At 68.3% G+C, this 166,896-nt stretch carries 151 protein-coding genes, 1 tRNA gene and 2 riboswitches; of the genes, 86 read left to right on the top strand and 66 right to left on the bottom strand.

Going from position 1 to position 166,896, the window contains the following annotated elements; translation table 11 throughout:
* Window positions 1-296 precede the first annotated feature (296 nt).
* The 5 genes from AC1DSC_RS26125 to AC1DSC_RS26105 all read right to left on the bottom strand — a co-directional run bounded on the left by AC1DSC_RS26125 (window position 297) and on the right by AC1DSC_RS26105 (window position 5,796).
* On the bottom strand, window positions 297-1,262 hold the full coding sequence (locus tag AC1DSC_RS26125) for an IS110 family RNA-guided transposase (RefSeq protein WP_278880023.1): 966 nt from the start codon (window positions 1,260-1,262) through the stop codon (window positions 297-299).
* Window positions 1,263-1,650: 388 nt separating this feature from the next.
* The gene (locus tag AC1DSC_RS26120) at window positions 1,651-2,421 is read right to left on the bottom strand and encodes an SDR family oxidoreductase (protein WP_015867500.1); all 771 of its coding nucleotides are present in this window, start codon (window positions 2,419-2,421) and stop codon (window positions 1,651-1,653) included.
* 67 nt (window positions 2,422-2,488) lie between these two features.
* Window positions 2,489-3,400, bottom strand: a complete 912-nt coding sequence (locus AC1DSC_RS26115) for a pseudouridine synthase (protein WP_436037181.1) — start codon at window positions 3,398-3,400, stop codon at window positions 2,489-2,491.
* A complete protein-coding gene (locus tag AC1DSC_RS26110; RefSeq protein ID WP_436037179.1) occupies window positions 3,397-4,707 on the bottom strand; it encodes a leucine-rich repeat-containing protein kinase family protein in 1,311 nt (436 codons plus the stop codon). Before AC1DSC_RS26110 ends, AC1DSC_RS26115 begins: the two co-directional genes overlap by 4 nt.
* Before the next feature lie 9 nt (window positions 4,708-4,716).
* Window positions 4,717-5,796 (bottom strand): MBL fold metallo-hydrolase, encoded by a 1,080-nt coding sequence (locus AC1DSC_RS26105; RefSeq protein WP_027730151.1) that lies wholly within the window; start codon window positions 5,794-5,796, stop codon window positions 4,717-4,719.
* Window positions 5,797-5,918: 122 nt separating this feature from the next.
* On the opposite strand from AC1DSC_RS26105, the gene AC1DSC_RS26100 reads away from it, so the two are divergent.
* The 10 genes from AC1DSC_RS26100 (at window position 5,919) to AC1DSC_RS26055 (ending at window position 16,491) form a co-directional block, all read left to right on the top strand.
* The gene (locus tag AC1DSC_RS26100) at window positions 5,919-6,317 is read left to right on the top strand and encodes a MerR family transcriptional regulator (protein WP_015867496.1); all 399 of its coding nucleotides are present in this window, start codon (window positions 5,919-5,921) and stop codon (window positions 6,315-6,317) included.
* Window positions 6,318-6,358: 41 nt separating this feature from the next.
* Entirely contained in the window at window positions 6,359-7,126 is a 768-nt protein-coding gene (gene can, locus AC1DSC_RS26095) for a carbonate dehydratase (protein WP_436288083.1), read from the top strand.
* A gap of 4 nt (window positions 7,127-7,130) precedes the next feature.
* A complete protein-coding gene (aceK, locus tag AC1DSC_RS26090) occupies window positions 7,131-8,951 on the top strand; it encodes a bifunctional isocitrate dehydrogenase kinase/phosphatase (RefSeq protein WP_015867494.1) in 1,821 nt (606 codons plus the stop codon).
* A gap of 62 nt (window positions 8,952-9,013) precedes the next feature.
* Window positions 9,014-10,198: an acetyl-CoA C-acyltransferase gene (locus AC1DSC_RS26085; protein WP_018907065.1), complete on the top strand. Its 1,185-nt coding sequence runs from the start codon at window positions 9,014-9,016 to the stop codon at window positions 10,196-10,198.
* A gap of 89 nt (window positions 10,199-10,287) precedes the next feature.
* Entirely contained in the window at window positions 10,288-11,538 is a 1,251-nt protein-coding gene (locus AC1DSC_RS26080) for a glutamate carboxypeptidase (protein WP_027730153.1), read from the top strand.
* A 27-nt stretch (window positions 11,539-11,565) separates the two neighbouring features.
* Complete coding sequence (locus tag AC1DSC_RS26075; RefSeq protein WP_436288082.1) at window positions 11,566-12,696, top strand: acyl-CoA dehydrogenase family protein; 1,131 nt, start codon at window positions 11,566-11,568, stop codon at window positions 12,694-12,696.
* 86 nt (window positions 12,697-12,782) lie between these two features.
* Complete coding sequence (locus AC1DSC_RS26070) at window positions 12,783-13,211, top strand: YchJ family protein (RefSeq protein WP_015867490.1); 429 nt, start codon at window positions 12,783-12,785, stop codon at window positions 13,209-13,211.
* A 26-nt stretch (window positions 13,212-13,237) separates the two neighbouring features.
* A riboswitch (TPP riboswitch) is annotated at window positions 13,238-13,342 on the top strand.
* A 90-nt stretch (window positions 13,343-13,432) separates the two neighbouring features.
* Window positions 13,433-15,319, top strand: a complete 1,887-nt coding sequence (thiC, locus tag AC1DSC_RS26065) for a phosphomethylpyrimidine synthase ThiC (protein ID WP_027730154.1) — start codon at window positions 13,433-13,435, stop codon at window positions 15,317-15,319.
* Between the two features lie 54 nt (window positions 15,320-15,373).
* A complete protein-coding gene (locus AC1DSC_RS26060) occupies window positions 15,374-16,066 on the top strand; it encodes an HAD family hydrolase (protein ID WP_436288081.1) in 693 nt (230 codons plus the stop codon).
* 98 nt (window positions 16,067-16,164) lie between these two features.
* Window positions 16,165-16,491, top strand: coding sequence for a thioredoxin family protein (locus AC1DSC_RS26055; protein WP_015867487.1), 327 nt, complete (start codon window positions 16,165-16,167; stop codon window positions 16,489-16,491).
* Window positions 16,492-16,828: 337 nt separating this feature from the next.
* Here the strand turns inward: AC1DSC_RS26055 and AC1DSC_RS26050 are convergent, their stop codons facing one another.
* On the bottom strand, window positions 16,829-17,857 hold the full coding sequence (locus AC1DSC_RS26050) for an AraC family transcriptional regulator (protein ID WP_018907062.1): 1,029 nt from the start codon (window positions 17,855-17,857) through the stop codon (window positions 16,829-16,831).
* Window positions 17,858-18,000: 143 nt separating this feature from the next.
* Here AC1DSC_RS26050 and AC1DSC_RS26045 point away from each other — a divergent pair, with 143 nt between their 5' ends.
* From AC1DSC_RS26045 to AC1DSC_RS26020, 6 genes are all read left to right on the top strand, one after another.
* Window positions 18,001-19,173: an isovaleryl-CoA dehydrogenase gene (locus AC1DSC_RS26045; protein ID WP_307595611.1), complete on the top strand. Its 1,173-nt coding sequence runs from the start codon at window positions 18,001-18,003 to the stop codon at window positions 19,171-19,173.
* A 159-nt stretch (window positions 19,174-19,332) separates the two neighbouring features.
* On the top strand, window positions 19,333-21,003 hold the full coding sequence (locus AC1DSC_RS26040) for an AMP-binding protein (RefSeq protein WP_436288080.1): 1,671 nt from the start codon (window positions 19,333-19,335) through the stop codon (window positions 21,001-21,003).
* Complete coding sequence (locus AC1DSC_RS26035) at window positions 21,000-22,628, top strand: carboxyl transferase domain-containing protein (protein WP_436288079.1); 1,629 nt, start codon at window positions 21,000-21,002, stop codon at window positions 22,626-22,628. Before AC1DSC_RS26040 ends, AC1DSC_RS26035 begins: the two co-directional genes overlap by 4 nt.
* A 355-nt stretch (window positions 22,629-22,983) precedes the next feature.
* Window positions 22,984-23,772, top strand: coding sequence for an enoyl-CoA hydratase/isomerase family protein (locus AC1DSC_RS26030; protein ID WP_436288078.1), 789 nt, complete (start codon window positions 22,984-22,986; stop codon window positions 23,770-23,772).
* A gap of 10 nt (window positions 23,773-23,782) precedes the next feature.
* Window positions 23,783-24,454 (top strand): DUF4126 domain-containing protein, encoded by a 672-nt coding sequence (locus AC1DSC_RS26025; RefSeq protein ID WP_436288077.1) that lies wholly within the window; start codon window positions 23,783-23,785, stop codon window positions 24,452-24,454.
* Window positions 24,447-26,450, top strand: a complete 2,004-nt coding sequence (locus AC1DSC_RS26020) for an acetyl/propionyl/methylcrotonyl-CoA carboxylase subunit alpha (protein ID WP_436288076.1) — start codon at window positions 24,447-24,449, stop codon at window positions 26,448-26,450. Before AC1DSC_RS26025 ends, AC1DSC_RS26020 begins: the two co-directional genes overlap by 8 nt.
* On the opposite strand, the gene AC1DSC_RS26015 is transcribed toward AC1DSC_RS26020, so the two are convergent.
* Window positions 26,447-26,761 (bottom strand): EthD family reductase, encoded by a 315-nt coding sequence (locus tag AC1DSC_RS26015; protein WP_018907056.1) that lies wholly within the window; start codon window positions 26,759-26,761, stop codon window positions 26,447-26,449. The genes AC1DSC_RS26020 and AC1DSC_RS26015 overlap by 4 nt on opposite strands.
* A 117-nt stretch (window positions 26,762-26,878) precedes the next feature.
* Between AC1DSC_RS26015 and AC1DSC_RS26010 the strand changes: the two genes are divergently transcribed.
* From AC1DSC_RS26010 to AC1DSC_RS25950, 13 genes are all read left to right on the top strand, one after another.
* The gene (locus tag AC1DSC_RS26010) at window positions 26,879-27,799 is read left to right on the top strand and encodes a 2-hydroxyacid dehydrogenase (protein ID WP_436288075.1); all 921 of its coding nucleotides are present in this window, start codon (window positions 26,879-26,881) and stop codon (window positions 27,797-27,799) included.
* A gap of 94 nt (window positions 27,800-27,893) precedes the next feature.
* Window positions 27,894-28,631: an IclR family transcriptional regulator gene (locus AC1DSC_RS26005; RefSeq protein WP_436288074.1), complete on the top strand. Its 738-nt coding sequence runs from the start codon at window positions 27,894-27,896 to the stop codon at window positions 28,629-28,631.
* Window positions 28,632-28,639: 8 nt separating this feature from the next.
* Window positions 28,640-29,023 carry a cupin domain-containing protein gene (locus AC1DSC_RS26000; protein ID WP_015867476.1) on the top strand — a complete coding sequence of 128 codons (384 nt, stop codon included), beginning with the start codon at window positions 28,640-28,642 and terminating at the stop codon, window positions 29,021-29,023.
* Between the two features lie 25 nt (window positions 29,024-29,048).
* Complete coding sequence (locus AC1DSC_RS25995; protein ID WP_436288073.1) at window positions 29,049-30,062, top strand: Bug family tripartite tricarboxylate transporter substrate binding protein; 1,014 nt, start codon at window positions 29,049-29,051, stop codon at window positions 30,060-30,062.
* Window positions 30,063-30,186: 124 nt separating this feature from the next.
* Window positions 30,187-31,413: a CaiB/BaiF CoA transferase family protein gene (locus tag AC1DSC_RS25990; protein WP_436288072.1), complete on the top strand. Its 1,227-nt coding sequence runs from the start codon at window positions 30,187-30,189 to the stop codon at window positions 31,411-31,413.
* On the top strand, window positions 31,410-32,579 hold the full coding sequence (locus tag AC1DSC_RS25985; protein WP_015867473.1) for an acyl-CoA dehydrogenase family protein: 1,170 nt from the start codon (window positions 31,410-31,412) through the stop codon (window positions 32,577-32,579). Before AC1DSC_RS25990 ends, AC1DSC_RS25985 begins: the two co-directional genes overlap by 4 nt.
* 13 nt (window positions 32,580-32,592) lie before the next feature.
* Window positions 32,593-32,886, top strand: coding sequence for an acylphosphatase (locus AC1DSC_RS25980; RefSeq protein ID WP_436288071.1), 294 nt, complete (start codon window positions 32,593-32,595; stop codon window positions 32,884-32,886).
* A gap of 139 nt (window positions 32,887-33,025) precedes the next feature.
* Complete coding sequence (locus AC1DSC_RS25975) at window positions 33,026-33,946, top strand: hydroxymethylglutaryl-CoA lyase (RefSeq protein ID WP_018906166.1); 921 nt, start codon at window positions 33,026-33,028, stop codon at window positions 33,944-33,946.
* Window positions 33,947-33,950: 4 nt separating this feature from the next.
* The gene (locus tag AC1DSC_RS25970) at window positions 33,951-34,439 is read left to right on the top strand and encodes a YbaK/EbsC family protein (protein ID WP_062367339.1); all 489 of its coding nucleotides are present in this window, start codon (window positions 33,951-33,953) and stop codon (window positions 34,437-34,439) included.
* A complete protein-coding gene (locus AC1DSC_RS25965) occupies window positions 34,436-34,714 on the top strand; it encodes a DUF1289 domain-containing protein (RefSeq protein ID WP_307595622.1) in 279 nt (92 codons plus the stop codon). The genes AC1DSC_RS25970 and AC1DSC_RS25965 overlap by 4 nt, the downstream gene beginning before the upstream one ends.
* On the top strand, window positions 34,711-35,355 hold the full coding sequence (locus AC1DSC_RS25960; RefSeq protein WP_062367341.1) for a 2-hydroxychromene-2-carboxylate isomerase: 645 nt from the start codon (window positions 34,711-34,713) through the stop codon (window positions 35,353-35,355). The genes AC1DSC_RS25965 and AC1DSC_RS25960 overlap by 4 nt, the downstream gene beginning before the upstream one ends.
* 166 nt (window positions 35,356-35,521) lie before the next feature.
* Complete coding sequence (locus tag AC1DSC_RS25955; RefSeq protein ID WP_015867467.1) at window positions 35,522-37,216, top strand: MFS transporter; 1,695 nt, start codon at window positions 35,522-35,524, stop codon at window positions 37,214-37,216.
* Between the two features lie 123 nt (window positions 37,217-37,339).
* Window positions 37,340-37,489, top strand: coding sequence for a hypothetical protein (locus AC1DSC_RS25950; RefSeq protein WP_015867466.1), 150 nt, complete (start codon window positions 37,340-37,342; stop codon window positions 37,487-37,489).
* Window positions 37,490-37,511: 22 nt separating this feature from the next.
* On the opposite strand, the gene AC1DSC_RS25945 is transcribed toward AC1DSC_RS25950, so the two are convergent.
* Window positions 37,512-38,627 carry an ABC transporter substrate-binding protein gene (locus tag AC1DSC_RS25945; RefSeq protein WP_015867465.1) on the bottom strand — a complete coding sequence of 372 codons (1,116 nt, stop codon included), beginning with the start codon at window positions 38,625-38,627 and terminating at the stop codon, window positions 37,512-37,514.
* A 135-nt stretch (window positions 38,628-38,762) separates the two neighbouring features.
* A complete protein-coding gene (locus AC1DSC_RS25940) occupies window positions 38,763-39,869 on the bottom strand; it encodes an ABC transporter substrate-binding protein (RefSeq protein ID WP_436288070.1) in 1,107 nt (368 codons plus the stop codon).
* 170 nt (window positions 39,870-40,039) lie between these two features.
* On the opposite strand from AC1DSC_RS25940, the gene uvrA reads away from it, so the two are divergent.
* The gene (gene uvrA / locus AC1DSC_RS25935; RefSeq protein WP_436288069.1) at window positions 40,040-45,985 is read left to right on the top strand and encodes an excinuclease ABC subunit UvrA; all 5,946 of its coding nucleotides are present in this window, start codon (window positions 40,040-40,042) and stop codon (window positions 45,983-45,985) included.
* 39 nt (window positions 45,986-46,024) lie between these two features.
* Here the strand turns inward: uvrA and AC1DSC_RS25930 are convergent, their stop codons facing one another.
* The 7 genes from AC1DSC_RS25930 to gabT form a co-directional block, all read right to left on the bottom strand.
* Window positions 46,025-47,497, bottom strand: a complete 1,473-nt coding sequence (locus AC1DSC_RS25930; protein WP_436288068.1) for an NAD-dependent succinate-semialdehyde dehydrogenase — start codon at window positions 47,495-47,497, stop codon at window positions 46,025-46,027.
* A gap of 353 nt (window positions 47,498-47,850) precedes the next feature.
* On the bottom strand, window positions 47,851-48,807 hold the full coding sequence (speB, locus tag AC1DSC_RS25925) for an agmatinase (RefSeq protein WP_436288067.1): 957 nt from the start codon (window positions 48,805-48,807) through the stop codon (window positions 47,851-47,853).
* Window positions 48,808-48,822: 15 nt separating this feature from the next.
* Window positions 48,823-49,641, bottom strand: a complete 819-nt coding sequence (locus AC1DSC_RS25920; protein ID WP_436288066.1) for an ABC transporter permease — start codon at window positions 49,639-49,641, stop codon at window positions 48,823-48,825.
* A 22-nt stretch (window positions 49,642-49,663) separates the two neighbouring features.
* Window positions 49,664-50,908, bottom strand: a complete 1,245-nt coding sequence (locus tag AC1DSC_RS25915) for an ABC transporter permease (RefSeq protein ID WP_436288065.1) — start codon at window positions 50,906-50,908, stop codon at window positions 49,664-49,666.
* 31 nt (window positions 50,909-50,939) lie between these two features.
* Window positions 50,940-51,968 (bottom strand): ABC transporter substrate-binding protein, encoded by a 1,029-nt coding sequence (locus tag AC1DSC_RS25910; protein ID WP_015867458.1) that lies wholly within the window; start codon window positions 51,966-51,968, stop codon window positions 50,940-50,942.
* Window positions 51,969-52,020: 52 nt separating this feature from the next.
* Entirely contained in the window at window positions 52,021-53,115 is a 1,095-nt protein-coding gene (locus AC1DSC_RS25905; RefSeq protein WP_436288064.1) for an ABC transporter ATP-binding protein, read from the bottom strand.
* 23 nt (window positions 53,116-53,138) lie between these two features.
* Window positions 53,139-54,431: a 4-aminobutyrate--2-oxoglutarate transaminase gene (gene gabT / locus AC1DSC_RS25900; protein WP_018906175.1), complete on the bottom strand. Its 1,293-nt coding sequence runs from the start codon at window positions 54,429-54,431 to the stop codon at window positions 53,139-53,141.
* Between the two features lie 163 nt (window positions 54,432-54,594).
* On the opposite strand from gabT, the gene AC1DSC_RS25895 reads away from it, so the two are divergent.
* The 4 genes from AC1DSC_RS25895 (at window position 54,595) to AC1DSC_RS25880 (ending at window position 59,351) form a co-directional block, all read left to right on the top strand.
* Window positions 54,595-56,004: an aminotransferase-like domain-containing protein gene (locus AC1DSC_RS25895; protein WP_278874478.1), complete on the top strand. Its 1,410-nt coding sequence runs from the start codon at window positions 54,595-54,597 to the stop codon at window positions 56,002-56,004.
* A gap of 163 nt (window positions 56,005-56,167) precedes the next feature.
* Window positions 56,168-57,217 carry an ornithine cyclodeaminase gene (locus AC1DSC_RS25890; RefSeq protein WP_436288063.1) on the top strand — a complete coding sequence of 350 codons (1,050 nt, stop codon included), beginning with the start codon at window positions 56,168-56,170 and terminating at the stop codon, window positions 57,215-57,217.
* Window positions 57,218-57,225: 8 nt separating this feature from the next.
* Window positions 57,226-58,275, top strand: coding sequence for a histone deacetylase family protein (locus AC1DSC_RS25885; protein WP_436288062.1), 1,050 nt, complete (start codon window positions 57,226-57,228; stop codon window positions 58,273-58,275).
* A gap of 101 nt (window positions 58,276-58,376) precedes the next feature.
* Window positions 58,377-59,351, top strand: a complete 975-nt coding sequence (locus AC1DSC_RS25880) for a tripartite tricarboxylate transporter substrate binding protein (protein ID WP_436044856.1) — start codon at window positions 58,377-58,379, stop codon at window positions 59,349-59,351.
* A 31-nt stretch (window positions 59,352-59,382) separates the two neighbouring features.
* Here the strand turns inward: AC1DSC_RS25880 and AC1DSC_RS25875 are convergent, their stop codons facing one another.
* The gene (locus tag AC1DSC_RS25875; protein WP_436288061.1) at window positions 59,383-60,210 is read right to left on the bottom strand and encodes an HAD-IIB family hydrolase; all 828 of its coding nucleotides are present in this window, start codon (window positions 60,208-60,210) and stop codon (window positions 59,383-59,385) included.
* Window positions 60,211-60,310: 100 nt separating this feature from the next.
* Here AC1DSC_RS25875 and AC1DSC_RS25870 point away from each other — a divergent pair, with 100 nt between their 5' ends.
* The 3 genes from AC1DSC_RS25870 to AC1DSC_RS25860 all read left to right on the top strand — a co-directional run bounded on the left by AC1DSC_RS25870 (window position 60,311) and on the right by AC1DSC_RS25860 (window position 63,284).
* Window positions 60,311-61,306, top strand: coding sequence for an ABC transporter ATP-binding protein (locus AC1DSC_RS25870; RefSeq protein WP_369663639.1), 996 nt, complete (start codon window positions 60,311-60,313; stop codon window positions 61,304-61,306).
* Entirely contained in the window at window positions 61,303-62,145 is an 843-nt protein-coding gene (locus AC1DSC_RS25865; protein ID WP_436288060.1) for an ABC transporter permease, read from the top strand. The genes AC1DSC_RS25870 and AC1DSC_RS25865 overlap by 4 nt, the downstream gene beginning before the upstream one ends.
* Window positions 62,146-62,480: 335 nt before the next feature.
* Entirely contained in the window at window positions 62,481-63,284 is an 804-nt protein-coding gene (locus AC1DSC_RS25860) for an ABC transporter permease (RefSeq protein ID WP_436288059.1), read from the top strand.
* Window positions 63,285-63,290: 6 nt separating this feature from the next.
* On the opposite strand, the gene AC1DSC_RS25855 is transcribed toward AC1DSC_RS25860, so the two are convergent.
* From AC1DSC_RS25855 to AC1DSC_RS25845, 3 genes are all read right to left on the bottom strand, one after another.
* Window positions 63,291-64,919 carry a peptide chain release factor 3 gene (locus AC1DSC_RS25855; protein ID WP_436288058.1) on the bottom strand — a complete coding sequence of 543 codons (1,629 nt, stop codon included), beginning with the start codon at window positions 64,917-64,919 and terminating at the stop codon, window positions 63,291-63,293.
* A gap of 77 nt (window positions 64,920-64,996) precedes the next feature.
* Window positions 64,997-65,488: a TIGR01841 family phasin gene (gene phaP / locus AC1DSC_RS25850; protein WP_015867446.1), complete on the bottom strand. Its 492-nt coding sequence runs from the start codon at window positions 65,486-65,488 to the stop codon at window positions 64,997-64,999.
* 135 nt (window positions 65,489-65,623) lie between these two features.
* Window positions 65,624-66,271 (bottom strand): hypothetical protein, encoded by a 648-nt coding sequence (locus AC1DSC_RS25845; RefSeq protein ID WP_015867445.1) that lies wholly within the window; start codon window positions 66,269-66,271, stop codon window positions 65,624-65,626.
* 117 nt (window positions 66,272-66,388) lie between these two features.
* A riboswitch (S-adenosyl-L-homocysteine riboswitch) is annotated at window positions 66,389-66,457 on the top strand.
* Between the two features lie 66 nt (window positions 66,458-66,523).
* Between AC1DSC_RS25845 and ahcY the strand changes: the two genes are divergently transcribed.
* From ahcY to AC1DSC_RS25825, 4 genes are all read left to right on the top strand, one after another.
* On the top strand, window positions 66,524-67,963 hold the full coding sequence (ahcY, locus tag AC1DSC_RS25840) for an adenosylhomocysteinase (RefSeq protein WP_062367181.1): 1,440 nt from the start codon (window positions 66,524-66,526) through the stop codon (window positions 67,961-67,963).
* Window positions 67,963-68,754, top strand: a complete 792-nt coding sequence (locus AC1DSC_RS25835; RefSeq protein ID WP_015867443.1) for a TlyA family RNA methyltransferase — start codon at window positions 67,963-67,965, stop codon at window positions 68,752-68,754. The genes ahcY and AC1DSC_RS25835 overlap by 1 nt, the downstream gene beginning before the upstream one ends.
* A gap of 9 nt (window positions 68,755-68,763) precedes the next feature.
* Window positions 68,764-69,588 carry a methylenetetrahydrofolate reductase [NAD(P)H] gene (gene metF, locus AC1DSC_RS25830; protein WP_018906181.1) on the top strand — a complete coding sequence of 275 codons (825 nt, stop codon included), beginning with the start codon at window positions 68,764-68,766 and terminating at the stop codon, window positions 69,586-69,588.
* A gap of 89 nt (window positions 69,589-69,677) precedes the next feature.
* Window positions 69,678-70,277 (top strand): septal ring lytic transglycosylase RlpA family protein, encoded by a 600-nt coding sequence (locus tag AC1DSC_RS25825; RefSeq protein ID WP_015867441.1) that lies wholly within the window; start codon window positions 69,678-69,680, stop codon window positions 70,275-70,277.
* A gap of 21 nt (window positions 70,278-70,298) precedes the next feature.
* Here the strand turns inward: AC1DSC_RS25825 and AC1DSC_RS25820 are convergent, their stop codons facing one another.
* Entirely contained in the window at window positions 70,299-71,249 is a 951-nt protein-coding gene (locus tag AC1DSC_RS25820; RefSeq protein WP_436288057.1) for a 23S rRNA (adenine(2030)-N(6))-methyltransferase RlmJ, read from the bottom strand.
* 216 nt (window positions 71,250-71,465) lie between these two features.
* Between AC1DSC_RS25820 and rplM the strand changes: the two genes are divergently transcribed.
* The 4 genes from rplM to mdtD all read left to right on the top strand — a co-directional run bounded on the left by rplM (window position 71,466) and on the right by mdtD (window position 74,379).
* The gene (gene rplM / locus AC1DSC_RS25815; RefSeq protein WP_015867439.1) at window positions 71,466-71,897 is read left to right on the top strand and encodes a 50S ribosomal protein L13; all 432 of its coding nucleotides are present in this window, start codon (window positions 71,466-71,468) and stop codon (window positions 71,895-71,897) included.
* A gap of 12 nt (window positions 71,898-71,909) precedes the next feature.
* Window positions 71,910-72,302, top strand: a complete 393-nt coding sequence (rpsI, locus tag AC1DSC_RS25810) for a 30S ribosomal protein S9 (protein WP_015867438.1) — start codon at window positions 71,910-71,912, stop codon at window positions 72,300-72,302.
* Between the two features lie 179 nt (window positions 72,303-72,481).
* The gene (erpA, locus tag AC1DSC_RS25805; RefSeq protein WP_007827949.1) at window positions 72,482-72,847 is read left to right on the top strand and encodes an iron-sulfur cluster insertion protein ErpA; all 366 of its coding nucleotides are present in this window, start codon (window positions 72,482-72,484) and stop codon (window positions 72,845-72,847) included.
* A gap of 101 nt (window positions 72,848-72,948) precedes the next feature.
* Window positions 72,949-74,379 (top strand): multidrug transporter subunit MdtD, encoded by a 1,431-nt coding sequence (gene mdtD, locus AC1DSC_RS25800; protein WP_278875008.1) that lies wholly within the window; start codon window positions 72,949-72,951, stop codon window positions 74,377-74,379.
* 16 nt (window positions 74,380-74,395) lie between these two features.
* On the opposite strand, the gene AC1DSC_RS25795 is transcribed toward mdtD, so the two are convergent.
* Together AC1DSC_RS25795 and AC1DSC_RS25790 are read right to left on the bottom strand one after the other, a co-directional pair.
* Window positions 74,396-75,523: an anhydro-N-acetylmuramic acid kinase gene (locus AC1DSC_RS25795; protein ID WP_436288056.1), complete on the bottom strand. Its 1,128-nt coding sequence runs from the start codon at window positions 75,521-75,523 to the stop codon at window positions 74,396-74,398.
* Between the two features lie 31 nt (window positions 75,524-75,554).
* On the bottom strand, window positions 75,555-76,895 hold the full coding sequence (locus AC1DSC_RS25790) for a M23 family metallopeptidase (RefSeq protein WP_015867435.1): 1,341 nt from the start codon (window positions 76,893-76,895) through the stop codon (window positions 75,555-75,557).
* A gap of 157 nt (window positions 76,896-77,052) precedes the next feature.
* On the opposite strand from AC1DSC_RS25790, the gene tyrS reads away from it, so the two are divergent.
* Entirely contained in the window at window positions 77,053-78,285 is a 1,233-nt protein-coding gene (gene tyrS / locus AC1DSC_RS25785; RefSeq protein ID WP_436288055.1) for a tyrosine--tRNA ligase, read from the top strand.
* Between the two features lie 34 nt (window positions 78,286-78,319).
* Here the strand turns inward: tyrS and AC1DSC_RS25780 are convergent, their stop codons facing one another.
* Both AC1DSC_RS25780 and AC1DSC_RS25775 read right to left on the bottom strand, forming a co-directional pair.
* Complete coding sequence (locus AC1DSC_RS25780; protein WP_436288054.1) at window positions 78,320-78,937, bottom strand: OmpA family protein; 618 nt, start codon at window positions 78,935-78,937, stop codon at window positions 78,320-78,322.
* On the bottom strand, window positions 78,934-79,428 hold the full coding sequence (locus tag AC1DSC_RS25775) for a FecR family protein (protein WP_478131940.1): 495 nt from the start codon (window positions 79,426-79,428) through the stop codon (window positions 78,934-78,936). The genes AC1DSC_RS25780 and AC1DSC_RS25775 overlap by 4 nt, the downstream gene beginning before the upstream one ends.
* A gap of 140 nt (window positions 79,429-79,568) precedes the next feature.
* Between AC1DSC_RS25775 and AC1DSC_RS25770 the strand changes: the two genes are divergently transcribed.
* Window positions 79,569-80,483 (top strand): cation diffusion facilitator family transporter, encoded by a 915-nt coding sequence (locus AC1DSC_RS25770; protein ID WP_436288052.1) that lies wholly within the window; start codon window positions 79,569-79,571, stop codon window positions 80,481-80,483.
* Window positions 80,480-80,920, top strand: coding sequence for a D-aminoacyl-tRNA deacylase (gene dtd, locus AC1DSC_RS25765; RefSeq protein WP_018906190.1), 441 nt, complete (start codon window positions 80,480-80,482; stop codon window positions 80,918-80,920). Before AC1DSC_RS25770 ends, dtd begins: the two co-directional genes overlap by 4 nt.
* Before the next feature lie 18 nt (window positions 80,921-80,938).
* Here the strand turns inward: dtd and ybeY are convergent, their stop codons facing one another.
* Complete coding sequence (ybeY, locus tag AC1DSC_RS25760) at window positions 80,939-81,397, bottom strand: rRNA maturation RNase YbeY (protein WP_018906191.1); 459 nt, start codon at window positions 81,395-81,397, stop codon at window positions 80,939-80,941.
* A gap of 1 nt (window position 81,398) precedes the next feature.
* Window positions 81,399-82,349 (bottom strand): PhoH family protein, encoded by a 951-nt coding sequence (locus tag AC1DSC_RS25755; RefSeq protein WP_015867428.1) that lies wholly within the window; start codon window positions 82,347-82,349, stop codon window positions 81,399-81,401.
* Between the two features lie 20 nt (window positions 82,350-82,369).
* On the opposite strand from AC1DSC_RS25755, the gene ruvA reads away from it, so the two are divergent.
* On the top strand, window positions 82,370-82,942 hold the full coding sequence (gene ruvA / locus AC1DSC_RS25750) for a Holliday junction branch migration protein RuvA (protein ID WP_062367195.1): 573 nt from the start codon (window positions 82,370-82,372) through the stop codon (window positions 82,940-82,942).
* A gap of 22 nt (window positions 82,943-82,964) precedes the next feature.
* Here the strand turns inward: ruvA and AC1DSC_RS25745 are convergent, their stop codons facing one another.
* Genes AC1DSC_RS25745 through AC1DSC_RS25715 form a run of 7 tightly spaced genes read right to left on the bottom strand, consistent with a single transcriptional unit; the run spans window position 82,965 to window position 92,223 of the window.
* On the bottom strand, window positions 82,965-83,957 hold the full coding sequence (locus AC1DSC_RS25745) for a Bug family tripartite tricarboxylate transporter substrate binding protein (RefSeq protein WP_369663629.1): 993 nt from the start codon (window positions 83,955-83,957) through the stop codon (window positions 82,965-82,967).
* Window positions 83,958-83,982: 25 nt separating this feature from the next.
* Window positions 83,983-85,233, bottom strand: a complete 1,251-nt coding sequence (locus AC1DSC_RS25740) for an alkyl sulfatase dimerization domain-containing protein (RefSeq protein ID WP_436288051.1) — start codon at window positions 85,231-85,233, stop codon at window positions 83,983-83,985.
* Window positions 85,230-86,564, bottom strand: coding sequence for a DUF1254 domain-containing protein (locus AC1DSC_RS25735; protein WP_436288050.1), 1,335 nt, complete (start codon window positions 86,562-86,564; stop codon window positions 85,230-85,232). The genes AC1DSC_RS25740 and AC1DSC_RS25735 overlap by 4 nt, the downstream gene beginning before the upstream one ends.
* A gap of 5 nt (window positions 86,565-86,569) precedes the next feature.
* Window positions 86,570-87,958: a DUF1254 domain-containing protein gene (locus AC1DSC_RS25730; RefSeq protein ID WP_436288049.1), complete on the bottom strand. Its 1,389-nt coding sequence runs from the start codon at window positions 87,956-87,958 to the stop codon at window positions 86,570-86,572.
* A 50-nt stretch (window positions 87,959-88,008) separates the two neighbouring features.
* Window positions 88,009-89,010: a Bug family tripartite tricarboxylate transporter substrate binding protein gene (locus tag AC1DSC_RS25725; RefSeq protein ID WP_436288048.1), complete on the bottom strand. Its 1,002-nt coding sequence runs from the start codon at window positions 89,008-89,010 to the stop codon at window positions 88,009-88,011.
* A 25-nt stretch (window positions 89,011-89,035) separates the two neighbouring features.
* Complete coding sequence (locus tag AC1DSC_RS25720; RefSeq protein WP_436288305.1) at window positions 89,036-91,147, bottom strand: acetate--CoA ligase family protein; 2,112 nt, start codon at window positions 91,145-91,147, stop codon at window positions 89,036-89,038.
* A 14-nt stretch (window positions 91,148-91,161) separates the two neighbouring features.
* Complete coding sequence (locus AC1DSC_RS25715) at window positions 91,162-92,223, bottom strand: porin (protein WP_436288047.1); 1,062 nt, start codon at window positions 92,221-92,223, stop codon at window positions 91,162-91,164.
* A gap of 203 nt (window positions 92,224-92,426) precedes the next feature.
* Here AC1DSC_RS25715 and AC1DSC_RS25710 point away from each other — a divergent pair, with 203 nt between their 5' ends.
* The gene (locus tag AC1DSC_RS25710; protein WP_278881301.1) at window positions 92,427-93,119 is read left to right on the top strand and encodes a Crp/Fnr family transcriptional regulator; all 693 of its coding nucleotides are present in this window, start codon (window positions 92,427-92,429) and stop codon (window positions 93,117-93,119) included.
* Window positions 93,120-93,134: 15 nt separating this feature from the next.
* On the opposite strand, the gene AC1DSC_RS25705 is transcribed toward AC1DSC_RS25710, so the two are convergent.
* From AC1DSC_RS25705 to AC1DSC_RS25675, 7 genes are read right to left on the bottom strand one after another with little or no spacing between them, the layout of a single operon-like run.
* A complete protein-coding gene (locus AC1DSC_RS25705; RefSeq protein WP_436288046.1) occupies window positions 93,135-93,725 on the bottom strand; it encodes a YdeI/OmpD-associated family protein in 591 nt (196 codons plus the stop codon).
* Window positions 93,722-94,675 (bottom strand): phosphatidate cytidylyltransferase, encoded by a 954-nt coding sequence (locus tag AC1DSC_RS25700; RefSeq protein WP_145740028.1) that lies wholly within the window; start codon window positions 94,673-94,675, stop codon window positions 93,722-93,724. The genes AC1DSC_RS25705 and AC1DSC_RS25700 overlap by 4 nt, the downstream gene beginning before the upstream one ends.
* Window positions 94,672-95,352 (bottom strand): lysophospholipid acyltransferase family protein, encoded by a 681-nt coding sequence (locus AC1DSC_RS25695; RefSeq protein WP_436288304.1) that lies wholly within the window; start codon window positions 95,350-95,352, stop codon window positions 94,672-94,674. The genes AC1DSC_RS25700 and AC1DSC_RS25695 overlap by 4 nt, the downstream gene beginning before the upstream one ends.
* 47 nt (window positions 95,353-95,399) lie before the next feature.
* A complete protein-coding gene (locus tag AC1DSC_RS25690; RefSeq protein WP_436288045.1) occupies window positions 95,400-95,840 on the bottom strand; it encodes a hypothetical protein in 441 nt (146 codons plus the stop codon).
* A complete protein-coding gene (locus AC1DSC_RS25685) occupies window positions 95,833-97,182 on the bottom strand; it encodes a phosphatase PAP2/dual specificity phosphatase family protein (protein WP_369663620.1) in 1,350 nt (449 codons plus the stop codon). Before AC1DSC_RS25685 ends, AC1DSC_RS25690 begins: the two co-directional genes overlap by 8 nt.
* Before the next feature lie 19 nt (window positions 97,183-97,201).
* Entirely contained in the window at window positions 97,202-98,974 is a 1,773-nt protein-coding gene (locus AC1DSC_RS25680) for a bifunctional alpha/beta hydrolase/class I SAM-dependent methyltransferase (RefSeq protein WP_436288044.1), read from the bottom strand.
* A 43-nt stretch (window positions 98,975-99,017) separates the two neighbouring features.
* Window positions 99,018-99,620 (bottom strand): CDP-alcohol phosphatidyltransferase family protein, encoded by a 603-nt coding sequence (locus AC1DSC_RS25675; protein ID WP_436288043.1) that lies wholly within the window; start codon window positions 99,618-99,620, stop codon window positions 99,018-99,020.
* Between the two features lie 86 nt (window positions 99,621-99,706).
* On the opposite strand from AC1DSC_RS25675, the gene ruvB reads away from it, so the two are divergent.
* The 3 genes from ruvB to AC1DSC_RS25660 all read left to right on the top strand — a co-directional run bounded on the left by ruvB (window position 99,707) and on the right by AC1DSC_RS25660 (window position 102,701).
* Window positions 99,707-100,771 carry a Holliday junction branch migration DNA helicase RuvB gene (gene ruvB, locus AC1DSC_RS25670; protein ID WP_436288042.1) on the top strand — a complete coding sequence of 355 codons (1,065 nt, stop codon included), beginning with the start codon at window positions 99,707-99,709 and terminating at the stop codon, window positions 100,769-100,771.
* 6 nt (window positions 100,772-100,777) lie between these two features.
* Entirely contained in the window at window positions 100,778-101,737 is a 960-nt protein-coding gene (dmeF, locus tag AC1DSC_RS25665; RefSeq protein ID WP_436288041.1) for a CDF family Co(II)/Ni(II) efflux transporter DmeF, read from the top strand.
* 94 nt (window positions 101,738-101,831) lie between these two features.
* Window positions 101,832-102,701, top strand: a complete 870-nt coding sequence (locus tag AC1DSC_RS25660; RefSeq protein ID WP_018906211.1) for a UDP-2,3-diacylglucosamine diphosphatase — start codon at window positions 101,832-101,834, stop codon at window positions 102,699-102,701.
* Window positions 102,702-102,732: 31 nt separating this feature from the next.
* Here AC1DSC_RS25660 and AC1DSC_RS25655 read toward each other — a convergent pair whose 3' ends face one another.
* The 3 genes from AC1DSC_RS25655 to AC1DSC_RS25645 are packed head-to-tail and all read right to left on the bottom strand — an operon-like array spanning window position 102,733 to window position 104,946.
* Window positions 102,733-104,022, bottom strand: coding sequence for a c-type cytochrome (locus AC1DSC_RS25655; RefSeq protein WP_436288040.1), 1,290 nt, complete (start codon window positions 104,020-104,022; stop codon window positions 102,733-102,735).
* Between the two features lie 7 nt (window positions 104,023-104,029).
* Window positions 104,030-104,761: a c-type cytochrome gene (locus tag AC1DSC_RS25650; RefSeq protein WP_015867415.1), complete on the bottom strand. Its 732-nt coding sequence runs from the start codon at window positions 104,759-104,761 to the stop codon at window positions 104,030-104,032.
* A complete protein-coding gene (locus AC1DSC_RS25645) occupies window positions 104,758-104,946 on the bottom strand; it encodes a DUF2970 domain-containing protein (RefSeq protein ID WP_018906214.1) in 189 nt (62 codons plus the stop codon). Before AC1DSC_RS25645 ends, AC1DSC_RS25650 begins: the two co-directional genes overlap by 4 nt.
* 101 nt (window positions 104,947-105,047) lie before the next feature.
* On the opposite strand from AC1DSC_RS25645, the gene AC1DSC_RS25640 reads away from it, so the two are divergent.
* The 3 genes from AC1DSC_RS25640 to AC1DSC_RS25630 all read left to right on the top strand — a co-directional run bounded on the left by AC1DSC_RS25640 (window position 105,048) and on the right by AC1DSC_RS25630 (window position 109,464).
* A complete protein-coding gene (locus tag AC1DSC_RS25640) occupies window positions 105,048-106,502 on the top strand; it encodes an aminotransferase-like domain-containing protein (protein WP_015867413.1) in 1,455 nt (484 codons plus the stop codon).
* Window positions 106,499-107,161: a DNA oxidative demethylase AlkB gene (gene alkB / locus AC1DSC_RS25635; protein WP_436288039.1), complete on the top strand. Its 663-nt coding sequence runs from the start codon at window positions 106,499-106,501 to the stop codon at window positions 107,159-107,161. Before AC1DSC_RS25640 ends, alkB begins: the two co-directional genes overlap by 4 nt.
* A 350-nt stretch (window positions 107,162-107,511) precedes the next feature.
* Entirely contained in the window at window positions 107,512-109,464 is a 1,953-nt protein-coding gene (locus AC1DSC_RS25630) for a 3'-5' exonuclease (protein WP_436288038.1), read from the top strand.
* Window positions 109,465-109,703: 239 nt separating this feature from the next.
* Here AC1DSC_RS25630 and AC1DSC_RS25625 read toward each other — a convergent pair whose 3' ends face one another.
* The 3 genes from AC1DSC_RS25625 to AC1DSC_RS25615 all read right to left on the bottom strand — a co-directional run bounded on the left by AC1DSC_RS25625 (window position 109,704) and on the right by AC1DSC_RS25615 (window position 112,074).
* The gene (locus tag AC1DSC_RS25625; protein ID WP_478131939.1) at window positions 109,704-110,924 is read right to left on the bottom strand and encodes a hypothetical protein; all 1,221 of its coding nucleotides are present in this window, start codon (window positions 110,922-110,924) and stop codon (window positions 109,704-109,706) included.
* Window positions 110,925-111,175: 251 nt separating this feature from the next.
* Window positions 111,176-111,649 carry a GNAT family N-acetyltransferase gene (locus tag AC1DSC_RS25620; protein ID WP_436288036.1) on the bottom strand — a complete coding sequence of 158 codons (474 nt, stop codon included), beginning with the start codon at window positions 111,647-111,649 and terminating at the stop codon, window positions 111,176-111,178.
* A 182-nt stretch (window positions 111,650-111,831) separates the two neighbouring features.
* On the bottom strand, window positions 111,832-112,074 hold the full coding sequence (locus AC1DSC_RS25615; protein ID WP_062367220.1) for a helix-turn-helix domain-containing protein: 243 nt from the start codon (window positions 112,072-112,074) through the stop codon (window positions 111,832-111,834).
* Between the two features lie 137 nt (window positions 112,075-112,211).
* Here AC1DSC_RS25615 and AC1DSC_RS25610 point away from each other — a divergent pair, with 137 nt between their 5' ends.
* Complete coding sequence (locus tag AC1DSC_RS25610; RefSeq protein ID WP_478131938.1) at window positions 112,212-112,979, top strand: zinc metalloprotease; 768 nt, start codon at window positions 112,212-112,214, stop codon at window positions 112,977-112,979.
* A gap of 13 nt (window positions 112,980-112,992) precedes the next feature.
* Window positions 112,993-113,412: a hypothetical protein gene (locus AC1DSC_RS25605; protein WP_436288034.1), complete on the top strand. Its 420-nt coding sequence runs from the start codon at window positions 112,993-112,995 to the stop codon at window positions 113,410-113,412.
* 205 nt (window positions 113,413-113,617) lie between these two features.
* Here the strand turns inward: AC1DSC_RS25605 and AC1DSC_RS25600 are convergent.
* Window positions 113,618-113,694 (bottom strand) — tRNA-Met (locus AC1DSC_RS25600).
* A gap of 148 nt (window positions 113,695-113,842) precedes the next feature.
* On the opposite strand from AC1DSC_RS25600, the gene AC1DSC_RS25595 reads away from it, so the two are divergent.
* Together AC1DSC_RS25595 and AC1DSC_RS25590 are read left to right on the top strand one after the other, a co-directional pair.
* Window positions 113,843-114,511, top strand: coding sequence for a sigma-70 family RNA polymerase sigma factor (locus AC1DSC_RS25595; protein ID WP_018906226.1), 669 nt, complete (start codon window positions 113,843-113,845; stop codon window positions 114,509-114,511).
* Window positions 114,508-115,770: a hypothetical protein gene (locus tag AC1DSC_RS25590; RefSeq protein ID WP_436288033.1), complete on the top strand. Its 1,263-nt coding sequence runs from the start codon at window positions 114,508-114,510 to the stop codon at window positions 115,768-115,770. The genes AC1DSC_RS25595 and AC1DSC_RS25590 overlap by 4 nt, the downstream gene beginning before the upstream one ends.
* Window positions 115,771-115,774: 4 nt before the next feature.
* On the opposite strand, the gene AC1DSC_RS25585 is transcribed toward AC1DSC_RS25590, so the two are convergent.
* The 4 genes from AC1DSC_RS25585 to AC1DSC_RS25570 are packed head-to-tail and all read right to left on the bottom strand — an operon-like array spanning window position 115,775 to window position 120,348.
* On the bottom strand, window positions 115,775-116,554 hold the full coding sequence (locus AC1DSC_RS25585; protein ID WP_018906228.1) for an enoyl-CoA hydratase: 780 nt from the start codon (window positions 116,552-116,554) through the stop codon (window positions 115,775-115,777).
* A 58-nt stretch (window positions 116,555-116,612) separates the two neighbouring features.
* Entirely contained in the window at window positions 116,613-118,469 is a 1,857-nt protein-coding gene (locus tag AC1DSC_RS25580) for a M61 family metallopeptidase (protein ID WP_436288032.1), read from the bottom strand.
* Window positions 118,469-119,191, bottom strand: coding sequence for a DsbC family protein (locus tag AC1DSC_RS25575; protein WP_018906230.1), 723 nt, complete (start codon window positions 119,189-119,191; stop codon window positions 118,469-118,471). The genes AC1DSC_RS25580 and AC1DSC_RS25575 overlap by 1 nt, the downstream gene beginning before the upstream one ends.
* A gap of 20 nt (window positions 119,192-119,211) precedes the next feature.
* Entirely contained in the window at window positions 119,212-120,348 is a 1,137-nt protein-coding gene (locus AC1DSC_RS25570; RefSeq protein ID WP_018906231.1) for an FAD-dependent monooxygenase, read from the bottom strand.
* 97 nt (window positions 120,349-120,445) lie between these two features.
* Between AC1DSC_RS25570 and AC1DSC_RS25565 the strand changes: the two genes are divergently transcribed.
* Window positions 120,446-121,327 (top strand): MOSC domain-containing protein, encoded by an 882-nt coding sequence (locus tag AC1DSC_RS25565; protein WP_027729469.1) that lies wholly within the window; start codon window positions 120,446-120,448, stop codon window positions 121,325-121,327.
* 10 nt (window positions 121,328-121,337) lie between these two features.
* On the opposite strand, the gene rbsD is transcribed toward AC1DSC_RS25565, so the two are convergent.
* The 6 genes from rbsD to AC1DSC_RS25535 form a co-directional block, all read right to left on the bottom strand.
* Window positions 121,338-121,736 (bottom strand): D-ribose pyranase, encoded by a 399-nt coding sequence (rbsD, locus tag AC1DSC_RS25560; RefSeq protein WP_278879341.1) that lies wholly within the window; start codon window positions 121,734-121,736, stop codon window positions 121,338-121,340.
* The gene (gene rbsK, locus AC1DSC_RS25555) at window positions 121,733-122,704 is read right to left on the bottom strand and encodes a ribokinase (protein ID WP_436288030.1); all 972 of its coding nucleotides are present in this window, start codon (window positions 122,702-122,704) and stop codon (window positions 121,733-121,735) included. The genes rbsD and rbsK overlap by 4 nt, the downstream gene beginning before the upstream one ends.
* Window positions 122,701-123,774: a LacI family DNA-binding transcriptional regulator gene (locus AC1DSC_RS25550; protein ID WP_015867401.1), complete on the bottom strand. Its 1,074-nt coding sequence runs from the start codon at window positions 123,772-123,774 to the stop codon at window positions 122,701-122,703. The genes rbsK and AC1DSC_RS25550 overlap by 4 nt, the downstream gene beginning before the upstream one ends.
* A 26-nt stretch (window positions 123,775-123,800) precedes the next feature.
* Window positions 123,801-124,784: an ABC transporter permease gene (locus AC1DSC_RS25545; protein ID WP_062367233.1), complete on the bottom strand. Its 984-nt coding sequence runs from the start codon at window positions 124,782-124,784 to the stop codon at window positions 123,801-123,803.
* Window positions 124,781-126,403 (bottom strand): sugar ABC transporter ATP-binding protein, encoded by a 1,623-nt coding sequence (locus tag AC1DSC_RS25540; protein WP_369663615.1) that lies wholly within the window; start codon window positions 126,401-126,403, stop codon window positions 124,781-124,783. Before AC1DSC_RS25540 ends, AC1DSC_RS25545 begins: the two co-directional genes overlap by 4 nt.
* Window positions 126,404-126,521: 118 nt before the next feature.
* Window positions 126,522-127,478, bottom strand: a complete 957-nt coding sequence (locus AC1DSC_RS25535; protein WP_436288029.1) for a sugar ABC transporter substrate-binding protein — start codon at window positions 127,476-127,478, stop codon at window positions 126,522-126,524.
* A 215-nt stretch (window positions 127,479-127,693) separates the two neighbouring features.
* Here AC1DSC_RS25535 and ychF point away from each other — a divergent pair, with 215 nt between their 5' ends.
* Window positions 127,694-128,785, top strand: coding sequence for a redox-regulated ATPase YchF (ychF, locus tag AC1DSC_RS25530; protein ID WP_319439544.1), 1,092 nt, complete (start codon window positions 127,694-127,696; stop codon window positions 128,783-128,785).
* A 9-nt stretch (window positions 128,786-128,794) separates the two neighbouring features.
* The gene (locus AC1DSC_RS25525) at window positions 128,795-129,469 is read left to right on the top strand and encodes a glutathione S-transferase (RefSeq protein WP_307595671.1); all 675 of its coding nucleotides are present in this window, start codon (window positions 128,795-128,797) and stop codon (window positions 129,467-129,469) included.
* A gap of 10 nt (window positions 129,470-129,479) precedes the next feature.
* Here the strand turns inward: AC1DSC_RS25525 and AC1DSC_RS25520 are convergent, their stop codons facing one another.
* On the bottom strand, window positions 129,480-129,950 hold the full coding sequence (locus AC1DSC_RS25520) for a YqaA family protein (RefSeq protein ID WP_436288028.1): 471 nt from the start codon (window positions 129,948-129,950) through the stop codon (window positions 129,480-129,482).
* 181 nt (window positions 129,951-130,131) lie between these two features.
* On the opposite strand from AC1DSC_RS25520, the gene dusB reads away from it, so the two are divergent.
* The 3 genes from dusB to purH are packed head-to-tail and all read left to right on the top strand — an operon-like array spanning window position 130,132 to window position 133,074.
* Window positions 130,132-131,190, top strand: coding sequence for a tRNA dihydrouridine synthase DusB (gene dusB, locus AC1DSC_RS25515; protein ID WP_436288027.1), 1,059 nt, complete (start codon window positions 130,132-130,134; stop codon window positions 131,188-131,190).
* Between the two features lie 19 nt (window positions 131,191-131,209).
* Entirely contained in the window at window positions 131,210-131,446 is a 237-nt protein-coding gene (locus tag AC1DSC_RS25510; RefSeq protein WP_007838304.1) for a Fis family transcriptional regulator, read from the top strand.
* A 20-nt stretch (window positions 131,447-131,466) separates the two neighbouring features.
* Entirely contained in the window at window positions 131,467-133,074 is a 1,608-nt protein-coding gene (gene purH / locus AC1DSC_RS25505; RefSeq protein WP_436288026.1) for a bifunctional phosphoribosylaminoimidazolecarboxamide formyltransferase/IMP cyclohydrolase, read from the top strand.
* Window positions 133,075-133,122: 48 nt separating this feature from the next.
* On the opposite strand, the gene hemL is transcribed toward purH, so the two are convergent.
* Both hemL and thiD read right to left on the bottom strand, forming a co-directional pair.
* Window positions 133,123-134,418 (bottom strand): glutamate-1-semialdehyde 2,1-aminomutase, encoded by a 1,296-nt coding sequence (gene hemL / locus AC1DSC_RS25500; RefSeq protein ID WP_436288025.1) that lies wholly within the window; start codon window positions 134,416-134,418, stop codon window positions 133,123-133,125.
* Entirely contained in the window at window positions 134,418-135,383 is a 966-nt protein-coding gene (thiD, locus tag AC1DSC_RS25495; protein ID WP_015867391.1) for a bifunctional hydroxymethylpyrimidine kinase/phosphomethylpyrimidine kinase, read from the bottom strand. The genes hemL and thiD overlap by 1 nt, the downstream gene beginning before the upstream one ends.
* A gap of 111 nt (window positions 135,384-135,494) precedes the next feature.
* Between thiD and AC1DSC_RS25490 the strand changes: the two genes are divergently transcribed.
* The 6 genes from AC1DSC_RS25490 (at window position 135,495) to AC1DSC_RS25465 (ending at window position 145,614) form a co-directional block, all read left to right on the top strand.
* Complete coding sequence (locus AC1DSC_RS25490; protein WP_007838397.1) at window positions 135,495-135,665, top strand: rubredoxin; 171 nt, start codon at window positions 135,495-135,497, stop codon at window positions 135,663-135,665.
* Between the two features lie 82 nt (window positions 135,666-135,747).
* Window positions 135,748-136,146, top strand: a complete 399-nt coding sequence (locus AC1DSC_RS25485) for a response regulator (RefSeq protein WP_015867390.1) — start codon at window positions 135,748-135,750, stop codon at window positions 136,144-136,146.
* Entirely contained in the window at window positions 136,147-136,512 is a 366-nt protein-coding gene (locus tag AC1DSC_RS25480) for a response regulator (protein WP_015867389.1), read from the top strand.
* 19 nt (window positions 136,513-136,531) lie between these two features.
* On the top strand, window positions 136,532-137,065 hold the full coding sequence (locus AC1DSC_RS25475; RefSeq protein WP_015867388.1) for a chemotaxis protein CheW: 534 nt from the start codon (window positions 136,532-136,534) through the stop codon (window positions 137,063-137,065).
* Window positions 137,066-137,107: 42 nt separating this feature from the next.
* Window positions 137,108-139,420: a methyl-accepting chemotaxis protein gene (locus tag AC1DSC_RS25470; protein WP_015867387.1), complete on the top strand. Its 2,313-nt coding sequence runs from the start codon at window positions 137,108-137,110 to the stop codon at window positions 139,418-139,420.
* A gap of 134 nt (window positions 139,421-139,554) precedes the next feature.
* The gene (locus AC1DSC_RS25465; RefSeq protein WP_436288024.1) at window positions 139,555-145,614 is read left to right on the top strand and encodes a hybrid sensor histidine kinase/response regulator; all 6,060 of its coding nucleotides are present in this window, start codon (window positions 139,555-139,557) and stop codon (window positions 145,612-145,614) included.
* A gap of 21 nt (window positions 145,615-145,635) precedes the next feature.
* Here the strand turns inward: AC1DSC_RS25465 and AC1DSC_RS25460 are convergent, their stop codons facing one another.
* Window positions 145,636-146,718: a helix-turn-helix transcriptional regulator gene (locus AC1DSC_RS25460; protein WP_436288023.1), complete on the bottom strand. Its 1,083-nt coding sequence runs from the start codon at window positions 146,716-146,718 to the stop codon at window positions 145,636-145,638.
* Window positions 146,719-146,937: 219 nt separating this feature from the next.
* Between AC1DSC_RS25460 and AC1DSC_RS25455 the strand changes: the two genes are divergently transcribed.
* Window positions 146,938-148,572 (top strand): hypothetical protein, encoded by a 1,635-nt coding sequence (locus tag AC1DSC_RS25455; protein ID WP_436288022.1) that lies wholly within the window; start codon window positions 146,938-146,940, stop codon window positions 148,570-148,572.
* Window positions 148,569-148,961: a hypothetical protein gene (locus AC1DSC_RS25450; RefSeq protein WP_015867383.1), complete on the top strand. Its 393-nt coding sequence runs from the start codon at window positions 148,569-148,571 to the stop codon at window positions 148,959-148,961. The genes AC1DSC_RS25455 and AC1DSC_RS25450 overlap by 4 nt, the downstream gene beginning before the upstream one ends.
* Here the strand turns inward: AC1DSC_RS25450 and AC1DSC_RS25445 are convergent.
* Window positions 148,912-150,459, bottom strand: a complete 1,548-nt coding sequence (locus tag AC1DSC_RS25445; protein WP_436288021.1) for a cryptochrome/photolyase family protein — start codon at window positions 150,457-150,459, stop codon at window positions 148,912-148,914. The two genes, AC1DSC_RS25450 and AC1DSC_RS25445, sit on opposite strands and share 50 nt — an antisense overlap.
* Here AC1DSC_RS25445 and AC1DSC_RS25440 point away from each other — a divergent pair, their 5' ends adjacent.
* The 7 genes from AC1DSC_RS25440 (at window position 150,460) to AC1DSC_RS25410 (ending at window position 155,931) form a co-directional block, all read left to right on the top strand.
* Window positions 150,460-151,059, top strand: coding sequence for a YqgE/AlgH family protein (locus tag AC1DSC_RS25440; protein ID WP_015867381.1), 600 nt, complete (start codon window positions 150,460-150,462; stop codon window positions 151,057-151,059).
* The gene (gene ruvX / locus AC1DSC_RS25435; protein ID WP_018906247.1) at window positions 151,059-151,520 is read left to right on the top strand and encodes a Holliday junction resolvase RuvX; all 462 of its coding nucleotides are present in this window, start codon (window positions 151,059-151,061) and stop codon (window positions 151,518-151,520) included. Before AC1DSC_RS25440 ends, ruvX begins: the two co-directional genes overlap by 1 nt.
* A complete protein-coding gene (pyrR, locus tag AC1DSC_RS25430; protein WP_436288020.1) occupies window positions 151,517-152,014 on the top strand; it encodes a bifunctional pyr operon transcriptional regulator/uracil phosphoribosyltransferase PyrR in 498 nt (165 codons plus the stop codon). The genes ruvX and pyrR overlap by 4 nt, the downstream gene beginning before the upstream one ends.
* On the top strand, window positions 152,014-152,976 hold the full coding sequence (locus tag AC1DSC_RS25425; RefSeq protein WP_025569812.1) for an aspartate carbamoyltransferase catalytic subunit: 963 nt from the start codon (window positions 152,014-152,016) through the stop codon (window positions 152,974-152,976). Before pyrR ends, AC1DSC_RS25425 begins: the two co-directional genes overlap by 1 nt.
* Window positions 152,973-154,256 carry a dihydroorotase gene (locus AC1DSC_RS25420; RefSeq protein WP_436288019.1) on the top strand — a complete coding sequence of 428 codons (1,284 nt, stop codon included), beginning with the start codon at window positions 152,973-152,975 and terminating at the stop codon, window positions 154,254-154,256. Before AC1DSC_RS25425 ends, AC1DSC_RS25420 begins: the two co-directional genes overlap by 4 nt.
* A gap of 139 nt (window positions 154,257-154,395) precedes the next feature.
* Window positions 154,396-155,142 (top strand): lysophospholipid acyltransferase family protein, encoded by a 747-nt coding sequence (locus AC1DSC_RS25415; protein WP_436288018.1) that lies wholly within the window; start codon window positions 154,396-154,398, stop codon window positions 155,140-155,142.
* 633 nt (window positions 155,143-155,775) lie between these two features.
* On the top strand, window positions 155,776-155,931 hold the full coding sequence (locus tag AC1DSC_RS25410) for a hypothetical protein (RefSeq protein WP_018906252.1): 156 nt from the start codon (window positions 155,776-155,778) through the stop codon (window positions 155,929-155,931).
* A 55-nt stretch (window positions 155,932-155,986) separates the two neighbouring features.
* Here AC1DSC_RS25410 and AC1DSC_RS25405 read toward each other — a convergent pair whose 3' ends face one another.
* Entirely contained in the window at window positions 155,987-156,259 is a 273-nt protein-coding gene (locus AC1DSC_RS25405; protein WP_015867374.1) for a DUF4242 domain-containing protein, read from the bottom strand.
* Window positions 156,260-156,387: 128 nt separating this feature from the next.
* Here AC1DSC_RS25405 and AC1DSC_RS25400 point away from each other — a divergent pair, with 128 nt between their 5' ends.
* Together AC1DSC_RS25400 and AC1DSC_RS25395 are read left to right on the top strand one after the other, a co-directional pair.
* Entirely contained in the window at window positions 156,388-157,368 is a 981-nt protein-coding gene (locus tag AC1DSC_RS25400; protein ID WP_436288017.1) for an AraC family transcriptional regulator, read from the top strand.
* Between the two features lie 150 nt (window positions 157,369-157,518).
* Window positions 157,519-159,834 (top strand): TonB-dependent receptor, encoded by a 2,316-nt coding sequence (locus tag AC1DSC_RS25395; protein WP_436288016.1) that lies wholly within the window; start codon window positions 157,519-157,521, stop codon window positions 159,832-159,834.
* A gap of 19 nt (window positions 159,835-159,853) precedes the next feature.
* Here AC1DSC_RS25395 and AC1DSC_RS25390 read toward each other — a convergent pair whose 3' ends face one another.
* On the bottom strand, window positions 159,854-161,944 hold the full coding sequence (locus tag AC1DSC_RS25390) for a sensor histidine kinase (RefSeq protein WP_436288015.1): 2,091 nt from the start codon (window positions 161,942-161,944) through the stop codon (window positions 159,854-159,856).
* A gap of 28 nt (window positions 161,945-161,972) precedes the next feature.
* Here AC1DSC_RS25390 and AC1DSC_RS25385 point away from each other — a divergent pair, with 28 nt between their 5' ends.
* Window positions 161,973-162,686 (top strand): response regulator transcription factor, encoded by a 714-nt coding sequence (locus tag AC1DSC_RS25385; RefSeq protein WP_015867370.1) that lies wholly within the window; start codon window positions 161,973-161,975, stop codon window positions 162,684-162,686.
* A gap of 130 nt (window positions 162,687-162,816) precedes the next feature.
* Entirely contained in the window at window positions 162,817-163,632 is an 816-nt protein-coding gene (locus AC1DSC_RS25380) for a helix-turn-helix domain-containing protein (protein WP_436288014.1), read from the top strand.
* Between the two features lie 80 nt (window positions 163,633-163,712).
* Here the strand turns inward: AC1DSC_RS25380 and AC1DSC_RS25375 are convergent, their stop codons facing one another.
* The gene (locus AC1DSC_RS25375) at window positions 163,713-164,546 is read right to left on the bottom strand and encodes a response regulator transcription factor (protein WP_436288303.1); all 834 of its coding nucleotides are present in this window, start codon (window positions 164,544-164,546) and stop codon (window positions 163,713-163,715) included.
* 398 nt (window positions 164,547-164,944) lie between these two features.
* Between AC1DSC_RS25375 and AC1DSC_RS25370 the strand changes: the two genes are divergently transcribed.
* On the top strand, window positions 164,945-166,896 hold a 1,952-nt coding region (locus AC1DSC_RS25370; protein WP_478131937.1), incomplete at its 3' end, for an Ig-like domain-containing protein.

Below are 166,896 nucleotides of genomic sequence, written 5' to 3'. Positions count from 1 at the left end.
GGTGCTCGCGTTTCGCGGGGTCTCGCAGAACTCGCCTTCGGCTCAAACAGCTGCGAGCCCTGATCCGCGAAACGCTGCGCTCCTCGGCGCATACAGAGGGGAGGGCAAACCACACGGGCCTTTGCTTCGCTCGGCCACCAAGCCACCGCGGCGCGCAGCGCCGCGGTGGTTGGGCTGTTGTTATTGGCTGTTGGATATTGGGGCCGAGCGAAGCGAAGGCTGCCCGCTCCCACCCCTTCTGTATGCGCCGAGGAGCGCAGATGGAGGCGGGATCAGGGCCGCAGCTGTTTGAGGTTCTATGTTTTTTGCAAGTCATTTTTAGGGATCAATCGAGCTGGATCGAACACCTCGTTGCCCTTCCAGATAGCGAATGCCACGCGCAACAGCTTGCGCCCAAGAATCATCAGCGCCGCGGTGGTCGCGAAGCCCTTGGCACGGATCGACTGGTACAGCGGCTTGAGGGCCTTGCTGTGACTCGCGGCGAAGCCCGCCAGATACATCTGCCGGCGCAGCAGCGGTGGGCCCTTCTTGCTCAGGCGACGTCGCCCGCGTTTGGTGCCGGAGTCGTTGGGGCGTGGGTCCAGGCCGCTGTAGGCCACCAGTGCATCTGCGTTGGCGAAGTCGAAGCGGCTCAGCAGCGTGGCGAGCAACGCCGAAGTCTGCGGGCCGATGCCGGTGATCGTGCGCAGACGCTCGCATCCCTGGGCCATCTGCGCATCGCTGGCGATCAACGCTTGGACCTGCTGGTCCATCGACTGCAGCAAGGCGTCGAATGCCGCCTGCAGTTTTGCAGTCTCGATGCCCTTCGTATCGATTCCTGTGAAGACCTGGCGCAAGGCCGATCGATGCGTGGCCACCTGGGCTCGGCGCGCGAGCAGATCCTGCAACCGTTGCTGCAACGAGCTGCCAGGTTGCCAGGGGTGCAGCCGGGCACGATGCTCGACGAGATACCGGGCAATCACCCCGGCGTCCACGCCATCGGTCTTGGCCCGGGTGCCCAAGGCACGCGCGTAGAAGTAGACGTCGCGCGCATTGAGCACATAGACCTTCAATCCGGCCTGGCTTGCCAGGTGCGCCAACAGAGTGTGATAGCGGCCCGTGGACTCCATGGCGATGAGCGCATGCGCCGGAATCGCTCGAAGCCAGTTCGAGATACTCACAGCGTCGTTGGCGACACTGCACGGTCGTCGCTCTGGTCCCATGGCGATGACCAGCTCGGCCTTGGACACATCCACGCCGATGCACAGGGTGGGCTCTTGCATGACAACACCTCCGATTGGACAATTTGTCGTGTCGGGGTGCAGCCCACCTGCCACGTTGGCTTGCCTTCAGATCGGTGGTCGTTGCACCGCCAGGTGCAGCGCCGCTCAGTTCCTGATCGACGTTGGAAGGTGGGGCGGGAGAAATCTCAAAACTGTCGGTCCGCTGCCGCGGCCGAATCCGAAGCGAGTCCCTCCACCCCGACACCCAAACATACAAGCGAAGCGAGTTCTGCGGACCCCCGCCGTAATCGAGCACCGCAGGTTGCCCGTAGCGAAGCGGAGGGACGCAGACAGTAGGGTCGCCTTTTCTTTGCTTACTTTCTTTTGGCGAAGCAAAAGAAAGTGAGTCGCCCGCCGGGGCGAGTCCCGGCCCCCCACCTCAAAAAAATCAGCGAGCGTGCGTAACCCCCCCATCCACCACCAACGTAGACCCCATCACATAGTCCCCCGCCCGGGAGGCGAGATAAATGGCCGCCCCCGCCATGTCCTCCGGCACCCCGATGCGCCCCGCGGGAATCCGCTCCTTCACTTCATCGCCATGGTCGCGCGCGAGCTTGTTCATGTCCGAGGCAAACGCCCCGGGCGCGATCGCGCTCACCACGATCCGCTCCTGCGCGAGCCGCAGCGCCATGCGCCGCGTGAGCTGGATCAGGCCGGCCTTGCTCGCCGCGTACGAATAAGTCTCCTGCGGATTCACCGAGATGCCGTCGATGGACGCAATGTTGATCACCTTCGCGAGGTGGTCGGTCGCCGCCTTCTTGAGCATCGGCGTCAGCGCCTGGGTCAGGAAGAAGGGCGTCTTCAGGTTCAGGTCCACCACCTTGTCCCAGCCGCTCTCGGGAAATTCGTCGTACGGTGCACCCCAGGCCGCGCCCGCGTTGTTGACCAAAATGTCGAGCGCGTCTTCATGCTTCGCATAGGCAGCGACCAGCGCCTGCGCGCCTTCCAGCGTGGACACGTCGGCCGGCAGCGACACGCAATGGCCGAAGGCCGAAAGCTCCTTGGCGGCCTGGTCGCAGGCTGCGGCCTTGCGGGCGGAGATGTACACGCGCGCGCCCTGGGCCAGGAAGCCCTCGGCAATCATGCGGCCGATGCCGCGCGAGCCGCCAGTGATCAAGGCGCTGCGGCCCTTCAGCGAGAAGAGTTGGGTGGTGTCCATGGTGCAGGTGTCTCCTGAATGAAAGATTTCAGGAAACGAGCTTAGTGCGCGGCGTGCCCGCGGGGCGTCACCTTGGCGGCAGTGCCAGGCTGCGCGGGCTCGTGAAACGGCGCAGCTCGCCGCTCACCGGATCCTGGAACGCCACCGACTTGGCCAGCAGCTGCAAGGGCTTGTCGAAGTCGTCGCTGTCGGGCGGCAGCAGCGTGGGATAGAACGGATCGTTGACGATCGGCATGCCCAGCGCCATGCAGTGCACCCGCAGCTGGTGCTTGCGGCCGGTGACGGGCGAGAGCCTCAGCAGGGCATGGCCGCCCGCCGCCTGTTCCACGGCGATGCGCGTTTCCGAATTGGGCTCGCCGGCCTCTTCCTTCACGCGCATGAAATGGTCGTCGTCGACCAGCCGGCTGCGGTAGGTGCCGGGCACCGACGACACGCCGGGCTGCCACGGCACCACGGCCTCGTAGTGCTTGTCGATGCGGCGCTCGGGGAACATGGCCTGGTAGGCGCCGCGCGTTTCGGGACGCACCGAGAACAGCACCAGCCCCGCGGTGCTGCGGTCGATGCGGTGCAGCGGCACCAGGTCGTCGAGCTTCAGCTTGCGCTTGAGCCGCACCAGCAGGCTCTCCTGCAGGTACTTGCCGGTGGGGGTCACGGGCAGGAAAGGGGGCTTGTCCGCCACCACGAGCTGGTCGTCCTGGAACAGCACCTGCTCGTCGAAGGGGATGCGCACCTCGGCATCGAGCGTGCGGTAGTAGTACACGCGCAATGGCGCCTGGTAGCGGCGCTGCGCGGTCACGGGGACGCCGTGCTCGTCGACCACGTCGCGGGCTTCCATGCGGGCCAGCCAGGCCTCGCGCGTGATTGCCGGAAAGCGTTCGATCAGGAACTCGGCGATGGTGGGCCATGCGCCTTGCGGAAGGCCGACGCAGCTCGGGCCGACGCCGTCGCGCGTGGGCAGGGGCAGGCGCTGGCCCGTCATGGCGAGAGCTCGCCCTCGAGCAGCGCCAAGGCCTCGGCGAACGAGGGCCGCGCGGACGCATCGGCCTGCAGGCAGCGGTCCTTCAGCACCACGATGATGTGCGGCGGCGCGTCGCTGCAGCGCTCGAGCAGTTCTTCCAGCAGGCAGCCGAAGGCGCGCATCTCCAGCCGCTGCAGTGCCTGGGCTTGCGCCGTGTCGAGTGCGCCCGTCATCCAGGCCGCACCGAAATCGCCGAGCAGTCCGCCGCCTTGCGCGTTCCAGAGGATGTTGTGCGCGTAGAGGTCGCCGTGCAGGATGCCGCGCGCATGCAGGTGCCGCATGGCGGAAGCGATGTCGCGGGCCATGCGCAATGCCACGGCGGAAGTCCACTGCGCATCGGCCGCATAGACGTCGCGCGTGCAGGACGCGAGGCTCGGCGGGCCGGCGAGCGTGCGGAAAGACGGATCCACCAGCGCCATGACCAGGCCCTGGGTGCCATCCGGATGTCCATCGATCCGGCCTTGTGCGGCGATCAGTGTCGGATGCGCGCCGGCCGCGATGCTGGCGGCCATCTCGCTGTGCGGCCAGCCGTCGCTGGTGACTGCGCCCTTGAACAGCTTGACGGCCACCGGCCGCGACGCGGGGCCCAGCACCGCCTGGTGGATGACGCCCGATGCACCTTCGCCGAGCTTCTGTCCCAGCGCCAGGTCGCGCCAGTCGACATGCGGCACCGACTGCGCGGCGATGGCTGCCTGCTCGGCCTGCATGTCAAAGGGGTTGCCTGCACCCGCGAGCCACGACAGGCGCGGCAGCGCCAGCAGCCATGCGGGCAGCGCCTCGAAGTTGTTGGCCGAAATGCGCAGCAGCTCGAGCCGGCCGCAGGCCGCCAGCGATTCCGGCAGCGCACGCAGCCGGTTGCCGGCCAGCATGAGCTTCTGCATGGCGGTGCATTGGCCCAGCGCCTCGGGCAGGGTCTCGATCTGGTTGTCCGTGAGGATCAGCCAGCGCAGCGCCGGCAGCCGCAGCGCGGCGGCAGGCACGGTGCGGATGCGGTTGGCCTTGAATCCGACCATCTCCAGCGCCTGGCACTGGCCGATGGATTCGGGCAGCCGCGTGAAGCGGTTGTCGGAGCAGAACAGTACGCGCAGGCGGTGCAGCCGGCCGAGGTCGTCGGGCAATGCGTCGAGCGCATTGCCGGAGAGGTTCAGTGTCTCGAGCGAATCGGCCAGGTCGAAGATCTCGCGCGGAAACTCGGTGAGTCCGCACGAGAGGTCGATTCGTCTTGCGCCTGCCAGCCGGCCCGCGCGCAGCTCAGCCAGCGTGTCCATCCACCGAGTCTAAAGTGCCCGGGCCGTGGCGCTGCGGGGTCCGAAGCGGTAGATGCCGTCCTCGCCGAGCTCGCGCCGGACCTGGCCCGCGAACCACAGCAGGTGCAGGTGGGCCACGGTCTCGCCCATGGCGAAGGTCATCTGGTGCAGATCGAGTTCGCGCTTGAACAGGATCGGCAGGCCCTCGGCCGCGGTCAGCGGGCGCGCGGTGCAGGCTTCGAGCAGTTCGGCCAGGCGGTCGCGGTGGTGCTCCTGCAGCTGGTCGACGCGGCGGTGAATGCCGGTGAATGGCTTGCCGTGCGAGGGCAGGCCCAGCGTGTCGGCCGGCAGCGCCTTGAACTTGTCGATGCTGTCCAGGAAGAGCCGCAGCGAATTGGCTTCGGGCTCGCCTGCATGCACGCTCACGTTGGTCGAGATGCGCGGCAGCATCATGTCGCCGCCCAGCAGCAGCTTGAGATCGTCGCAGTACAGCGCGATGTGCTCGGGCGCATGGCCGTAGCCGCTGATGCAGCGCCAGGCGTGGCCGTTGATGGCCACGGTGTCGCCGTCCATCATTCGCGTGAAGCGGTCGGGCACGGAGGGCACCATGTTGGCGTAGTAGTTGGTGCGGGCGCGGATCTTGGCCACCGCCTCGGGGTCGACGAGGCCGTGCGAGGCAAAGAAGCTCGCCGCCGCGTCGCCGCCCGCCAGCGTGTCGCCGGCGGTGCTCAGCACGCGCGCCACGTGGTAGTCGGTCGAGCTGATCCACAGCGGCGCGTTCCAGCGCGTGCACAGCCATTCGGCCAGGCCGATGTGGTCGGGGTGCATGTGGGTGACGATCACGCGCAGGATCGGCAGGCCCTGCAACTGCGTTTCGAACACCTGCTCCCACTGCGCGCGGGCTTCGTCGTGCGCGATGCAGCAGTCGACCACGGTCCAGCCCTCGACGCCGTCGAGGCTGTCGCGCAGCAGCCAGAGGTTGATGTGGTCGAGCGCGAACGGCAGCCGCATGCGGATCCATCGCACGCCCGGCGCGACTTCCAGTGCTTCGCCGGGGGCGGGCAGGGTGTCGCCCAGGGGGTAGTGGAGTTCGCGTTCGAGGAGGTTCATGTAAGATTGACGTTTACGTAAACGTCATGGGTTGAGGGCATCATTGTAGGCAGAGCGGGGCCATCCTGCTGTCGCCGCCGCAACGCCCCTCCAGACGGCTTTTTTCGGCAGATTCCAGTCCAATGTCCGCGCAAACCTTCACCATCAGCCAGCTCGCGAAGGAATTCGACCTCACGACGCGCGCCATCCGCTTCTATGAAGACATGGGGCTGCTCACGCCCGAGCGCGCCGGCGTGCAGCGCGTCTACAGCGCGCGCGACCGGGCGCGGCTCACGCTCACGCTGCGTGCCAAGCGCCTGGGCCTGAGCCTGACCGAGGCCAGGGACATCCTCGACATGTACGACAGCCCGCGCGACACCGTGCCGCAGCTGCAGAAGTTCCTGGGCGTGCTGGGTGCGCACCGCGCCCAGCTCGAGGCGCAGCTGGCCGAGCTGCAGGCCAACCTGGCGGAAGTGCGCGAGCACGAGAAAAAGGGCCGCGCGGCCCTGGCCAAGGCACAGAAAGCGGCCAGAGCGGCCTGAGATCCCGACCGAACCACCACGACTCATCGACAATCACGCCCATGTCCGACAATCTTGATGACCTGTTTGCCCACAACCGTGCCTGGTCCGCACAGATGGAACGCGACCGGCCCGGCTTCTTCACCGGCCTGGTGAAGCAGCAGACGCCGCGCTACATGTGGATCGGCTGCTCCGACAGCCGCGTGCCCGCCAACCAGATCACCGGCCTGGAGCCGGGCGAGGTGTTCGTGCACCGCAACGTCGCCAACATCGTGGTGCACTCCGACCTCAATGCGCTCTCGGCGATCCAGTTCGCAGTCGAGCACCTGAAGGTCGAGCACATCATGGTGGTGGGCCACTACGGCTGCGCCGGCGTGAAGGCGGCGCTCAGCGGCAAGCGCATCGGCCTGGCCGACAACTGGATCCGCCACATCCAGGACGTGCGCGACCGCCACGCCGTGATGCTCGATTCCCTGCCCGAGGACGTGCGCGTCGATGCGCTGTGCGAGCTCAACGTGGCCGAGCAGGTGGTCAACGTGGCCGTCAGCACCGTCATGGTCGATGCCTGGGGCCGCGGCCAGAAGGTCAAGATCCACGGCTGGACCTTCGGCGTGCACGACGGCCTGCTGCAGGACCTGGGCCTGAACGTGGATGGCGCCAGGCCGCTCGACGCGGTCTACAAGGCCGCGGTGCAGCGCATCCGCTACAAGTGGAGCAAGCCCGCGGGAGCCTCGCCGTCGGCGCAGGCCGGGGCCGACGGGACCGAAGGCCTCGATGCCGCCGCGGCCGTTGCCCAGGCCATCGAGAGCACCGGAACGAAAACCGGCTGAACCCATGTTCCCGCAGCGTCTCGATTCACCGCTGGCCTACGACATCGCCAAGGCGATGATCGACGGGTTCAATCGCCACTACACGCTGTTCCGCGCCGAGTCGGCGCGTGCCAAGCACCGCTTCGAAACGGCCGACTGGCACGGCCAGCAGCGCGCGCAGCGCGAGCGCATCGAGTTCTACGACATGCGCGTGAACGAGGCCGTGGCCCGGCTCGAGAAAGAGTTCAAGGCCGGCGACCAGCCGATGGAGGTGTGGCACCAGGTCAAGCTGCACTTCATCGGCCTGCTGGTGGACCACCACCAGCCCGAGCTGGCCGAGAGCTTCTTCAATTCGGTGACCACGAAGATCCTGCACCGGGCCTACTTCCAGAACGACTTCATCTTCGTTCGCCCGGCCATCAGCACCGAGTACATCGAGCCGCGCGGCGCGCCCACGTACAGGCCCTACTACCCGTCGCACGACACGCTGGCCGACACCATCGAGCAGATGCTGGACGACTACGGCCTGCAGGGCGGCTTTGCCAACAAGCGGCGCGATGCCGAGCGCGTGGCGCACGCCATCATGGGGCGCTTCCACCAGGTGAAGCTGCGCGCCAACTTCCAGCTGCAGGTGCTCTCGGGGCTGTTCTACCGCAACAAGGGCGCCTACGTGGTCGGCAAGATCATGAACGGTTTCGTCGAGCTCCCGTTCTCGCTGCCGATCCTGCACGACAGCCATGGCAAGTTCTACGTGGACGCGGCGCTCTTCGGCGAGGACGACCTGCAGATGCTCTTCAGCTTTGCGCGCGCCTACTTCATGGTCGACATGGAAGTGCCCTCGGCCTGCGTGCAGTTCCTGCGCTCGCTCATGCCGCGCAAGCCGCGCGCCGAAATCTACAACGCGCTGGGCCTCGCCAAGCAGGGCAAGACGCTGTTCTACCGCGACTTCCTCTCGCACCTGAACTACTCGAGCGACCGCTTCCGCATAGCGCCCGGCATCAAGGGCATGGTCATGCTGGTGTTCGACCTGCCGTCGTTCCCGTTCGTGTTCAAGGTCATCAAGGACTTCTATCCGCCGCAGAAGGACACCACGCGCGAGCAGATCAAGGGCAAGTACATGCTCGTGAAGCAGCACGACCGCGTGGGCCGCATGGCCGACACGCTCGAATACAGCGACGTTGGTTTTCCGCTCGACCGCTTCGAGCCCGAGCTGATCGACGAGATCCGCAAATTCGCGCCCAGCCAGCTCGAGATCGGCGACCGCGACGGCAACGGGGAGATGGAGCTCGTGCTCAAGCACGTCTACATCGAGCGCCGCATGATCCCGCTCAACATCTTCCTGCAGGAGGCCTTCGACACGCTGGCCAACCCCGAAAGCCCGGCGCATGCCAAGCGCGCGCAGGAACAGCTCGAGCATGCGGTGGTCGAGTACGGCAACGCCATCAAGGACATGGTGGCAGCCAACATCTTTCCGGGCGACATGCTGTGGAAGAACTTCGGCGTCACGCGCGGCGGCAAGGTGGTGTTCTACGACTACGACGAGATCGAATACATCACCGACTGCCAGTTCCGCAAGGTGCCCGCGCCGCGCAACGAGGAAGACGAGATGAGCGGCGAGGTCTGGTATTCGGTGGGTCCGAAGGACGTGTTCCCGGAAACCTTCGGCCCTTTCCTGCTCGGCAACGACGCGGTGCGCAAAGCCTTCATGGCGCACCATGCCGACCTGCTCGACGCTGCCTTCTGGCAGCACCACAAGGAGCGCATCCGGGCCGGCCAGATGCTCGACGTGTTCCCGTACGAGGAGTCGCAGCGCTTTCCGCACGAGGGCCATGCGACCCATTTCTGATCGAGCCCCGGTCGGCAACGACCGCTTCCTTTTTTCTTTCCACTTTTCCGAAGGAGACCACCATGCCTGAATCCATCGTCATCGTCGGCGCCGCCCGCACCCCCATGGGGAGCTTCCAGGGCGACTTCTCTTCCCTTGCCGCGCACGACCTCGGCGGCGCCGCCATCAAGGCCGCCGTGGAGCGCGCCGGCATCGCGCCCGACAGCGTGGGCGAAGTGCTGTTCGGAAATTGCCTGATGGCCGGCCAGGGCCAGGCGCCGGCGCGCCAGGCGGCCTACAAGGGCGGCCTGCCCGACAGCGCGGGCGCGGTCACGCTCAGCAAGATGTGCGGCTCGGCCATGAAGGCCGCGATGCTCGCGCACGACCTGCTCTTGGCCGGCACGCACGAGGTGATGGTGGCGGGCGGCATGGAAAGCATGACCAACGCGCCCTACCTGATGCTCAAGGGCCGCGGCGGCTACCGCATGGGCCATGACCGCATCTTCGACCACATGATGCTCGACGGCCTGGAAGACGCCTACCAGCCGGGCCGCTCGATGGGCACCTTCGGCGAGGACTGCGCCGCCAAGTACAAGTTCACGCGCGAGCAGCAAGATGCGTTTGCCATTGCCAGCGTGCAGCGCGCCAAGGCCGCCACCGAATCCGGCGCGTTCAAGGACGAGATCACGCCCATCACCGTGAAGGGCCGCGGCGGCGACACCGTCATCTCCATCGACGAAGGCCCGGGCAAGGTCAAGCTCGACAAGATCGCCACGCTCAAGCCCGCGTTCAAGAAGGAAAACGGCACCATCACCGCCGCATCGAGCTCGTCGATCAACGACGGCGCCGCCGCGCTGGTGATGATGACCGAGTCGCACGCGAAGAAGATCGGCGCCAGGCCGATCGCCCGCATCGTCGGCCATGCCACGCATGCGCAGCAGCCCGAGTGGTTCTCCACCGCGCCCGTCGGCGCCGTGGCCAAGCTGTTCAAGAAGACCGGCTGGAGCGTCAAGGACGTGGACCTGTGGGAAGTGAACGAGGCTTTCGCGGTGGTGCCGATGGCGCTGATGCACGAGCTCGACGTGTCGCACGAGATCGTCAACGTGAACGGCGGCGCCTGCGCGCTGGGCCACCCGATCGGCGCCAGCGGCGCGCGCATCATGGTCACTTTGATCCATGCGCTGAAGGCGCGCGGCAAGAAGCGCGGCGTGGCCACGCTGTGCATCGGCGGGGGCGAAGGCACCGCGGTGGCACTCGAGTTGCTTTAACAAAAAACAAACGCCGCAAGCGCCCCTTGCCGGGGCGCTTCGTGGTTTTCTCTCTACGAATACTGCAGACAGACGCCAGGAGATTCTTCATGCGCCCATTCAATCAACGCACCATGCTCGCAGCCCTGCTGGCCACCGCCTTGCTGGCGCCAGCCGCCGGCTGGGCGCAGAAGCGCGACAACGTGCTGTTCCAGGCCGCCACCGATGCGCAGCCCGCCGTGCTCAAGACGCTGGAGCAGCTGGTCAACATCGAAACCGGCACGGGGGATGCCGAGGGCATTGCGGCCGCGGGCAACTACCTCGAGGGCGAGCTCAAGAATCTTGGCTTCACCGTCACGCGCAGCAAGTCGGCCGGCCTCGTGGTGGGCGACAACATCGTCGGCAAGCTGAAGGGCCGGGGCGGCAAGAACCTGCTGCTGATGTCGCACATGGACACCGTGTACCTCAAGGGCACGCTCGCCAAGGCGCCGTTCCGCATCGAAGGCAACAAGGCCTACGGCCCCGGCATTGCCGACGACAAGGGCGGCAACGCCGTCATCCTGCACACGCTGAAGCTGCTCAAGGACTACGGCGTGCGCGACTACGGCACCATCACCGTGCTGTTCAACACCGACGAGGAAAAAGGCTCCTTCGGCTCGCGCGACCTGATCCAGGAAGAAGCCAAGCAGGCCGACTACGTGCTCTCGTTCGAACCCACGAGCGCGGGCGACGAGAAGCTCTCGCTCGGCACTTCGGGCATTGCCTACGTGCAGGTCAACATCACCGGCAAGGCCTCGCATGCGGGCGCCGCGCCCGACCTGGGCGTGAACGCGCTGGTCGAGGCGTCGGACCTCGTGCTGCGCACCATGAGCATCGACGACAAGGCCAGGCACCTGCGCTTCAACTGGACCATGTCCAAGGCCGGCAACGTGTCGAACATCATTCCGGCCAGCGCCACGCTGAACGCCGACGTGCGCTATGCGCAGAACGAGGACTTCGAGGCCGCCATGAAGACGCTCGAAGAAAAGGCACAGCAGAAGAAGCTGCCCGAATCCGATGTCAAGGTGGTGGTCACGCGCGGCCGTCCGGCGTTCAACGCCGGCGAAGGCGGCAAGAAGCTGGTCGACAAGGCCGTGGCCTACTACAAGGAAGCCGGCGGCACGCTGGGCGTGGAAGAGCGCACCGGCGGCGGCACCGACGCGGCCTACGCGGCGCTCTCGGGCAAGCCCGTGATCGAGAGCCTGGGCCTGCCGGGCTTCGGCTACCACAGCGACAAGGCCGAGTACGTCGACATCAGCGCGATCCCAAGGCGCCTGTACATGGCGGCGCGGCTCATCATGGACCTGGGCGCCGGCAAGTAAGCAAGAAAAAAGACAGGAGACAACGCCATGCTGCTCAGTGCCGACCAGGAAGCCATCCGCGACGCGGTGCGCGATTTTTCGCAGGCCGAGCTCTGGCCCAACGCCCCCAAGTGGGACCGCGAGCACAGCTTCCCGAAGGAAGCGCACCAAGGCCTCGCGGCGCTCGGCGCCTACGGCATCTGCGTGCCCGAGGAACACGGCGGCGCGGGCCTCGACTACCTCACGCTCGCGCTGGTGTTGGAAGAAATCGCGGCCGGCGACGGCGGCACCAGCACCGCCATCAGCGTGACCAACTGCCCGGTCAATGCGATCCTCATGCGCTATGGCAACGCACAGCAGAAGAAGCAGTGGCTCGAGCCGCTGGCGCAGGGCCGGATGCTCGGCGCCTTCTGCCTCACCGAGCCGCAGGCCGGCAGCGACGCATCGAGCCTGCGCACCACGGCGCGCAAGGACGGCGATGGCTACGTGATCGACGGCGTGAAGCAGTTCATCACCAGCGGCAAGAACGGCCAGGTCGCCATCGTCATCGCGGTGACCGACAGGGGCGCGGGCAAGCGCGGCATGAGCGCTTTCATCGTGCCGACCGATGCGCCGGGCTACAGCGTGGCGCGGCTCGAGGACAAGCTGGGCCAGCACAGCAGCGACACCGCGCAGATCAATTTCGACGGCTGCCGCATCCCGGTGGAAAACCTCATCGGCGCCGAGGGCGAGGGCTACAAGATCGCGCTGGGCGCGCTCGAGGGCGGCCGCATCGGCATTGCGGCGCAGAGCGTGGGCATGGCGCGCAGCGCCTTCGACGTGGCGCTGGCCTATGCCAAGGAGCGCCAGGCCTTCGGCGGGGCGATCTTCGACCAGCAGGCCGTCGGTTTCAGGCTGGCCGAGTGCGCCACGCAGCTCGAAGCCGCGCGCCAGCTGATCTGGCACGCTGCCAGCCTGCGAGACGCCGGCCGCCCGTGCCTCAAGGAAGCCGCGATGGCCAAGCTGTTCGCAAGCGAAATGGCCGAGCGCGTCTGCAGCGCCGCGATCCAGACGCTGGGCGGCTATGGCTACGTGAACGACTTTCCGCTCGAGCGCATTTATCGCGACGTGCGGGTGTGCCAGATCTACGAAGGCACCTCGGACATCCAGAAGCTGCTGATCCAGCGCGCAATGGCCTGAACCGGGCGCTCGGAAGGCTCCTGGACGGCGCCCCGGGCTTGCCCCATCGGTCGAAGGGCCCGGAGGATGTTCCAATAGAGGCCTTCATGAGCGCCACTGTTCCCCCCACCGGACCTTGCCCCTGCGGCCGTACGGACCGCCGAGACAAGCCCATCGGCTATGCCCTGTGCTGCGGCCGCTACCTCGAGGACTTCGAGGGCACGCCCGCGCCCGACGCCGAATCGCTGATGCGCTCGCGCTATACCGCCTTCGTGCTGGAACGCGGCCCCTACCTGCTTGCCACCTGGCATGCGTCGACGCGGCCGGCGTCGATCGAGTTCGAGCCCGGCGTGAAGTGGCTGGGCCTGGACATCCGCTCGCGCTCGGTGCTGGACGCCGACCATGCCGAGGTCGAATTCGTCGCCCGCCAGCGCAGCAGCACCGGCGCCGCCACGCGCCTGCACGAGCGCAGCCGCTTCGTGCGCGAGGGCGACCGCTGGTTCTACCTCGAAGGCGATCTGCAGACCCCCGGTTGACGCACCGGGCCATGGCCCGCACAATAGTCCCCGCTCCGGGGTGCACGCATGTGGCGTGCTGAGATGGCAAAGTGCCGACCCGCGAACTTGATCCGGGTCATACCGGCGTAAGAAGAGCTGCACTCCCCGACTCCGGTCCCGCCACCCACCCACCAACGTGGCGGCCCAAAGTCCTCAGAGCGATTGCGGAGCACCCTTTCCCTCAACAAGGAGTGCCCCGCATGAATGCCCCCGACAAGTTCACCTCCCTGCTCTCGCTCACGCGCGAGCCCTTTCCCGCATCGCACAAGTGCCTGATTCCGGGCAGCCGGCCCGACCTCAACGTGCCGGTGCGCGACGTGCTGCTGACCAACGGCGAGACCGTGTCGCTCTACGACACCTCGGGCCCCTACACCGATGCCAAGGTCGAGATCGACGTGCGCCGCGGCCTGCCCGGCGTGCGCGGCGCCTGGATCGCCGAGCGCAACGACACCGAAAGCTACGAAGGCCGCTCGCACCAGGCGCTCGACGAGGGCCTGAAGCACGCCCACGACCACGATGCCCAGCGCCTGGCCGAACTGCGCGCCGGCGCCTCGGCGCTGCAGCGCACGCCGCGCCGCGCCAAGTCAGGGGCCAACGTCACGCAGATGCACTACGCGCGCCGCGGCATCGTCACACCCGAGATGGAATACGTGGCGCTGCGCGAGAACGGCAAGCGCGAGTGGATGGCCGAGTACCTCGCCAACGAGGAGCGCGCCAAGCGCGTGGCCGGCAACCCGATGGGCGCGAGCATTCCGCGCATCATCACGCCCGAGTTCGTGCGCGACGAGGTGGCGCGCGGCCGCGCCATCATTCCGGCCAACATCAACCATCCTGAAGTGGAGCCGATGGCCATCGGCCGCAACTTCAAGGTCAAGATCAACGCCAACATCGGCAACTCGGCCGTCACCTCGAGCATCGAGGAAGAAGTGGAAAAGCTCGTGTGGGCGATCCGCTGGGGCGCCGACAACGTGATGGACCTTTCCACCGGCAAGAACATCCACACCACGCGCGACTGGATCGTGCGCAACAGTCCCGTGCCCATCGGCACCGTGCCGATCTACCAGGCGCTCGAGAAGGTGGGCGGCGTGGCCGAGGACCTGACCTGGGAGATCTTCCGCGACACGCTGATCGAGCAGGCCGAGCAGGGCATCGACTACTTCACCATCCATGCCGGCGTGCGGCTGCCGTTCATCCACCTGACGGCCGACCGCATGACGGGCATCGTCTCGCGCGGCGGCTCGATCATGGCCAAGTGGTGCATCGCGCACCACAAGGAGAGCTTTCTCTACGAGCGCTTCGAGGACATCTGCGACATCATGAAGGCCTACGACGTGAGCTTCTCGCTCGGCGACGGCCTGCGCCCGGGCTCGGGCGCCGATGCCAACGACGAAGCGCAGTTTGCCGAACTGCGCACGCTGGGCGAGCTCACGCAGATCGCATGGAAGCACGACGTGCAGACCATGATCGAGGGGCCCGGCCACGTGCCGATGCACATGATCCAGGCCAACATGGACGAGCAACTCAAGCACTGCCACGAGGCGCCGTTCTACACGCTCGGCCCGCTGACGATCGACATCGCGCCGGGCTACGACCATATCTCCAGCGCCATCGGCGCCGCGATGATCGGCTGGGCCGGCACCGCGATGCTCTGCTACGTGACGCCCAAGGAGCACCTGGGCCTGCCCGACCGCGACGACGTGAAGCAGGGAATCATTGCCTACAAGATCGCCGCGCATGCGGCCGACGTGGCCAAGGGGCACCCGGGCGCGCGCTCGCGCGACGATGCGCTCAGCAAGGCGCGCTTCGAATTCCGCTGGCAGGACCAGTTCAACCTGGGCCTGGATCCCGACACGGCGCGCGAATTCCATGACGAGACCCTGCCCAAGGATTCGAGCAAGGTGGCGCATTTCTGCTCGATGTGCGGACCGAAGTTCTGCTCCATGAAGATCACGCAGGAAGTGCGCGAGTACGCGGCGAAGAAGGGCGTGGCCGAGGCGGAAGCCATGGCCGAAGGAATGGCGCAGAAGTCCAGGGAGTTCATGGCGGGCGGCGGCGAGATCTACATCCCGATCCAGCCCGCGTCCTGAGCCCGGCCGGGGTCATTGCTACCATGGGGGAATTCCCCCGAACCCCTCCGCGCAATGACCCCATTCCCCTTCGATGCCGTCCTTTTCGACTGCGACGGCGTCCTCGTCGATTCCGAACCCATCACCAACAGCGTGCTCGCCGAGATGCTCGGCGAACTCGGCTGGCACCTCACCACCGAAGAGTCGATGAACACCTTCACCGGCAAGGCCGTGAAGGACGAAACCGCGCTCATCGAATCGAAGACCGGCGTCAGGATCACCGAAGACTGGCTCAAGGCCTTCAGGGCTCGCCGCAATGAAGCGCTCGAGCGCGACCTCGTGGCCATTGCGCACGCTCCCGGGGCCATCCGCGAAGTCCATGCGCGGCTCCGGGGCCGCATCGCCTGCGCCTCGGGCGCCGACCGCCACAAGGTCGAACTGCAGCTGGCGAAGGTCGGCCTGCTCGAGTGCTTCGAGGGCCGCATCTTCAGCGGCCACGAGATGCCGCGCTCCAAGCCCTACCCCGACGTTTACTTGGCCGCCGCCGAGGCGCTGGGCGTCGATCCGAAGCGCTGCGCGGTGGTCGAGGACACCGTCACGGGCGCGATGGCCGGCGTGGCCGCGGGTGCCACGGTGTTCGGCTACAGCACCGGCGAATCGGGCCACAGCGGCCCCGAGGCGCTGCGCAGCGTCGGCGCGCTGCAGGTGTTCAGCGACATGCGGGAACTGCCCGCGCTGCTCGCTTCGCACGGCCTACAGCCAGCCTGAAAACGGGCCTGGAAAAACCAAGCCCCTGCCGCGAGCAAGCCCGCGACGTTTCTGCTGCAATGGCATCAAGCAAGCCAGTCCACAAGGAGCCGGATCCCATGACTTCCGAATACAAGACCGAGCAGCCCGACCGCGCCGAGATCGATGCCCTGAAGGGCCCGGCGGTGGTCGAGTTCGGCACCAACTGGTGCGGCATCTGCAAGGCCGCCCAACCTCATATCGCCGAGGCCTTTGCCAAGTACCCGGACATTCCGCGCATCAAGGTCGAGGACGGCAGCGGACGACCGCTGGGCCGCTCGTTCAACGTGCGGCTGTGGCCCACGCTGGTGTTCATGCGCGACGGCCAGCAGGTCGCGAAGCTGGTGCGTCCCGAAGACAGCCAGTCCATTGCCGACGCGCTGGCGTTGATTGCACAGCCGGGCTGAGTCTTGCGCTGGTGCCTTGGTTCGGGCGCTGCTGCTGCTCAGTTCAGGGCGCGCTCCCGCCGACGGGGTACCTTGCTCCGCGAATGTCCTCCGGCCTTCGGCCTCCCCCTTGATTTCGCTGCGCAAGGCACCCCATCAGCGGGAGCGTGATCAGAGCCGTCGTTGATCGGCGGTACACCAGCAGCGTGCCCCAGTGCCCAGGGCATCGGGTGCTCCCCGCAGCGAAATTAAGGAGGAGGGGGCGTAGCCCCCGGGGGACATTCGCGGAGGGGAGTACCCGGTGGCCTGTGCACGCGCCCCGAACGACGGCGCCAATAAAGCACAAAGCAGAATCCCGCTACAACCCCCGCAGCCGAAAGTCCCGCGGCGCATGTCCCGTCCACTGCAGGAACGCGCGCGAAAAGCTCTTCTCGTTGCGAAAGCCCACGGCCAGCGCCACCTGCTTGATCGGCCGGCTGGTGCGGCGCAACTGCTCCACCGCCATCTCGTGGCGCACTTCGTTCTTCAGCGTCTGCAGTGACGTGCCTTCTTCATGCAACTGCCGGTGCAGCGTGCGGCTCGACACGTTGAGCAGCGTGGCCAGCGCCTCCGCCGTCGTGGCCTCGGCTGCGCGCGAACGCAGCAGCTCGCGCACGCGCTGGCCCAGCAGCCGGTCGCGCCGGTACTGCAGCACCGTGAGCGGCAGCGCCCGCTTGAGCATCGTGCGCAGCGCACGCTCGTCGCGCTGCAGCGGCAGCGCGAGGTAGCGCTCGTCGAAGCTGATGCTCGCCTCGGGCGCATCGAAGCGCACCTCGGGCGTGAACATCAGCGGATAGGCGTCGCGGTGCGGCGGCGCTGCAAAGGGAAAAGTCGCGTCGCGCAGCGAGATGCGCGAATCGATGGCCCAGCAGACGTACCCGTGCAAGAAGCGCAGGCTCGTCACCAGGCAGAACTCGCGGAAGGCCTCGTCCAGCGGGCGGTGCTCGGCGATGCGCAGCGTGGCCACGCCGCCCGACACCTCCAGCGCCAGCGTGATGTCCTCGGTCAGCAGGCGGTGATGGCGGCACCAGCGCTTGATGGCCACGCCCAGGTCGGGCGAGGTCAGCGAGGCGCGGCACAGCATGCCGTAGCTGCCCCAGGGCAGCCGCCGCGAGAACCAGCCGAGCGCCTCGTCGTCCAGCTCCTGCATCGCATGGCCCGACAGCGCCTCGAACTGCGCGGCTGTCACCCGCGCGCCCGGCCGGGCCAGCTCGCGCGGCGTGATCTGTGCCGCTTGCAGCGCCGCGGACGGATCGACGCCGTAGCGCTCGTAGCCCTGCACGATGGCTCTCACGAAGGCCATCGGCGTGACGGCACGGGCGGGTCGGAGGAAGGACGGGGACGACATGGTCAGGTGGTTCCGGCGTGGCGCAATTTGCAACCATTGTGGCGCCAATTGCGGCGCGGCGAGGCGTAAGCTGCATTCTTCCAAGCGCCCATCCGCGTGGGACAGCCTGCCTGCGCGCCGACCCCTCAGAGGAGACAACACACATGCACGATCCCGGCCTGAACTTCGACCTGGGCGAGACCATCGACTCGCTGCGCAGCGCCATCCAGGACTTTGCCGCGAACGAGATCGCCCCGCGCGCCGCCGACATCGACCGCGACAACCTGTTCCCGCACGACCTGTGGCAGAAGCTCGGCGAGCTCGGCCTGCACGGCATGACGGTGAAGGAAGAGTTCGGCGGCACCGAGCTGGGCTACCTCGCCCACATCGTGGCGATGGAAGAGGTGTCGCGCGCCTCGGCCTCGGTCGGCCTTTCGTATGGCGCGCACTCCAACCTGTGCGTGAACCAGATCCACCGCAACGGCAGCGATGCGCAGAAGAAGAAATACCTGCCCAGGCTGGTGAGCGGCGAGCACGTCGGCGCGCTGGCCATGAGCGAGCCCAACGCCGGCTCCGACGTGGTGAGCATGAAGCTCAAGGCCGAGAAGAAGAACGGCTACTACGTGCTCAACGGCGGCAAGATGTGGATCACCAACGGCGGCGATGCCGACACGCTCGTGATCTACGCCAAGACCGAACCCGAGATGGGCGCGCGCGGCATGACGGCCTTCATCGTCGAGAAGGGCTTCAAGGGCTTCTCGGCCGGCACCAAGCTCGACAAGCTCGGCATGCGCGGCTCCAACACCTACCCGCTGTTCTTCGACAACTGCGAAGTGCCCGAAGAGAACGTGCTCGGCGGCGAAGGCATGGGCGCCAAGGTGCTGATGAGCGGTCTCGACTACGAGCGCGCGGTGCTCTCGGGCGGGCCGCTCGGCATCATGGCGGCCTGCATGGACGCGGTGCTGCCCTTCATCCACGAGCGCAAGCAGTTCGGCCAGAGCATCGGCGAGTTCCAGCTGATGCAGGGCAAGCTCGCCGACATGTACTCGACCTGGCAGGCCACGCGCGCTTATGTGTACGCGGTGGGCAAGGCCTGCGACCGCAACGACCACGCGCGCACCTTCCGCAAGGACGCGGCCGGCGCCATTCTCTATTCGGCCGAGAAGGCCACGTGGATGGCCGGCGAGGCGATCCAGGCGCTGGGCGGCGTGGGCTACACGAAGGACTTTCCGGTCGAGCGGCTGTGGCGCGACGCCAAGCTGTACGAGATCGGTGCGGGCACGAGCGAGATCCGCCGCATGCTGATCGGGCGCGAGCTGTTTGCTGAAACCGCCTAGGATGACGCGCGCCGCCCCTTCTTCCGCCCTCTCCCCCTGGGAGAGGGCCGGGGTGAGGGCAGCAGCGATCGAGTCGAGCGCCATGCCTCATCGAGGGCCGAGCGCCCTCACCCCAACCCTCTCCCAGGGGGAGAGGGAGCAAGACAAGGAGACAAGACGATGCCACTGACGCAGAGCCTGGCGCAAGGCGCCACCAACGTCCCCCTCATCGAACAAACCATCGGCGACTTCTTCGACGGCATGGCCGCGAAGCAGCCCGACCGCGAAGCGCTCGTCAGCCGCCACGAAGGCAAGCGCTTCACCTACCGCGAGCTGCAGGCCGAGTCCAACAAGCTGGCCAGCGCATTGCTGAAGCTGGGACTCGCACCCGGCGACCGCGTGGGCATCTGGTCGCACAACAACGCGCCCTGGGTGCTGATGCAGATTGCGACCGCCAAGGCCGGGCTGATCCTCGTCAACATCAACCCGGCCTACCGCACCTCCGAGCTCGAATACGCGCTCAACAAGGTCGGCTGCAAGGCGCTGGTGACGATGGCGCAGTTCAAGACCAGCGACTACCTCGGCATGCTGCGCGAGCTCGGCCCCCAGCGCCTGCCGCAGCTGCGCCACACCTTCTGGATCGACGGCAAGGCTGCGGCCGATGTGCAGGAGCCCGGCATGCAGCGCTTCAGCGAACTGCTCGCGAGCGGCGATGCGGCCGACCCGCGCGTGGCCGCCACGCAAAAGACGCTCAAGGCCACCGACCCGATCAACATCCAGTTCACCAGCGGCACCACGGGCTTTCCCAAGGGCGCGACGCTCACGCACCGCAACATCCTCAACAACGGCTTCTTCATCGGCGAATGCATGAAGCTCACGCCGGCCGACAGGCTGTGCATTCCGGTGCCGCTCTACCACTGCTTCGGCATGGTGCTCGGCAACCTGGCCTGCCTCACGCATGGCTCGGCCATCGTGTACCCGAACGACGGCTTCGATCCGCTCACGGTGCTCGAGACCGTGCAGGTCGAAAAATGCACCGGCCTGCACGGCGTGCCCACCATGTTCATTGCCGAGCTCGACCATCCGCGCTTCAAGGAGTTCGACCTGTCCACGCTGCGCACCGGCATCATGGCCGGCTCGCCCTGCCCGACCGAGGTGATGAAGCGCGTGGTGAACGAGATGCACCTGAGCGAAATCACCATCGCCTACGGCATGACCGAGACCAGCCCCGTGAGCTGCCAGAGCAGCACCGACACGCCGCTGGACAAGCGTGTGTCCACCGTGGGCACGGTGCAGCCGCACCTGGAGATCAAGATCATCGACCCCGAGACCGGGGCCATCGTGCCGCGCGGCAGCTCCGGCGAGTTCTGCACGCGCGGCTACTCGGTGATGCACGGCTACTGGGAAGACGAGCCCAAGACCCGCGAAGCCATCGATACCGAGCACTGGATGCACACCGGCGACCTGGCCACCATGGATGCCGAGGGCTACGTGAACATCGTCGGCCGCATCAAGGACCTCGTGATCCGCGGCGGCGAGAACATCTACCCGCGCGAGATCGAGGAATTCCTGTACCGCCACCCGAAGGTGCAGGACGTGCAGGTGGTCGGCCTGCCCGACCGGAAGTACGGCGAGGAGCTGTGCGCCTGGATCATCGCCAAGCCCGGCCAGGCCGCGACCGAAGACGAGATCCGCGACTTCTGCAGGGGGCAGATCGCGCACTACAAGGTGCCGAAGTACATCCGCTTCGTCACCGAATTCCCGATGACGGTGACGGGCAAGATCCAGAAATTCAAGATCCGCGAAGCGATGGCCGAGCAGCTCGGCCTCGAACAAGAAAAGACAGCATGAGCAAGATCGAAACCAAACTCAACGCCCGCTCGGCCGACTTCCAGGCCAATGCCGCAGCCATGCGCGCGCTGGTCGACGACCTGCACAAGCAGTTCGCCAAAGTGGAGCAGGGCGGCGGCGAGGCCGCGCGCGCCAAGCACACGGCCCGCGGCAAGCTGCTGCCGCGCGACCGCGTGGCCGAGCTGCTCGACCCCGGCACGCCCTTCCTCGAGATCGCGCCGCTGGCCGCGCATGCGATGTACCTCGATGCCAAGGGCGCGGAGTCGGCACCCGGCGCGGGCCTCATCGCGGGCATCGGCCGGGTGAACGGCATCGACTGCATGATCGTCTGCAACGATGCGACGGTGAAGGGCGGCACCTATTACCCGATGACGGTCAAGAAGCACCTGCGCGCGCAGGAGATCGCCGAGCAGAACCGCCTGCCCTGCATCTACCTGGTCGACTCGGGCGGCGCCAACCTGCCGAACCAGGACGAGGTGTTCCCCGACCGCGACCACTTCGGCCGCATCTTCTACAACCAGGCCAACATGAGCGCCCAGGGCATCGCGCAGATCGCGGTGGTCATGGGCTCGTGCACGGCGGGCGGCGCGTATGTGCCGGCGATGAGCGACGAATCGATCATCGTGAAGAACCAGGGCACCATCTTCCTGGGCGGCCCGCCGCTCGTGAAGGCTGCAACCGGCGAGGTCGTCACGGCCGAGGACCTGGGCGGCGGCGACGTGCACACGCGCCTCTCTGGCGTGGTCGACCACCTGGCGCAGAACGACCTGCATGCGCTCGCGCTCGCGCGTTCGGCCGTGGCCAATCTCAATGCGAAGGCGGCCTCGGCCCAGGACACTGCAAAGGCCGAGGTGCGCCCACCCGAGTTCCCGCGCGAAGAGCTCTACGGCGTGATCCCGACCGACACGCGCAAGCCCTTCGATGTGCGCGAGATCATCGCGCGCATCGTCGACGGCAGCGAGTTCCACGAGTTCAAGGCGCGCTTCGGCGCCACGCTGGTCTGCGGCTTTGCCGAGATCGAGGGCATGCCGGTGGGCATCATCGCCAACAACGGCATCCTGTTTTCCGAATCGGCGCAGAAGGGCGCGCACTTCATCGAGCTGTGCTGCCATCGCAAGACGCCGCTGGTGTTCCTGCAGAACATCACGGGCTTCATGGTGGGCCGCAAGTACGAGAACGAGGGCATCGCGCGCCACGGCGCCAAGATGGTGACGGCCGTGGCCACGGCCAACGTGCCCAAGTTCACCATCATCATCGGCGGCAGCTTCGGCGCCGGCAACTACGGGATGTGCGGCCGGGCCTACAGCCCGCGCTTCCTCTGGATGTGGCCCAACGCGCGCATCAGCGTGATGGGCGGCGAGCAGGCCGCGAGCGTGCTGGCCACGGTGAAGCGCGACGGCATCGAATTGAAGGGCGGCAGCTGGAGCAAGGAAGAGGAAGAAGCCTTCAAGGCACCGATCCGCCAGCAGTACGAAGACCAGGGCCACCCCTACTACGCGACGGCGCGGCTGTGGGACGACGGGATCATCGACCCGGCGGACACGCGGCGGGTGCTGGCGCTCGGTTTGGCTGCGTCGCGCAATGCGCCGATTCCCGAGCCGAAATTCGGCATCTTCCGGATGTAGCCGTGGCACAGCTTTCTTGCGCTTGGGGTCGATACAGGCATCGCGTTCCGGGGTGCGCTCCCGCCGACGGGGTACCTTGCTCCGCGAATGTCCCCCGGCCTGCGGCCTCCTCCTTTATTTCGCTGCGCAAGGCACCCCATCAGCGGGAGCGTGATTCAGAGCGGTCGTTGATCAGCGGTACACCACGAGCGTGCCCTGGTGCACAGGGCATCGGGTGCTCCCCGCAGCGAAATAAAGGAGGAGGGGGCGCAGCCCCCGGGGGACATTCGCGGAGGGGAGTACCCGGTGGCCTGTGCACGCGCCCTGAACAAAACAACAGCGCCCCGAACAAGCGCCCCGAACAAACATCGCTGACATGACCTTCACCAAACTGAAACTCGAAATCCACGACACCATCGCACGCATCTGGCTCGACCAGCCCGACGCGCGCAATGCCTTCGACGACGTGGTCATCGCCGAGCTCACGCAGGCCTTCACTGACGCCGGCGCCGCGCCGAAGGTCAAAGCCATCGTGCTAGGCGCCAACGGCCCCGCCTTCTGCGCAGGCGCCAACCTCAACTGGATGCGCCGCATGGCCGACTACACGCGCAGCGAGAACATCGCCGACGCGGGCAAGCTGGCCACCATGCTGCGCACCATTGCCGAATGCCCCAAGCCCACCATCGCGCGCGTGCAGGGCGATGTGTATGCGGGCGGCATGGGCCTCGTCGCGGCCTGCGACATGGCCGTGAGCGTGGACACCGCGTGGTATTGCCTGAGCGAAGTCAAGATCGGCCTCGTGCCTGCGACCATCAGCCCGTACGTGCTGCGTGCCATGGGCACGCGCGCATCGCAGCGCTACTTTCTCACGGCCGAACGCTTCACCGCGGCCGAGGCGCACCGCATCGGCTTCGTGCATGAAGTGGTCGCGGCCGATGCGCTCGATGCCAAGGTCGACGAGCTCCTGAAGGCGCTCACCGGCGCCAGCCCCGCCGCCGTGCGTGCCTGCAAGCAACTGATCGCCGACGTGGACGGCCGCGAGATCGACGACGCGCTGATCGCCAAGACCGTCGAAGGCATTGCCGACATCCGCGCCAGCGACGAAGGCCGCGAGGGCGTGCAGGCCTTCCTGCAGAAGCGCAAGCCGTCATGGCTGGGCCACTGAGCGCCAGGCAATGAATGCGCTCGACATGCCCCAGCTGCTCGCACTGGCCGCGGCCATCGGCTGGGCCAGCGGCGTGCGGCTGTACCTGGTCGTGCTGCTGACCGGGCTGGCCGGCTACTTCGGCTGGGTGCCGCTGCCCAGCGGGCTGCAGCTGCTGGCGCATCCGGTAGTCATCGCGGCCAGCGGCTTCATGGTGTTCATCGAGTTCTTCGCCGACAAGATCCCGGGCCTCGATTCGCTGTGGGACGTGGTGCACACGGCCATCCGCATTCCTGCCGGCGCGGCGCTCGCGGCCAGCGTGTTTGGTGCCGACCATGGCGCGATGGCCATCGTGGCCGCGCTCGTGGGCGGCGGCTTCGCGGCCACCGCGCATGCGGCCAAGGCCACGACGCGCGCGGCCATCAACACATCGCCCGAGCCGTTCTCGAACGTGGGTGCGTCGCTGGTCGAGGACACGATGGTGCCAACCGGGCTGTGGCTCGCGGTGGCGCATCCGCTGGTCTTCCTGGTGCTGTTCGCCCTGGTGCTGGTGCTCAGCGTCTGGCTCATCCGCAAGAGCTGGCGCTTTCTCAAGGCGCTGTTCACTCGCGTGGCCCGCATCTTCAGCGGGCGGCCCGATCCGGGCGTCACGCCTGCATTCCAACTGAAAAAGAATCCTCCGGGAGACACTCCGAATGTTTAAGAAGATCCTCATTGCCAACCGAGGCGAGATCGCCTGCCGTGTCGCGGCCACTGCCCGCCGCATGGCGATTCGCACCGTGGCCGTGTACTCCGATGCCGACGCGCATGCCAACCACGTGCGCGCCTGCGACGAATCGGTGCACCTCGGCGGCAGCGCACCGAAAGACAGCTACCTGCGCTGGGAAAAGATCCTCGAAGCCGCCAAGGCCACGGGCGCCGAAGCCGTGCATCCCGGCTACGGCTTCCTGAGCGAGAACGAGGAGTTCGCACAGGCCTGCGCCGACGCGGGCCTGGTCTTCATCGGCCCGCCGCCTTCGGCCATCAAGGCGATGGGCCTCAAGGCCGAGTCGAAGCAGCTGATGGAAAAGGCCGGCGTGCCGCTGGTGCCCGGCTACCACGGCCACGACCAGGACCCGCAGCTGCTGCAACGCGAGGCCGACCGCATCGGCTACCCCGTGCTCATCAAGGCCAGCGCGGGTGGCGGCGGCAAGGGCATGCGCGCGGTCGACCGGGCCGAAGACTTTGCGGCGGCGCTCGCCTCGTGCCAGCGCGAGGCGACCAACAGCTTCGGCGACGACGCGGTGCTGATCGAGAAGTACGTGCAGCGCCCGCGCCACATCGAGATCCAGGTGTTCGGCGACACGCACGGCAACTACGTCTACCTGTTCGAGCGCGACTGCTCGGTGCAGAGGCGCCACCAGAAGGTGCTGGAAGAGGCGCCCGCGCCCGGCATGACCGAGGCGATGCGCAAGCAGATGGGCGAGGCGGCCGTGGCGGCAGCGCGTGCAGTGAACTACGTCGGCGCCGGCACGGTGGAATTCATCGTCGAGCAGCGCGAAGGCGGCGAGATGAACTTCTTCTTCATGGAGATGAATACCCGCCTGCAGGTGGAGCACCCGGTGACCGAAGCCATCACCGGCCTCGACCTCGTCGAATGGCAACTGCGCGTGGCCTCGGGCGAGACGCTGCCCGCAAAGCAGCAGGAGCTGCAGATCCACGGCCACGCGATCGAGGCGCGCATCTGCGCCGAGAACCCCGACAACAACTTCCTGCCCGCGACGGGCAGCTTGCGCGTCTACCGCAAGCCGCAGGCGACGGCCTTCCAGCGCAGCCGCGTGCGCATCGACGACGGCGTGCGCGAGGGCGGCGAGATCTCTCCGTTCTACGACTCGATGATCGCCAAGCTGATCGTGCACGGCAGCACGCGCGACGAGGCGCTGGCGCGGCTCGATGCGGCGCTGGCGCAGGTGCAGATCGTCGGTGTGTCGACCAATGTTCAGTTCCTGCGCGGCATCCTCGCGACCGAGTCGTTCGCCAAGGCCAACCTCGACACCGCGCTGATCGAGCGCGAGCGCGCCGTGCTGTTCGACCGCGAGGCGCTGGGCCTGCCGCTGGCCGCGGCCGCCGCCATCACGCGCACGCTGGTCACCGAGCGGCCGGTGGGCGCGCACTACCCTTTCGAGCGGCGCGACGGCTGGCGCTCGCATGGCGAGTACCGGCGCCACTTCGACTTCGAATTCCGTGGTGCCGAGCAGACGGCCGTGCTGAGCTACAGGCGCGACGGCAGCCTGTGGCTCGAAGCCGGCGGCGTTGAAGGCCCGCTGGTCGTGGGCCAGTTTCCGTCAGGCGAGTTCGAGGTCGAGTTCGCGGGCACGCGGCAGACCGTGGACGTGCACCTGGACGGCGCCACGGCCCATGTGTTCGCGTCGAAGGGCGCCACGAAGATCACCGCCATCGACCGCCTGGCCCATGCCGGCGACACCCATGCAGAAGCCGGCCGCCTCACCGCGCCGATGCCCGGCAAGGTCGTGTCCTTCGCGGTCAAGGCCGGCGACAAGGTCAGCCGCGGCCAGCCGCTCGCGGTGATGGAAGCCATGAAGATGGAGCACACCATCGCGGCGCCGGCCGACGGCACGGTGGAAGAACTGATGTTCTCGCCCGGCGAGCAGGTGGCCGAGGGCGACGAGCTGTTGCGGATGGCTGCGGCGGCGGTTTAACCCACCACCACTTCGCTGATCTGCATCACCGGCGCGATGTCGGTGTAGTTCTTGATGTCGCCCAGGATCTCCTTGGCATGCGGGCCGAACGCCGCCTGGAAGGCGTCGGCCGAGTCGCAGAACACGTGGCACATGCCGACGTAGGTCGGCGGCATGCCGGGCGCGCCGCCCGCCAGTCCCTTGTCGATGGTGTAGGACCTGCAGGCATCGCCCATGCGCGCCTTCAGGAGGGGCATGTGCTTGTCGCGGTAGTAGGCGTGGTCGAACCGCGCGCCTTCGGTGTAGGGGTACATCACGCTGACTTTGATCATGCTGGGGTCTCCGGGTGTGTCGATGTTCTGGATGGTCGCGCACGAGCATAGAAGAAGGCCTCCGGCGGTACAAGCTGCCGATCCGGTACGTGGGCCGGGGCCCCTAAGATCCGGCTCATGAAAATCATCGTTTCCCTGACCGACAACCGCCCCGAACCCTGGATCGAAGGCCTCCGGGCCGAGCTGCCCGATGCGCAGATCGAGACCTGGAAGCCGGGCGCCGCCCAAGCCGACCACGCGGTGGTGTGGGCGCCGCCCCAGCAGCTGCTCGACGAGCAGCCCGGGCTGCGCGGCCTGTTCAACATCGGCGCGGGTGTCGATGCGCTGCTCAAGCTGAAAGTCCCGCCGCAGACGCGCATCGTGCGGCTCGACGACGCCGGCATGTCGGTGCAGATGGCCGAGTACGTGTGCCACACGCTGATCCGGCACTTCCGCGAGTTCGATGTCTACGAAGCGGATGCGCGCCAGGGCAAGTGGAGCTACCGCAAGCCGCGGCTGCGGCGCGATTTTCCGGTCGGCATCATGGGCCTGGGCGTGCTCGGCGAGCGCGTGGCCAAGGCAGTCGCGCAGTTCGAGTTTCCGGTGCTGGGCTGGAGCCGTTCGCCCAAAGCCATCGAGGGCGTGCAGGTGTTCAGCGGCGAGGCGCAGTTGGGCGAGTTCCTGTCGTCCACGCGCGTGCTGGTCAACCTGCTGCCGCTGACCGAGGCCACGCGCGGCATCCTCAACCGCGAGACGCTCGGCAAGCTGCGGCCGGGCGGCTATCTCATCAACATCGCGCGCGGCGCGCACCTGGTGGAAGACGACCTGATCCCGATGCTCGATGCAGGCCAGCTGGCCGGCGCCACGCTCGACGTGTTCCAGGTCGAGCCGCTGCCCGCCGACCACGCCTTCTGGCGCCACCCGAAGATCACCGTCACGCCGCACGGCTCGGCGCGCACGCTGCGCGAGGAGTCCATCGCGCAGATCGCCGGAAAGATCCGCGCGATGGAGCAAGGCCTGCCGGTCAGCGGCGTGGTCGATCCGGTCCGGGGCTACTGACGACGGCATGCGTTACCGGCGACTACGCTGAAAGGAGGCGCAGCCAGGGGCAAACCCTGAGGCTTTTGTTTTTCACATACGCGAAAATTTCTTCATGGTTGTGAAAACAGCGTTTCGCGTGATCGAGATCGTCGAGCTCTTCGCCCGGGAGAAGCAGCCGCTGGCGCTGTCCGAGATGGCGCGCCTGCTCGAGATGCCGGTGTCCAGCTGCCTCGGGTTGATCCGCACGCTCGAAGAGCAGGGCTACATGTACGAGACCGGCCGCCGCCAGGGCTACTACCCGACCGGCCGGCTGCTGGCCATGGCGCAGGTCATTGCGGCGCACGACCCGGTGCTCGACCGCGTGCGGCCCGCGCTCGAGGAGCTGCGCGACGGCGCACGCGAAACCGTGCTGTTCGGCAAGTTCCGCGACCCGAACACGGTCGTCTACCTGGAAGTGCTGAGCGCGCCGCAGAGCATCCGCTATTCGGCCGAAGCAGGCGAGACGCGCCCGGCCTACGCCAATTCGATGGGCCGCGCGCTGCTTTCCACGCTCGCGCCCGAGGCACGCGGCAAGCTGCTGGCCGCCACCCCGCTGGCGCCGCTGACCGACGCCACGCTGACCACGCCCGAGGCCATCGAGCAGGAGCTCGAACGCTCGCCCGCGCGCGGCTGGTACGGCAACCTCGGCGAAAGCATCCCCGACCTCGTCGGCCTTGCATGGCCGCTGCGCATCGGCGGCGAGGCCTACGCCATTTCGGTGGCGGGCCCGCGCTACCGGCTCGAGCCGCGCATCGACGAGGCGGCCGCCATGCTGCGCTCCGCCTGCCTGGCCATCGAACACAAAGGCTGATCGAAACAATGACCTCCCCACGCTACTTCGTCCGCGAAAGCGACATCGCCGGCTACCACCCGGCCAACCACACCGGCACGCTCAACAAGCGGCTGATCGGCCCCGAGACCGTGGGCGCGAAGCAGCTCGAGGTGCTGGTCGGCCACATCCAGAAGGGCAAGGGCGCGCTGCCCCATGCGCACCCGGGCATCGAGCAGGTCTGCTACATGCTCGAAGGCCGCGCGGTCGCCGAGGTGGGTGGCCAGCGGCAGGAGCTGCACCCGGGCGACAGCTGCTTTTTTCCGGCCGATGCGATGCACACCTTCACGGTGGTGAGCGACGAGCCGGTGCGCGTGCTGGTCATCTACAGCCCGCCGTACGAGGAATCGCCGGAGCGCGTGATCCGGCCCTGAACGACAACCCCCGGAGACAAGAACCATGCAGACGATGAAGAACGCGACAACCACGGTCGCGGTGGCAAGCCGCCGCCGTTTCATTTCCATCGGCGCCGCCGCGGGCCTGGCCGGCGCGGCGCCCTGGGCCTTTGCGCAGGAGGGCTACCCGAAGCAGCCGATCAAGCTGATCGTGCCCTTTGCGGCCGGCAGCGGCACCGACGCGGTGGCGCGCATCACGGCGCAGATGCTGGGCGAGGCGCTCAAGGCCTCGGTCATCGTCGACAACCGCGCGGGCGCCAACGGCGTGATTGCCGCCGAGTTCGTGGCCAAGGCGCCGCCCGACGGCTACACGCTCTTCATGACCACCAACACCACGCACTCGGCCAATCCGAGCCTGATGAAGTCGCTGCCCTACGACCCGGTGAAGGACTTCGCGCCCGTGAGCCGCATGGGCAACCTGCCGTTCATGCTGGTGGTCAACAACGAGCTGCCGGTGAAGAGCGTGGCCGAGCTGCTGGCCTGGGGCCGCGCGCACCCGGGCAAGCTGACCTATGCGAGCGGCAACAGCACCGGCATCGTGAGCGGCGCCACGCTCTCGCGCATGAGCGGCGTGCCGATGCTGCACGTGCCCTACAAGAGCACGCCGCCCGCGATTGCCGACCTGATCGGCGGGCAGGTGTCGATGATGGTGGTCGACCTGGCCGCGGGGCTCGCCACCGTGAAGGCCGGCAAGATGCGCGCGATTGCCGTCACCACGCAGGAGCGCACCAAGCTCTTCCCCGAGCTGCCGCCGCTGGCCGAGACGCCCGAGCTCAAGGGCTTCGACATCACCTCGTGGAACGGCGTGTTCGCGCCGGCCGGCACGCCGCGCGATGTGGTGCTGAAGCTCAACAAGGTGCTGTCGGAAATGGCGAACGGCACGGCCTTCCGCGAGCGGGTGGCGAAACTGGGCTTCGATGCCTTCGGCAGCACGCCGGAAGAGCTGGGTGCGTTCACGGTGGCGGAGCTGGCCAAGTGGAAGAAGCTGATCCAGGCTGCCGGCATCCAGCCCGAATGAAAGCAGACCTGACTTTCTCCCTCCCCTCCCGGGGGAGGGCAGGGGTGGGGGCCAGCGGCGCCTCCATCGGGCGCTCTGCCTGCCCCCATCCCAACCTTCCCCCGGAAGGGGAAGGAGCAAAGACATGAATGCCACCGGACCACTTCAAGGCATCCGCATCCTCGACCTCACGGCCGTGGTGATGGGCCCCTATGCCACGCAGACGCTCGGCGACCTTGGCGCCGACATCGTCAAGGTCGAGCCGCCTTCCGGCGACAACCTGCGCGCCGTGGGCCCGATGCGCCATGCCGGCATGGGCGCGATGGCGCTGCACCTGAACCGCAACAAGCGCTCGATCGTGCTCGACCTCAAGCAGCCCGAGGGCCGCGAGGCGTGCCTCAGGCTCGCGGCGGGCTGCGATGCGCTGATCTACAACACGCGCCCGCAGGCGATGGCGCGGCTCGGGCTCGGCTACGAAGCCGTGGCGGCGGCCAATCCGAAGATCGTCTACCTCGGCGCCTTCGGCTACGGCGAGGAAGGCCCCTATGCCGGCAAGCCCGCCTACGACGACCTGATCCAGGGCGCGGCCGGCGTCGCCTCGCTGTTCGCGCAGCAAAGCGGCGGCGCGCCGCGCTACGCGCCCGTCACGCTGGCCGACCGCGCCGTGGGGCTGCAGGCCGCCATCGCGCTGCTCGCGGCCGTGCTGCACGCGCAGCGCACGGGCCGCGGCCAGGCGGTCGAGGTGCCGATGTTCGAGGCGCTCTCGCAGTTCGTGATGGGCGACCACCTGGGCGGCCACAGCTTCGAGCCGCCGCTCGGCCCCACCGGCTATGCGCGCCTGCTCGCTGCGCACCGCAAGCCCTACGCCACGGCCGACGGCTACCTGAGCGTGCTGATCTACAACGACAAGCACTGGCAGGCCTTCTTCGACCTGATCGGCCGGCCCGAGCTGCGCGCCTCGCCGATGTTCGGCACGCACACGGCGCGCGCCGCGAACATCGCCGCGGTGTACGCGTTCGTGGCCGAGGTGATGGCCACGCGCGGCAGCGACGAGTGGATGGCCGCGCTGGAAGCGGCCGACATTCCCGTCGCGCGCCTGCACAGCACCGAGAGCCTGATCGACGATCCGCATCTGCGCGCGGTCGATTTCTTTCCCGAGTTCGATCATCCGAGCGAAGGCCGCATCCGCACGCTCGCGCCGGTCGGACGCTACAGCGCCACGCCCGCGGGCATCCGCCGCATGGCGCCGCGCATCGGTGAGCAGAGCGTCGAGCTGCTGCGCGAAGCGGGCTATGGCGATAAAGCCATCGACCACCTGCTCGCGCGCGGCGTCACGCTGCAGCCGGCTCCACCCAAGGACAACGACAAATGAACTTCTCCCTCAATGAAGACCAGCGCTCGCTGGTGGCCGCCATCGAACGGCTGTGCGAAGACTTCCCCGCCGACTACTGGCGCGACCACGACGACCGCGCCGCATTCCCGCACGAATTCCACCGCGCCGTGGCCGACAGCGGCTGGCTCGGCATCGCGATGCCCGAGGCGCAGGGCGGCGCGGGCCTGGGCATCACCGAGGCGGCGCTGATGATGCGCGCCATCAGCGCGTCGGGCGCGGGCATGTCGGGCGCTTCGTCGGTGCACATGAACATCTTCGGGCTCAACCCGGTGGTGGTGTTCGGCAGCGAGGCACAGCGCCAGCGTTTCCTGCCGCCGCTGATCGCGGGCACCGAGAAGGCCTGCTTCGCCGTGACCGAGCCCGACGCGGGGCTCGACACCACCCGCCTCAAGACGCAGGCGGTGCGCCAGCCGAACGGCAGCTATCTGCTGCATGGCCGCAAGATATGGATATCGACCGCGCAGGTGGCCGACCGCATGCTGATCTTGACGCGCACCACGCCGCTCGACCAGGTGAAGAAGCCCACGCAGGGGCTCACGCTGTTCTACACGCCGCTGGACCGCGCCAAGGTCGAGGTGCGCGAGATCCACAAGCTCGGCCGCGCGGCGGTCGATTCGAACATGCTCTTCATCGACGGGCTCGAAGTGCCGGAGGAAGACCGCATCGGCGAGGAAGGGCGCGGCTTCGAATACATCCTGCACGGGCTCAACCCCGAGCGCATATTGATTGCGGCCGAAGCCATCGGCATCGGCCGCGCCGCGCTGCGCATCGCGGCGCAGTACGCGCAGGAGCGCGTCGTGTTCGGCCGGCCGATCGGCCAGAACCAGGGCGTGGCGCATCCGCTCGCGCGCGCCTGGGCCAACCTCGAGGCGGCCGACCTGATGGTGTTCAAGGCCGCCACGCTGTACGACGCGGGCGAGCCCTGCGGCATCGAGGCCAACGCCGCCAAGTACCTCGCGGCCGAGGCGGCGCACGACGCCTGCCAGAACGCGGTTCTCACGCTGGGCGGCATGGGCTATGCGAAGGAATACCATGTCGAGCGGCTGCTGCGCGAGAGCTACATTCCGCGCATTGCGCCGGTCAGTCCGCAGATGATCCTGAACTTCATCGCGGAAAAGGCGCTCGGCCTGCCCAAGTCGTACTGATGCTGCCCATGCCATGAATCCATCCGCCGTCACCCGCCATCTCGTCGTCCGCGGCCTGGTGCAGGGCGTGGGCTATCGCTGGTCGATGGTGCAGGCCGCGCGGCGCCTGGGCGTGTGCGGCTGGGTGCGCAACCGCCGCGACGGCAGCGTGGAGGCGCTGGCCTCGGGCCCGGCCGCTGCGGTCGATGCGCTGGTCGCATGGGCCCGCAGCGGGCCGGACGGCGCGCGCGTGGATGCGCTCGATGCCGTGGAGGCGCCCGCGCCCGCCGAGCCGCCATCGGACTTCGCGCAGCGCGAAACGGCGTGAACCGCGGCGCTGGCGCGATCTGCAACGCCGCTGGCAGGCATTGCAACCCCTGCGGCGGGCGCGGCCGAGCATGCAAGACGCAGACGGCCGACAATCGGCGGACGCTCTTTCCTTTCTCCAGCGAACCCAGAGACATCCCATGAAACTCCCCGCCAAGGTCCAGATCATCGACGTCGGTCCGCGCGACGGACTGCAGAACGAGAAGCAACCGGTCTCCGCCGAAATCAAGATCGGCCTCGTGCACCGCCTGCAGGACGCCGGCCTGAAGGAGATCGAGGTCACCAGCTTCGTGAGCCCCAAGTGGGTGCCGCAGATGGCCGACAACGCCGAGGTGATGCACGGCATCAAACGCAAGCCCGGCGTGCGCTACTCGGTGCTCACGCCCAACATGAAGGGCTTCGAGGCCGCCATTGCCGCGCCGCGCGAGGAGTGGCCCGACGAGATCGTGGTGTTCGGCGCCGCGAGCGAGGCCTTCAGCCAGAAGAACATCAACTGCTCCATTGCCGAGAGCATCGAGCGCTTCGCGCCCGTGGTGGCCGCGGCGCGCGAGAAGGGCATCGATGTGCGCGGCGCCATGTCGTGCACCGTGGGCTGCCCGTATGAAGGCGAGGTCGCGCCCGAGCGCGTGGGCATGCTGGCAAAGCTGATGAAGGACATCGGCGTGCAGCGCGTGGACGTGGCCGACACCATCGGCGTGGGCACGCCGCGCAAGGTGAAGGCTGCCATCGAGGCCACGCTGGCGCACTTCGGCGTGGACCAGATCTCGGGCCACTTCCACGACACCTACGGCCAGGCGCTGGTCAACACGCTGGCCTCGCTGGAGCTGGGGGTCTGGAACTTCCAGTCGTCCTCCGCGGGCCTCGGCGGCTGTCCCTACGCCAAGGGCGCGACCGGCAACGTGGCCACGGAAGACGTGGTCTACATGCTGCACGGCATGGGCATCGAAACCGGCATCGACCTGGACAAGCTGATCGACGCCGGCGTGTACATCAGCGAGGCGCTGGGGCGCGAGCCGAACTCGCGCGCGTCGAAGGCCCTGCGCATCAAACGGGCGGGTTGAAACGATGTGCGGCGCTGAACTTCATTCGCTGCCCGAGGGCGTGCAGCGCGTTTCCCGTGTGCTGCAGGACGCGGGCCACCCCCATTCGCCGCGCATGCTCGACGACGCCTGCCGCACCGCCCAGCAGGCGGCCGACGCGCTCGGCATTTTGGTCGGGCAGATCGCCAAGAGCATCATCTTCCGGCGCAAGAGCGACGACGCGGCGGTGCTGGTCATCACCTCGGGCGACAAGCGCGTCGACGAGAAGAAAGTCGATGCGCTGGTCGGCAAGACCGGCCGCGCCGATGCGGAGTTCGTGAAGGCGCGCACCGGCTTCACGATCGGCGGCGTGTCGCCGGTGGCGCATGCCACGCCGCCGGTGGTGCTGATCGACCGCGAGCTGTTCCGCTTCGAGGAGATCTGGGCTGCCGCGGGCCATCCGCATGCGGTGTTCCAGCTGCGCCCGCAAGACCTCGAGAAGCTCACCGGCGCGCCGGTGGCGGACGTGGTGTGAACGCCGAGGCCGCGCTGACGCTGGCCGAACGCGCCCAGGCCGTGCAGCGCCCGGCCGCCGGCGATGCGCCCGATGTGCCATCGCCCTGCACCTCGGTCTGCCGCATGGACAGCCAGAGCGGCTTCTGCGAAGGCTGCCTGCGCACCCTCCCCGAGATCGCGGGCTGGAGCCGGATGGACGGCGTGGCGCGGCGCGGCGTGTGGCGCGCGATCGAGCTGCGGGCGCGGGCCGGCCTCTGGCGCATTCCGGAACCCTCAGGAGACAAGCACGCATGAAGCACATCGACTTCTACCTCGACTTCATCTCGCCCTACGCGCACCTTGCGTTCGAGCACCTGCCCCAGGCGCTCGAGGGCCTGAGCTGCAGCGTGGCCTACAAGCCGGTGCTGCTCGGCGCCATCCTCAAGCACCACGGCCAGCTCGGCCCGGCCGAGATTCCCGCCAAGCGCAGCTGGACCTACCGCCATGTGCTCTGGCTCGGCCATGCGAACGGCATCCAGATCGAGATGCCGGCCTCGCACCCGTACAACCCGCTGCCGCACCTGCGGCTCGCGCTGTCGACGTCGGACGACGGCAGCATCAGCCGCCTGGTGGCCGAGACCATCCTGCGCAACGTGTGGCGCGGCGGCGAGGAAGCCGGCGATGCCGCGCGCCTGGCTGCGCTGGCGGCGCAGCTGGAACCGAAGCGCGACATGAACGGCGACGAGAACAAGGCGCTGCTCAAGCGCAACACCGACGAAGCGCTGCAGCTGGGCGTGTTCGGCACGCCGACCTGCAGGGTCGACGGCCGCCTGTTCTGGGGCTTCGACGGCCTCGCGATGCTGCGCGCCTACCTCGCCGGCGACGCATGGTTCGACGGCCCGCAATGGGCCGCGGCCGACCAGCGGCCGTCCTTGCTGCGAAGCAGCAAAAGCTGAGCAGAAGGCCGATTTCTTACAAGCTGAAACGGACCCCGCGGGTTTCACCTTAATCCGTAAGCGCCGGTTCAGTTTCGCGAAAGGCTCGGGTCAGTCGCGCCTCCAAGAATGCTTCACGGTCCCGAATGCCGGGGCCGATCGAACGCATACACAGGAGACGACGCAAATGGCAGCAACACTGGATTCGAGGGGGATGCCGCATCCGGCCCCCCGGCCCATGTCCGCGGAGGAAAAGAAGGTCATCTTCGCTTCCTCCCTTGGCACGGTGTTCGAGTGGTACGACTTCTACCTCTACGGCTCGCTGGCCGCGATCATCGCGAAGCAGTTCTTCAGCGGCCTCGATGCCGGCGCGGCCTTCATCTTCGCGCTGCTGGCGTTTGCCGCGGGCTTCCTGGTGCGGCCGTTCGGCGCCATCGTGTTCGGCCGGCTCGGCGACATGATCGGGCGCAAGTACACCTTCCTGGTCACGATCCTGATCATGGGCCTGTCGACCTTCATCGTCGGCCTGTTGCCCAGCTACGCGACCATCGGCGTCGCGGCGCCGGTGATCCTGATCGCGCTGCGCATGCTGCAGGGCCTCGCGCTCGGCGGCGAGTACGGCGGCGCCGCCACCTATGTGGCCGAGCATTCGCCGCACGGCAAGCGCGGTGCCTACACCTCGTGGATCCAGACCACCGCCACGCTCGGGCTGTTCCTGAGCCTGCTGGTGATCCTGGGCGTGCGCGAATGGCTCGGCGAAGCGGTGTTCAACGACTGGGGCTGGCGCATTCCGTTCCTGGTGTCGATCCTGCTGCTGGGCGTCTCGGTGTGGATCCGCCTGTCGCTGAGCGAATCGCCGGCCTTCCAGAAGATGAAGGCCGAGGGCAAGACCTCGAAGGCGCCGCTGTCCGAGTCCTTCGGCCAGTGGAAGAACCTCAAGATCGTGATCCTGGCGCTGGTCGGCCTCACGGCGGGCCAGGCGGTGGTCTGGTATTCGGGCCAGTTCTACGCGCTCTTCTTCCTGACGGCGCAGCTCAAGGTCGACGCGACCACGGCCAACCTGATGATCGCGGCCGCGCTTTTGATCGGCACGCCGTTCTTCGTGGTGTTCGGCACGCTGTCGGACAAGATCGGCCGCAAGCCGATCATCATGGCCGGCTGCCTGCTGGCCGTGGTCACCTACTTCCCGGTCTTCAAGATGCTGACCGAGGCCGCCAACCCCGACCTCGCCAAGGCGCAGGCCACCGCCGGCGTCACCGTCACGGCCGACCCCGCCACCTGCTCGTTCCAGGGCAACCCGGTGGCGCGCGAGATCGACTTCAGGAGCTCCTGCGACATCGCCAAGCGCTACCTCGTGCAGAACTCGGTGAGCTATGAGAACGTGGCCGGCGCGCCGGGTTCGAAGGCGGTCGTGAAGATCGGCGACAAGTCGGTCGAGGCGCCCGTGGGCAACGTCGTGAACCTCAAGTTCGACGAGACCTCCGCCAAGGAAATCGCCGCCTTCAAGAAGGGCGTGGCCGAAGACCTGAAGGTCGCGGGCTACCCGGCCAAGGCCGACCCCGCCAAGATCAACAAGCCGCTGACGGTCGCGCTGCTGTTCTGGCTGGTGCTGCTGGTGACCATGGTCTACGGCCCGATCGCCGCCATGCTGGTGGAGCTGTTCCCCACCCGCATCCGCTACACCTCGATGAGCCTGCCCTACCACATCGGCAACGGCTGGTTCGGCGGCCTGCTGCCGACCACTGCCTTTGCCATCGTGGCCTCGACCGGCAACATGTACAACGGCCTGTGGTATCCGATCATCATCGCGGGCGTCACGCTGGTGGTGGGCACGCTGTTCATCCGCGAAACCAAGAACGTCGACATCTACGCGAACGACTGACGCACGTTCGGCAGTGCAGGAGGGCGGCGGGAGCCGGCCCTCCGTTCAACAAAGGGGCTTCATGCCGTCGGCATGAGGCCTTTTTCTTGAACCCCCGCATTCCATCCCCAGGAGACAGAACCCATGTGGAAACTCGTTGTCGGCTTCGTCGTCTTTGCCGCCATTGCCCTGTACGTGATCTCGAAAGCCGGCGACAAGATCGACATGTCGGGCGAGAAGCATGGCGGGGACGCGGCGCAGCACGAGCCCGCGCCCGCCGCCGCACCCAAGTAGGCAAGCCGCCGCGCGGCGGCGATCAGCGCTTGAAGCGGCCTTCGCTGATGATCGACAGGTCGACGTAGTCGATGCCCGTGTGGTCCGTCGGCGAATAGCTCACGTCGATGTTGCCGCCCAGGTCGTACTGGAAGCTGTTGAGCGTGGCAATCAGCCGGGCGCGCGTGGGCTTGGGCCCCGTGCGGCGCAGCGCCTCCACCATCACCTTGGTGGCGACGAAGCCTTCGAGCAGCGCGGGCGACAGCTCGGTCTGCCCCTTCGCCTTGGCGAGCGCCATCGCCTCCTTGATCAGCGGATGGCCGAACGAGCGCTCGTAGGGCAGCACCTGCGTGACGATCACGCCGGCGCTGGCCGAGCCCAGCTCCTTGATGAAGCCCGAAGCCGCATTGTTCGACAGCGTGATGATCTGCGCCGCCGAACCCGCGGCCCGCAGCGCCTTCACGCCTTCGGTCACCGCGGTGCCCGAGCCGATCCACAGCACCGCCTGCGCATTGGCCTTGACCAGCTGCGGCACGATCGCCGAATAGTCGGGCTTGCTGCGGTCGGCCAGCGCCAGCACCGCCGGTGCGAGCCCGGCCTTCTCGAAGCCCTTGCTCGCGCCTTCCATTGCGTCCTTGCCGAAGGAGTCGTCGGCCTGCACCACGGCAATGCGCTGGATGCCCGTGGTGTGCAGGTGCTGCACCGCTTTTTCAGCCTCGCGCTGGTAGGTCGAGCGCACGTTGAAGATGTTCTTCTGCAGCGGCTTGTGCAGCGCCATCGCGCCGGTGGAAGGGCCCACCAGCGCCACGCCGTACTTGTCGAGCAGCGGGATCACGGCCAGGGTGTTGGGCGTGCCGCGGTTGAGCAGCAGCGCCAGCACCTTCTTGTCCTCGATCAGGATGCGCGTGTTCTCGAGCGAGCGCTTCGCGTCCAGGCCGTCGTCCAGCCGGATCACCTCGACCTGCTCGCCGTTGATGCCGCCCTGGGCATTGACCTGGTCGATGACCAGCTGCGAGCCCATGATGGTTTCCTTCACGCTGGCGGCCACCGGGCCCGACAGGTCGGCCGACTGGCCGATCACGATCTGCGCCGACGCGCCGAGCGCGGACAGGGCGAAGAGCAGCGCAGCAGCGCGGGACGTGGACAACATCTTCATCATCGAACAGCCTTTGGGCGAAGCGGATGCTTCTGTCAGAAGATGTGTAATGTGTTGCCGCAAGTGACAATCACTCGCTCGTGGAAACCCTGTCAAACCATAGTTGACAGTGCCCTCGGGCCGCCGCCGGCGCCGCGCTCAGCGCTTGAAGCGGCCGTCGCTGATGATCGCGAGATCGGCGAAGTCGATGCCCGAATGGTCCTGCGGCGAGTAGCTGATCTCGAGCCCGCCGAGGTCGTAGCCGCGCAGGCTCTCGAGCGCCGCCAGCACCTTGACCCGCGTCGGCTTGGGCCCGGCGCGGCGCAGCGCCTCGAGCAGCACCTTGGCCGAGGCAAAGCCCTCGAGCGCGGCCGGCGACAGCTCGGCCTGGCCCTTGGCGCGCGCCAGTGCCAGCGCTTCCTTGACCATGGGGTAGCTGATGGAGCGCTCGTTCGGGAACACCTGGGTCACGATCACGCCCCTGCTCGCATCGCCCAGCTGCTTGATGAAGCCCGACGAGGCGTTGTTCGACAGGGTGACCACCTGCGCGGCCGAGCCGGAGGCGCGCAGCGCCTTGATGCCCTCGACCACGGCAACGCCCGAGCCGATCCACAGCACCGCCTGCGCATTGGCGTCCCGGATGGCCGGCACGATGGCCTTGTAGTCGGGCTTCTCGCGGTCGGCCGGCACGGTCACGACGGGCTTGGCCTGCGCCTTGGCGAAGCCGGTCATGGCGCCCTCGAGCGCGTCCTGCCCGAAGGAATCGGTCACGTGCACCACGGCGATGCGCGCGATGCCGGTGGTGAGCAGGTGCTGGATCGCCTTCTCGGCTTCGCGCTGGTAGGTGGCGCGCACGTTGAACACGTGCTTTTGCACCGGCTTGTGCAGCACCATGGCGCCGGTCGAAGGGCCGATCAGCGCCACGTCGTGCTTGTCGAGCCACGGGATGATGGCCTGCGAATGCGGCGTTCCGCGGCTCATGAAGAGCGCCACCACCTTCTTCTCCTCGAGCAGCACGCGGGAGTTCTCGGCGGCGCGCTTGACGTCGAAGCCGTCGTCCATGCGCAGCACCTCGATCTTCTCGCCGTGCACCCCGCCCTGGGCGTTCGCGGCGTCGATCAACAGCTGGGCGCCGCCGATGGTTTCGTTCACGCTGGCGGCCACCGAGCCGGTCATGCCCGCGGTCTGGCCGATCAGGACCTGGGCCGGCGCGGATGTCGCGGCCAGGGCGAGCAGGGCCGCGCAAAGAACGTGCAGCTTGTTCATGGATAACTTCAAGGGCGGTGTTGGAACGTAAACAAAGGTGCTATTTGTTACATAAAGTGTTATTTGCGGAATCCGTACAAACCCCTGCGCGGCCACAGACCATGTGACGGAGTGCACGAATACGTCACCGGCCACTCCCTAGAATGTTTGCCCCACCCCCCAAGGCATTCATGACACAGGGCTCCATCCGGATTCGCGGCGCGCGCCAGCACAACCTCCAGAACCTCGACCTCGACATCCGCACCGGCGAGATGACCGTGGTCACCGGGCCCAGCGGCTCGGGCAAATCGAGCCTCGTGTTCGACACCCTCTATGCCGAGGGCCAGCGGCGCTACGTGGAGACCTTTTCCGCCTACGCGCGCCAGTTCCTGGACCGCATGGACAAGCCGGCCGTCGACAAGGTGGAGGGCGTGCCGCCCGCCATCGCCATCGACCAGACCAACCCGGTGCGCTCCTCGCGCTCCACGGTCGGCACGATGACCGAGCTCAACGACCACCTGAAGCTGCTCTATGCGCGTGCGGCCCAGCTGTTCGACCGCGAAACCGCGCTGCCGGTGCGCCACGACTCGCCCGACAGCATCTATGCGCAGATCGCCGAGCGCGCGGCTGCGGCGGGCGATCCGCGGCTGGTGGTCACCTTCCCGGTCGAGCTGCCGGCCGGCACCTCGGCCGATGAAGTGACGCAATGGCTCTCGGCCAGCGGCTTCACGCGCGTGCAGTCCGAGCGCGAGGTGGCCACGCCCACCGGCCCGCGCAAGATGCTCGACGTGGTGGCCGACCGCTTCCGCATCTCGAGCGCCGAGCGCGCGCGCGTGGTCGAGGCCATCGAGGTGGCGCTCAAGCGCGGCAGCGGGCGGGTCACGGTGCATGCCACGGGTGCCGACGAGAACGCACCCACGGACGTGTGGAAGTTCTCCACCGGCCTGCACTGCCCCGAAAGCGACATCCGCTACGCCGACCCGATCCCGTCGATGTTCTCGTTCAACTCGGCCGTCGGCGCCTGCGACACCTGCCGCGGCTTCGGCCGCGTGATCGGCGTCGACCTGGGCCTCGTGATCCCGAACGACAAGCTCACCCTGCGCGCCGGCGCGATCAAGACCATCCAGACCCCCGCGTGGAAGGAGGCGCAGGACGACCTCATGCGCCACGCCGAGGCGGCCGGCATCCCGCGCGACACGCCCTGGAACAAGCTCACCGACGAGCAGAAGCACTGGGTGATCGAGGGCACGCCCAACTACAAGGAAGGCAACTGGAACAAGCAGTGGTATGGCGTGCGCCGCTTCTTCGCGTACCTGGAGAGCAAGGCCTACAAGATGCACATCCGCGTGCTCTTGTCCAAGTACCGCAGCTACACGCCGTGCCCCACCTGCAGCGGCGCGCGCCTGAAGCTCGACAGCCTGATCTGGCGCATCGGCAGCAAGGAAGATGCGGATGCGGTGCTGGAGCCGGCCAAGCGCTTCATGCCGGCCGGCGTGAAGTGGACGCGCGCGCAGCTCGAGGCGCTGCCGGGGTTGTGCCTGCATGATTTGATGCTGCTGCCGATCGAGCGGCTGCGGCGGTTCTTCGACCGCATGGGCTTGGCTCCCTCCCCCGCCGGGGGAGGGCAGGGGTGGGGGCGCGCGGCCTCTGCAAAAGCTGCGGCGGTGGTGGAGGCCGAGAGCCCCCATCCCGGCCTTCCCCCGGCGGGGGAAGGAGCAAGACAGGGCGAAGCCCAGGCGCTCAAGCTCCTCCATGAAGAAATCACCACCCGCCTGCGCTACCTGCACGACGTCGGCATCGGCTACCTCACGCTCGACCGGCAAAGCCGCACGCTGTCGGGCGGCGAGGTGCAGCGCATCAATCTCACCACCGCGCTCGGCACCTCGCTGGTCAACACGCTGTTCGTGCTCGACGAGCCCAGCATCGGCCTGCATCCGCGCGACATGAACCGCATCACCGAGGCCATGCTGCGCCTGCGCGACGCCGGCAACACGCTGGTGGTGGTCGAGCACGACCCGGCCGTGATGCTCGCGGCCGACCGCGTGATCGACATGGGCCCCGGCCCGGGCATCCGCGGCGGGCAGATCGTGTTCGACGGCAGCACCGACCAGCTGCGCGATGCCGACACGCTCACGGGCCAGTACCTGGGCGGGCGCAAGAAGATCGGCATGGGCTTCAAGCGGCTCGTGAGCGAGAACACGCACCGGCTCATCCTCGAAGGCGTGCGCGAGCACAACCTCAAGAACATCACGGTCGAGTTTCCGCTCGCGCGGCTGGTCTGCGTGACCGGCGTCAGCGGCTCGGGCAAGTCGACGCTGATCCAGGACGTGCTGGCGCCCGCGCTCATGCGCCACTTCGGCAAGGCCACCGAAACGCCGGGCGCGCACGACCGCCTGCTGGGCGCCGATCACCTGGGCGACGTGGTCTTCGTCGACCAGTCGCCGATCGGCAAGACCGCGCGCTCCAATCCCGCGAGCTACGTGGGCGCATGGGACGCGATCCGCGAGATCTTCGCCACCGCCGCGCTCTCGCGCCAGCGCGGCTACACCGCGAGCAAGTTCAGCTTCAACTCCGGCGACGGCCGCTGCCCGACCTGCGGCGGCTCGGGCTTCGAGCACGTCGAGATGCAGTTCCTCTCGGACGTGTACCTGCGCTGCCCCGACTGCGACGGCAAGCGCTACCGCCCCGAGATCCTCGAGGTGAAGGTCGAGCGCAAGGGCCGGAGCTACAACGTGGCCGACGTGCTCGACCTCACCGTGGCCGAAGCCGCGGCGGTGTTCGAGGCCGACCGCGACGTGCTGCGCGTGCTGCAGCCGATCTCCGACGTGGGGCTCGACTACGTCAAGCTCGGCCAGCCGGTGCCCACGCTGAGCGGCGGCGAGGCCCAGCGCCTCAAGCTCGCGGGCTTCCTGGCCGAGGCGGCCAAGAGCGCAACGGCCAGCAAGCAGTCGGTCGCGCGCCGAGGCACGCTGTTCCTGTTCGACGAGCCCACCACCGGCCTGCACTTCGACGACATCGCGCGGCTGATGCGCGCACTGCGCAAGCTGCTCGACGCCGGCCACTCGCTGATCGTGATCGAGCACAACCTCGACGTGATCCGCGCGAGCGACTGGTGCATCGACCTCGGTCCCGAAGGCGGCGAGGGCGGCGGCCGGGTGGTGGCCGAGGGCACGCCAGAGCAGTTGCGCGAGAACCGCGCCTCGCTCACCGGCGCGGCGCTGGCCGACTACGACCTGGCCATCGGCCCCGAGGCCTACAAGGTGGCCGAGCGCGCTGCGCGGCGCTACATCGCCAATGCCAAGACGGCGCCGGGCGGCCATGCGATCGAGATCGTCAACGCGCGCGAGCACAACCTCAAGAACCTCAGCGTGAACATTCCGCGCGGCAAGTTCAGCGTGGTGACGGGCGTGAGCGGCTCGGGCAAGTCGACGCTGGCCTTCGACATTTTGTTCAACGAAGGGCAGCGGCGCTATCTCGAATCGCTCAACGCCTATGCGCGCAGCATCGTGCAGCCCGCGGGCCGGCCTGAAGTGGATGCGGTCTACGGCATTCCGCCCACGGTGGCCATCGAGCAGCGCCTCTCGCGCGGCGGGCGCAAGAGCACGGTGGGCACCACCACCGAGGTCTGGCACTTTTTGCGCCTTTTGTACGTGAAGCTCGGCATCCAGCACTGCATCCACGACGGCGCGGCGGTGCAGCCGCAGACGCCCGACAGCATCGCGGCGCAGCTGATGCGCAACTTCAAGGGCCAGCACATCGGCCTGCTCGCGCCGCTGGTGAGCAACCGCAAGGGCGTGTACACCGAACTCGCCGACTGGGCGCGGCCGCGCGGCTTCACGCACCTGCGCGTGGACGGCGAGTTCCTGCCGACCACCGGCTTTCCGCGCATCGACCGCTTCAAGGAGCACAGCATCGAGCTGCCGGTGGCCAGCCTCGACGTGCTGCCCTCGAAGGAGACCGAGCTGCGCGAGGCGCTCACCAAGGCGCTCGAACACGGCAAGGGCGTGGTGCATGTGCTGAGCCAGCTCGACGGCCTCAAGGCCGCGATGATGGCCGGCGTGTCGGCCTCGGGCATCGGCCGCGTCAACGTGTTCTCCACGCTGCGCGCCTGTCCGGTCTGCAGCACCAGCTACGCAGAACTCGATCCGCGCCTGTTCAGCTACAACAGCAAGCACGGCTGGTGCCCCGACTGCGTGGGCACCGGCGTCAAGCTCAGCAAGGACCAGCGCAAGGTCTTCGACGACTCGATCCGCGACGACGACAACAAGGGCCGCGAACAGACCTTCGCCGAGCCCGAGATCGAAGACCTGGCCGACACCGCCTGCCCGACCTGCGAAGGCACGCGGCTCAATGCGACGGCGCGCGCGGTGGGCTTCGGCGCCTCGCCGGCCGACGGCATGGGCGGCATCGGCATCACCGAGCTCGCGCGCATGAGCGTGACCGAGGTGCGGCAGTGGTTCGAAGGCCTGGCGCTCACGGGCCGCGAAGCCGAGATCGCGCGCGACCTGGTGCCCGAGATCAGGAGCCGTCTCGAATTCCTCGAGGAAGTGGGCCTGGGCTACCTCACGCTCGACCGCGGCGCGCCCACGCTGAGCGGCGGCGAAGCGCAGCGCATCCGCCTCGCGGCGCAGCTCGGCAGCAACCTGCAGGGCGTGTGCTACGTGCTCGACGAGCCGACCATCGGCCTGCATGCACGCGACAACCAGATCCTGCTGGACGCGCTGCACAAGCTCGGCGACAAGGGCAACACGCTGGTGGTGGTGGAGCACGACGAAGACACCATCCGCCGCGCCGACCACATCATCGACATCGGCCCGAGCGCCGGCAAGCGCGGCGGCCGCCTCGTGGCCGAGGGCTCGGTCGCCGACATCCAGAAGGCGGGCGATTCGCAGACCGGGCGCTACCTGCGCGATGCGATCAAGCATCCCTTGCACGAACGGCGATTGGTTCCTCTCCCTCCCCTTCCGGGGGAGGGCCGGGGAGGGGGCACGACGGCCTCGAAGAAGACCGCTGGCCGTGCAAACGCCGCGAGCCCCCACCCCAACCCTCCCCCGGGAGGGGAGGGAGCGAGTGCCAATGCCTGGCTCACGGTGCACGGCGCCGATCTGCACAACCTGCAGGACGTGACCGCCACGCTGCCGCTGCACCGCCTGGTGGTGGTGACCGGCGTGAGCGGCTCGGGCAAGTCCACGCTCGCGCGCGACGTGCTGCTGGCCAGCGTGCATGGCATCGTGGTCCAGCGCATGACCAAGGCCGGCCGCGACGCCGACGCCGCGGGCAAGCGCCCGGCCTGGTCCGGCTGCGACCGCGTCGAAGGCTACGAGAGCATCGACCGCGTGCTCGAGGTCGACCAGACCCCCATCGGCAAGACACCGCGCAGCTGCCCGGCCACCTACATCGGCTTCTGGGACACCATCCGCAAGCTGTTCGCCGACACGCTCGAAGCCAAGGCGCGCGGCTACGGCCCGGCACGCTTCAGCTTCAACACCGGCGAAGGCCGCTGCCCCGGCTGCGACGGCGCGGGCGTGCGCACCATCGAGATGAGCTTCCTGCCCGACGTGAAGGTGCCCTGCGAGGTCTGCCATGGCGCGCGCTTCAATCCCGAAACGCTGGCCGTGAGCTGGCGCGGCAAGAGCATCGGCGAGGTGCTGCAGATGGAAGTGGACGAGGCGGTCGAGTTCTTCGCGGCCATGCCCAACATCAGCCATCCGCTGCAGCTGCTGAAGGACGTGGGGCTGGGCTACCTCACGCTGGGTCAGCCCTCGCCCACGCTCTCGGGCGGCGAGGCGCAGCGCATCAAGCTGGTGACCGAACTGAGCAAGGTGCGCGACGACGTCACGCGCCGCGGCCAGAAGGCGCCGCACACGCTCTACGTGCTCGACGAGCCGACCGTGGGCCTGCACATGGCCGACGTCGAGAAGCTGATCCACGTGCTGCACCGGCTGGTGAACGGCGGCCACAGCGTGGTGGTGATCGAGCACGACCTCGACCTGATCGCCGAGGCCGACTGGATCATCGACCTGGGTCCCGAGGGCGGCAACGCCGGGGGGCGCATCGTGGCCGCGGCGCCGCCGGAGGAGGTGGTGCGGCTCGGCACGCACACCGGCGTGGCCCTGGCGCCGGTGCTGGCGCGGTAGCGGGCAGGGCGGGGCGCTGCCCCCGCCCAGCCTGGTTTCCTATTTCTGGATATCGCCCAGGCAGAGGTACTTGATCTCGACGTAGTCGTCCATGCCGTGGTGCGAGCCTTCGCGTCCCAGGCCCGACTGCTTCACGCCGCCGAAGGGCACATGCTCGGTGGCGATCACGCCGGCGTTGATGCCCACCATGCCGTATTCCAGCGCTTCCGCCACGCGGAAGATCCGGCCCACGTCGCGGGTGTAGAAGTAGCTCGCGAGGCCGAACTCGGTGTTGTTCGCCGCATCGATGCCGTCCTGCTCGGTCTTGAAGCGGAACACCGGCGCGAACGGCCCGAAGGTTTCTTCGCGCGCGCACAGCATGTCGGCGGTGGCGTCGGCAATCACGGTGGGCTCGAAGAACTGGCCCTGCATCCTGTGGCCGCCCGCCAGCACCTTGCCGCCCTTGGCAACCGCGTCGGCCACATGGCGCTGCACCTTGTCGATGGCCGCGTCCTCGATCAGCGGGCCCTGCACCACGCCATCTTCAAAGCCGTTGCCGACCTTGAGCGCCTTGACCCTGGCCGCGAACTTCTGGACGAAGGCGTCGTAGATGCCTTCCTGCACATACAGCCGGTTCGCGCACACGCAGGTCTGGCCGGCGTTGCGGTACTTGCTGGCCATGGCACCCTCGACCGCCGAATCCACATCCGCATCGTCGAACACCAGGAAGGGCGCGTTGCCGCCCAGCTCGAGCGACAGCTTCTTGACCGTCGGCGCGCACTGGCTCATGAGGATGCGGCCCACTTCGGTGGAGCCCGTGAAGCTCAGGTGGCGCACGACGCCGCTCTCGCACAGCTCCTTGCCGATCGCGATGCTGTTGCCACTGTCGGCCGTGAGCACGTTGAGAACGCCCGCCGGAATGCCGGCGCGCATGGCCAGTTCGGCGGCGGCCAGCGCGGTGAGCGGCGTGAGCTCGGCCGGCTTGATGACCACCGTGCAGCCCGCGGCCAGCGCCGGCGCCACCTTGCGCGTGATCATGGCGAGCGGAAAATTCCACGGCGTGATCGCCGCGCACACGCCGATGGGCTGCTTCATCACAAGCAGGCGGCGGTTGTTGTCGAACTGCGGCAGCACCTCGCCGTTCACGCGCTTGGCTTCCTCGGCAAACCACTCGACGAAGCTCGCGCCGTAGACGACCTCGCCCTTGGCCTCGGCAAAGGGCTTGCCCTGCTCGGCGGTCATCAGGCGGCCGAGGTCTTCGGTGTTGGCGATGAGCAGGTCGAACCACCTGCGCAGCACGATGCTGCGCTCCTTGCCGGTCTTGCCGCGCCAGGCGGCCAGCGCCTTGTCGGCGGCGGCAATGGCGCGTGCGGCGTCCGCACGCGTGAGGTTGGCCACGTCGACCAGCTTCTGTCCTGTGGCAGGGTCGTTCACATCGAAGCGGCTCTTGCCTTGAATCCATTCGCCGGCGATCAGCGCGTCGGTCTTGAGCAGGGTGGGGTCGTTCAGCAATGCGAGAGGAGATGTTTTCATGGTCGATGGTCTCGGTTTTGTTTTGCGATCTGTTGGGTTGAAGAGTCTTGTTTGGTGAGGCTGCTGCTGTTCAGGGCGCGCTCCCGCCGACGGGGTACCTTGCTCCGCGAATGTCCCCCGGCCTTCGGCCTCCTCCTTGATTTCGCTGCGCAAGGCACCCCATCAGCGGGAGCGTTGGACAGAGCACTGGTTGATCAGCGGTACACCAGCAGCGTGCCCAGTGCAAAGGGCATCGGGTGCTCCCCGCAGCGAAATAAAGGAGGAGGGGCGCAGCCCCGGGGGACATTCGCGGAGGGGAGTACCCGGTGGCCTTTGCACGCGCCCTGAAAACAGCAGCGTCCACGCAAAGCCCCTCACCGATAAGGCACCCCAGGCAGCACACACAACATCTCATACAGAAGATTGGCCCCGAGCAGCGCGGTGTTCCCGCTGACGTCGTAGGGCGGACTCACCTCCACCAGATCGGCCCCGACGACGTTCAAGCCCCGGCAGCCGCGCACGATCTCCAGCGCCTGCGGCACGGTGAGTCCGCCGATCTCGGGCGTGCCCGTACCGCCGGCAAACGAAGGATCGATGCCGTCGATGTCGAAGCTGATGTAGACCGGATGCGCCGGCCCGATGCGCTCGCGCACCTGCGTCATCAGCGGCGCCAGCGACTGGTACCAGACCTCGTGCGCCTGCACCACCGTGAAGCCCTGCTGGCGCGGCCAGTCGAAATCGTCCGCCGCGTAGCCGGTGCCGCGCAGGCCGATCTGCCAGACCTTGTCGCAGGCCAGCAGGCCTTCCTCGACCGCGCGCCGGAACGGCGTGCCGTGGGCAATGCGCTCGCCGAACATGTCGTCGTTTACGTCCGCATGCGCATCCACATGCACCAGCGCGACCGGGCCATGCTTGCGCGCCAATGCGCGCAGGATCGGCAACGCGATGGTGTGGTCGCCGCCGAGCGTCAGCGGCGCGCAGCCGGCGGCCAGCACCGCGCCGTAGAAGTCCGAGATGATGTCGATCGATTTTTCGAGCGAATAGGTGTTGATCGGCACGTCGCCCAGGTCGGCCACGTTCAGCTGGTCGAAAGGCGCCGCGCCGGTGGCCATGTTGTAGGGCCGCAGCAATGCCGATTCGGCGCGGATCTGGCGCGGCCCGAAGCGCGCGCCCGGCCGGTTGGAGGTGCCGATGTCCAGCGGCACGCCGATGAAGGCCGCGTCCAGCCCCTCAGGCGAAGTTGCGGACGGCAGCCGCATCATCGTGCCGGGACCGGCGAAGCGCGGCATCGTGTTGCCGCCGAGCGGCTGGTTCGGTGTGGCGTTGGGCATCGTGCGTGTGCGGGTTCAGCGCCGCCGGCCGCGCAGCCATTCGAGCGCGAGCAGCAGCGTGGTGGTGAAGACGATCAGCAGCGTTGCCACGGCGGCGATGGTGGGCGAGATGTTCTCGCGGATGCCGGTGAACATCTGGCGCGGCAAGGTCACCTGATCGGGCCCCGCGAGGAACAAGGTGACCACCACTTCGTCGAACGAGGTGGCAAAGGCGAACAGCGCGCCCGAGATCACGCCCGGCGCAATCACCGGCAGCGTGACGCGCATGAAGGTCCTGAGCGGTGTCTCGCCCAGGCTCAGCGATGCGCGCACCAGGTTGTGGTTGAAGCCGGCCAGGGTGGCCAGCACGGTGGTCAGCACAAAGGGCGCACCCAGCGCCGCATGCACCACGATCAGCCCGATGTAGGTGTCGGCCAGCCCGAGCGGCGCGAAGTAGAGATACGTGGCGACGCCCACCACCACGATCGGCACCACCATGGGCGAGATCAGCACGCTCATGAGCAGGCCCTTGAAGGCGAAGCTCGTGCGCGACAGCCCCACCGCCGCCAGCGTGCCCAGCACGGTGGCCAGCACCGTGGCGGCCGGCGCAACGATGAAGCTGTTGCGTGCCGCGCGCCCCCACTCGGGCGAATCGAAGAGGTTGCGGTACCACTGCAGCGACCAGCCCCGGATCGGATAGGCCAGGAACGAGCTGTCGGAGAACGACAGCGGAATCACCACCAGGATCGGCGCCAGCAGAAAGGCCAGCACCGCGATGCAGCCCGCGCGCACCGCCCACCAGCCGAGCTTGTCGGCGAAGGTGGCATAGGCCGGGAATTGGGGAAGCTTGAACATGCTCGTGTGTCCTTCGTGCCGCTCAGCCGAGGCTCAGCTCGGCCTTGCCGATGCGGCGGTACACGGCATACAGCACCAGCGTGGCGGCGAGCAGCACGGCGCCCAGCGCGCAGGCCATGCCCCAGTTGATTTCCACGTTGGTGTAGCGCGCGATGTAGTAGCTCAGCATCTGGTCGTCCGCGCCGCCGAGCAGCGCCGGCGTCACGTAGTAGCCGATGGCCAGGATGAACACCAGCAGCGCGCCGGCGCCGATGCCCGGATAGGTCTGCGGCACGTACACGCGGAAGAAGGCCGCCAGCGGCGAGCTGCCCAGCGAGACGGCCGCGCGCAGGTAGGTGGGCGGCACGCTCTTCATCACGCTGTAGAGCGGCAGGATCATGAAGGGCAGCAGGATGTGCGCCATCGCGATGATCACGCCGGTGCGGTTGAACAGCAGCGCCAGCGGATGGTCGATCAGGCCGATGCCCATCAGGCCGCGGTTGACCAGCCCCTCGGACTGCAGCAGCACGATCCAGGCCGCCACGCGCACCAGGATGGAGGTCCAGAACGGCACCAGCACCAGGATCATCAGCACGTTGGCCTTGCGCGCCGGCAGCGTCGACAGCCACCAGGCCAGCGGATAGGCCAGCAGCAGGCAGAAGAAAGTGACCACCGCGCTGATGTTGAAGGTGCGCAGCAGGATGCCGGCAAAGGCGCGCTGGTCGGCGGGCATGCGCTCCACCTCGCCGGCCACGTTGCGCCGCAGGTCGACCGAGGCGAGCAGGTAGTCGGGCGTCCAGCGCGAACCGTTCTTGGCAATCGCCTGCCAGAACGGCAGCTCGCCCCAGCGCGGATCGATCTCCAGCATGCGCGCCTTGACCTCGTCCGGCGTACCGGCGATCGGCAATGCCCGGAAGGTGCCCATCACCAGCGAGCGGGCGCCTGCGATCTCGGTGTTGAGGCGGCGCGCCAGGGCGCCCGCGTCGGAGCTGTCGGGCAGCTGGGCGAGGTCGGCCGCGATGGCGGCATAGGCCGCGGGCGCGGGCGCCTCCTTGCGGTTCCAGCCGTCGAGCGCGCGCACGGTGCGCGGCAGTGCGTTGGCGACCTCGGGGTTCTCGACCGCGCGCTGCAGCAGCGCCACGATCGGCACCAGCAGCGTCAGCAGCAAAAACACCAGGAGCGGCGCCGTGAGCGCAAAGGCGCGCCACTTGCGGCGCGACTCGGCGCGCGCCAGCGCACGCCGGAGCTCGCCCGGCGGCGCCTCTGCGAAGGCCTGGGGGACAGGCATTGCCGCTTGCATGGCCTCTTGCCTTGCGCGCTTACTGCGTGGCCCAGGACGCGAAGCGCTTCTCGAGCGCCTCGCCCTGGTCGGCCCAGAAGCCGACGTTGAACTGCAGCGCGTCCTTGGCGTTGGTGGCCGAGGTCGGCAGGTCGGCCAGCACCTTGGGGCTGAGCGAGGCCAGTGCCTTGGTGTTGGTGGGGCCGTAGGCGATGTTCTGCGCATAGACCGACTGGTTGGCCGGCTGCATCGCGAACTGGATGTACTTGAGCGAGGCCTCCTTGTTCGGCGCGCCCTTCGGGATCACCAGGTAGTCGAGGTCGTAGATGCCGCCGGGCCAGTAGATCTTGAGGTCGCGGCCTTCGCGGTTGGCCGCGTCGATGCGGCCGTTGTACACGGTGGTCAGCACCACGTCGCCGGCCACCAGGAACTGCGGCGGCTGTGCGCCGGCTTCCCACCACTGGATGTTGGGCTTGAGTTCGGTGAGCTTCTTGAACGCGCGCTCGGCGCCGTCCTTGGTGGCCAGCACCTTGTAGACATCGGCCGGCTTCACGCCGTCGGCCATGAGCGCGAATTCGAGGTTGTAGCGCGCGCCCTTGCGCATGCCGCGCTTGCCGGGGATCTTCTTCACGTCCCAGAAATCGGCCCAGCTGGTGGGCGCGGTCTTGAGCTTCTCGCCGTTGTAGGCCATCACGGTCGACCACACGAACAGGCCCACGCCGCAGTCGGTGACCGCGGCCGGCAGGAAGTCGGCCTTGCTGCCGATCTTGGAATAGTCGAGCTTCTCGAACAGGCCTTCGTCGCAGCCGCGCGCCGCGTCGGGCGACTCGACCTCGACCACGTCCCAGGTGACCTTCTTGGTCTCGACCATGGCCTTGATCTTGGCCTGCTCGCCGTTGTATTCGACCGGGATGATCTTGGTGCCGGTCTTTTCGTAGGGCTCGTAGTAGGCCTTCTTCTGGGCGTTGGCGTTGGCACCGCCGAAGTTGACCACGGTGAGCTGCTGCTGGGCCAAGGCCGGCAGCGCGAAACCGGCGGCGGCGATGCAGGCGAGAAGGGTCTTTTTCATGATGGGAATCTTCCTGGGTGATGAAAGGAAACGGGGGAACAACGAGCCGGATTCAGTGGGCATAGATGCGCGCATGCGCCATCGGGAATTCGAGCACCACCGCTTCGCCGGCCTGCGGTGCGGCGGTGCCGCCCGCGCCGTCGAGCGGCAGCTTCACGGTGGCGTCGGCCTGGCCGTCGCCCACGCTGCACAGCAGCCGCAGGTGGTCGCCGAAGTAGATGACGCGCGACACCTGGGCGGCGAGCATGTTGGCGCCCTGTGCGGCCGGGCCGCGGTGCAGCACCACGCGCTCGGGGCGGATGCAGGCCTCCACAGCCGCGCCCGCGGCCGCACCGCCGACGTTGAGCCCGTGCAGCACGCGGCCGTCGGGCAGCGTCATCTCGGCGCGCTCGCCGCCGCGGCCCAGCTGGCCCTTGAGCACCGTGCTGTCGCCGACGAAGCCGGCCACGAAGCGGTTGGACGGCGTTTCGTACAGCCCGTCGACCGTGTCCAGCTGCTGGATCACGCCCTCGTTGAACACCGCGACGCGGTCGCTCATGGTGAGCGCCTCGCCCTGGTCGTGCGTCACGTAGACGAAGGTCACGCCCAGCTGTCGGTGCAGGTCCTTGAGCTCGAGCTGCATGTGCTCGCGCAGCTGCTTGTCGAGCGCGCCGAGCGGCTCGTCCATCAGCACCAGCTGGGGCTCGAACACCAGCGCGCGCGCCAGCGCCACGCGCTGCTGCTGGCCGCCCGACAGCTGGCCGGGCAGGCGGTCGGTCATGCCGCGCAGCTGCACCATGTCGAGCGCGCGCTGCACGCGGCGCTGCTGCTCGGCCTTGGGCACCTTGCGCACGGTCAGTGGATAGGCCACGTTCTGCCCCACGCTCAGGTGCGGAAACAGCGCGTAGTTCTGGAACACCATGCCGAAGTTCCGCTTGTGCGGCGGCGTGCCGGTGATCGGCTTGCCGTCGAGCAGGATCTCGCCCGAGGTCGGCGACTCGAAGCCCGCCAGCATCATCAGCGTGGTGGTCTTGCCCGAACCCGAAGGGCCGAGCAGGCTCAGGAACTCGCCGCGGTGGATGTCCAGGTCGAGCTGGCGCACCACCAGGTGCTCGCCGTCGTAGGTCTTCTGGACACGCTGGAAGCGCACCAAGGGTTCTGCTGTCATGGAAGATTTCAGGAAAAGGTCGGTCAGCGCAGCGCGGCGAAGCTGTCCGCGAGAAGCGCCAGGCCTTCGTCCACAAGCAAGTCGGATGCCGTGAGCGGCACCAGCACGCGAATTACATTGCCATAGGTGCCGCATGACAGCAGGATTAACCCGCGCCGCGCCGCCTCCGCGACCACCCGGCGGGTCAGCCCGGCGTCAGGCCGCGCGGTGTCGCCGTCTTCGAACAGCTCGATCGCCACCATGGCGCCGAGCCCGCGCACGTCGCCGATGGCCGGCACCCCGGCCGCGATGCGGCGCAACCCGGCCGTGAGCCGCTCGCCCAGCGCCCGGCTGCGCGCCAGCAACTGCTCGTCGTCGAACACCTTGAGCACCGCGAGCGCCGCGGCGCAGCCGATGGGACTGCCCGCATAGGTGCCGCCCAGGCCGCCAGGCGCGGGCGCATCCATCACCTCGGCGCGGCCCACCACGCCGGAGATCGGGAAGCCGCCCGCCATCGACTTGGCGGTGGTGATCAGGTCCGGCGCCACGGGCCACTGCTCGCTCGCAAACCAGGTGCCGGTACGCCCGGCGCCGGTCTGCACCTCGTCGGCGATGATCAGGATGCCGTGGCGGTCCGCCAGCGCGCGCAGGCCCTCGACGAAGTCGTTGGGCGCCACATAGAAGCCGCCCTCGCCCTGCACCGGCTCCAGGATGAAGGCCGCCACGCGCTCGGGCTCGATGTCGTTCTTGAACAGCAGCTCGACCGAATGCAGTGCATCGTCCACGCTCACGCCGTGCAGCGCGTTCGGGTACAGCGCATGGAACACCTCGCCCGGGAACGGGCCGAAGCCGAGCTTGTAGGGCGCCACCTTGCCGGTCAGGCCGAGCGTCATCATGGTGCGGCCGTGGTAGCCGCCGTTGAAGGCAATGACGCCGGGCCGACGGGTGTGGGCGCGGGCGATCTTGACCGCGTTCTCGACCGCCTCGGCGCCGGTGCTCAGGAAGATCGACTTCTTCGCGAAATTGCCCGGCGCCAGCGCGTTCAGGCGCTCGGCCAGCTCCACGTAGGGCTCGTAGGCCAGCACCTGGAAGCAGGTGTGCGAATAAAGATCGACCTGCGCCTTCACGGCGGCGCTGATCTCCGGATGGCAGTGGCCGGTGTTGAGCACCGCGATGCCGCCGGCAAAGTCGATGTAGCGTCGCCCCTCGACGTCCCAGACTTCCGCGTTGGCGGCGCGGCTGACGAAGATCTCATGGGCCTGGCCAACGCCGCGGGCCACGGCCGCATTGCGGCGGGCCATGAGGGCGGCATTGCTGAGGTGGGGTTCGCGTTGCATGGGTGCGGCCTGTGCTTTGAAGAAGGAATGCCGGCACTCTAGGTCCCACGAATCGATCCAGCCATGTACACCGGAAGTGATCGCCCGGAAGACTGTACTGGTCTTGTATCCTGTACATACTTTCCTCAATATGGTGCAGGCCGGACTGCTGCAGACGCCCCCGATGCTCATTCTTCGCCCCGAACAGCCGACGCCGCTGGTCAGCCAGATCGTGGAAGGGTTGCGCGGACTGATCGGCTCCCAGAAGCTCAAGGCCGACAGCAAGCTGCCGTCGATCCGCGCCTTTGCCGCGGCCCACGGCGTCAGCGTGTTCACGGTGGTCGAGGCCTACGACCGGCTGGTGGCGCAGGGCCTCCTGGTCTCGCGCGCCAACGCCGGCTTCTTCGTCAAGCGGCGCATCGAGGACAGCGCCGCCGGCGCGGCCAGTGCGCCCCGCCCGGACCCCCGCTTCGACGCCCGCTGGTACCTGCAGCAGATCTTCGAGAACCGCAACCTGCCGCTCAAGCCCGGCTGCGGCTGGCTGCCGCACGACTGGCTGTTCGAGGACGGCATGCGCCGGAGCCTTCGCCACCTGGCCTCCGAAGGCGCCGACATCGGCGGCTACGGCCTGCCCTTCGGCCACATGGCGCTGCGCATGGCGACGGCCGAGGCGCTCTCGGAGCAGCAGATCGTGGTCGACGCCGCGCAGGTGCTGCTGACCCAGGGTTCCAGCCAGGCGCTGGACCTGGTGGCGCGCCGCCTGCTCAAGCCGGGCGATTCGGTACTGGTGGACGACCCGGGTTATCCGAACCTGATGTTCATGCTCCGCTTCCTGGGCGTGGAGATCGTCGGCGTGCCGCGCATCCCCACGGGCTACGACATGCCGGCGCTGGAGGCGCTGCTCGCGGCGCATCGACCCAAGGCCTTCTTCACCCAGCCCCGGCTGCAGAGCCCGACCTGCTCGATGGCCTCGCTGCCGCAGCTGGTGCAACTGCTGCAGCTCGCGCAGGCGCATGACTTCACGCTGGTCGAGAACGACATCTATGCCGAGATGGACGCCTCGATGCGCCCCTCGCTCGCCAGCCTGGGACAGCTGCGCCGCGTGGTCTACGTGGGCAGCTACTCGAAGACCATCTCGCCCAACATCCGCGTCGGCTACGTGGTCGCCCGGCCGGAGCTGCTCGAAGAGCTGGCGCAGCTCAAGATGATCTCGGGCCTGACCTCGTCCGACATCACCGAGCGGCTGGCCTTCGGCATCGTGACCGACGGCCGCTGGCGCAAGCACCTCAAGTCGCTGCGCGAACGCCTCGCGCAGGCGCAGGGCAGCGTCGCGCGGCGGCTGGACGGGCTGGGCTTCGAGCTGTTCCACGAAGCCGCGGCCGGCATGTACCTGTGGGCCCGGCACCCGGACATTGCCGACAGCGCCGAGCTCTCGCGCCGCGCCGCGGCCGAAGGCATCATGCTCGGCCCGGGCCAGCTGTTCCTGGTCAACCCGCATCCGACAGGCTGGCTGCGCTTCAACGTGGCCTTCAGCGAGGACGAGCGGCTCTGGCGCTTCCTGGAGCGCAGCATCGAAGAGCACAGGCACGACTGAAGCCGTGCTTCCGGCAGGGCTCCGGCGGGGGCTCGCCATGGCCTGCAAGCAGGCGCACAATGGCTGCAACCCCTGGCGCAGGCGCATCCTGGATCAGCCATGGTGGAGTGAGAACACTTGAAGGAATGGAGCGCCGCGTCCGGGCTACGCAAGGAGCCGCGCCATGACCCGCTTCATCGATGTTCACAGCCTGGTTCGCCTGGTGGACGAAACCGGCGTTCCGCAATTCCTCAAGGCCCTGGCCGACGCGCTGCGCGACGACTTCATGCGCTGGCGCGAGTTCGACAAGAAGGCGCGCGTGGCCAGCCACTCGCACCTGGGCGTGATCGAGCTGATGCCGGTGGCCGACGACGGCGCCTATGCCTTCAAGTACGTCAACGGCCATCCGCACAACACGGCCGTGGGGCTGCCCACGGTCATGGCCTTCGGCGTGCTGGCCGAGGTCGACACCGGCTACCCCGTGCTGCTGTCCGAGCTCACGCTCACCACCGCGCTGCGCACCGCCGCCACTTCGGCCATGGCGGCGCAGGCGCTGGCGCGGCCCGGCTCGCGCAGCATGGCGCTGATCGGCAACGGCTCGCAGAGCGAGTTCCAGGCGCTGGCCTTCCATGCGCTGCTGGGTATCGAGGAGGTGCGCGTGTTCGACATCGATCCGCGCGCCACCGACAAGCTGGTGCGCCACCTGTCGGCCTGCACGCCGCTCGAGGTGGTGCGCGCGCCGTCGATCGCCGATGCGGTGCGCGGCGCCGACATCGTGACCACGGTCACGGCGCATCAGGGCCACGCGGTCGTGCTTTCGCCCGGAATGATCGAGCCGGGCATGCACATCAATGCGGTGGGCGGCGATTCCCCCGGCAAGACCGAGCTGCATCCCGACGTGCTGCGCCTCGCGCGCGTGTTCGTCGAGTACGAAGCCCAGACCCGCATCGAGGGCGAGATCCAGCAGCTGCCGGCCGACTTTCCGGTGCACGAGCTCTGGAAGGTGCTGCTCGGCAGCGTGCCCGGGCGCGAGAGTGCCGAGCAGGTCACGGTGTTCGACTCGGTCGGCTTTGCGCTGGAGGACTACACGGCGCTGCGCTACATCCACCAGCTGTCGCTGGAGCGCGGCATCGGCCAGCAGATCGCGCTGGTGCCCGAACTCGACGACCCGAAGGACCTGTTCGGGCTGACGGCGTCCGGCCGGCGCCGGGCGGTGCTGCGGCGTGCGGCATGATGGGCGGCATGCTCACCATCTACAACGACCGGCACGCGCTGCACCAGGGCAAAGTCGAGATGTTCCGCGGCGAACTGGTGCCGTGCTTCGAGGTGCCCGCCCGCGTCGACCATGTGAAACATGAACTGGAGCGCCGCGGCCTGGGCCCGCTGCAGGTGCCCGATGCCTTCGACGAGGCGCTGCTGGCCAGGGTGCACGCGCCGCGCTACCTGGACTTCATTGCGCATGCCTGGGACGAGTGGGTGGCGCTCGATCCGTCGAACGCATCGCGCGATGCGCTGCCTTCGTACTGGCCCACGCGCGGCATGCGCACCGACGTGCTGCCGAAGAGCTTTCCTGCGCGCATGGGGCTGTTCTCCTTCGACGCGGGCACGCCGCTCATGGCCGGCAGCTGGGCCGCCGCGCGCCACGGCGCCGCCTGCGCCTGGACCGCGGCGCAGCGCGTCGCCGGCGGCGAGCGCGCTGCCTTCGCGCTCACGCGGCCGCCCGGCCACCATGCGGGCGCCGATTTCTTCGGCGGCTACTGCTTCGTCAACAACGCCGCCGTGGCCGCGCAGGCGCTGCGCGATGCAGGCGTGGAGCGGGTGGCGGTGCTCGACGTGGACTACCACCACGGCAACGGCACGCAGGCCATCTTCTACGAGCGCAGCGACGTGCATTTCGCGAGCCTGCATGGCGATCCGCTGACCGACTACCCCTACTACCTGGGCCATGCCGACGAGCGCGGCGCGGGCGCCGGGCTCGGCTTCAACCACAACCTGCCGCTCGCGCGCGGCACCGGCTTCGCCGCATGGCGCGCGGCGCTGAAGGCCGCGCTCGACGGCATTGCCGTGGTGCGCGCGGGCGCGCTGGTGGTGTCGCTTGGCGTCGACACCTTCGAAGGCGACCCGGTCGCGGGCTTTCGGCTGCGGAGCGACGACTACCTGCGCATGGGCGAAGACCTGGCGCGCGCCGGCCTGCCCACGGTGTTCGTGTTCGAGGGCGGCTATGCGGTGGCCGAGGTGGGTGTCAACGCAGTCAACGTGCTGCAGGGTTTCGAGCAGCAGGCCGCGGGCTGAGCCGCAGGCGACAGCAGTCGGGTGAGCACCGATTGCCGCCGCGCCAAGGGCAGGGCCCAATGCGCCCTTTGCTTTTTTTCCCGTTCCAGGAACCCGCCACCATGCCCCGCCGATCCCTTTTCCGTGCCGCCACGCTTGCCGCAGCCTGCGGGCTTCTTCTTTCTCCGCTGGCGGCGCTCGCGCAGGCCTTTCCCTCCAAGCCGGTCAAGCTGGTCATCGCCTTCCCCGCGGGCGGGCCCACCGACATCACGATGCGCCAGCTGGCCGACAACGCCAGCAAGATCCTCGGCCAGCCCGTCATCATCGACAACAAGCCCGGCGCCGGCGGCACCCTGCCTGCGCAGGCGCTGCAGACCGCGCAGCCCGACGGCTACACCGTCGCGCAGATCCCGCTCGGCGTGTTCCGCCTCGGCTACACCACCAAGATCAACTGGGATCCGCTCAAGGACATCAGCTACGTGCTCAACGTCACGGGCTATGCCTTCGGCATCGTGGTGCCGGCCGACAGCCCGTTCAAGACCTGGGCCGACTTCGTCGCCTACGCCAAGGCCAACCCCGGCAGGCTCACCTACGGCTCCACCGGCAACCTCACGAGCCCACACCTCACGACCGAGATCATTGCGCAGAAGGCCGGCATCCAGCTGCAGCACGTGCCCTACAAGGGCAGCGCCGACCTGATGCTCGCGGTGGTCAGCGGCCAGCTGATGGCCGCCGCCGACAGCACCGGCTTTGCGCCGCAGGTGGAGGCCGGCAAGCTGCGCGTGCTCAACACCTGGGGCGAGAAGCGCCTCGCCAAGTTCCCCGACGCCCCGACGCTGAAGGAGCTGGGCTACGACATCGTGCAGAACTCGCCCTTCGGCATCGGCGCCCCCAAGGGCACGCCGCCCGAGGTCGTGAAGAAGCTGCACGACGCCTTCAAGCAGGCGATGGAAGAGCCGAGCTACGTGGCCTCGCTGGGCCGCTACGACATGCTGCCCAACTACATGAGCTCGGCGGCCTACACCAAGTTTGCACAGGACACCGTGGTGCGCGAGAAGGCGGTGATCGAGAAGCTGGGGCTGGCGAAGGAGAAGTGAGCCGGCTTGCAGGGATGGCGCGACGGGCCGGTCAGCGCGCCGACAGCACCGCGCGCGCCGCCTCGGCAAAGCCCGCGCCGCGCTCGCCCTCGGTCACGTAGCGCGGCAGGTGCTCCAGCTGCGGCACGAAGCGCGCGACGTTTGCCACGCCGATGCTGCTCGCGAAGGTGCGGAACATGAGCTGGTCGTTGGTGGAGTCGCCCACGTAGGCCCAGCGGTCGAGTTCGTCGTCGAGCGTGCGGCCCCAGAGCTCGCGCACGATCCAGCGTGCGCCTTCGAGCTTGTCGTTGTCGCCGTACCAGCCGTTGATGTGGATGCTGCTCACGGTGGCGTGCATGCCTTCGCTGCGCATCAGCGCGACGACCTGTGCGATGGTTTCTTCGCCCAGCTGCACGAACTCGCTGTGGTCGATGGCGATGTCGGTCTCGCGGCCCGGTGAATCGGTGGCGCGCTGCGCGCCCGGGATCTCGCGCTCGATGCGCGCCAGCACGGCCTGCATGCGCTCGAAGTTGGCGGTGCGCGTGGGCGCATCCTGCATGTAGCGCTTCTCGATCCTGCCATCGGCCGCGGGCAGCAGCGCCACCGCGCCGTTCTCCGCCACGATCGCATCGACCGGCCAGGTGTTGACGAAGGGCAGGCTCCAGCCGACGGGCCGGCCCGTGATCGCCACGATGGCAAGGCCCGCGGCCTTGAGAGCGCCGAGGGCCTGCAGTGCATCGGGCGTGATCGCGCCCTCGGTGGTGAGCGTGTCGTCGATGTCGGTGAACACGCCGGCGAGCGCACGGCGCGTGGGCGCGGCCCAGCGGTCCAGCGGCAGCAGGTGGGTGGGCGAGGGCGGAAGGGAAGTCGGCGAGGGCATGGCGGGCGGGCAATCTCTGCAGAGCCCGTGATCGTACCGGCGGTTTCGTGTAGCATCCCGCCCCCGCCGCGCGTTCACGCCGGCGCGGCGCTTTTTTTCCATGCCCCACATCCTCGTCGACCAACTCCTCAAGAGCTACCGCATCTCCGAGCGCGACCCGGGCGTGATGGGCGCGCTGCGCGGCCTCGTGCGCCGCCGCCACCGCACGGTGCAGGCGCTGTCGGGCGTGTCGTTCTCGCTCGAGCGCGGCGAGCTGCTGGGCTTCATAGGGCCGAACGGCGCGGGCAAGTCGACCACCATCAAGATTCTCTCGGGCATCCTGCGGGCCGACGGCGGGCGCGTGGAGATCGACGGACGCGATCCCTTCGCGGACCGCGAGCGCCACGTGGCGCGCATCGGCGTGGTCTTCGGCCAGCGCACGCAGCTGTGGTGGGACCTGCCGGTAGGCGACGGCTTCGACCTGCTGCGCGACATCTATCGCGTCGAGCCGGCGCGCTATCGGCGCACGCGCGACGAACTGGTCGCGCTGCTGCACCTGGAGCGCGTGCTCGGCCAACCGGTGCGGCAGCTCTCGCTGGGCCAGCGCATGCGCGCAGAGATCGCGGCGGCGCTGCTGCACGAGCCGGACATCCTGTTTCTCGACGAGCCGACCATCGGCCTCGACGCGCCCTCGAAGCTCGCGGTGCGCGACTTCGTGCGCCGCGCCAACCGCGAGCGCGGCACCACCGTGCTGCTGACCACGCACGACATGCACGACATCGAGGCGCTGGCCGAGCGCGTGATCGTCATCGGCCATGGCCGCGTGCTGGCCGACAGCCCGGTCGAGGCGCTGCGCGCGCAGGTGATGGCCGAGCGCCGGCTGGTGGTCGACTTTGCGCAGGACGCGGCGCTGCCCGACCAGGTGCCCGGCGCCACGGTGCACGCGCGCAACGGCCAGACGCTGGTGCTCGACTTCGATCCCGCGCTGACCTCCGCCCCCGCGCTGATCGCACGCATCGCAGCCGAACACGCGGTGGAAGACATCCGCCTCGAAGGCATGGCCATCGAGGCCGTGATCGCGCGCTTCTATGCCATGCACGGAGCGGCCGAAGCGTGAGCCCGCGCGAGCTGCTGCGCCCCTATGCCGCGGCCTTCGTGTCGCGCTTCATGCAGATGCTGCAGTACCGCACGGCGGCGCTCGCCGGCTTTGCCACGCAGTGCTGGTGGGGCGGCATCAAGGTGATGGTGTTCGCGGCGTTCTACGGCGGCAGCGCCGTTGCAGGCGCAGCGCCCCCGATGTCGCTCGCTCAGGCCGTCAGCTACACCTGGATCGCGCAAGGCCTGCTGGTGCTGCTGCCCTGGCTCGGCGACCCGGAGGTGGCGCAGGCCGTGCGCACCGGCGCGGTCGCCTACGACCGTTTGCGGCCGGTGGATGCGTACGCGCTGTGGTTCGCGCGCAGCGCCGGCTGGATCGCGGCGCGGCTGTTGCCGCGCGTGGCGCTGATGGCGGCCTTCGCGGCGGTCGCGCTACCGCTGGCGGGGCTCGGCGAGTGGGCCTGGCAGCCGCCCGCGAATGCGGTGGCCGGCCTGGCGTTCCTGCTGTCGATCGGGCTCGCGCTGCTGCTGTCCACCGCGATGGTGATGCTGCTCAACGTGGCGGCCACGGCGGCGCTCAACGAGCGCGGCATCAGCGCGGTGGCCACTCCCGTGGTCATCGTGTTCTCGGGCAACCTGCTGCCGCTGGCGCTGTTGCCCGACGCCTGGCAAGCCGCGCTGCTGGTGCAGCCGCTGGCGGGGCTGTTCGACATTCCGGCGCGGCTGTACTTCGGGCAGCTGAGCGGCTGGCATGCCATGGGTGCGTTGGGGCTGCAGTGCTTCTGGATCGCTCTGCTGGTCGCGTTCGGGCGCCTGGCAATGGGGCGCACGATGCGCAGTCTGCAGGTGCAAGGTGGCTAGGGTGACTTGCTGTTCCTTCACGATGTGTCGTTGTTCGGGGCGCGCTCCCGCCGACGGGGTACCTTGCTCCGCGAATGTCCCCCGGCCTGCGGCCTCCTCCTTTATTTCGCTGCGCAAGGCACCCCATCGACGGGAGCGTTATGCGGAGCAGTCGTTGATCAGCGATGCACACCGAGCGTGCCCCAGTGCACAGGGCATCGGGTGCTCCCCGCAGCGAAATCAAGGAGGAGCCCGAAGGGCGGGGGACATTCGCGGAGGGGAGTACCCGGTGGCCTGTGCACGCGCCCTGAACAAGAACAGCAGCGCAAAAAACACAACCAGCGGAAGCCACTGAAATGGGTTCGCTCCCTCTTTTTTTCCGCCTCATGGCCGCCTCGATCAGCGGCCAGGCGAGATACCCCGTCTCGGCCCTGCTGCTGACCCTGGGCCAGTTCCTCGGCACAGGCATCGAGGTGGTTGCCGTCTGGGCGCTGTTCCATCGCTTCGGCGAAGTGCAGGGCTGGGCCATCGGCGAGGTGGCGCTGTTCTACGGTCTGGTCAACTGCATGTTCGCGATTGCCGACGCGCTGGGGCGCGGCTTCGACGTGCTCGGCACCGAGTTCCTGCGCACCGGCACCTTCGACCGGCTGCTGCTGCGCCCGCGCCCGCTGGCGCTGCAGCTCATGGGGCACGACGTGCGCATCAGCCGCCTGGGCCGGCTGCTGCAGGGCCTGAGCGTGCTGGTGTTCGCGACCGTCCAGGCCCACATCGCGTGGACCCCCGGGGCAGTGGCCATCTTCCTGTTCGCGCTGGCCGGTGGCATCGCGCTCTTCCTCGGCATCCTGGTGCTGCAGGGCACGCTGTCATTCTGGACCGTCGAGAGCCTGGAGATCGCCAACGTGCTCACCTACGGTGGCGTGCAGGCGGCGCAGTACCCGCTGGCGCTCTATGCGCAGTGGTTCCGGCGCGTGCTGACCTTCATCGTACCGCTGGCCTGCGTGGCGTACTACCCGGCGCTCGTGATCCTCGGCAAGCCGGATCCGCTGGGCGCGCCCGCCTGGGTGGGCATGGTGTCGCCGCTCGCAGGCTTCGCGTTCCTCGCGGCGGCTTTCGGCGCATGGCGCATCGGGCTGCGCCACTACGCCTCGACGGGAAGCTGAGCCCCTTCAGCCCGCGTTCTGCAGCGCCAGCCCCGCGTGCTCCCGCAGCGGATGGAAATGGATCTTCGGAAAGCGCTCCTGCGCCAGCCGCACGTCGTAGGGCGAAGTGCACAGGAAGGCCAGCGTATCGGCCGCGTCCTTGGCCATGCGCTGCGGGTACGCGTTGACGAACTCGCGCAGCTCGGCCGGCGAATCGGCGGTGATCCAGCGTGCGCCGGTGTACTGGCAGCCTTCGAGCCGCACGTCGGCGTCGTACTCGGCCTTCAGGCGGTGCTGCACCACCTCGAACTGCAGCTGCCCGACGGCGCCCAGCAGCATCGGCCCGCCGATCTCGGGGCGGAACACTTGAATGGCGCCTTCCTCTCCGAGCTGGGCCAGGCCCTGCTGCAGCTGCTTGGTGCGCAGCGGGTTCTTCAGGATCACCGTCATGAACAGCTCGGGCGCAAAGAAGGGCAGGCCGGTGAACTGCAGGCTCGCGCCGTCGGTGATGGTGTCGCCCAGCTGCACGCCGCCATGCGTGGTGAAGCCCACGATGTCGCCGGCGTAGGCCTCTTCGACCGCCTCGCGGCGCTGGCTCATGAAGGTCACGACGCTGGTGGGCCGCAGCTCCTTCGACGTGCGCTGCACCTTGAGCTTCATGCCCGGCGTGTACTTGCCCGAGGCCATGCGCACGAAGGCGATGCGGTCGCGGTGATTGGCGTCCATGTTGGCCTGCACCTTGAACACCACGCCCGCGAAGTCCCGGTCCTCGGGCTGGATCTCCTTCACCACGGGCTGGCGGTTGACCATCGTGGTGCTGGTGCGCGACTGCGGGGAGGGCGCAAGGTCGACCAGCGCATCGAGCACCTCCATCACGCCGAAGTTGTTCACGCCCGAGCCGAAGAACACCGGCGTCTGCTTGCCGCCCAGGAAGGCCTCGCGGTCCCAGCTGGGCGAGGCGCCGGTGGCCAGTTCCATGCTGTCCATGGCGGATTCGAAATCGGCGCCGAAGCGCTTGGTGAGCGTGTCGCGCTCCGTGAGCGCGATGGTCTCGAAGTCGTGCGGCAGCCGCTCGCTGCCCGACTCGAACACCGTCATCGTCTGCGTGCGCAGGTTCATGATCCCGCGGAAGCTCTTGCCCTGGCCGACCGGCCAGGTCATCGGCACGCACGGCATGCCGAGCTCGCGCTCCACTTCGTCGAGGATGTCGAGCGGCTCGCGCACTTCGCGGTCCATCTTGTTGACGAAGGTGATGATGGGCGTGTCGCGCTGGCGGCAGACCTCGATCAGCCGGCGCGTCTGCGCCTCCACGCCGTTGGCCGCGTCGATCACCATCAGGGCCGAGTCGACCGCCGTGAGCACGCGGTAGGTGTCTTCCGAGAAGTCCTTGTGGCCGGGCGTGTCGAGCAGGTTGATCACGTGGTCGCGGTACAGCATCTGCATGACCGACGAAGCCACCGAAATGCCGCGCTGCTTCTCGATTTCCATCCAGTCGGAGGTGGCGTGGCGCGAGGCCTTGCGCGCCTTCACCGAACCGGCGATCTGGATCGCGCCCGAGAACAGCAGCAGCTTCTCGGTCAGCGTGGTCTTGCCGGCGTCGGGGTGGGAAATGATCGCGAAGGTGCGACGGCGGCGAGTTTCGGAGAGAAAAGACAAGATGGGGCAATCTGCGGGGGGATGGCCCGATTTTAGAAGGCAGCCCCGAGCCGCCTGCCCGACCCGCCGAAAACGCCTTACTTGCGCTGCAGCAGCTTCGTCACTTCATCCACATTGGCCTGGATCCGCTGGCGCACCAGCTCGAACGCATCGGCCTGCGACTTGGCGGCCAGGTTGGCCAGCTCCTTGATGTCGTCGATGGCGCGCTGGAACGACTGGCGGCCGAGCTCGTCGAGCTTGGCGAGGTTGGCCTTGGCATCCTTGCCGGGCATTTCCTTGGCGGCCGTCTGCCATTCGGCGATGGCGCTCTTGATCATCTCGGTCTGCCGCTGCACCACGGTCTGCAGGCCCTGGTAGGACTTCTGGTTCGCCTGCATCAGCGCCTGGAGGTCCTTTTGCCCGCTCTCGAGCAGCTTGCTCGCGCCACCGGTCAGGTTGAGGTCCTGCAGGCGGTCGGTCATGGCCTTGAGATTCTTCATGGGGTCGAGCATGTCGGCGGCGTCGGGAGCCGCCCGGGTGCTGCTGCTGGCGGTGGTCTTCTTCGCGGCGGCTTTCTTGGCAGTGGCCATGGTGCGGTATCTCCTGTGTCGGGTAAGGAACGGGTGAATGGCAAGGACCGGCGGGCCGGGCCTCGCCACGATACGCCGCGACAGCCCGCCCGCGGCGCCGCGGCGGCAGGATTTGCCTGCGGGATTTCCCTTGGGCTACATCGGCGGCGCGAAGCCGTTGCGCCCGGCGGTGACGCGCAGCGCCGTGGGCACGCCGTTCCTTTCCTGCGCATTGACCAGCACCTTGGCGCCGGGCACCAGCAGCGCCTCGGTGCCGGGGCGGAAGGTCACGACCGGCACGTCGGGCGGCACGATGACGGTTTTTTCGCCGCCCTTGTAGGTCAGCCGCAGCTGCTGCCCGCCGCGCACGGTTTTCGGCGCCGCGGCCAGGTCGGCCACGGTGGCGTTGGTCATGGTGCTCTGCGGCAGCAGGTCCCAGGGGCGGTGGCCTTCGCCGGTGCCGCGCGCGGCCTCGGGGAACACCACCACCTCGAGCGCCTTCTGTGTGCCGTCGGCCTGCGGCATGGCGGCGGTGCCGATGAAGCTGCCCTGCCTGATGTCGGACAGCTTGATCGGGTAGACCTCCGACACGGCCATGTCGGCCGGCCGCGCCAGGCTGACGACCTCGCCGCCGCGGTCCTGGACCACGAGGGCCTTGGCGTCGACGCGCACGATGGTGCCGCGGATGCGCACCGGATCGGAGGCGGCCTGCGCAGAGGCCGGGACCGGCGCGCCGGCGGCAAGAAGAAGGAAGGCGGCCGAGGCCAGCAGGGCAGGGGCAGTGGAGAGTCTGGACAAGCGCATGGGTGGAACTTCCGGGATTGGGGTCAAGTCAATGTACGCCCCGGATGCGAATTGCGCTTTCCGGCATGTGGGATGCCCCGGCGATTGGCTCGCCTTGGCGCCCCGTCTACAATCCGCGGTTCCGAGGAGCGTTGCAGCGCCGCCAGGCGTGAGGCTCGGACCACATCGCAACCACGCTCACCCGCTGTTCTCGCGGTGAGTCTTTTCCCCGAACGCAGTGGCACCTTTCAAACTAGCTTTGTTGGAGTTCTCATGAGCGCTGTTCTCAAGCCCACCCCCGTTTCCACCGCCGACCAGGCGATTGCCGACCTTTCCCTGGCCGCCTGGGGCCGCAAGGAAATCAAGATCGCGGAAACCGAAATGCCCGGCCTGATGGCCATCCGCGAGGAATTCTCGAAGGCGCAGCCGCTCAAGGGCGCGCGCATCACGGGCTCGCTGCACATGACGATCCAGACGGCCGTGCTGATCGAGACGCTGCAGGCGCTCGGCGCCACCGTGCGCTGGGCCTCGTGCAACATCTTCTCGACGCAGGACCATGCCGCCGCCGCGATTGCCGCCGCCGGCACGCCGGTGTTCGCGATCAAGGGCGAGTCGCTGAAGGACTACTGGGACTACACCCACGCCATCTTCGATTTCGGCCCCAAGGGTTCGCAGGGCGAAGGCCCCAACATGATCCTGGACGACGGCGGCGACGCCACGCTGCTGATGCACCTGGGCCAGCGCGCCGAGAAGGACCTGGGCGTGCTCGCCAAGCCCACCAGCGAGGAAGAACGCATCCTCTACGCCGCCATCAAGGCCAAGCTGGCGGTCGATCCGACCTGGTACACCCGCAAGTCGGCCGAGATCATCGGCGTGACCGAGGAAACGACCACCGGCGTGCACCGCCTGAACGAGATGAGCGCCAAGGGCACGCTGCTGTTCCGCGCCATCAACGTGAACGACTCGGTCACCAAGAGCAAGTTCGACAATCTCTACGGCTGCCGCGAATCGCTGGTGGACGGCATCAAGCGCGCGACCGACGTGATGATCGCCGGCAAGGTGGCCTGCGTGGCCGGCTACGGCGACGTGGGCAAGGGCTCGGCCCAGGCGCTGCGCGCGCTGAGCGCGCAAGTGTGGGTGACCGAAATCGACCCCATCAACGCGCTGCAGGCCGCGATGGAAGGCTACAAGGTCGTCACCATGGAATATGCCGCCGACAAGGCCGACATCTTCGTGACCACCACGGGCAATAAGGACGTCATCACGCACGACACCATGGTCAAGATGAAGGACCAGGCCATCGTCTGCAACATCGGCCACTTCGACAACGAGATCGATGTTGCATCGATCGAGAAGTACGAGTGGGAAGAGATCAAGCCGCAGGTCGACCACATCACCTTCCCCGACGGCAAGAAGATCATCCTCCTGGCCAAGGGCCGCCTCGTGAACCTGGGCTGCGGCACGGGCCATCCGAGCTTCGTGATGTCGTCGTCGTTCGCCAACCAGACCATCGCCCAGATCGAGCTCTTCACCAAGCCCGACGCCTACCAGGCCGGCAAGGTCTACGTGCTGCCCAAGCACCTCGACGAGAAGGTCGCGCGCCTGCACCTGAAGAAGGTCGGCGCGATGCTGACCGAGCTGACGGACGAGCAGGCCGCCTACATCGGCGTGAGCAAGAACGGCCCCTACAAGCCGGACACGTACCGGTACTGATGCGCGCCGACCAATTGCTGGTGGAGCGTGGCCTGGCCGCGTCGCGTTCGCAGGCCGTGCGGCTGATTGCCGGCGGCATGCGCTGGCGCGATGCGGGCAGCGCGGACGCGTGGCGCTCGGTGGTGAAGAACCGCGACGAGGTGCCCGAGTCCGCCGAGGTCGAGCTCGACGACGCGGCCGAGGCGCGCTACGTCTCGCGCGGCGGGCTCAAGCTCGAAGGCGCGCTGGCGGCGAGCGGCGTCAGCGCCGCCGGCAAGCTGTGCCTCGACGTGGGCCAGTCGACCGGCGGCTTCACCGACTGCCTGCTGCAAGCCGGCGCGGCCAAGGTGGTGGGCGTCGACGTCGGCCACGGGCAGCTGCATCCGAAGCTGCGCGAGGACGAGCGCGTGGTGGCCATCGAAGGCGTCAATGCGCGTGCGTTGTCGCCGGACGACCTGCAGGAAGAAGAAGGCGAAGCGCCTTCCGACCTGCGCTTCGACCTGATCGTCGGCGACCTGTCGTTCATCTCGCTCACGCTGGTGCTGCCGGCCGTGGTGCCGTTCCTGGCCGGCGACGGCCAGCTGCTGATGCTCGTCAAGCCGCAGTTCGAGCTGCAGCCGGGACAGGTCGGCAAGGGCGGCATCGTGCGCGACGCGTCGATGTACGCGGTGGTCGAGAAGCGGCTGCGCGACGCCTGCGAGGCGCTCGGGCTGCGCGTGCTGCGGTGGTTCGACAGCCCCATTGCGGGCGGCGACGGCAACCGCGAGTTTTTCATTCACGCCGTTCGCGCGGACACTGCGAACGGTTCCTAGGAGACGCAGGTGCGCCTTCCATTGAGTTTCGAGTTCTTTCCGACCAAGACGCCCGAAGGCGCGGTCAAGCTGCGCGCGGTGCGCCAGCAGCTGTATGCGCGCAAGCCCGAGTTCTGCTCGGTGACCTACGGCGCGGGCGGCTCCACGCACCAGGGCACTTTCGGCGCGGTGCAGGAGATCCTGTCCGAGGGTGTCGATGCCGCCAGCCACTTCTCGTGCATCGGCGCCACGCGCGCCACCGTGCGCGAGCAGTTGGCCGAGCTCAAGGCGATGGGCGTGAAGCGCCTGGTCGCCCTTCGCGGCGACCTGCCGAGCGGCTACGGCATCGGCGGCGAGTTCCAGTACGCGAGCGACCTCGTGGCCTTCATCCGCGAGGAGACCGGGCGCGACTTCCACATCGAGGTGGCCTGCTACCCCGAGGTGCATCCGCAGGCACGCTCGCCTGAGGCCGACCTGCAGGCCTTCGCCGCCAAGGTGAAGGCCGGCGCCGACTCGGCGATCACGCAGTATTTCTTCAGTCCCGAGGCGTACTTCCGCTTTGTCGACGACAGCCGCAAGCTCGGGCTCGACCTGCCGATCGTGCCGGGCATCATGCCGATCACCAGCTCGACGCAGCTCATGCGCTTCTCGGATGCCTGCGGCGCCGAGATCCCGCGCTGGATCCGCCTGCGGCTGCAGGGCTTCGGCGACGACACGGCCTCCATCAAGGCCTTCGGACTCGACGTGGTGACCGACCTGTGCGCGCGCCTGCAGGGTGGAGGCGCACCGGCGCTGCACTTCTACACGATGAACCAGTCGGCGGCCACGCTGGCTGTACTGGAGCGCCTCGGTTGAAGGGGTGGCGTCCTGGAGCAGGCCATCGGCTGCTCGCTTCGCTTCGCATTGCGCTGGTCGCGGCCACCTGCGTGCTGGCCGGCTGCGCCATGCCGCCGGCCACCGAGGGCGGGCCGGCCGACAAGGAGGACGCCAAGCTGCTGCCCCTGCCGCGCAAGCTGGCGGTGCCGCCGGGCGCCCCGGCCCGCTCGAGCGTGCCTTCGGTGCGCTACGACCTCGCGGTATCGGGAATTGGCGAGGCCGACGACGGCGTGCCCGGGGACAGCGGCCCGCGCGAGATCTTCGAGCGCGGCGGGGCCTCGTGGTACGGCATCCAGTTCCACCAGCGCAAGACCGCGAGCGGCGAGCGCTTCGACATGATGGCCATGACGGCAGCCCACAAGACCTTGCCGTTCAATACCCGCGTCTGCGTGCGCAGCCTCGTCAACGGCAGCGAGGTGCTGGTGCGCATCACCGACCGGGGGCCCTATGCGCAGGGCCGCATCATCGACCTGAGCCGCGGCGCGGCCGAGCGCATCGGGCTGATCGGGCTCGGCATCAAGCAGGTGGCGCTGACGATCATCGACCGCGAAGGCATGCGCTGCGGCGGCTCCGAGGTGGAGGAAGACGTGGCGCAGGCCCAGGCGCCGGCGGCTGCGCCCGCACCCGCGCGCCGCCAGGTGAAAGTGCCACAGCGCCGCCGCCGCTGAAGCAGCGAAAGACCGCCGGGACTAGCCGCCCGCGTCGAGCGAGAAGGTGGCGTTCCGGTCCTGCGCCAGCCACTCCGCCAGCTGGGGCAGCGCGGCCGCAAGCAGCGGCTTCAGCGTGTAGGGCGGGTTGATCAGGAACATGCCGCTGGCCGGCAGGCCCGGACGCTGGGTTTCACCGGTGGGCGTGGTGGTCAGCTTGCTCGACTTGACCGTGAGCGTGGCGTGCAGCCAGGGCTTGCCGGCCTTGGTGGCCAGGGTCTTGAGCCGGCGCGGCAGGTCGTGCGCCTCGGGGCGCGGGATGATCGGATACCAGATGGCGTAGGTGCCGGTGGCAAAGCGCTTGAGCGCCTCGGCCGCGAAGTCGAGCACGCGGCCGTAGTCGCTCTTGATCTCGTAGCTCGGGTCCATCAGCACCAGCGCGCGGCGCGAGGGCGGCGGCAGGAACTTGGTGGCGCTGCCGAAGCCGTCCTCGCGCAGCACCGCGATCTGCCGGCCCGCCTCGAGCTGGGCGATGTTGGCGTCCAGCGTGCGGGCATCGGTGGGGTGCAGCTCGAACAGCTTGAGCTTGTCGTGGTCGCGCAGCAGGTGCTGCACGATGAAAGGCGAACCCGGATAGATGCGGGCGCCGCCCTTGGGGTTGAAGTCGTGGATCACGCTCAGGTAGCGCGCAATCGCATCGGCCAGGGGCGCCTCGGCTTCGGGGGCGGCCTTCTTGGCGGCGGATTTGGCGGCAGGAGCCGGGGCGGCAGGTGCTTTCTTGTCCGCCAGCAGGCGCAGCACGCCTTCGGCGGCCTCGCCGCTGGTGCCGGCGTAGTCGCCGTCCAGGCGGTACAGGCCGGCGCCGGCGTGGGTGTCGACCACGGTCAGAGCTGCCTCTTTTTCGAGCAGGTGGTCGAGCGTGGCAATCAGCACCGTGTGCTTGAGCACGTCGGCGTGGTTGCCGGCGTGGAAGGCGTGGCGGTAACTGAACATGGGGTCGATGGTAACGGCTTGGACGGCCGCTGGGCCCAAATTTGCCCCGATTGGCCGATTCTTCGTATAATCGCGGGCTTCGCAGCGTTTTTGTAGCCCCGCGGCGGAGACACATTACCGCCCTGCGGGCATGTGCAAACCCACCTAAGAGATTCCCGTCAGAGGAACGCCGACCGTGGAAAAGGGCTCGCCAAACCCTCTTTATAGAGAAAACTCATGACCAAAACGTTCAGCGCCAAGCCCGCTGACGTGACGCACGAGTGGTTTGTGATTGACGCGACCGACAAGGTCCTCGGACGAGTAGCCAGCGAAGTTGCTCTCCGTTTGCGCGGCAAACACAAGGCCATTTACACGCCTCACGTCGATACCGGTGACTTCATCGTCATCATCAACGCAGCCCAGCTGCGCGTCACCGGCGCCAAGCCGATCGACAAGGTCTACTACCGTCACTCGGGCTACCCGGGCGGTATCACGGCCACGAACTTCCGCGACATGCAAGCCAAGCACCCGGGCCGCGCCCTGGAAAAGGCCGTCAAGGGCATGCTGCCCAAGGGCCCGCTCGGCTACGCGATGATCAAGAAACTCAAGGTGTACGGTGGTGCAGAGCACCCGCATACCGCCCAACAGCCCAAAGTGCTGGAACTGTAAGGAGCCTTGAGAATGATTGGTGAATGGAACAATGGCACCGGCCGTCGCAAATCGAGCGTCGCCCGTGTGTTTCTGAAAAAGGGCACCGGCAAGATCACGGTCAACGGCAAGGACATCCAAGAGTTCTTCGGCCGCGAAACCTCGATCATGATTGCCAAGCAGCCCCTGGTGCTGACCAACAACCTCGAAGCATTCGATGTCATGGTCAACGTCAATGGCGGCGGCGAATCGGGCCAGGCCGGCGCAACGCGCCACGGCATCACCCGTGCGCTGATCGACTACGACGCAAGCCTCAAGCCGGTGCTGAGCCAGGCCGGCTACGTCACGCGCGATGCACGTGAAGTCGAGCGCAAGAAGGTCGGTCTGCACTCTGCACGCCGCCGCAAGCAGTTCAGCAAGCGCTGATCCTGTTCATTGCGAACAAAAGCCGCCTCCGGGCGGCTTTTTCATTGCCGCGGCCTTGGCGGATGTGTGTTCGACCCCACTTGCGTTGGGTGCTCGCTGCCATCCGCCAGCCAGGAATGCGGCATTGCAGTAGCATTGGTTCATTGGCCGCATGTACGGCCCCCAAGGAGTTATCCCCCATGAGCGCTGTTGCCGAAAACATCCAGACCCAGATGCCCGAACCGATCGTCTTCACCGACAGCGCGGCTGCCAAGGTGGCCGACCTGATCGCCGAAGAGGGCAATCCCGACCTCAAGCTGCGCGTGTTCGTGCAGGGCGGCGGGTGCTCGGGCTTCCAGTATGGTTTCACCTTCGATGAAATCACCAACGAAGACGACACCACCATGACCAAGAACGGCGTGTCGCTGCTGATCGATGCCATGAGCTATCAGTACCTGGTCGGCGCCGAGATCGACTACAAGGAAGACCTGCAGGGCGCCCAGTTCGTGATCAAGAACCCGAACGCCACCAGCACCTGCGGCTGCGGATCGAGCTTCTCGGCCTGATGCCGGGCTGATGCTGCCCCCGCCAGCCTTCGTTCCTTGAAAAAAGCCGCCTTCGGGCGGCTTTTTGCTGCCTGCCGCTTTTCCCTCCCCCTCGCTGCCCCATGACATCCGCCGCCACGGCCATCGATCCTGCCCGCAAGAGCCTGCTCTGGCTCGTGGCGATCGGCTTCTTCATGCAGACGCTCGACGCCACCATCATCAACACCGCGCTGCCCGCCATGGCCGCGAGCCTTGGCGAAAGCCCGCTGCGCATGCAGTCGGTGGTGGTGGCCTACGCGCTGACCATGGCAATGCTGATTCCGGCCTCGGGCTGGATCGCCGACCGGTTCGGCACGCGGCGCGTGTTCTTCTCGGCCATCGTGCTGTTCGTCGTCGGCTCCGTCCTGTGCGCCTTGTCGGTGGGCGTGGGGCAGCTGGTGGCTGCGCGGGTGGTGCAGGGCCTGGGCGGCGCCTTGCTGCTGCCGGTAGGGCGGCTGACGCTGCTGCGCACCGTGCCGCGCGGGGAGTTCCTGCAGGCGATGAGCTTCGTTGCCATTCCGGGGCTGATCGGGCCGCTGCTCGGGCCCACGCTGGGCGGCTGGCTGGTGCAGTACGCCTCCTGGCACTGGATCTTCCTGATCAATGTGCCTGTGGGGTTGGCGGGCTGCCTGGCAACGCTGCGCTTCATGCCCGACCTGCGCGGGGCCATCCAGCGGCGCTTCGATGGCGCGGGCTATGCGATGCTGGCCTTCGGCATGGTTGCGATCTCGCTGGCGCTCGACGGTGTCTCGGGCGCGGGGCTGCGCCAGGTCAGCGTGCTGCTGTTGCTGGTGTTCGGCTTTGCGAGCGTGGTGGCCTATTGGCTGCATGCCGCGCGCCGGCCCGAGCCGCTGTTCTCGCCCTCGCTGTTCGGCGTGCCCACGCTCAGCATCGGCTTGCTCGGCAACCTGTTCTCGCGGCTCGGCAGCAGCTGCATGCCGTTCATGGTGCCCCTGCTGCTGCAGGTGTCGCTGGGCTATTCGCCGCTTCGGGCGGGGCTCATGATGCTTCCGATCGCGCTGGCCGGCATGGCCATGAAGCGTTTCGCGACCCCGCTGATCACGCGCCACGGCTACCGCAAGGTGCTGGTGGCCAACACCGTGCTGGTGGGCCTGGCGATGGGCAGCTTCGGCCTGACCGGGCCGGACCAGCCGGCTGCGCTGCACATCCTGCAGTTGCTGGCCTTCGGCGCCGTCAACTCGCTTCAGTTCACGGCCATGAACACCATCACGCTGAAGGACCTGGACGGCAGCATGGCCAGCAGCGGCAACAGCCTGCTCTCGATGGTCCAGATGCTTGCAATGAGCCTTGGCGTGGCGGCTGCGAGCGCAGTGCTGGCCGGCTACAACGGTGTTTTTGGCCTCGAGACGGCAAAGCAGACGCTCGATGCCTTCCAGGCCACTTTTGCCACCATGGGGCTCGTCACGATCGCTTCTGCGCTGATCTTCTGGCATTTGCCAGCAGAAGTGCGCGCCGCCCATCCCGCCCAGCCCGAAGTTTCAGGCCAGGGGTGAGGGCAACTTCGCCCGGTCAGGCCGGATAGATCGCCCCGAGCACGCGCCCGCCTCTTGCGCCTGTCACGCTGGCCAGGTTGCCGGCTTCGCGCCGCAGGGTGCTGCGGGCCAGCCAGGCAAAGGCCGCGGCCTCGACCTGCAGCGGAGGCAGGCCGTGGGCCGTGGAGGCGGCCACTTCCACGCCGGGCAAGTGCGCGCGCAGGCGCTCGATCAGATGGTCGTTCAGCGCTCCGCCGCCGCAGACGATCAGCAGCTTGCTATCGCTTCCATAGCGGAGGACGTCGGCTGCACATACGCTGGCGGTGAATTCGGTCAGGGTGGCCTGCACGTCGGCGGGCGCCGCGCCGATGGCCGGGGCCAGGCAGGCGGAAAGCCACGCAGGATTGAACAGGTCGCGCCCGGTGCTCTTGGGAGGCGCCTTCGCAAAATACGGATCGGCCTGCAGCCGCGCAAGCAGGCCGGGCAGCACCTGTCCGCTGGCGGCCCACCGGCCGCCGCGGTCGAAGGGCTGGCCGGTATGGAGCTGGCTCCAGTGGTCCATCAGGGCATTGCCGGGGCCGCAGTCGAAGCCGAGCACCGCCGGCTCCCCCGGCGCATCGGCCGCGGGCAGCAGGCTCAGGTTGGAAATGCCGCCGATGTTCAGCACCGCCACGGGTTGGCCCGCGCGCGCGAACAGTGCGCGGTGGAAGGCCGGCACCAGCGGCGCGCCCTGTCCACCCGCCGCCAGGTCGCGGCTGCGGAAGTCCGCCACCACGTCGATGCCGGTCAGCTCGGCCAGCAGCGAGGGGTTGTTGATTTGCAGGGTGTAGCCGACGCCGTCGAACTCGGTGGGCCGGTGGCGCACCGTCTGTCCGTGCGCGCCGAGGGCCGCCACCTGGCTGGCAGGAGTGCCGCTGTCCGCCAGCAGCTGGCTGGCGACGCCGGCATAGATCCGGGCCAGGCCGTTGCCGGCCAGCGCGGCGCGATGGAGTTCGTTGTCGCCGGGGGTGTTGAGCGCCATCAGCTCGGCGCGCAAGGCGGCCGGAAAGGGCGCCGTGGCATAGGCCCGCACGGCGATGCGGCCATCCGCGAAATCGGCCAGCACGCCATCGACCCCGTCGAGCGAGGTGCCGGACATCAGGCCGATGAACAGTTCGCCGGCCACGTCGATGGGAAGGCGAGCCGCGCGCCGGGGCTCAGTCCGCGCTGGCCTGGATGACCGAGAAGGCGGCCGCCAGCTCGGTGCGCGCGCCGACCGCAATGCGCTCGAAGGCCGGGCGCAGGGAAGCCGTGATGGGCGCGCCGCCCTCCTGGGCGATGGAGGTCGGATCCTGGTATTCGCCGTTCACGCGGAACTCGAAGTGCAGGTGCGGGCCGGTGGCCCAGCCGGTGGAGCCCACGGCACCGATCGTCTGGCCCTGGGTGATGCTCTCGCCGGCCTTGACGTTGATGCGGCTCAGGTGGGCGTAGGCCGTCTGCTGGTTGTTGCGGTGCTTGATGATGACGATGTTGCCGTAGCCGCTTTGCGTGCCGGCGAAATCGACCGTGCCGTCGCCGACGCTGCGCACCGCGGTGCCGGTGGGGGCTGCGAAGTCGATGCCGTTGTGCTGGCGCCAGCTGTTGAGGATCGGGTGCATGCGCATTGCGAAGCCGCTCGACACGCGCGAGAACTCGACCGGCGAGCTCAGGTAGGCCTTGCGCAGGCTATCGCCGTTCGGGCGGTAATAGCTGCCCTTTTGGCCCTGGGGCTGGAACCACACGGCCTGGTGCACCTTGCCGCCGCTCTCGAACTCGGCCGAGAGCACGCGGCCGCTGCGCAGCGCCTGGCCGTCGGCCTCGAAGGTTTCGTAGACCACGGCGAAGCGGTCGCCCTTGCGCAGCGCGCGCACGTCGACGTCGCCCGCGAAGATGTCGGCCAGCTGGCTGGCGACCGCGTCGGGCACGCGGGAGTCGTCGGTGGCGGCGAACAGCGAGGTGCGGATGACGCCGCTGGCCAGGCGCGTGCCCGGCGTCAGCGTGTCGCGCTCGGTGAGCGCCACGAAGCCGACCGGCGTGCGCTCGATGACGAAGCGCTTGAAGCCGCCGTCGCCATCGGGAATCCAGCGGGCACTCAGCTTCTTGAGCTGGTTTTCCTGCGTGGCTTCGGCTGTGACGGTGCGCCCGGCGCGGGCGAACAAGGCATTGCGGGCTTCGCTGCTGCCGCGCACGAAGGCGGTGGCGGCCGGGTCGGAGATGCCCAGGCGCTTCAGCAGGGCCTCGGCCGTGTCGCTGGAGCGCGTGATGTCGGTGCGAAACAGCGTGAAGCTGAAGTTTTCCAGCGATTCGCTCTGTTCGGCGAAGGACAGCGGAGCGGTCGCTTCGAGGACCTGCTGCACCGGGAGGTCGGCGGCGTCGGGGCCCAGGGAGGCCACCGCCAGGGTTCCGGCGCTCAGCAAGGCAGCCGCGATGAGCGCGGTGATCTGCTTGGGATAGGTCCGGAATGTATAGGCCACGCGAGAAGCCAAAAGCTCCTCGGCGGCGAGAATGCCGTTGATCAAACTATGAATTCCAGCTCAGGTTCTGCAAATCCGCGCTGCAAAGCCCAGGTCGGACGGGGCGGCAGGGCGGTGCGGAAAAAGCGCCGCTTAGAATTCGGCGCTAGAAAAGTCGGGCTGAGTATAGCTTCGGCAACCTGAAAATCAGCTAAAAAAGCCTATGAATGCCGAATCTGTTACATCCACAAGCCTCTCGGATGGTGTAAGACGAGCGCTCGAAATATCGCTCAGGGGCACCGACGAACTGCTGCCGCAGGATGAATGGGTGCGCAAGCTGCAGCGCTCGGAAGCCAGCGGGACGCCGCTGCGCATCAAATTGGGGCTCGACCCGACCGCCCCGGACATCCACATCGGCCACACGGTGGTGCTCAACAAGATGCGGCAGCTGCAGGACCTGGGGCACCGGGTCATCTTCCTGATCGGCGACTTCACGACCACCATCGGCGATCCCTCGGGCCGCAACAGCACCCGCCCGCCGCTGACCCGCGAGCAGATCGAGGCCAACGCCCAGACCTACTACCGGCAGGCCAGCCTGGTGCTGGACCCCGAAAAGACCGAGATCCGCTACAACTCCGAGTGGAGCGACCCGCTGGGCGCCCGCGGCATGATCCAGTTGGCCGCCAAGTACACGGTGGCGCGGATGATGGAGCGCGACGACTTCAACAAGCGCTTCAAGGCCGGCCAGTCGATCTCGGTGCACGAATTCCTCTACCCGCTGATGCAGGGCTACGACTCGGTGGCCCTGAAGAGCGACCTCGAGCTGGGCGGCACCGACCAGAAGTTCAACCTGCTCGTCGGCCGGCATCTCCAGCAGGAATACGGTCAAGAACCGCAGTGCATACTCACTATGCCACTGCTGGAAGGGCTCGATGGCGTCGAGAAGATGTCCAAGAGCAAGAACAACTACATCGGCATCAGCGAAGACGCCAACACCATGTTCGCCAAGGTGCTGTCGATCTCCGACGAGCTGATGTGGCGCTGGTACACGCTGCTGAGCTTCCAGTCGCTCGTGCAGATCGAGGCGCTCAAGGCCGAGATCGCGGCCGGCCGCAATCCCAAGGATGCGAAGGTGGCGCTGGCCAAGGAAATCACCGCGCGCTTCCACAGCGCGGCCGCGGCCGAGACCGCGGAACAGGATTTCATCAACCGCAGCAAGGGCGGCGTGCCCGACGACATTCCCGAACTGTCGCTGGGCGGGGCCCCGCTGGGCATTGCGCAGCTGCTCAAGCAGGCCGGGCTCGCGCCTTCGGCCTCCGAAGGCAACCGGCTGATCGACGGCGGCGGCGTGCGCGTCGACTCTGTGGTGATCAGCGACAAGGCGCTCAAGCTGCCCGCCGGCCGCTACGTGGTGCAGGTCGGCAAGCGCAAGTTCGCGCGCGTGACCCTCGGCTGAGGGGCCGCCGGCCGGCGCACCGCGCGCCTGGCCGTCAGCGGACTTCGATCGTGACGCGCCGGTTGCGCGGCTCGTCCACCTCGTCGGCGGTGGGTACCGCGAGTTCGCGCTCGCCGCGGCCCACGGCCTCGATGCGCTTGGCCGGGAACTGCCGTTCCACGAAAAGCTGCACCACTTCCTGCGCGCGCCGCTGCGAGAGCATGTCGTTCTGCTCGAGCGCGCCCTTGGTGTCGGTGTGCCCGGTCACCACGATGTCGCTGCCGCTGCGGCTTTGCGCGGCCATCAGCGCTTCGTTCATGACCTGCTGCGACGCAGGCGTGAGCGTGGTGCCGCCCACTTCGAAATACACCGTGTAGCGCTGCGGTGCGGGCGGCCGCATGTCGAACAGGACCTTGTGGTCCGCCTGCACCTTGGCCGGGTCGGCCTGGTCGACCACCGGCGCGCCGGAGGCGCCTACCGCAGCGGTTGCGCGCTGATAGGGCTTGGAAAGAACTTCCTCGCCGTCCTTTGCGCGCACGATCACGGCAGAAGGCTTGTCGTCCGCCTGGGGCAGCAGCACCACGCGAGTGCCCGGCGTCGAGCATGCGGCCAGCAGCGCAGTGGCCAGCGTGGCAGCAAGAAGAAAGGTCCGGTCCGTCGTCGTCTTCCTCATGGCTGGCCGTCGCTCTGCACGATGAAGTCGGTTCCGCGAATGCCGATGGTGGCGGTTTGCGTCTCCACCCGTATCGCGTCGGGGTTGGTCTTGCCGATCAGGCCGGTGATCATGCGCATCGAGCCGCGCAGCAGCGAGACCAGCACGCCGCCTTCGTGCGTGGTGGCGTTGAAATGGAATTCCTTCAGGTCCAGCCGCGACGAAGGCCCGACCACCAGCGTGGTGTCGTCGCGCAAGACGACGGAGGCGGAAGAATCGGGGCCGGTCACGATGCGGTCCACGGCGGCCAGCGCGTCGCCGGCGTTGGCCGTGCGCAGCGTGCCGGCGGTACTGAGCAGCTGCACGTTGCCCCGCACCGATTTCACGAACCCTGCCTGTGGTTCTGCAATGGGCATGGACCCTGCAGGACGCGAAGGCGCCTGCGCCTGAGCCAACGCCGCTGCGCCCCAGAAGGCGAAGCCTCCCACGGCGATCAGGATTTTTTTCATCATCGTTCTTCTGCGAATGTCTCGCGGTGCCACAAATATTAAATACATGGAGTCGGCAGATGGAGGCCGCGCTCGATAATTCGATCGCGGATGCGGACCTTTGCCGCATTCTTGCCGACTTTTATCGCCAACGCCTTTTCTGCATGACTTTCACGCCCAAGACGCTGCTTCGTGTTTCCGTGGTGGTTGCGCTCGTCACCATCCTGCTCAAGGGCCTGGCGGGCTATGTGACCAACTCGATGGGCCTGATCTCCGATGCGATGGAGTCCTTCGTCAACCTTGCCAGCGCGATGTTCGCGCTGGGCATGGTGACCATCGCCTCGCGGCCGGCCGATGAAGACCATCCCTACGGCCACCACAAGGCCGAATATTTCTCTTCGGGCTTCGAGGGCATCCTGATCGTCGGCGCGGCGGCCGCCATCCTCTGGGTCTCGGTGCAGCGGCTGCTTGCGCCGCAGCCGCTCGAGCAACTGGGCTGGGGGCTCGGGCTCTCGGTGGTCAGCTCGGGCTTCAACGCGGCCCTGGCTTTTGCGCTGTTCCGCGCCGCGCGGACGCACCGCTCGATTGCGCTCGAAGCCGATGCGCGGCACCTGATGACCGACGTGTGGACCTCGGCCGGGGTGGTGATCGGCATCGTGGCCGTGCACTTCAGCGGCTGGCTCTGGCTCGACCCGGTGCTGGCCATTGGCGTGGCGCTCAACATCGTGCGCGAAGGCGTCAGGCTGGTGTGGCGCTCGTCGCAGGGGCTGATGGACGAGGCCCTCGACCCCGAAACCATTGCCACGCTGCGCGCCACGCTCGACCAGTTTGCCGCACGCATGCCCGAAGGCACGCGCATGCGCTTCGACGACATGGTGACGCGGCGCGCGGGCCAGCGCCGCTTTGCCGACCTGCACATGCATGTGCCCGGCGAATGGACGCTGCAGCATGCCGCCGCCATGCGCGACGAGCTGGAGCAGGCGCTGATGGACGCCGTGCCGGGCCTGCGCGTGACCATCCAGCTGCTGCCGCTGGGGATGGAAGCGCGCGGGCCGCGCATCGAGGAAGAAGCCGCATGAAAGCCATCGTCCAGCGCGTGGCCAGTGCGCGCGTCGACATCGCAGGGCAGACCGTCGGCGCGATCGGTGCCGGCCTGCTCGTGCTGCTGTGCGCCGAGCGCGGCGATGCCGATGCCATGGCCGACCGCATGCTTGCCAAGCTCCTGAAGCTGCGCATCTTTTCGGACGAGGCGGGCAAGATGAACCGCAGCGTGCAGGACATCGGCGGCGGCCTGCTGGTCGTGAGCCAGTTCACGCTGGCGGCCGATGTGAGCGGCGGCAACCGGCCCAGCTTCACGCAGGCGGCCGCGCCCGACGAGGGGCGGCGGCTCTACGACTATTTCGTGGACCGGGCCCGCGCCGCCCATCCGGTGGTGGCCACCGGCGAGTTCGGCGCCGACATGCAGGTGCACCTGGTCAATGACGGGCCGGTGACCATCCCGCTGCAGATGGCGTAGCGCCGCCGCGCGCGGGTCTCAGCGGCCGTACGGATTGCGGATGCCGACGCCCGCGAGGATCTCGATCTCGCGCGCTTCCATGGCCTCGGCGTCGGCCTCGCCAGTCTCGTGGTCCCAGCCCTGCGCATGCAGCGTGCCGTGAACCAGCAGGTGCGCGTAATGCGCGGCCAGGGTCTTGCGGTGCTCCTTCGCCTCGCTCGCGACCACCGGCGCGCACAGCACCAGGTCGGCCATCACCATCGGGCTCTGGGTGTAGTCGAAGGTCAGAACGTTGGTGGCGTAGTCCTTGCCGCGGAACTCGCGGTTCAGGCGCTGGCCTTCCTCGGCATCGACGATGCGCACCGTGATCTCCGCGTCGATCTCGAGTGCATGGCGGATCCAGCGCGCGACGCTGTGGCGCGGCAGCGCGGCGCGGTGCCGTTCCACGCCCTTGAAGCGCGCGAACTGCAGCGAAAGGGACAGTGCGGGCAATGCCATCTCAATGCGCCCCGCTGCGCTTGCGCTGCCCGTCGTAGGCATCGACGATCTTGGCCACCAGCGGATGCCGCACCACGTCGGCGCTGGTGAAGTGCGTGATCGAGATGCCGTTCACGCGCCTGAGCACGCGCTCGGCATCGATGAGCCCGCTCAGCTGCTGCTTGGGCAGGTCGATCTGGCTCACGTCGCCCGTCACCACCGCCTTGGCGCCGAAGCCGATGCGCGTGAGGAACATCTTCATCTGCTCGACGGTGGTGTTCTGCGCCTCGTCGAGGATGACGAAGGCATTGTTCAGCGTGCGCCCGCGCATGAAGGCCAGCGGCGCGATCTCGAGCGCATTGCGCTCGAAGGCCTTCTGCACCTTCTCGAAGCCCATCAGGTCGTAGAGCGCGTCGTACAGCGGGCGCAGGTAGGGATCGACCTTCTGCGTCAGGTCGCCCGGCAGGAAGCCGAGCCGCTCGCCCGCTTCCACCGCCGGCCGCGTGAGCACGATGCGCTGCACTGCGGCGCGCTCCAGCGCATCGACTGCGCAGGCCACCGCGAGGTAGGTCTTGCCGGTGCCGGCCGGGCCGATGCCGAAGGTGATGTCGTGCTTGGCGATGTTGTCGAGGTACAGCGCCTGCGTGGGCGTGCGCGCGCGCAGGTCGGCGCGGCGGGTGACGAGCAGGGCCGAGTCCTCGTCGCTCATCGAGCCGTCGCCCGCGAGCGTGAGCTGCACCACGGCCGGATCGATCGGGCGCTGCGCGATCTCGTAGAGCGCCTGCAGCACGTCCATGGCGCGCTGCGCGGCGGCCTTGGGGCCGTCGACCTTGAACTGCTCGTGGCGGTGCGCGATCTTCACGCCCAGGGCCTCCTCGATGCGGCGCAGGTGCGCGTCCAGCGGGCCGCACAGGTGGCCCAGGCGCGAGTTGTTGGGGGGAGCAAAGGTGTGTCGCAGAATCACGCCGGACATTTCAAGGAAAAAGGGCACCCATGATAGGCAAACTCACCGGCGTATTGGCCGAGCGCAACCCACCGCAGGTGGTGGTGGACTGCAATGGCGTCGGCTACGAGGTCGATGTGCCGATGAGCACGTTCTACAACCTGCCCGGCACCGGAGAGCGCGTTTCGCTGCTCACGCACTTCGTGGTGCGCGAGGACGCGCAGATTCTCTACGGTTTCGGCACCGCCGAGGAGCGTGCGGCCTTTCGGCAACTCATCAAGATCAGCGGCGTGGGCCCGCGCACCGCGCTCGGCCTGCTGTCGGGCATGAGCGTGGGCGAGCTGGCGCAGGCGATCACCACGCAGGAGCTCGGCCGGCTCGTGAAGATCCCGGGCATCGGCAAGAAGACCGCCGAGCGGCTGCTGCTCGAACTCAAGGGCAAGCTGGGCGCCGACATCGGGCTGCCCGCCCATGCGGCCACCGACGCGCAGGCCGACATCCTGCAGGCGCTGGTCGCGCTGGGCTACAGCGACAAGGAAGCCGCGCTGGCGCTCAAGGCGCTGCCCAAGGACGCGACGGTGAGCGAGGGGATCAAGCTGGCGCTGAAGGCATTGGCGAAATAAGCGGGCGCGTGCGCGGCGCCGGTCATTCGGGCGTCAGCCCGATCTCCTTCACCAGCGCGCCCCAGTCGCGCATGTCCTTCTGGATCGTCGCCGCGAACTGCTCGGGCGTGTTCTGCGGCAGGTCGTTGAAGTTCAGCTCATACATGCGGCGCACCACCGCAGGGTCGCGCAGCACCTGGTTCACGGCTTCGTTGAGCTTCTTCACGACGGCCGGCGGCGTCTTGGCCGGCGCCAGCAGGCCGTACCAGGCGTAGGTGGTGAAGGGGTAGCCGCTCTCGGTCATGGTCGGCACGTCGGGCAGCATCGGGATGCGCGAGGGGCCGCTGTTGGCCAGCGCGCGGATGCGGCCGGCACGCACGATCTCCACGGTCGACGAGATGTCGGCGAACGCCGCATCCACCTGGCCGCCCACCAGGTCCTGCACGCAGGGGCCGCTGCCCTTGTACGGTACGTGCGTCATCACCAGGCCGGCCTGCTTCTTGAGGCTTTCCATCGCCAGGTGGCCGCCCGAGCCGTTGCCCCAGGAGCAGTAGCTCAGCTTGTCGGGCCGCGCCTTGGCGTAAGCGACGAACTCCTGGATCGTTTTCACCGGCAGGTCCTTGCGCACCAGCAGCAGGTTGCCGCCGCGCCCGACCTGCGCCACCGGCGCAAAGTCCTTCAAAGGGTCGTAGGGCAGCTTCTTGTAGAGGCTGGGGTTCACCACCATGGCCGCGGCATAGGTGAACAGCAGCCGGTAGCCGTCGGGCGCTGCGCGCGCTGCCAGGTCGGTGCCGAGGATGCCGTTGGCGCCCGGGCGGTTGTCGACGATGAAGGTCTGCTTCAGCTTCTTGCCGAGTGCGTCGGCGATCAGGCGCGCGATGGTGTCGGTGCCGCCGGCCGGCGCGGTAGGCACCACCAGCGTCACGGGCTTGTCGGGGTAGCTGTCGGCCTGCGCATGGCTGGCGGCGGTCAGTGCGGCCAGGCCGCAGGCGGCGAGCGTGCGCAGGCTGCGGCGCAAGGATGTTGTGCTTGTCATAGTCCGTGTCTCCGATGGAAAGGCTTCAGCGGATGCCGAAGCGCGCCTGCGTGCCTTGTTCGATCATGTCCGCGCCGACCCGGTACAGGTTGCGCGAGACGTAACTGGGCACTTCGCGCGCACGCTCGCGCAGCCATTCGGCCTTGAGCGAGCGCGCGTCGGCGATCTCGGGAGCGTCGCCCTCGGCGGTGGCCAGCAGGTCGATCACGTGCAGCGCGAGCTGCCACTGCTTGGCCGCCGCCAGCTTGCGCGCCTGGTCGACCACGCCGCGCTTGTCGGTGATGGCGTCGGCCACGGCGCGGCCGATGGCCTCGGGCGCGGCCGGGTGCAGCGAGGTCGGGTTGCGGTCCCACCAGCCGTTCTCCGAGCGGTAGATGTCGCGCACGATGTAGCCGGGGTCGCCGTAGGTGGGCTTCATCCAGTCGACCGCGAAGAGCTCGTCGGGAAAGCGGATGCGCGCCAGGATGTCGCGCTCGTTGAGCCCTTCGTTCATGAGCCGCACCACCTCGGCGCGCAGCCAGCGCAGCGCGCGGGCCGTGTGCAGGAGCACGTGCTGCACCTGCTCTTCGCCTTCGAGCGTGGCGCCGAATTCGCGCACCGCCTTGCGCGGCTTCAACGCTGCCAATGCCTCCAGCGTGTCGGCCCAGCGCACCGTGTCGCGCATCGTGCGAAAGGGCGTGCCGATGTTGGGAATGGAGTCGATCAGCGCCGCGCCGCCGTACAGCACGCGCTGCGCGGGGCTCCAGAGCGCGATCGCATCGTCGGTTTCCGACGGTGCCCAGCGCAGCTCGACGCGGCGCTCGCCGCTGCCGATCTGCAGCAGGCCGTCGAAGGTTTCGGTCGGCGGGTGCATCACAAGGCGATGGTCGAAGAAGCCCGGCGGGCGGTTGAACTGGATCTCGGCCATGCGGTGCTGCAGGGCCAGCGTCTCGCCGTAGCGCGCGAGGCGGCGCGGCACGTTGCGGTGCGCAATGATTCGCGGCGGCGCATCGCCGCGCGCGGCGGCATGGGCCAGCCACATCGGCACGCCGGCGTTGTAGCCGATGTGGCCATGGCTGAAGCACAGCGCATGCACCGGCGCGTCGCTGAGCTGGCGCAGCGCATCGATCATGCCCTCGGTCACCGAGCCGCCCGGCCCGGCGTCGACCACGACCAGGCCCGCGTCGGTCTCGGCCACGAACGATTGGCCCTGCCCGCGCAGGATGTGCAGGCCCGGCGCCACGGTCTCGGTGCCGGTGCCGACGATGAGGAAGGGCTTTTCAGCGGTGGCGGTCATGCGGTTTCCTTGGTGACGGTGAGGGGCGGCAGCAGGTAGTGGCCGTCGAGCAGTTCGGCGCGCGGCACGTAGGCGCGCAGGCAGAGGTAGAAATCGCCTTCGGGCGCCGGCAGCCAGTTGGCCTGCGCAGCCTCGCCCTCCGGCCGGGCGTGCTGGATGTGCAGCGTGAGCCCGCCGTCCGCATCGCGACGCAGGCCCGGCGTACGGTCGCCGATGGCGTAGCGGTCGATCGGGTTGTCGACCAGCATGTAGTCGCGCGTGTCGTACATCGTGAGCGACCAGAAGGCCTCGACCGGTGGCAGCGCGCCGGGCGCAAAGCGCAGCGTATAGCGGCGCTGCCCGGTGAGGGCTTCGCCTGCGGCGTCGTGCCAGGCCATCGGGTAGGTGGCCTCGCGGCTTTCGAGCATGCCGATGTACTTGAGCGCGACCAGCGCGCGCGCCAGGTGGTCCTCGCCAAAGGAGCCTTCCACCAGCGGCATCTGCACCCAGCCCGAGGCCGTGGTGCGGCCCGATTGCGCCTCGCGCAGCCGCGGCAGCACGGTGTCGAGCGCGGCCTGCAGCGCGGCGCGCTGGCCGTCGTCGAGCGCGCCGGCGCCGGGCCCGATCCCGAGCGCGGCATAGCGTGCGAGCCGCGCCGCATCACCGACCGGCGGCACGTTGTCGCGCAGCGCCGCGTTCACCTGCGCGGCGAAGTGATCGGCCGTGAGCGGTGCCTTCGGGTCGCAGGCCGGATCGAAGGCGCGCGGCGCCGAGAGGCGGCCGGCCTCCCAGTCGGCCAGCGTGCGCACGACAAAACCGTCCTGCAGCACATTGACGGCGGGCACGTCCTGCGGGCCGTCGACCAGCAGGCGCCCGATGATCCACAGCCAGCGCGTGGGCGCCTCGATGCGCGCGCCCGGCGCGTCGAAAGCCGCGGGCAGCGGGCCGCGCCATCCCGGCGGCGTGACCACGAAGGACCGCGCCGCCGTGCCCGTGAGGCGCTGCCCGAGGTGGGCGAAGGGGTTGGTGAAGAAGTCGAGCAGGCCCAGCACGTAATAGCGGCCGGCGGTGTCAGGCACGTCGATCACGAGCGGGCCGTCGCCCAGGTCGAGCCAGGCGTTGGTGTAGAGCGTGTCATTGTTCGGCGTGACGACGCGGCTCTTGCCCGCGCGCAGCAGCTGGCGCGCGTGCGTGAACACGTTGCACCAGCGCTGCGGCCGCGGCGCCTCGCCGGCGGCATCGGTGCGCTGCGGCGAGGTGGCCGCGCGCATGCGGCACATCTCGTAGAGCGGGTAGGCGTAGACCACGGCCTCTTCGGCCAGGGCTTGAAGGGTGTCGGTGTGCGGCTGCATCGTGCTCAGTCCTGCTGCGCCTGCAAGGCCGGAATGCGCCAGCTCTGCACGCCCTCGCGCGGGTAGTACATGCGCAGGATCAGGTAGAAGCGCCCGGCCGGCGCGGGCAACCAGTTGGCGGCGTCGGCCGGGCGTGCGTGGCTCACCGCCAGTTCGAGGCTGCCGTCGGCGGCGCGCTTCAGGCCGGGCGTGCGGTCGCCGATGGCGTGGCGGCGGATCTCGTTGGGGTAGAGAAAGCGGTCGGTGCCGTACAGGGTGACCGACCAGAAGGCGTCCGCGGGCGGCAGGTCGCCGGCCTCGAAGCGCATCGCGTAGCGGCGTTGGCCGTCCAGCGGCTCCTGGTTGGCGTCGTGGTGCGCGGCGGCGTACACCGCCTCGCTCGTGGCGAGCGCGCCCAGGCCCAGGTAGGCGGTGCGCGCGCGGCCGAGGAACTCGTTGCCGTAGCGGCCAGTGGCCGGCGTCATCGACCAGGGCTTGGGCCGGCGGTTGCGACCCACCGCGCCGACCAGCTGCACGCCCTCGGCGAAGCCTTCGATGAGGCCTTCGCGCAGTGGCGCTTCGAGCGCGTCCCACGAGAACGCGGCATTCGCCAGCAGACCGCCCTGGCCGAACCACGCCACGAGGCCGCGGTCTTCCACGCGGCCCGGCGCCTCGGCCAGTGCGTGGCACACGTTGGTGAAGAAGCGCGGCGCCACTTCTGCGGCCGGCTCGCCATGCTCGAAGGCGGCGGCCATGGCGTCCTCGTACGGACCGGCCCATTGCTCGACGGCGGCTGGGCGGCCCTGCAGCACGGTGCCGGGCGCGGGTTTCAGTTGGATCTCCGACTGCAGCGCGCGCGCGGCCGGCCAGTCGCTTTCGTCGCCCACCAGGATGCGGCCGATGAGCCAGACCAGATCGGTCGGGCAGCGCACCACGCGGTGGGCGGCGAGCGACTCCGGCACCGTGCCGCCCGGGCCCACGAGCACCACGGTCTCGCCCTCGGGGTTGCAGTTGCGCGGGCCGAGGTTCTCGAAGTTCTCGGTGTAGGCGTCGTACAGCGGCAGCACGAAGTAGCGCCCGGGATGGCGCGACGACGCGGGCACCGTGAGCAGCATCGGCCCATGGGCCAGATGCAGCCAGGCCATGGTGTAGAGCAGGTCGTTGGCGGGCGTGACCACGTCGCGGTCTTCGTGGGTGGAGGGGCGCGGCGCATGGTGCAGCGTGTTCATCGGTGCGCGCACGTCCGAGCCCGCCGAGGCGCCGTTGCGGCGTTCGGCGCGGGGCGCGGTCTGCATGGCGCAGGAGCGGTAGGTTTCGGTGAGCGGATAGCCGTAGACGAAGGCGGCCAGGCCGATGGAGCGCGCGAGCGCCTTGCGGACAATGGCGATGTCGGGAACGGAGACGGGAGCGTTCATGGGGGAGGACCTCGGGACTGGGGTTCGAAAGGAAGATGTGGGAAGACGGTTCAATCGAGCTTCACGCCCGTGGCCTGCGTGAGCTTCAGCGTCACGGGCAGGAAGGCCTTGTAGGCCGCGGCGGCTTCGGCCGGCAGGTTGCCCACGGGCTCGGCGCCGAGTTCCTCGATGCGCCGGCTCACCTCGGGCTGGCGCACCACCGCGCTGACTTCGCGGCCCAGGCGCTCGACGACGGCATCGGGCGTCTTCGCCGGCGCCATCAGCGAGGTCGGGCCGGTCATCGCGTAGACCTCGTCCGCATAGCCTTGCTCGGCAAAGGTCGGCACCTCGGGCAGCGCGCGGGCGCGCCGGGTGCCGGCCACGGCCAGCGGGCGCAGCTTGCCGGCCTTGATGTAGGGCTGCAGCGTGGTGATGGAGCCCACGGTCATCTGGATCACGCCGCCGATCAGGTCGATCGCCATCGGGCTCTCGCCCTTGTAGGGCACGTGCATCGTCTGCAGGCCGTAGGCCTTGTCCATGTACACCTGCACCTGGTGCGGCTGCGTGCCCGGGCCCCACGAGCCCATCGAATACTTGCCGGGCGCGGCCTTCACGGTGGCGATCAGGCTCTTGAAGTCGGTGGCCGGCACGGAAGGGTGCACCGCCAGCACCGTGCGCGTGGTGGCGATGTCCGACACCATGCGCAGGTCGGTGCGCGGGTCGTAGGGCAGCTTGCTGTAGAGCACCAGGTTCGCGGTGACGGGGCCCGGCACCGTGAGCAGCAGCGTGTAGCCGTCGGGCGGGCTCTTGGCGACGTAGTCGGAGCCGATGATCCCGCCCGCGCCGCTGCGGTTCTCGACCACCACCGGCTGGCCCAGCCGCTTGGACAGCCCCTCCGCCAGGAGCCGCGCGAGGATGTCGGTCGAGCCGCCCGCCTGGTACTGCACGATGATGCGCACCGGCTTGGAGGGGAAGGGCGGCTCCGCCGCCGACGCCGCGCCGCCAGCCGCGAGGGCCAGCCCGGCGCCCAGGCTGAGTGCGCGTCCAAGTCCGTTCTTCGATGTCGTGGTCATGCGATGTCTCCGGGGTTGTCGTTCGTCAGGGCGCGCGGCCGATGACCAGCGCATCGGCCGCCACACAGCCGCCCTCCGCCTGCGGCCGTGCGATCAGCGGGTTGATCTCGGCGCTGTCGAGCGAGTCGCCGGCGCGCTGTGCAAAGTCCGCGAGCGCGCACAGCGCATCGGCAATCGACGCGAGGTCCGCCGGCGGACGGCCGCGCGCGCCGTTCAGGATCGCGAAGGCGCGCAGCTCGCGCACCATGGCCAGCGCGTCGTCGCGCGTGATGGGCAGCGCGCGCAGCGACACGTCGCGCAGCGTCTCGACGTGGATGCCGCCCAGGCCGAACATCAGCACCGGGCCGAACACCGGGTCGCGGTGCACGCCCGCGATGCACTCGACGCCGCCTGCCAGCATGCGCGCCACCAGCGCGCCGTCGAGCCGCGCATCGGGCCGCGCCGTGAGCGCGTGGTTGCGCGTGCGCTCGAAGGCCGCGCGCGCCTGCGCCGCGCCGCGCAGGCCGAGCGCCACGCCGCCGACGTCCGACTTGTGCGGAATGTCGGCGCTGACGATCTTCACCACCACCGCGTCGCCGAGCGCATCGGCGGCGGCCGCGGCCTCGTCGGCGCTGCGCACCACGCGGTGCGCGACCACGGGCACGCCGGCGTCGGCCAGCAGGGCGAGTGCTTCGGGCTCGGACATCGCGCCGGGGGAGAGCGTCAACGGTTCAGCGGCTGGTGCCTCAGCCACTGCAGCAGCGGACGCAGGCTTCAGCCCCGCCAGCGCAGCGATCGTGCGGATGCCGTCCGACGGATCGGCGAACACCAGGCAGCGCATCGCCTCGAGCTCGGCGCGGCGCTCCGGCGACAGCAGCGTGCTCACCGCCAGCAGCGTGTCGGGATACGCCTCGCGCAGCGAAGCCACGAGCGAACGCAGCACCGGCCAGAACGCATCCGACGCACCGGCCGCCGCGAGAAAGCCCATCCACGATGCAAAGCCGCGGTCGTCGAGCATCACGCGGGCCGTGCGCTCGATCAGCGTCATGTCGTTGGTGACCTGCCCCGTGATGTCGACCGGGTTGCGCGGCGCCGCGAAGGGCACCCAGCTGCGCAGCCTGTCCTGCGCGGAATCGCCCAGCGGCTGGACATCGAGGCCCTGCGCCGAGGCCTCGTCGGCCATCAGCGCGCCGACGCCGCCCGAGAGCGTGAACAGGCCGATCGAGCGGTCGCGCGGGCGGCCCGCCACGGCCGCGCTGTGGGCCAGGTCGAAGAACTCCGTGAGGTTGCGCGCGCGCAGCACGCCGTACTGGCGGAACACGGCGTCGTACACCGCGTCGTCGCCCGCCAGCGCGGCGGTGTGCGAGGCCGCGGCCTCGGCGCCCAGCGCGGTGCGCCCGACCTTGACCATCACCACCGGCTTGCCGTTGGCCTGCGCCAGGGCCAGCGCCGCGCGCAGCCGCGGGCCGTCGCGGCAGCCTTCCATGTAGGCCATGATCACGTCGGTGCCGGGGTCCTGCGCGAGCCAGGCCAGGCAATCGGCGACCTGCACGTCGGCCTCGTTGCCGGTGGTGGCCCACAGCGACAGGCCGACGCCGCGCGCCCGCGCCATCGCGTACGCATAAGCGCCGAACGCGCCCGACTGGCTCACCAGCCCGATGCGCCCCGGCACCACGCGGCCCACGCTGGGCGCCGGGGAGAAGGTCGCATACACATGGCGTGCAATGTTCATGAAGCCCAGGCAGTTGGGGCCGACCAGCCGCACGCCCGCGGCACGCGCCTTGTCGCCGAGCCGGGCCTGCGCCGCCGCGCCCTCGGCGCCCACTTCGGCGAAGCCCGAGGAGAACAGCACCACGCCTTTCACGCCCGCCGCGATGGCGTCGTCGAGCGCGCCGTCGACCAGCGCCGACGGCACCGCGAGGATGGCCAGGTCCACCGGCTGGCCGATGGCGCGCAGGCTCGCAAAGGCAGGCAGCTCCTGGATGCGCTCGGCGTTCGGGTTGACCGGGTAGAGCGGGCCGTCGAAGCCGAAGCGGCGCTGGTAGTCGACCGGGATGCCGCCGATCTTCTGCGCGTTGGACGAGGCGCCGACCACCGCAATGGCACGCGGTGCGAACAGCGCCGACAGGGATTCGGCTTGCGAGGAGAAGAAGTCCATGGACATGGCAGCTGTCAGAAGTTGTGGCGGATGCCGGTGGCGAGCACGCGCACGTCGTTGCCGCTGTTGGGTGTGACCGCGATGGTGGCGAGCGAGGCCGAGGCGCCGTGCCGGTTCAGCAGGCGCAGCCAGCGCGCATAGAGCACCGTGCGCTTGCTCAGGTAGTAGTCGTAGCCCAGCGTCCAGGCCAGCTGCGAGCGTTCGCTGTCGGCCGCCTTGCGCTGCGTGGCGCCGAAGATCAGGTTCGAGGCCGGCGTCACGTTGTAGGTGAGGCCCAGGTTGCTGAGCTTCGCGGCCGGCACGCCGGGCAGGCTCGAGGCGTTGCGCACGTAGCTGGCGTACAGCTGCAGGCCGATCGACGGCAGCTCGTAGGAGCCGGTCAGCGCCTGGTAGGTGGTGGTGGCGGGCGAGGCCACGGGCGCCGCCGCCGAGCCGGAGCGCGCGCGCTGGAAGGCATAGGCGATGTAGTAGGGCTTGCGCGCCCAGCCGATGCTGCCGCCGTAGACGTTGCCGCTCTGGTGGCTCGGCGCGCTCGATTCGCCCGGCGCATAGGCGATGTCGGCAAAGAAGTCCATGCTGGCCGGCGTGCGGTAGCGCACCATGTTGCTGGCGCGGGCCGCGAAGGGCGTGAGGCCCGGCTGCGCGTCGGTGGCCGCCACCAGGTTGATGGGCGAGAACACCGAGTTCAGGCCGTAGGGGTCGGCCTTGAACAGCGCGTAGAACATCGGCGTGTACATGCGGCCCGCGTCGATCTGCCCCCACGGCGCCGAAAGGCCGACGAAGGACTGCCGGCTGAACGACATCGCGGGGCCGGGCAGCGTGCCGTTGCCGGTGTCGGGCGCAAAGCCGCTCTCGAGCGTGAAGTGCGCGCCCAGGCCGCCGCCCAGGTCTTCGGTGCCGCGAAAGCCGATGCGCGAGGCGGTCTGGCCGCCGTCCTCGAGCCGCGTCGAGGAGGCGGCGCCCGACTTGGCATGCGCCATGTACAGGTCGACCGTGCCGTAGATGGTCACGGTGCTTTGCGCGAGCGCAAGGGCGCAGGCCGTCAGCGCGAGGCCGGCGGTGGCTGTCTTCTTCATTTGCTTTGTCTCCGGGTGTGGCTGCCGCCTGCGGGTGCAGGGCGGTGCCGCTTGTGTGCTTGTCGAGGTCCGGGGCTTACGATAGAAATGAAGACCCGCCGAATCTGTCAACGCCTTGACAGATTCGTGAACATCAAGGCAGGGAGAACCCGCTGGCCCGATCGACTGTTTCCTCCCCCCAAGACGCCGAAGAGAGCGCCGAATTGCTCGACCGCGCTCTGCGCTGGAACGAACTTTTCTCGCACTGGCCCGACGCGCTGCGCGCCGAGCTCATGAAGTCGGCGCGCCTGGTGCGCTACCGCCGCCGCACGCAGGTGCTGGCGAGCGACCGCCACAAGCGCGAGCTGCTGGCGGTGGTGTCGGGCTGCCTGGAAATCAGCAGCATGAGTTCGCAGGGACGCAAGTACGTCAACGCGCTGCTCGGGCCCGGGCAGGTGGCGCCGCTGGTGCGCCTGCTGGCCGACGTGCCGCTGCCCTACGACTACCACGCGCACGAAGACTCGGTGATCGTCCATCTGCCCTGCGACGCCGTGATCGCGCTGCTCGATGCCGAGCCCGTGCTGTGGCGCGACGTGGCCAAGATGGCGCTGAAGCGCCAGCGGCTCAGCGTGGTGCTGCTGCAGAACCAGATGCTCAACTCGGTTCGCGGGCGCGTGGCCGCCACGCTGATGAGCGTGATCCACTTCTACGGCATGCAGGTGAAGGCGGCGGCGAGCCTGCCCGTGCGCCTGTCGCAGAACGACCTGGCGGCAATGCTCGGGCTGTCGCGCCAGACCATCAACAAGGAGCTGGGGCGGCTGGTCGCCGAAGGAGTGATCGACATGAGCTACAAGCGCATCCGCATCGTGGACCCGGACAAGCTCGCGCACATTGCGGCCGGCACCGGGCCGCAATGAACCGCGCCGGCCCGCTCAGGGATGGATCTTCTCGCCCTTGGCCAGCATTTCCACGAACTGCGCGATGCGCTTCGCCCGCGTCTCGGGCTTCTTCGCGCCCTGCGTGCGGAACAGCACCGAATAGCGGTTGCGCGAATCGAGTGTGGCGAAGAAGGCGGCGGCCTTGGGGTTGGCGTCGAGCGCGGCCTGCAGGTCGGGCGGCACGGCGGCGATGCTCTGGGCATCGTAGGCCGCGTCCCAGCGGCCATCGGCGCGGGCACGCTCCACCTCGGCCAGGCCGGCGGGCTGCATGCGGCCTTCGTCGATCAGCTTCAGCGCCTTGTCGCGGTTGATCTTCGACCAGGTGCTGCGCGGCGTGCGCGGCGTGAAGCGCTGCAGGAAATGCTGCTCGCCGTCGCCCTTGCGCTGGCCGTCGATCCAGCCGTAGCACAGCGCCACCTCGAGCGCGGCGGGGTGGTCGATGGAGGCGATGCCGCTGGCCTTCTTGGCCATGCGGATCCACACGCCGGCCGCGGTGGCATGGTGGCGCTTGAGCCAGCGCTCCCATGCGGCGGCGCTGGTGCATTCGATGGGCGTGTCGTGCGGAACGCGCTGGCTCGTGCTCACGGCACCCACCAGTAGCGCAAGGCGTGGAAGTAGATCGGCGCCGCGAAGATCACCGAGTCGAGCCGGTCGAGCATGCCGCCGTGGCCTTCGATCATCGAGCCCCAGTCCTTCACGCCGCGGTCGCGCTTGATGGCCGACATCACGAGTCCGCCGAAGAAGCCCATGAGGCAGATGGTGAGCGCCATCAGCGCGGCCTGCCAGGGGTTGAACGGCGTGGCCCAGTAGAGCGCCGCGCCCAATGCCGTCGCGCTGGCCACGCCGCCGACCAGGCCTTCCCAGGTCTTGGAAGGCGAGAGCTCGGGCGCCACCTTGCGCCGGCCGAAGAGCTTGCCCCACACGTACTGCAGCACGTCGCTGCCCTGCACAACGATCACGAGAAACGCGATCAGCAGCAGGTTACGGCCTTCGAAACCGGGGATCTGCAGCGTGAGCAGCGCGGGCACGTGGCTGATGCAGAACACGCAGACCATCAGGCCCCACTGGATCTTGGAGGTGCGCTCCAGAAAGCGCTGCGTGTCGCCGCCCACGGCCGCGAGAATCGGCAGCACGAGGAAGGCGTAGACCGGGATGAAGATCGAATAGAGCCCGTACCAGTCGATCCACACCAAAAAATACTGCACCGGCAGCCCGATGTAGAAAGCCGCCGCAATCGCATGATGGTCGCCGCGCCGGGTGTAGGCCAGGCTGATGAACTCGCGCAGCGCATAGAACGAGATCAGGTAGAACAGCACGATCACGCCGCCCTTGCCGAACGCGAAGGCCAGGCCGATCACCGCCACCATCACCCACCAGGCATTGACGCGCGCATTGAGGTTGTCGATCACCGAGTTCGGCTGCCCGGCCGCCACGCGCCACTTGAGCAGCGCGCCGATGGCCGAGGCGAGGATCAGCACGCCGGCCACGCCGCCGAACAACTGCAGCGTGGTCTGGGTGGAAGCGGAGATGTTCATGGCGTCGCCGTTGCTGCTGCTGCTTTTTCTTGTTCGGACAGGCGGTCGTACTCGGGCCGCAGGTCGAGCATGGCGGCGCGCGCGCGGGCGATGAAGGCATTCTTGTCTTCGCCTTCTTCGAGCCGGATCGGCGTGCCGTAGCGCACCGTGCAGGCCAGCGGAATCGGCACCAGCGTGCCCTTGGGCAGCACGCGCTTGAGGTTCTCGATCCACACCGGCACCAGCCGCACATTGGGGCAGGCGCGCGCCAGGTGGTAGAGGCCGCTCTTGAGCGGCAGCAGGATCTCGTCGCCGGTGTTGCGCGTGCCCTCGGGGAACATGATGAGCGAGTCGCCGCCGTCCAGCGCCTCCTTCATCTGCTCGACCGGGTTCTCGCCCTGGCCTGAGCCGTCGCGCCGGATCATGAGCGCGTTGAACACGTCGGCGCCGATGAACTGGCGCAACTTGGAAGCCATCCAGTAGTCCTGCCCGGCCACCGGCCGTGTGAGCGCGCGCAGGTCGGGCGGCAGCGTGGCCCACAGCAGCACGAAGTCGCCGTGGCTCGTGTGGTTGGCGAAGTAGAGCGTCTGCTCGGCCTTGGGCGTGGTGCCGCTCCAGATGGCGCGCACGCCGGTCAGGAGGCCGGCCGCGCCGATGATGAGCTTGCCCGCGACCACGGCCAGTGCGCGGCGCAGCACGGTGCTTTCGGGGCGGCGGTCTTTTTTGTTGTTGTGGTCTTCTTCGGTCAAGAGAGATCCTGTGTCATCAAGGCAAGAAGAAACATCGCGCTCTGGCAGGCGACCACGATGGCATGCCGCTGCATGAGCTGGCGCGTGCCCTGCACGCGGTCGTCGAGCGGGCGCAGCGCCTTCGACGCCTCGGCACTGCGCAGGCCCAGCCGGTCGAGCGCGTTGTCGAGCGCGTCCAGCGAGGCGATGGCGCCGCGCGCCAGGTCGGCGAACAGCGCCTGGTCCAAGCGCAGCCTGAACGCGAAATAGTGCTCGAGCGCACCCAGCACCAGTACCGCGCCAAACGCCATGGCGGCCGTGCTCGACAGCGAGCGCAGCGTGAGTGCGAGCACCAGCGCCGCGATGCATGTGAGCGCGAAGCCCCACGCCGCCAGCACCGCCGCCGCGCGCAGCAGTGCGGCGAGCGATGCGCAGGTGGCGCGTTCGTCGTCAGTCATGGGGTGGTGCTCCTGGAACCGCGGTGTCCAATGGCGCGAGCGACATCCGCCACGCCGGCCGCAGCACGACCTGCGGACGCGCAAGGCGCACGGCGTCCTCGGCCTGCGCCAGTCCGCCCATCGCGCCATAGCGGCCCAGCCAGGCGATCACGGCGGCGGCGCTGCGCGAGAAGCCCAGCGCGCAGCACACCCAAACGGCCGCGCCGTCGGCATTGCGGCGCTGCCCTTCGATGACCGCGGCCGCGCGCTGCAGGCGCACGGTCGGCGGCACGGTCAGGTCGAGCATCGGCACGCAGCGCGCATGCGGCACGCCGGCCGGCATCTGCAGCTCGGCGCACAGGCTCACGAGCCGGGGCCGGCCGGCGGCCATCCATTCGGCGCGCGTGGGCTGCCGCCCGAGCAGCAGGCCCGGCACCACTTCGACGAAGGCCGGCAGCTTGCGCGTCCAGAGCCATGCGTTGACGGCTGCGCCCAGGCGATAGGGCGCGAGCAGCCAGCGCGCCGCCCAGCCCATGCGGCCTTGGCCGTCCATCTGGAAGCCGCGGGCGCCGAAGCCGACGTAGTTGAGCGCGACCAGCGCCAGCGAGGCCGAAGGCCAGGCGAGCCACAGCGCAACGCCGCCCAGCTGCACGGCCACTGCGAGGAACAGTGCCGCACCCACGGCGTAGAAGCCCGCGAGCTTCCAGCGCTGCGCATCGCGCGTGCAGCGCCAGGCGCGCGGCATCGAAACCGTGCGCTCCAGCGGCCAAAGCCACACGCAGAACAGCCCGAGCAGCGCGCCGGTCGGAATGTCGATGAAATGGTGCTGCCAGGTCGTGAGCACCGAGGCGCAGATCGCGAACGCCCACACATGCAGCACCAGCCTGGCCCATGCGGCGCGCAGGAACTGCCGATACCAGTCCCACAGGATCACCGCCAGCGCGATGTGCAGCGACGGCGCCTGGTTGTAGGGCTGGTCGAAGCCGCGCAGCGCGTTGAACAGGAAGGCCGGTGCGCCCTCGACCGCCGGCTGTCCGAAGCTGAAGTGCAGCGGCCAGATGACGAAGCAGGTGCAGGCGATGAGCGTGGCGCTCACCAGCCGCAGCGCGTGCCGGTCGAGCGTGTGCCTGCTGCGCGCGAGAAAGAGCGAGAGCGCGTAGAAGACGTTGATCGTCCAGTACGGAAAGATCGTCCAGGCCCAGAACGGCAGCTGCCGCTCCCACTCGAAGGCCATCGAGGGCACCTGCGCGCGCGTGGTGGCCCACCAGTTGGCCAGGCCGTAGGTCGCATAGAACAGCGGCCCCAGGAACACGAGCCAGGCGGCTGCGCGCTTCCAGGGCCGTGGTGCGGGCGGGGGGGTCATCTGGTGCGCGGCCCGTGGCTCACGCGACCCTCACCGCGAGCGAGACGGTGAAGATGCCCCATTCGTCGATGCGCTGGTCGATCTTGCGGAAGCCCGCTTCCTCCACCAGCTGGTCCATCTCGGCCTGCGTGCGGCGGCGCATCACCCAGGCTTCTCCCTGGCGGTGGCTGGTGAGCGCGCGCGCAATCATCTCGAGCTGCGGATGCCAAGGCTGGCCGGTGTAGACCAGGTAGCCGCGGTCTTCCACCGCATCGCCGACGCCCGCGAGCGAGCGCCGCACCATCTCGTTGTCGGGGAACAGCTCGTAGAGGCCCGACACCACCGCCAGCGTGGGGCGCGGCGTCACGGTGGCCAGGCTGATGCGGTCGAAGGCGTCGGCCTGCACGAACTGCGCCACGTCTTCCAGGCCCTTCTCGGCAATGAGCGCGCGGCCGTCGCGCACGTTGATGTCGCTGTAGTCGCGCAGCAGGATCGAGCTGGCCTTGACGGGGCTCGCAAGCACCGCGTCGAGCACGTAGCGGCCATGGCCGGCCGCGATGTCCATCACACGCACTTCGCGGTGCATCTCGGCCAGGCGCTCCATGGCGATGCGGATCAGCTCCTCGACGTGGATCTTGCGCTGCCGGATGCCGCGCCAGCCGATCGATTCCAGGTAGGTCTTGTCGACGGAGCGGCCCAGCGCGCCCTTGCCCTGCGGCTCGTTGCGGTAGACGTAGTCGAGCGTGCTGCCCGAATCGAAGCCGGTGTCGTGCCCGAGCTTCACGCCGCGCGAGAGCACACCGCCCAGGCGCAGGCTGGCGCGCGTCATGCCCCAGTAGGCGCCGCGCAGCGAGAGCGGTGCCAGCGGCTCGGCCAGCGCACGCGACTCGTCGGCGGTGTTGCCAGCCAGGTGCGCGGTGCGCAGGTCGACCGGCGCCGGCGGCTGGTCGAACAGCTGCAGGATGAATTCGCGGATCGCCTGCACGGCCGGTGCGCGGTCCTTCTCGCCCAGCGTGTCGTGGAAGAAGCCCGGCAGTTCGAGCTTGGTCTTGACGGCGCTGCCCAGCCGCTCGAAGAACTGGTGCTGCGGCTTGTGGTGCACCACCCAGTCCGATCCCGAGATCAGCAGCTGCACCGGCAGCGTGATCGCGTTGGCGTCGGCCACCACGCGGTCGGCCGCTTCATACAGGCCGAGCAGGATGTTGACCGCGATCGGCCGCGAGATCAGCGGATCGCTTTCGTAGCTTGCGATGCGCTCGGGGTCGTGCGTGAGGAACTTCGCCTTCACATAGCTGTTGACGAAGAACAGGCCGCGCAGCTTGTGCATCAGCCCGAGCCCGGCGCGTGCAAAGGGCACGTAGAGCTTCACCTTGAAGGCCGGCGAGGCCAGCGTGAGCCCGCGCACCTTGGGCGCGTAGTCGTGCGCCCAGGTGGAGACCAGCACGGCACCCACGCTCTGCGCGATCACGTGGATGTCGTGCTCCGCCACGCCATGCGCGCTGCCGATGTGCTGGACGAAGGTCTGCACGTCGCGCACCGAGGTGGCAAAGCTCGGGCTGTAGCCGCGCTGGCCCGGCGAGCGGCCGTGGCCGCGCGCGTCCCAGGCGAAGAAGTCGAAGTCGGGCAGGCCGAGCTCGTCGACCAGGTGCGCCATGCGCGCCCCGTGCTCGTGGCCGCGGTGGAACAGCACGATGGCGCCGCGCCGTGCGCCGCCCGTGGCCGGCCAGTGCCGGTAGAAGAGCGATTCGCCGTCGTGCGTGCGGAACTGGCGCTCCTGCGGACTGCGTTGTGGATGGGTGCTTGTATCGGTCATCGGATCCCTGTCGCTATTCATATGTTTGTTCGTCGTGTGCGGTCTACGCCGCCTCGGCCAGTGCGCGGCGCACGCGGTTGGCCACCGTCCAGGCCACGAGCGCCACGGCCAGCGGCATCAGCCATGCCGCCCAGCCCGGCAGCGGCCAGCCCAGCGCCACATAGAGGCCGAGCGCGCCGAACACGAAGGCGCGGTCGCTCTTGCCGAGCGGCCCGTCGTAGCGGCGCGAGGCGCCCACCGTGGGGCCCAGCGCGCCTGCGAATTCGCTCAGCCCCGCCAGCACGATCACCGTGCCGACCCAGAACGGGCTGAACGGCGGCACCAGCGCGAACGGCAGGTACAGCGCGGCGTCGGACACCACGTCGGTCAGTTCGTTGAGGAAGGCGCCGAGCCGGCTTTGCTGGCCGTGCTCGCGCGCCAGCATGCCGTCGATCGCGTTGAACGCCATGCGCACGAACATCCAGGCCGGGATCAGCCCGAAGGCAGCCGGCGACGGCGCCGCAAAGAAAAGCCAGAGCCCGAGGGCGACCGAAACCACGCACGCGGCCAGCGTGACCTGGTTGGCGGTGACGCCAATGGCATGCAGGCGCCCCACGAGCGGCCGCAGCAGGCCCTGGAACCGGGGTTTCAGTTCGTAGATCGACACGTGCCGGCTTCCCCTCGTTTGTTATATGGCCGAAGCATTCTGCCAGTGTGGCAGGCACTAAACTTGCCCTTGCAGCCTCTCATTCCATGACCATCCAGACCGACGATTTCGCCCCAGCCCCGCCCCGCGTGGTGTCCGCCGCCCCCGCTTCGCCCCAGGAAGAGGCCATCGAGCGGGCGCTGCGCCCCAAGCTGCTGGACGAATACGTCGGCCAGGCCAAGGTGCGCGAGCAGCTCGAGATCTTCATCGGCGCGGCGCGCAAGCGCAAGGAAGCGCTCGACCACGTGCTGCTGTTCGGCCCGCCGGGCCTCGGCAAGACCACGCTGTCGCACATCATCGCGGCCGAGCTGGGCGTGAACCTGCGCCAGACCTCCGGGCCGGTGCTCGAGAAGCCCAAGGACCTGGCGGCGCTCCTGACCAACCTGGAGCCCAACGATGTGCTCTTCATCGATGAGATCCATCGCCTGAGCCCGGTGGTCGAGGAAATCCTCTACCCCGCGCTGGAGGACTACCAGATCGACATCATGATCGGCGAAGGTCCCGCGGCGCGCAGCATCAAACTCGACCTGCAGCCCTTCACGCTGGTGGGCGCCACCACCCGCGCCGGCATGCTGACCAACCCGCTGCGCGACCGCTTCGGCATCGTGGCGCGGCTGGAGTTCTACACGCCCGAGGAACTGGCGCTCATCGTGCGACGCAGCGCCGGCCTGCTCAGGGTCGACACCGACGCAGCCGGCGGCTTCGAGATCGCGCGCCGCTCGCGCGGCACGCCGCGCATCGCCAACCGCCTGCTGCGGCGCGTGCGCGACTATGCCGAGGTGAAGGGCAACGGCCGCATCACCGAAGAGATCGCGCACAAGGCGCTTGCCATGCTCGACGTCGATCCGCAGGGCTTCGACCTGATGGACCGCAAGCTGCTCGAAGCCGTCATCCACCGCTTCGACGGCGGCCCCGTGGGGCTGGACAACGTGGCCGCCAGCATCGGCGAGGAGCCGGGCACCATCGAGGACGTGATCGAGCCCTACCTCATCCAGCAGGGCTACCTGCAGCGCACCCCGCGCGGGCGCATCGCCACGCTGGCGGCCTACCGCCACCTGGGCGTGACGCCGCCTTCGAGCCGCTCCGACGGACAAGACCTCTTCGGAATCTGACGACCCATGCATACCCATGACCTGAGTGCCTGGCAGCACGACCATCATTTCGGCGCAGGCAGCGAATCGGCCGAGCGCAGCACCCGCCTCGTGATGTGGATCACCGCCGCGATGATGGTGGTCGAGATCGGCGCCGGCTGGTGGTTCAACTCCATGGCGCTCCTGGCCGACGGCTGGCACATGAGCTCGCATGCGCTGGCCATCGGCCTGAGCGCCTTCGCCTATGCGGCGGCGCGGCGCTATGCACGCGATCCGCGCTTTGCCTTCGGCACCTGGAAGATCGAGGTGCTGGGCGGCTTTGCGAGCGCGCTGATGCTGCTCGGCGTTGCGGCGCTGATGGTGGTGGGCTCGATCGAGCGGCTGCTCTCGCCCTCGGTCATCCACTACCGCGAAGCCGTGGCGGTGGCTGTGCTGGGGCTGGTGGTCAACCTGGTCTGCGCGCGGCTGCTGGGGTCGGCGCACCATCACGGGCACGGGCACGACCATAGCCATGATGCGCACCATCACCACGAGGGCCATGACCACGCGCACGGCCACGACCTGAACCTGCGCTCCGCCTACCTGCACGTGGTGGCCGATGCCGCCACCTCGGTGCTCGCCATCGGCGCGCTGCTCGGCGGCTGGTTCTTCGGCTGGTCCTGGCTCGATCCGGTGATGGGCATCGTCGGCGCGGTGCTGGTGGCCGTGTGGGCCAAGGGCCTGCTCAAGGAAACCGGCAAGGTGCTGCTCGACCGCGAGATGGACCATCCCGTGACGGCCGAGATCCGCGAAGGCGTGGAAACGATGCTGGCCGATTCGGAAACCCGCGTGGCCGACCTGCACGTGTGGCGCGTGGGCCGCGAGGCCTATGCCTGCGCGCTCACTGTGGTGACGCATTCGCCCACGCTCACGGCGGACGAGGTGCGCGCCTGCTTCTCCATGCACGAGGAAATTCGCCACTCGACCGTGGAAATCCAGCGCTGCTGAGGACGCCGCCCGAAGCGCGAGCTTCTTTCGGCGTCATCGATATGTCACGGGATCGCCATCGCCCGGTCACGCGTTGGTGGGAGCCTACCCGTCCATGCAACGCGACGATGCTTTCCTGCGCGCATGGCGCGACACCGCGACCCGGGCCCCCGAGCCGGAGGACGACGATCTTGCGCGCCCGCCGCTGCGCTGCCGCACGCTCTGGATCTCCGACCTGCACCTGGGCACGCCCGGCTGCCAGGCCCGCGCGCTGCTCGACTTTCTCAAGCACACCGAGTGCGAGACCCTGTTCCTGGTCGGCGACATCATCGACGGCTGGCAACTCAAGCGGAACTGGTACTGGCCGCAGGCGCACAACGACGTGATCCAGAAGCTGCTGCGCAAGGCGCGCAAGGGCACCCGCGTGATCTTCATCCCGGGCAACCACGACGAGTTCGCGCGCAAGTACCTGAACCACAACTTCGGCGGCATCGACGTGGCCGAGGAATGGATCCACGAAACCGCCGACGGCCGCAAGCTCTGGATCATCCACGGCGACCTGTTCGACGGCGTGATCCAGTGCGCCAAGTGGCTCGCGCACGTGGGCGATTCGCTCTACGAATTCACGCTCAAGCTCAACCGCCACCTCAACTCGCTGCGTGCGCGCATGGGGCTGCCGTACTGGTCGCTTTCCAAGTACCTCAAGGGCAAGGTCAAGCGCGCCGTGAGCTACGTGGGCGACTTCGAGAACGCCGTGGCGCGCGAGGCCCGCAAGCGCGGCGTGCAGGGCGTGGTCTGCGGCCACATCCACCATGCCGAGATGCGCGACATCGACGGCATCCTCTACTGCAACGACGGCGACTGGGTCGAGAGCCTCACGGCGCTGGCCGAGCATGCCGATGGCACGCTGGAGATCATCGACTGGGCGCAGCACATGCCGGTGCCGGCCAAAGCGGGGGCGCCGCGCGAGGCCGTCGCGGCCTGAGCCTGGGCCGGGCCCGCCTGCCGGTTCTTCTTCAGCGCCGCATCGTGTCGAGCTGCGTCACGGGCGCACTGTCATTGCCCCATGACCCGCGAATGTAGGTCAGCACCGCGGCCACGTCGCCCGCATCGAGCACCTGCCCGAACGGCGGCATGCCGTAGGGCCGCGGATTGCCCGCGGTGGAGGGCAGGTAGCCGCCGTGCGCGATCACCTGGATCAGGTTGGTCGTCTCGGCCATGTTCACGGCGCGGTTGCCCGCCAGCGGCGGAAAGGCGCCGGGCGCGCCCTGGCCCTGGTCGCCATGGCAATAGGCGCATTGCTGGTCGTAAATTCTGGCGCCGCGGGCCATGGTGCCGGCACCGCGGCGCGTGGTTGCGGCGGCCGTGCGCACGGGGGCCGCGGCTTGCGCCGGCACGCCGGGCAGGTCCTTCAGGTAGCTGGCCATCGCGGCCAGGTCGGCCTCGCTCAGGTGCTGCGTGCTGCGAAAGACCACGTCGGCCATCGGCCCCATGACCGAGCCGCGCGGCGCCACGCCGTTCTTGAGCAGCGCCACCACGTCGGCCGTCGGCCAGTCGGCCACGCCGGCCTGGTGCGGGTCGGCGAGCGATGGCGCATACCAGTTCTCCGCCGCGATCAGCCCGCCCGAAAGGCCCAGCTTCACCTGCGTGGCGCCGAGCGAATCGCGGCTGCCGTGGCAGGCGATGCAATGGCCCAGCCCGCCGACCAGGTAGGCGCCGCGGTTCCATTCGGCCGGCTTGGCCGTGTTGGCCACGAAAGCCTCGGGCTTGAAGGAGAGCGCCCGCCAGACCGCCAGCGCGGCCTGCGTGTCGTAGGGAAAGCGCAGCCGGTGCGCCAGGTTGGGCGCCGGCGCGGGCGGCAGGCTGCGCAGGTAGGCGTAGATCGCGTCCGAGTCTTCGCGCGTGACCTGCGTGAAGTTCGGGTACGGGAAGGCGGGGTACAGCAGGCGGCCGTCCTTGCTGCGGCCGTTGTGCATCGCGCGCCAGAAATGCGCGCTGCTCCAGCTGCCGATGCCGTTCTGCGCGTCGGGCGTGAGGTTGCTCGAATACACGGTGCCGAAGGGCGTCTCGATCGGCAGCCCGCCGGCATAGGGCTGGCCGCCGCGCGTGGTGTGGCAGCCGGCGCAGTTGCCGGCCAGCGCAAGGTAGCGCCCGCGCTCGACCAGCTGCGGCGTGGCATTGAAGGCTTCGGCCTGTTCGGGCAGCGGGTCTTCGCCGCGCAGGTTCAGCGCGACGATGCCGCCGGCCGCGGCGCCCAGCAGCAGCACCAGAACCAGCAGCGTCCAGCCGAGGTGTCGCATCTTCATCGGCGCCTCACTTCGGCATGCCGCCGCAGCGCATCGGCAGTGCGGCGGGCAGCGATGCGGCAGGCTTCGGATCGGCCGGCATCGGCTGCACCGCGAGCCAGCTGGCCACGGCGTTGATGTCGGCCGTGGTCATGCGGCGGCCGATGTCGGCCATGCAGTCGGGTGCGAGCGCATGCCGCTCGCTCGTGAGCCAGGCGCCAAGCTGCGAAGACACGTAGAGGCGGGGCAGCCCCAGCAGCCCCGGAATGGCCGGCTGCACGCCGGTGAGCGCGGCGCCGTGGCATTGCACGCAGGCGGGAATTTGCCGCGCCGCATCGCCTTCGAGCGCCAGCTGGCGGCCGCGCGCCAGCTGCGCGGGTGGCGCGTCGCTCACGGGCGAGACGGGCGGGTAGGGCAGGTCCAGGCCCGCGAAGTATTCGGCCATTTCCATCAGGTAGGCATCGGAGAGGTGCTGCACCATGTAGTTCATGTCGGCATTGAAGCGCCGGCCGTCGCGAAAGCTGCGCAGCTGGTTGAACAGGTAGCCCGCGGGCTTGCCCGAGAGGCGCGGAAAGTAGCCGGCATTGGTGGTCGCGCCTTCGCGCCCGTGGCAGGCGATGCAGGCGGCCACGCGCTGCTCGATGCCGCTCGCGGAAGGGGCGGCTGGCGGGGCAGGTGTTGCCGCCATGGCGCAGATGCCGTGGCTCAGCAGCAGCAATGCAATTGCGACGATGCGGCGGACGACGTTGTTCTTCGTCATGTGCCGGCCGCGAAGTGCGCCAGCGCCAGCAGCCCCGCAATGAGCAGCAGCACCGTGACCAGCGCGACGCCGACGAGTGGCAGCAGCCCGACTTGTGCGGTGCGCCGGTCGGCGTCCGCGCGGCGGCCGCCCAGCCCGATGAAACTCCAGAGAACCGCGCGTACCGCGCGCATGAGATTGGACATGCACCGACTGTGCCGCAAGCGCAGCCAAAAAAACAGATGCAGATCCGAGCCAAATCACCGGAGCAGATAAAGTCCCACCACCGAATGAAGACCGCCCCGCCATGAAGCGCTATGAAGCCCTTGCCGCCGACATCGAGGCGTCGATCCGCCACGGCACGCTCAAGACCGGCGACCGGCTGCCCTCGGTGCGGCACACCGGCGAGAGCCGGGGCGTGAGCGCCTCCACCGTGTTCCAGGCGTACTACCTGCTGGAGGCGCGCGGCCTGGTGCGCGCGCGGGACCGCTCGGGCTATTACGTCACCGGCGGCGGGCTGCGCGATGCGCCGCCCGAGGCCAACCTCACCTCGCGACCGGCCGAGGGGCCCAGGTCGCTCGACGTGAGCGACCACGTGTTCGACATTCTCGAGGCCAGCATGTCGCGCAAGGTGGTGCCCTTCGGTTCGGCGTTTCCGAGCCCGCTGCTGTTTCCGCTGGCGCGGCTGGGCCAGTTCATGGCCGCGAGCGCCAAGTCGCTCGACCCGTGGAGCACCGTGGACGACCTCACGCCCGGCAGCGCGGCGCTGCGCCGGCAGATTGCGTTGCGCTACCTGGGCGACGGCATGCAGGTGGCGGCCGACGAGATCGTCGTCACCAACGGCGCGCTGGAGGCGCTCAACCTGTGCCTCGCGGCGGTCACGCGCCCCGGCGATTCGGTGATCGTCGAATCGCCCACCTTCTATGCGGCCCTGCAGGCGCTGGAGCGCATGGGCCTGCGCGCCATCGAGGTGCCGACGCATCCCGGCGAAGGCATCGACCTGGCCGCGCTGGAGCTCGCCATCGCGGCCCACCAGCCCAAGGCCTGCTGGCTCATGACCACCTTCCAGAACCCGCTCGGCAGCCTGATGCCCGACGCGAAGAAGAAGGCGCTGGTCGAACTGCTCGCACGGCACGCGCTGCCGCTGATCGAGGACGACGTGTACGCCGAGCTCTACTTCGGCGACCGCCGCCCGCCGCCGGCCAAGGCCTTCGACACGCAGGGGCTCGTGCTGCATTGCTCGTCGTTCTCGAAATGCCTGGCACCGGGCTACCGCATCGGATGGGCATCGGCCGGGCGCTTTGCGCGCAACGTGGCGCGCTTGAAGCTGACGACCACGCTCAGCACCTCGGTGCCCGCGCAGCTTGCGCTCGCAAGCTACCTGGAAAAAGGCGGCCTCGACAAGCACCTGCGCAAGCTGCGCCAGGTCCTGGCCGTGCAGCAGGCGAGCTTTGCGCAGGCAGTGGGCCACTACTTTCCTGCAGGCACGCGCGCCACGCGGCCGCTGGGTGGGTACTTCATGTGGGTCGAGCTGCCGGCGCAGGTCGATGCGCTCGCCATCCACGCCCAGGCGCTGGAGCGCGGCATCAGCGTGGCGCCCGGGCCCATCTTCTCGGCCACGCGCGGCTTCGCGCACTGCCTGCGCCTGAACTACGGGCATGCCTGGGATGCGCAGAGCGAAAAGGCGATGCAGACCCTGGGGCGATTGGTGGCCGCGGCCGCGGCAGGCAGCCCGCCGCGCGAGAAAATCGCGCTGCCGTGACCTTCGACCTTTTCTCCGATGCCCTCGAAGACGCCGCATTGCCGCGCGGCAAGCAGGCGATCGGCCCTGGCGCGTTCGTGCTGCGCGGGTTTGCGCTGCCGTATGTCGACGAACTGCTGCCCGCGCTGCACGAGGTCGAGCAGCGCGCCGCCTTCCGCCACCTGGTGACCCCCGGCGGCTTCACGATGTCGGTCGCCATGACCAACTGCGGCCGGCTCGGCTGGATCTCGGACCGGCGCGGCTACCGCTATGGCGAACACGATCCCGAAACGGGCCTGCCCTGGCCCGCCATGCCAGCGGCCTTTGCGCGCTTGGCCCAAGCCTCGGCCGCCGAGGCCGGGTTTGCGGGCTTCCAGCCCGACGCCTGCCTGGTGAACCGCTACGAGCCCGGCACGCGGCTGTCGCTGCACCAGGACAAGGACGAGCGCGACTACGGCGCGCCCATCGTCTCGGTGTCGCTCGGGATGCCGGCCACCTTTCTCTTCGGCGGACTCGTCCGCAGCGACAAGGCCGCGCGCATTCCGCTGGTGCACGGCGACGTGGTGGTGTGGGGCGGGCCCGACCGGCTGCGCTACCACGGCGTGCTGCCGCTCGAAGACCGGCCGCACACGCTGCTGGGCAGCCGGCGCATCAACCTGACTTTTCGCAAAGCGGGATGAAGCGGCCGCTCAAGTCAAATTGATGACTTGTTCCTTTTTTCTGTGCACAACTCTGTGGGTTGTCTGAGGACCGGAGTCGCCAGAGCCAGCATTGACGGGGGTTGGCACTAGGTTGCCTGCGGAATGGGCAGGGGGTGGGGCGGTGGAAAAATCGGGGGCGCGTGGAACGGGCGTCTCGAAAAAGCGGTCTGGATTCGTGACATACATCACGAATTCAGCCAAGGGCCGGCGGGCGGGACGGAGGTCTTTGCCGCTTCGATCACAATCAGTTACCGATCGATGACGGAGCCGTTGCCCGCAAAGCCCTTGGTCCTCCGGCGGCGAGCGGGCTCGGTCTTAAGGGCGCACGCATGGCTTACTTCCCTCAGGGCAAAACAACCGTTCATGCCCGCTGCAACACAGGTGAGCGCAAGCTCTTCGAGGCGCTGAAACGCCACTTGCCGGACGACCATCTGGTTTGGCACGACCTCCCGATTGGCGATGCCGGCCTGCAGCCTGACTTCGTGATCCTGAGCCCGCGACAGGGCTTGCTGGTGCTGGAAGTCAAGGACTGGAAGCGAAGCACGCTGGCCGGTGCTGACAAGCATCGTGTGCAGCTCAACGTGGAGCGGGGCGTGGTGACCAGCCCCCATCCGCTGGCCCAGGCGCGCCAGCACGTGCTCGCGCTCGTCGATCGAATGCAGCTGGACCCGGCGGTGGTGGCCGCGGAAGGCCGTTTCAAGGGAAAGCTGCTGTTCCCGTGGGGCTGGGGCTGCGCCTTGGTGAATCTCAGGCGTGACAGCGTCTCGGACCCCGGCTTCGCGGAGATCTTTCCACCAGAACGAACGCTGCTGCGTGACGATCTGGAGGACGACACGGACACAGAGCTCTTCAGCCAGAGGCTGTGGTCGATGATGCAGGTGAACTTCCCGCATACGCTGACCCTGCCGCAACAGGATCGTGTGCGCTGGCACTTGTTCCCGACCCTGCGGGTGGAGCCGCAGCAAGCGGCGCTTCAGCTGGGCGAGGCGAAGCCGAATGGCCCCATTCGCATGCACGACATGATGCACGTCATGGACATGCAGCAGGAACGCGAGGCGCGCCGCATGGGTGATGGCCACCGGGTCATCCACGGTGTCGCCGGATCGGGCAAGACCATGATCCTGGTGTTCCGTGCGCAGCATCTCTCCAAGGCCGCCGCGGCGGTCGGGCGGCCTGTGCTGGTGCTCTGCTACAACCGCGCGCTTGCCGAACGCATCGCCTATCTCTTGCAGCAGCGGGGAGTCGACGGAGCCGACCAAGGTGTGGTGGTGCGCTCGTTCCATAGCTGGTGCGAGGACATGGTGCGCACCTACCAACTGGAGGTGAAGGCGCCGCGCAGCCCGGCCGACGCCTACTTCACCGAATTGGCTGCCACCGTTGAGCGTGCACTTGCAAGCGGCTTCGTACCCAAGGGCCAATACACGGCTGTGATGATCGACGAGGCGCACGACTTCGAGGACGCCTGGCTGCGAATGGCAGTGGAACTGGTCAACCCCGCCACAAAGGCGCTGTTGGTCCTCTACGACCATGCCCAGGCAATCTACAAGAAGCAGAATCGAAAGACGCCGTTCAAGGCCCTTGGCATCGATGTGGTCGGCGGCCGTCGCAGCACCATCCTGCGCACCAACTACCGCAACACGGCGGAAGTGCTGAGCCTGGCGCTGCGGTGCGCAGGCGAGTTGATGCCTCAAGGTCCGGCCTCGGACTCCGCTGCCGACATGAACGACAGCGAACTCGGCGCGCTGCTCGATGGCGCAAACGGTGACGCGCCGGTATCTGTCGTTCGGCCGGACTCGGCGGGGCGCCGCGGCCCGATGCCAGTGCTCCACGAAGCAGACTCCGCCCGGACCGAAGCGCTGTGGCAGGCCCAGCGCATCGCGCAGTTGCAGGCCGAGGGCGTGCGGCTGGGACAGATCGCGGTGGTCTTCCGCTACAAGGCGGCGATGGAACCTCTGGAAGACGCCCTGCGTGTGCATGGCATTCCCTTCCAGTCAATGCGCACCATCAAGCCGCGCGACCTGCAATGGGCCGACGATGCGGTGCGGATCTTGACTGCCCACAGCGTCAAGGGACTGGAGTTCTCCCATGTCCTGGTCGGTGCGATCGATGCGTTCGAAGAGGCCAAGCATCAATCTGCTGCGGACGAGTTGCGATTGCTCTATGTGGCAATGACTCGCGCCACCCTGTGGCTGGCGCTTTCGGCGCGCCGGGCGGGTCCGTTGGTCGATCAAGTGCGCGGGCAGTTGGAGAGGCTTCGGGTGGAGTGGGCGGAGTTGGGTTGAGCGTTGGTTGAAGACGCATCCTTGTGGCAGCTTCGGGTTCCTTGCCGTCATGCGCCCGGTATTGCGAAGGCGCCTACGCAGCGGAAGCGGACTGTCGCTGCTCAAGGCTAGACTTTCGAGTCCGGCCATGAGCTGACCGTCATAGGCCCCTTTCCGGTTGCCTGGCCGGCAAGGCCAACCCCAATATTGGGGAGTGCATCGGTTCTACCGGACAATGCGGAAGGAGAAGACGGTAGCGCTCAGGCCGCGACAAGTGCTCGTACGTCTGGGTCGGCATCGTGCGCAGCTTCTGTCAATACCCAGGCCGGAGCGGCACTCGTGTCGATCAGGGCCTTTAAGGCTCGCTTGCGGCATATCGAGCAAGGTGAAAGCTCATAAACGTAGAGAAGACAGTGGGATGCGCCTGCGTCCGGGTGCGCTTCGCACAAGTCCAGAAGTTCTCCGACGAGACGATGGGCCTGATCGGCGTCGTGCAACGGTTCTAGATACTCCGCACATATCGCAAAGTCGCCAGCTTCGAAATTGTTCACCAGCAAGGAGACGCCGTTCGCCAATTCGCCGGCAGCAAGCAAGCGCATGGCAGCTTGCCGCAACTCCCCGTGCGTGAGCGGGGCCACGGCTCTCACAGCGGCCCGCCGAATCTGCTCATCGGGATGAGCAATCCATGGGAGCAACCGACTGTCGAATCGCGGAACGCCCTTCTGTGCAAAGCATCCGAGCAAGCGCTTGACATGCTCGGGCTCATCTGACGCCAGCAGCGCAGCGAATACCGTATCGAGATGGTCGCTGGCCGCTTTCGCGCCCCACCGCCGGAACCAATGACATTGATCCCCTAGGTTCTTGCTGACGTGCGCCACGATCTCGTCGCCTGTATAGGCCGTGATGTTGAAGCGGCTTGAAGAGGCGCTGCGACTCTCGCGTGTTCTGCGCATGCCTGCAAGGTAGTTCGCAATATCCGAGTCGACCGCAGCCTCGCGTTCGAGTGCGGCTAGCCCTCCCTTGATGCCCGTGAGCGAATCGAACTGCTCGCTGGGACAGTCATCAACCCAGAAGTCCGGATCTGTCCGCAGCCATTGTCCTAACTGTCGAGCGACATGGATCAGTCCGTCCACGCCGTCCAGAGCCAATATTTGATCGACACCAATCACGTCAGACGTATGCGACAGTCGGACCAGCGACCGATACAACAAGCTTCTCGCGTCTTCCGAACCCGAACTGGCAAGCTCTTTCAGGATCGCACTGCGATGACTCATGTCGCGATGGTTCTCTGGCAATGACGTATCCGCCATCGCCTCGAGCGCCCGAAGTACCTCCTTGCTCAGCTTCGCGCGATCGACAATCGAAAGCAGCCACGGAGCTCGCTGCGCCTCGCACTGAGGATCGTAGGAGAGACACGACACACATGCCTGTGTGATCTCGTCTTCGAATCCATTCGGTCCATGGCTTGCAACCTGCTGCATGGCGCGCCCGTGACCTGTTCGCAGAGCGGCCGCAAACGCGGCTGTGGTCAATGGAAAGGTCGGTTGTTTTATTTGCATTGAGCGTCCTGTGCGAGCACTGCGCCGAAGGTCAGCTTTCAGACGACCAGTTGCTCGGCGCGAGTGTCGCAGAAGGGCCCGATTTCGACGTTCAGGCTTCGCGATCGAACTAGCAGACCTGAGAACAGTACCTCGGCCGCATCTGACGGACAAGATGCGGATGAACGCGACGCTCAGCCCCCGCGCGCAAGTACCTTGCGCATCAACGCGTTCTGAAGTGTGACGCCCCGAAGGACTGGAAACCGTCGCTCGACCACATGAAATCCGTGGAGAGCGAAAAAGGGCTCGGCGGTCTTGCTCACGTCCGACGTCAGTTCGGTCAGACCAAGAGATCTGGCCTCCTCGTGGATGCGGGCCATCAGCCTGGTTCCGATTCCCTGCCGCGGACGAGCGCCCGATACAAAGAAGTGGTCGACGTAGCCATCCTGCTGAACGTCTGCATAGCCGACGATTTCGTCGCCAAGCACAGCGACGAAGGGCTGGATTCCCCGGACTCGATTTGTCCAAAGGTCCGCGTCAAGGTCCGCTGGAGCCCATGCCTCGACTTGCTCGGGTGAGTAGTCGCGACAGGCAATCTCGTGGATGGCCGTGAAGTACACGCGGAACAGCGCAGCCTCATCACCAAGCCTGAACCGACGAATCTCCATGAAGTCCTAACGATGCGGCAACTTGAGCCACGAGTCTGTCATATCTGATCCGTGAGGCGAATGTCCGCACCTGGCCGCATCTGTCTGGTCGGGATGCCAAGCTGCCATTCATTGCTGACCCAGCAAACCCGTAGGCCGCCATCACGCGCGGCATGGTTTACCGCATGTGCAGCCGTGGACCGCTACGCCCCCGCCTTGATCAGATCCACGATGGTGCTCTCCGGCCGGAGTTTGCAGGCGCGGCACCAGTCCAGATAGAACAGGACATCCATGTACCGCTCGCCCCGTTCGACTTTCGAAACATAGGACTGGTCGACCTTCAGCCGTGCGCCCAGTTCAGCCTGCGTCAGCCCTGCGGTAAGCCGTACCGCACGCAGGTGCTTGCGCAGGACTTCGTATCGGCGATGGTGGATGGACAGCAGCATTCATCGATGCTCATTGCCGCCCTGGAAAAGGCCATTTTGACCTTTTATGATTATGATTCTCTCGAGCCAAAAATGTCACTTTGGCCTTTTTATCGATAGAAATCAGGGATCAAAAAATGAAGAGCAGAATGGTTTTCTTGAGCACCGCCCTCGTGTTGGCGGCTTGCGGCGGCGGAAGTGGAGGCGGCAGCGCCCAAATGGGGCCTGTCGCGGGGCTTCCCTCCACCCCGGCGCAAACGACGACGCCCACGGCGCCGGCTACACCTGAGGCACAGGCTCCGGCCGAGCCCGTGGCGCCAGTAGCTTCCGCCGGCCCGACCGATAGCGAAATCCTCGGCCTCGTCGATTCCACCAATCTCTCCAGCGCCGGCTACCCGTGGAACGGCCGGTACGCAGGCGTGGTGAAGCGCTGGAACCTGCCCATCCCGGTCAAGACCAATGGCGAAGCCCGCGCGGTGCCTGCGATGGACGAGATCGAAGCCAAGCTCGGGTTCGCCATCTTCGACCGCACCAGCATCGCCGCCGCCGACGAGGCGACGATCACCCGCGGCATCGTGTTCCGCCAGGGCACGGCCTACCTGCCGGCCGGCGCCAATCCGCAGGGCTTCTGCGCCAACGTCAGCGATGCGCCCTTTGGTGGCGGCTGGTCCGCTTCATTGCTCAGTCCTGGCGAACTCACCGGGCGGATGTACGTGAACCTGGACAACCCGCAATGCGTGGCAGACGGCACCATCGTCATCCACGAGATCGGGCATGCCTTGGGCCTTGCGACCCACTTCAAGGGCTTTGGCGACGACGACGGGGCTGTCGGGCCGGAGTTCTGGCCCGTGCTGGCGACGCTCTATGCGAACGCCATCGGTACGCCCAAGGCGTCCGTCCTCATCAAGCAGATCGACAAGAACTGAAGGAGGGGACGCAATGAAACTGATCGAAGGCAGGCTCACGCGGCTGGGCGAGTCGACCGTGAACATGAAGAACGAGGTGGTCAAGTATTCGCTCATCCAGATCGGCGACAAGACGCTGACGAACGTGATGATCGACCGCAAGCTCAACAACTTCCTGCAGGACGGGGTCGAAACGGAGAAGGCCACACGGCTTTGGTTTCTCAACGGCGGCAAGATCGTGATGGGTGTGCAAGTCGGCGACGACACGCGGTACTACGGCACGATCAACCCGTTCTTTTACTTCGCGATGCTGTTCAATGTGGTGTTCACCGGCATCGTGTTCACGTATCAGCCACTCGGCGCTTTGGCGTGGGCCGCGCTCATCTACGCGATCGGCGGACGCCGATGGCTGGACTACCGCAGGGTGGCGGCTGCCGGCGGCATGAAGGTGTGAGGGGCACAGCGATGAAGCCAATTTCCATCCATCTGGATGAGTCCGGCTGGGTGCTGGTGAGCCTGGGCGGCGAATAGGCCGCCGCCAGGCTTTGCTGCGCCGCCGGGCCCTTGCTCGGGGCGTGCGAAGGCCCAAACAAAAAAGCCCTAAGTAGTTGATTTGCTTAGGGCTTTTTGACTTTTGCGGAGCACCGCAGAAGTGATGTTGGTGGCTCTTCACGGACTCGAACCGCGGACCTGTGGATTATGATTCCATCGCTCTAACCGACTGAGCTAAAGAGCCGTTCGGCACAGTTTTGTGCCGAGCCCAAGATTATAGCGCAGGCTGCGGGCCCGGAATCAAGCCCGCCAAGCCGCACACGGTGTCTTTTTTGCGATGGCCAACCCCGAAGCCGGCCGCCGCCCGTACAACCCCGGGTGAAAATCCGCCGATGTCTGCGCTGCCCCGCGCCCCTTCCGCCAAAGCCGCCACCGAGCGCGACGCCATGCCCGACGACCAGTTGATGCTGGCCTACGCGCGCGGCGACGGCGCGGCGTTCGACGTGCTCTACGCGCGCCACGAGGGCGGGCTGTTCCGCTTCGTCAAGCGGCTGCTGGGCGCCCGGCTGGCCGCGCAGGCGGACGAGGTGTTCCAGGACACCTGGGTGCGCATCATCTCGGCGCGCGACAGTTTTTCGCCGCAGGGCGCCGCCTGGCGCACCTGGGCCTTCACGATCGCGCACAACCTGGCGATGGACCGGCTGCGCGTGAGCGGGCGCGAGGTGGCGCTCGACGCCGCGCATCCGGACGATGGCGAGGACGCCTTTCCCACGCTCGACCGCGGCGTGCGCGGCGCGATGGATGCCGCGGCGCATCCATCGGCCGAAGAACTCGCGTTCTGGCGCGCCGCCGGCCGGCGCCTGCTGGCCTGCCTCGACGAACTGCCTGCCGAGCAGCGCGCCGCGTTCCTGCTGCACCACGAAGACGGGCTGACGGTCGAAGCGCTCGCGGCCAGCCTGCAGATCGGCTTCGAGACCGTGCGCAGCCGCCTGCGCTATGGGCTGCAGAAACTGCGCGGCTGCATGGAGCGCTACCTGTCGGTGCTGGAGCAGCGCGCATGAACACCGGCGGCGGCAACGGCACCCCCGGCTTCGACGATGGCGGCGAGGACGCGGCGCTGCGAGATCCCGCACTGCGCCGTGCGCTCGACCACGCGCCCGACTGCGACGCACTGCCCGATCCGCGCACCCGCGACGCGATCCGGAAGATGGCGCACAACCTCGCACCGGTTCCCGCGGCGGCGCCGGCGGCCGAAGACAAGAGTGCCGTGCCGTGGTGGCGCCGGCTGTTCGGCGGCGGCGGGGGATCGCATGCCCGCATGCCGTGGAACGCGGCCTTTGCGACCGTGCTGCTGGCCACCTTCGTGACCGTGCTCTGGCATCGCGAACCGGTGCCCGATGCGCGGCTGGATGGAGAGGCGGGAGTTGCCTCCGCGCCTGCGACTGCTCAGGAGGCGGCGCCGTCTGCGGCTGCGGTTCCGGCACCGGCCGCGGCACCCGCGCCCGCGCCAGCTACCGCATCGGCCCCGCCACCGGCACCAGCGCAAGCCCAGCCGCAGCTGCAGGCCGAAGCGGCGCGAGACACGGTGAGCGAAGAGTCCATGCGAAGCAGGGAGATCGCAGTGCGCCGATCGGCGCCGCCGCCCTCCGGCAAGCAGGCTGCCGCACCAGCGCCCGAGCCCCAGGCCAGCCAGGTCGCGCCAGAGCCGCCGCCCCTGCCAGCGTCGCTTCCCGCACCTGCGCCACCTGCAGCAGTTCCACCGGCACCAGCATCATCACCAGCAGCAGCGATCGCGCCGCCGCTGCCTCCTGCGCCCATGGCCCCCGCAGCGCCGCCCGCCACCCGCGAGGCCGCCAGCGGCGGCACTTCTGGTTCTTCTCCAGCCCTGTCGGCACCGCAGCGCAGCCCCAGCGCCGACGCCGCCTCCGGCATGCTGCGCTCGGCCCCCGCGCCGCGCGCGGCCGTGATGGCAGGCAAGGCCGCGGCAAGTCCGGCTGAAGGTGCGTTCTCGGCGCTCGACCAATGGACGTCGCTGAACGCAACACGCGCCGGGCAGAGCGTGCGCCATGCCCGCGGCGACACCGAGGGGCTGGCCGCACTGGTCAACACGCTGGCTCGTTCGGCCACCGCGCCGGGCGCTGAACCGGCCGCGCCCGTCGAGACGCGGCTGGAGCTCTACCGCGGCACCACCCTGCTCGCAGTGCTAGAGATCGCGGGCGACAAGGTGCGCTGGACGCCGCAGGGCACGGCAGCCGGCGCCTCGGTCGGCACGCCGCCGGCGCAGGCGCTGGCCGAGTTGAAGGCGCTGCTCGCGCGCTGATCGCTCAGGCGTTCTTGAAGTCCGGCTGGCGCTTGGCAAGGAAGGCGTCCATGCCTTCCTTCTGGTCGGCCGTGGCAAACAGCGCATGGAACAGCCGGCGCTCGAACATCACGCCGTCGGAGAGGCCGCTCTCGAACGCGCGGTTGACCGACTCCTTGGCCGCCATCACCGCGATCTGCGAGTAGCCCGCGATGATCAGCGCAGCGCCGAGCGCTTCGTCGGCCAGCTGCGCATAAGGCACCACGCGGCTCACGAGGCCCGCGCGCTCGGCTTCGGCGGCGTCCATCATGCGGGCGGTGAGCGCCATGTCCATCGCCTTGCTCTTGCCCACCGCGCGCGGCAGGCGCTGCGTGCCGCCGGCGCCGGGGATCACGCCGATCTTGATTTCGGGCTGGCCGAACTTGGCGTTGTCGGCCGCAATGATGAAGTCGCACATCATCGCCAGCTCGCAGCCGCCGCCCAGTGCAAAGCCGCTCACGGCCGCGATCACGGGCTTGCGGATCGAGCGGATGGTCTCCCAATTGCGCGTGATGTAGTCGCCCTTGTAGGTGTCGATGAAGCTGTACTTGGCCATCGCGGCAATGTCGGCGCCGGCCGCAAAGGCGCGTTCGCTGCCCGTCACGATGATGCAGCCGATGGCGTCGTCGGCATCGAAGGCCTTGAGCGCGGTGCCCAGCTCGGTCATGAGCGCGTCGTTGAGCGCATTGAGCGCCTTGGGCCGGTTGAGGGTGATGATGCCGACCTTGCCTGCTTCGGTCCGCACTTCGATGTTTTCGTAGCTCATGGGTGTCTCCAAGGGAAGGTGAAAACGCGATTCACTGTATACAGGCCATAGGCGCGGATCAGCGCCGCGCGCCCGGCGCGAGCCAGGCCGCGATCTTTGCGGCGTCGTGCGAGAACAGGCGCCAGGTGGTGGCGCCCTCCGGCAGCACCAGCGGCAGCCTCAGCAGCTTGCGGTCGCGCGCCACCAGCGCGGTGCAGCGGGTGGCGTCGCCAAGGTACAGCGCCAGGTCGTCGAGCTTGGCGATGCGCCAGGCCTGCGCGGGGCGCTGCTGGCCCTTGCGGCCGACGGCCGGCAGCTCGATGCCGATCCATTCGTCGTTGGCCGAGAAGCCGGCCTTTTCGGCGGCGCCGCCGCGCAGCACCACCTTGACCTGGACGCTGCCGTTGGCCTCGGCCACGCGCAGGCCCAGCGCCTGCGCCTGCTGCGACGGATCCTCGAGCGCAGCCACGCCGTGCGCGCGCAGCAAATCTGCCAGCGGCAGCTCGTCGGTCGAGTGGATCCACTGCGCGATTTCCGCCGCATAGGAGCGGCCGCCCACGGCCTGGAGCGCGGCGGCCACGTCGGCTTCGCTGATCGGGCCGCCGCCGCCTTGGGTCCACAGGTGGCGCATCACGTCGTCGAGCGTGCCCTTGCCTTCGCGGCGCAAGCTGAGGTCGAAGCACAGCGCCACCAGCGCGCCCTTGGTGTAGTAGCTGACGGTGCCGTTGGGCGTTTGCTCGTCCTGCCGGTAGTACTTGACCCAGGCATCGAAGCTCGCCTCGGCCACCGACTGCACGAGCCGGCCCGGCGTCTGCAGCACCTGGTTCACGGTCTTGTTGAGCAGGCGCAGGTAGCCCGCGTCGTCGATGCGGCCGGCGCGGCGCAGCAGCAGGTCGTCGTAGTAGCTGGTGAAGCCCTCGAAGAACCACAGCATCTGCGTGTAGTTCTCGCGGCTGTAGTCGTAGTGCGCGAACTCGGCCGGGCGCATGCGCTTGACGTTCCAGGTGTGGAAGTACTCGTGGCTGATGAGGCCCATCAGCGTGGTGTAGCCCTCGGGCTGCTTCTTCGCGCCGCGCTGGGGCAGGTCGCGCCGGTTGCAGATCAGCGCGGTGGAGTGCCGGTGCTCCAGCCCGCCGTAGCCGTCGTCCACCGCGTTGAGCATGAACACGTAGCGGTCGATCGGCAGCTTGGGGCCGCCTCGCTTGCCGGCCTTGTCTCCATGCCAGAAGCGGATCTCGGCTTCGCAGATGGCCTGGGTGTCGGCGATCAGGCGCTCGCCGTCGAACGAGGCGGCGGCACCCGCGATGACGAAGCGGTGCGGCACGCCGCAGGCCTCGAACTCGGCGCTCCAGAAGGGGCCCATCTCGACCGGGCTGTCGGCCAGCTCGTCGTAGCCAGCGGCCAGGTAGCGGCCGAAGCCGTGCTTGTCGACCTTCGAGGGCACGAGCGCGGTGGCGCAGGACCAGCGCGCATCGTCGCCGGGCGGCAGGGCGGGAGCGCTGATGTCCAGCGCATGCGGCGCATCGGTCTGGCCCTCCACGCGCAGGCACAGGCTGGTGCCGTTGAAGAAGCCGCGGCCGGCGTCGAGCCAGGCGGTGCGCACCGAGTTGTCGTAGGCGCAGACCTGGTAGTGCAGCACCAGCGGCTGGCCCGGCACGCAGTCGACCTGCCAGCTGCACTTGTCGAGCTGCGTCAGCGCGGGCTTGCGGCGTCCTTGCGTGGCACGCAGGCCCTGCAGGTTCTTGGCGAACTCGCGCACCAGGTAGCTGCCCGGAATCCACACCGGCAGCGCCACGCGCTGCTGCGCGGCGGGGGCCTCGATGGTCAGGGTGACGGCGAAGAGGTGCGCATGCAGGTCGGCGCACTCGATGCGGTAGTGCACCGCGGCGGCCGGCGCAGCCGCTCGCGCGCGCCGGGAAACGGTCGGCGCGGCCATCAGTTGATGGAGGCGGCGAGTTGCTTCTCGACCTGGTCCGCGGGAATGGCGCCCGGCGTGCGGGTGCCGTCGCTGAAGATCAGCGTGGGCGTGCCGGTGATGTTGTACTTGCGGCCGAATTCCACGTTGCGCTGCAGGGCCGTGACGTCGCAGCCGGTTGCCGCGGTGGCGGGCTTGACGCTGGTTTCCATCCAGTCGCCCCAGGCCTTGCCCTTGTCCTTGCTGCACCAGATGTCGCGCGACTTGACGGCCGAATCGGGACCGAGCACCGGGTAGAGGAACAGGTAGACGGTGACGTTGTCGACCGTCTTCATGTCTTTCTCGAAGCGCTTGCAGTAGCCGCAGTTCGGGTCTTCGAACACCGCGAGCTTGCGCTTGCCGCTGCCGCGCACGATCTTGATGGCGTCTTTCATGGGCAGCTTGTCGAACGAGACCTGGCTGAGCTTCTCGATGCGCTCCTCGGTCAGGTTCTTGCGCGCATTCACGTCGATCAGGTTGCCCTGCAGCAGGTAGTTGCCCTGCTCGTCGGTGTAGTAGATCTGGAAGCCGTTCACGCGCACTTCGTAGAGGCCCGGCAGCGGCGACTTGGTGACTTCGTCGATGGCCGGGAACTGCGGAATGCGCGCCGGAAGGTTCTTGCGGATCTCGGCCTCACCGGCCAGGGCCGTGGCGGCCGCGGCCAACGTGCAGGCGGCGAGAAGAAGGTTGCGTGCGAGTTTCATGGGAAGTCCGGTCGATGGATTCATGCCTTCAAGCCCATCGCCTGGTTGGCGATCCAGTGCTTGAGGAGGCGCGTGCGGTCGAAGCCGCGCATGCCCCAGTTGCGCAGCGCGGGCAGGGGGCCCACGCTGTGCGAGAACAGCTGCTGCAGGCCGTCGGTGGCCAGGCTCATCTGCAGCACGTCGGCGCGGCGCGCGCGTTCGTAGCGGCGCAGCAGGCGCGGGTCGCCCACGCTGCGCCAGTACTCGCGCTGCCGGATCACGTCGGCCAGCATGGCCGCATCGGCGAGGCCGAGGTTGAGGCCCTGGCCCGCGAGCGGATGCACCGTGTGGGCCGCGTCGCCGGCCAGTGCCCACGACTGCGCGGCCGCGCCCTTCGCCTGCGGCAGGGTGCCGGTCCAGCGGTCGGCGATGGCGCGCGCGAGCGGCCAGGCGGCACGTTCGCTGGTGAGCCGAAGCGGGCCGAGCGCGCCATGGCTGGCTTCGCTCACCGCGGCGTTGAATTCCTCGTCGCCTTGCGCCAGCAGCGCGGGCGCGCGAAGCTGGTCGACCGACCACACCAGCGCCAGCGAACGGCCCTGCACGCCGCCCATCGGCAGCAGCGCCAGCACCTCGCCCGTGTCGTTGAACCACTGGCGCGCCACGCCGTCGTGCGGCTGCGCGGCTTCGAGCCGCGCCGCAATCGCATGCTGCGGATAGCGCGTGACCGCGTAGCTCACGCCGAGGGCGTCGCGCGTGGCGCTGGCCTTGCCTTCGCACACCACGGTGAGCGGCGCGGACACCGGCTCGGAAACGACTTCGACCTGGGGCTGGAAGCGCACCGCATCGGCCAGCTGCTGCTCGAGCGCCGGCACGTCGACGATCCAGGCCAGCGCATCGACCTTCTGCCGCACGGCGCTGAACTGCACGCGTCCGCCCTCGTCGCCGTGCACGAGCATCTCGCGCACCGGCGTGGCATGCGCGGCGTCAGGCCAGGCGCGCAGCGATTCGAGCAGGGTGCGGGAGGCGGTGTTGAGCGCATAGGCCCGGATGTCCTGCTTGCCGGCCGCGGCGGGCGGAACCACCAGCGCGACGCGCACTCGCTCGCGTGCGAGCAGCAGGGCCAGCGTGCGGCCCACGATGCCGGCGCCGCGAATGCAAACTTCAGGAGGGAGGGCCATCCGGCCATTGTAAGAACAAGCCCGTTCCCGGGCTGCGCTCCCGGCGGCCGATGCGGGACAATCGCTGCCCAATTCCAAGGAATCCAAGGAACCCCACGTGCCACAGCCCGCCTTCGACATTGAAGCCACCATTGCGCGCCTGTTCGTCTACCCCGTCAAATCGTGCGCGGGGGTCGAGCTTCCCGAGGCGCTGCTGACCGAGACCGGCCTGGAATTCGACCGCGCCTGGATGGTGGTTGACGCGCAGGGCGAGTTCGTGACCCAGCGGCAATTGCCGCGCATGGCGCTGATCCGCCCGCAGATGAAGCACATGGAAGTGGTGCTGCGCGCGCCGGGCATGCTGGCCCTGCACCTGGCCTTCGACCGGGTCGAGAAGCCGGTGCGCGTGCGCGTCTGGAAGGACGAGGTCGCCGCCTACGACATGGGCGACATCGCCGCCCAGTGGTTCAGCGACTTCCTCTCCGAGCCGGGCAAGCCGCAGGCGCTGCGGCTGGTGCGCTTCGACCCCGAGCACAAGCGCCTGTCGAGCCTGCAGTGGACCGATGGCGTCGAGGCGACGAACCAGTTCGCCGACGGCTTTGCGCTGCTGGTGGCCAGCGAGGGCTCGCTGGCCGAACTCAACGAGCGGCTGGCCGCCGCGGGCCACGATGCGGTCGGCATCGAGCGCTTCCGGCCGAACATCGTGCTGGCCGGCATCGAGTCGCACGACGAGGACCGGGTCGACGCGCTGCACGTCGCCACCGGCGAAGGCGAGGCCGAGCTCAAGCCGGTCAAGCCCTGCACCCGCTGCCCGATCCCGGACATCGACCCGGCCACCGCCACGAGCAGCCCCGAGGTCGGCGACATGCTGCGCACCTACCGCGCCGACCCGCGCGTCGACGGGCGCATCACCTTCGGCATGAACTGCATCGTGCTGCAGGGCGTGGAGCACATGCTCAAGGTGGGGCAGGCGGTGGGCGCGAACTACCGCTTCGAATAGCAGGCTCTATCTAGAAGGTCACGCCGGCGTACAGGACGATGTTGGCGTAGGGCGTGCATTCGCCCGTGCGGATCACCGCCTTGGCGCGCGCGCTCAGGCGCTTGAGTTCCTCGTGCGACACCGTCTCCGGCAGGGCGGCCAGCTGGCCTTCGCACCATGCCGGCAGCTGTCCCACCGGCAGCTGCCCGATGGCTTCGCGCGCGATCAGCGTGCGCTCCACCTGCATCTCCGAAAGCACGACCTTGAGCACGTCCGCGACCCGCGGAATCCCCGGCGTGAGCGCCAGGTCGATGCGCCGGGGGCCGTCCGGGATCGGCAGGCCCGCATCGCCGATGACCAGCATGTCGCCATGGCCCAGCGCGGCAATCACTTGCGAGAGTTCGGCATGCAGCAGGGCGGTACGTTTCACAGTGCGATCCAGTCGGGTGGCAGGGGGCTTTGCAGCACGGCGTCGCGCTGCGGAATGGAAGGCTGGGCGCCGGGCTGCTGGATGCACAGCGCGGCGGCGCGGATGCCCAGGCGCACGGCTTCGTCGAAGGACTGGCCCTCGCCCAGCGCCACGGCGAGCGCGCCCAGGAAGGTGTCGCCTGCGGCCGTGGTGTCGACCGCCTGGACCTGGGGCGCGGGATGGTGGCGCGCGCCATCGGCATCGATGGCCACGGCGCCGCGCGCGCCGAGCGTGACGACCACGCGCGCAATGCCCTTGGCGCGCAGGGCCTGGCCGGCCAGCGCGGCTTCCCGCGGGCTGTCGGCGGCCTGGCCGCACAGCGCCTCGGCCTCGATCTCGTTGACGACCAGCGTGTCGATGCGCGGCCACAGCGGCTCGGCGATCGGCTGCACCGGCGAGGGGTTGAGCAGCACCTTGCAGCCGGCCTCGTGCGCCACCGAGATGGCGCGCGCGACCTGGTCCAGCGGTATCTCGAACTGCGTCACCAGGAAGGCCGCGCCCTGCAGCTGCTGGCGCAGCGCCGGCGTGTCGATCTCGGCCTGCGCGTTGGCACCGGGAATCATCACGATGCGGTTCTGGCCGCCGTCTTCCACCAGGATCAGCGCGGTGCCCGTGGGCTCGCCGGGGCTGGTGCGCAGCGCGGCGGTGTCGATACCGTCGCGCCCGAGCGCATCGCGCAGCGCCTGGCCGTGCGCGTCGTTGCCGACGCAGCCGATCATGCCGACGCGGCCGCCTTCGCGCGCGCAGCTCACGGCCTGGTTGGCGCCCTTGCCGCCCGGAATGTGGGCGATCGAATGGCCCAGCAGGGTTTCGCCCGCGGCCGGCGCATGCGGCACGCGCAGCACGATGTCCATGTTCAGGCTGCCGAGCACCACGATGCGCGGCGGCGGGGCGGCGCTGGAAGAAGAGGAAGAAGGCTTCGAACTCACGGGGTGCGGGACTTTCGGCTTGGCGTGGAAGAGGAAGACGGTGCGGCGGCCTCGCGGAAGCTCGCGTGCCGCGCGGTCGAGGCGCGCACGCGCAGCTCGGGCTGCAGCACCACCTTGCGCGCATCGCGCCGCTTGCCGCCCACGCGCTCCAGCAGCATGTCGACCGCGAGCGCGCCGATGCGCTCCTTGGGCTGCGCCACGGTGGTGAGCGGCGGGCTGGTGTAGGCCGAGAGTTCGATGTCGTCGAAGCCCACGATCGAGAGCTCGTCGGGCACGCGCACACCGCTTTCATGCGCGGCGCGCAGGGCGCCGATGGCCATCAGGTCGTTGCAGACGAAGACGGCCGAGGGCGCCTCTTCGGTCCGCAGGATCGCGTGCATCGCCTCGTAGCCGCCCTGGCTCGTGAAGCCGCCGCGCCACAGCAGGGCATCGGCATTCGGCGCGGTGCCGGCCTCGGCCAGCGCCATGCGCCAGCCCTCGATGCGCTGCTCGCTCGGCATCACCCCCACCGGCCCGCCGATGCAGGCAATGCGCTTGTGGCCGAGCGACAGCAGGTGGCGCACCGCGAGCAGCCCGCCCTGCATGTGGGCGGTTTCGACCAGGTCGCAGGCCGGGTCGGCAATCTCGCGGTCGACCAGCACCGTGGGAATGCGCAGGCCGTGCAGCTGCGTGACGAGCGAATCGTCGTCGCCGGCGCCGGTCGACACCACGATCAGCCCGTCGATGCGGCGCTCGGCCAGCACCTGCAGGTAGACGCTCTGGCGGCGCGGCTCGTCGTCCGTGTTGCACAGCACCAGCGTGTAGCCGGCGCCGAAGCAGCGGTCCTCGACGATGCGCACGATCTCGGCAAAGTAGGGGTTCGAGCTGTTCGGAATCAGCATGCCGAGCGTCGAGGTGGTGTTGCTCTTGAGGCTGCGCGCCATCGCGTTGGGCACGTAGCCCAGCTCGCGGATGGCCTCTTCCACGCGCTCGCGGCCCTTGGCGCTCACATGGCGCGTGTCGTTGACCACGTGCGAGACGGTGGTGACCGAAACGCCCGCGCGCAGCGCGACGTCCTTGATGGTGGCCATGGTTGCTTCCCCCTTTTTATGCAGCGTCAGGCCAGGCGGCGATCGGCCCGGCGCTGGCGCAAGGTGTCGATGATCACCGCAACCACGATGACCGCGCCGGTGATGATGCGTTTGCTCGGCTCGCTGGCGCCCACCTGCGCGAGCCCGGCCTCGAGCACCGCGATGATCAGCACGCCGAAGAAGGTGTTGACCACCGAGCCGCGCCCGCCCATGAGGCTGGTGCCGCCGATCACCACGGCCGCAATCACCTGCAGCTCGATGCCGACGCCGGCATTGGGGTCGGCCGCTTCGAGCCGCGCCGACTGCATGAGTCCCGCGAGCCCGGCCAGCAGGCCCGTGGCGGCAAACACGATGATGCGGATCGGCCGCGGATCGATGCCCGCGAGCCGCATCGCTTCTTCGTTGGTGCCGATGCCCACCACGTGCCGGCCGAACACCGTGCGCGTGAGCACCAGCTGGCCGGCGGCCACCAGCACCACCGCGAGCACGAAGGCCGCGGAAATGCCGCCGATCCACGGCGCGGCCAGGCCCGAGATCGCGTCGCCCACGTACTGCGTGCGCGAATCGGTCACCAGGTAGGCGCCGCCGCGCACCGCCTCCAGCATGCCCAGCGAGACGATGAAGCTCGGCAGCCGCCATGCGACCGACACCGCGCCCGTCACGCTGCCGCACACCAGTCCGGTGGCCAGGCCCAGCGCGGCGGCCACCGGCACCGAGAGCTTCCACTGGAGGATGGCGGCGGCCGTGACCGCCGCGCTCAGCGCAAGCACCGAGCCCACCGACAGGTCGATGCCCGCGATGATCAGCACGAAGGTCATGCCCACGGCCATCACCGCGAGCGCGGGAATCTCGTTGGCAATGGAGATGAAGGTTTCACGCGTGAGGAAATATTCGCTCAGCGTGCCGAAGAGCGCGACCATGCCCACGAGCACGACGGTCAGGCCCACGTAGGTGCCCAGCTGGCCCTTCAGGGCGGAGGGCGGGGCGGAGGTGGCGGCGGCTGCGGTCATGGTGTGTCGGCGGTGGCCGGTTGGCCCGGATTCGGATCGGAAATGGCGGAGCCCGCCGTGGGGGTTGCCGCGCTGGCGGCGCGGCCTGCCGCATCGCTGAAGGCGGCGGCCAGCAGCGATTGCTCGCTCCACTGGCCGCGCTCGAACACCGCGACCAGCCGGCCGGCGCTCATCACGCCGATGCGGTCGCACATGGCCATGAGTTCGCGCAGGTCGCTCGACACCATCAGGAGCGCCTTGCCGGCGTCGGTCATGCGGTCGAGCTCGGCGTACAGGTCGGCGCGCGCGCCCACGTCCACGCCGCGCGTGGGCTCGTCGAGCAGCAGCACCTTGCATTCGCGGTGCAGCCAGCGCGCGAACACCACCTTCTGCTGGTTGCCGCCGCTCAGGGTGGCCACCGGCTGCTCGATGCTGCGCGAGCGGATGCGCAGCAGCTCCACCAGCCGCCGGGCGATGCCGCGCTCCTTGGCGCGCTGCAGCCAGCCGGCGTGCGAGATGGCGCCCAGGTCGCTCAGCGTGGCGTTGACGCGGATCGGCTGCGTGAGCAGCAGCCCCTGCGACTTGCGGTCTTCGGTCACCAGGCCGATGCCGGCGCGGATGGCCTGCATCGGCGAGCGCCAGCCCTTGCGCACGCGCAGCACCGGCTGCGTGGCGGCAATGCCGTCGTAGAGAAGAATTTCGCCGCGGTCGGCGCGGTCGGCGCCGAACAGCAGGCGCACGAGTTCGGTCCGGCCGGAGCCGACCAGGCCCGCCAGGCCCATGACTTCGCCCGCATGCAGGTCGATGTCGACGTCCTTCACGGCCTCGGCCCGGCCGATGCCGCGCGCGCTCAGCAGCACCGGCCCGGCGATGCGGCGGTCGCGGCCCTCATGCTCGTGCACCGCGCGGCCCACCATGCGCTGCACCAGCTCGGCTTCGCGCACGCCGGCCATGGCGCGCACGTCCACCAGCCGGCCGTCGCGCAGCACCGCCACGCGGTCGGCAATGCGCTGCAGCTCCTCGAGCCGGTGCGACACATAAATGATGGCCACGCCGCGCGCCTTCAGCAGCTCGATCTGCTCGAACAGGTGCGAGGTCTCGCGCGGCGTGAGCATGGCGGTGGGCTCGTCGAGCACCAGCACGCGCGTGTCGTCCTGCAGGTTGCGCGCAATCTCCACCATCTGCTGCTGGCCGATGCCCAGCCGCGCCACCGGCGTGGCCGGGTCGATGTGCTCCATGCCGATCTTCGCGAGCTGGCGCGCGGCCAGATCGTGCAGCTTGCCGCGGCGGATCCAGCCGGTCTGGTTGGGCAGCCGGTCGAGCAGCAGGTTCTCGGCCACCGACAGCGTGGTGACCAGCCCCAGTTCCTGCATGACCATGCGCACGCCCAGCCGCTCGGCGTCGCGGCGGGAAGCAGGCTGGAACGCCGCGCCGCCGAGCAGCATCTGCCCGCGCGTGGGCTGCACCAGGCCGCAGACGATCTTCGACAGCGTGCTCTTGCCCGCGCCGTTCTCGCCCGTGAGCGCGAGCACTTCGCCGGCGTTCAGCACCAGCGACACGTCGTCGAGCACCGGCGCCGCATAGTCCTTGCCGAGCGCGCTCAGCGAGAGCACCGGCGTACTGCGATGGGCGTCAGTCACGATGACCACCTCATTCCAGAAACACCGAGGAACCGGCTTCGCCGGGCCTCAGGTGTTGCCCCCGGTAGGGGGTTGGCGAAGCGACACGAAGTGCGCGAAGACTGGGGGCGAGCAACATTTACTTGGCCGAGGTCTTGGTGACCAGCACCACGTCGGTCTTCACTTCGGCCGGCATGCTCGACTGCGGCTTCTTCTCGGCCAGCGCCTTGAGCGCGGTCTCGATGCCGAACACCGCCTGCTTGGCCGCGAACTGGTCGGCGGTGGCAAGCACGCGGCCGTCCTTCAGCATCGGCTTGATGGCGCCGATGTTGTCGTAGCCCACCACCAGCACCTTGCCGGTCTTGCCCGCGGCCTTGACGGCCGCCACGGCGCCCAGCGCCATGCTGTCGTTGCCCGCGAGCAGCGCCTTCAGGTCGGGGTGCTCGCGCATCATGCCGGCGGCCACCGTGTTGCCCTTGTCGATTTCCCACTGGCCCGACTGCACGCCCACCACCGTGGCGCCGGCGGCCTTCATGGCGTCCCGGTAGCCGAGGGTGCGCTGCTGCGCATTGAAGGTGGTCGACACGCCTTCGATGATGCCGACCTTGTCGCCGGCCTTCAGGCTCTTGGCGAGCTCGTCGCCCACCAGCTTGGCGCCGGCGCGGTTGTCGGGGCCGACGAAGGGCACCTGGATGCCCTTTTCCTTCAGCGCGGCGGCGTCGAACTGGTTGTCGATGTTGACCACGAGAATGCCCTTGTCGATGGCCGCCTTGACCACCGGCACCAGCGCCTTCGAATCGGCCGGCGCAATGACCAGCGCATTGATCTTCTGCGCCATCATCTGCTCGACCATCTTGATCTGGGCGGCCGTGTCGGTCTCGTCCTTGATGCCGTTGGCCACCAGGGTGTACTCCGAGGCATGCGCCTTCTGGTGCGCCTTGGCGCCGTCTTCCATGGTGCGGAAGAATTCGTTGGCCAGCGACTTCATGACCAGCGCGACCTTGGGCTTGTCCTGGGCCAGGGCGGGCGAGGCGGCGAAAGCGCCCAGCAGCGCCAGGGCGGCTGCGCTTTGCAGCGTGCGGCGGGTGAACTTCATGGGTGATGTCTCCTGAGGTGGTTGAGCGGTGCGCCGGTCTGTGGCCGGGGCATCGATGTTAACCAACGAAAACGTTTGCGCAAACGTTTGCTAATCCGGTTTAACCCTGATTCTTGGCCAGGGGGTTTCCGGGGCGGGTGAAGCGGCCCGAAATGCGCGCGGCCGAGGGAAAACCTGGACAGCCTAAAATCCCCGGTTACCCAAGAGGACCCCCCATGAGTTTGCAATGCGGCATCGTCGGCCTGCCCAACGTCGGTAAATCCACCCTTTTCAATGCGTTGACCAAGGCCGGCATCGCAGCGGAAAACTATCCGTTCTGCACCATCGAGCCCAACGTGGGCGTGGTGGAAGTGCCCGATCCGCGGCTCGACCAGCTCAGCGAGATCGTCAAGCCCGAGCGCGTGGTGCCCGCCATCGTCGAGTTCGTCGACATTGCCGGCCTGGTGGCCGGCGCCAGCACGGGCGAGGGCCTGGGCAACAAGTTTCTTGCGCACATCCGCGAAACCGACGCCACCGTGAACGTGGTGCGCTGCTTCGACGACGAGAACGTGATCCACGTGGCCGGCAAGGTCGACCCGATCTCCGACATCGAGGTGATCCAGACCGAACTCTGCCTGGCCGACCTGGCCACGGTCGAGAAGGCGCTGCACCGCCACACCAAGGTGGCGCGTTCGGGCGACAAGGACGCGCAGAAGCTCGTCGGCCTGCTCGAGCGCTGCCAGGCCGCGCTGAACGAGAACACGCCGGTGCGCGCGCTCGAGTTCACGAAGGAAGAACAGCCGCTGGTGAAGTCGTTCACGCTGATCACCGCCAAGCCCGCGATGTTCGTCGGCAACGTGGCCGAAGACGGCTTCGAGAACAACCCCTACCTCGACCGCCTGCGCGAATACGCCGCCAAGCAGGGCGCGCCCGTGGTCGCCATCTGCGCCAAGATCGAAGCCGAACTGGCCGAGATGGACGACGAGGACAAGAAGATGTTCCTCGCCGAAATCGGCCAGGACGAGCCGGGCCTCAATCGCCTGATCCGCGCGGCCTACAAGCTCTTGGGCCTGCAAACCTACTTCACCGCCGGCGTGAAGGAAGTGCGCGCCTGGACCATCCACATCGGCGACACCGGCCCCCAGGCCGCCGGCGTGATCCACGGCGACTTCGAGAAGGGCTACATCCGCGCCCAGACCATTTCGTTCGAGGACTACATCGCCTACAAGGGCGAACAGGGTGCAAAGGACGCGGGCAAGATGCGTTCGGAAGGCAAGGAATACGTCGTCAAGGATGGCGACGTGATGAACTTCCTCTTCAGTTCGTAAAGCCGCCTCATGCTCACCGTTCATCACCTGAACAACTCGCGCTCGCAGCGCGTGCTCTGGCTGCTCGAAGAACTCGGCCTGCCTTACGAGATCGTCCATTACCAGCGCGATCCGCAGACCATGTTGGCGCCCGCTTCGCTGCGGGCCGTGCATCCGTTGGGCAAGTCGCCGGTGGTGACGACGGAAGACGGGCTGGCGCTGGCGGAGTCGGGCGCGGTCATCGAAACGCTGATCGAGCGCCATGGCAGCGGCCGGCTCGCGCCCGCGGCGGGCACGCCCGAGGCGGTGCGCTATCGCTACTGGCTGCACTTCGCGGAAGGCTCGGCGATGTCGCCGCTGCTGCTCAAGCTGGTGTTCGACAGGATCGAGAACAGCAAGATGCCGTTCTTCGTGAAGCCGATTGCAAAAATGATCTCGGGCAAGGCGAAGGCGGCCATCGTCACGCCCAACATCGAGAGCCACCTGAATTTCATGGAAGGCGAACTCGGCAAGAGCGAATGGTTCGCCGGCAGCGAATTCACCGGTGCCGACATCCAGATGAGTTTTCCGGTCGAAGCCGCGCAGGCGCGCGGCGGCCTCGATGCGAAGCGGCCCAGGCTCATGGCGTACCTGGAGCGCATCCATGCGCGCCCGGCCTACCAGCGCGCGCTCGAACGCGGCGGCCCCTACGGCCTGCTGAGCTGAAGCGGCCGGCTCACGACGGGAACACGTAGAGCAGCGCGACCGTCATACAGATGTAGCGCAGGAACTTCCCGATGGCCATGTAGCCAAGGCATGGCCAGAACGGCAGCTTGAGCCAGCCGGCCACCGCGCACAGCGGATCGCCCACCAGCGGCAGCCAGCTCAGCAGGCAGGCCTTGGGTCCGAGCCGCTCCAGCCAGCCCAAGACCCGCACATGATGTTTCGAGTGCGAATATTTGTCTGCCACCTTGTGCGCGCCGTAGCCCATCCACCAGTCGACCGCACCGCCCAGCGTGTTGCCCACCGTCGCGACCAGGATGGCCGGCCAGAACATGTCGGGGTTGAGCTTGAGCAGGCCGAAAAGAATGGGCTCCGAGCCCACCGGCAGCAGCGTGGCCGAAACGAAGGCCGCGATGAACAGCGTGGAGAGTCCGTATTGCGGAAGCGCAAGGAGCGCCAGGAGTGCGTCGAGCCAGGCTTGCATAAAGTGAAATGAGTCGACGCAGTATAGGCAGCGGCCCCTCTGCGCCAGGTCGGAGAAAACGCCGGATGCAGCCGTTGCTTGCGGTGTACCGCGCGCGCAAATCGTTTCAGCGCATGGCATCGCGCGTGGCTACAATCGTGCCTCATTTTTCAGCAGCCGCTCTCGCGACGCCTTCCACTTCATGACCTTGCAGATCGGCACCCACACGCTGGAAAACCGCCTGTTCGTCGCGCCCATGGCCGGCGTGACGGACCGGCCGTTCCGCATGCTGTGCCGTGAACTCGGCGCGGGCTATGCGGTCAGCGAGATGGTCACCTCGCGCAAGGAACTCTGGAACACGCTCAAGACCTCGCGCCGCGCCAACCACGACGGCGAGCCCGGTCCCATCGCGGTGCAGATTGCCGGCACCGATGCGGCCATGATGGCCGAGGCCGCGGTCTACAACATCGAGCGCGGCGCGCAGATCATCGACATCAACATGGGCTGCCCGGCCAAGAAGGTCTGCAACAAGTGGGCCGGTTCGGCGCTGATGCGCGACGAGCCGCTGGCGCTTGAAATCGTGCAGGCCGTGGTCGATGCAGCGCAGCCCCACAACGTGCCGGTCACGCTCAAGATGCGCACCGGCTGGAGCGAAGAGCACCGCAACGCAGTGAAGCTCGCGCGCGATTTCGAATCGGCCGGCGTGCAGATGCTCACCGTGCACGGCCGCACCCGCGAGCAAGGCTACAAGGGCAGCGCCGAGTACGACACCATTGCCGCAGTGAAGGCCGCGGTGCGCGTGCCGGTGGTGGCCAATGGCGACATCCGCTCGCCCGAGAAGGCGCGCGAAGTGCTCGCGGCCACGGGCGCCGACGCGGTGATGATCGGCCGCGCCGCGCAGGGGCGGCCCTGGATCTTCCGCGAGATCGCCCATTTCCTGGCCACGGGCACGCACCTTGCGCCGCCGCTGGTCGCCGAAGTGCGCCGCCTGCTGCTCGACCACCTGGTGGAGCACTACGCGCTCTACGGCGAATTCAGCGGCGTGCGCACCGCGCGCAAGCACATCGGCTGGTATGTGCGCACGCTGCCGGACGGCGAAGCCTTCCGCGCACGGATGAACACCATCGAAGACTCCGCTGCGCAACTGCACGCGGTCGGCGATTATTTCGACGGGTTGGCGGACCGCATGGACCGCATGCCCGTGCACCAGGCGGCCGAAGAGCTGTCCGGTGAAGAGGAGGCGGCCTGCGCCGCCGGTTGAGAGGAAGAGAAGAAAAAGCATGAGCAAGAAACACATCGAGGACTGCGTGCGCACCAGTCTGGACAGCTACTTTCGTGATCTGCGCGGCACCGAACCCGACGGCATGTACGAGATGCTCGTGCGTGTGGTCGAGAAGCCCCTGCTCGACGTCGTGATGACGCGCGCCGAGGGCAACCAGTCGAAGGCCGCGCAATGGCTGGGCCTGAATCGCAACACGCTTCGCAAGAAGCTGGTTGAACACAAACTCCTGAAATAAATAACTCCACGGCATATTCCATGGCCCAGACCGCACTCATCTCCGTCTCCGACAAAACCGGCATCCTCGAATTCGCGCAGGCGCTGCATGCGCTGGGCATCAAGCTGCTGTCCACCGGCGGCACCGCCAAGCTGCTGGCCGATGCCGGCCTGCCCGTGACCGAAGTGGCCGACCACACCGGCTTTCCCGAAATGCTCGACGGCCGCGTGAAGACGCTGCACCCCAAGATCCACGGCGGCCTGCTCGCGCGGCGCGACCTGCCCGCGCACGTGGCGGCCATCCAGGAACACGGCATCGACACCATCGACCTGCTGGTGGTCAATCTCTATCCGTTCGAAGCCACGGTGGCCAAGGCCGGCTGCACGCTCGAAGACGCGATCGAGAACATCGACATCGGCGGCCCGGCCATGGTGCGCAGCGCGGCCAAGAACTGGAAGGACGTGGGCGTGCTGACCGACGCCTCGCAGTACGCCGTGGCGCTGGCCGAACTCCAGGCCGGCGGCAAGCTCAGCGACAAGACCAAGTTCGCGTTCTCGGTGGCCGCGTTCAACCGCATCGCCGACTACGACGGCGCCATCAGCGACTATCTCTCGGCCATCGACTTCGACGCCAGCATCGGCCAGCCTTCGCCCACGCGCTCGCTGTTCCCGGCGCAAAGCAACGGCCGCTTCGTGAAGGTGCAGGACCTGCGCTACGGCGAGAACCCGCACCAGCAGGCCGCGTTCTACCGCGACCTGCATCCGGCGCCCGGCTCGCTGGTGTCGGCGAAGCAACTGCAGGGCAAGGAGCTCAGCTACAACAACATCGCCGATGCCGACGCCGCATGGGAATGCGTGAAGAGCTTCGACGTGCCCGCGTGCGTGATCGTCAAGCACGCCAACCCCTGCGGCGTGGCGGTGGGCAAGGACGCGGCTGAAGCCTACGGCAAGGCCTTCAAGACCGACCCGACCTCGGCCTTCGGCGGCATCATCGCCTTCAACCGCCCGGTCGACGGCGAGACCGCGCAGGCCATTGCCAAGCAGTTCGTCGAAGTGCTGATGGCGCCGGGCTACACGCCCGAGGCGCTCGCCGTGTTCCAGGCCACCAAGGTCAAGCAGAACGTGCGCGTGCTCGAGATCGCACTGCCGCCGGGCGGCACCACCGACTGGGACAACGGCCGCAACGCAATGGACGTGAAGCGCGTCGGTTCGGGCCTGTTGATGCAGACCGCCGACAACCACGAGCTCGCGGCGAGCGACCTCAAGGTGGTCACGAAGAAGCAGCCCACGCCCGAGCAGCTGCAGGACCTGCTGTTCGCATGGAAGGTCGCCAAGTACGTGAAGAGCAACGCCATCGTGTTCTGCGCCGGCGGCATGACCATGGGCGTGGGCGCGGGCCAGATGAGCCGCCTCGACTCGGCGCGCATCGCGAGCATCAAGGCCGAGCATGCGGGCCTCTCGCTGAAGGGCACGGCGGTGGCAAGCGACGCCTTCTTCCCGTTCCGCGACGGGCTCGACGTGGTGGTCGATGCCGGCGCGAGCTGCGTGATCCAGCCGGGCGGCTCGATGCGCGACCAGGAAGTGATCGATGCCGCCGACGAGCGCGGCGTGGTCATGGTGCTCTCGGGCGTGCGCCACTTCCGGCACTGAGCCTGTGTGCTCGGGCGGGGCACCCTTCGGCGCCCCGCAACAGACGGGTCAGAGCGAGCGCAGCGTCCTGAAAACCTGCCGCGCCGCATCAATGGTTGCGGCAATGTCGTCGTCGCCATGCGCCGCGCTCACGAAGCCGGCCTCGTAGAGCGCCGGCGCGATGTACACGCCGCGCTCCAGCAGGCCGTGGAACAGCGCGTTGAACTTCGCGTTGTCGGTGGTCATCACGGTCGCGTAGTTCTGCGGCAGCTCGTTCATCAGGAAGAAGCCGAACATGCCGCCCTCGCTGTCGGCGTTGAAGGGCAGCCCCTCGGCCGCGGCGGCGGCCTTGAGGCCGTCGGCGAGCGAGCGCGTCTTCTTGCCGAGCGCCTCATAGAAGCCGGGCTTCGAGATTTCCTTCAGCGTGGCAAGGCCGCAGGCCGTGGCCACCGGGTTGCCCGACAGCGTGCCGGCCTGGTAGACCGGGCCGAGCGGCGCGAGCTGCTCCATGATGGCGCGCGGGCCGCCAAAAGCCGCCAGCGGCATGCCGCCGCCGATGACCTTGCCGAGCACCGTGAGGTCGGGCGTGATGCCCAGCACGCCCTGCGCACCGTGCAGGCCGACGCGAAAGCCGGTCATCACTTCGTCGAACACCAGCAGCGCGCCGTGCTGCGTGCACAGCTCGCGGCAGCGGGCGGCGAAGGCGGGCGTGGCGCGCACGAAGTTCATGTTGCCGGCAATCGCCTCGATCATCAGGCAGGCGATGTCGTTGCCATGCAGCGCGAAGGCTTCCTCGAGCTGCACGATGTTGTTGTACTCGAGCACCAGCGTGTGCTGCGTGACCTCGGGCGGCACGCCGGCCGAGGTGGGGTGGCCGAAGGTGGCGAGGCCGGAGCCGGCCTTCACCAGCAGCGCGTCCGCATGGCCGTGGTAGCAGCCTTCGAACTTGATGATGTGCTTGCGGCCGGTGGCGCCGCGCGCCAGGCGCAGCGCGCTCATGGCGGCCTCGGTGCCCGAGCTCACGAGCCGCACCATCTCCATCGACGGCATCAGCGCCAGGATGGCTTCGGCCAACTCGATCTCGCGCTCGGTTGGCGCGCCGTAGGAGAAGCCCTCGAGCACGGCTTTCTGCACCGCCTCGACCACCGCGGGGTGGCCGTGGCCCAGGATCATCGGGCCCCAGGAGCCGATGTAGTCGATGTAGCGCTTGTCGTTGGCGTCCCAGAAATAGGCGCCCTCGGCGCGGCGGATGAAGCGCGGCGTGCCGCCCACGGCCTTGAAGGCGCGCACCGGCGAATTGACGCCGCCGGGGATGACGGCGCGGGCGCGCTCGAAAAGAATGTCGTTTTGGTCAGCGTTTGGCATCAGTGTCGGGTGTCGTGAGGGGGCAGGGCAAAGTCTTGCGGGGCGTCGGGGTCTTCATCGTCGTCATCGTCGTCTTCCGGCTCGGCCCAGAACAGGCGGTCCGGCAGCACGTGGCCCATGCCGGGCCGGAAACCCGCGTCGAGGCAGCGGTCCATGTAGGCCAGGGCCTCGGTGGTGGCGGCCACCAGGTCGGTGCCGCTCGCGAGCAGGGCGGCCAGCGCGGCCGACAGCGTGTCGCCCGCGCCGGCAAAGACCGCTTCGAGCCGCTCGTATTTCTCGCTGGCGAGCACCGACTGCGGCGAGGCCAGCACGTTGTCGATGAACTGGTCGGGCAGCACCATGCCGGTCACCAGCGTGTAGGGCACGCCGAACTCGCCGGCGGCCTTGGCGATGTCGCGCGCGCCGGGCGGACGCTCGCCGCTCCAGTCGGGCAGCAGCCAGCGCCACAGCGTACTGTGGTTTCCAACCAACACTGTGGCCTGGGGCAGCAGCAGCTCGCGGAAGGCGTCCAGATAGCCCTCGATGAGGTCCTCGTCCCACCAGGAAAGGTTGGGCATGTAGGCCACCAGCGGCACCTCGGGGTAGTCGGAGGCGGTCTCGGCGATGGTGCTCAGCGCGTCGGGCGTTCCGACGAAGCCCACCTTGATGAGCTGGACCTCCACGTCCTCGAGGATGGCGCGCGCCTGCTCGGCGATGGCCTCTTCCTCGAAGGCGAAATGGTCGAAGATCTCGGCCGTGTCGCGGGCGTAGGCGCCCGTCACCACCGGCAGCATGTGCGCGCCGACCGAGGCCATGGCCAGTGCGTCCGCGCCCAGGCCGCCCGCGCCGCTCGGATCGCTGGCGTTGAAGACCAGCACGCAGGGCGGATTCAGGTCGCGCTCGGCCACCTCTTCGGCGTCCGGCGAGGGGTCGTTAAGATTGCCCGGTTTGCGGGCGTGGTCTGCTGGATGTAAGTAGATGGTCATACGCCGGGCGAAATCCCCTGGATGGTGGCATAGGCGCGACGTTTACCGTCCGCCAGTGAGATACGCATAGATACACTCGTTGCATTTAATGAACAAGGACTTTAAGCTCCGATGAATACGAAAACTTGGATGTGCCTGATTTGTGGGTGGATCTATGACGAAGCGGTTGGTGTACCGGAAGACGGCATCGCGGCAGGCACGGCCTGGGCCGATGTTCCGATGAACTGGACCTGTCCTGAGTGCGGTGCGCGCAAGGAAGACTTCGAAATGGTTGAAATCTGAAAGCATGGCATAGGGCTACGCGATTTGCGCCGATGTACGGTGCGGCGGGCATCCAAGTCTCATCTCAGCAGGAGCATGTGCAATGGGGCCGAATGGATCAGGTTACAAGGTGCTCGTCATCGACGACAGCAATACGATCCGGCGCAGTGCCGAAATATTTCTGAAGCAGGGCGGGCACGAGGTTCTTCTCGCGGAAGACGGCTTCGACGCGCTCTCCAAGGTTAACGACCACAAGCCGCATCTGATTTTCTGCGACATCCTGATGCCGCGGCTGGACGGCTACCAGACCTGCGCCATCATCAAGCGCAACGCTCATTTCTCCAATGTTCCGGTCGTGATGCTCTCCTCGAAAGACGGCGTCTTCGACAAGGCGCGCGGCCGCATGGTCGGGTCGCAGGACTACCTGACCAAACCCTTCACCAAAGACCAGCTGCTGCAGGCCGTGCAGCAGTTTGGCACCCTTCAACAGGAAGTGCAGTAAATGCCCATTCGAAAAATCCTCGTCGTCGACGACTCCAAGACGGAACTGGTGTTCCTCTCGGACCTGCTCCAGAAGAACGGCTTTGCGGTCAAGACCGCCGAAAACGCCGAAGACGCCATGCGCCGCCTCGAAGAGGACCAGCCCGACCTGATCCTCATGGACGTCGTCATGCCCGGCCAGAACGGCTTCCAGCTGACGCGCGCCATTGCCCGCGATCCGCAGTACGCCGCCATCCCGATCATCCTGTGCACCAGCAAGAACCAGGAAACCGATCGCGTCTGGGGCATGCGCCAGGGCGCCCGCGACTACATCGTGAAGCCGGTCAACGCGGCCGAGCTGATGTCCAAGATCAGCGCGCTGGCCTGAGCAGGCGCCTGCCGAGTCCATGGCCAATCGCGACGCTCTCCGAGCCTTCCAGTCCCGGCTTGCAAGCCGCCTGCAGGCTGCGCGCACGACCGGCGTCGCCGCCTCGTGGCTCGCGGTCGAGGCGGGCGAGGGCAAGTACCTGTTCCCACTCGGCCACGCGGGGGAAATCTTCCCGTGGACGCCGCCGCAGCCCGTGCCCTACACGCAGCCCTGGTTCCTGGGCGTGGCCAACCTGCGCGGCGGCCTCTATGGCGTGGTGCACCTGTCGGCATTCGCCTCGGGTGCGCCGGACAACACGGCCGCCACCGAGGCGGCCCGCATGCAATCGCGGCTCGTTGCCCTCAACGAACTGCTCGAAGTGAACTGCGCGCTGCTGGTCGACCGGCTGGCGGGACTGCGCGGCGCCGAGGCCTTCACGGCTTCGGAGCCGCCTGGCGCACAGGCACCCGCCTGGCTGGGGCATCTGTACACCGATGCGGCGGGCGAGCGCTGGCAGGAAATCAACCTGCAGGCGCTTTCTCAGCAACCCGAGTTTTTGAGTATTGGCGCCTAGTGCTTCCGCACAGCCCAAAGACAACCACCTGAAGGACCGACCGTGAGCTCGATCGCCGACAAGTTCAAGAAATTACTGCCCGCGAACAGCGGCAACGACAAGGCCCGCGTCGACGGCTCCGGTTCCATATCGCTCGACGACGTCGACACGGTTCAGGCCCTGGAGGAAAAGACCATTCGGCTGGCCCGCAAGGACGGCGCGCCGGCCGCGCCGCTGCCCGCCGGCTTTGCCGACGAAATGCTCGGCGGCAGCGAGGCGGCCAACGAGGCGGCATCGCCCGAAGGCGCCGTGCCCCAGGCCGCAGGCGGCCGCGCGGGTTCGAACCCGGCGCGCCAGCAGCGCGTCCTGGCCATCATGCTCGCGGTGGTGGTGCTGCTGCTGCTGCTGGTGGCCGGCTCCGCCATTCTTCGCGCCGAGCGCCTTGCGCAGCAGGTGGCCGCCACCGGCCAGTCGCTGATGCAGTCGCAGCGGCTCGCAAAGTCGATCTCCCAGGCCCTGGTGGGCAGCGCCCCGGCCTTCGTCGAAGTGAAGGACAGCGCCGACGACCTCACGCGCCGCGTGCAGGGCCTGACCAACGGCGACGACGCCCTGCGCCTGGAGCGCGTGGGCAACCAGTACGACGAGGACATGGCCAAGATCAACCCCCTGGTCGTCCGTGCCGATGCCAGCGCCAAGGTCGTGCTGGCCCAGCGCCAGATCCTGACCCAGGTGGGCGCCGCCCTGCGCGACATCAACCAGCAGTCGTCCGCGCTGCTCGAAATGACGGAAACCGTCGCTTCGCTGAAGATGCAGCAGAACGCCACGCTGCCTGAAATCTCGGCGGCCGGCCAGCTCGTGATGCTGACCCAGCGCATCGGCAAGTCGACCAACGAGTTCTTCACGGTCGAGGGCGTGAACCCCGACGCCGTGTTCCTGCTCGGCAAGGACCTGAACACCTTCCAGGAAACCACGCGCGGCCTGCTCGACGGCAATGCGCAGCAGCGCTTCCCCGGCTCGAAAGACCCGCAGACCCGCCAGCAGCTCGAAGCCATTCTCAAGACCTACGAGCAGATGCGCACGCAGGCCTCGGCCATCCTGGGCAACCTGCAGGGCCTGGTGGCCGCGCGCGAAGCGCAGGCTTCCATCCTGACCGACAGCGAACCGCTGCGCAAATCGCTCGGCGAGCTGCAGGACAAGCTGTCCGCGCGCACCGGCCTTGGCGCCGGAACGATCGTGATGCTGTTCGTGCTCTCGCTGGCCGCCCTGGCGCTGGCCGGCGCCATCGGTTTCGTGCAGGTGCGCGAAGGCCGCGAACGTGCCGCCGTTGCAGAGCGCGAGCGTCTCGCGGCCGAGCAGGCCAGCGAAGAGGCCGGCCGCATCAACAACGCCAACCAGGCCGCCATTCTTCGGCTGATGAACGAACTGCAGACGGTGGCCGAAGGCGACCTGACGCAGGAAGCCACCGTGACCGAGGACATCACCGGCGCCATCGCCGACTCGGTGAACTACACGGTGGAAGAACTGCGCCTGCTGGTGGGCAACGTGCAGAACACGGCCACCCGCGTGGCGCAGACCACCTCGCAGGTGGAAAGCACCTCCACCGAACTGCTCGCCGCCTCGACCGAGCAGCTGCGCGAGATTCGCGAAACCGGCCAGTCGGTGGTGACCATGGCCGAGCGGATCAACGGCGTGTCCTCGCAGGCGCAGGAGTCCGCCACGGTGGCGCGCCAGTCGCTGCAGGCCGCGTCCTCGGGCCTGCAGGCCGTGCAGAACGCCATCGGCGGCATGAACTCCATCCGCGACCAGATCCAGGAAACCTCCAAGCGCATCAAGCGCCTGGGCGAGTCGTCGCAGGAGATCGGCGAAATCACCGAGCTGATCTCGGACATTACCGAGCAGACGAACGTGCTGGCGCTGAACGCCGCCATCCAGGCCGCATCGGCCGGTGAAGCCGGCCGCGGCTTCTCGGTGGTGGCCGAAGAAGTGCAGCGCCTGGCTGAACGCTCCGCCGACGCCACGCGCCAGATCTCGGCGCTGGTGAAGGCCATTCAGACCGACACGCAGGACGCGGTGGGCGCCATGGAGCGTTCCACGCAGGGTGTGGTCGAAGGGGCCAAGCTGTCCGACAATGCCGGTACCGCGCTGTCCGAGATCGACCGCGTGTCGCGCCGGCTTGCAGACCTCATCGAGCAGATTTCGCAGTCCGCCTCCCGCGAGGCCGATTCGGCCAACGTGGTGGCCGCCAACATCCAGCACATCTTTGCCGTGACCGAGCAGACCGGAGAAGGTACCCGCAACACCGCCCAGCAGGTGCGCGAGCTGTCGCAGATGGCCGAGGAACTGCGCCGCTCGGTGGCCCGATTCAAGATCGCCTGATGAAGCTCTCCCCCAGTCTTCGCGCACTTCGTGTCGCTTCGCCGACCCGCTTGAGGATGGCGCGGGCTTCGTGCATTCGGGGCGCGCAGCGCCCAGTGGAAAACTGACAGTCAAGAAAACGGCGAGCATCCAACGTGTCGACTCAAACCCCTGCCACGGCCCCCCTCGCTGGCAACGTGCCGGCCACCGAAGACCTTGGGCCGCTGGCCTGGGTTCTGGGAGAAATCCAGAAATCCCTCGACAGCGTCGGCAAGTCGCTGCGGCGCTTCGTGCGCGACGTGGGCAATGCCTCGGAGCTCGAAAGCGGCCCGCTGCAGATGGCCCGCCAGCAGCTGCACCAATCCGTGGGCGCGCTGCAGATGGTGGGCAACACCGCACCGGCGCTGGTGCTCGGCGCCATCGAGTTCGCGGTGCAGGGCTTCATTGCCGAGCCACAGCGCTGCACCGACAGCGCGGTCCAGAAGATCGAGCGCGCCGGCTTTGCCGTCACCGATTTCCTCAACGCGCTCCTGGCCGGCAAGGCCGTGTCCTCGGTGGCGCTGTTCCCGCAATACCGCGACGTGCTCGAACTGGTGGGCAACGAGCGCGTGCATCCGGCGGACCTGTGGAGCACGGCCTGGCGCTGGGTCGAAGTGCGGCCCGCGCTGACCCAGGCTGCCGTCAGCTATGACCCGGCCGTGCGTTCGCGGCTCGACCGCGAGGTGCTGCAGCTGGTCAAGACCGGCGACCCGCAGGCCGCGCGGCGGCTGCATGCGCTGTGCCTGGGGCTCGGGCGCGGTGCGCTGCTGCCCCGCGTTGCCAGCTTCTGGACGCTGGCCGCCGGCTTCTTCGAGGCCCTGGCGCTCGGGCTGATTCCCGCCGATTCGTATGTGAAGCGCGCCGCTTCGCGCGTGCTGCTGCAGTACGCCACCCTGGCGCGCGGCGACAGCGCGGTGTCCGACCGCCTGGGCCAGGACCTGCTGTTCTTCTGCGCCCAGGCCGTGCCCGGCGCGCAGGACGAAGCCGCCACCCTGCGCACCGTTCGCACCGCCTGGGGCGTGGCCGGCGAGCGCCAGGTCGACTACACGGTCGAGCAGTTCGGCCGCTACGACCCGCTGGTGCTGGCGCAGGCGCGCAAGCGCATCGAAACCGCCAAGGAAATGTGGTCGGCGCTCTCGGGCGGCGACATCACCCGCACGCGCCAGGTGGCCGACACCTTCGCGCAGCTGGGCGAATCGCTGCAGAAGCTCCATCCGCCCATCTCGCCGATGGTGGAGGCGCTCACCCATGCGGTCGACGCCTCGGTGCGCTCCAGCCAGCCGCCCGATACCGAGCTGGCGATGGAAGTCGCCACCTCGGTGCTCTACCTGGAAGCCGCGCTCGAAGACCTGGACCCGAGCGATCCGCAGCTCACCTCCCGCACCCTGCAGCTGGCCGGCCGCATCGAGCGCGTGCGCGCAGGCGGGCATTCGGAGCCGCTCGAGCCCTGGATGGAGGACCTGTACCGGCGCGTGAGCGACCGCCAGACCATGGGCACCGTGGTCGACGAACTGCGCAGCCACCTGAGCGAGCTCGAGAAATCGCTCGACCAGTATTTCCGCCGCCCGGCCGAGAAGGCCCTGCTGCGCACCGTGCCGAGCCAGCTGCTGCAGATGCGCGGCGTGTTCTCGGTGCTGGGGCTCGACCAGGCCGCCAGCACCGTCCAGCGCATGCGCGACGACGTCGAGCAGATGCTGGTGGGCAATGCCTCGCCGATCGAGGAGATGCACAGCTTCGATGCGCTCGGCAACAACCTGGGCGCGCTCGGCTTCCTGATCGACATGCTGGGCTACCAGCCGACGCTCGCCAAGCGCCTGTTCGTGTTCGACGCCGATGCCGGCGAACTCAAGCCGCTGATGGGCCGCCAGGCCGCCGATGGGGCCGCGGAGGCCGCGACCCCCGGCGCTGCAGCGCCCGCAGCTGCCGAAGCGGTGCTCAGCATCGAGGAGGTCGATGCCCAGATCGCCTCGAAGCTCGCCGCGCTCGCCACGCCCAACCGCAAGGCGAAGGTCTCGCCCATCGAGGAATTCAGCAGCAAGGCCGACAGCTGGACCCACAAGATCGCCGGTCCCGCGGCCCTGCCCGATACCGAGGTGACCGAGCTCGAAGAAGACGACCTGCAGAACATCTTCCTGGACGAAGCCCGCGAGGTGGTGCAGAACGGCCTGGCCGCCATCGAGGAGCTCGGCGGCCACCCCGACGACACCGAGGAACTCACCATCCTGCGGCGCGCGTTCCACACGCTCAAGGGCAGCTCGCGCATGGTCGGCCTGACCGACTTCGGCGATGCCGCCTGGTCCTTCGAACAGGTGCTCAACACCTGGCTGGCCGACCAGCGCGACGCCACGCCCGACCTGCTCACCGGCACCCGCAAGGCGCTCGAGGAATTCGGCCAGTGGGTCGAAGCCATTGCGTCCGGTGCCCAGCACGGCTGGCAGTCGGCGCATTTCAGCCGCGTGGCCAATGCCCTGCTGGCGGGCGAACCCGTGCCCACCGCCCCCACGTGGGTCGCCGATGCCGACGCGCTGGCCGTGGCCGCGCGCCACATTGCCGCGGAGCCGCCGTTGGCCGCTCCCGCACCGGAACTCGCGCAACCGCTGGAGCTTCCGGAACTGCCCGACCTGTCGCTTTCCCCCGCAGCGCCGGTGGAAACAGCACCCGCCGCGCAATTCGAACTGCCGCCGCAAACGCCGCCAGCCGCTGCAAAGCCCGAAGCCGACGACGACTTTGCTTCCACCGATTTCCTCGACTTCGAATCCCGGCCGGTGCCGGATGGCGAAGCGCTCGAGGCCTTCGACCACAGCGCCGACTTCGATTTTCTTGCGCCCGCGAAAGCGCAGGAGGCGCCGGTCCAGTCGATCGCCCGCTTCACGGCGGAACCCGCCGTCGAACCGGCACCGGCCGCCGATGCGCCCGAATCGCCGGCCCTGGAGGGGCTGCCCGACCTCGACTGGGCGACCGAGATCGTGCCGGCGAAGGCGGACGAGCCCGCGGCAGTTGCCGAGGAGCCCGCACCGATGCCGGTGAAGGCGGAAGAGCCCGCAGCAGTGGTGCCCGCCGAAGAACCCGTGGCCGCACCGGCCCTGCTGCTGGAGCCCGAAGAATCCGCCGTTGTTGCCGCCGACGAAGCACCGCAGGTCGCGGAAGCTGCGCCCGTCGCCGCCGAAGAAATCGCCCCGCCGGTCGAAGCCGAAGAAGAAACCGCCGAAGCCGTCGCCGCCTCCGGTGCCGAAGACCAGGTCAAGGTCATCGGGCCGCTGCGCATCGGCATTGCGCTCTACAACGTCTACCTCAACGAGGCCGACGAGTGGTCCCGGCAGCTCGCCACCGAAGTGGGCGAGTGGGCGCTCGAATCGCACGAGCGGCTGTCCGACTCGACCATTGCGCTCGCGCATTCGCTGGCCGGCAGTTCGGCCACGGTCGGCTTCCACAGCCTCTCGGGCATGGCGCGCCTGCTCGAAGCCGCGCTGCAGCATCTGCAGATGCAGGGCAGCGGCTCGCGCGAACAGGGCGTGGTGCTGGTGGCCGCGGCCGACGAACTGCGCCGCCTGCTGCACCAGTTTGCCGTCGGCTTCCTGCGCGAGCCGTCCGAGGGAACGCTGCAGGCGCTGCGCGACATTGCCGCCGCACCCATGCCGGCCGAGGCCGCCGCGCGTGTCGAGACCCGGCCGCACCAGCATCTGGTGGCGCAGGGCAACGTGGCCGACGTGGCGCTGGACGATTCCGAAGACGCGATCGACATGGTCGACGCGGTCGACGTCGACCTGTTCCCCATCTTCGAGGAAGAAGCGGCGGAACTGCTGCCCCAGCTGGGCCAGGCGCTGCGCCAATGGGCGCACCACCCCGACGACAGCGCGCCGCGCGCCTCGGTGCTGCGCACGCTGCACACGCTCAAGGGCAGCGCCCGGCTGGCCGGCGCCATGCGCCTGGGCGAGCGCGCGCACCGCATGGAGTCCGAGATCGAAGTGCTGGGCACCCAGGGCGGCGCCGACCGGGCCGAGATCGAGAAGCTGCTCACGCGCCTCGATGCGCTGCAGGCCACCTTCGACGCCCTGCGCGCCGCGGACGATGCGACCCAGGCCGAAGTGGCCCAGCTGGTGGCGGCGGCCTCGGTGACTTCGCCAGGCGTGCAGCTGGTGCAGGTTCCCGCCGAAACGGGCGTGTCCGCCAACGACGAGACACTGGTTGCCGGCGACGGGAACGCCGGCGCGGACGCGGAAGCCGCCGCCGCGCCATCGCTGCTGCCGCGTCCGGCCCACGCGCTGCTGGCGCCGCTGCGCGCGGTGTCGAGCCAGGCCGTGCGCATCCGCACCCAGCTGCTCGACCGCCTGGTGGCGCAGACCGGCGAGGTCATCATCACGCGTTCGCGCCTGGAGGCCGAGCTCGGCCAGCTGCGCGGTTCGCTCACCGACCTCACGGGCAACCTCGACCGCCTGCGCCAGCAGCTGCGCGACATCGAGGTGCAGGCCGAAAGCCAGATGCAGTCGCGCCTGGCCCAGGCCAAGGATTCGCAGCAGAGCTTCGACCCGCTGGAGTTCGACCGCTTCACCCGCGTGCAGGAACTCACGCGCATGATGGCCGAGTCGGTGAACGACGTGGCCACCGTGCAGCGCACGCTGCAAAAGACGGTGCAGGCCACGGAAGACGACCTCAGCGTGCAGGCGCGCCAGACGCGCGAACTGCAGCGCGGCCTGCTGCGCACGCGCATGGTGGAGTTCGAGGGCATCTCCGACCGCCTCTACCGCGTGGTGCGCCAGGCCTCCAAGGACACCGGCAAGCAGGTGCGCCTGGACATCGTCGGCGGCTCCATCGAAATGGACCGCGGCGTGCTCGACCGCATGACGCCCGCCTTCGAGCACCTGCTGCGCAACTGCGTGGCGCACGGCATCGAGGAACCGGCCGCGCGCGAAAAGGCCGGCAAGGACGCCAACGGCCTGATCGTGATCGACCTGCACCAGGAGGGCAACGACGTCTCGGTGAGCTTCCGCGACGACGGCGCCGGCCTCGACCATGGCCGCATCGCCGAGCGCGCCCGCACGCTCGGCCTGCTCGCGCCCGGCCAGGAACTCTCGCCCGAGGAAGCCACCGAGCTGATCTTCAAGCCCGGCTTCTCGACCGCCGGACAGGTGTCCGAACTGGCCGGCCGCGGCATCGGCATGGACGTGGTGCGCGCGCAGATCGCGGCGCTCGGCGGCCGCATCGAAACGCACAGCACGGCCGGCCAGGGCACCACCTTCAAGCTGGTGCTGCCGCTCACCACCGCGGTGACGCACGTGGTGATGCTGCGCGCGGGCGAGGTGTCGATCGGCGTGCCGTCCAACCTGGTCGAGCTGGTGCAGCGCGTGAGCAGCACCGAGCTCGAGGCCGCCTACCTGCACAACAGCCATCCGTTCGGCAGCGAGCAGGTGCCTTTCTACTGGGCCGGCGCATTGCTGCAGGCCTCGGCGCGCAGCGAGCACCCCACGAGCCGGAACAACACCGTCGTGATCGTGCGAAGCGCGGCGCAACGGGTGGGCCTGCATGTGGACGAAGTGCTGGGCAACCAGGAAGTCGTGGTCAAGAACCTCGGGCCGCAGCTGGCCCGGCTGCCGGGCCTGGCGGGCATCTCGGTGCTGGCTTCGGGCGCGGTGGCGCTCATCTACAACCCGGTGGCGGTGGCCGCGGTGCATGGCGACCAGGCGCGCGAGCGCCAGGCCGCCGCGCTGGCCGCGCCCGCGCATGCCGCCGGCGCCGACCACGGCGCGCCGCAGGAGCCGTTGCCGATGCTGGCTCCGGTGGCGCCGCAGGTGCCGCTGGTGCTGGTGGTCGACGACTCCATCACCGTGCGCCGCGTGACGCAGCGCCTGCTGCAGCGCGAAGGCTATCGCGTGTCCCTCGCGGCCGACGGCCTGCAGGCGCTCGAACGCCTGCAGCAGGAGCGCCCGGCGGTGGTGCTGTCGGACATCGAGATGCCGCGCATGGACGGCTTCGACCTGGCGCGCAACATCCGCGCGGACGACTCGATGGCCGGCCTGCCGATCATCATGATCACCTCGCGCATCGCCGAGAAGCACCGCGACTACGCGCGCACGCTGGGCGTGAACCACTACCTCGGCAAGCCCTACTCGGAAGAGGAACTGCTGCGCCTGGTGCGCAGCTACACCAGCGAGCCTGCCGCCACGCTGGCAGTGGCCTGAACCTGGGCCGCGGCCAGCGTCCTAGGGCGCGAGCAGCGCCTTGCGCACCAGGTCGACCTGCCGCGTGCAGCCCATCTTGGCCATCAGCGAGCCGAGCTGGCTGCGCACCGTGTGCACCGACACGCTCTGCGCGCCGGCATGCTGCTTGGGCGACTGGCCTGCGACCAGCGCCGCCAGCACGCGCGCCTCGGCAGGCGTGATGCCGAAGGCGCTGCAGAGGCCGTCGGTCGAAGGCGCCGCCTGCGAACGGCCGAGGCGGATGCGCGCCAGCACCAGCACCTCCTCGCCCAGGCTCAGCTGCGGTGCGGCGCGAGCCATTTCCAGTTCTTGCAGGCCTGCCGATCCGCCGGAGATGGGCAGGCAGACCCGCTGGCGCGATTGCGCCGCCAGCCGCAGGCCGGCCGCCAGCGCCTGCTGCGTCTGTGCATCCGGATGCCAAAGCCGCTGGCCGCGCAGGCGCAGCGAGCGGCTGGTGCCGAAGAACTCCTGCGCGCCGGCCGATGCGCGCAGCACCGTGCCCGCAGGCGTCAGCAGCAAGACCGCCTCGCCGAAGGCCGCGAGTGCGGATTCGGCGCCGCCGAGCCACAGCCGGGCGCGCTCGTCGCGGCGCGCCAGCCCGTGGCGCAACGCCTGGGTGACGCGGCGGATCCGCGTGCTGTCGAGCAGCCGGCGCGCATGCGCGGCCGTGCTGCGCTGCACCGTCAGGCCGCCGCGGCGCTGCGGGCCCTCGTCGACCACGCAGGCCAGCATCTGGCGCGCGCCATGTCGGCACATGAAGTCGGCGTAGTAGAGGTTCTTCGAGAGAAAGGCGGGCGAGAACAGCTCGTGCGTGTCGAACCAGCTCCCGGGCGCGGCGCCCAAGGTCGGCGGAATCAGGATGTCGTGCGCGCAGAAATGCTGCACATATTCGCGCTCGGCGGCCGGTGAAACATTGACCTGCTGAAAGCTCAGCAGCTCGCTGCCGCGCTCCAGCAGGATGAAGGTGGCGCTGTCGCCGCCGATCACCTGCTGCATGCTTTGCAGCAGCTCGCGCCATGGCGGCTGCGGATCGTCCAGGTGCGCGATGGCGTCGAGCGCGCGGCGCAATGCGAGATTCCGGTTCATGTAGTGCCTCCCTGGCCTGCCGGTTTTTCCCACGGCCATGATGCGCGCCCGCGCCGCCGGGTGTCAACGCGGCTCGGGGTAGCCCCTAGCTCCTCGCCGATCGCCGCGCATCGTGCATTTGCGTGATGCGCCGTGCAAACCGCCCTCCCACACTGTTGAGAACGAAGGTTTGCTTTTTCGGCGGACCCGGTGCCCGACACAACCTGGAGGAAAAAGACCATGCACATTCGATTCACCAGAGCGGCCGTTCCGTCGGCCTGCGCAGGCCTTCTGCTCGCGCTGTCCGCCTGCGGCGGCGGAGGAGGTGGCGGGGGCGGCGGCGGCTTTCCGCCGTTCGGCCCCCCGGGCGGCGGCAACCCGCCGTCGTCCCCATCGCCGGTCACGGTGTCGGGCAAGGTGATGGTGCTCGGCCCGGTGAGCGGGGCGCTGGTCTGCGTGGACCGCAACCGGAGCGGCGCCTGCGACGAAGGCGAGCCCGCGGCCGCCAGCAAGACCGGCGAGGACGGCGCCTACAGCTTCGCCTACACGCCGGCCGATGCGGCCGCCGCAGCCGAGCTTGCCGCCGCGCCGCTGCTGGCGCAGGTGGACGGCGGCAATCCCTCGCTGCCATCGTTCTCCCAGCCTTTCACCATGAGCGCGCCGGCCGGGCACCGCGGGCAGGTCAATCCGCTGACCACGCTGCTGCAGGCGGGCGTGGCCGCGGGCCTGGCGCCCGAGCGGGCCGAGGCGCTGGTGCTGCTGCAGCTGGGCCTGCCCGAAGTTGCCCAGCTGTACGACTACCAGGCCGTGGCCGTGACCGACCCCGGCCGCTTCGAGGACAACGCCTTCACCGCTGCGCTGGTCACGGCCGATGCGCTGCACAGCGGCGTGGCCTTGCGGCTGGTCGATCCGGCGACCGTCACGCCGGTGGCCTCGGACCAGCTGGCGCGGCTGGATTTCACGCGCGCCGATGACTACCGCGCGCGGACCTATCCGACCGATGGCGTGCCCGACCCGGCCACCGGCAAGCTGAAGCTCACCGACCGGCGCGAAGGCCTCACCAACGGCGCACCCACCGCGCACGACACGCTCTACGGCGTCGTGCAGCTGGGCGCCAACGGCTGGGTGCGCTGCGACGAGAACGCGGGCTTCACCAGCACCCTTGGCACGCCGAGCCGCAGCGACTATTGCGGCGGCACCACGCGCAGCCTCGGCCATGCCGCGGTCACCGACATCTCCGGCCGCAAGATGGCCGAAGTGGTGGCCGAGATGCAGGCGGCCGATGGCAACAGCATCTTCGGCGTGGTGCCGGCGACCGCTTTCGCCAACCCGGACGCCACCTTCCCGGCCGGCTCGCAGCTGCGCTACCGGCGCGGCGTGGACCTGGTGCAGCCCTATTCGATCAACCTGGCCAATCCGAACGAGACCACAAGCTTCGCCACGCTGGAAGCGTTGATCGCGGCCTTCCCGGCTTCGGGTGCCACCCTGCCGGCCGGAACCGGCACCATCAGCCTGGGCGTGCTGAACGAACAGCAGACGCGGCTCTTGCGCGCGGCCTTCACCGGCGCCGGCACGGTGCAGTACTACGCCTGCAACTTCGATTCCGCCACCAACGCCTACGACACCTGCGCGGCCACCGAGACCGGCACGGTGGAGATCCGGACCGAGGGCGGCGCGCGCTTGCTGGCCTTCAACGGCGGCCATCCGCCGACCGACGTGGGGTCGCTGCGCACCTTCGGCGAATACGGCGGCAAGGTCTATGTGGTGCGCACCACCAAGTCCGACGCCCGATACAACCTCAACAGCGCGCGCCGCCTCAACGGCGTGGCGTGGGAGGCGATGAAGCCCCAGCTGGGCATCGGGAGCGGTGCATGAAGCACATCCTCTGGCGTACCGCGGCCTGCGCCGGCATGCTGGCCATGGCCGGCGGGCCGGCCGCAGCCCAGGCGGCCGACGGCCTCGAAGGCGACTGGACCGCGCGCATCACGCTCAAGAACGGCCGCCAGGTCGATGCGCAGATGCAGCTGCAGGCCGCCGGAGGCACCTGGCGCACGCTGGCGCAGAGCACTGCCGACCCCTGTGTCGGCATCCCGACCCCGATGCTGTGGCGGCGCGTGGAAAGCGGCGTCTACGAGCTGCACTTCCAGGGCAGCAAGGCGCTCACCGGCTGCCGCGACAACCTCATCACCTTCCAGCAGCTCGACGCCGGCACGCTCAGGGGTCGCTCCGACGCCGGCGCGGAGATCGTGCTGACGCGCCGCTGAGCGGCGGCTGGTCGGCGCCGCGCACGGCCGCATAGCGCCGCATCGTCTGCTCGCGCGCCTCGGCGTGGTCGATCACCGGCCTGGGGTAGGTCTCGCCGAGCTTGATGCCGGCGGCTTCCAGTTCCACCGGCGATGCCGTCCAGGGCGCGTGGATCGCGGCATTCGACAGTCCCGCGAGCTGCGGCAGGTAGCGCCGGATGAACTTGCCTTCGGGGTCGAAGCGCTCGCTCTGCGTCACCGGGTTGAAGATGCGGAACCAGGGCTGCGCGTCGCAGCCGCTGGAGCTGGCCCATTGCCAGTTCCCGTTGTTCGAAGCCAGCTCGAAGTCGTTCAGGTGCAGCGCAAAGTAGCGCTCGCCGCGCCGCCAGTCCAGCCCCAGGTCCTTGCAGAGGAAGCTGGCCACCACCATGCGCAGGCGGTTGTGCATGTAGCCGCTCTGGTTGATCTGCAGCATGGCCGCGTCCACCAGCGGGTAGCCCGTGCGGCCCTGGCACCAGGCCTCGAACAGCTGGTCGGCATGCTTGCCGTGATGCCACTGGATCTTGTCGTACTCGGGCCGGAAGCTCTTCGACTCGCCGCCCGAATGCACGTGCGGAAAGTGCACCAGGATCTGGAAATAGAACTCCCGCCAGATCAGCTCGCCGAGCCAGGCGGCCGCGCCCGCGTCGCCTTGCAGGAAGAGCTGGTGTGCCACCCCCGCCAGCTGCCGGATCGAGACGGTGCCGAAGCGCAGGTGCACGCCCAGGTAGCTCGGCCCCCGCACCGCCGGAAAATTGCGCGCGGCGTCGTAGCGGTCGATGCGCTGGAAGAAGTCCTCGAACAGCGTTGCCGCACCCTGGCTGCCGGTGGGAATGTCGAGCTCGGAGAGGTTGCTCCGGCCAAAGCCGAGGTCCTCGAGCGAAGGCACCGGCGTGCGATGGGCCGCGGGCGGCGGCGCCAGCGCATCGGCATGGCTGCGCACCGGGTAGGGCTTGAGGAAGAAGGCGTCCACCTTGGCAAGCCAGGCCCGCTTGTAGGGCGTGAACACCGTGTACGGCTGGCCGGTCTTGTTGAGCAACTCGTCGCGCTCGAAGACGGTGGAGTCCTTGTAGGTGTAGAAGCTCATGCCCGCGTTGGCCAGGGCGCCCAGCACCTGGGCGTCGCGCGCCAGCGCGTCGGGTTCGTCGTCGCGGTTGGCGAAGACGGCCTGCACGTCCAGGCTGTGGGCCAGCGCCGGGATCTCCTCGATGGCGTGGGCGTGCCGCACGATCAGCCCGCCACTCAGCGCCCGCAGTTCTTCCTCGAGCTCCACCAGCGATTCGCGGATGAATTCCACGCGCCGGTCGATGCGGGGCAGCGGGTCCAGGATGGCCCGGTCGAACACGAAAACGCACACCACCTGTCGGCAGGCCCGCAGCGCGTGGTAGAGCGCCGCGTTGTCGTCCACGCGCAGGTCGCGGCGAAACCACATGAGCCCTTTGGGATAGGTCTTGTCGACGGCCAGTAAAATCGGCGGCATATGGCTGCCGATTCTGCCCCGATGAACCTTACGCATCACTTCCTGATCGCGATGCCGGGGATGGAAGATAAAACTTTCAACCGCAGCGTCGTCTACCTGTGCGAGCACAGCGAGCGCGGTGCGCTCGGGCTGGTGATCAACAAACCCAGCGACATCAACCTGAAGGTGCTGTTCGAGAAGATCGAACTGCACCTGTCGCGCCCCGAACTCGGCGACGCACCCGTTTTCCAGGGCGGGCCGGTGCAGACCGAGCGCGGCTTCGTGCTGCACGAGCCGGTGTTCACCCATGCCGAAAAACCCGAGGAATCGGTCTACGCCTCGACCATGACCATTCCCGGCGGCCTCGAAATGACCACCTCCAAGGACGTGCTCGAGGCGCTGGCCACCGGCGCGGGCCCGCGCAAGGTGCTGGTTTCGCTCGGTTATTCGGCCTGGGGCGAGGGGCAGCTCGAATCGGAACTGGCCGAGAACAGCTGGCTCACCGTGGGCGCCGATCCGGCCGTGATCTTCGACACGCCGGTCGAGCAGCGCTACGACCGGGCGCTGCTGCTGCTGGGCCTGGAAGCCTGGAAACTGTCGCCGGAAGCGGGACACGCGTGATGGCCGCTGCCATGCCAGACGTTCCCGCCCCTCCCGCCGCTCCCTCCGCCGCCCCTGCTGCCGTTGCCGTTCCCCCCCACTTCCAGAGCTTCCTGGCCTTCGACTTCGGCCTGAAGCGCACCGGCGTGGCCAGCGGCAACCGCCTGCTCGGCGCCGCGACGCCGCAGGCCACCATCAAGGCCGAGGGCGACGCCCGGTTTGCGCAGGTGGAAGCCCGCATCAAGGAATGGCAGCCCGACGCGCTGGTGGTCGGCGTACCCTGGCACCCCGACGGCGCCCCGCACGAGAACACCCGCCGCGCGCAGAAGTTCGCGCGCCAGCTGCGCGGGCGTTTCAATCTCCAGGTGTTCGAGGTCGACGAGCGCTACAGCACCACCGAGGCGCTGGCCTCCGGCGCGCGCGATGCCGATGCGGCCTCGGCCTGCATCATCCTGGAGCAATTTTTGAGGAGCATCCCTTGAGTTCAATACCCGATGCCGAAGTGCTCTACACAAGCCTCCTGGCTGGCGTGAAGCCGCTGATGCGCGCCGACACCCGGCTGGTGGGCATCACCTCCGGCGGCGCCTGGCTGGTCGAGCGGCTGCAGAAGGACCTGGGCCAGCCCGGCGCGCCCGGCGTCATCTCGTCGGCCATGCACCGCGACGACTTCGCGCGCCGCGGCCTCTCGGCCAGCGCGCAGACCGCGCTGCCCTTCGACGTGAACGGTGCCGACGTGCTGCTGCTGGACGACGTGCTCTACACCGGCCGCACCATCCGCGCGGTGCTCAACGAGCTGTTCGACTTCGGCCGCCCGGCCTGCGTGCGGCTCGCAGTGCTGGTGGACCGCGGCGGGCGTGAGCTGCCGGTGGCGGCCGATTTCGCGGCCGCCAAGCTCACGCTGCCCGATACGCAGCTGCTCGCATTGGCCCGCGCCGATGATGGCGCCTTCAGCCTCAAGGTCGAGGAGAACCGTTGATGCTCTACAAGCGAAACCCGCAACTCAACAAGAACGGCGAACTGATCCACCTGCTGTCGATCGAGGGCCTGCCCAAGGACATCGTCACGCACATCCTCGACACCGCCGCCAACTTCACGAGCGTGAGCGACCGCGAGGTGAAGAAGGTGCCGCTGCTGCGCGGCAAGAGCGTGTTCAACCTGTTCTTCGAGAACTCGACGCGCACCCGCACCACCTTCGAGATCGCGGCCAAGCGCCTGTCGGCCGACGTCATCAACCTGGACATCGCGCGCTCCTCGGCCACCAAGGGCGAGTCGCTGCTCGACACCATCGCCAACCTGAGCGCGATGGCGGCCGACCTGTTCGTGGTGCGCCACAGCGAGTCGGGCGCGCCCTACCTGATCGCGCAGCATGTGGCGCCGCACGTGCACGTGGTGAACGCCGGCGACGGCCGCCATGCGCACCCGACGCAGGGGCTGCTCGACATGTACACGATCCGCCACTACAAGAAGGATTTTGCGAACCTCACGGTGGCCATCGTCGGCGACGTGCTGCACTCGCGCGTGGCGCGCTCCGACATCCATGCGCTCACCACGCTCGGCTGCGCCGAGGTGCGCGTGGTGGGCCCCAAGACGCTGGTGCCCGGCGACATGGCCGGCATGGGCGTGCGCGTGTGCCACACGCTCGAAGAGGGCATCAGGGATTGCGACGTGATCATCATGCTGCGCCTGCAGAACGAGCGCATGAGCGGCGCGCTGCTGCCCTCGTCGCAGGAGTTCTTCAAGACCTACGGCCTCACGCCCGAGAAGCTGCAGCTGGCCAAGCCGGATGCGATCGTCATGCATCCGGGGCCGATCAACCGCGGCGTGGAGATCGACTCCGCGGTGGTCGACGGAAAGCAGAGCGTGATCCTCCCGCAGGTCACTTTCGGCATCGCGGTGCGCATGGCCGTCATGAGCATCGTGGCGGGTAACGAAGCATGAACATCCTCATTTCCAACGGGCGAGTGATCGACCCCGCATCGGGCATCGACAAGAAAGCCGACATCGCCATTGCCGACGGCCGCATCGCCTCCATCGGCAACGCGCCCTCCGGCTTCAAGGCCGAGCGCACCCTCGATGCTGCGGGCTGCGTGGTCGCGCCCGGCCTCGTCGACCTGGCCGCGCGCCTGCGCGAGCCCGGCTACGAGCACGAAGGCATGCTCGAAAGCGAAATGGCCGCGGCCATCGCGGGCGGCGTCACCAGCCTCGTGTGCCCGCCCGACACCGACCCCGTGCTCGACGAGCCCGGCCTGGTCGAGATGCTCAAGTTCCGCGCCGAGAAGCTGCAGGGCGCACGGCTCTTTCCGCTCGGCGCGCTCACGCGCAGCCTTGCGGGCGGCGTGCTCACCGAAATGGCCGAGCTCACCGAGGCCGGCTGCATCGGCTTCAGCCAGGCCGACGTACCGCTCGCAGACACCCAGGTGCTGCAGCGTGCGCTGCTCTACGCGAGCACCTTCGGCTACACCGTGTGGCTGCGCCCGCAGGACCGCGACCTTGGCAAGGGCGTGGCGGCCAGCGGCCCGCTGGCCACGCGCCTGGGCCTCTCGGGCGTGCCGGTGTCGGCCGAAACCATTGCGATCTTCACCATCGTCGAGCTCATGAAGAGCACCGGCGCGCGCGTGCACCTGTGCCGCATCTCCAGCGCCGCGGGCGTGGCGCTGGTGCGCGCGGCCAAGGCGCAGGGCCTGCCGCTCAGCTGCGACGTCAGCATCAATTCGCTGCACCTGGCCGACACCGACATCGGGTTCTTCGACAGCCGCGCGCGCCTCAACCCGCCGCTGCGCCAGCAGGGCGACCGCGACGCACTGTCGGCCGGGCTGGCCGACGGCACCATCGATGCGCTGGTGTCCGACCACACGCCGGTCGAGGCCGATGCCAAGACCCTGCCCTTTGCCGAAGCCGAACCCGGCGCCACGGGGCTCGAACTGCTGCTGCCGCTGGCGCTGCAGTGGGGCGAGCGCAGCGGCGCGGGCATCGTGCGCGCGCTGGAAGTCATCACGTCCGCGCCCGCGCGGCTGCTGGCCGCCGCCGATGCAGGCACCGGCATCGGCCGGCTGGCCGAGGGCGGCGTGGCCGACCTGTGCGTCTTCGATCCGGGCCTCGAATGGCAGGTGCAGCCCGATGCGCTCAAGAGCCAGGGCAAGCACACGCCGTTCTCGGGCTATCCGCTGCTGGGACGTGCCCGCCACACCCTGGTTGCAGGCCGCGTGGTCCACGGCTAGCAATGAGCACACCCCCAGTCTTCGCGCACTTCGTGTCGCTACGCCAACCCCCTTGCAGGGGGCAACACCAGCGGCCCGGCAGAGCCGGTTCCGCGGTGTTCCACGAACATGCATTGAAAGCGGAGAGGCTGCGCGCTACATGCTCCATTCACTGAAGGCCTGCTGGCGCCTGCTGCATGCGGTAGGGCACGCGCTGGGTGGCTGGTGGACGATCCGCTTCACCTTTCCGGGCCTTTCGCAGGCAGAGCGCAACCTGCGCGTGCAGCAGTGGTCGCGGCGCCTGCTCGAGATCATGGGCATCGCGCTCCAGGTGCAGGGCAGGCCGCCCGCGCAGGGGCCGGTGCTGCTCATCAGCAATCACCTCTCGTGGCTCGACATCACGGCCATCCATGCCGCCTGCCATGTGCGCTTTGTCTCGAAGGCGGGCGTGAAGCACTGGCCGCTGATCGGCACGCTGTCCACCGGCGCGGGCTCGCTCTACATCGAGCGCGAACGCCGCCGCGATGCGCTGCGCGTGGTGCACCACATGACCGAGGCGCTGCGCAACGGCGACCTGATCGGCGTGTTCCCCGAAGGCACGACGAGCGACGGGCGCGGGCTGCTGCCCTTCCATGCCAACCTGCTGCAGGCTGCCATTTCGTCGGGCGCGCCCGTGCTGCCGGCCGCGCTGCGCTTTGCCGATGCCGCCACCGGGGAAACCAGCCAGGCGCCGCGCTACATCGACGACGACAACCTGCTGACCTCGCTCTGGAACACGCTGCGCGCGCCGCCGCTCGTGGCCGTCGTGCGCTTCGGCGAGCCGCAGGCTTCGCACGGGCGCGACCGCCGCGCCTGGGCCCAGGCGCTGCACGAAGACGTGCAGCAGCTGCGCCGCGAGACGCACTAGCCGCACGGCGCGGCGCGGCACAGGCAAAAAAAGCGCTCCCGAGGGAGCGCTTAACGACGCACGGAGCGTCGTGAGGAGGAACCGGAATTCGTGCATCCGACATTGGCCGGGCCGGCGGCCGCCGCTTGCGGGAGAAATCAATCCATGCGCGTGGGCGGGTGCCTACAGGGCAGGGCGGCCCGCCGGGCCGTGGCTATCCCGGCCATGAGAATTGCCAAACCCGCCAGGGCCCGAAGCGTTGCACCATGCAGGTTCTACGCTGGAGAAAGAACCTGATGAGAATGCTGAGGAAAATCGTGGGTGGCGCCATCTCCCTTGCGGGGGCGGTGGTGCTCGTGGCGCGGCACTTGTGACGGCCGAATGGGCTGAATGAATACTATGGTTTGTAAGTAAGCGCACAGCAACACTACTGCCCGAGGGGCCGTGCGAACCGGTCGCATTTCGGCGCCCATAATGCGCCTGCGACCCACGCCAGAGGCCGCATCGAGACGCGGCTCCGGTCCTTCGAGGCGAGCCAGCCACATTTCTCTCTGGCCTTCACGGGATGACATCATGAGCGTATTGCAGATGTTTCTACCGGCGTCCGAACCAGCTCGCAGCGAGGCCCTGGAGCTCATTCGAAGAACACACCACTTGCCGCGCCACCTCGTGAGAGGCACCGGGCGCAGGAGCCTGGGCGAATCCGGACCGGGCCCGCTGGTCGGGCCGGTGCAGAGCCAGCAGCAGCAGGCGTCGTCGCAGGGCTTGCAGGCCATGGCTGCGCCGCAAGGCCGGCTGCAGGCCGAATGAGGGCGGCGCCTTCGCGCTGATCCGGCCGCCCCTGCTCGGCCGTCTCTCCACCGTCTCACTCGGCCGTGGCCGGGTCGATCACGCCATGCACCCGGTCGATGCGGTCGGCCGGGAAGCCGCCGAGTTCCGCATGCTTGCGCACCAGCGCCTCGTCGGCGGCCTGGTAGATGCAGTAGATCCGGTCGTCGGTCACGTAGCTGTGGACCCACTGGATGTCGGGCCCCATGCTGCCCAGCACGCCGCAGGACTTCTGCGAGATGGCTTTCAGGTCGGCCGGCGTGAACTTGCCGGCGCCGGGGATGTGCCGTTCGATGAGGAATTTGGGCATGGCGATACTCCTGTCTAGAATCGGTCGGAGCGACCAAGACCGATGGTGCCGGCGCGAAGCACCGTTGTATTGCCCGCTGCACCGGACTTGTTGACCGAAACCCCGCCCTCGCTTGCCGGGAGGTGACCATGGATGTCTTGTCGGACGTGCTGCGGACCATCCGCCTGGAGGGCGCGCTGTTCCTGAACGGGGACATGCATGCGCCCTGGTGCTTCAAGGTGCCCAAGGGCGCGCACATGGCGCAATTGCTCAGGCCCGGCGCGCAGCGGCTGGCCATCTGCCACCTCGTGCTGCAAGGCGAATGCTGGGCCCAGGTCGACGGCGGGGAGCCGATCCGCGCCCATGCCGGCGACGTCATCGCCGTGCCGCATGGCGACTCGCATGTGGTGGGCAGCGGCCTGCTCCAGGCAGCGGTGGACGTGGCGCACGTGGTGAACCCGCGGGCGCCCGAGCTGGAGCGCATCCGCTACGGCGGCAATGGCGACCGCACGGTGCTGGTGTGCAGCTGGTTCGCCTACGAAGGCGATGCGCCCAACCCCCTCATGGCGAACATTCCGCGCCTGTTCACCACGTCGCTGCGCAGCAGGCCGGCGGGCCCGTGGATCGAGCAGTCCGTCAACTTCGTGCTGGGCGATGCGGCTTCGCACACGCCCGGTTCCGAGATGGTCGCCGCCAAGGTGGCGGAAGTGCTGTTCGCCGAAGTGCTGCGCGGCTACATCGAATCCATGCCGGCCAACAACCCCGGCTGGCTCGCGGGCCTGCGCGACCCCCACGTGAGCCGCTGCCTGGCGCTGATGCACGGCGATCCCGCCCGCAACTGGACGGTCGACGCGCTGGCACAGGAAATCCATGTCTCGCGCAGCGTGCTGGCGGACCGCTTCGCCGAACTGGTGGGCGCGCCGCCCATGCACTACCTGACGCGCTGGCGCATGATCCTGGCCGCCGGCATGCTGCGCAAGGACCAGGGCAACCTGGCGCGCATTGCCGAAGGTGTCGGCTACGAGTCGGAAGCGGCTTTCAACCGCGCCTTCAAGCGCGAGTACGGGGTGTCGCCCGGGGCCTGGCGGCAGAACGGGGCGCGGACCTTGGTGCCGGATGCGGTGCCCTGAGGTGGGGTGCCGTGGGTCAGTCTCGGACGGAAATTAGTGCCTTGGCCGGGCCAGTTTTCGGTGGCAATCAACGCCATGCCCACGTGCGTGGCGCCGCCGGTTCCGGCGTGTGCGCAGGTGACGCGTGCGAGCGTCTACTAGAGTACGCGCATGCCCTTCTGCCCATGCGATCTCCTCGCCCGTTCCCTGGCCGTCAGCGCTCTCGCCTCCGGGCTCGCCGTGGTGGCCCATGCACAGCCGAAGCCTTTGGACGATGGCGAAACGCTCCCCGCCATCACCGTGGATGCCAGGGGCCGTTCGGAAGCCGCCCAGCAAGTTCCGATCCCGCTGACTTCGATCGATGGCGAGGCCCTCGAGACGCAGCAAAGCTGGCGGCTCGAAGACCTGCAGCAATGGCTGCCGAGTACCAGCATCACCTTCGGCGATCCGCGGCAATCGGCCATCGCGGTGCGCGGCGTCGGCAGGAATCCATCGAACGACGGCCTCGAGGGCAGCACGGGCATCTACCTCGACAACGTCTACCTGGGCCGCGCGGGCATGGCGACATTCGACCTGCTCGACATCGAGCGTGTGGACCTGCTGCGCGGGCCGCAAGGCACGCTTTTCGGCAAGAACACGACCGCCGGCGTGCTGGCGTTGCACACGCGTGCGCCGAGCCGGGAGACCGAGCGCAGCCTGCAACTCTCGATCGGGCAGCGCGGCCTTGCGCAGGGGCAAGCCATCTTCTCGGGGGCCCTGTCGGAAGAGACGGCGGGCCGGCTGCTGGTGTACGGCACCCATGAACGCGGCAACATCGAGAACATCTACGATGGCGGCAGCGTCAACGGAGGCAATCGATCCGGCATTCGCGGCCAATGGCTGCTGCGCCGTGGCGACGCCTTCAGCCTGCGCCTGATCGCAGATGCGCACCGCGAGCGCTCCACGTACGGCACCCGCGTCATCTACTCGCTGGGAAGCGGACCGGCGGCGGCCCGCGCATGGGCCGGCGGCGCCACCGGCATCGTCACCGACCCGCGGCGCTATGCGGTCAATACCGACGGCGTGGAGCGCGTCGATCTCGACCAGGGTGGCGTGTCGGCCGAAGCGAGCTGGAAGCTCGGGTCCGGTGCCACCGTCACGTCCATCACCGCCGGCCGTTCATGGAAGTTCGTGCCGACGGCCAACGACAACCTCAATATCCCCGTGCTGATCGACGGCGGCTCCCGCGTGCGCCAGCAGCAGTTCTCGCAGGAGCTGCGCTACGCGGGGCCCACCGGCGGTGCGGTCGACTATGTGGTGGGCGCGTTCTACATGCGCCAGCGCATGCGCAACGAGATATTCACCGTGTTCGGTCCGCGGGCGGACATCGTTTTGCAGGGAACGTCCTTGCCGGTGCTCGCCAACGCGAGCACGGTGAGCTTCGGCGCGCTCGACACGGAGAGCTTCGCGCTCTTCTCGCAGGCCACGTGGCACGCCACGTCCAGGCTCGACCTCACGGCCGGCCTGCGCATCACGCAGGAGCGCAAGGACGGGCGCACCCATCGCGGCGACTCGACCGGTGGTGCCGCTGCCACCGCGTTCCTGCGCAATCGTCCGATCGTGCTCGGTGCCTACGACACGGGCCCCCTGGCCATCCGGAAGACCAGTCCGTCGGCGCTCCTGGGTGCGAGCTACCGGCTGGATGACGGCGCGATCGGCTACGCGAGCTTTTCGCACGGCGAGCGGTCGGGCGGGATCAATCTGGCGGGGCCGGGTGCCGCTCCCGGCCCGCTCGGCGCCTCGTCGCTGATCATCGGGCCCGAACGTGTCGACAGCCTGGACGTCGGCGTCAAGAGCAGCCTGTGGAATGATCGCCTGACACTCAACCTGAACGCCTTCCTGGCAGGCGTGCGCGGCTACCAGACGTCGATGTTCGTGCCTGCCGGCGCAGGCGCGGGCAACTATGTCGAGATCCTCACGAACGCGGGCGATCTCCGTAGCCGGGGACTGGAGCTGGACGCCACTGCGCGACCGGCGCGCGGGCTGACCGTGTGGGCCAACGCCGCCTTCAACGATGCACGCTATCAACGCTATGAGGACGCGCCTTGTCCGTCAGAACGCGCGTTCGTGCCGCAGGGGCGCTGCAGCCTGAGCGGACGGCAGGTTGCCGGGACGCCGCGCTGGACATTCAACGTGGGCGCCGAATACCGCAGGCCCGTGAGCCCCACCACCCAGCACTTCGTTTCAGCGGCGTACGCGTGGCGGTCCGCACAGGACGGCACGCTCGACGGGTCGGTCCACTCGCGCATCCCGGCCTATGGCCTGCTGAACCTCGCCACCGGTTGGAAGGTCGCACGAGGCAATGAAATCTGGAGCATTTCGCTCTGGTTGCGCAACGCGCTCGACAAGAAGTATTTCCCGACCGTGGCTGCCACCGCGAACGGTGCCTACGTGGCATCGGTCGGGACGCGGCGCACCCTGGGGCTGACAGTCCGGCTGGACTACTGACCTGTTTGGATTCCGCCGGTCATGTGACTTGTTCAGGCGGCGCAGCCGGAAGCACGAGGCGGAATGTCGACCCGCTGGCGCCTGTTTCGTGCAGTGTCACGTCGCCCCCATGGCGCATCGCGATCTCGCGCGACAGATGAAGCCCCAGTCCGGTGCCGGCCACCGCGCTCGCGGTTTCGGCACGGAAATATTTCTCGAAGATGCGGGCCTTGTCGGCCATTGCGACTCCGGGTCCGCGGTCGATCACGTCGACCTGCACGATGCCGCCCGTGTGCCGCAGCACGACATGCACCGGTCGTTCCGGCGGCGAGTACTTCAATGCGTTTTGCATCAGGTTCTGCAGCGCGATCTCGAGCAGCGCTCGATCGCCGCGCACCTTCGGCAGGGGTTCGCGCACGTCGATGGACAGGCGCGAAGCGCCGGGAAAGTGGAAGCTCTCGCACAGGCCACGCGCGAGCGCCGCCATGTCAACGACTTCGAGGCGAAGCATCCGGTTCTCGGGCTGGAGGCGGTCGGCCAGCAGGATGTTCTCGATCAGCATGGTCAGGCGCTGCACGGCGCGCCGGATCCGCTCGGTGCGCTGCTTCACCACCGGCTCCCCGCCGAGCTTCGAGATGTCGAGCGATTGCGCCGCGCCGTCGATCACGGTCAAGGGCGTGCGGAACTCGTGCGACACCATCGAGACGAACTCGCGCTGCTGCACGATCGCCTGGCGCTCGACCTCGAGCGACTCACGCAGCCGGGCCTCCAGACGGGCGCGGGCCGCGATCTCCTCATGCAGCGCGGCATTGGTCTGCTGCAGTTCGGCGGTGCGTCGCACGACCGTGCCTTCGAGCGCCTGTTCGGCTTCCAGCCGCACTGCGAGCACGCGCTCGCGCTCGGCGCGGTAATCGCGCTCGGCGCGCCGGGTCCGGTCGGCCACGGCCACGTTCAGCAGGACGAGGTGGCACATGGTGCCGAGCCAATAGAGGCGATCAGGCGTCACGCCGGGCACCTGGTCGCCGAGCCAGAGCTTCAACAGCCCGTAGAGCCCGAGCACCGTTCCCACCGCGAAGGCCGAGGCAGGCAGCAGGTACTGGAACTGGCGCCGCACGAAGAGCAGGTAGCAGACGAAGACCGCGCCGAACGGCGTGGACGCGGCGCTGCCCGCGCTGACCCAGGGGGCGATGGCGGCGTGATGGCCGGCCAGGGCCAGCACGAACGCAACGAAGTTGTACACCACGACCGCGTTGAAGAAATGTGCTGCGGGCGGCCAATGGCGCCGAAACTGGAAGATGCGCGCCATGAACGCGGTACCCACCATGTTGAAGAAGCAGTTGACGACCAGCAGCGTCTGCGCAACGCGCTCGGGGCGGTCGCCGAGGAACCACTGCGCTGCGAACCCCTGGCGGTTGACCGACAGAGCCGCGATGCAGAACACGTACAGCGCGTAATGGGCGTAGAGCCCGTCCCGCAGCCAGGCCCCGAAGATCAGGTTCATGCAGACGGCGAGCAGAGCGGCGCCAAGCAGCACGCCCATGATGGTGTAGTCGGCCGTGCGGTCGCGCTCGAAGCCGGCAGGCTGCCACAGGTCCAGTTCGGCCCGCAGCGGCGGCCCGTCGTTGCGCAGCCGCAGGAAATAGACAGCCGGCTCGGTCGGCAGGTCGACCGGGAACGCGAAGTCGTGGTCGGGGATCTCGCGCGCCGCGAAAGGGCGGGCGTCGCCGAGCGGCGTCTCGACGAAGCCGCCGCGCCCGTCCGGCGCATACAAGGTGGCTTCGTGGATGCGCGGCGGTCGCACGCGCAGCAGCCATCGCGCGGGCGCATCGACCGTGCGCGCGAGCGAGAAGCGCAGCCACACAGCGTCGCGGCTGAAGCCTTCCTCCACCGGCCCTTCGAGCGGCACGAAGCCGCTTCGCTGCGCGCCGCGCGCGACGTCGGCGATACGCCACCCGCCCGAGGGGTCGCGCTGGATCTCGAGGTCCCCGGAGAGTGGGATGCCGCGGTCGAGGCCATCGGAAGCCGACAGTACCAGCGCCCTGGCGGGCATTGCCAAGCACCACAGCAGCAGGAACAGAAGAACAAGCAGGCGGCCCGGACCCGCCGGGGTGGTTTCGACGTCGAGGCGCATTGGGACGCGACTTTATACTTTCCGCGCCATGCCATCCCCGAGCCCGCGTACCGGTCTTCTCGTCCATGTGATCGAGGACGACGAAGACATCCGTGCAGAAACCGTCTTCGCACTCGGAGAGCTCGGCTTCGACGCGGAAGGCTTCGGCGACGCCCCGTCGTTCTACAAGGCGTTCGCGGTCCAGCCCTGCGACATCGCGGTGGTGGACATCGGCTTGCCAGGCGAGAGCGGCCTCGCGGTCGTTTCACATCTGCGCGCAGTGCAGCGACGGCTCGGGCTGGTGCTGGTGACCGCGCGGGGCGAGCTCGAGGACCGGCTGCTCGGGCTGCGCGAAGGTGCAGACGCCTACCTGGTGAAGCCGGTGAACATGCTGGAATTGGCCGAGACGCTGAACGCCGTCGGTCGGCGACTCACGGTCGCACCGCAGGGGAACGCGGCGACCCTGCCGGCCGCACCCGCCGACTGGCGCCTGCTCGAGGGCGACTGGATCCTGGGTGACCCCGAAGGCCGGCAGATGGCGCTCACCACCAGCGAGCGCGCCTTCCTCGCCTGCCTTTTCGGGCAGCGCGGCACGGCGGCGAGCCGCGACGACCTGATCCGCGCGCTCGGTGGCGACGTGTTCGATTTCGACGAGCACCGCATCGATGCGATTGCCAGCCGGCTGCGGCGCAAGGCCGCGAAGCTCGGCATGCGCCTGCCGCTGCATTCGGTGCGCGGCACAGGGTACGTGCTCGCGATCTGACGCTGCCGGGGCTGCCGAGCTCGCAGGAGCCAGGCACACGGTCAGGAACCGTCAGAAAAGGTCAGGAAGGGCGCATGAAACAAACGATCGGGGCTTGCACCATGCGGCACGCGCAACGCGCCGCATCTTCATGTCCTACTGGTTCCAATCTTCCGAGCCTGCGCACATCATGGTCATCGACGACAGCGTCGAAGAGCTCCAGGTGCTGCTTGCCGCGCTGCGCGGCGCCGGCCATCGCATCAGCCTTGACTTCGACGCGCTCGGAGGCTACCGCCGCGCCGGGGTGCTGCAGCCGGACTTGATCCTGCTGGATGTGCACTTGGGGGCCACCAGCGGCTTCGAGGCGTGCCGGCTGCTGAAGGCGGACCCCACCACCGCGCACATCCCGGTGATTTTTCTCACCGCCGGTGCAACGCTCGAGGAGCGGCTGACCGGTCTGCGAGAGGGCGGCGTCGACTACATCCTCAAGCCCTTCGAACCCGAAGAGGTGCTGGTGCGCATCGCGGTCCATCTCGCACTCGCACGCCGCGGCGCGCAACCGCCCGACGGTGCCGCCGAGGCGCCCCGCAGGCCGCCGACGTCCGAAGACGAAGCACCCCATGACCTGGACCGCGTGATCGCCAGGGCTGCGCAGCGGCTCATCGAGAGCGACCTTGCGAACATTCCACCGCTGCCGGCGCTCGCCGCTCGCGTGGGCACGCACGAGAAGCGGCTGACGCGGGCGTTCCGTGCCCACACGGGGCGCACCGTGCTCGAGTTCGCGCGCGAGGAGCGGCTGTCGCGCGCGCAGCGTCTGCTCGCCCAGACGCCGCTCAGCATCGAGGACGTGGCGCATGCGATCGGGTTCTCGGGTGCCGCGAACTTCACGACGGCGTTCAAGGAACGCTTCGGCAGCACGCCTGCGGCGTTTCGGCGGCTGAGTCGCGACTGCGCGTGCGGCGCCTGAAAAGCGGCTTCGAGAACCCCGCATCAGCCGGCTGGCGTGGCGGGCACGACCCCGCTCGCACCACCGGTCGGCATGGTGCGTTACGCGTCGGGGGCGCGGCGGCCCACGCCGAGTTGGCGGCAGGCGGACGGCGTGCAGTTGAAGTACTCGCGAAATGCCGTCGCAAAATTTGCGGCGCTCGAGAACCCCACCGCCGCGGCGATCTCCTCGATGCGCATGGCCGATTCGAGCAGCAGGCGATGCGCCTCGTGCAGCCGTGCCTCGCGTACGAACTCGAAGACCGTGCGGTTCGCCAGTTCCTTGAACACGCGCGACAAGCGCTTCTCGTGCGTGCCCACGCGCGCAGCCAGTTCGCGCAGCGGCAATACATGGCTCAGGTCGGCGAGGATCAGTCGCTCCGCCGCCTGCATGAGCATGCGGTCCACGTCCGAGCCCGGCGCGCCGTCATCGTTCGTCGCAGGGCGGTCGGGTGGGGACGCAGATTGTGTGGCAGGGGCAATGCGCGACCTGCGGGATTCGGCCAGTGCCAGATGAATTTCGACCCGGGCCATCACCTCGGCCGGATCGAAGGGCTTCACGATGTAGTCGACCGCGCCGGCCCGCAGGCCCGTCAAACGCTCTTCCAAGCTGGCCGAGGAGGTCAGGAAGATCACCGGAATGTCCGCCGTGGCCGGGTCGGCCTTCAGCAGGCGGCAGGCGGCGAACCCGTCGGTGCTGCCCGGACCCACGTCGAGCAGTACCAGGTCCATCTGCAGCGCCGTCGCGCGCCGATAGCCTTCCATCGCGCCGAAAGCGTGGGTGATGCCGTAGCCGGCGCCCCGTAGCGTTTCCAGCAAGGGCTTGAGTTCGTCGACGCCTTCGTCGACCACCAGAAGACGAACTCTCCGGGGCTCCGGGGGTGACCAATATGACATGGAAAAAACGGGCACGGCAGTGGGACCGCGCTCTCTGGGTGAAGGCTATGAAACCAAGATTTATTGGTAATCATTCTCACCATTGCCCGCCTGCTCCGGTTCTTCTCACCAGCGAATTAGCCACGTTATCTCGCAATTTGTGTGAAGTATTCGACGTTTGCTTACCTTTGTAAAAAGTTGTCCGGCACGGCAAAAGCGGCGACCTCTTCGGCAAAAGCCCGGCTCGCCCCCCGCACCAAGAATCCCGCCTCGTGCAAGCGCAAGCCGCGTGACCCGGTCGGGTCTTGCTGGCGAGTCCTCGAGAGCCCCGGCACTCGAGATTTCCCAATGTGCGACCCAGGTTGTTCGTCCAGGACGAAGGCGCCCCGGGGTCTGGAGTCAAGAAGCAAGGACAAATCATGGAAGCTGTTTACAAGTCTGGTGGCGCATCCCGCAAAGCGGCGGCAGACACCCCTCTGGTTCTGGATCGCCCATCGATCGTCTCGCTGAAGGTCGCGCCCGAGAGCGTGCTCAAGTTCGAGCGTCGCGGCGGCGACCTCGTGCTCGTGTTGCAGGGCGGCCAGGAAGTCGCCGTGCGCGGCTTCTTCGCCGAGTACCCTGACGGCGGCCGCAACGACCTCGTGCTCGAAGACGGCGCCGGCGTGCAGTGGTGGGGCCAGTACACGGCGCCCTGGAAAGACTTTCACTTCACCGAAATCGAATGGACCGACGCCGGCGCCGCGCTACTGCCCGAGGGTGTGCCCGGCTGGCTGCTGGGTGCGCTCGGCGTGCTGGGCGTCGGTGCCGCCGCGAGCGGTGGTGGCGGCGGCGGCGGCGGTGGCAGCCCGGCCTTCATCCCGCCGCCGCTCCCGCCGCAGAACCGCGGCCCCGAAGGCAAGGCCGAGCCCGTCGCCACCGAGCAGGACAAGCCCATTTCCGGGCATGTGCAGGCCACCGACCCGGACCGCGACATGCTCAACTTCACCGTCGCCAAGGGCCCCGAGCACGGCACCGTCACCGTCGACCCGTCCACCGGCCAGTTCCTCTACACGCCCAACCCCGGCTACGAAGGGTCCGACAGCTTCGAAGTGACCGTCAGCGACGGCAGGGGCGGCACCACCACCGTGAAGGTGCCCGTGACCGTCTCGCCCGTCAACGACGCGCCCACGGCGCCCGACTACACCGAGACCACGCACGAAGACACGCCCGTGAGCGGCCGTGTGACCGGCAGCGACATGGACAGCGGCGACACGCTGACCTACACGAGGGGCAGCGATCCGGCCCACGGCACGGTCACGGTCAACCCGGACGGCACGTACACCTACACGCCCAATCCGGACTTCAACGGCACGGACAGCTTCACCGTCACGGTGAGCGACGGCCACGGCGGCACGACCACCAGCACCGTGACCGTGACGATCAACCCAGTCAACGACGCCCCCGTGTTCGTCGACGGTGGCGGCACCCCGGTGAACACGACAGACGGCTACGTCTTCGGCTACGACGAAAACCGTCCTGCAGGCGCCGTGCTCGGCACGGTCCACGCCACCGACGTCGACAGCGCGACCGTCACCTACAGCATCCTCTCGGGCAACGACAACGGCTACTTCGCCATCGACCCGGTCACGGGCGAGATCAGCCTCACGCCGGCGGGCGCTGCGGCGTTCGTGAACGACTACGAGGCAGGCGCCAACGCGCACGCGCTGGTGGTCGGTGCAAACGACGGCACGGTCACCACGTCCATCCCCGTCACGCTCAACGAGCAGAACCTCAACGAAGCACCGACGGCGCCCGACGACACCAAGACGACGAACGAAGACACGCCCGTCAGCGGCCAGATCGTCGGCACCGACGTCGATGGCGACACGCTGAGCTACGTGAAGGGCAGCGATCCAGCCCACGGCACGGTCACGGTCAACGCCGATGGCACCTACACCTATGTTCCCGGCCCGAACTTCAACGGCACGGACAGCTTCACCGTCACGGTGAGCGACGGCCATGGAGGCACGACCACCAGCACGGTGAACGTGACCGTCAACCCGGTGAACGATCTGCCCACGGTCCCGGACTACACCCAGACCACGCACGAAGACACGCCCGTCAGCGGCCAGGTCATCGGCACCGACGTCGACGGCGACACGCTGACCTACGTGAAGGGCAGCGACCCGTCGCATGGCACGGTCACGGTCAACGCCGATGGCACCTACACCTATGTTCCCGGTGCCAACTTCAACGGCACCGACAGCTTCACTGTCACGGTGAGCGATGGCCACGGCGGCACGACCACCAGCACCGTGACCGTGACGATCAACCTCGTCAACGACGCCCCCGTGTTCGTCGACGGTGGCGGCACCCCGGTGAACACGACAGA

The sequence above is a fragment of the Variovorax sp. 01N425 genome (assembly GCF_056399465.1).
Note: the sequence above shows the minus strand (reverse complement) of the source record. Positions and strands in the feature narration are given on the sequence as shown.

Excerpts from the sequence above, each read along its gene's own strand:
- rpsI (WP_015867438.1), top strand. The coding sequence starts at position 71,910 with ATGATTGGTGAATGGAACAATGGCACCGGCCGTCGCAAATCGAGCGTC.
- AC1DSC_RS25545 (WP_062367233.1), bottom strand. The coding sequence starts at position 124,784 with ATGACCGCAGCCGCCGCCACCTCCGCCCCGCCCTCCGCCCTGAAGGGC.
- AC1DSC_RS26035 (WP_436288079.1), top strand. The coding sequence starts at position 21,000 with ATGAGCAAGATCGAAACCAAACTCAACGCCCGCTCGGCCGACTTCCAG.
- AC1DSC_RS25895 (WP_278874478.1), top strand. The coding sequence starts at position 54,595 with ATGCTCATTCTTCGCCCCGAACAGCCGACGCCGCTGGTCAGCCAGATC.
- AC1DSC_RS25655 (WP_436288040.1), bottom strand. The coding sequence starts at position 104,022 with ATGAAGATGCGACACCTCGGCTGGACGCTGCTGGTTCTGGTGCTGCTG.
- AC1DSC_RS25615 (WP_062367220.1), bottom strand. The coding sequence starts at position 112,074 with ATGCTGCTGTCCATCCACCATCGCCGATACGAAGTCCTGCGCAAGCAC.
- AC1DSC_RS25995 (WP_436288073.1), top strand. The coding sequence starts at position 29,049 with ATGCAGACGATGAAGAACGCGACAACCACGGTCGCGGTGGCAAGCCGC.
- AC1DSC_RS25885 (WP_436288062.1), top strand. The coding sequence starts at position 57,226 with ATGCTCACCATCTACAACGACCGGCACGCGCTGCACCAGGGCAAAGTC.
- AC1DSC_RS26055 (WP_015867487.1), top strand. The coding sequence starts at position 16,165 with ATGACTTCCGAATACAAGACCGAGCAGCCCGACCGCGCCGAGATCGAT.
- AC1DSC_RS25770 (WP_436288052.1), top strand. The coding sequence starts at position 79,569 with ATGACTTTCACGCCCAAGACGCTGCTTCGTGTTTCCGTGGTGGTTGCG.
- AC1DSC_RS26060 (WP_436288081.1), top strand. The coding sequence starts at position 15,374 with ATGACCCCATTCCCCTTCGATGCCGTCCTTTTCGACTGCGACGGCGTC.
- AC1DSC_RS26070 (WP_015867490.1), top strand. The coding sequence starts at position 12,783 with ATGAGCGCCACTGTTCCCCCCACCGGACCTTGCCCCTGCGGCCGTACG.
- AC1DSC_RS26010 (WP_436288075.1), top strand. The coding sequence starts at position 26,879 with ATGAAAATCATCGTTTCCCTGACCGACAACCGCCCCGAACCCTGGATC.
- AC1DSC_RS25485 (WP_015867390.1), top strand. The coding sequence starts at position 135,748 with ATGGGGCCGAATGGATCAGGTTACAAGGTGCTCGTCATCGACGACAGC.
- AC1DSC_RS25460 (WP_436288023.1), bottom strand. The coding sequence starts at position 146,718 with ATGAACCGGAATCTCGCATTGCGCCGCGCGCTCGACGCCATCGCGCAC.
- AC1DSC_RS25535 (WP_436288029.1), bottom strand. The coding sequence starts at position 127,478 with ATGAAGTTCACCCGCCGCACGCTGCAAAGCGCAGCCGCCCTGGCGCTG.
- AC1DSC_RS25700 (WP_145740028.1), bottom strand. The coding sequence starts at position 94,675 with ATGAACATCTCCGCTTCCACCCAGACCACGCTGCAGTTGTTCGGCGGC.
- AC1DSC_RS25525 (WP_307595671.1), top strand. The coding sequence starts at position 128,795 with ATGCTCACCGTTCATCACCTGAACAACTCGCGCTCGCAGCGCGTGCTC.
- AC1DSC_RS26000 (WP_015867476.1), top strand. The coding sequence starts at position 28,640 with ATGACCTCCCCACGCTACTTCGTCCGCGAAAGCGACATCGCCGGCTAC.
- AC1DSC_RS25775 (WP_478131940.1), bottom strand. The coding sequence starts at position 79,428 with ATGATGAAAAAAATCCTGATCGCCGTGGGAGGCTTCGCCTTCTGGGGC.
- AC1DSC_RS25645 (WP_018906214.1), bottom strand. The coding sequence starts at position 104,946 with ATGTCCAATCTCATGCGCGCGGTACGCGCGGTTCTCTGGAGTTTCATC.
- AC1DSC_RS25985 (WP_015867473.1), top strand. The coding sequence starts at position 31,410 with ATGAACTTCTCCCTCAATGAAGACCAGCGCTCGCTGGTGGCCGCCATC.
- ychF (WP_319439544.1), top strand. The coding sequence starts at position 127,694 with ATGAGTTTGCAATGCGGCATCGTCGGCCTGCCCAACGTCGGTAAATCC.
- AC1DSC_RS25780 (WP_436288054.1), bottom strand. The coding sequence starts at position 78,937 with ATGAGGAAGACGACGACGGACCGGACCTTTCTTCTTGCTGCCACGCTG.
- AC1DSC_RS25755 (WP_015867428.1), bottom strand. The coding sequence starts at position 82,349 with ATGTCCGGCGTGATTCTGCGACACACCTTTGCTCCCCCCAACAACTCG.
- speB (WP_436288067.1), bottom strand. The coding sequence starts at position 48,807 with ATGCCCAACGCCACACCGAACCAGCCGCTCGGCGGCAACACGATGCCG.
- AC1DSC_RS25420 (WP_436288019.1), top strand. The coding sequence starts at position 152,973 with ATGAACATCCTCATTTCCAACGGGCGAGTGATCGACCCCGCATCGGGC.
- mdtD (WP_278875008.1), top strand. The coding sequence starts at position 72,949 with ATGACATCCGCCGCCACGGCCATCGATCCTGCCCGCAAGAGCCTGCTC.
- AC1DSC_RS25875 (WP_436288061.1), bottom strand. The coding sequence starts at position 60,210 with ATGCCCTCGCCGACTTCCCTTCCGCCCTCGCCCACCCACCTGCTGCCG.
- AC1DSC_RS25575 (WP_018906230.1), bottom strand. The coding sequence starts at position 119,191 with ATGAAACTCGCACGCAACCTTCTTCTCGCCGCCTGCACGTTGGCCGCG.
- AC1DSC_RS25385 (WP_015867370.1), top strand. The coding sequence starts at position 161,973 with ATGCCATCCCCGAGCCCGCGTACCGGTCTTCTCGTCCATGTGATCGAG.
- AC1DSC_RS26120 (WP_015867500.1), bottom strand. The coding sequence starts at position 2,421 with ATGGACACCACCCAACTCTTCTCGCTGAAGGGCCGCAGCGCCTTGATC.
- AC1DSC_RS25950 (WP_015867466.1), top strand. The coding sequence starts at position 37,340 with ATGTGGAAACTCGTTGTCGGCTTCGTCGTCTTTGCCGCCATTGCCCTG.
- AC1DSC_RS26080 (WP_027730153.1), top strand. The coding sequence starts at position 10,288 with ATGCGCCCATTCAATCAACGCACCATGCTCGCAGCCCTGCTGGCCACC.
- AC1DSC_RS25400 (WP_436288017.1), top strand. The coding sequence starts at position 156,388 with ATGGATGTCTTGTCGGACGTGCTGCGGACCATCCGCCTGGAGGGCGCG.
- AC1DSC_RS26040 (WP_436288080.1), top strand. The coding sequence starts at position 19,333 with ATGCCACTGACGCAGAGCCTGGCGCAAGGCGCCACCAACGTCCCCCTC.
- AC1DSC_RS26045 (WP_307595611.1), top strand. The coding sequence starts at position 18,001 with ATGCACGATCCCGGCCTGAACTTCGACCTGGGCGAGACCATCGACTCG.
- thiC (WP_027730154.1), top strand. The coding sequence starts at position 13,433 with ATGAATGCCCCCGACAAGTTCACCTCCCTGCTCTCGCTCACGCGCGAG.
- AC1DSC_RS25490 (WP_007838397.1), top strand. The coding sequence starts at position 135,495 with ATGAATACGAAAACTTGGATGTGCCTGATTTGTGGGTGGATCTATGAC.
- AC1DSC_RS25975 (WP_018906166.1), top strand. The coding sequence starts at position 33,026 with ATGAAACTCCCCGCCAAGGTCCAGATCATCGACGTCGGTCCGCGCGAC.
- AC1DSC_RS25440 (WP_015867381.1), top strand. The coding sequence starts at position 150,460 with ATGGCTGCCGATTCTGCCCCGATGAACCTTACGCATCACTTCCTGATC.
- AC1DSC_RS26110 (WP_436037179.1), bottom strand. The coding sequence starts at position 4,707 with ATGGACACGCTGGCTGAGCTGCGCGCGGGCCGGCTGGCAGGCGCAAGA.
- AC1DSC_RS25930 (WP_436288068.1), bottom strand. The coding sequence starts at position 47,497 with ATGAAAACATCTCCTCTCGCATTGCTGAACGACCCCACCCTGCTCAAG.
- AC1DSC_RS26105 (WP_027730151.1), bottom strand. The coding sequence starts at position 5,796 with ATGAACCTCCTCGAACGCGAACTCCACTACCCCCTGGGCGACACCCTG.
- AC1DSC_RS25390 (WP_436288015.1), bottom strand. The coding sequence starts at position 161,944 with ATGCGCCTCGACGTCGAAACCACCCCGGCGGGTCCGGGCCGCCTGCTT.
- AC1DSC_RS25520 (WP_436288028.1), bottom strand. The coding sequence starts at position 129,950 with ATGCAAGCCTGGCTCGACGCACTCCTGGCGCTCCTTGCGCTTCCGCAA.
- AC1DSC_RS25510 (WP_007838304.1), top strand. The coding sequence starts at position 131,210 with ATGAGCAAGAAACACATCGAGGACTGCGTGCGCACCAGTCTGGACAGC.
- AC1DSC_RS25745 (WP_369663629.1), bottom strand. The coding sequence starts at position 83,957 with ATGACAAGCACAACATCCTTGCGCCGCAGCCTGCGCACGCTCGCCGCC.
- AC1DSC_RS25405 (WP_015867374.1), bottom strand. The coding sequence starts at position 156,259 with ATGCCCAAATTCCTCATCGAACGGCACATCCCCGGCGCCGGCAAGTTC.
- AC1DSC_RS25835 (WP_015867443.1), top strand. The coding sequence starts at position 67,963 with ATGCGCGCCGACCAATTGCTGGTGGAGCGTGGCCTGGCCGCGTCGCGT.
- AC1DSC_RS26125 (WP_278880023.1), bottom strand. The coding sequence starts at position 1,262 with ATGCAAGAGCCCACCCTGTGCATCGGCGTGGATGTGTCCAAGGCCGAG.
- ybeY (WP_018906191.1), bottom strand. The coding sequence starts at position 81,397 with ATGGCATTGCCCGCACTGTCCCTTTCGCTGCAGTTCGCGCGCTTCAAG.
- AC1DSC_RS25720 (WP_436288305.1), bottom strand. The coding sequence starts at position 91,147 with ATGGACTTCTTCTCCTCGCAAGCCGAATCCCTGTCGGCGCTGTTCGCA.
- AC1DSC_RS25425 (WP_025569812.1), top strand. The coding sequence starts at position 152,014 with ATGCTCTACAAGCGAAACCCGCAACTCAACAAGAACGGCGAACTGATC.
- AC1DSC_RS25620 (WP_436288036.1), bottom strand. The coding sequence starts at position 111,649 with ATGGAGATTCGTCGGTTCAGGCTTGGTGATGAGGCTGCGCTGTTCCGC.
- AC1DSC_RS25920 (WP_436288066.1), bottom strand. The coding sequence starts at position 49,641 with ATGTTCAAGCTTCCCCAATTCCCGGCCTATGCCACCTTCGCCGACAAG.
- AC1DSC_RS25990 (WP_436288072.1), top strand. The coding sequence starts at position 30,187 with ATGAATGCCACCGGACCACTTCAAGGCATCCGCATCCTCGACCTCACG.
- AC1DSC_RS26050 (WP_018907062.1), bottom strand. The coding sequence starts at position 17,857 with ATGTCGTCCCCGTCCTTCCTCCGACCCGCCCGTGCCGTCACGCCGATG.
- AC1DSC_RS25960 (WP_062367341.1), top strand. The coding sequence starts at position 34,711 with ATGAAGCACATCGACTTCTACCTCGACTTCATCTCGCCCTACGCGCAC.
- dtd (WP_018906190.1), top strand. The coding sequence starts at position 80,480 with ATGAAAGCCATCGTCCAGCGCGTGGCCAGTGCGCGCGTCGACATCGCA.
- AC1DSC_RS26020 (WP_436288076.1), top strand. The coding sequence starts at position 24,447 with ATGTTTAAGAAGATCCTCATTGCCAACCGAGGCGAGATCGCCTGCCGT.
- uvrA (WP_436288069.1), top strand. The coding sequence starts at position 40,040 with ATGACACAGGGCTCCATCCGGATTCGCGGCGCGCGCCAGCACAACCTC.
- AC1DSC_RS25660 (WP_018906211.1), top strand. The coding sequence starts at position 101,832 with ATGCAACGCGACGATGCTTTCCTGCGCGCATGGCGCGACACCGCGACC.
- AC1DSC_RS26085 (WP_018907065.1), top strand. The coding sequence starts at position 9,014 with ATGCCTGAATCCATCGTCATCGTCGGCGCCGCCCGCACCCCCATGGGG.
- purH (WP_436288026.1), top strand. The coding sequence starts at position 131,467 with ATGGCCCAGACCGCACTCATCTCCGTCTCCGACAAAACCGGCATCCTC.
- AC1DSC_RS25715 (WP_436288047.1), bottom strand. The coding sequence starts at position 92,223 with ATGAAGAAGACAGCCACCGCCGGCCTCGCGCTGACGGCCTGCGCCCTT.
- AC1DSC_RS25625 (WP_478131939.1), bottom strand. The coding sequence starts at position 110,924 with ATGCAGCAGGTTGCAAGCCATGGACCGAATGGATTCGAAGACGAGATC.
- AC1DSC_RS26015 (WP_018907056.1), bottom strand. The coding sequence starts at position 26,761 with ATGATCAAAGTCAGCGTGATGTACCCCTACACCGAAGGCGCGCGGTTC.
- AC1DSC_RS25605 (WP_436288034.1), top strand. The coding sequence starts at position 112,993 with ATGAAACTGATCGAAGGCAGGCTCACGCGGCTGGGCGAGTCGACCGTG.
- AC1DSC_RS26025 (WP_436288077.1), top strand. The coding sequence starts at position 23,783 with ATGAATGCGCTCGACATGCCCCAGCTGCTCGCACTGGCCGCGGCCATC.
- AC1DSC_RS25630 (WP_436288038.1), top strand. The coding sequence starts at position 107,512 with ATGGCTTACTTCCCTCAGGGCAAAACAACCGTTCATGCCCGCTGCAAC.
- can (WP_436288083.1), top strand. The coding sequence starts at position 6,359 with ATGTCCGACAATCTTGATGACCTGTTTGCCCACAACCGTGCCTGGTCC.
- AC1DSC_RS25375 (WP_436288303.1), bottom strand. The coding sequence starts at position 164,546 with ATGTCATATTGGTCACCCCCGGAGCCCCGGAGAGTTCGTCTTCTGGTG.
- erpA (WP_007827949.1), top strand. The coding sequence starts at position 72,482 with ATGAGCGCTGTTGCCGAAAACATCCAGACCCAGATGCCCGAACCGATC.
- AC1DSC_RS26005 (WP_436288074.1), top strand. The coding sequence starts at position 27,894 with ATGGTTGTGAAAACAGCGTTTCGCGTGATCGAGATCGTCGAGCTCTTC.
- AC1DSC_RS25445 (WP_436288021.1), bottom strand. The coding sequence starts at position 150,459 with ATGCCGCCGATTTTACTGGCCGTCGACAAGACCTATCCCAAAGGGCTC.
- AC1DSC_RS25380 (WP_436288014.1), top strand. The coding sequence starts at position 162,817 with ATGTCCTACTGGTTCCAATCTTCCGAGCCTGCGCACATCATGGTCATC.
- AC1DSC_RS25915 (WP_436288065.1), bottom strand. The coding sequence starts at position 50,908 with ATGCCTGTCCCCCAGGCCTTCGCAGAGGCGCCGCCGGGCGAGCTCCGG.
- AC1DSC_RS25690 (WP_436288045.1), bottom strand. The coding sequence starts at position 95,840 with ATGACTGACGACGAACGCGCCACCTGCGCATCGCTCGCCGCACTGCTG.
- AC1DSC_RS25415 (WP_436288018.1), top strand. The coding sequence starts at position 154,396 with ATGCTCCATTCACTGAAGGCCTGCTGGCGCCTGCTGCATGCGGTAGGG.
- AC1DSC_RS25825 (WP_015867441.1), top strand. The coding sequence starts at position 69,678 with ATGCCGCCGGCCACCGAGGGCGGGCCGGCCGACAAGGAGGACGCCAAG.
- AC1DSC_RS25475 (WP_015867388.1), top strand. The coding sequence starts at position 136,532 with ATGGCCAATCGCGACGCTCTCCGAGCCTTCCAGTCCCGGCTTGCAAGC.
- AC1DSC_RS25455 (WP_436288022.1), top strand. The coding sequence starts at position 146,938 with ATGCACATTCGATTCACCAGAGCGGCCGTTCCGTCGGCCTGCGCAGGC.
- AC1DSC_RS25845 (WP_015867445.1), bottom strand. The coding sequence starts at position 66,271 with ATGCGCTTGTCCAGACTCTCCACTGCCCCTGCCCTGCTGGCCTCGGCC.
- gabT (WP_018906175.1), bottom strand. The coding sequence starts at position 54,431 with ATGCAACGCGAACCCCACCTCAGCAATGCCGCCCTCATGGCCCGCCGC.
- AC1DSC_RS25395 (WP_436288016.1), top strand. The coding sequence starts at position 157,519 with ATGCCCTTCTGCCCATGCGATCTCCTCGCCCGTTCCCTGGCCGTCAGC.
- AC1DSC_RS25890 (WP_436288063.1), top strand. The coding sequence starts at position 56,168 with ATGACCCGCTTCATCGATGTTCACAGCCTGGTTCGCCTGGTGGACGAA.
- AC1DSC_RS25650 (WP_015867415.1), bottom strand. The coding sequence starts at position 104,761 with ATGACGAAGAACAACGTCGTCCGCCGCATCGTCGCAATTGCATTGCTG.
- AC1DSC_RS25945 (WP_015867465.1), bottom strand. The coding sequence starts at position 38,627 with ATGATGAAGATGTTGTCCACGTCCCGCGCTGCTGCGCTGCTCTTCGCC.
- ahcY (WP_062367181.1), top strand. The coding sequence starts at position 66,524 with ATGAGCGCTGTTCTCAAGCCCACCCCCGTTTCCACCGCCGACCAGGCG.
- thiD (WP_015867391.1), bottom strand. The coding sequence starts at position 135,383 with ATGACCATCTACTTACATCCAGCAGACCACGCCCGCAAACCGGGCAAT.
- AC1DSC_RS25980 (WP_436288071.1), top strand. The coding sequence starts at position 32,593 with ATGAATCCATCCGCCGTCACCCGCCATCTCGTCGTCCGCGGCCTGGTG.
- AC1DSC_RS25680 (WP_436288044.1), bottom strand. The coding sequence starts at position 98,974 with ATGACCGATACAAGCACCCATCCACAACGCAGTCCGCAGGAGCGCCAG.
- AC1DSC_RS25590 (WP_436288033.1), top strand. The coding sequence starts at position 114,508 with ATGAACACCGGCGGCGGCAACGGCACCCCCGGCTTCGACGATGGCGGC.
- dmeF (WP_436288041.1), top strand. The coding sequence starts at position 100,778 with ATGCATACCCATGACCTGAGTGCCTGGCAGCACGACCATCATTTCGGC.
- AC1DSC_RS25735 (WP_436288050.1), bottom strand. The coding sequence starts at position 86,564 with ATGCAGCCGCACACCGACACCCTTCAAGCCCTGGCCGAAGAGGCCGTG.
- AC1DSC_RS25595 (WP_018906226.1), top strand. The coding sequence starts at position 113,843 with ATGTCTGCGCTGCCCCGCGCCCCTTCCGCCAAAGCCGCCACCGAGCGC.
- hemL (WP_436288025.1), bottom strand. The coding sequence starts at position 134,418 with ATGCCAAACGCTGACCAAAACGACATTCTTTTCGAGCGCGCCCGCGCC.
- AC1DSC_RS25940 (WP_436288070.1), bottom strand. The coding sequence starts at position 39,869 with ATGAACAAGCTGCACGTTCTTTGCGCGGCCCTGCTCGCCCTGGCCGCG.
- AC1DSC_RS25450 (WP_015867383.1), top strand. The coding sequence starts at position 148,569 with ATGAAGCACATCCTCTGGCGTACCGCGGCCTGCGCCGGCATGCTGGCC.
- AC1DSC_RS25580 (WP_436288032.1), bottom strand. The coding sequence starts at position 118,469 with ATGGCCGCGCCGACCGTTTCCCGGCGCGCGCGAGCGGCTGCGCCGGCC.
- AC1DSC_RS25820 (WP_436288057.1), bottom strand. The coding sequence starts at position 71,249 with ATGTTCAGTTACCGCCACGCCTTCCACGCCGGCAACCACGCCGACGTG.
- rplM (WP_015867439.1), top strand. The coding sequence starts at position 71,466 with ATGACCAAAACGTTCAGCGCCAAGCCCGCTGACGTGACGCACGAGTGG.
- AC1DSC_RS25585 (WP_018906228.1), bottom strand. The coding sequence starts at position 116,554 with ATGAGCTACGAAAACATCGAAGTGCGGACCGAAGCAGGCAAGGTCGGC.
- AC1DSC_RS25740 (WP_436288051.1), bottom strand. The coding sequence starts at position 85,233 with ATGACCGCCACCGCTGAAAAGCCCTTCCTCATCGTCGGCACCGGCACC.
- AC1DSC_RS25955 (WP_015867467.1), top strand. The coding sequence starts at position 35,522 with ATGGCAGCAACACTGGATTCGAGGGGGATGCCGCATCCGGCCCCCCGG.
- tyrS (WP_436288055.1), top strand. The coding sequence starts at position 77,053 with ATGAATGCCGAATCTGTTACATCCACAAGCCTCTCGGATGGTGTAAGA.
- dusB (WP_436288027.1), top strand. The coding sequence starts at position 130,132 with ATGACCTTGCAGATCGGCACCCACACGCTGGAAAACCGCCTGTTCGTC.
- ruvA (WP_062367195.1), top strand. The coding sequence starts at position 82,370 with ATGATAGGCAAACTCACCGGCGTATTGGCCGAGCGCAACCCACCGCAG.
- AC1DSC_RS25685 (WP_369663620.1), bottom strand. The coding sequence starts at position 97,182 with ATGACCCCCCCGCCCGCACCACGGCCCTGGAAGCGCGCAGCCGCCTGG.
- AC1DSC_RS26030 (WP_436288078.1), top strand. The coding sequence starts at position 22,984 with ATGACCTTCACCAAACTGAAACTCGAAATCCACGACACCATCGCACGC.
- ruvB (WP_436288042.1), top strand. The coding sequence starts at position 99,707 with ATGACCATCCAGACCGACGATTTCGCCCCAGCCCCGCCCCGCGTGGTG.
- AC1DSC_RS25570 (WP_018906231.1), bottom strand. The coding sequence starts at position 120,348 with ATGGCCCTCCCTCCTGAAGTTTGCATTCGCGGCGCCGGCATCGTGGGC.
- phaP (WP_015867446.1), bottom strand. The coding sequence starts at position 65,488 with ATGGCCACTGCCAAGAAAGCCGCCGCGAAGAAGACCACCGCCAGCAGC.
- AC1DSC_RS25870 (WP_369663639.1), top strand. The coding sequence starts at position 60,311 with ATGCCCCACATCCTCGTCGACCAACTCCTCAAGAGCTACCGCATCTCC.
- aceK (WP_015867494.1), top strand. The coding sequence starts at position 7,131 with ATGTTCCCGCAGCGTCTCGATTCACCGCTGGCCTACGACATCGCCAAG.
- AC1DSC_RS25640 (WP_015867413.1), top strand. The coding sequence starts at position 105,048 with ATGAAGCGCTATGAAGCCCTTGCCGCCGACATCGAGGCGTCGATCCGC.
- AC1DSC_RS26100 (WP_015867496.1), top strand. The coding sequence starts at position 5,919 with ATGTCCGCGCAAACCTTCACCATCAGCCAGCTCGCGAAGGAATTCGAC.
- ruvX (WP_018906247.1), top strand. The coding sequence starts at position 151,059 with ATGGCCGCTGCCATGCCAGACGTTCCCGCCCCTCCCGCCGCTCCCTCC.
- AC1DSC_RS25905 (WP_436288064.1), bottom strand. The coding sequence starts at position 53,115 with ATGACAGCAGAACCCTTGGTGCGCTTCCAGCGTGTCCAGAAGACCTAC.
- AC1DSC_RS25480 (WP_015867389.1), top strand. The coding sequence starts at position 136,147 with ATGCCCATTCGAAAAATCCTCGTCGTCGACGACTCCAAGACGGAACTG.
- AC1DSC_RS25730 (WP_436288049.1), bottom strand. The coding sequence starts at position 87,958 with ATGAACGCTCCCGTCTCCGTTCCCGACATCGCCATTGTCCGCAAGGCG.
- AC1DSC_RS25880 (WP_436044856.1), top strand. The coding sequence starts at position 58,377 with ATGCCCCGCCGATCCCTTTTCCGTGCCGCCACGCTTGCCGCAGCCTGC.
- AC1DSC_RS26115 (WP_436037181.1), bottom strand. The coding sequence starts at position 3,400 with ATGACGGGCCAGCGCCTGCCCCTGCCCACGCGCGACGGCGTCGGCCCG.
- AC1DSC_RS25910 (WP_015867458.1), bottom strand. The coding sequence starts at position 51,968 with ATGAAAAAGACCCTTCTCGCCTGCATCGCCGCCGCCGGTTTCGCGCTG.
- AC1DSC_RS25970 (WP_062367339.1), top strand. The coding sequence starts at position 33,951 with ATGTGCGGCGCTGAACTTCATTCGCTGCCCGAGGGCGTGCAGCGCGTT.
- AC1DSC_RS25550 (WP_015867401.1), bottom strand. The coding sequence starts at position 123,774 with ATGGCCACCATCAAGGACGTCGCGCTGCGCGCGGGCGTTTCGGTCACC.
- AC1DSC_RS25725 (WP_436288048.1), bottom strand. The coding sequence starts at position 89,010 with ATGACCACGACATCGAAGAACGGACTTGGACGCGCACTCAGCCTGGGC.
- AC1DSC_RS26075 (WP_436288082.1), top strand. The coding sequence starts at position 11,566 with ATGCTGCTCAGTGCCGACCAGGAAGCCATCCGCGACGCGGTGCGCGAT.
- AC1DSC_RS25860 (WP_436288059.1), top strand. The coding sequence starts at position 62,481 with ATGGGTTCGCTCCCTCTTTTTTTCCGCCTCATGGCCGCCTCGATCAGC.